Origin of the sequence: Frondihabitans sp. 4ASC-45 (genome assembly GCF_049472575.1) — a bacterium.
Taxonomy (GTDB): Bacteria; Actinomycetota; Actinomycetes; order Actinomycetales; family Microbacteriaceae; genus Frondihabitans.
On record NZ_JBCEBN010000004.1, the window covers coordinates 1 to 230,686 of the forward strand.

Here is a 230,686-nt window from a genome sequence, read left to right on the forward strand (position 1 = left end):
CCACCCCGGCGTCAACGTCGGCCGTGGCGGCGACGACACCCTGTTCGCCCTCGCCGCGGGCAGCGTCGAGTTCGGTGCCAAGGGCGGCCGCAAGGTCATCAACATCGTCGGCGCCGACGCGTAAATCTCGGTTCGCCAGTTCGAATAGCGGGTCACCTTCGGGTGGCCCGCTTTTTCGTGTCCGCTTTTCTGCCCTGGCCCATTGAGTTGGGCAATAACTCGCCAACGACTCGAACGGGGGCCTCGCCCCGTGAAAGATGCCCGACTAGTGTCGAGCGGGTTCAAGACATGTTCAGGCACGGTTTACCGACTCGCGCGGTGACGTTCACCGTACGACCAGCCCACCGATGGTGAACTTGTCTCCGAACACATTGCACAAGCGTGAGCGTCAAGGTCGTCCACGTCAGCCTGCTACACAAGTTATTCGCGAATGTGAGAACCATGGGTCTCCGCACGGCCGAGCATGCTCGGCCCGACCACTTCCTCCTTCACCTCAGCGACACCCACCTCATCGAGGGTGACGGCGACCTCTACGGTGACGTCGACAGCGAATCGAGGCTCCGCCAGATCATGGCCGAGCTCGAAGACTCCGGTGCCCGGCCCGAGGCCATTGTCGTCACCGGAGATCTGGCCGACAAGGGCGAAGCAGGTGCGTACCGCAAGCTCCGTCAGCTCATCGAGCCGATCGCCTCTCGTCTGGGAGCGCAGATCATCTGGGCGATGGGCAACCACGACGATCGTGGTGCTTTCCGCCAGGAGCTCTTCGGACAGATCCCGAGTTCTCGACCGGTCGACCTCGTCTACGACGTCAACGGCCTTCGAGTCATCACCATCGACACCACCGTTCCTGGCAAGCACTACGGCGAGCTCAGCGGAGACCAGCTCGACTGGCTCGCCGAAGAACTCTCGACGAATGCTCCCGACGGCACCATCCTCGCCATGCACCACCCGCCCGTGCCCAGCATCAAAGACCTCACGGTCTTGGTCGAACTCCGCGATCAGGCGGCTCTCGCCGAGGTCATCGAGGGCAGCGACGTCCGCTCCATCATCGCGGGCCACCTGCACTTCTCGACCAACGCGATGTTCGCCGGGGTTCCGGTTTCAGTGGCGTCGGCTACGTGCTACACGGCTGACCTGAACATCCCGACCGATGCGACGCGTGGTCAAGACGGTGCTCAGTCGTACAACCTGATGCACGTCTACCCGGAGACGATCGTCAACTCGGTCGTGCCGATCGGCAGCTACCGCACGGTCGGCGAGTACGTCGGCCCGGAGCAGGTCGCCGCCAAGCTCGAAGCCGCCGGCATCCAGATTCCTGAGGCGCGTCCGCGTCACCGTGCCGAGCAGACGGCCGAGATCGTCGTGCCGACGCGCGACCTGTCGCTGACCGGCCCGATCGGCACCCTGTAGGGCGGGTCTAGCCGCCGATCCGACCCTCAGGCCTCCCAGGGAGCCTTGAACGGGAAGTAGCGCTCCAGGAAGTCGGTGACGACGGCGGTGCGCTCTTCGTCGGTCACCTCGGGGAACGATCCGTCGTTGAGGCAGAAGAAGTCGTACGACCGCTTCTTCAGCAGCTCCGAGAGGAACGCGAGGCCCGACACCATCGTGGTGTCGACGTAGCTGACCTTGGCGTTTTCTTGCACGATCGCACGGCCCGTCATCAGGGCGTAGTAGTGGTACAGCGAGTTCGTCACCGAGATGTTCGAGGCGGCCCGGAACGGCGATGCGGCGGTTGCCCGGAACTCTTCGGCGAACTCGTGTTCCATCTCGGTCAGCACGCTCTTTCGAAGCGGCGCCGCCGTGTGCTCGAGGTGCCGGGTCGTGACCCGACCGAACCGCTGCTGCAGAAGCGCGCGATTGACACGCGCCGAGTTCTCGAAGCCGCTGCGCTCGGCGTTGTTGAGCCCGAGGCCGATTCGCGTCGCAGCCTCGATGAACTTCGTCACCGAGCCCGGCGAGAAGAACATTCCCGGTGAGACGGGACGCCCGAAGAACATGTCGTCGTTCGAGTAGAGGAAGTGCTCGCTGAGACCCTTGATGTGGTGCAGCTGCGACTCGACGCCCTGCGAGTTGTGGGTCGGCAGCACGGAGGGGTCGGCGAAGAACTCCTCGCTTCGCACCACGCGCACGCGCGGGTGATCGGCGAGCCACTCGGGTGCGGGTGAGTCGGTCGCGATGTAGATGTTCCGCACCCACGGCGCGAACATGTAGACCGATCGCAGGGCGTACTTGAGCTCGTCGATCTGGCGGAAGCGGGCCACGGAATCGTCGCCCTCCCCCACCACGTGGCTCGTCGCTCGCGCGGCCCGCGCCCGCTGGTACTCGACGGAGTTGCCGTCGACCCAGGAGAAGACCATGTCGATCTCGAAAGTGATGTCGGTGGCGTGATCGTCGAACATGTGCTCGAGGGTCACCCAGTCCATGCCGTAGCGCTCGATCGGCGTTTCGACGGCTTCACCGCGGGGTAGCTCGCGGCGCATGAGCGAGTTCTCGACCGGAGCCAGCACCTCGGTCTCGGTCATGATCCAGAATTCGATCTGGATTGCGGATCCGGCACCGTAGCGGAGGCGGCCGATGGGTTCGACCCGGGGGCGGTAGATGCGCAGGACGCGCTCCGACTCGGGGCCGAGGCCGTCGGTCGAGACGAGTTGGGCACGCTGCTTTCCGGGCTTCGAGTAGAACGGCTCGGTTCCGGCGGCGGCCGCAAGGGCCTCTTCGAACTCGGCACGACGAGTGATCTCGAGCGCGATCACCGGTCGGTCGTGGTTGCCGCGCACAAGAAGGTGCGGAATACGCGCCTCGTCGAGCACGCGTTTGACGAACGCCAGGTCTTCGAGCATGGACTGCTGCGGAGTCAGGTGCCCGTTGAGAAGCGTGTATTGCCCCTTGCGGATCACGAGGTCGTCTCGATGGAGAGTGAGCTCTCGACCGTCGGGTTTCGAGCGGGGGGTCAAGAGGGGACTCTCCGCTTGGTCGACGATCTCCGTGCCCATTCATACTCCAGTCTTGCGACGGCCCGGGTTGGCCGTTCGTGCAATCACACGATTTTACTCTGATTCGCACCTACTGATGCGAACGGGGTGCGCTCACCCCGAAAGGTGTCGAGGATCCGGCTCAGCGAGGTTGCGGAGATCGGGAGCCCGGGCCCGTCGACGTCGCTTCGGGCGACGGCACCTTGATCCGGATGCCCGCCGCGATGAATACGGCCGCGGCGATGAACTGCAGGCCCTGCCACAGCTGGCCGGTGAGGGGAATGACCCACACCGGGTTCCAGACGACGGCGATCGCGGCCAGGAACGGCAGGTAGAGGTACGCCCGCCCACGCCAGGCAAAGACGAGCACGATCAACGCGAGGATCGACACCACGTATCGGAACCCGACGAAGGCCGGCGAATGGATCAGGGTAGCCCCGGCCACGAGCGCCACGGCGGCGAGGAGCCCCGGGGCGAGGGCAGGCCGCAAGAATGCAGCCTTCTGGGGTGTGGGCATGGGCCCAGCCTACCGGCGACTACGGCTGGCGGATGATCGTGATGGGGCGGCTCATCGGCGGCTCTTCGCGCAGTCGCTCAAGCCCTGGGCGGAGCTCGTCGAGCCAGGCGTCGTACCCGGCCTGCGTCAGGTGCAGGCCGTCGTCGGTGAAGTCGGGGTTCAGGATTCCGTCGGTCGCCAGAGCGGGCCAGAGGTCGAGATACTGAGCGCGGACGGTTGCCGCGAACTGGCGCAGGTGTCGGTTGGCGTCGCGAATGCGGTCGCTGAACTCCGGTTGACGCGGCGCGATGGACTGCAACAGGAGCCGGACGCCCGGCAGCATGCGACGCAGATCGACGAGGATCGTCTCGACGGCGCGCACGACCTGTTCGACCGACCGCTTGGAGGCGAAGTCGTTCGTACCGATGAGGAGGACGATCGAGTCGGGGTCGGCTGCGGCCACCGCGTCGAGTCGCGCCTGGACATCGGCGGTCGTGTCGCCCCCGACGCCGAGGTTGACGACATCGTCGCCCGGGAACCAGGCCTGCCAGTCACCGCCCTCGGTCAGACTGTCTCCGAGGAATACCAGCTTCTCGCTCATCGTCATCAAATACCCTTCTGCGCGGCGACATCGGCCCGAGTGGCTTCGGTGCCATCGGCAACCGTGCCCTGCTCGGCCGTTGCGGCGATCCTATTCAGCATGCCCGAGAAGATGACCCCGTGGAAGGGCAGGATCGCGAACCAGTACAGTCTGCCGCTCAGCCCCTGTGGAAAGAACACGGCGCGCTGGCGGTAGTGAGAGCCGCCGGGACGCTCCTCGACGAACATCTCGAGCCAGGCCTTGCCCGGCACCTTCATCTCGGCGCGGAGGCGGAGGAATCGGTCCCGGTCGATCTTCTCCACACGCCACCAGTCCAGGGCGTCGCCCGGGCGCAACGAGGTCGCGCTCCGCCGCCCGCGCCGCAACCCCACTCCCCCGACCAGCCGGTCCATCCACCCTCGCGCGGCCCAGGCGAGCGGGAACGAGTACCACCCGTTCTCGCCACCGATGCTCTCGATGACCTTCCACAGTTCTTCCGGGCTCGCCGCAGTGTCGCGCTCACGATCGTCGGTGTAGACGGTGTGTCCCGACCAGTCGGGGTCGCTCGGAAGCGGATCGCTCGGGGCCCCGTAGATCGACGAGTCCTGCCAGCTCGTCTCGACCTCGCCGTCTCGCATCTTGCCGAGCGCAAGGCGCACGGCACGGCGGTAACCGGTCAGTCCGCCCTCCGGGGCCGGGATCAGGGCCTCAATGTCGTTCTCGCGTACCACGCAGTCGTACTGGAGCGACTCGATGATCGGCACGGCAAGGGCGCGAGGAATGGGCGTGACGAGGTTGACCCACTGTGAGGCGAGCCACGGGGTCAGCACGGGAAGCGGGGCGATCGGCCGCTGCTTGAGACCGGCCTCGACGGCGTAGCCGTTCATCATCTGGCCGTACCGCAGCACGTCGGGGCCGCCGATGTCGAACGTGCGGTTGACGTCGGCCGGCGCGTCGGCCGAACCCAGCAGATAGTGCAACACGTCGCGGACGGCGATCGGCTGGATAAAGTTGCGCACCCACTTGGGCGCCGGCATGTAGGGCAGCACGTCGGTCAGGTGACGGATCATCTCGAACGAGGCCGAGCCGGATCCGATCACCACTCCCGCCTGGAGAGCGACGGTCGGCACACCGCTCGCCAGGAGCGTGTCGCCCACCTTCTTGCGTGACTCCAGGTGACGAGACAGGTCGCCCTCCGGGTGGAGCCCGCCGAGGTAGACGATCCGCTTGACACCCGCCGCAGCGGCTGCGGTTGCGACCGTCTGCGCGGCCTGGAGTTCGGCCTTCTCGAAGTCGCCGCGACCGGCCATGGCGTGCGCCAGGTAGTAGACCACGTCGACGTCCACCATCGCCGCGCCGACCGACTCGCGATCGGTCAGGTCGCCCTGGGCGACCTCGACGGAGTCGGCCCACGGAACACCGATGAGCTTGTCCGGGTTGCGCACGAAGACGCGCACGTCGAAGCCCGCCTCGACGAGACGGGGGGCGAGGCGACCGCCGATGTATCCGGTGGCTCCGGTGACCAGGGCGCGCCGACCCGTTCCGGTGACCGCGCTGGATCCTGAGTTCTGTGAGGGCATTCGCTCACGGTACGCCGTTGCGCTGCGGCTGGAGTCAGGCACGGGGCGTCGGAAGACGCCAGAACGACCTCGGGTCGGCGCCGAGGCGACGGGGGTTACAACAGCAGGCCGCGAACCGTCTCGACGTCGTCGGCCATCTGAGCGATGAGGGCGGGCATGCCGTCGAAACGCACATTGCCGCGCAGGTACCGCACGAACTCGACGGTGATCTCAGCGCCGTAGAGGTCGGAGTCGAAGTCGAGCACGTACGCCTCGACCTGCTTCTCGGGCACACCGTCGAACGTCGGGTTGTTGCCGACCGAGACGGCCGCCGCGCGAACGGTTCCGTCGATGATCACCCGGGCCCCGTAGACCCCGTCGGCCGGCACGAACCCCTCGCTGCGGGGCTCGATGTTCGCCGTCGGGTAGCCGAGCTCGCGGCCGCGCTTCTCGCCGTGAACGACCACCCCGCGAACCGAGGGAGCACGTCCGAGGAGCACGGTGGCCTGGTCGATCTTGCCCTCGTCGAGGAGCTCGCGGATCCAGGTCGACGACACCCGCCGCTCGGGCCCATCGGGATCACCCGGGACGGTGAAAGCGGGGATGAGGACGTCGGGGATGAGTTCGACATCGAAGCCTCGACTCCGACCGAGCTCTCGAAGGACGTCGACCGTGCCGCTGCCCCGCACTCCGAATCGGAAATCGGAGCCGACCAAGACGACCTCGGCTTGGAGCGCGCCGACGAGGATCCGGTCGACGAATTGCTCCGGGCTGAGCAGTCGGAGCTGCTCGTCGAAGGTCAGCAGGAGGGTGGCCTCGACACCGGTGCCGTCGAGCAGCTCGCGCTTCTGGCGGTTGCTCGTGAGGGCCGCGGGAACGGAGCCCGGGTGCAGCACGGCGAGAGGGTGCCGGTCGAATGTCACGACGGCCGAGACGAGATCTCGCGCTCGAGCGACGTCTTCGAGGGCATTGATCACCGCGCGGTGCCCCAGGTGCACCCCGTCGAACTTGCCGATCGTCACAGCCGAGGGCCCGAACCCCGGCGGGACTTGGTCGACGCCCGCGAAGAACTCCACGGCGCTCAGGCGTCCTGGACGGCCGGATCGTCGGCGGCGACCTCAGCGTTGTGGCCGGGGCGCGTGTGGCGCAGCCAGAGCATTCCGAGAATGGGGAGCACAAGAGGCACGAAGCCGTAGCCGATGCCGAAGTAGCTCCACACGGTGGCGTGATCGGAGTGCGCGTACTGCGAGCTCGGAACGAACACCGACGGGTCGATGATCGACAGCAGGCCCACGAGCACGACGCCGACGAATTCGAAGGAGATCGTCGCCCAGGCGATGGCGTACCAGCGACGCCCGGGCATGATCAGCGCGATGGTCGCCATGATGTAGATGACACCGGAGAGGGCGCTGAGCGAGTAGGCGAGCGGAGCCTGGTCGAACTGCGTGCTGATCTGGAACACCGACCGTGCGGTCGCCGCAAGAGCGAGGATCGCGTAGACCGCGATAAGGACGCGGCCGATGCCGACTGCTCGTGTTGAAGTCTTCTGAACCATCACGTCCTAGGATATGGCCCCGGCGGCATTCGGGGTGACCGTGCGCCGTCGCGACTCAAGCTCAAGTCTTACTGGACGGGTGTGACGATGGGCGTTTACCTCGTCGCGCGAAACTACGCCGTCCAGATCTGGAGCATTCTCACGATCATCACGGCGACCGCGAACGCCCCCGCCCCCATGACGACGTTGCTCCAGCGCGATCGATCGACGAGCGCCCACACGACCGACAGAGGGGGAAGCAGCAGGGCGACCACGAGGTAGATGTAGAACTCGACGACGCTGCCGGTCGCCTGGTTGCCCACGAACGGTGCGACGATCGCGACCACCAGCTGCACCAGCAGGAGCACCTCGATCAGCGCCATCGCGCCGACGGTGTAGTCGTTGGGCTGGCGCTTGGCCAACCCCATGACGATGCAGAAAAGGGCGACGGCGGTGGCGATTCCCGCTTGCACCCAGGTGAACCAGTCGATCATGCGTGTACCTCGTCGGTGGGAAAGTTGATGATCGGCTTGGCACGCCCCTGAGTCACCGAGACGAGCCCCAGAAGGCGGCCCTCGGGGGTGATCGCGGCGACGGGGCCAGGCGTGTCGTCGCGCTCGACCTCGAGCTTCTTGCCGTGGCCGAGGTCGATGGTCTGCTGTGCATCGAGCTGGAGGACGTCGAACAGGATCCTGGCCACGTCTGCGGGCTTTTGCAGGCGGTCATCCACGGCGTCGGCATCGAGGTCGTCGACGGCCACGCTTCCGTCGACGTCGAACGGGCCGATTCGCGTGCGCCGCAGGGCGGTCAGATGCCCTCCGACTCCCAGAGCCGACCCGAGGTCGCGCGCCAGAGCCCTGATATACGTGCCCGAGGTGCAATCCACCACGACGTCCAGGTCGATCACCGGTGTGCCCTCATGGGTGGCGTCTCGCCGCTCGACGACGTCGAAGCGCGAGACGGTCACCGGTCGGGCTTTGAGCTCGACGTCGATGCCCTGCCTGGCGAGGTCGTAGGCACGTTTGCCGCCGACCTTGATGGCGCTGACGGTGGTGGGCACCTGCAGGATGTCGCCGGTCAACGGAGTCATGGCCTCGAGGATCCGATCGCTCGCCAGGTCGGCAGCCCCGGTCACCGAGATCACCTCGCCGTCGGCATCGTCACTCGTGGTTGACACACCGAGCCGGATCGTCGCCTTATAGGTCTTGTCGAGGCCCACGACGAACGTCAGGAGCCGCGTCGAGGAGTTGATGCCGACGACCAAGAGGCCCGTCGCCATCGGGTCGAGCGTGCCGGCATGGCCGACCTTGCGCGTATCGGCCGCCTTGCGCACCCGGGAGACGACGCCGTGGCTCGTGATGCCCTGCGGCTTGTCGACGAGAAGAATGCCGCTGTTCACGGGGCCCGAGTCTACCGGCTGCCCGAGGTGGTCAGCAGGCGTCGTCGAACAGGCGGCGCGGGTGCTCGGGGTCGGTGTTGTCGATGACGGCCTGCGCGCGACGGCGACCCGCGGGGCTCCGGTCGGCGGTCTCGCCGCCCTCGACCCAGACGGAGTAGTTCCAGAGCACCGACAATTCATCGCGACCGCGAAGAGCGTCGTCGACGATCAGGACGGCATCGTCGGGGCCTGTCACCCAGGTCGGTTCGAACTCCCGGTCGGCCGCGGCGTCGAACGCCGCGGGCACCCAGGACGCGCTGCCGCCGAGGCGGAACGGCTCGATCAACATGCGGCGGAGCTTGGAGACATCGACGGCGCGATCGTCTTGCAGGCGCTCCCGCTCGGCGCGCGGCAGCAGGAAGTCGCGCAGCGAGGCGCGGAACCCGGCGTGACCGGCCTCGGCTACTGCCTGGACCAGGTCGTCCGCAAACGCCGCCGCAGCCTCGCTGTCGGGCCCGTCGACCGCGATGAACGTGCGCCCCCGCCCGTAGTTGTGGAGGATCTCGTCCGCCAACGCGCGAACGGTGTCTTTTTTCTCGGGTGCCCAACGGATCATGCGGCAAAGCCTAGGCTCGTCGAGTGACAATCTCCCCCGCGATCGTGGCCTGGTTTCGTGAGAACGGCCGCGACCTGCCGTGGAGGCGGCCCGGCTTCTCCCCATGGGGCACACTCGTCAGCGAATTCATGCTGCAGCAGACGCCCGTGGTCCGCGTCATCCCGAAGCTCGAAGCGTGGCTGGAGCGCTGGCCCACCCCGGCAGCACTGGCCTCCTCCCCCGCCTCGGAGGCGGTCCGCGCGTGGGACCGCCTCGGCTATCCCCGGCGCGCCCTCAACCTGCACGCCTGCGCCGTCGCCATCACCGATCAGCACGGCGGGGAGGTGCCCTCCGACGTCGACGCCCTCCTCGCCCTGCCCGGCATCGGCGACTACACCGCTCGGGCCATCGCCACCTTCGCCTTCGGGCTGCGTGTTCCCGTCGTCGACACCAACGTTCGCCGCGTGCTCGCCCGAGCCGTCGAGGGTCGGGCCGAGCCGGCCTCGCCGAACGCCAAGCACGATCTCCCCCTCATGGAGTCGCAGCTACCGGACGACCTGGCCCTGGCCCACGACACCAACGCCGGCGTCATGGAGCTCGGCGCCCTCGTCTGCGTGGCTCGAAACCCGCGCTGCGACGACTGCCCGCTGCGCGATCAGTGCGCGTGGGTGCTGGCGGGCAAGCCGGCGCACGAGGGGCCCGCTCGACGCACACAGAAGAAGTACGAGGGGTCGGATCGCCAGGTGCGCGGACGGATCCTCGGTGAACTGCGCGCCAGCGACATCCCTGTCACGGCCGCCGAAGTCGACGCCGTCTGGCCCGACGAGGCGCAGCGGGCGCGAGCGCTCGCGAGCCTGCTGCGCGACGGGCTCGTGACGGGCTCAGCGACGGCCGGCTACACGCTGCCGGAATGACGAAACCCGCACGATCGGCGCAACCACCCCGGCTAGGCGGGGTGTCTGTGCCGATCGTGCGGGCCTGTACCGCTCGTGCGGGCCTGTGCCCTTATTTCTCGGGCTAGCGCTCGTCGGGCTCGTCGTCGGCGATCTCGCGCGGCTTGACGTACGGATCTTCGTCGCCCGCGTACTTCGCCGACGACGCCAGCGACTGGGCCGCAGCGTCGCGCTCGCGTGCCTCGATCAGGAGCGCGTCGATCGCCGCTGCGTTCTCGGGGATGCCGTCGGGGATGAACTCGAGCGACGGCGTCAGCCGAGCCGTGATGTTCTTGCCGACCTCGGTGCGGAACATGCCCGTCGCCGACTTGAGAGCCGCAGCCGTGTCGGCCCGCTCCTCGTCACTGCCGTAGACCGTGTAGAAGATCGAGGCGTGCTGCAGATCGCCCGTGACCTTCACGTCGGTGATGGTGACGAAACCGATGCGCGGATCTTTGATTCCGCGCTCGAGACGTCGGGCGACGATCTGCTGAATGCGATCGGCCATCTTGCTGGCGCGCTGTGCGTCGACCATGGTGTGCTTCTTTCTTCGTGCCGGGAACGGGCCCGCTGGATCGAAGGATCCGGCGGGCCCGCTCTTCTGCTCTCGTGAGAGGCGCTGCCACACGTTAGACGCGGGGCTTCTCGACCATCTCGGTGGTTTCGATCTCGTCGCCGATCTGGATGTCGTTGAACTTGCCGAGACCGATACCGGCCTCGAAGTCAGTCCGCACCTCGGTGACGTCGTCTTTGAAGCGACGCAGCGAGTCGATGGCCAGACCGTCGGCGATAACGACACCGTCGCGGATGACCCGCGCCTTGGCGTTGCGCGTGATCGTTCCGGACCGGACGATGACACCGGCGATGTTTCCGACCTTGGAGGAGCGGAAGATCTCGCGGATCTCGGCGACACCCGACTGGACCTCTTCGAACTCGGGCTTGAGCATGCCCTTGAGCGAGTTCTCGATGTCTTCGATCGCAGCGTAGATGACCGAGTAGAAGCGGATGTCCACTCCTTCTCGAGCAGCACGCTCGCGCGCCTTCGTGTCGGGCCGGACGTTGAACCCGATGATGACGGCGTTGTCGACCGTTGCGAGGTTGACGTCGCTCTCCGTGACGGCACCCACACCACGGTGGATGATGCGCAGCTGCACGCTGTCGTCCACCTCGATCTTGAGCAGCGACTCTTCGAGTGCCTCGACGGCACCGGAGACGTCACCCTTGATGATGATGTTGAGCGCTTCGACCTTGCCCTCTTCGAGTGCGCGGGTGAAGTCTTCGAGCGAGATGCGCTTGCGGGCCTTGGCCAGCTGGGCGTTGCGCTCGACGGCTTCGCGCTTCTCGGCGATCTGACGGGCCGTGCGGTCTTCTTCGGTGACGAGGAAGGTGTCGCCGGCACGAGGAACGCTCGAAAGGCCCTGCACCTGAACCGGACGGGAGGGGTAGGCCTCGTCGACCGGGTCGCCGTTCTCGTCCATCATGGCGCGGACGCGGCCATAAGCCGTTCCGGCCACGATGGCGTCTCCGACCCGGAGGGTACCGGACTGGATGAGGACGGTTGCGACGGCACCGCGACCCTTGTCGAGTCGCGCCTCGATTGCGATACCACGAGCATCTTTATCGGGGTTCGCACGCAGGTCGAGACCGGCGTCGGCGGTGAGAAGAACCGCCTCGAGCAGCTTGTCGATGTTTTTGTGATCGCGAGCCGACACGTCGACGAACATCACGTCTCCGCCGTACTCCTCAGCGACCAGACCGTATTCGGTCAGCTGCTGACGGACCTTCGCCGGGTTGGCACCGTCTTTATCGATCTTGTTGACCGCGACCACGATCGGCACGCCGGCCGCCTGGGCGTGGTTCAGGGCCTCGACCGTCTGCGGCATGATGCCGTCGTCGGCCGCCACCACGAGAATCGCGATGTCGGTGACCTGGGCACCACGAGCACGCATGGCGGTGAACGCCTCGTGACCCGGTGTGTCGATGAAGGTGATGGCGCGCTCGACACCCTCGTGCGGAGCCCACACCTGGTAAGCACCGATGTGCTGCGTGATGCCACCGGCTTCGCCGGCGACCACGTTGGCATTGCGGATCGCGTCGAGGAGGCGCGTCTTACCGTGGTCGACGTGACCCATGACCGTGACGACGGGGGGACGGATCTCGAGAACGGATTCGTCTTCGTCGTCGAGCTCCTGCTCGAGGTCGATGTCGAAGCCCTCGAGGAGCTCCTTGTCTTCATCTTCGGGCGAGACGACCTGGATCGAGTAGCCGAGCTCTTCGCCCAGCACCTCGAAGGTGGCCTCGTCAAGCGACTCAGTCGCCGTAGCCATCTCACCGAGGTGGAACAGCACGGTGACCAGGTTGCCGGGGCTGGCGTCGATCTTGTCGGCGAAGTCGGAGATCGACGCGCCGCGGCGCAGTCGGACTACCGTCTTGCCGTCACCGCGGGGAACGCTGACGCCACCGAGCGACGGCGCCTGACGCATCTCGAATTCGGCCCTCTTCGTCCGCTTCGACTTGCGTGCCTTGCTCTTGCCGCCACCGCGACCGAATGCACCAGCGGTACCACCACCGGGGCCACGGCCGCGACCGCCGCCACCGCCGCCGGCAGGGCGCGGAGCGCCGAAGCCGGGACGGAAACCACCGGGAGCACCAGCACCCGCGCCAGCACTGGCTGCACCGGGACGCTGGAAACCGCCGCCGCCGGGACGACCACCGGCACCGGCCGGACGCTGGCCGAAGCCGCCGGGACGAGCGGGGCCGCCGGGACGAGGAGCACCCGGACGGGGAGCACCGGGGCGAGGAGCCTGCGGGCGCGGGCCCGCTGCTCCGCCGGGACGGGGCATGCCGGCCGCGGGAGCGCCGGTACCGCCCGGACGAGGAGCGCTCGGGCGCCCCATGCCCTGGTTGGACGAGTAGGGGTTGTTGCCGGGGCGCGGGGCGCCGGGTCGGGGCCCACCGGGAGTCGGGGCGCCCTTGGCCGCGGCCGGCGCATCGACGTCGGCCTTGGGGGCGTTACGAGCGGCCTCGGCCTGAGCCTGACGCTCGGCGACCGTGAGCGGGGCCGGGGTCACGACGGCGTCGGCCGCAGGGGCCTCGGCGACGGGAGCCTCGGCGGGGGCGACGGTCTCTTTGGGAGCCGCCGGGCCGGGGGTCGGCGCAGCCGGGCGAGGAGCACCCGGGCGAGGGCCGCTCGAAGCGGGAGCCTTGGTGGGCGTCGCCGCAGCGGCGGCCGGAGCCTTGGCCGCGGGGGCATCGGCCGGCTTGGCCTGATCGGCGAACGCAGCGCGGAGCTTGCGTGCGACGGGGGGCTCGATGCTGGAAGACGGGCCCTTGACGAACTCGCCCATCTCTTTCAGCTTCTCGAGGGCGATCTTGCTTTCAATACCGAGCTCGCTTGCGATCTCGTGTACGCGTGGTTTAGCCACTGTTCTCCTGTCTCGGGCCTCCACCCGGATAGGAGGAAGCCATTAGTGCTGGACGCAACTCATTTCGAGGTGCTCATTAGTTGTCCATAAGCCGATCAGCCTGTTCTTTCGGCGGCCGGGCGAGGTGCCCGGACGCGTGGTCGTAAGAGTTCTTACGGGAGGGATGATTCGTTGGGGTTGTCGACGCTCTGCTCGTGCCGTTGCAGGTAGAGGAGCAAGTCGCCAGTGTCGGGTTCTGCGTCGAGCCGGAGCGCTCGGCGAAAAGCCTTGCGCCGGACGGCCGTCTCGTAGGCCTGCATCGTTGGCATCAACCAGGCGCCCCTGCCCGGTTCGGTGGCCGACGCATCTGCGATAACGCGGCCATCTCGGGCGACGACCCTCAAGAGAGAGGACCGTGGAGCGCGCGTTCGAGTACCGATGCACGTTCTGACGGATTCCATACTACTCCCCTGAGCCCGTGGCGCCAGGGACGCCACGGGGGAACGAACTCGATTATCTGCAGATCGAATCGGTCGACGGCCTCAGTCTTCGAGGATCGAGTCGGGCTGGATGTCGATGCGAGCACCCGTCAATTTCGCCGCCAGACGGGCGTTCTGCCCCTCCTTGCCGATGGCCAGCGACAGCTGATAGTCGGGCACGAGGGCTCGGACGGCCTTGGTGGCGGCGTCGATCACGAAAGCGCTCGACACCTTGGCGGGCGAAAGAGCGCTGGCGACAAACGTCGGCAGGTCGGGCGAGTAGTCGACGATGTCGATCTTCTCGTTGTTCAGCTCGGCCGTGACCGCGCGCACTCGCTGACCGAGCTCGCCGATGCAGGCACCCTTTGCGTTCACACCGGGCTCTGTCGCACGGACGGCCATCTTAGTGCGATGGCCCGCCTCGCGAGCGAGCGAGACGATCTCGACGACGCCGGACGCGATCTCGGGGACCTCGAGTGCGAAGAGCTTCCGCACCAGCGAGGGGTGGGTGCGAGAGACCGTCACGGACGGACCCTTCAGACCCTTGGAGACGCTGGTCACGTACACGCGAATGCGGGTGCCGTGCGCGTAGTTCTCACCGGGCACCTGCTCTTCGGGAGGCAGGATCGCCTCGAACGAGCCGAGGTCGACGTGGATCATCCGTGGGTTCGGCCCCTGCTGGATGACGCCGGCGACGATCTCGCCCTCGCGCCCCTTGAACTGGCCGAGCACCTTGTCGTCGCCAATGTCGCGGAGGCGCTGGTTGATGACCTGCTTCGCTGCGAAGGCGGCGATTCGGCCGAAGTCGTCGGGCGTCTCGATCGCCTCTCCGACGACCTCGCCGTTCTCGTCGCGCTCGATCGAGAAGACGGAGACATGACCGGTCTTGCGGTCGAGCTCGACACGGGCGGACGGCGTCGACGGGTGAGAGTCAGCGCCCTCGGACTGGTCTTCGTGCTTGAGGTAGGCCGTGAGGATGGCCTGCTCGATGATCTGCACCAGTTCATCGAAGGGAATCTCGCGTTCGCGCTCCATGAGTCGCAACACGCCAAGGTCGATATCCACTTGGAAAGCCTCCTTTTTTTAATTGTCGCGAATGTGGCGGTGGCCGATTCGCAGACCTCAGCCTACCGGGTGGGAGGGAGAAGGCCGAACAGCGGGAGTGGAGGGCGGCGGGCATGGCAGATGGCCGGGTTCACGACGCTGAAGGGTCGCTCCGCTCCCTTCGGACTCCCCGAGGAGGAGGGCTCAAAGCGAAGGGGCGCTTCGCTGCCTTCGCCCGAGCCTAGGCGCGGGGCGCAGTCAGCGCGGCGACGGCCTCGGCGATCGGCACCGGCGTGCGCTCGCCCGTGCGGCGATCCCAGAGCTCGACGATGCCCTCACCGGCGCTCCGACCGACGACGACGATCTGCGGGACTCCCAGCAGCTCGGCGTCACCGAACTTGACCCCGGGCGACACCTTCGGACGGTCGTCGAAGAGCACGTCCAGTCGAGCACCCTCGAGCGCCGACACCAGCTCTTCGGCGACCTCGTAGACCACCGCGTCTTTGCCGGTCGCGACGACGTGGACGTCGAACGGTGCGACGTTCTCGGGCCAGATCAGGCCCTTGGCGTCGTTGTTCGACTCGGCGATGATGGCGAGGATCCGCGTCACCCCGATGCCATACGACCCCATCGTGACGGTCACCTGCTTGCCGTTCTCGTCGAGCACCTTCAAGCCGAGCGCTTCGGCGTACTTGCGGCCCAACTGGAACACGTGGCCGATCTCCATGCCGCGAGCCGTCTCGATCGGGCCGGAGCCATCGGGAGCGTGGTCGCCCTCGCGCACCTGGGCAGCCTCGATGACGCCGTCGGCTGCGAAGTCGCGACCCATGACGAGGCCGGAGACGTGCACGCCCTCGGCGTTGGCTCCGGTGACCCAGGTGCTGCCCGAGACGATGCGGGGGTCGACGTAGTAGCGGATCCTGCTCTCGGATTCTGCCCCGAGCACCTGCGGCCCGATGTAGCCCTTGACCAGCAGGGGGTTCTTCGCGAAGTCGGCGTCGCCCGCCGCCTCGACCTCGGCGGGCTGGAAGGCGACTTCGAGGCGCTTCATGTCGACATCACGGTCGCCGGGAAGCCCGACGGCGACGATCTCACGGGTGCCGTCGAGGTGGGTCAGGGCCACGATGACGTTTTTGAGAGTGTCGGATGCCGACCATTCCCCCGTCGCCCGGGGGTGGGCGGCGTTCATGTGGGCGACGAGCGTCGCGATCGTGGGAGTCTCGCGCGGTTCGAGCTCGGTCGCGGGCGCGAGGCCCTCGATGGGGATGCTGTCGGGGACGATCGTCGTGAAGGCCTCGACGTTGGCCGCGTAGCCGCCCGCCGAACGCACGAACGTGTCTTCGCCGACAGGGGTCGGGTGCAGGAACTCCTCGCTGCGGGAACCGCCCATGGCACCGGCATCGGCCTTGACGATGACGTACTCGAGCCCGAGGCGCGCGAAGATCCGCTCGTAGGCGTCGCGCTGCTTCTGGTAGCTCGCATCGAGCCCGGCATCCGACGCATCGAACGAGTAGGCGTCTTTCATCGTGAACTCGCGGCCGCGCAGGAGACCGGCGCGGGGGCGTGCCTCGTCGCGATACTTGTCTTGGATCTGGAACAGCGTCAGGGGCAGGTCTTTGTACGAGGAGTAGAGGTCTTTGACGAGGAGCGTGAACGCTTCTTCGTGCGTCGGCGCCAGCAGGAGGTCGGCGTCTTTGCGGTCTTTTAGACGGAACATGCCCTCGCCGTACTCCGACCACCGGCCGGTCGCCTCGTAGGGCTCACGGGGCAGGAGGGCGGGAAAGTGCACCTCTTGAGCGCCGGCGGCCTGCATCTCGTCGCGGATGATGGCCTCGATCTTCGCCTTCACCTTGAGACCGAGCGGCAGCCACGCGAAGATGCCCGGGGCCTGTCGGCGGATGTAGCCGGCGCGCACGAGCAGACGGTGGCTGGTCACCTCGGCGTCGGAGGGATCTTCACGAAGCGTGCGGACGAAGAGCTGAGAAAGACGAGTGGTCACACGCCAAGCCTAGCGAGGCCGAGACCGGGCCACCGCGCTCGCTACCAGGGCTTGCCGGAGTAATCGCCGTCGTTCTGGTCGAACTGCCGGTTGCGATCGTTGTTCTCCTGCTGCTGCTTCTGGGCGTCGCCGTTCTGCTGCTGCAACTGGTCAAGCGGGTCTTTGCCGGAGCTGCCAGACGAGCCGTCGCCGTCTTGGCTGTCGCCCTGACCGGAGCCGTCGGACGGTGACCCGGAGTCACCCTGGCCGTTCTGGTCGCCCTGCCCCTGGTCACCCTGGTTCGAGCCGCCCTGCCCTTGGCCGCCGTCTTCTCCGCCGGAGCCCTGCTGCTTCTGCTGGAGGCGTGCCTTCTCGTCGTCGAGCGGCTTCTTGGTGGGAGGGGTTCCGGCGCCGTCGGAGTTGTCGAAGCAGCCGTCGGGCGAAGCGTCGATGAGTGCGAGCGCCTCGGTGTAGAACTTCGTCGAGCTCGTCTGGTCGCCGTCGAGGCGCGCGCTGTCGCCCTGTTGCTCGACGACGAGCGCGAGGTTGGTGCGGATCATGCAGACCGCCCGGACGTTCGCGACCGGCACCAGCTGAAGAGCCCGCTCGAACTCACCACGGGCATCGACGATCACGCCGACCCCGGCGAGCCCCGTGCCGCGCTCGAAATGGCGCACCCACGGCTCGATGACGTTGACGGGAGCGAGGCCGTCGCTGATGGTCGTGGTCTGCTCGTAGGCACCGCGATCGTACGTCGCCTGAGAGAGCGCGGCCAACGTGGGCAGGCTGAGCAGCTTGAGTGCCACCAGCACGATCAGAACCACGGGAACGACCGACCACCAGAGGAGTCGACGGCGATACCGCCGACGGTAGGCGGCGAGGTCGGCCGGAACCTCCGGCTCCGAGACGTCGTCGATGCCGTCGGGCGGCGGGGGCGGTGCAACCTGCTGCAGAAGTGTCGTGCTCATCGGCGAACACCTCCGGCCGGTTGCGTTCTCGACTGGGCGCGACTGCCGACGCGGGCCGGGCGGATGTCGCCTAGAGCGCGGGCTACGACGGCGATCTCGATGAAGAGCAGGAGGAACAGGGGAATGGCGAGGATCCAGTACAGGTCGCGAGTGTTCTCCGTGCGTCCCGCAGAACTCACCACGTGGCCCTTCTTCTCGTCGTCGACGACGGAGGCGAGCGATGCACCCGACTCGCGGTGCAGATAGGGCAGGCCGAGCTGGGAGGCGATGGCTTCGAGGTTGGGCTGGTCGATCTTCGAGACCGCATCGGGCGAACCGGCGGCGGTCCGGTCTTGGATGTAGCCCTTTTGCGAGTACTGGTCTCCGTAGCCGTCGAAGACCTTCATGCGGCCGCCGGCCGCCGTGCCGTACCCGAGGACTCCCCCGCCGTCGGTGGCATTGCGCGCCGAAGCGAACGAACCGGGTGCCGCCTCGACCGTTTGCTCGCCGTCGCCGAGGTAGTAGACGACGTTCGCGCGTCGGGGGTCGCTCTTGTGAGCGGCCTCGAGCTTCTCGGTCAGCAGCGACGAGGCCTCTGAGATGGTGCTCCCGTGCGAATAGGTCGTGATCTCCTGTCGCATCGACTTCACCGTCGAGACGACGGCGGAGGAATCGTCGGTGAGGGGCACGCGCTGCAGGGCGTCGGAGTCGAAGGTGATCAGCGAGAAACGGGCCCCCGCGAGCTCGCCCGTGAGAGCCTCGATGTCGCTCCGCATCCCGTCGAGGCGGGGCTTGGAGCCGTTCCAGTCTTCGGCCGCCGAACTCGACGTGGTGTCAACGACGAAGAACACGTTCAACTCGGCCACCGAGGCCTGCGAGGTGCCGCCCGGGATTCCGGGGCGTGCGGCGATGACGATCAGAAGCGCCACGACCACCCCGCGACGGACCCAGGCGAGCGCCAGACGGCGACTTGACCGCTCGGCGACGATGCGCCAGGCGACGAAACCGAGGAGGACCACGGCAGCGATGACGAGCACTGGAAAGGGAAGCACGGGCTTGAAGACGAGGAAGTTCACAGGCGCACCCTCCAGAGCAACCCCAGCGCACCGATCACAAGCAGTAGAGCGGCGATGGCGAAGGGCGCCGGGTGATCCGCGATGACGAGACGCTTGGCACCCGTGAAGAGCCCGGCCTCCTGTGCGTCGATCTTCTGGACGATCGACGGGACCGTGTCGCTCGACGACAGCCCGTAGAAGCCACCCCCGGTGGAATCGACCGCTGTCTTGAGCTCGGTGGCGACCTTGTCGGGCGAGCCGTCGGCCGAGTAGTCGACCGGATCGATCGCGTAGACGCGCACGTCACGCTTCTTGGCGAGGGCGGCACCCTGCGTGAGCGTCAGGATCGGGCTTCCGTTGACGTAGTTGTCGGTGGCCAGCACGATCGACTTCGGGCGCTTGCCCGAGTCGTCGCCGTCGAACCCCAGTACGCACGACGCGAGACCGTCTCCGATCAGCGAGGCGCCCTGGCCGAGGTCGGTGCCCGTCCAGTAGCGAAGTCCGCTCTCCCCCTGCGACCGGAACGAGTCGCGGTAGCTCGTGAGCTGGCTGCGCACGTAGTCGTAGTCGTCGGTGAGCGGAAAGACCTGCACGGCCGAACTGTCGAAGACCGTCAACCCGATCCGCTCGCCGTCGAGCCCCTTGGCGAGCGTGGCGAAGGTGTCGACGATGCGCGCGTCGACGTCGGTCATCGAGCCGGACACGTCGAGGCAGAGCATGATGTCGCGCTTGTAGGACTGAGGCTCGACGACGTCGCGACTGGCCACACGGGAGGAGAGCAGCACTCCCGCACCCGAGGCGACGACCACCACGACGAGCAGGGCGGACAGGAGCGCTCGGTACCGACGGAGGACGCGGCGGTACTCCGGCAGCTCGGTGAGCCGCTCGCTGTGGGCGACCGGGGTTCCGTCGCGGTGGAGCCGCTCCCGAGTTCGGCGGCGCCAGCGGACGTAGACGAAGGCGCCGACGATGGCGGCACCGATGGCCGCGAGGGGCATCCACCAGAAGATCAGCTCCACGAGTGCACCACCTGACGCGCCTGGGCGATCGCGGCATCGGGATCTCCCGGGTGCTGCTTCTGGAAGGCGGGCGGGTAATACCGCTCCACTGCGCGAGTCACCGACGGCAACGGCGTGCGACGGAGGTCGTCGAGGGTCATGACCTGGGCGTCGATACCGGCCGCCTCGGAGGCGAAGAAGCGGAGCAGCAGGCTGAGGCGGCTGTGCACGGCACGCTCGTCGAGACGTCCTGCGGAGGACTCCGACCCGACCTCGTCGATCATGGCGGAGTACTTCCGTTGGAGTTCACGGAGATCGACCCGGGGTGCCGGGCCTCCGACAACCGGCCGAGGGACTCTCGTCGCGGAGAAGCGCACGACGAAGACGTACCAGGCGGCGACGAGCGCCAGGAGGAGGACTCCGGCGACGAGATAGAGCACCCAGCGGTCGTACTGGGTGGGGCCGAAGAAGCCCCTATCGCCCAGCACGGCGCTGCTTCTCGAGAAGGGTGAACAGGCCGGCGACAACCTCGCCCTGTGATGCGACCCGGTGGCTCGTGACGCCCAGCTGACGCAACTCGTGCTCGGTCGCCTCGACGGTCGTGGCCGCCGTCTGCTCGAAGAGGACCTGGAGCGATCGATTGGAGCGCACGTACGCCGGAAGCGCCGCCACCTCCTGCACGTCGTAGACCGGCGCGCCCGTGGTCGCGCGGCGCATGAGGTCGGCATCCCCGATCGTCAGCCAGAGGAGTTCGTGGCGGATGCGAAGCCGACGCAGTGCGGAAGCGTGCTCGTCGGAGAGTCGCCCGTCGTCGGTGACGATGAGGATCATCGAACGGGTGGTCAGTCGGCGAGCAACGTGCTCGAGCAGCCCCAGGACGTCGCTGCGGGGAGCATCGAGAGTGATGCGCTCGTCGACGAAGCGCAGGAGACGCTCGAGATGCTCGTCTTTCTGGCCGGACGGAAAACTCTGGACGCCGCTCTCGTCGCCGACCACGAGCGAGACGACGTCGCCGTGACCGGTGGCGATCGACGCCAGAGCGCCCGCCGCCATGATGGCGATATCTTTTTTCGCTTCCCCGCTCTCGGCGGTGGCCGCCATGTTGCGACCGGTGTCGACGACGAGCACCAGGCTGTGCCGACGCGACGCGATGTAGCGCTTGACAAGGGGCTCGCCGTGCCGCGCGGTGGCCTTCCAGTCGATGTCTTTGACCTCGTCGCCGGGGACGTAGGCGCGCAGATCGTCGAAGTCGTGGCTTCGACCCCGGTGAACCGACGCGTAGCCGCCCTCGAGGAGGTCGAGGGTTTTTCGAGTCGCGAAGAGGCTCATCTTCGTCTTCACCCGGAACAGGAGGCCCGCCATGAAGCTACGGCGTCTGAACGGCGCCGAAGATGGCGTCGATGATCGTCTCGGGGCGCACCTCGTCAGCTGCGGCTTCGTAGCCGAGGATCAACCGGTGCCGGAGAACGGAGTGCCGGAGATGCTTGACATCTTCGGGGATGACGTAGTCACGCCCGTTCAGGATCGCAAGGGCACGGGCGGCCCGGGTGAACGCAATGCTGGCGCGGGGGCTCGCCCCGAACTGCACGTAGTCGGCCATCGTGCCGGGGATGTAGCCGTGCGGATGCCGTGTGACGTAGATGACCTGAACGATGTAGTTGACGATCGACTGGTCGATGTAGACGCGCTTGGCGAGGTCTTGCAAGAACGTCACGTCGTCGAGGTGGACACCCGTCGACTCGGCCACCGAGTTGTCGTCGTACACGCCCGTCTCGATCCGACGGATGATCTCGGCCTCTTCGGCCGGCGACGGGTAGTCGAGGATCTCTTTCAGAAGGAACCGGTCGAGCTGTGCCTCGGGCAGCTGGTACGTGCCCTCCTGCTCGATGGGGTTCTGCGTCGCGAGCACCAGGAACGGCTTGGGGAGCTTGTAGACCGTGCCGCCGATCGACGTCTGCTGCTCTTGCATGGCCTCGAGCATGGCGCTCTGCGTCTTGGCACTCGACCGGTTGATCTCGTCGAGCAGCACGAAGTTGGAGTGCACGGGGCCGAGCTGGGTCACGAACGTCGACGACTGAGCGTCGTAGATCTGTGTGCCCGTGATGTCGCTGGGGAGCAGGTCGGGGGTGCACTGGATTCGCCGGAAGCTCGCGTCGACCGCCTGAGCCAGTGTCTGGGCGGCGGTGGTCTTGGCAAGGCCGGGCACACTCTCGAGGAGGACGTGACCACCCGTGATCAACGCGATCAGAAGCGACTCGCGAAGACCCTCTTGCCCGACGACCTTGGCCGCGAACGCCTTCGACACCCGGGCGACGACCTCACCCGCGCGCTCGAGCTCGGCAGCGCTGACGGGGGCTGCATCGGCAGCCGTGACAGGAGCAGCGTCGGCAGCAGTCACCCCGTCGGCCGGAGACTCGGGAGTGGTCGTCGCGGCGTCGGTCACGCGGTGATGACCTCCGGCGAACCGAGCTCACCCGGGGGCATCTCGGCGGCGAGACGGTTGGCCTCGCGGATGAGCGTCTCGACGATCTGGTCTTCAGGGACCGTCGCGATGACCTCGCCCTTGACGAAGATCTGGCCCTTGCCGTTGCCCGAAGCCACACCGAGGTCGGCGTCGCGCGCCTCGCCCGGACCGTTGACGACGCAGCCCATGACGGCGACGCGGAGCGGCACGGTCATGCCCTCGAGGCCATCGGTGACGTCGTTGGCGAGCTTGTAGACGTCGACCTGAGCGCGACCGCAGCTGGGGCAGCTGACGATCTCGAGCTTGCGCTCGCGCAGGTTGAGCGACTGAAGGATTTGCAGACCGACCTTGACCTCTTCGGCGGGCGGAGCGCTCAGCGAGACGCGGATGGTGTCTCCGATGCCCTCCGAGAGGAGGATGCCGAAGGCGGTCGCGCTCTTGATGGTGCCCTGGAACGACGGGCCGGCCTCGGTGACACCGAGGTGAAGCGGCCAGTCGCCTCGCTCGGCGAGCAGGCGGTAGGCCTTGACCATGACGATGGGGTCGTTGTGCTTGACCGAGATCTTGAAGTCGTGGAAGTCGTGCTCTTCGAAGAGACTTGCCTCCCACACAGCGCTCTCGACGAGCGCCTCGGGGGTCGCGCGACCGTATTTCTGCATGAGGCTCGGCTCGAGCGAACCGGCGTTGACGCCGATGCGGATCGAGACGCCAGCGGCCTTGGCGGCAGCGGCGATCTTGCCGACCTGGTCGTCGAACTTGCGGATGTTGCCCGGGTTGACGCGAACTGCGGCGCACCCGGCGTCGATCGCCGCGTAGACGTAGTTGGGCTGGAAGTGGATGTCGGCGATCACCGGGATGTTGCTCTTCTTCGCGATGATCGGCAGCGCTTCGGCGTCGTCACGGCTCGGCACGGCGACACGCACGATGTCGCACCCGGAGGCCGTCAGCTCGGCGATCTGCTGGAGCGTCGCGTTGATGTTCGTCGTCGGGGTCGTACACATCGACTGGACGCTGACGGGGGCGCCGCCACCGACGAGCACCTTGCCGACCTTGATCTGACGCGTCTTACGACGCGGGGCAAGGGTTTCGGGGATTTTGGGCATTCCGAGATTGACTGCAGGCACGTTTCACATCGTAAGCCCGACGCCCGACAATCGGCTCGACGGCGAGGCCGGTCTCTCGAACGCTCAGCCGATCGAGATCGGGTTGACGATGTCAGCGTAGAAGAGCAGCAGGCTCATGGCACCGAGGATGGCGACCACGGCGAAGGTCAGGGGGATCACCTTGGCCGTATCGACGGGCCCCGGATCCTTGCGTCCGAAGAGCTTCGCGAAGAAGCGACGCACGCCCTCGATGATGGCTCCCGCGACATGGCCGCCGTCGAGCGGCATGAGCGGGATCAGGTTGAAGACGAAGAGCGCGACGTTCAGCGAGGCGAGCAGACCCACCAGCACGCTTGCGCGGTCGAGCACGGGCACCGAGTTGAGGCTCGCCACGTCGCCGGCCATACGGCCGACGCCCACGACGCTGACCGGGCCGTTGGGGTCGCGCTCTCCGCCGCCGAATGCCGCCTGCGCCACTCCGATCAGGCGCTGCGGCAGGTTGAGAATCAGGTGGCCGACATTGGCGATGTTGCTGCCGACTGCCGGCAGCACGGCCGACACGGGTGACTGCTGCCGCTCGTAGACCGAGCCGATGCCGACGAACCCGACCTCCTCGGTCTCTTTCGCCCCCGACGAGTCGGTGACGTAGTTGCCATTCGCGTCGGTCACGTAGCGTTTCGTCAGCAGCGGGGTGATCTCGAGCGTCTCCCGCGCGCCGTCGCGAAGCACGACCATGTCGACCGTCTGGCCCGACGACTTCTGGATGATCGACGTCGACTGATCCCAGCTCGAGACGGCAGTGCCGTCGATGCTCAGGATCCGGTCGCCCGCCCGAATGCCAGCAGCGGCCCCGGGCGACTGGGTGGCACCCGCGGGGCACGTCGTCTCGGTCGACCCGGCCGGCAGCACGCACGCCGAGACCGAGCCCACCGTGGTCGTCGGCTGCTGCGTGCCGATGCCGCAGAGCACGACGGCGAACAGAACGACGGCGATGAGCAGGTTCATGACGGGCCCACCGAGCATGATGACGATTCGCTTCGGCACGGCGAGCCGGTAGAAGGTGCGCTGCTCCTCCCCCTCGTCGACGGTCTCGGCGCTTGCCGTGCGGGCGTCCTGCACCAGAGTCTGGAAGACGCCGGTCGTGGCGGTGCGACCCGCCGCGACCCGATGCCGCTCACCCGGTGCGCCGAGGGCGTCTTCCGCGACCTCGGCGGTCTTCTGCGGCGGGAACATGCCCGACATCGAGATGTAGCCGCCGAGGGGGATCGCCTTGACCCCGTACTCGGTCTCGCCCTTCGTGCGCGAGAAGATAGTCGGCCCGAAGCCGATCATGTACTGGCCCACCTTCACGCCGAACGCCTTCGCCGGAATGAGGTGGCCGATCTCGTGCAAGCCGATCGACACGATGAGGCCGACGACGACGATCAGGATGCCGACGATATAGAGCAGGACTGTTTCCACGTAGGGCACAGTACGGGACGGAAGGCATGAACGAGCCGCAAGGTCGCTGTGCCTCGCGGCGGGTCGGCGGATCCTTCGGTCTTGGGACCCGAGCTAGCGGGAGCCGAGGATCCGGTCCGCCGCCGCTCGAGCCCAGCGCTCGGCATCGAGCACACCCTCGAGCGTCAGCTCCGCCGGCTCGTGCAGGTCGACCACCGCCCGGATGGTGTCGAGGATGTCGAGATAGCCGATGCGGCCGGCGTGGAAGGCGAGCACGGCTTGCTCGTTGGCGGCGTTGAAGACGGCCGGAAATGTCGCCCCGGCACGGCCGACCTGTTTGGCCAGGTCGACCGAGGGGAACGCGACGGAGTCGAGGGGCGCAAACGTCCACTCCGAGGCGGTCGTCCAGTCGAGGGGCCTGCCGACGCCCGGCACGCGGTCGGGCCAGGCCATGCCGAGAGCGATCGGCAGGCGCATGTCGGGCGGCGACGCCTGGGCGATCGTGGAGCCGTCGACGAACTCGACCATCGAGTGGACGATCGACTGGGGATGCACCGTGACGTCGATCCGGTCGTAGTCGATGTCGAACAGCAGGTGCGCCTCGATCACCTCGAGACCCTTGTTTACGAGGGTGGACGAGTTGGTGGTGACGACGAGGCCCATGTCCCAGGTGGGGTGAGCGAGGGCTTCTCGCGGTGTGACGTCTTTGAGTTGGTCGCGGGTCCGCCCGCGGAACGGGCCGCCCGACGCCGTCAAGACCAGGCGGCGGACCTCCTGCTGCGTGCCCGAACGGAGTGCCTGCGCGATCGCGGAGTGCTCGGAGTCGACGGGAACGAGCTGACCGGGTGCCGCCTTCGCCTGGACGAGGTCGCCGCCGACGATGAGGCTCTCCTTGTTCGCCAGGGCGAGAGTCGCCCCCGATTCGAGAGCGGCCAGGGTCGGACCGAGCCCGACCGAGCCCGTGATGCCGTTCAGCACGACGTCGGTCTCGACGTCGTGGACGAGAGCCACCGACTCGTCGGTGCCGAGAGCAGTGTGCTCGACACCGAACTTCGCCGCCTGCTCGGCCAGCAGCTCGGCGTTCGTGCCGGCGGAGAGACCGACGATCTCGAACAGGTGCGGGTTGGCTTCGATGACTTCGAGGGCCTGGACCCCGATGGAGCCGGTGGATCCGAGAACGGTGACGCGTCGCATGCAGTCAGCCTATTGCGGGCGGCTGGTCGGCCCGTCTTTCGGTCTCGGCACCATCTTTCGGTCTTGGCACCGTCTTTCGGTCTCGGCACCGTCATTGGGCGGTGTTCGCGTCGGAAACCGGTGTCGAGAAATCCGTCTGGCCCTCAGGCCGAGGTGATCAGCCCTGCGCGAGGATGTCGACCACGAAGACGAGCGTGTCGGTTCCCTTGATGCCCGCGGTCGTGTTTCCGGCCGAGCCGTAGCCCTCGCTCGGCGGCACGATCACGACGACCTGCGATCCGATCGTCTGACCGACGATGGCTTTCTTGAAACCGGCGACCACCTTGTCGGTCGAGAACGAGGTGGGCCCGCTCCCCCAGCTCTGGTCGAACACCTCGCCGGTGCGCCAGAGTGTGCCCTGGTACTGCACGGTAACCGTCGCGCCGCTCTTGACCGTGGCGCCGTCGCCCTTCTTGAGCACCTCGAGTTTGAGCGACTTCGGCGCCGTCGTCTTGGGAATCGTGACCGTCGGCTTGCCGTCGGCCGCCAGCTTCACGGCCGGGAATCCGCTCTTCGGCGCCACGGTCGTGCCGGTCGCCTTCGTCGGCACCTTGGACAGGATGTCCATCACGATGACCATGTCGTCGCCGGCAGCGACGCCGAGCGACTCGTTGCCGGTCGTGCCGAACATGTCGGCCGAGTCGGCGACCGTCACGGTGCGGGAACCGACCTGGGCGCAGTGCATGCCGTCGACGAGGCCCGCGAGGTAGAGGTCTTTCGAGACCGTGAACTGGGTGGCCGCGGAGCCCGAATAGCCGGCGGTCGAGATCTTCTTGCCGGTCTCGGCGTCGTAGATGGTGAAGGCGACGTCGAGGAGGGTGCCGGTAAGGGCCTTCTCACCGGATCCTTCGATCACGGTCGACCGCTGGGTCGACGTGACCGACAGGCCCTTGTCGAACTTCACGGTGGGAGCGGCGTCGAGCTTCCCGGTGACCTTGACCGACTTCGACGCAGTACCCGCGGAGGGCGCCGCGCACGACGACTGGGTCTCGGCGGCAGCGGTCGACGAGGGGTTCGGGGTCGACGTCGAGGTGGCAGAGGTGCTCGGGGATCCTGAGCAGCCAGCCAGGGCGACGGCGACAGCGGGAACGAGAGCGAGAGCGGCGAAGGCAGAGAGTCTGGGCATCGCCAGCCAGTGTCGCTGAGCTTTCAGGCGGGAAGCTGAGCGTTCGCCACGACGACGGTGGGTTCGTGGCGCACCGGGAAGTTCATCGAGGCGGCGATGAAGCACTTTGCCGACGCCTCCCGGTGCGCCTCTCGCGCCCGCTCGACCATCGACTCCTCGGCCACCGTGACCGTCGGATGCAGCACGACCTCGGTGAAGTGCCCGCCCCCGTCGGACGTCTGCACCATCGTGCCGGTGGCGTCGTCGACGTAGCCGGTGACGACGACGTCGACCGTCGTGCACACCCAGAGGTAGCTCAGCAGGTGGCACTGCGACAGGGCGCCGAGAAGCATCTCTTCGGGGTTCCAGCGATCGACGTCGCCGCGGAACGGCTTGTCGGCCGACCCGAGGATCTCGGGCTTGCCCGTCACGGTCAGCGTGTGATCGCGCCCGTACGAGCGGTAGTCGCGGGTTCCCTCGCCGCGATTGCCCGTCCAGACGGTGTGCAGCGCGTAGGTGTGGTCGATCATGCCGTCAAAGTTACACTCGGCCTCATGAGTCACGAGCACCAGGATCCGAAGCCCGCCACGTCGCGTCATCCGCTGGAGGTGTCGGGAAGCGTGGAGCTCGCGGTGCTCGAGCGCTCCGGCATGGCCGAGAGTCGCCACATCGGCGCCGCCGCCGTGGTCGACTCGTCAGGGCGGATCGTGCGAACGCTCGGTGATGCCGCCGCGTCGATCTATCCGCGCTCGTGCCTCAAGCCTTTTCAGGCTCTCGCCGTGCTGCGGTCGGGCGTGCGACTGGACGGGCCGGAGGCCGTGCTTTCGACCGCCAGCCATGCCGGGACGCCGCGTCACCAGGCCGTCGTCGAGGGCATGCTGGCCCGGATCGGTGCCACCGAAGACGACCTGCTGTGCCCGCCCGACTGGCCGTACGATCGCGACACCGCCCGGACGGCGAGCGGCAAGCGACGCATCTTCATGAACTGCAGTGGCAAGCACGCCGGCTTTCTCCTCGCCTGTGCTGAGAACGGCTGGGACCCGCGCTCGTACGACGACCTCGACCACCCGCTGCAGGTGGCTGCCCGCGAGACGGTCGCCGACTATCTCGGCGAGACGGTCGATCACGCCGGTGTCGACGGCTGCGGTGCACCCGTGTTCGCGGCGACGCTCACAGGGCTCGCGGGGGCCGTTGCTCGTCTGGTGCGGTCGGCCGATACCGACGACGACCCTCTGGCGGGCCATCTGGTTCGCGCCGTGTTCGACGACGCCTGGGCCCTCGACGGCGAAGGCCGCGCGAACACCGTCACGATCGACGAGACCGGCCTGTTCGCGAAGCTGGGTGCCGAGGGAGTCATGATCATGGGAAGCCGTGAGGGGCTCGCCGTCGCCGTGAAGGTGCTCGACGGCAACCTCCGGGCCGGGACACTCGCAGGACTGAGCCTGCTCGAAGCCGAAGGGGCCGTCGCATCGGACGCCGTCGATCGCGTGCTCGACCAGACGCTGGAGCGCGTGACCGGCGGCGGCGTCGTGGTCGGCGGGATTCGGGCCGGCGCGGCGCTTGCAGGGATGCGTGGCTGATTCGCGCGGCTGCGCAACTGACGCACGAGGCCGATTTGCGCGGCTGAGCTGCTGAGCTGATGAACTGCTGAACTGCGATGCTGCGTCACGCGGTGCTCCCCAGGCGTGACTGGTCGGGGTGAGCTGGTCGGTCGGCCCGGGGCTGTGCGACGGCCACGAGCTCAAGGGCGGTCCAGGCGCCACCGCACTCCCCCGCTGCACGCACGCAGGCGATGCCGTCGGGCCCGACCCAGACATCGACCGTCTCCGGCGGCACAGTCAGACCGAGAGCTGCCACCGGCGGTGAGACCTCGACGAGAGTCTCGGCCCCGAGCCGGACCACGGACGACAGCAGCGCACTGAGTGCCGGAGGGGCGAACAGGCGCACTTGCGTCGCTGACGCAATGAGAGGGGCCCTCTCAAGGATCCGCGGAGCCGCCTCACCCCCGACCTGCACCGCGCTCACGACCGCTCCCGACCCCACGACCGCGCTCCTCGCCCGAGGAGGATCGCAGCCCCGATCGAGCCCAGCGAGCTCCTCGGCCATCGCCTCGTCAAGACGCCTTTCGAAGTCGAGCCGCGCTGCGGCCATCCCGTCGCGTCGACGCCGCTCTCGCAGCGCCCCGCGAACGAGTACCTCCGCGACGGCGGCGAGTGCGACCACGCCCATGCCGACCGCGAGCATCGGCGTCGGAGGCGAGAGCGCCAGAGTGAGTGCAAGCAGGAGGCCTAGGGCCGCGGAAGCGACGATGGGGAAGGACGGCGCCGGAGCACCCGGCGGAGGCTGCGGTGCGGTGAGGTGGACGTGGCTCATACGTCGAGTCAAGCCGTCGCGACACCTCGGCAGACGTGGATGCGGGGATCTGTGGTGAGTCGGTCTCGGATCCTCGTCTGTGGAGACGAAGTGACGCCCGGCGACTCGGGCCCGCGCCCAGAAAGTCGTGATCGTGACCAGCGAGTCGCGCTCGCAGCCCGTCTCAGCTCACGATGAAGAACTGCTCGCCGATTTCGACCCGCGTGCCCCGGGGCACGCGAACCCGCTTGCCCGGCTCGGCCCGACGGACCCCCTGCGACGGCGCCTTCACGATCGTGCCGTTGCCCGACCAGCGATCGGCGACCCACAGGTGGCCGTCGTCCTGGCCGAATTCGAGGTGCGTTTTCGAGACCGAGCGGCCGGGATCGAGGATCCGCACGAGCAGCTCGATCGCCTCGCCCGGCTGCGGCGTCGGGGCTCGTCCGACAAGGCCGCTTCCCTGAACCGTGAAACTCTCGCCCGTCGAGAACTGGAGGATGAACGACTCCCCCACCTCGCGACGCGGCACGATGCGAGTGCTCTCGACGTCGTCGGCCGGCGCGCCGAGGGTCACGGCCCAGGGCGCGGCCGACGGCGAGGGCTGCGGCGCGGGGGCGACGGTCGGCACTGCCGATTCCGCCGGGCGGCTCGCCGCAGGGGCCTCGGGTTCGGCTGCACGCACCGGCGGTTGCGGAGGGCTGACGGGCCGATCGACCAGGGCCTCGGGCACATCGCCGACGCGGACAGGGGGTACCTCCGGCGACGAGGCGGGCGGCGTGTGGCGCGCAGCCGTCGGAGCAGAGTGCGTGGGAGTTCCCGCGTGCCTAATTGGCTCGACGGGGGCGGCAGTAGGAGCCGAAGGATCGGACGTGGGTTGCGTGGTCGCAGCTGGCGACGACGACGACCACAACTGCGGCGCTTCGCTCGGCTGTCGACGACCGAAGAGGCGTCGTCGCTTGGGCGCGGGAACAGGATCAGGCACGAAGGGCGGAGACACCTCGACCGGCGACGGCAAGGGCGTCGGGGTCAGCGGAGCCGACCGTGGGGCCGGAGGGGCTTCGTGCGTCTCACCCGGCTGCGGGCGTCCCGGCTGAGCGCCTTCTGGCAGGGGGCGTTCCGACGGGGTCCGTCCACTCGATGGTGCCGCAGCAGTGCCGGTGATCGGCACGATGGGTCCGGTGAAGGAGGCGGCTACAGACTGCACCACGGCCCCGCACTCGCCACAGAAGATATCGCCCTGGTGCAGGGGTGCGCCGCAGTCCGAGCACACGGCGCCGGCCGATTCGCGCGCTGTTGTCGGCGCAACGAGCGGGGCGATCACGTTGGTATCGCCCTCGACGGCAGCCACGTCAACGCCGGGCGGAGCGGCCAGGGGCTCAGGATCCGACGACTCATCCTCGAGCACCGGCTCGACCGCCACCGCAGGTGCGACGTCGGCGACCTCGACCTGAGCATCATCGGCGGGCGATTGCACAGAGGCTGCGTCATCGACCACCGCAGGAGCGTCGTCGGTGTGCGCGGCAGCGGGGAGTGAGCCGTCGACGTCGGCTTCGTCGATCGAGTCCTGTCTGGTCGGGGTGGGGCGGGCATCCGCTTTGATCGCGGGGTCAACCGTGATCGGAGTCACCGACGCCGTCCACAGCGGCACGGACGCCGGGCGCACCGCGCCCGTGTCGGACCGCTCCGCGCTTGCCGACGCGGCGGCACGCGGCCGGTCAGCCCGCGCCTCGCCGGCGAGAGGTTCGTTGTTTCGGTGACCCTGCGGGATCCTCGACCCGTTCTCGTCGGGGCGCCGGGGCGTCTCGTCGTCTCCCGATTCGCTGTCTTCAGGAGCGCCGCCTTCGGGCCCGCTGTCATCAGGAACACCGTCTTTGGGCGCCCCGCCCCCGCGCTCGCTGTCGAGCCACCAGGGTGTGCCGGCCGGAACAGCGGTGGCCTGGGGCTCCTGCAACACCCAGGGGCGGCGCGGGGGTTCTGCCACCGGCGCCTGCTCGACCGGAGCCACGGCACGGAATGCAGCCCAATCGGCCGCGGTGATGGCACGACCGCACTGGCCGCAGAACATGGCTCCGTCGGGCAGCGGGCTCGAGCAGGTGGGGCAACGCATGTGTGGTGAGTGATCCCTAACGCTTGAAAGGCTTCCGGCCATGGTATCCACGGAGCGACCTCGTCGAGACCGCGGCCCGGAATCGTTGCCAGCGAGTGAGGCCCGTATCGAGATGAGTGCGCATCTCGCCGACCGCCTTCCAGACGCGATCCGCGTCGGGCGCGGACGGCGGCTCGGGAGCGAAGACGGCCCGGTCGACCACGCGAGCGAGAACACCGGCGCGGGTGCTGCCGACCGCCGCCGCGACCTCGCTTCGAGTGGCGGCGCTCGGGGTGGGGATGCCGTGGTCGACGACGGCGTCGTGGTACTCCTGCCATCCGTGGGTCATGCGGACGCCAGGGTCACGGGCCCGGCGCCGCCGCACCCGTCGACGCCCCTTGACCGCGACGATCGCGAGGAACGGCGACATCACCAGGCCTGCTATGAGGGCGGCCCAGCCGGCGATGCGGCCGGCGGCGACCAGGAGGGCGATCCAGGCCGGTGGATCGGTGGGGCTGTCCTGGCGGCTCTGCGGTTGGGTCTGATCGTTCGGCGGGTCGGCCTCTTGCTGGGGTGGCTGAATCACCGACTGGGGTCGCGAGACCTGGTTCGGATCGACCTGCTGGTCTTTCGGGATCTCGCGGGGTTCCGGGTTCGGGTCGAGCGAGACCCAGCCGTACTGGGCGGTGTCGACCTCGATATGAGCTGTGATGTCGGATCCTGTGAAGGTGGACGTGCCGCCCGTCGATGACGAGCCGGCGAATCCCAGCACCACCCGCGCGGGGAACCCGAGTTCGTCGGCCATCAGCGCGGCTGCCGCGGCGTATTGCTCACCGTCGCCGATCATCAGGTTGTCTGTAAAGAGGCGGGTGAGTCGGTCGGCTCCGTGGCCCGAGAGGCTGGCGGGTTCGTCGGCCCCGACGCCGTGACTCACGTACCCGTTCTTCTTCAGGCCGTCGAGGGCCGCCTGCAGGCGTGGGCCCTGCCCCTGAACCCCGTCGACGTACGACTCGAGGGCGGCCGTGAGTGCCGAGGGCACCTTCGTCGGCGCAGGCACAGTGGCGTCGCCGGGGGTCAACGACTGGAGCGCCGCTCGCGAGGGCTGTTGCGGCTCGACGGCAGTGAGCCGATACGAGTCGTCTTGTGCGAGCCCGCCGAGCACGGCGGCGGTGCCCGTGGTGTCGTTGTAGAAGAACGCGTCTCGAAGAGCAGTACTTCTCGAGCCGCTGAAATCGATCGACTCCAGCTTGCCCACGGTCGGAACCCAGACACCCGTGTAGCCGTCGACGGCTACATCGATCGTGACCTGGCGGCCCCTGACCTGAGCCTGATCGATCGACGTGGGCACGCGCGTGAAGGTGCCCGAAGCGGTCGAGACTTCGTCGCTGCCGACCGAGTACTGCACGCCGTCGTAGGTGTCGAGAGTGGCGATCCTGACGAAACCGTCCGCTCCGAGACCGGTAACCGTGATCTGGGGTGTGTCGGCCTCGGCGGACTGCTCGTAGGCGCGGAATCCGCTGAGGGGGCTCACGTAGTCGCGCGGATCGAAAGGCGTCTGCACGGCGTCGCGGGCGACCCAGCGCGACGACTTCGGACCGATTGCGCCGGTCACAGCCGCTCCCGCGGCGGTCGCGACGACGAGAGTCAGCAGCGTTCCGGCGACGGCACGGCGTGCCACGGCGCCGTGACCGGACCGACCGCGAGCCTCACCTCCGGATGGCCTCTGGCGGCCGGCAGTCGTTCCCCGTGTCAGCAGTTCGATGGCCAGGCGCCGCCGGCGGAGCCTCCACCAGACGATCCAAAGCACCGACACCGCGAGCAGCACCAGTCCGGTCACCAGGGGCAGAAGGGGCTCGCGCGGACCGAGGACGATGCCCACCAGATAGATCAGCACGGGCGGCACGAGCGCGAGCTCGGCGCGGCGGCTGCGGAACGCCGTGCTGAGCCCCACGGTCGTCCCGGCGAGCACGAGCACGAGAGCCGGGACCAGCAGGGCCTGATAGTCACCCACCGGGAGCGTGATGGTCAGCAGCTGCTTCCAGCCGAGCGCGACGCCCCCGACCAGCTCACGCAGACCGTCGACGCTCGGGATCACCCCGTAGAGCGCTTGGTTCGGCACCGCGAGTGCGACCCCGAAGACCCCGAACGCCACGATCAGAAGCGCGAGGATCCAGATGCTCGCCAACCGCAGAAAAAGACCGGCGAGAGCGATGGTCGCCCCGAGCGCGAAGCCGCCGACGAGCAGGATCAGGAAGGCGCTGCTGCGGTAGATGGGCCAGAGGGTGGCGCTAGCCGCCACCATGACGACGAAATAGAGGGCTGTCTGGGCCAGGGCGAAACCGGTGCGGATCTTCGGCCGGGTGGATCGCGGGCGGAGCCCCGGCCCGCGGGCCGTCGATCCAGTCGTCGGTGTTTCTCTCCGGTCGACGACGGTCATGACGCCACCGTCCGTGCGAGTGACTTCTGCAGGTCTTCGAGGTAGCCGACCGTCAACACGGTCATGTCGGCGACGCGGCGAAGGCCGGGAACCGTCTCGGGATCGCAGACGATCGCCACCGTCTCGACGCCCGCCGGGAACGCCGAAGCGGCTGCGCGCAACTCACCGATACCCGTCGTCGAGCCGACCACGAGGAACGCGACCGAGATGCCGGCGACCTGCTCCCCCGTCACCCGAGCGACGTCCGAGATTCCGAGCGCGGCCTCGGAGTAGGCCACCAGCGAGAGATCGTCGAGGAGACGGGTCGGGGTGAGAGTCGACAGCGGACGGACGGCCAGGGTCTTCCGCTTCGCGAACTCGGGGGTCCGCTCCGACACGACCACCGAGACCTCCCGGGCGTCGCGAATCGCGCGCACCCCGAGTGACGCCGCCACGCCGACGCCGAGCTCGAACTCCTCCTCGGTGGCGAAGTCGGCGTTAGCGAGGCTCAGGGCGATCACGATGTGGCTGCGACGTGTCTCTTCGAATTGCCGCACCATGTAGGTGCCCGCGCGGGCGCTGGACTTCCAATGGATGTGGCGGCGGTCGTCGCCCGGAAGGTATTCGCGAAGGGCATGGAACGAGATATCGCTCGGCGAGAGGTCGCGGGTCGGACTGCCCTCGAGGTCACGGATCAGCCCGGTGCTCGTCGACGGAATGCCGATGGTGCGCGGGTGGACGAACAACTCGACGACGTCGGTCCAGTCGAGCTCGCGGCGGACGAGGCCGATCGGATCTCCGCGAACCGTGCGAACCGGCCCCACGGGAATGACCCCGCGCTTGTTCGTCGGCACCTCGAAAGTCTCGTCGACCGATTCACCACCGCGCAGGCCCGGGAGGGTGAGCTCCACGAGACCGGCGCCGATCGGAATCTCGACGGTGATCCCGAGCACGCGGCGCCTCGTCGGATTGCTCACCGTCACCCGACCGGAGGCCTCATCGCCCACAGCCACCCGGCTGTGAGGCAGATCGAGAGCGATCGTGAAGACGCTGCGACCGATGGCCGTGACGACCGCCAGGATCAGGATGACGACGAGCGCGAATCCGACCGTGACGAGCTCGACCCAACCGAGCGCATAGCCCGCCACGAGGCAGGCGGGGGTGAGAATCAGCAGTGCCCAGCCGACCGGGGTGACCACGCTCGAGGCCACCTCGACTCCCCGGCTGAAGACGAGGGCGAGCCGGCGCCCTAGCCGCACGATCAGCACGACGATGTCGGCGCTGAAGCCCTGCCTGTCGCCCACGATCCGGGTGCGGGCGTTAGTGAGCCCCTGCGTGCTGGTTCCGTAGGTCGAGTCGGCAGTGGCGTTTCGCGTGCTCTCGCCGCGCGCCCGATCGGCGCCCGGCCGCCCAGCGCGAGACCGCTCCGCCAGCGATGTTGGCGCACGCGAGCCCTCGGTTCGAGCGCGTTCTCCCGGCGGCGTCACGCGTACGCCGCCGCACAGGTCACGCGGAGACCCTCTCGGCGGGCGGCGCAATCTCGATCAGCAGCTGGCTGATGACGCTGCTCGCGGTGACTCCGTCGAACTCCGCTTCGGGATCGAGCACGATCCGGTGGGCGAGAACGGGCTCGGCGAGCAGCTTGACGTCGTCGGGCGTCACGTAGTGCCGACCGGTCGACGCCGCGTACGTCTTGGCGACACGCACGAGGGCCAGAGCGCCGCGGACGCTCACACCGAGGCGCACTTCGGGAGCCGTTCGAGTGCCCTCGACGATCCGGGCGACGTAGTCGGCGACGACCGGATCGACGTGCACCGTTCGCGCGAGGCGAGACATCTCGCCGATGACTCCCGCTTCGACGATTGGCGACAGGCTGCCCTCGTGCACGCGAACCGCGGAGTCTTCGAGGATCCGCAGGGTGGCCGCATGGTCGGGATACCCGATGGAGGTCTTCATCAGGAACCGGTCGAGCTGCGCCTCGGGCAGGCGGTAGGTGCCCGCCTGTTCGATGGGGTTCTGGGTGGCGATCACCATGAACGGCGACCCCACCTCGTGCGTCACCCCGTCGACCGTGACGCGCGACTCCTCCATGACTTCGAGAAGCGCGGACTGGGTCTTCGGGCTCGCCCGGTTGATCTCATCGGCGAGCACGATGTTCGCGAAGATCGGTCCGCGGTGGAACTCGAACTCGCTCGTCTTCTGGTCGTAGATGCTGACGCCGGTGATGTCGCCGGGCAGGAGGTCGGGGGTGAACTGGATCCTGGAGCTCTCGCTCTGCACGGTCTGCGCGACGGCTCGGGCGAGTGACGTCTTGCCCGTGCCGGGGAAGTCTTCGAGCAGAAGATGGCCTTCGCTCAGAAGGGCCGTGAACGACAGCTTGATCACGAACGACTTGCCGAGCAGCACCTTGTCGACGTTGCCGACGAGGCGCGCGAAGATATCGGCGAACCAGGTGGCCTGCTCAGGCGTCATGCTCATGCTCGGGGGGTTCCTTTGGTGTGGGTGACGATCGCGGCGCTAGGGCTTACGGTGTGGCCGGGTCGGAGAACGTGTGCTCGTAAGTCTGCCCGTTGGCGGTCACTCTGATATCGAGGCTCGGCGCAAGAAGACCCCCTCCGTCGACCGTGCAGGAGTTCGCGCCGCTCACCGCATCCTGCCAGTCGCCGCCGACACAGCGGAATTCGAGCTTGCTGTAGCCGGGGTTCGCAGCCGGGTCGTAGTTGAACGCGTAGCTGCCGGTGAGAGTGAGGTCTGTCGGCCCCGTGTAGGTCGCTCCGACATCGGTGCTGACGGGTGTGGCCGAATTGCTCGTTCCGGCGGGCCCGCACACTGTCGCAGCGGCATCGCGGCAGCCGCGAACGGTATAGGTCTGAGGCGACCCGTACACACTTCGATCTTGAGAGCTGGTCAGCTGGTCTCCGCGCTGCACGGTCGTCCAGACGCCCGAGCTCCGCACCTGGTAAAGCACGGCCGTGCCGCTGGCGACAGACAGATCGCCGACTGTGACATCGGACAAGACCGAGGTCGTGCTGGGCGCTACGGCGATAGACGCCGAGGCCTGCCCCGGAGCCGCCAGGCTCTGCACGCCGTCCGACTTCGCCGCCGAGCAGAAGTAGCCGTTGTCGGCGTAGACGAAGTACGTGTACGACTTGCCGTCCGACGCGTTGGAGTCGACGTACGACGTCGCCTGCAGCGAACCCGATATCGCGCCGGGCTTGCTGGTGGCACTGCACGCGGGGGTCGAGGATCCGGCGGCATCGCGCCCCACCACGTAGTTCACGGCGCTACCCCCGTTGCTCCCCGCGGCCGTCCAGCTCACCGTGATCGCGCCGTTTCGGTCGCTCGACGCGGTGATGCCGGTGACCGGCGCGGGCGTGCCCACGGGTGAACCCGTGACCGCGCCGCTGCGAGCCCAGTCGTCGGAGCTATCGACCTCCGCAGCGTTCTTGGCGTACACCTGCACCGAATACTGCGCACCCGGGGTGAGCCCGCCGATCGTGGTCGAGGACGACGAAGCGGGTACGGTCTGCGATCCGGGGGCACCGTCGCCGGCGATCTCGACCACGTAGCTGGCGACAGACGTGCCTCGGGCCGGTTTCGGCACGGCATTCCACGCGATCACGAGCGCACCCGGAGTCGTCGACGACGGCGTGACTGTTACCCCGGTGGGGGCCGAGGGGACGAAGTCGGCGCTGTAGGCGGAGCTCAGGGCACTCGGTTGCGACGCTCCGACGGCGTTGATCGCCTGAACGGAGAACTGATAGCGCACGCCGGGCTCGAGGTCGGTGAGCGTGCAGAGGGTGGAGGTTCCACAGTCTTTGACGTAGGTCGCCGAGCCCGAGGTGCCCGTGAGCCGGTACGACGTGATGGCGGAGTTGTTGGCCACCGACGCCTGGTAGGCGAGTGTCAGTTCGCCGCCCACGAAGGTACCCGAGCGCGTAGGTGCCGCCGGTGCGTCGGGGACGTCCTGCACCGAGATCGTCACGTTGCCCCAGACGTAGCGGGACGGATCTCCGGTGACGTCAGCGATCTGGTACTGCAGGTTCGAGTTGGTCGGCCTCGCTGACGCGGACACCGTGACGGTCAGGCGGCTCTTGTCGGCGGAAGGCTTCACCGACACCCCCTTCGGCAGAGAGCTCCCGCCGAGGCCGCGGATCGCGATCACGCGCAGCGCCTGACCCGGGAACGGGTTCGCGGCCCGATCGTTGGCAAGGACGTCGACGACCGTTGTCGAACCGCGCTTGACGATCGCGGTGTCGGCGGCGGCGATCGCCAACGGCCTCGTCGAACGGACGACGGTCATCGAGACGGAGCCGGCCTGCGGAGCCGACGTGCGGTCTCGTACGGTGACGCCGATCCGGCCCGTGTCGCCAGTGGCGGCGCTCGAGGTCGCCGAGACGGTGAGGTTCGAGCCGGTCAGCTCCACCCGGAATCCGGGCACGCTCGACGTGGTGAGGGCGTAGCGGAGCTGCCCGAGGTCGTTCGGGTAGTTGTAGGTGGTGAGACGTCGGAGGTCGAGCGTCCGGGACTCACCCGGCTCGAGATCGATCGATGAGGCCTGGAAGACCGGCGGCTGATTCTGCCTGGCAGTGACCGTGATGGGCAGCACGAGCGTCGCGACGTGGCCGTTCGGGTCGTCGGCCGAGGTGCCGTCGGTGACCTGGAACGAGATCGACGCCTGACCGAAGAAGCCAGCGGCCGAGGTGAATCGAAGCCGACTCGGGCCGACAACGAGCTTCGCTCCATCGGAGTGCGTCGCCCGAACTGTGCTGCTGTCGGTGACCCGGACGCCGTTGGATCCCGTGGCCACGACGTGGTCGTTGAGGTCGATGTCGAGGGTGGCGCCGCTGACCACGGAGAGCCCGGGCGCCGTCTCGTCGATCTGAGGGAGCGTCTCGTCGGAGCCCGGCACGCGGATGAACGCGTAGGTCGTGATGCGCGAGTCATCGGGATGAGAGACGGCGAAGGGGATGATCTGGCTGCGGGCGGTGACGGTGACCCGGATCCTTTTGTTGGAAAGAACCCTCGCCGTGTCTCCGTACCCGTCGACGAGGCGCAGGCCGAGGCTCGAGACGCTGCCGTCGGCGAAGAACACGTTCGCGAGCACATCGACGTCGACTGTCGTGCGGCCCAGCACGTCTTTGAGCGTGAGCACACTGTCGGCCGCTTCGGGGTAGTTGAGCTCGGCCCGGGGGTCGACCTTGACCGTGATGAAGTTCGAACTGCTGCCCCCGCTGGCATTCGCCACCGTGTAGACGAGCCCGTAGGTGTTCGTCTTGGCGGGCGGAGTGACCCGCACCACGCCGTCGGCGAGGATCGTCGCCTTTACGGACGAGTCGTTCGGGCGAACCGCCGTGACGCGCAGCGCCTGCCCATCGGGGTCGGAGTCGTTGGCCAAGACCCGCACCAGAATGCTTCCGCCCGGCCGCATGGTGACCGCGTCGGCCACGGCGATCGGGTCTTTCGATCCCTGGGCGCGCGGGGCGATGCCGATGCGCACGGTGCCGGTCGCCCGAGCGCCGAGCCCGTCGACGACCGTGTACGTGAACGTATCGGTGCCAGCCGAGTAGCTTCCCGCCTGGTATTCGATGTCGCCCGCTCCGACGCTCGACACGCTGCCCTTCTGCGGGTTCGAGTCGACGCCGAGCAGCTGAACCGAGTCGCCGTCGGGGTCGATGTTGTCGAGGGGCACCTGCACCCGGACGGCCTGCCCCGCCACGACCCGTGCCGTCACGGTCTGCGGAACCGGCGCCTGGTTGGTGGAGCGGTCGGATTCGCGAACCGAGATGCTGACCTGAGCCGTCGCCCTCTGACCGTCGGGTCCGTCGACGGCATACTCGGCCGTGAAGTTTCCTGGTGTGATGGGTGCGAGGTACCGCAGCTGCTCCCCCGACACGAACAGCAGCCCTCCTCCCGACGAGACGTTCGAGACGAGTTTCGGTTCGAGCACGATGTCTTCGCCGTCGGGCTGCTCGTCGTTGGCGAGGACGTCGATGTCGACCGCTTGGCCGGCGCGGGCGGTGACCTGGTCGTTGGTCGCGATCGGCGGTTGGAGTTGCGACGGCTTCGGGATCTCGACCACGGTGACGGTGCCCGTCGACGACGCGAGCCCATTCGAGACCGTGTAGGTGAACGAGACGGGGGCCTCGATGGGCTGCGCCAGCGTGATCCGGAGGTAGCGCTGCTCGAGGGTCTGCACCTGGACTCCCGACGCGGACGCCGGAGCGTCGACGGCCGTGACCATGAGCACGTTGCCCGCCGGGTCGATGTCGGTCGCCGTGATGTCGACCGACTGCGAGCTGAGCGTCTGCACGAAGACAGTCTTCGGTGTCGTGATCGGAGCCGTGTTCGGGTCGGGAGGGCTGCGGACGTCGACCCGGATCGTGCCGGTGGCGGTCTTCTGACCGTCTGTCACCGTGTACTCGAGCTGGTGCGAGCCGACGTTGCCCGAGACGAAGGTGAACGTGCCCGTCGAATAGCTCGGCGTGATGGTCACGCCCGATTTTGCGGGGACGCTGTTCAGCTTGATCGTGCCGGAACCGCCGGAGGCATAGCGGAGCGGATTGATGGTGGTCGTGCGGTTCTCGTCGGCCTGGACGGAGAACGACTCGGCGCGGAGGGGTGTGGCGCCAGCGGCGTCGACGGTGATCTGCAGGGTGCCACGGCCCGTCGAGCGGCCGTCCGAGAGCGAGAGCACGATCTCTTGGGTCGACGGCCCGTCGCCGGCATCCTGGTAGACGACCTCGCCGGTCGGCTTGAACGTGACCGTGCCCCCGTCGCCACCCGATGCGCCGGTCAAGTAGAACGGATCGCCATCTGGGTCGACGAACGATCCCAGAGTGTCGACCGTCACCCGCCCCGACGACGAGACGACGTCGCGGAGAGCCCGCACCTGCTTGGGAGCGCCGTTGAGGGCATCGCCGTGGATTCCGACCGTCACCAGCGCCGTCGAGGTGCCACCGCGGCCGTCCGAGATCGTGTAGTCGAACGTCACCGATCCGGTCGCCCCCGCGGGGAGCGTCAGCATGATCTGCTGCCGGTTCGACACGACCTGCACTGTCGCGCCTGCCGACGTGGGATCGGTCACCGAGTCGATCGAGATCGGATCACCGTTGGGGTCGTAGTCGTTGAGAAGCACCGGAAGCAGGGTGGCCCGCCCAGCCCGGGCACCGAGGTCGTCGGCAGTCGCCACGGGAGGCTTCTGCTGCACCTCGAGCTTCTCTTTGTCGTCGGTGACGGGTGTTTCGTCGTTCTGCTGGTCGCGCTGATCGTCGATCAGGTCGCCCCAGTTGTCGATGAGCTGGCCGTCCCGCTGAATCGCCCACGCCCGTCCCCCGGCCGTGTCGTTGAGCACGACCCGAGAACCCGTGACGGCGAAGGCCAGCGCGGCCGACGACGGCACCGAGGCCAGCTCGGTCACGCCCGTGCCCGTCGCCCCTGCGCCCGGGCAGTCGGTCCACGACGCGCCGTCGGTCCATGCGGCGTAGGAACAGCCGCCGACGACGACCGGTCGTGCCGGTGTTCCCGATCGATCGGCGACCCGGTTCATCACCGTGCCGCCGAACGACACCGAGACGAGGCCCGAAGAGCCCGCTACCAAGATCGAGGATCCGGCATCCGCCGATCGCTGCAGCGTCGCCCGGCCTGTTATCTCGCCCGAGAGCTCCACCGCACGACCATCGACCACGAGCGTCTTGGTGGTCCGGTCGAGAACCGCCCAGTGGGATCCGACGGTCGCGACCTGGAAAGCATCGCGCTTGGGCAGACTCAGGCGCGCACGGTCGGTGACCCCGAACCGGTTGACCGACGAGACGATGGAGAGCTCGCCGGTATCGGCCGAGTAGGCAGAGAGACGGCCGGAGGGGCTCATGCCCGTCGTCACGGTCGACCCGAGGCTGAGCTCGGCCTGGGTCTGCGCGTCGAACGAGGCCAGAGTGTCGACCGGTGTCGTCCAGAACTGTCCGGTCTTCTGCGAGAGAACGACCGCCGTGTCGCCCGCCAGGAGAACGTCGGGAGAGTCGGGCGGAAGGGGCACGGTCTGACCGAGTTCGGCCGAGGCCGTGTCGACCACGCCGACCGTGGCGTCGCTCCGGTTCACCAGCAGGACATTCTGGGGATCTTGCACCACGGAGATGTCGGAGCTACTCGATCGGACGGCCGAGTTCAGCTCGAGCACACCGGGATTGGCCCGCCCGACGGCCGAGAGCGACTGGTTCGTCACCCAGACGGTTCCATCGTCGAGGTTAAGTTTTTGGGCCTGGTAGCCGGGGCTCGTCAGGCCGATGGTGGCCGCCACGGCCGCCAGAAGCACCACGCCCAGACCGGTCGCGGTAAACGATCGGTGGGTCGACAGATACGAGAGGAGCCGCCTCACCCGGTCTCCTCCGGCGAAGCGCACTTCTCGGCGCTGACCTGCCCGGGTTTGCCCTCGCGGGTGACGGTGACCGTGATGCAGACCTGTTGACCGGAGTCGACGGGCGCGAGGAACGTCGAGGAGGTTTGGGTGCTCGAGTCGGTGCCCTGCGTCACGAGGTACGAGTCGCCGCTCCGGATGCCCGGATCCGCCCAGCTGAATTCGATCGACGATCCCTTTGTCGTCGCCTGGATGTCGCTGACCCGCGGAATGTCGGTCGACGTCGATCGCACGAGGAAGAGCGTGGCGACGCCCCCGAGGGCGATGAGCACGGCCGCCGCAGCGATGACGCCCCACCACAGGTACTGGCGACGCCGTACCGGCCCGGCCGGGCGCGTGCCCGTCGACCGGGGAATGGCATTTGAGTTGCGCGCCCCGGTGTCGAGCGTGCGGGAAACGGGCGTCGACGAGGCAGCGGGTCGACGACGTCGCCGTCGATTCGACGAGCCCGAGGTCGGCGTCTCGGAACCGCGCACCCGGGTGCGGTCTTCGAGATCGGCGACGGTGGCCAGCGCCCAATCGTCGACCGCCACCTCGATCGAGGTCTGGGCGACTCCGATCTCGGATTCGACCTGCTGGAACTCCCGGATCAGCTCCAGAATCGAACCCTGGCGGTTCTCGGGTCGGTGCGAGAGCGCTCGCGCGAGTGTCGCCTCCAGCCCGGACGGCACGTCTGTTCGGCCGATCGCCTGGAATCGACCCTTCTCGATTCGAGCCATGAGGTCGCTCGACGTGTTCGATCCCCCCATCACCTCGAACGGGCTGCGACCGGCGAGAAGCGAGTACACGGTGGCGCCGAGCGACCAGACCTCCGAAGCGATCGTGCCCGAGCTGTCATCACGCAAGACCTCCGGGGCCGACCACGGGATCGACAGACCCACGACCTCACTCGGTTCGCTCTCACCGAGCGAGGCGGCGATGCCGAAGTCGGAGAGCACAGGATGGCCGTAGGCGGTCATCAGGATGTTCGACGGCTTCACATCGCGATGCAGAACACCCTGCCGATGGGCCGTCTCGAGGGCGCTGCCGATTTTGACGGCGATGCGGAGGACGTCAGCGACGGGAATGCGCTCGCGCCGATACCGCTCGCTCAGCGACGACGAGCACAGCTCCATCACGAGATACGGACGCCCATCGGCCGACACACTCGCCTGGTAGACGGTGAGGATGGAGGGGTGAGCGCTCAGCTGCGCCATCAGATTGGCCTCGGCCTGGAACATCTGACGAACCTGGTCGTTGACGACCTCGCTCAGCATGACCTTGACAGCGACCTGACGCCTCGGCATGTTCTGCTCGTACAGGAACACATCGGCGAAACCACCCGAGCCGAGCACGTGCATGTGCGAGAAACCCGGAAGGACCGGGGGTTGAGAAGGGAGTCGTCGTGCCATGTCGCCCCCTCCTCGAGTGCGTGCGAACCAGCATTCGCAGGGCGTTGGGTGCGCCCTGTTGTCTCCGCCCGGGGCTGATGCTCTGCAAGCCCCGACGAATTGCCGATGTCCGTCATTGTAAGCGGAGCCGCCGACACCCCTCTCGTCTCGGGGGTGCATCTGGGGACAACCGGGGACACCCCATTTCGGGGGGTGCCGGGCACTGAGAGCCGACGTGGGCCGCCGCGAATCAGTTGCGGGGCAGCTGTCCGGTAGGAACGGTCGCCTCGATGTCACCCGGGTGCTCGGCACCGCGCACGTCGACGACCACGGCCGTCACGTTGTCGCGCCCGCCCGCCTCGACGGCCGCCGAGACGAGAGCCTGAGCAGCCGCGTTCGACTCGGGGTTCGCATCGAGCAGCGTGGCGATCGCTCGCGGGTTCAACTCTTTGGTGAGACCGTCGGAGCAGACCAGGATCCGAAGCCCCGGCCGGGCAGGGACTCTCCAGTAGTCGGGGCTCGGCTCCGCCCCGAAGCCGATCGCCTTGGTGATCACATTGCTGTCGGGGTGATTCTCGGCGTCGTCGGGGTGCAGCATGCCCGCCTGGACCATCTCCTGCACCACGGAGTGATCAACGGTGACCTGGCGGAGTACACCGGAATCGAGCATGTAGACGCGCGAGTCGCCGACGTTGAAGATGGTGAAGAACGCCCCCTCGCCCTCCTGCGTGAGAATCGCTCCCGTGACCGTGGTGCCCACACCCAACTCGGTGCCGATGGCGGCGATCTCAATGTCGTCGGTCGCTGTGCGGAGGGCTTCTTCAAGGGCCTCGGTGTCGAAGAAGTCACCGTCGGCGGCCTGATCGAGACGGGTGACGACCGCGTCACTCGCAACGTCGCCGGCGCTGTGCCCGCCCATCCCGTCGGCGACCACGAAGAGCGGTGCCCGGGCGATGAAGCTGTCTTCGTTGTGGGCGCGACGCTTGCCGACGTCGGTAGCGCCCGCCCAGTCGAGCACGACGGTCGACCCCTCGTCGAAGCGAATGCTGTGGGCGGTCGTCGGGCGGCCGATCTCTGTCACGGAGTGAAGTCTTCCTGAGGAGTGATGCGCGTACTGGGCAGGATCTCGAGACGGTTACCGTCTCCGATGTCAATTGTGGTGCCGACGAGCACGACGATCGACTCGCCTTGCCGAAGAGCGACCGGATGCCGCCCCGGAATGGTCACACGCGTTCCGTTGGTCGAGCGGAGGTCGGTGACCACGACGGCGCTGCCCTCCTGCCTGATCTCGACGTGAGTGGACGAGACTTCGCGCCGGGGCGACGGAGCGGTCAGCAGCACCGGCGTGACTCCCCGTACCACCCGGGGCGCAGAAGGACGACGACCCACTATTACAGGGGCAGTGAGCTCCACCGCCTCGGAGCCGATCCGAACGCGATGGAATCGCTGGGGGCTGAGCATCGCCACGGGCCCTCCTCGATCGACCGCCGGTCGGCGGATGGGATCACGCTACCAATCGTCGACAGTCCCGGTTCTCCCGGCTCTTTCGTCGCCCCTTGTTAGGCCTGTGGAAAGCGCCCCCGCGGTTGCTGCGCTTCCTTCTAGCGTCGCCCCATGCAGAAAACACGCCTCTTTCCCACCTCCTTCGTCCGCCACGACTCCCCCGTTGGGGCCTTGGGCATCCACACCCGATCCGGCAGCATCATCCGCGTCGACATCGCCCGAGGCGGCGTCCTCCCCGGAGAGGGTCTCGACGAGTGCCCCACCGCTCTCCACGACGAGGCGCGTCGGCAGTTCGACGACTACTTCGCCGGAAGGCGAGATCGATTCGACCTCCCGCTTCTACAGATCGGCACTCCGTTTCAAGACGAGGTCTGGGGCGCACTCCTCCGCGTCGCGTGCGGTGAGACCATCAGCTACGGAGAGCTCGGCCACCGTGTGGGCCGTGAGAACGGCGCCCGTGCAGTCGGCGGCGCCATCAGCGCCAACCGCATCGCCATCCTCATCCCGTGCCACCGTGTCGTGGGTTCCGATGGTCGAATCACCGGCTACACACCCGGCGAGGGCATCGAGACGAAACGCTGGCTGCTCCGACACGAGCAGGAGGCATTCGCCTGACGCGTGCCCGGTCGCCGTGCCCACGCCGGCACGACCGTCACGAGTGTTGCGCTCTCTCGGAGAAGGCCCTGAGGATCCCACTGGTCACCCGCGAAGGACGGACTCCGACACGATCTCGAGCTCAGCGCCCGAAGTGTCGACGACGATGCCGTCATCTCGTGCCCACCCCACGAAATCCTCGATCGACTCGAGCGAAGGGCGCGAAGCCAGGAGTCGTGCAACGAGCACGCCCTTGGTCTTCTTGTTGAAATGGTTGAGCGCGCGCCGCCGACCGCCATCGTCGGACACGATCCGAACGAAGGCACTGCCGGCGGGTGCCGGGCCGAGCTCGGCGTAGCCCTCGCTGCGGAGGTCGATGACCGGTCTTCCGGCATCCGCCAGCACCCGAGCAACCGCGCGTGACCAATGGGCCTTCAGCGCAACTCCCGGCACGCGGGAGTCATGAGAGAGGCGATACGCCGGAATGGGGTCGGTCGCCCCCACCAGGCCAAAAAGGGCGGAATGGATGGCGAGGTGCTCGCCAGCCCAGGCCCATGCCTCCGGCGGAAGCTCCGACGCCCCGATGGGATCGTAAGCGACGCCGGTGTACCTCTCGAGTGCCCGCAGGGTGGGTGACTTCTTCACGAGACGGTTGCGCTCGACTTCGGCCGCGAGACGGGGGCCGATCTTCAGAGCTGCCATGGTCGCCTCGGGGTCGCGGCTCAGGCGATGCAGCGCAGCCGTGACGGATCGCCGCTGCCGGTCAAGACCGGGAAAGGACAGCGCTGTGAAGTCGAGAACGGAGTCGGGTGATCCTCCGTCGCGCTTCGTCTCGGACGGCGGCAGAAGAAAGAGGAGGGGCATCAGCATCTCGAAAGCAAGCGACGACTCGTCGTCGCACATCACATGGGCATGGGTGAGGAGCCGGGGCGACCGACCGCGGACACACGAAAGCCCGGGCGGGCAGTGCAGAGCGCACTGCCCGCCCGGGCTTTTACGGCTGGGTTGAAACGATCAGACCAGCGAGGCGTTCCGGGCAACGATCGTGACCGTGTCGTTCTCCACGGAGAGGAACCCGTCTTCGGCCGTAGCCTCGACAGTGGCACCACTTGCCTGGCGGACGCGAACCTGCCCGGAAGCAAGGATCGCCAGAACCGGCTCGTGACCCGGAAGGATACCGATCTCACCCTCGGTGGTGCGAGCCGTGACCTGCGCGGCTTCGCCCGTCCAGATCTGCTGATCCGCCGAAACGACGTTCACTGTGAGAGCGGCCATGATCAGCCGTTCTCCTTCTGGATCTGTGCCCACTTCTCTTCGACGTCAGAAATGGAACCGACGTTGAAGAATGCCTGCGTTGCGACGTGGTCGAACTCGCCGTTGGCGATGGCGGTGAACGACTCGATCGTGTCTTTCAGCGGCACGGTCGAACCCTCGACACCGGTGAACTTCTTCGCCATGTAGGTGTTCTGCGAGAGGAACTGCTGGATGCGGCGCGCACGCGAAACGGTGATCTTGTCTTCTTCGGAGAGCTCGTCGACACCGAGGATCGCGATGATCTCCTGGAGCTCTTTGTTCTTCTGAAGGATCGCCTTGACGCGGATGGCCGTGTTGTAGTGGTCCTCGCCCAGGTACCGCGGGTCGAGAATGCGGCTTGTCGAAGACAGCGGGTCGACGGCCGGGTAGAGACCCTGCGACGCGATTTCGCGCGACAGCTCGGTCGTTGCGTCGAGGTGGGCGAACGTCGTCGCCGGAGCCGGGTCGGTGTAGTCGTCGGCAGGAACGTAGATCGCCTGCAGAGAGGTGATCGAGTGACCGCGGGTCGAGGTGATGCGCTCCTGGAGCACACCCATCTCATCGGCGAGGTTCGGCTGGTAACCAACGGCCGACGGCATACGGCCGAGCAGCGTGGAGACCTCGGAGCCCGCCTGCGTGAAGCGGAAGATGTTGTCGATGAAGAGCAACACGTCTTGCTTCTGCACGTCGCGGAAGTACTCCGCCATCGTCAGCGCCGACAGGGCCACGCGCAGACGCGTTCCCGGCGGCTCATCCATCTGGCCGAAGACGAGGGCGGTCTTGTCGAAGACGCCCGCCTCTTCCATTTCCATGATGAGGTCGTTGCCCTCACGGGTGCGCTCACCGACACCGGCGAAGACCGAGACACCACCGTGATCCTGCGCAACGCGCTGGATCATCTCCTGGATGAGGACGGTCTTTCCGACGCCCGCACCGCCGAAGAGGCCGATCTTTCCACCCTGAACGTAAGGCGTGAGGAGGTCGATGACCTTGATACCGGTCTCAAACAGCTGAGTCTTCGACTCGAGCTGGTCGAACGCCGGCGGCTGACGGTGGATCGGCCAGCGCTCGGTGATCTCCACCGTCTCGCCGGGGGCACCGTTGAGGATGTCGCCGGTGACGTTGAAGACCTTGCCCTTGGTGACGTCTCCGACCGGGACCGAGATCGGTGCTCCGGTGTCGGTGACCTCCTGGCCGCGGACGAGTCCGTCGGTCGGCTTCAGGGCAATGGCGCGGACCAGGTCGTCGCCGAGGTGCTGTGCGACCTCGAGGACGAGGTCGACGTGCTGGTCACCGATGGTGATCGACGTCTTGAGCGCATTGTAGACGCCGGGGATGGCATCGTGCGGGAACTCGATGTCGACGACAGGACCGGTGACGCGGGCGATACGCCCGACACCGGGAGCCTTGTCGGCCTCGACTGGCGCGGTGGCGATGTCAGTCATTTTTCTCTCTTCTCATTGCCTCTGTGGAAGGCAGGCTACTTGGCCGAGCTCAGGGCGTCTGCGCCGCCCACGATCTCGGAGATCTGCTGCGTGATCTCGCTCTGGCGCGCATTATTGGCAAGACGCGTGTAGTCGCGGATCAGGGTGTCGGCGTTGTCGCTCGCGGACTTCATCGCCTTCTGGCGAGCGGCGTGCTCGGAAGCGGCCGACTGCAGCATCGCGTTGAACAGGCGACTCTCGATGTACACCGGGAGGAGCGCGTCGAGGACGTTTTCCGCATCGGGCTCGAACTCGTAGAGAGGCAGAATCGCGTTCTCTTCGGGCTCTTCGACACCCTCGACTACTTCGAGAGGCAGGAGTCGGACGACCTCGGGGGTCTGCGTCACCATGCTCACGAAGCGGTTGTAGACGACGTGGATCTCGTCGACACCGCCCTCGGCCGAGTCGGTCAAGAACTTGGAGACGACGGCGTCGCCGATCTCCTTGGCCGTCGAGAACTGGGGCTGGTCGGTGTTGCCCGTCCATCCCTGCTCGGCGTCACGCTGGCGGAAGGCGAAGTAGCTGGCCGCCTTCCGACCCACGAGGTAGTAGACGACCTCCTTGCCCTGGCTCCGGAGCAGCGTGGCCAACTCTTCGCCCGCCTTCAGCACGTTCGACGAGAAGGCCCCGTTGAGGCCCCGGTCGGAGGTGAAGAGGACGATGGCGGCTCGGTCGATGGACTCGGGCTCGGTGGTCAGCACGTGGTCGACGTTCGAGAACGTCGCCACGGCTGACACGGCGCGGGTGACCGCGCGCGAATACGGACCGGACGCGACCATGCGCGCCTGGGCCTTCTGGATCCGCGAGGCCGAGATGAGCTCCATGGCCCGGGTGACCTTTTTGGTCGTCTGGGCAGAGCGAATGCGCTGTCGGTAGACCCGAAGTTGCGCTCCCATGTGTCTCCTGTTGGTGTCGTGTGAGGAAAAGGTCGGTCAGCCGCTAGCGCGACTTGACGATCTTTTCCTGGTTGACGTCTTCGGCGTCTGTGGCCGTGAACTCTTCGCGCCCAACCGAGGCAAGAGGCTTGCCCTCGCCGGTCTGGAACTCCTTCTTGAAGGAGTCGATCGAGGAGTCGAGCTCGGCGACGATCTCGTCGGAGAGGACGTTCTTCTCGCGAAGGGTCGTCAGGACATCGCCGTTGCGGTCGAGGTAGTCGTGCAGCTCGGCCTCGAAACGCAGGATGTCGGCGACGGGAACTTCGTCGAGCTTTCCGTTGGTACCAGCCCAGATCGAGACGACCTGCTTCTCGACGGGGAACGGCGAGTACTGGGGCTGCTTGAGCAGCTCGGTCAGGCGAGCACCACGGGCGAGCTGGCGGCGGCTGGCCTGGTCGAGGTCGGAAGCGAACATGGCGAAGGCCTCGAGCGAGCGGTATTGGGCAAGCTCGAGCTTCAGCGTGCCCGAGACCTTCTTGATCGACTTGACCTGAGCGTCACCGCCGACTCGCGAGACCGAGATTCCGACGTCGACAGCAGGGCGCTGGTTGGCGTTGAAGAGGTCGGACTGCAGGAAGATCTGGCCGTCGGTGATCGAGATCACGTTGGTCGGGATGTACGCCGAGACGTCGTTCGCCTTGGTCTCGATGATGGGGAGACCCGTCATCGAGCCGGCGCCGAGCTCGTCGGACAGCTTCGCGCAACGCTCGAGCAGACGAGAGTGCAGGTAGAAGACGTCACCCGGGTAAGCCTCGCGTCCCGGCGGGCGGCGAAGAAGCAGCGAAACTGCACGGTACGCCTCAGCCTGCTTCGACAGGTCGTCGAAGACGATGAGGACGTGCTTGCCCTCGTACATCCACTGCTGACCGATGGCCGAGCCGGTGTACGGAGCGAGGTACTTGAAGCCGGCGGGGTCGGAAGCCGGGGACGCGACGATGGTCGTGTACTCCATGGCTCCGGCGTCTTCGAGGGCACCCTTGACCGATGCGATCGTGGAACCCTTCTGGCCGATGGCGACGTACACGCAGCGAACCTGCTTGTTGGTGTCGCCGGACTCCCAGTTGGCCTTCTGGTTGATGATCGTGTCGATGGCGATGGCCGTCTTGCCGGTCTGGCGGTCACCGATGATGAGTTGACGCTGGCCACGGCCGATCGGGATCATGGCGTCGATTGCCTTGATGCCGGTCTGCATGGGCTCGTGCACCGACTTGCGCTGCATGACACCGGGAGCCTGGAGCTCGAGGGCACGACGGCCCGAGGTCTCGATCTCGCCGAGACCGTCGATGGGGTTTCCGAGCGGGTCGACGACGCGACCGAGGTAGCCCTCACCCACGGGAACGGAGAGGACCTCACCCGTGCGGGTGACCTCCATGCCCTCTTCGATGCCGCTGAACTCGCCGAGGACGATGACACCGATCTCGTCTTCGTCGAGGTTCTGGGCGAGGCCCAGAACGCCGTTGTCGAAGCGGATGAGTTCGTTGGCCATGACGCCGGGGAGACCCTCGACGTGGGCGATACCGTCGGCGGCGTCGATGACGTGGCCGACCTCGGTTGTTGACGTCTGCGAGGGCTCGTACGCCGAGACGAAGTCTTTGAGGGCGTCGCGAATCTCATCAGGGCTGATCTTGATGTCTGCCATTGGGATTCCTTTGTCGTTATGTCTTGTCACAGTAACCGAGGCACTCGCCTCGAGTCGGTGGGTGAGCCCGCTGGTGTGTGCGGCGAGCCGTTGCGTCGGTGGTGTCTAGCCGGCCAGCTGCAGTCGGAGATCGCTGAGACGCGTCGAGACGGTCCCGTCGATGACCTCGTCGCCGACCTGCACCCGAAGTCCGCCCAGAATGGACGGATCGATGACCAGATTGACTCGAAGGCTACGACCGAACTGCCGCGCGAGACCGGCTTCGAGTCGGGCCACTTGCTCCTGAGCGATGGGTGCTGCGCTCGTGACGACTGCCACGAGTTCATCGGACTGGTCGGCCACGATGGCGCTCGCGTTGCGGATGAGCTCGCCGATCCGGCGGCCACGAGGCTGCTGGACGAGCTGCGAGACGATCGAGATCGTCTGCTGAGAGGCCTTGCCGGCGAGGAGCCGCTCGACGAGACCCGACTTTGCGGGCCCGTCGCTCAACTTGGTGCCGACAGCCAGTTCGAGCCCGGCATCAGAGGCGACAACCTCGCCGAAGGCGAACAACTCACCCTCGATCGAAAGACCGACAGGAGCGCTCTTCGCGATCGTCCGGATGCCGATCTCTTCGATGCCGGCGAGCAGGTCGCCATGAGACGACCAGCGGCTGCCGACGATCGAGGTGAGAAGCGCACGGGCCGACTGCGTGAACTCGCCGAACACTCGATCGAGGAACGCTTTCTTGCCGACCACGTCTTCAGCCGGATCGGCCAGGTAGGCGAGAAGCTTCGAGGAGCCGCCGATGATGCGACCCGCATTGAGCAACTGCTCACCCGTGGTGAGGTCTGCCGCGTCGCCGAGGTCGGCGAGCACGCCTCGCGCGGACGCGAGTGCCTCTCTCGACATCGAACCCACGGTTACTTGCCTGCCTTCGACTGTTCGTCGGCTTCGAGGTCGGCCAGGAAGCGGTCGACGATGGCCGAGGCCTTGGCGTCGTCGCTGAGGCTCTCGCCGATGACACCGGAAGCCAGGTCGATCGCGAGCGATCCGACCTCGCTCCGCAGCGAGACCAGAGCGCTCTGACGCTCTGCCTCGATCTGCGCGGTCGCATTCGCCGTGATGCGGTCGGCATCGGTCTGCGCCTGAGCCTTCACATCGTTGGCGATGCGGGTCGCGTCGGTGCGCGCCTGCTCGCGGATCTTGGCAGCCTCGGAGCGGGCGTCGGCCAGCTGCTTGTTGTACTCCTCGAGGGCGGCAGCCGCTTCAGCCTGAGCGTTCTCGGCCTTCTTGATGCCGCCTTCGATGACCTCGGCACGCTCGTCGAGCGTTGCCTTCATGCGAGGAAGCACGAGGCGCCAGAAGATCAGGAGGATCGCGACGAAGCAGACAGCACCCCAAACGAGGTCGGGTGTCGCGGGGAACAACGGGTTGTGTGGCTCACCCGCCGCAACGATCATTTGTGCGCTGTTCATGCGTCGTCCTTAGTTGGTGCCGGTGAAGATGAAGTACGTAGCGATACCGATGAACGCCAGTGCCTCGGTGAAGGCGATACCGATGTACATGAGCACCGTGAGGCGACCCTGCAGCTCGGGCTGGCGGGCGACCGACTCGATGGTCTTGCCGACGACGATACCGACGCCGATGGCGGGGCCGATTGCCGCGAGGCCATAACCGACCGTCGCGATGTTTCCGCTGATCTCAGCAAGAACGGTTGTTGCGTCCACGTGTGTTTCCTTCCGTGATGGCGGCTTGGGCGGATGCCCGGGCCGTTATTAGTGTTCGTCGTTCAGAGCGAGCTGAACGTAAACAGCGGTGAGCAGCGAGAAGACGTAGGCCTGAAGAACAGCCACGAGGATCTCGAACAGGGTGAAGACGAAGCCGAAGGCGATGGTGCCGATTCCGAAGAGGGCGAACAGGTTGCCCGACTCGAAGAAGAAGAACGACGTCGCCGTGAAGAAGAGGACGAGGAGAAGGTGCCCGACGACCATGTTCATCAGGAGCCGGAGAGTCAGCGTGATCGGCCGAAGCACGAACGTCGAGACGAGCTCGATCGGGAACACGATGATGTAGAGCGGCCACGGCACACCGGGCGGGAACAGCGCGTTGCGCAGGAACGTACCCGGGTGCTTCTTGAGCCCCGCGTAGATGAAAGCGACATACGCGACGACCGCGAGGATCAGCGGAATGCCGATGACGGACGTGCCGGCGATGTTGAACCCGGGAATGATTCCCGTGAGGTTCATGAACAGCACCATGAAGAAAATCGTCGTCAGCAACGGCAGGAAGCGACGGCCGTCTTTCTTGCCGAGCAGATCTTCGGCGACGTTGACTCGGACGAGGTCGAGACCCATCTCGACGACGCTCTGGAAGCGACCGGGCACGAGCTTCATGCGCCGGGTGCCGATCCAGAAGATCAGGAAGAGGACGATGACGACGAAGAATCGTGCCAGCGTGATGCGGGTGATCTCGAAAGGAGTGCCCTCGAAGAGAAGGACCGACGGAAAGAATTCGTCGATCGATGGGCCCTGGAAACCTCCGCTGCTATCACTCGCTGCGGCGAGAGGATGCAACAGGGTGATGGCGTTAGCTAACAGCGCTATCTCCTGATTCGGGACGCGGGCACTCGGCGCCGAACGAAACCACGGCGCGACCGACGAGCCAATTAAGACAACGCCTGTCGTGCAACAGCCCCGCCCGCCACCGCGAGACGCGGCGATGATCTGTGGGGAAGCGACCCTTCGGCACTAAACAGGCCGGGGACACGAACAAGTTCAGCCTATCAACAGATTGGCCGCCGGACGAACCATTCCGGGCCGTCACGCCGCTTATTTGTCGGAATTTGCGTCTCGTGCACCTGGAAGCTGGATGTCACTCACGTACGGCAGCCTCGATCGCATCACGACGACGACATCGACGACGAGCGAGCCCACGACGCCGGCGACGAGGGCGAAGAACAGAACGTAACGGTCAACCCACGCAGCGTCTTTCAACAGCACGACCAGAACGATGAAGATGATGAACTTGAGCAGCCATCCGCCGAGCACGATGCCGAAGAAGGCCCCGCTGATCATGTTGCCGCCCGACGCCTTGAACGCGAGCAGGATGCTTGCGGCCGTCATTCCGGTGAAGAGCAGCGCCAGGGCGGTGCCGACCAAGGCACCGGCCACACCGGTCGGACCCACGGTGAGGCCGCCGACGAGGCAGCCGATAACGGCGATGGCCAGAGCCAGCAACGCACCGTAGCGAAGGATCCTGGTGTAGATCCGGTTGTTCTCGGGGTTCATGCGTGCCGTTCTGTCTCGGTGGGGCGGGCTGGTTCTGCGGGCCGCGAGGCGGTGGATCCTTGGGGAGTCGAGGGCGAGGACCCGGTTGCGCTCGAATCACGGGGCGCGTTCGAAGACGGCTCGACGGCGCTCAGGCCGAGAGCTGATCCCGGCTTGGGCGTCCGGTGCGACGACACGGTGCCTCGCAAGCCCTCGACTGCGGAGCGCTCTTCGGCGGCCGTCGGCTTCGGCGCGCCGACCACGGAGCGACCGGCCTGATCGAGGGCGTCGAAGCGCTCGACTCCGGCATCGGCGGCGCTGGCGGAGGGGGCGCTCTGAACGGCGATCTCAACCCGCTTCCGGCGACTGAGCGGCGACAGGGTGAGGGCGGCGCACACGACGAGCCCCACGACCAGGAAGATGATGACCCAGTTGGTCGGGATCGGGAAGTAGAACAGCAGGCAGCCGATCGAGACGACGGCCGTCCAGCCGTAGAGGATCAGCACGGCGTGGAAGTGCGAGTGCCCCATGTCGAGCAGGCGGTGGTGGAGGTGCTTGCGGTCGGCGCTGAACGGCGACTTGCCGGCACTGACCCGCCGAAGCACGGCAAGGCCGAAGTCGAGCAGCGGCACGATAAGAATCGCGAACGGCAGGACGATGGGGATGAACGCCGGGAGGAGCGTGCTGCGGTCGGTCGTCGTCGGGTCGATGTTGCCCGTGACCGAGATCGCGCTGACGGCCATCAGAAGACCGGTCAGGAGCGCGCCGGCGTCGCCCATGAACATGCGTGCCGGGTGCCAGTTCAGCGGGAGGAAGCCCACCGCGGCCCCGATCAGCACCGCCGACACGAGAGCTGCGAGGTTGAAGTACTCCACGCCCTCGGTGCCGCTCGCGAGGACGAAGCTGTAGATGAAGAACACGCCGTTGGCGATGATCGTGACACCCGCCACCAGGCCGTCGAGACCGTCGATGAAGTTGACGGCGTTCATCACCAGGACGACGGCCAAGACGGTCAGGATCAGCGACATGTAGCTCGAACCGACCGTGCGACCGCCGATCGGCAGGGAGACGAGAGCCACGCCCTGCCAGGCCAGCACGCCCGCCGCGATGATCTGGGCCGCGAGCTTGGTCATCCAGTCGAGGTCGTACAGGTCGTCGATCACGCCGACGACCACGATGATGAACGCGGCAGCCAAGATGGCGAGGATGTGACCGGGCTCCGAGAAGACGAGACGGAAGTAGTCGACTCCCGATATCAACGGGAAGATGAACCAGGCCGACAGCAGGGCCACGACGACGCCGATGAACATGGCCACTCCCCCGAGCCGGGGCGTGGGGTTCGTATGCACGTCGCGGTCGCGGATCTTCGGGGCCAGCTTGTACTTCGTGCCGAGGCGCCAGGCGAGCACCGAGAAGGCGAAGCTGACGACGGCCGAGACGGCCGCGGCCAACAGGTAATACCTCATCGCGCGAGCCTCAGACGACCACGTCGTCGCCCACGACGCGACGGATCTCGTCGTCGGAGATGACCCCGTGACGGACGATGCGAAGCACCCCGTCAGCTGCGGCCGTCGCATCGACGATGGTAGACCCGCTGTTCGCCCCGGGACGAGGCTCGTACGTCGTGCCCGCCGGGCCGCCGTCGAGATAGACCTCGACGCTGTCGCCCAGCATCTCGAGGGCATCCATCGCGCTCATGGCGGCGGGTTTGCCGGTCAGGTTCGCACTCGACACGGCCAGCGGGCCGGTCTCTTCGAGCAGTTCGAGCAGAAGCTTGTTGTCGGGCTGACGGAGGGCGACAGTGCCCCGTGTCTCGCCGAGATCCCACGCCAACGATGGTTGAGCGCGCAGGATCACGGTCAGCCCACCGGGCCAGAACTCGTCGAGGAGCGGTCTGATCAGGTCGGGAACGCTCTCGGCGAGGGCGGCGAGGGTCTCTTGCGACTTCACGAGCACGGGCGGCGGCGACTGGCGCGTCCGGCCCTTCGCATCGAGTAGGCGCTGAACGGCCTCGGGGTCGAACGCGTCGCAGGCGATGCCGTACACCGTGTCGGTCGGCACGACGACGAGCTCACCGCGCCCGAGTGCGGCGCGCGCCAAGCGCATACCGGTGAGGAGTTCTGCGTCGCTCGCGCAGTCGTAGAGGGAGGCCATGACTCACCGATTGTAGTGCGACGCCCTGAGGGGTCGAGACGCCGCGCCCGCAGGATCCGACGGCTCAGCGAGTCGCGGTCGTCGCCCGGTCGCGACGCGTCAGGTCTTCATGCGTCGCGGGTCCGCGCCAGCCGTCGTGCGCGAGCAGCTCCCGGATCGCCGCCCCCTGCTCTTCGCCGTGCTCGATCACGAGCGTCCCGCCCGGTACGAGGAGTGCGAGTGCCCGGTGCGAGAGCGCCCGCACGAGGTCGAGGCCGCCTTCTCCCCCGTAGAGCGCCAGGGCCGGATCGAACAGGCGCACCTCGGGGTCGCGCGGGATCATCCCGGTCGGGATGTAGGGCGGGTTCGACACGACGACCGAGACGGTGCCGTCGAGCTCGGAGAGGGCATCGGTCATGTCGCCGATCACGAGCGTGACGTGTGCTCCGGTCGATTCGATGTTGCGGCGCGTCCAGACGGCGGCTTCGGGCGACAGCTCGACGGCGTACACCCGCGACCGGGGCACCTCGGTGGCCAGGGCCAGAGCGAGGGCGCCGCTTCCGGTACCGAGGTCGACCGCGATCGGCGACTCGTCGGCTCGGGCGTCGAGCGCGTCGATGGCTATCTGCGCCACGCCCTCGGTCTCGGGTCGCGGGACGAACACCCCGGGGCCCACGTGCAACTCGAGTGAGCGGAACGGCGCGAGGCCGGTCAGGTGCTGGAGCGGCTCACGCTCGGCTCGGCGCGCGACGAGCTCGTCGAAGTGCACGCCGAGAGAGTCGTCGAGGACTCCCCCGGTGATCGCCTTCACCGCGACCTCGCCGCGGCCGATGTCGAGCACGTGCGCAAGCAGCAGCTCGACATCGACGGCCGGGTCGGGCACGCCGCCGGCCACGAGGATCCTGCGCCCCTCGTCGAGAGCGTCAGCGATCGACCGCGTCACGCGCCCGTGTCGCCGATGTCGGCGAGTCGCGCCTCTTCGTCGGCGTGGATGCACGACTCGATGACCGGCTCGAGAGCGCCGTCCATCACGGCGTCGAGGTTGTACGACTTGTAGCCGGTGCGGTGGTCGGCGATGCGGTTCTCGGGGAAGTTGTACGTGCGAATGCGCTCGGAGCGGTCCATGCCGCGGATCTGGCTCTTGCGGGCGTCGGAGGCGACAGCAGCCTGCTCTTCGGCCTGACGAGCCAGGATGCGCGCACGAAGCACCCGCATTCCGGCCTCGCGGTTCTGCAGCTGCGACTTCTCGTTCTGCATGGCCACGACGATGCCGGTCGGGAGGTGGGTGATGCGCACGGCGGAGTCGGTCGTGTTGACCGACTGGCCGCCCGGCCCTGACGAGCGGTACACGTCGATCTTGAGGTCGTTCTGGTTGATCTCGACCTCTTCGGGCTCGTCGACCTCGGGGAACACCAGCACGCCGGTGGTCGAGGTGTGGATGCGCCCCTGCGACTCGGTGGCGGGCACCCGCTGAACCCGGTGCACGCCGCCCTCGTACTTCAGGTGTGCCCAGACGCCCTGTGCCGGGTCGGAGGAATTCGACTTGATCGCCACCTGGACGTTCTTGTAGCCGCCCAGGTCGGATTCGTCGCGGTCTAGCAGCTCGGTCTTCCAGCCCTTCGACTCGGCGTAGTGCGAGTACATGCGCAGGAGGTCGGCCGCGAACAGCGCGCTCTCGGCTCCGCCCTCGCCGCCCTTGATCTCCATGATCACGTCGCGCCCGTCGTCGGGGTCACGCGGGATCAGCAGACGGCGCAGCTTCTCTTGGGCGAGGTCGAGCGTCTCTTCGAGTGCGGGCACCTCGTCGGCGAACGCCGCGTCTTCACCCGCGAGTTCGCGCGCGGCCTCGAGGTCGTCTTCTCCCTGCTTCCACGCCGAGTAGGCAGCCACGATGCGGCTGAGCTCGGCGTAGCGGCGGTTGATCTTCTTGGCTCGGGCCGCATCCGCGTGGACTGCAGGGTCAGAGAGCTGAACCTGCAGTTCGTCGTGCTCAGCCAGCAGCACGCTTACCGACTCGAACATGATCAGTCTTCTTTGTGGCCGGTGGCCGGCACGGACTTCTGCACCTGCACCAGGAACTCGACGTTCGACTGCGTCTCTTTGAGGTTGCGCAGCACGATCTCGAGAGCCTGCTGCTGGTCGAGGCCCGCGAGGGCCCGACGCAGACGCCAGGTGATCTTGACCTCGTCGGGGCTGAGGAGCATCTCTTCGCGACGGGTGCCCGACGCGTTGACGTCGACCGCCGGGAAGATGCGCTTGTCGGCCAGGTGGCGCGACAGACGGAGCTCCATGTTGCCGGTGCCCTTGAACTCCTCGAAGATCACTTCGTCCATCTTGGAGCCGGTCTCGACCAGGGCAGTGGCGAGGATCGTGAGCGATCCGCCGTTCTCGATGTTGCGAGCGGCACCGAAGAAGCGCTTCGGCGGGTAGAGCGCCGACGAGTCGACACCACCGGAGAGGATCCGGCCCGACGCCGGGGTGGCCAGGTTGTAGGCCCGCCCGAGTCGTGTGATGGAGTCGAGCAGCACGACGACGTCGTGGCCCAGCTCGACCAGGCGCTTCGCGCGCTCGATGGCGAGCTCGGCGACCGTGGTGTGGTCTTCGGCGGGTCGGTCGAAGGTCGAGGCGATGACCTCGCCCTTCACCGTGCGCTGCATGTCGGTGACCTCTTCGGGGCGCTCGTCGACCAGCACGACCATGAGGTGGACCTCGGGGTTGTTCTGGGCGATGGCGTTGGCGATCGACTGCAGCACCATCGTCTTGCCAGCCTTCGGCGGCGAAACGATCAGACCGCGCTGGCCCTTGCCGATCGGCGACACGAGGTCGATGATGCGGGTCGAGAGCTTCGACGACTCGGTCTCGAGACGCAGACGCTCCTGCGGGTACAGCGGCGTGAGCTTGTTGAACTCGACACGCTTGGCCGCCTCGTCGATCGTCTGACCGTTGATCGAGTCGATCTTGACGATCGCGTTGTACTTCTGGCGACCCTGCTGGTTGTCGCCCTCGCGCGGCTGACGGATGGCACCGACCACGGCGTCGCCCTTGCGCAGGTGGTACTTCTTGACCTGGCCGAGCGAGACGTAGACGTCGCTCGCACCGGGCAGGTAGCCGGTGGTGCGGACGAACGCGTAGTTGTCGAGGACATCGAGGATGCCGGCGACCGGAATCAGCACGTCGTCTTCGGTGATCTCGGGCTCGAACTCGTCGTTCTGGTTGCCGCGTCCGCGCTTGCGGTCGCGCTGGCGGTTGCGCCCACGCCCGTTCTCGCTGTCGTCGCGCTGCTGCTGGGCCTGGCTGCCCTGCTGGCCGCCGCCCTGCTGACCGTTCTGCTTCTGACGGTCGTCGTCGAAGTCGCTCTGGCGGTCGGCCTCGTTGCGACGGTCGTTGCCGCCCGAGGGCTGGTTCGACTGCTGGGCGTTCGCCTGCTGGTTGTCGCGCTGCTGGCCGTTACCGTTCTCGGCGACGGTCGCTTGGCCGTCGCGCTGCTGGCCGTCGCGCTGCTGGCCGTTGCCGTTCTGCTCGCGGTTCTGGCGGTCGCCGCGATTGCGGTTGCGACCACGACGGCCGCCGCCCTGCTGCTGCGACTGGTCGTTCTGGCCCTGCTCGTCTTTGCCGGAGTCGCCCTGCTCGGTGGGCTCGGCCGCGGAGGTGGGAGCCGCAGCGGCCTCGTCGGCTGCCGGTGCGGCGGCGTCGCGCTCGGCGCGGAGGCGGGCCTGCTCGGCACGGGTCCGGTCGGCACGCGACTGGCGCGGCGGGAGGTCGATGGTGAGCTCGGGGCGACCCGACTTCTCGCCCTGCTTGTCAGCCTGCTTCTCGGCCGGCGCCTCGGACGTGGTCTCGGGGGTGACGTCGGCGGGTGCGCCGCCCTTGTCACTCGCGCGACGGGATCCTCGGCGACGGCGGCTGCCACCCTCGCGAGGCTCCGGCTGCTCCGTCGGGGTCTCGGCGGGTGCGGCGGCCTCGGTCGATACTGCCTCAGTCGACGCGGCCTCGGTCGATGCGGCCTCGACCGGCGCGGCTGCGGCAGTCTCGGTCTTCGGCGTCTCGGTGGGGATCTCGAGGACGCCGGAGGCACCCTGGTTGGCGTGGGCGTCAGCGGCCTTCGGAGCGGCGGCTGCGGCGGAAGCGCGGCGCGGTGCGCGCTTGGCGCGGACCGGAGCTGCAGGCTCGGCCTCGATAGCGAGTTCGGGCTGGACGGCCTCGGCGGCAGGCGCGTCGGCGACAGCGGACGGGGCGTCGTCGGCGACGGGAGCCTCGGCAACCGGCGCCGCGGAGGCGGCGAACTCGGCCGGCGCTGCCGCCTGCGCGGAAGCAATCGCGGCGACGAGGTCGCCCTTGCGGAGCTTCGAGATGCCGGAGATTCCGAGCGAGGAGGCGAGAGCCTGGAGCGCCGGAAGACGCAGAGCCGAGAGGTCTGCGGAGGGATCGGAGGTGATGTCGGTCACGGGGATGGTTTCCTTTCGCTCCCCCGCACAGATAGGCGGGGGTGAGCTGGCCGTGCCTTGGGCAACGGCCTGCGCAGAGGACTCTCTCCGGACGTGTACGGATGCACAGCACGGAGGCGAGATGCGCGGGGTAAGAGCACTGATTGCAGAAGCACTGATTGGAACTACGTGCAACCCGGGAATCCGCTCCTGCCGTGACGAGGTCACTGCCGAAACAGGCAACCGCCTCTAAAGAAGCGGGGTTTCTACCGGGTGCGGCACCACTGTAGCACCCTTGAGATCGACGGCCAGCATGAGCGCGCGCCATGTCGTGACGGAATGCTCTCCGACGAGATCCGCGGCGAACAGCCGCTGGGCGGGGTCGCTTCCGAGAACGAGGAGCGACGGACCGGCACCCGAAACGACTGCGGCCAGCCCCGCGTCGCGGAGCATGCGGATCAGCGTGTCGGTCTCGGGCATGGCACTCGCGCGATAGCTCTGATGCAGACGATCCTCGGTCGCGGCGAGCAGGAGCTCGGGGCTCTGAATCAGCGCGGCGACCAACAGGGCGGAGCGCGACACGTTGAACGTGGCGTCTTCGTGCGGCACGGAGGCCGGCTGGAGGCTCCGGGCGAGCTTCGTCGACAGGGTTGTCTCGGGCACGAAGACCACCGGCGACACACCCCGGTGCACCAGAAGCCGCTTGTGCGCCGGGCCGTCTTTCGTAGTCCAGGCGATCGTGAGACCACCGAACAGGGCCGGCGCGACGTTGTCGGGATGCCCCTCGAGCTCGGTGGCGAGTCGCAGCAGCGTCGATGAATCGACCTCGACGACACCGTCGAGCAGGCCTTTGGCGGCCATGATGCCCGAGACGATCGCGGCCGCGCTGGATCCTAATCCGCGCCCGTGGGGAATGACGTTCGTCGCCGACAGGGTCAGCCCGGGAAGGGGCTGTCCGAGTTGCTCGAAAGCGAACGCGATGGCTCGCACAACCAGATTGGTCTCGTCGGTCGGCACCTCACCGGCGCCGACACCGGTCACGTGGACCGAGACACCAGGATCCGCGCGCGCCGTGACGACCAACTCGTCGTACAGCGACAGCGCGATTCCCAGCGTGTCGAACCCTGGCCCGAGATTGGCGGAGGTGGCAGGCACCTTCACCAGCACGGAACGCCCCGCGAACGAGGCGTACTCTGCTGTCACGCCGACGCTCGCACCAGTCCGAGAACTCCGGCGACCTCGTCGGTGTCGACGCCGACCACCGTCGGTGTAACCTCGCCACCCTCGGGGGTCTTGAGAGCCCACTGCGGGTCTTTCAGACCGTGGCCGGTGACCGTGAGCACGATCGTGGCGCCCTTCGGCACCTGACCGGCTTCGGCGCGCTCCAGCAGACCGGCGACGCTGATGGCCGACGCGGGCTCGACGAAGATGCCCACCTCGGCGGAAAGGATGCGCTGCGCCTCGAGGATCTTGGCATCGTCGATGGCACCGAAGTAGCCGTCGGTGAGCTCGCGCGCCTCGAGGGCGAACTGCCACGAGGCCGGGTTGCCGATGCGGATCGCGCTGGCGATCGTCTCGGGGTGTTTGACGACCGAGCCGCCGACGATGGGAGCACTGCCCGCGGCCTGGAAGCCGAACATGCGCGGCAGCTTAGTCGAGCGGTTGGCGACGAGGTCTTCGCGGTAGCCGCGGGTGTACGCGGTGTAGTTGCCTGCGTTGCCGACCGGCAGGAAGTGGAAGTCGGGGGCATCGCCCAACACGTCGACGACCTCGAAGGCGGCGGTCTTCTGACCCTCGATGCGGTCGTTGTTCACCGAGTTGACCAGGTGCACCGGGTAGTTCTTGGCGAGGTCGCGCGCGATGTCGAGACAGTCGTCGAAGTTGCCCTGGATCTGCAGCAGCTGACCGTTGTGGGCGACGGCCTGGCTGAGCTTGCCCATGGCGATCTTGCCCTCGGGCACGAGCACCGCGGCGGTGATGCCGGCGTGAGCGGCGTAGGCGGCGGCCGACGCAGACGTGTTGCCGGTCGACGCGCAGATGACGGCCTTAGCGCCGTGCTCGACGGCCTTCGAGATGGCCATGGTCATGCCGCGGTCTTTGAACGAGCCGGTCGGGTTGATGCCCTCGTACTTGACGTAGACGTTCGCACCGGTTCGCTCGGAGAGAGCCCGAGCCGGGATCAGCGGTGTGCCGCCCTCACCCAGGGTGACGATCGGGGTCGCCTCCGTGACATCGAGACGGTCGGCGTATTCGCGCAGGACACCCTGCCACTGGTGGGCCATCAGGCTCCTTCGATTCTGAGCACGCTCGTGACGGAGTTCACGACTGCGGCGTTGGTGAGAGCGTCGACCGTGGCGGCGAGCGAAGACTCGCGGGCACGGTGCGTTCCGATGATCAGCGTAGCGGTGGCGGGCCCCTCGTCGCCGCGTGTGACGCCCGCGGTCTGCTGCACGGTCTCGACACTGACGCCGTGCTGGGCGAGGATCCCGGCGACCGTCGCGAGCACCCCGGGCTGATCGGCCACGTCGAGCGTGATCTGATAGCCCGTCGAGACGCTGCCGAGGGGCAGCACGCGGAGGTCGGCGTGGTTCGACTCAGCGAGACCGGGCCCGCCGATCACGTGGCGCCGTGCCGCCGACACGAGGTCGCCGAGCACTGCGGATGCGGTCTCGACTCCCCCGGCACCGGCGCCGTAGAACATGAGATCGCCGGCGGCCTCGGCCTCGACGAAGACGGCGTTCTTGGCGCCGTGGACGGCAGCCAGAGGGTGACCGAGCGGGACGAGAGCGGGATGGACTCGCGCTGCCACCCCAAGCTTGCCGTCGTCGTCCGAGATCCGCTCGCAGATCGCCAGGAGCTTGACGACGTATCCGGCCTTCCGGGCGGCCTCGACCTGTTCGTGGCTCACCCCCGTGATGCCTTCGCGGTGCACCGCGACGAGCGGAACGCTGGTGTGGAAGGCGAGGCTCGCGAGGATCGCTGCCTTCTGCGCCGCGTCGTAGCCCTCGATGTCGGCGGTCGGGTCGGCCTCGGCATAACCGAGATCGGTCGCGATGGCCAGAGCATCGTCGAGCGACTCGCCGAGGGTGTCCATACGGTCGAGGATGAAGTTGGTCGTGCCGTTGACGATGCCCATCACCCGCACGATGGTGTCGCCCGCGAGGCTCTCGCGCAGGGGACGGATGATCGGGATCGCCCCGGCGACAGCGGCCTCGTAGTAGAGCTGAGCGCCGACCTGCTCGGCCGCCTCGAAGAGCTCCGGGCCGTGACTCGCGAGCAGGGCCTTGTTGCCCGTGACCACGTCGGCTCCCGACGAGAGCGCCTGGAGAATCAGGGTCTTGGCGGGCTCGATGCCGCCGATGAGCTCGACGACGATGTCGGCGCCGAGGATCAGCGACTCGGCATCGGTGGTGAACAGCTCTTTCGGCAGGTCGACGTCGCGCTCGGCGTCGAGGTCGCGCACGGCGATCCCGACGAGTTCGAGGCCGGCACCGGCCCGGCCGGCCAGCTCGTCGGCCTGTTCGAGCAGGAGCCTGGCCACCTGGCTTCCGACGGACCCGGCACCCAGAAGGGCGACGCGGACGTTGCGGTATTCGATCATGCGGTTCTCTCTGCTTCGTGTGGTCGAGCGTCGTGCTGCGGGTCGAACCCCGCGTCACGTGCCAGGAGGTCGTCGATGGTCTCGCCGTGGACGATCACGCGGGCGACACCGTCGCGCACCGCGACGACCGGCGGGCGGCCCACGTGGTTGTAGTTGCTGGCGAGACTCCAGCAGTAGGCACCGGTCACGGGCACAGCGACGAGATCGTCGGGTGCCACGTCGCCCGGAAGGTAGTCGGCGAGAACGACGAGGTCGCCCGACTCGCAGTGCTTGCCCGCAAGGCGGACGAGACGAGGATCCGACGCGGAGACCCTCGAGGCGAGCCGGACCGAGTAGTCGGCCGCGTACAGAGCTGTGCGCGCGTTGTCGCTCATCCCGCCGTCGACGCTCACGTAGCGGCGAACAGCGCTCAAGTGCCCATCGGCGCCCGTATCTTCGCCGTCGAGCGATACCTCGACGTCTTTGATGGTGCCGACCGTATAGAGAGTGACGCCGGCGGGCCCGGCGATCACCCGGCCGGGCTCGACCGCGAGTACCGGAATCGGGATGTCGAGTCGGGCGCACTCCGCCGCGACGACGTCGGCGATCCCCGCGGCGAGTTCGGTGATCGGCGCGGCGTCGTCGACCCGGGTGTAGTTGACGCCGAACCCACCGCCGAGGTTTAACTCCGGCAGGTCGCCACCCGCCAGGAGGCTCGCATGCACCTCGAGCAGTCGACGCGCCGCCTCGGCGAAGCCGTCGGTGCCGAAGATCTGCGAGCCGATGTGGCTGTGGAGGCCGAGCAGCCGGAGACCCGCGTGCGAACGGATGGCTGCGACCGCAGCCGGGGTGTCGACGAGGGGAATGCCGAACTTCTGGTCTTCTCTTGCGGTGGCGAGATAGTCGTGGGTCGAGGCGTGCACTCCGCTGTTGACTCGGATCCTGACGTTCTGAACCGTGCCGTGGCGCTCTGCCGCCTCGGCGACGCGGTCGATCTCGAGGAGGCTGTCGATGACGACTGCGCCCACGCCGAGCGAAACCGCCCGGTCGATCTCGGCCCGCGACTTGTTGTTGCCGTGGAAGCCCATCCGCTCGGGCGCGACGCCCGCGGCCAAGGCCACGGCGAGCTCACCCCCGGTGCAGACGTCGACGAAGAGGCCCGCGTCGCTCACCCAGCGCGCGATCTCGACCGACAGGAAGGCCTTGCCCGCGTAGTAGACCTTGGCTCGGGTGCCGATGCGAGCGGCCTCGTCGGCGAAGGCGTCGTGGGCGCCGACGGCACGCGCGCGGAAGTCGGCCTCGTCGACGACGTAGAGGGGGGTGTCGAACCGGGCCGCGAGTTCGGTGGCCGACACGCCGCCGACAGTCAGCGCGCCGTCATCGTCACGACCCGCCGAGGACGGCCAGATGCTTGCGACGAGGTCATTCGCATCGGCGGGAACGTCGAGCCAGGCGGGTGCGAGCGGGTTGGCAGTGGTCGTCATGAGCAGCTCCCTGTTGCGGTGAGGCCGGTCTTCGTCAATGGCAGACCGGCCGAGCGCAAATCGATGGTGACGCCGGAGGGCTTAACCGTCAGCGAGGTCACCCGGGCATTCTTCGGAACGTAGCCAGCCAGGCAGACGGTCTGCGTCGCTGCTCGAAGGGCCGGCGCGAAGACGGCCGGCAGTGCGGCGCCGTTGACCGAGGCGCTCTTCGGCACGACAGACAACTTCGAACCCCCCGCTGCCAGCTTCGGGGTCGCCGTGATCTGGGTCGCGATCGACTGGCCGAGAACCGTCAGCGTCTTGTCGAACGCGAAGTCGCCCGAACCGAGAGAGATCGAACCGCCCAGACCGTTGACAGCCTTGGTCTCGTTGACGGCTTTCTCGGTCACGTGGATCGATGCCTCGACCGGGCCCGTCGTGCCGCCCACCTTGAGGGGGACGTCACTGACATCGGCGGTGAAGGTGAGGGGGATCTTCTGCACCACGAGGTTCGACGACGAGAGAGTCACGTCGTCGAGCGAACCGCTGAGTGCCTGCAGAATCACCGAGAGACCGTGGATCTTGACATCGACCTGACCGGACGACCCGGCCGGCAGAGACGACTCGATCTCTTTCGCGGCACGACCTTCGGCGTAGTTGCGCGCAACGATGTCAGCGACCACGGCGAGGATCGCGCCGATCACCACGAGCGAGATCAGGACGATCATGAAGATCGTGAACCCGCGGCGCTTCTTGACGTTGTGGTTCGGCTCGAGGAAGGCGTCGAGATCGTCGGGTTTCGAGACGCTCATGCCCTACATCCTGTCAGGTGCGGACACGCCGAGGAGGCCGAGGCCGTTGCGAATCACCTGCCCAGCGGCATCGTTCAGCCAGAGGCGTGTGCGGTGGAGGTCGGTGACCTCTTCATCGCCGAGGGGCGTCACGCGGCACGCGTCGTACCAGCGGTGGTAGGTGCCGGCGACCTCTTCGATATAGCGGGCGACGCGGTGCGGCTCGCGCAACTCGGCCGCCTGCTGGACGACTCGCGGCAGTTCGGAGAGTGCTCCGAGCAGCGATGCCTCGGTCGGGTGGGTCAGCAGGGAGGCGTCGAACGCGCTGCGGTCGACCCCGGAGGCACTCGCGTTGCGGGCGACGGCCTGGGTGCGGGCGTGCGCGTACTGCACGTAGAAGACCGGGTTGTCGTTGCTCCGCTTGGTGAGGAGGTCGAGGTCGATGTCGATCATCGAGTCGGCGGAGAACCGCACGAGCGAGTAGCGCCCCGCGTCGACGCCGACCGCATCGACGAGGTCTTCCATCGAGACGACGGTGCCGTTGCGCTTCGACATGCGCACGGGCTCGCCGTCGCGCATGAGGTTGACCAGCTGGCCGATGAGGATCTCGAGGTTGACGCCCGGAGTGTCTCCGAACGCCGCACACATGGCCATCATGCGGCCGATGTAGCCGTGGTGGTCGGCGCCGAGCATGATGATGTTCCGCTCGAATCCTCGCTCGCGCTTGTCGAGGTAGTAGGCGAGGTCGCCCGCGATGTACGCGGCCTCGCCGTCGCTCTTGATGATGACGCGATCGCGGTCGTCGCCGAAGTCGGTCGTCCGCAGCCAGGTCGCGTTGTCGGCCTCGTAGACGTGTCCGAGCTCGCGCAGCCGGGCGATGGCGCGCTCGACGGCCTTCGACTCGTGCAGGGAGTTTTCGTGGAAGTAGACGTCGAAGTCGACGCCGAAGTCGTGCAGCGACTTCTTGATATCGGCGAACATGAAGTCGACTCCGACCGCCCGGAAGAGCTCCTGCGCCTCGTCGCGCGGCAAGTCTCGGACGTCACCGTCGAAGGTCTCGATGACGCGCGCAGCGATCTCGGAGATGTAGACGCCGCCGTAGCCGTCTTCCGGTGTGGGCTCGCCGAGCGCCGAAGCGATCAGGCTGTGGGCGAAGCGGTCGATCTGCGCGCCGTGGTCGTTGAAGTAGTACTCCCGCGTCACGACACCGCCGACCGCCTGGAAGATGCGGGCGAGGCTATCGCCGACGGCAGCCCAGCGGACACCGCCGATGTGGATGGGGCCGGTCGGGTTCGCCGAGACGAACTCGAGGTTGATGGTGACGCCCGCGTAGTAGTCGCTGTTGCCGTAGGCCCCGCCGCTCTCGACGATGGCCTTCGCAAGGGCCCCGGCCGCAGCCGCTTCGAGTGTGATGTTGATAAAGCCCGGCCCAGCGATGTCGACGCTCGCAACGCCGTCGGTCTCCGTCAGCTCGCCCGCGATCTCGGTCGCGAGCTCGCGCGGGTTGGACCCGAGGCGCTTGGCGAACTTCATGGCGATGTTCGAGGCCCAGTCGCCGTGGTCGCGGTTGCGAGGGCGCTCGAGCACGGCGTCGGCGAGGGTCATCTCGACCGGTGCCGCTGCGGCTCCGTCGTCGGCGGTCGCGGTTGCGCGGCGTCGCTCGGCGATCCCCTGGACGATGGCGAGCAGAGAGGCGGAGAGTTCGGCAGGAGTCACGGTCGTCAAGCTTACCGGGCCGTCGCCCGCCTCTTCCGGGGCCGCCGACGGCGATCCGAATCTCCCACCAAGGTGAATGCCGCGAAGATGGAGACCATGCTCACGGCCCCGCGTCTCCTCGCTGTCCGCACCCTGCCCGCTGCCCTCGCGGTGCTCCTCCTCGCCGGCTGCACCGGCGCGGCGCCCGCCGCGTCGAGCTCCCCCACCGCGCCCCGCGCCTCGGCGACCCCGACGGGCGGAGCCGGAGCCCTCACGGCTACGCCGCTGACCGTCGACTGCCAGACGATCGCCCCCGACGCCACGGTCAACGCCGCGTACCCCGGCATGACGCCCGACGAGAAGCCCACTCCCCCGAAGGCCAGCGACGCCGCGGTAATTGGCGGCTACGACGGCACCGTCTGCGGCTGGACCAGCACGACCGGCGGCTCGATGACTCTCGCCGTCGGCCGGTTCGACGACGACAGCCTCACCCGGCTCAAGAACAGCCTGATCACATCGAGCAACGCCGTGCCCACGTACGACGGCGAAGGCTACTTCGACCTCGTCGACGGGGTCGGCACGGCCGAGGCCTTCACCGGGTCGTACTGGATAGTCGCGACGTCTGATGATGCCGTGTTCGGCGAACCCGGCGGGGCCGAGCCGCTGGTCGACGCGGCAATCGCCGGGTTGAAGTAGGTCGGGCCGGATCCTCGGGTCTGGTCTCTACCTTGTGGTCTCTGCCGTGTGGTCTTGGCCGTGAGGTCTCTGCCTTGTCGAGAGACGGTGTCAGGCGGCGACGCGCTCCGGGTTTGCGGTGGGAGCCAGCCCGTCGAGCAGGCGCAGCAGCTGACCGGGCGGGGCCTTGCGGTCTTCGGGGTGCCACTGCACGCCGGTGATCGGTGCGACGCGGTGCTCCACGGCTTCGATCACACCGTCGTCCGCTCGACCCACGATGCCGAGGCCGTTCGCCAGCCCGTCGATGGCCTGGTGGTGGGCGCTCTGCACGTCGACCGAGTCGCCGAGGATCCGGGCCAACCCGCTCGACGATTCGAGCTCGACCCGGTGCGTCGTCATGAGCTCCTCGACCGGGGCTCCTGTGTTCAGGTGCGCCGAGTCGCCGTCGAGGTGTTGAATCAGCGTGCCGCCCAGCGCGACGTTGATCAGCTGGTGCCCGCGGCAGATGCCGAGCAGCGGAGTGCCACGATCGAGGGCGCGGTGCACGAGCGCGATCTGCGCGGCATCCGCCTCTTCGTAGTGGCGACCCTCGCGCCGGTAGCCGCTCTCGCCGCCGTACCACTCAGGGGCGAGATCCTCGCCGCCCATCAGCACGACGGCGTCGGCGCTGTCGGTCAACTGCAGGAGCGTCGATTCGCCCAGATCGGCGGCGCCGTAACGCGTCGCCTCCCAGCCGGTGACCTCGGCGAGACCCTGCACACGACCGTTTAGCGTGTCGACGTACGCGTGGTACTCCGGCGCGTGCGGCCGGAAGCGCGTGACCTCGATGACGGCGAGCGTGTTCATGCCTCCACTCTGCGGCAGGGGCGGCGCTCTTGTCGCGGGTGTGTCGCCCTGTTACGCGTGGGGCGCTGGTGCGTCGCCTACCGAGTTTGGGCGCCCGCCGAATTTGAAGGAGAAGCGATGGGCGTACCCGGCCGGATCCGCATGACTTCGTTGCCGCCCGCGCGTTTTTCCTTAGAATTCGGAACGGCACCGGCTGGCAGAGGGGCGGCTCAGGGCCAGAGGCGGCTGCGGGTCCAGGTCGTGGGCGCGGTCCGGTCGTAGCGCACTCGCACCTGGTCGCGTCCCGTCGTCGCCTGCCAGAACTCGATGCAGGTCGGCACCACCCGGAAGGCCGTCCAGTCGTCGGGGGCGAACTCGTCGTCGTCGGCGATGCGGGCCTTCGCGGCGTCGAGGGCCTGCTGGGCCTCGTTGTCGTCGTCGACGGGGGTGCTCTGCGGCATGGCGATGGCGACGGCGCGCGAGTCGGGGTGTCTCGCGGTGAAATCGGCGACCGACGTCTCGCGAGGGCCGGGGCCGGCATCGCCCAGGATCCTGACCTGCCGCCCCTGCTCCCGCCAGTACAGGGTCAGTGCGACCCGAGGGTTCTCGCGGATCTGCCGACCCTTCGGGCTCAGCGACGAGCTGGCGAACCAGAACGCGTCGTCGACGTCTTTCAGCAGAAGGGTTCGGGCGCTGACCGTACCGGCGTGGTCGACCGTCGAGAGCGTCATCGCCTGTGGTTCGGTCACGCCCCCCTCGACTGCCGTCTCGAGCCAGTCGACGAAGAGGTCCATCGGCGATTCGGGAACGGATTCAGGATCCAGCCCGGCCACATCGGGGGAAGACTTCTTGGCCCTTTTGAGCAGCTGGCGAATGGAGGGGGTGTCGTCGGTGGTCATGCGTCGAGCCAACACCCTCGCGGTTGGCAAGCGCCGCGCGGCGGAAACACACGCTCTGTCACGCCGCATTAGCGCCGCGTGGCGGAACGACACGCGCGAACAAGCACGCACCGCTTCGTCGCTGGGAGTGAGCGCCAGCGAACGAACAGCGAGAACACGAAGTGGTGCCCCCAGCTGGATTCGAACCAGCGCCCCTGCCTCCGGAGGGCAGTGCTCTATCCCCTGAGCTATGGGGGCCAGGAGCGTGGACAACGTTAGCAGTTCCGGGACGGGCACTCGCGCACCGGGCGCCGATTTGCGAGCGATCCGGGCTCCCAGCGCCACCGGCCTCGGCGCGTCGAGGCGAATCGCTCGCAAATTGGCGGGGCCCGGGTTTAAACGACGAACGACCCGCCGCCGAAGCGAGGGCCGTTCGTGGGGTAGAGCGATTCAGATCAGCTGTACGTCAGAGCGATCACGGCGACGTCGAGGCTGCCGTAGGCACCCTCGGCTCGTGTCGCACTGCGAACTCGACCCCGAAGCACTTCGAAGCGACCGTCGTTCTCCCGAATGAATCCGATGACTCCGGCTGTCGGCGTCGACACCCGGCAGTACCCCTCGCCGAGTGGAACTACCTCGGCGGATGATGTGCGTTCCAGAACAGCTCCCATGGTGTTCCCTTCAACAACGTTGTCCGTCCCGTGTTCTGCAGGACCGTCTGTAGCTAAGGCTACTCCCGAGCCGGGGTACACAGCTCTACGGATCTCCACGGAAAACGCTGTGTATGGGCGGAATTCGGGTGACAATTCACGCTGGGCGCTCCGTCAAGCGCTGGTTGGGGGCGGGGCCGGTGGCCCGACTCGCCTCACGGTGAGGGTGACGCCGACGCTGGCGATCGTCACGAGCGCGATCGCGACTATCTCGCGCGGAGTGAGGGCCTGCCCGATCACGGCGAAACCGGCCAGAGCCGCCACTGCAGGGCCGAGGCTCGACAGCACACCGAACACGCGAGTGGGCAGCGCCCTAAGAGCGATCATCTCGAGCGCGTAGGGCAGGGCCGAGGTCAGTACGGCGACCCCGATGAAGATCGGAACAAGACGAGGATCCGAAGCGATGGCCGTCGCGGCTCGACCCGCGCCGAAGGGGATGACGACGACTGCAGCCACGACGACCGCCACCACGAGTCCGTCGATTCCCGCGATCGCTTTGCCGGCGCGACTGTTGGCGACGATGTAGAGGGCCCAGAAGGCGGCGGCGCCGAAGGCCAGCACGACTCCCCCGAGAGCGACGCTGCCCGAGGAGCCGAGCCCCAGCAGCAGAACACCGCAGAAGGCGATGAGCGCCCAGGCGGCGTCGCGGATCCTTCGGGTCTGTACGAGGGCGAGCACGAGCGGGCCGGTGAACTCGAGCGTGACGGCGACTCCCAGCGGAATCCGGTCGAGGGCGAGGTAGATGAGCGAGTTCATGCCCGCGAGGGCGATTCCGAGCACGATCGCCGCCAGCCACTGCGTGCGCGACCAGTGCCGAACTCGAGGCCGGACGACGATCAGAAGGATGACCGCCGCGAAGCCCAGACGAAGGGCTGCCGCGCCGGTCGGGCCTACCTCGTCGAAGTGGGTGCGCGCCACCGCGCTGCCGAATTGAACGGAGAAGATCGCGGTCACCGCGAGCAGTGGAGCGGGTACGCGGGGCACCTGTCAATTAACGCATACCGGCGTCGGGGGGCGTCGCTAGACTCCGAAAAGCGGCATGTTTACAACGAAGTGACTGCCCCGCGCACGGCTCTTTTCGTGTGCCGGGCGGTCTGACCCACGGGGAGTCACGTGTTCGGTACCACCAGCAGCAGCACCGGTCTTCGTCTCGGTCGGGGTCGTCGTACCGGCCGTGGAGTGCCCCTGGTCGTTGTCGGCCTCGTGCTCGGCGTGTTCGGTGTAGCCCTGGGCCCGGCCCTCGCGGCTGAGGCCACCGCTCCCGTCGACTTCAATGGCGCCTACGTCGTCGACGAGGCCGGGGTGCTCAGCTCCGCCGATACCAGCGAGATCACGGCGGCCGTCGACAAGCTGCAGGCCGACACAGGCATCAATCTGCTCGTCGCCTTCGTGCCCGAGTTCACCAGCCCCACCGACCGCGTCGAATGGGGTGCCGCAACAGCGCAGCAGAACTCCCTCGGCGAGAACGACATCCTGCTGTCGGTCGCGGTCGACGACAAGCTCTATGACGTCTCGAAAGACTCCAATTCGACCCTGACGGATGCGAAGCTCGGCGACATCGAGACGAATGACCTCGTGCCCCAGCTCCGAAGCGGCGAGTGGGCCGCAGCCGCCGTTGCGATGGCGAATGGCATCGACAAATCGGAGGGCCCGGCCGATCTCAGCTGGATCCCGATTGCGCTCCTCATTGTTGTGCTCGTGATTGCCGCCATCGTCGCTTTCGTGGTGATTCGGCGTCGACGGTCAGCCAAGGCCCTCGGCGCGAAGCAGCAGGCCGAACAGACGGCCCTCGACCGCCGCGCCGGCGACCTGCTCGTCGGTATCGACGATCAGATCACCCAGGCGTCGCAGGAGGTCGGTTTCGCGGCGGCCCAGTTCGGCGACTCGGCGGCTCAGCCGTTCGCCGAGGCGGTGCGCTCGGCCAAGGCGAAGGCGGCGCAGGCCTTCGAGCTCCGTCAGAAACTCGACGACGAGGTGCCCGACACCCCGGAGCAGAAGCGCGAGTGGACCACACAGATCATCGAGCTCTGTGAGAGCGCCCACGCCGACATCGAGGCGCAGTCGGCGGCGTACGACAAGCTCCGCGCCTCGGAGGCGACGGTCACCGAAGACACCGCCCGACTCCGCACCGACGCCGCGGCGCTCCAGGTTCGTGCCCAGGCGGCCGAGACAGCGCTCTCCGCGCTCTCGACGACATACAGCGCCCGCGCCGTCTCGAGCATTTCTGGCAACCCCGATCAGGTCGACCGCCTGCTCGAGTTCGTCGCCGACACTGCAACCAAGGCCGAGGCATCCATCGTTGCCGGCAACCCCGGTGAGGCCGTCGGCTCGGTGCAGGCCGGCCGGCAGGCACTCGCCCAGATAGACCAGCTGCTCACAGCGATCGACTCCGCCGGCGAGACGTTGCGGACGGCACAGTCGACCATTGACGCTGCCAGCGCCGACCTCCGATCCGACCTCCAGGTGGCCGCCACGGTGCCTAGCGGTCCGACGAGCTCCGCTGTCGACCTGCCCGGAGCGGTCGCCGACGTCAAGGGGGCTCTCGGCTACGCCGAGGCGACTCGCGACGACCCCCTTGCCGTGCTGGATCGACTCACGACGGCGAACACCCGCATCGACGCCGCCATGGCGCAGATCCGCGAGACCGCGGTCGCGCAGCAGCGGGTCCAGGCCACTCTCGACCAGGCTCTCCTCGCCGCCCGCAGCCAGGTCAGCTCCGCCCGAGACTTCATTGAGACCCGGCGCGGTGCAATCAGCGCCGGGCCGAGAACCCGACTCTCGGAGGCCGAGCGTCACCTGTCGAGTGCCGTCTCACAGGCACCCACCAACCCACAGGCCGCCGTGGCGGAGGCGCAGCAGGCCTCCGCGATGGCCGACGCAGCGATGCGAGACGCCGACTCCGAGGTCGGCAGCTACCAGCAGGGCATGCTGGGTGGAGGCGGAGGCCTCCTCGGCGGTCGCGGCGGCGGAGGAGCCAACCTCGGCGGCATCCTCACGGGCGTGATCATCGGCGGGCTGCTGAACGGTGGTGGCGGCGGCTTCGGGGGCGGCGGGTTCGGCGGAGGCGGAGGCGGCTTTGGCGGAGGTGGCGGCGGCTTCGGCGGAGGAGGCGGAGGCGGCGGAGGCGGCCGCGAATCCAGCGGAGGTCGCTTCTGACCGGGCGCCCACGCTCCCGGCCCCGACAGCCCCGGCACCGACGGCCCAACACTTACAGGCCCAGCACTGCCAGAAGTAAGGCAAGCGACAGTACAAACGGCCTCGCGATCGCGAGGCACCACGAAAGGGAACCAGGATGGCAAAGCAGTCGATCTTCGGGCGCATCGCGCAGCTCACGAAGGCCAACATCAACAACCTCATCGACCAGGCTGAAGATCCGAAGCTGATGCTCGACCAGCTCGTTCGCGACTACACCAACAGCATCGCCGACGCGAAGAGCGCCGTCGCCGAGACCATCGGCAACCTGCGTCTCCTCGAGCAGGATCACACCGAAGACGTCGAGGCGGCTGCCAACTGGGGCACGAAAGCCCTCGCCGCCAGCAAAAAGGGCGACGAGCTCCGCACCTCAGGCAACTCGACCGAGGCCGACAAGTTCGACAACCTCGCCAAGGTCGCCATCGGGCGCCAGATGTCGGCGGAAAAAGAGGCCAAAGACGCCGAGCCCACCATCGCGCAGCAGACGGAGGTCGTGGCCAAGCTCAAGACCGGCCTCACGCAGATGGAAGAGAAGCTCCGCGACCTCAGCAACAAGCGCAACGAGCTCGTGGCCCGCTCGAAAATGGCCGAAGCGCAGGGCAAGGTCAACGACGCTATCGGCAGCATCAACGTGATGGATCCCACCAGCGACCTGGGGCGGTTCGAAGACAAGATCCGTCGCGAAGAGGCGAAGGTGATGGGCCAACAAGAGCTGCAGGCGTCGAGCCTCGATGCGCAGTTCGAGAGCCTCGACGACCTCGGCGCCGAGACCGAGGTGGAGGCGCGGCTCGCGCAGCTCAAGCTCGGTGGTGGCGCCGCCCCGGTCGAGCACTGGGAGAGCAAGCCGCTCGGATCCTGAATTTCTCGGTGCCCCGGTCGAGCCGGACTCGGCTCGTCCGAGGGCACCGTGCCACACTGGCCGCATGAGGTTCGTCGCAGTTCCGCAATGGCAGGGTTCACCGTCGTCGCGAGCCATGAGGCTGGTCGATGGAGCGAACGCCATTCTCGGCGATCTGCCCGCCAAAGCCACCTCGGTGATCGAGGTGCCGCCCGGTGCTGGCGACGGTGTGGGCACGAGCATCCACCGTCTCTCGGCTGTGTCCGCGGTCGCTCGGGCTCTCGCCGACGAGCTCTCCCGTAGCGACGACCCGGCGTTGGTCGTGGGCGGCGACTGCGGCATCGAGTTCGCCGCGGTCCGCACCGTTCTCCGTGACGACACCGCGGTGGTCTGGTTCGACGCCCACCCCGACGTGCACTCGCCCGAGACGAGCGAAAGCGGAGCATTCAGCGGGATGGTGCTCGGAGCACTGCTCGGTCGCGCCGACATCGAGCTCGCCTCGATCGGGATCGATCCGCCGCGCGTGCAACTCTCGGCCGATCGAGTCGTGCTCGCGGGCGCCCGAAGCTTCGACGAAGCCGAAGACTCCTACGTCGAGGCCACCGGCATGCGTTCCGTCGGCGCGTTCGACCTGGTCCCCGAGGAGGTCGTCGAGGCTGTCGCTGCCACCGGTGCGACCTCCGTGTACATCCACGTCGACCTCGACGTGCTTGACCCCGCTGCCTTCGCCGGACTCCTCGACCCGCAGCCGTTCGGCCTCGAGCCAGCGACGCTGATCGCCACCATCCAAGCGCTTCGGGCCCGATTCGACCTGGTGGGGGCAGGCATCTGCTCGTTCGCGCCGGCGAACGACGACGCTGCGGCCGACGACATGAGCACGATTCTGCGGGTGATCGGAGCGATCGCCCGCTGAGCGGGCCCTCAGCCTACGAAACCGGCCGAACTGGGCCCAGAAGTGCCAGAAATGCCCGAATTCGTAGGCTGACGGATCGGTGATCCTACGATGAGGGCATGAGCCCCGCCTCCAAGTCCAAGGCCGCCATCGCGGCCCTTCCCGACGATCGCCCGCGCGTCAGCGTCGAACGCGACGGCCACGTCCTCCTCATCGGCCTCGACCGCGAAGAGAAGCGCAACGCCGCCGACCTTCGCATGCTCCGCGAGCTGAGCCTCGCCTTCGGGCTGCTCGACCGCGATCCCGACCTCTGGTGCGGCCTCGTCTTTGCCCACGGGGAGCATTTCACCGCCGGTCTCGACCTCGGCGACGTCGCCCGGGCCGTCACCGCCGACGGGCTCGACATCGTTCCCGAGGGGGGCCTGCACCCGTGGCAGGTCGACGGCACGCAGCTCACGAAGCCGCTGGTGATGGCAGTTCAGGGCACCTGTCTGACGCTCGGCGTCGAGCTCGCCCTGGTGAGTGACATCGTGATCTCGGCGAAGAACGCGCGCTTCGGCCAGATGGAGGTGCGGCGCGGAATTCTGCCGTTCGGCGGCGCGACCACACGGTTTCCGGCGCGGGTCGGATGGGGCAACGCCATGCGCTGGATGCTCACCGGCGAGACCTTCGACGCGAAAGAGGCCCTCCGCATCGGCCTGGTTCAAGAGGTCGTGTTCAACGATCAGGTCTACAACCGCGCGATCGACATCGCTCACCGGGTCGCGGCCCAAGCACCGCTCGCCGTGCAGGCAACGCTCGCCAACGCCAAGCTCGCCGGCCGGGAAGGCGAGGAAGCAGCCCACGCCGCGCTGCAGGGCGAGCTCGTTCGGTTGATGGCGACCGACGACTCGAAGCTCGGGATGACGTCGTTCCGGAACCGTGGGGAAGCGGAGTTTACGGGGCGGTAGAGCAGAGGATCCGCGGATCCTCGTGGTCATTCGGCCGAGACGCACGAAAGCCCGCCACCGCGCTTCGCGGGACGGGCTTTCGTGAGGGGAGCTAGATGTCAGCTCTTGAAGACGTCTTTCACGTCTTCGCCGGTCTTCTTCACTGAAGCGGAGGCCTGGTCTTTGTGACCCTCAGCTTCGAGGTTCTCGTTGTCGGTCTTGTCGCCGATGACCTCTTTGGCCTTGCCAGCGATGTCTTGTGCTGCGTTCTGGATCTTGTCTCCGAGTGCCATGAGTGCCTCCTCGTCGCGATGAATTGACACGGGTCCGTGTCTGAAATGGAAAGTACTCCCTGTCCCCCATGCCGCTCTCAGCGAATACTCCGGGATGACACGCGCGGGGTCGACGGCGGGGCGATACGTTCGTGTCATGACCACTACCTACGACCTCATCGTGATCGGAGCCGGCGCGGTCGGCGAGAACGTGGCGGACTACGCCACGCGCAATGGCCTCAAGGTCGCCCTCGTCGAAGCCGAGCTCGTCGGCGGTGAGTGCTCCTACTGGGCGTGCATGCCGTCGAAGGCCCTGCTCATGAGCTCGACCGTGCTCGATGCCGCCAAGGCAGTCGGCGGTGCCCGCGAGGCCGTTACCGGCGAGGTCGACGTGCAGGCCGTCCTGAACCGCCGCAACTCGTTCACTAGCAACTGGAACGACTCGTCACAGGCCGACTGGGTATCGGGAGCCGGCATCGATCTAATCCGCGGGCACGCGACCATCACGGGCGTGAAAGAGGTCACCGTCGACGGCGCCGTCTACACGGCCACCCACGCCGTCGCCGCGGTCACCGGGTCGAGCGCCCTGCTCCCCGACATCGCCGGTCTTGCCGAGGCGAAACCGTGGACAAGCCGCGAGGCGACCAGCCAGCAGAGCATTCCCCAGAGCCTGATGATCATCGGCGGCGGGGTCGTCGCGGCCGAGATGGCGACGGCGTACCAGCAGCTTGGAGCCAAGGTGACTATCGCCTCGCGCAGCGGCCTCCTCGGCGGCCAGGAGCCCTTCGCCGGTGAGTTCGTCACCGAGGCACTGACGGCTCTCGGCGCGGACGTGCGGTTGAACACGTCGCCCACCGGCGTCGTGCGCACCGAGCACGGCCTGGTCGAGACCACCCTCGACTCGGGTGACGTCGTCATCACCGACGAGATCCTCGTCGCTACCGGCCGAGTCCCCCGCACCTCCGACCTCGGCCTCGAGAATGTCGGCCTGACACCGGGCGACTGGCTCGAGGTCGACGACACCCTTCTCGTGCACGGCACCGACTGGCTCTACGCTGTCGGCGACGTCAACCACCGCGCACTCCTCACCCACCAGGGCAAGTACCAGGCGCGCGCTGCCGGCGAGGTCATCGCGGCCCGCGCGAAAGGAACCGACCTGCACACCGAGCCGTGGGGTGCTCACGTCGCGACGGCCGACAATGCCGCCGTACCGCAGGTCACTTTCACCAGCCCCGAGGTGGCGAGCGTCGGTCTGACCGCCGACGCCGCCGGCAAGCAGGGCATCGACGTCAAGGTGATCGACTACGACCTCGCGGGGGTCGCCGGCTCGGCGTTGAAGTCGGACAGCTACAAGGGTCAGGCGCGCCTCGTCATCGACGAGTCGCGCAAGGTCATCGTCGGCGCCACCTTTGTGGGCCCCGAGGTCTCCGACCTGCTGCACGCCGCGACCATCGCCGTCGTCGGCGAGGTGCCGATCGACCGCCTCTGGCACGCCGTCCCCTCGTACCCGACGGTCAGCGAGGTCTGGCTTCGACTTCTCGACACGTACGGGCGCCCGTAGCCCGCGATGAAGAACCCTCTGCTCGACTCTTCGGTCTCTCGCGCGGGAGCTGCGTTCGCCACGGCGGTCGGGCTCGCCGTGGGTGTGCCGTTGAGCATCGGGCGGGTGCGGGTCGAGGGCGACCTCATCGTCTGCCGGGGTCTGCCCCGCTGGGCATTCCGGCGCGGGGGCTCCTGCATCGGCCGGGTGTACCTGACCCGAGACAACGACGGCCCCGACGTGCTCGAGCACGAGGCCGTTCACGTCGCTCAGTGGCGCCGATACGGAATGCTCATGCCGCTCCTGTACGCGATCGCGGGACAGGATCCACGTAAGAACCGATTCGAGGTCGAAGCCGGTCTCGAGAAGGGCGGCTACTAATGACCTCAGGATCCGCGCACGACCCCCGCACCATCATCATCACCGGCGCCTCGAGCGGAATCGGCAAGAAGGCCGCGGTCGCCCTCGCCGCGGGCGGTGCGACCGTCGCGGTCGTCGGCCGGAACCCCGAACGCACGCGGGCTGTCGCCGAGGAAGTCGGTGGCATCGCCTACGTCTGCGACTTCGACCGACTCGACGCCGTGCGCGAGCTTGCGCAGAAGCTGCTCGACGCTCACCCGCGCATCGACGCACTGGCGAACAACGCCGGCGGGCTGGTCAGCCAGAGGGCGGTGACCGCCGACGGCTTCGAGCGCACGCTGCAGTCGAACCATCTCGCGCCGTTCTTCCTGACTCGTCTGCTGCTGCCCCGGATCCTCGAGTCCGATGGTCGAGTGATCTCGACTTCCAGTGCCGCGAACATGTTCGGCCGCGTTCGACTCGACGACCTGAACTGGGGCAAACGCCCCTGGCTCGGCGGCTGGGGCGCCTACGGCACGAGCAAGCTGCTGACGAACATGTTCATCTCGCAGTTGGCCGCACGGTCGCGGGTGAAGGCGTTTGCGTTCCACCCCGGAATCGTGACGACGTCGTTCGGCATGAACTCGGCCACGATGCGGGTCGTCAGTTCGGTCACGAACGGTCATTACGGCATCTCGGCGGACGCGGGCGCTGTCCCTCTGATTCAGCTGGCCGGGCCGACGACGATCGGCGTTCCGAGCGGCACCTACTTCGACCAGCTGAAACCGTTCGGCCGACAGGCGCCGCAGGCGAAGAACACCATGCTCGCCGAAGTGGTGTGGGAGCGGACGTCGGAGATGGTCGGCCTGCCGGCGTCGCTCGACTGAGCCGCGCTAGCCCATCGTGGGCGCCGAGAGTACGCAAATGGCCCTTCTGGCGGTGGTGAGGGGCCATTTGTGTACTCTCGGCGATCGCACCCCATGTGTGGCGGCCGGGCCAATGCAGGCAGGGCTGATCTGGCAGCCAAGCTTGCAACTCCCTCCAGATCGAGACAGGTCGTTCGGTTCCGTCAGGTAAGGCATGCCATAGTTAGGGTGTGCTTACCTCCGAGACGAACCGACCGGCCCCGGCTCGACCCGCCACTGCCCGACCGGCCCCGGCCCGCCCCGCACATCGGTCGTTCCGTGTCTCCGTCAAGCGGGTCAGGCGCCTCAGCCCGAGCTTCGTGCGCATCACGTTCACCGGCGACGATCTCGGCGACTTCGGCGACGAGGGTCTCGACCAGCGCATCAAGATCGTGCTGCCTCTGCCCGAGTCGGGGTACGACACGTTCCCGGTCGACGACGACTGGTACGGCGCCTGGCGACAGCTGCCCGACGGAGCCCGGCACCCGCTCCGTACCTATACGGCGCGTGCCATTCGCCCGGCCGAGCGCGAAGTCGACGTCGATTTCGTCTCCCACGGCGACACCGGGCCAGCCTCGGCGTGGGCGAATCATGCGAACGTCGGCGACGACATGATGCTGATCGGGCCCGACGGAACGAGCGGCTGGTCGGGATCCGGCATCGAGTGGAAGCCCGCCGGAGCCGCAACGACGCTTCTGGCCGGAGACGAAACTGCCGTGCCGGCCATCGCAGCGATCTTGAACCAGCTGCCGGGCGAAGCCCAGGGGTGCGTGTTTCTCGAAGTGCCCACCACGGCCGACGCACTCGACCTCGTCAAGCCCGACGGCGTCCACGTCGAGTGGCTCGATCGCGAGGCCGACCCTGCGGCGCATGGAACCAAGCTCATCGACGCCGTCCGCAACTGGACGAGCCGCTACCTCACGGCCACGCACCACGGCAAAGCGATCGACCCGGCCACGCTCAAAGACGTCGACATCGACCACGACATCCTCTGGGAGGTGCCGGAGGGCCGCGACCTCTCCGGCCAGTTTTACGCGTGGCTTGCCGGTGAAGCCCAAGCGATCAAGACGCTCCGCCGCTTCCTGGTCAGCGAGGTCGGCATCGACCGCAGTCAGGTGGCCTTCATGGGGTACTGGCGCGTCGGCAAGTCGGAGAACTGATGCAGCCGACAAGCACGACCCGTGGCTGAGGCCACGACTACCCCGCGCACCGGCCTGAGCTCGCGAGAAACATCCGCACGTCGCCCGAGGCCGAGTGCTGCTCGTCTGGCACCGGGTCTCGCTCTCGCCGCCGGGATCCTCGCCCTCGTCCTTCTTCTCAGCGTCGCCGTGGGCACGTACTACGTGCCGCTCCCCCGCGTTTGGCAGGCGCTCGTCGACCCCGGCACGAGTTACGCCGACACGGTGGTGCAGTCGAGGATCCCGCGGACCGTCCTCGGCCTCCTCGCCGGAGCCGCGCTCGCCGTCTCCGGGGTCATCGTCCAAGGCCTCACGCGCAACCCGCTCGGCGATCCGGGCCTCCTCGGCGTCAACGTGGGCGCCGCCGCGGCGATCGTCACCGGCATCGCTTTCTTCGGTGTCGGCACCGGCTCCGAGCGGGTGTGGCTCGCTCTTCCCGGCGCTCTGGTCGCGGTGGTCGCCGTCTATGCGCTCGGCTCCAGCCGGCGAGGCACCACTCCGGTCAAGCTCGTCCTGGCCGGTGCAGTCATCACCGCGATCCTCAGCGCCTACATCCAGGCGATCACGCTCACCCACCCGAATGCCTTCAACAGCTACCGGTTCTGGGTGCTCGGCTCGCTGGCCGGGCGTGACGCCCAGTTGATCGGGCAGACGCTTCCCTACCTCGTCGCCGGGTTCGCGCTCGCAGCCCTGCTGCCGGGATCCTTGAATGCGCTCGCCCTCGGCGACGACACCGCGACGTCGCTCGGCGCGAAGGTCGGCCGCACCCGTATCCTCGGTGGTCTCGCAGCCGCCCTGCTGTGTGCCGGAGCGACGGCCGCCGTCGGTCCGATCGCGTTCATCGGGCTCGCTGTGCCCCATATCGTTCGCAGCTTCACGGGCGGCGACCACCGCTGGCTCCTCCCCTTCTCGGCGCTGCTCGGGCCCGCGATGCTGCTGCTGGCCGACATCGTCGGCCGCGTCATCGCGAGCCCGCAGGAGCTCGAGGTCGGCGTCGTGACCGCGTTCCTCGGCGCTCCGGTGCTGCTGTGGGCCGTGCGCAGGATCCGAGGGCGCGAGTGAGCGCCGGAAGGTCGCGGCCGGGGATCGCCCCCGACGCCGCTCTGAGCTCGACCGCGACGAGGCGACCCGTCGTCCGCGTCGGATCCTGGTTGAGCCTGCCCTATCGGCGTCGGTCGGTTGTCGTGGGAGGAATCCTCGCCCTCGGCGTTCTGCTGCTCGCCCTCCTGACGCTCACCCTCGGCACCCTCGGCATCCCGCTGACCGAGCTTCCCGCCGCGATCGCGAGCCCTGAACCGGGCCGCACCGAGTTCGTCCTCAATGTCCTCCGGGGCCCGCGTCTCGTGACCGCGATCGGCACCGGTGCGGCTCTCGGCGTCGCGGGGGCGCTGTTCCAGACGGTGACACGGAATCCGCTCGGGAGCCCGGACGTGATCGGGCTCGGTGCGGGAGCGAGTGCCGGTGCCGCCTGCTTCGGATTGCTGCTGCCGGGGATCCTGCCCGTACCCGCCGGCGCCCTCGTGGGAGCACTGGTCGCGATGAGCCTCGTGTGGCTCGGCACCGGGCGGGGCTTCTCGTCGCCCGGCCGAATGATCCTCGTCGGCATCGCCGTCTCGGCCATGGCCGTCGCCTTCGTTCAGTACGTCACCACGCGCGTCAATCAGCAGGAGGCGACGACCCTCGCCGCCTACATCAGTGGCACGCTCGCCGACCGCGACTGGGGCGACGCGACCGAGATCTGGGTCGCCGTCATCGTGCTCGTTCCTTTCGCACTGCTTCTCGGCCGACGCCTCGACCTGGTCGAGATGGGAGACGACCTCGCCGACTCGCTCGGGGGCCGCTCATCGCTGACCCGCACCCTCGTCGTGCTCGTGGCTATCGGTCTCGGCACGGCAGCCGTGGCCGCGACGGGTCCGATCTCGTTCGTCGCCCTGACCGCACCGCAGGTCGCCCGACGGCTCGCGAAGGCACCGGGGGCCGGGATCCTGCTCGCCGCGCTCTTCGGCGCCGTCATCCTCATGGCCGCCGATCTGCTCGTGCAGCAGTCGCCGTTCGGCGCGCAACTACCGGTCGGGCTCCTCACGGCGATGGTGGGCGGCGTCTACCTCGGGTATCTGCTGCTCCGCGAATGGAAGAAAGGGACCATCTGATGTCCGCTAACCTCTCTGCTCCCGCTACCGGTGCCGCGCCGAGTTCGCTCACCGCCACCGGCCTCCGGCTCGCCTACGACGACCGGGTGATCGTCGACGGTCTCGACTTCGACGTTCCGGCCGGGGAGCTCACCGTGATCATCGGCCCGAACGCGTGTGGCAAGTCGACGCTGCTCAAGGCCCTCGCCCGCACGCTGAAGCCCTCCGCCGGGCAGGTGTCGCTCGACGGCAAGCCGCTCTCGTCTTACCGCAGCAAAGACATCGCCAAGCGGCTCGGCATGTTGCCGCAGAGCCCGATCGCCCCCGAGGCGATCACGGTGCGCGACCTCGTCGGTCGAGGGCGCTTTCCGCACCAGGGGGTGTTCCGGCAGTGGTCGGTCTCAGACGAGGCGGCCTGTGACCGGGCGATGGCGTCGACCGGGGTGGCCGAGCTCGCCGACCGGCAGGTCGCCGAGCTGTCGGGAGGACAGCGCCAGCGCGCCTGGATCGCGATGGCGCTGGCGCAAGAGACGGAGCTGCTATTGCTCGACGAGCCGACCACCTTCCTCGACATCGCCCACCAGTACGAGGTGCTCGAGCTCGCGGCACGTCTGCACCGGGAGGGCCGTACGCTCGTCGTGGTGCTGCACGACCTCAACCAGGCCGCGCGCTATGCGACCCACCTCGTCGTCATGAAGGAGGGGGCGATCGTCGCCCAGGGTGCTCCGGGCGAGATCGTGACGGCGCAGCTCGTCGACGAGGTGTTCGGATTGCCGTGCCAGATCATCGACGACCCGCAGTCGCACACGCCAATGGTGGTGCCGCTGGCGGCTGCCGCTCGCTGACAGGGCCGCAAATTCGAGAGCGATCCCGGCAACGAGAGGCAGCTGGCCCGGCGTGTCGCCGCGGATCGCTCTCAAATATGCCCGCGGGCGGCTGAGCGACGATCCGCCGCAGACGTTACAGAGCCGGCGCGGGGCTGGCGAACATCTCGCCGAGGTCGTGCCGGAGGTCGTAGGCGAACGAGGCCGGGCCGCCGATCCAGAACACGTAGTCGCTGGTGACGAGTGACTCGGAGTCGACGAAGAACTCCCCCACCCAGGCGCGAACGGCGCGGTCGAGGGCCATGCCGGAGAGGCACCGTTCGCCGGTGCCGGGCCGTCCGCTGCGACGCGACCGGTCGAGCCACGAGATAGCGACGCGACCGGGAGCAGTGATGGGCACGATCTCAGACGCGTCAGCGACCTCGATGAACACCTGGCCTCGCGCACAGATCGGGAGCACCTCGAGCATCGTCTGAATGTCGTCGATCGACGACGTGTCGCCGGCGAAGAGGACGCGCGTGGCCGACGGCTGGAGCTCGGGGGTGCTGTGTGCGAGGTACATGAGTCCTTCCAATATAGGTAAGGCTTACCTATTCCGCCAGCGCACCCGCCGGGCAGTGGCCGCATTCTCTCGATGCCGTGGTAATTTCTCTTCTGGCCGACGGTTCAGCAGTGATCTTCGGCGGGGGCGATCTTCCGTTCAGCAGCGACGGAATGGTCCGCATCGACAACGTGTTCATCAGCAACAGGTGTCTCCCGGCGTCCACATCCGCTCCGAAAGGTCTGCCTCACTGATGAGCTCTGCTCGCATCCGTACCACCCGCGCCCGTCTTCTCGCCGCCACCGCCCTGGCGGCCACCTCCGCCTTGATCCTCGCGGGCTGCACCGCAGGATCCGCGCCGAACGGCACCGGCACCCCCGATACATCCGCCACCGTCACCGTCGGCCTCGTACTCGAGCCCACCGACCTCGACATCCGCACCACCGCCGGCATCGCCCTCGATCAGGTTCTGATCGACAACGTCTACCAGGGCCTCGTCGGGCGAACCTCGACCAACAAGATCGTCGATGTGCTCGCCAAGAGCCACACCGTCTCGTCCGACGGCCTCACCTACACCTTCCCCTTGCAGACGGGCGTGAGCTTCGGTGACGGGAAGGCCATGACCCCGGCCGACGTCGTCTGGTCGCTCGAGCAGGTCAAGAAGACGAAGACGTTCGTCAATTCGGCCGATCTCGTCAAGGTGAAGACCATCTCGGCGAGCGGCGACACGATCACGCTGAAGCTCTCGCAGCCCGACTCGAACCTGCTCTGGGCCCTGTCCGGCCGTGCCGGGCTGGTGCTCGAGAAGGCCGCGACGAACGACCTCAAGACCACCGCGAACGGCACCGGCCCGTACAAGCTGACGACGTGGAAGCAGGGCGACAGCATCGCTCTCACCCGCAACGGCGACTACTGGGGCACCAAGGCCAAGGTCGCGGGCGTGACGTTCCGCTACTACACCAGCCCCTCGGCCGCCATCAACGCGGTCATCTCGGGCGACGTCGACGTGCAGACCGCAGTCGACGCGACACTCAAGTCGCAGCTCACCGGGGTTGACGGCATCAGCCTCAAGTCGGGCAAGACCACCGACAAATACACGCTGGCCTTCAATAACAGGAATAAGCCGTTCACCGACATTCGGGTGCGCCAGGCGATCCGCGAGGCGATCGACAGCAAGGCGCTGATCACGGCCCTCGGCGGTTCGGGTGTTACCCAGGGCGGTCCCATTCCCGCCCTCGACCCCGGCTACGAAGACCTCGCGAGCGTCGACGCCTACAACCCCGACAACGCCAAGAAGCTGCTCAAGGCGGCCGGCGCGGAGAACCTCTCGCTCGACCTCACCTACGCCAACTTCTACCCCGCGGCTATCGGCGACGTGCTCACCTCCGATCTGAAGAAGGTCGGCATCACGCTGAACGTCAAGCAGACCGACTTCACCACCTGGATCAACAACGTGCTCGTCGACCACGACTACGAGCTGAGCATCGTCAATCACGCCGAGTCGCACGACTTCGGCAACTGGGCCAACCCCGACTACTACTTCGGGTACGACAACAAAAAGGTGCAGCAGCTCTACTCCGAATCGCTCTCGGCGACCGACGAGGCCACCGCGGCGGACAAGCTGAAGCAGGCAGCGAAGATCGTCGCGAACGACGCGCCCGCCGATTGGCTCTACACCGCGACGACCCTGACGGCCGTGCACGACGGCATCACGGGGTTCCCGACGTCGTCGACCTCCGCCCGCCTCGACCTGGCCGACCTGGCGAAGTCCGAGTGACCGGCCGGTGATCCGGTTCGTCCTGTCGCGTCTGGTGCTGCTGGTCGTCGGCCTCGCCGCTGCCAGCGCGCTGATCTTCTTCACGCTGCGGCTGCTGACGGGCGACGTCGCGCAGGTGATCGCCGGCACGCAAGGCACTGCTGAACAGGTCTCCGCTATCCGGTCGTCCCTCGGGCTCGACCGGCCGCTGCCTGTTCAGTACGCCGACTGGATCCTCGGCCTGCTCCACGGCGACCTCGGTCGCTCGATCGTGACCGGCTCGTCGGTGGCGTCGCAGCTCGGCCAGAAGCTCGCCGTCACGCTGCCTCTCGCCGGGCTCTCGCTGGTGATCGGACTCGTCGTGGGCATCCCCCTCGGCGTCGTGTCGGCGATCCGACATCGGCGGCCGAGCGGCACGGCGATCTCGGTCGTCGCCCAGGCCATCGCGGCGATCCCCGCGGTCTGGGGCGGCATGATCCTGATCGCCGTGTTCGCGGTCGCGCTGAAGCTGCTTCCGACGCAGGGGTTCCCGAGCGACGGCTGGCAGGATCCGGCACGCGCCCTGCGCAGCCTCCTCCTGCCGGCCCTCACGATCGGGCTGATCGAGGGCGCCGTCCTGCTGCGCTTCACCCGATCGGCCGCTCTCGGTGCCCTCGACGAGGACTACGTCCGAACGGCCGCGTCGAAGGGCATGACCCGGACGCAGGCCGTCGTGCGGCACGGTCTGCCCAATGTGCTGCTCAGCGTCGTGTCGGTGCTCGGCGTCCAGCTGGCAGCACTACTCGTCGGCGCCGTGCTCGTCGAACAGCTCTTCGCGCTCCCGGGTGTCGGCCGGATGCTCGTCTCCGACGTCGGCGTGCGCGACCTCCCGAAGGTCCAGGGCGAGCTGCTCGCGCTGACGGGCCTCGTGTTGATTCTCGGGTTCGTCGTCGACCTGGTGCACCGCGCCGTCGATCCGCGACTGCGGGAGCCGGGCGAGTGAGCGGCGTGGAGACCGCGAAAGAGGCCCGCACAACCGGGCGCCGGACGCGCCGGGCGCCCTGGTTCGCCGAACTGCTGCGCCGGCCCGCCGGGGTCGCGGCGGGAGCCTGGATCCTCGTGCTCGTCGTCTCGGCGGTCGTCTCGTCGTTCTGGACTCCCCACGACCCGTTCGAGGCCGACCCCGCGTCGATGTGGCAGACCCCGTCGTGGGCGCACCTGTTCGGTACCGACGGCATCGGCCGCGACATCTTCAGCTACGTCTTCGCCGCGAGTCGCACGACGGTGCTCGTCGCGGTCTCGGCCGGGCTCCTCGCCACCGTCGTCGGCGTCGGGCTGTCGGCCCTCGGCTCGCTCACGGCCCGGTGGGTGCGCGAGTCGATGGCCGTGGTGATCGATATCCTGATCGCGTTCCCGGCGATCCTCATAGCCATGCTGCTGTCGTCGATCCTCGGCGGGTCGCTGTTCGTCGTCGTCACCGCCGTCGGCATCGGCTACGGCGTGAATATCGCGCGGGTGTCGCGCGCCGAGATCCGCCGCGTGGGGCGCACCGACTACGTGCTCGCCGCTCGCGCGAGCGGAGTCGGACCGGCCGGGATCCTGGGCCGCCACATCCTGCCGAACGTCGCCCCGGTGTTCGTCGTGCAGCTGTCTCTCGCCATGGCGACGTCGATTCTGGCGGAGGCCGGGCTGTCGTATCTCGGCTACGGCGCCTCCGCGTCGACCGCGTCGTGGGGCCGCCTGCTGAACGACCTGCAGGTGTACATCGCGATCCACCCGGGCAGCGTGGTCTGGCCGGGGCTCGCGATCACCCTCACCGTGCTGGCCTTCAATCTGCTCGGCGACGCGATCCGCGAGGTCAGCGATCCGCGACTCCGCACCGCCTCGATCCGCGCCGACCGGCGGAGGAACCACTCATGAGTCTCACCGTCACCGGCCTCACCGTCACCATCGGCGGTCGCACCGTCGTCGACGACCTCTCGTTCACGGTCGCCGACGGGGAGCGCTTCGGTCTCATCGGAGAATCAGGATCCGGCAAATCGCTCACCATCCTCTCGCTGCTGGGCCTCGCCCCCGAGGCCGCCCACGTCACCGGAAGCGCCGTTCTCGACGGCACCGAGTTGATCGGCCTCTTCGAGAAGGAGCTCGCGACCATTCGCGGCAACCGGGTCGGCATGGTGTTCCAAGATCCGCAGTCGGCGCTCAACCCGCTCCACCGCATCGGGCGACAGATCGTCGAGCCGCTGCGTCTGCACGCGGGCAGGAACGAACGGCTGTCGAAGGCCGAGCTGCGCGAGCGGGCCATCGAGGCGGTGCGCGAGGTCGGGCTGCCGGATCCTGAATCCCTCGTCGATGCGTACCCGCACCAGCTCTCGGGCGGGCAACGACAGCGAGTCGGAATCGCGATCGCGCTGGCCTGCCGCCCGGGTCTTCTGCTCGCCGACGAGCCGACCACCGCACTCGATGTGACGACACAGGCCGAGATCCTCGCCCTGTTCGAGCGACTCGTCTCGTCGCGGGGCACCTCGCTCGTCTTCGTCACGCACGACCTCGCGGTCCTGTCGCGGATCGCCGACGACGTGGCGGTGCTCTCGGCCGGGCACGTGGTCGAACGGGGCCCGGTCGCCACGCTGCTCGAAGCTCCGACGCATCCGGTGACCCAGGGTCTCGTCGCCGCCGCCCGCGCTACGACTTGGAGCGCCTCGTGACCGCCCCGTCACCGGGGCTCGGCGGCTCGTCGCCCCTGCTCGTCGGCTCGGGGATCGGCCGAGACTTCACGCTGCCCCGCCAGTCGCTCTTCACGCCGGGCGCCACCCGGCACGCCGTCGTCGACGCGTCGCTCTCGGTCGGCGCCTCGGAGAGCGTCGGGCTGATCGGCGAATCGGGGTCGGGTAAATCGACGCTGGTGCGGATCCTTCTGGCTCTCGCCCCCGCGTCCGCGGGAACCGTCCGCTTCGACGGACGCCCGGTCACACCGGGACGGGCTGCGTCGCTGCGGTGGTTCCGCAGGCAGACGGGTGTCGTGCTCCAGGATCCGTATGCGTCGCTCGACCCCCGCATGACCGTCGAGGCCATCGTCGGCGAACCCCTCCGCGCCCTCGACATCGCCGGATCGCATCGCTCGCTCATCACGGCCATGCTCGACCGGGTCGGGTTGTCGGCGTCGATGCTCGACCGCTACCCGCACGAGTTCTCCGGAGGCCAACGGCAGCGGATCGCCCTCGCCCGCGCCCTCGTCCACTCGCCCCGGCTGCTGGTTGGCGACGAGCCGCTCAGCGCACTCGACGTGACGGTTCGCGCGCAGATCCTCGAACTGCTGGCGACCCTCCGCGACGAGATGGGTCTGTCGCTGCTGATCGTGTCGCACGACATCGGACTCGTCGACCACCTGTGCGACCGGGTGGCGGTGATGCAGGCGGGGCGGATCGTCGAACAGGGCGCGACGTCGGCTGTGCTGCGCTCGCCCGAGCACGCCTACACGCGGCGACTGATCGCGTCGGTGCCGACGCTGCCCTGAGCCGCCGAGGCCGTCCGGGCTGCGCTGGCTGCGGGGCCGCGCTGGCTGCGGGATCGCGCTGCCTGCGGGGCTACGCTGCCTGCGGGGTCGCGCGAATCGGCCAAGGTCACAGCGCCGCGGCGCGCGATGTCGGCCGTTTCGCGCGAGGTTGCGTGCTGCTGCTTGGGCGGATGACACGTCACCACTGCGGCGGGTGCCGCCTCTGCCACTTCAACCGCCGCTCGAGCTGCGCCCCGATCGCGAGCAACACGTCTTCGCGGCCCGGCCGCCCGATCAATTGCACGCCCACCGGAAGACCGTCGACCTCGTGCACCGGAAGCGAGATGGCCGGCAGCCCGGCGACGTTGACGAACGACGTGAACGGCGCGTACTGGCACTGCTGCTCGAAGTTCCGTTCGGCGTCGACCGCGTCGTACCAGCCGTTCGGGCGCGGCGGCAGAGCGAGTGTCGGAGTCAGCACCGCATCGAACCCTGAGAAGGCGTCGATGACCGCGCGCTCGTAGGCGGTCAGACCTGCCAGGGCCGAGGCGAGGTCGAACGCCGACAGGGCACGCCCTTGCAGCACCAGCCAGCGCGTGATCGGCTCGAGCAGGTCGAGGTCGTCGCCGAATGCCGGGATCGTCGACGCACCGGCCTTCCACAAGACAGTGAAGAGCCGCCCGTAGTCGGCCACCGGAACACGCACACCATCGGGCTCGACTTCGTGACCGACTGCGGCGAGGTGCTCCATCGTGAGGCTCATCGCGGCGAGCACCGACGGGTCGAGACCGATGTCGAATGTGTCGTCCCAGGGGCTCGTAGTGGTGGTCGCGATCCGGAACCGTCCTTCGCCGCGCACCGCCGCGGCGAGGTACGAGAACTCCTCGCTCGGAGCAGCCCGCACCGCGTAGAGGTCACGCGGGGGCCTCGAGTCCGGCGACACCATCGCGTCGAGCAGCATTCCGGCATCGGCGACCGTGCGGGCCAGCGGGCCTCCCACGGCGAGACCGCCGAGGCTCGTGAGGCCGGACTGCGTGGGCACCCGTCCGCGCGAGGGTTTCAGCCCGACCAGGCCCGTGGCCGACGCCGGGATGCGGATGGAACCTCCGCCGTCGGATCCTGGTGCGAACGGAACAAGGCCGGCAGCAACCGCGGCAGCCGACCCTCCGCTCGACCCACCGGCGTTGAGCGACGGGTCGTAGGGAGTGCTCGTCGACCGGCCGATCAGCGACTCGGTGTACGCCGTCAGCCCGAACTCGGGGGTGGCCGTCTTGCCGAGACTGACCGTTCCGGCCGTGTCGAGAGCATCGACGATCGGTGACGACGTCTCGGCCACTCGACCCCTCGAGAGCCGCGAGCCTGCCCACGTCGGAACGCCGCGGCGGTCGACAAGGTCTTTATCGGCGAGCGGCAGACCCCAGAGCGGAGCCGCCGTGCTTCCTTCTCGGTCGAGGGCGTCGGCCCGGGCGCGTGCGAGGTCGGCCGTGACAGTGACGAAGGATCCGACCGAGGCGTCGATCCGCTCGACGCGCTCCAGGTAGTGATCCGTGAGCTCGCGCACGCTGACGTCGCCGCGCCGCAGCCAGTCGTACTGCTCGTGCGCGCTGAGATGGTGGAGTTCGAACATCGATCACGAGCCTAGAGGCCCCGCGTCACTTGCGATGTTCTGCGAACTCCCAGGCACGAATCGTCCGAGCCGGGCGTACTCTGAAGTCACCTTCGGGGCCAACCACCCCGAACGCAGCCCAGCTGCACCAAGAGAGCCAACCACTCTCACTCGATCGACCATGAAGGTGATCGCCCGTGGATCAGACGGTGCGGTGCTCGTCAGAGCACTCGACGGACGGAGTCGCGGCCAGCGGAATCAACCGCTCGGCCCGCACCCCGATCACCGTCGTGCGCCTTCTGCTCCTTTCCGGCCTCGTCGGTCTCGCCCTCGTGGTCATCTCGTTCTTCCTGGGGTCAGGTCAGGCTCATGCCGCCGCCCCCGCCGCTCCCGCATCGCAGCCCGGCTCGGGCTCCAGCCTCGTCGGGTCCCTCTCGAAGACCGTCGAGAAGGTCGCGGCACCCGCGTCGACCACCGTCAGCGGAACGGCCAAAACCGACGGCAGCACCGTCGGTGGCGTGACGAAGACCGTCGAGAAAGCCACCGCCCCGGTTGCGCCGGTGCACAAGGTGGTTTCCGCAGTCGTTCCGGTCGTGCCGAAGGCCGTCGCTCAGGTGGCCGCCACCAAGCCGGTCGCCCACGTCGTGGCCCCAGTTGCCGCTACCGTCGACGAGGTCGTCGACACGGTGACACAGGTGGCGCCCCCCGTTGCTGCGGTGACAGGAAAATCCCCGGTCAGCACGGTCACGAAGCCGGTCGCCGATACCGTCGACTCAGCCGTCTCCGGCCTCTCCGACGGTGTCTCACACCCGACGACGCCGATCATCCCGCCGGGCGTCACGTCACCTCCCGATCCGCACGTCCCGCCCGTCGTGACCTCGAATCCGACCCACGCCGTCCTCGGCGGCGACCCGGTCGCGAATGTCTCCGAGTCGGCTTCCGCATCTGCGACCGCTCCCGCCGAAAAGGCTCATTCCGCCGCGAGTTCCATCGAGGTGACCGGGGGCACAGCCGCTCCGCGCAGCGCCTCTCTCCTTCCGGTGGCGGCCACCTCGGTGACGGGCGTCTCGACGACTGGATCGACCATGTCGGATCCTGCCGTTCCGACCCCGGCGCACTCCCCCGCCGACCAGCCCGCTCCCGGGCCGGTACCGGCTGCCCCTGCGGGCATGAACGGATCGGCATCGTCCGGCAGCTCAGGATCCGCCGGCGGGATCGCGTTGACCGCCGACTTCGGCTACCTCCCCACGCTTTCCCTGCTTGCGTCCGGCACGAGTGAACGCGACACCGTTCCGCTCTCGCCCACCTACGACTCCGACACGACACCCGACTGACGGGCTGCTCGCCCCGCGCTGTGCTCACCGCACGCGCGCCGGGCACACGCATCCGTCCAGCGCCGCGCACCCGCGCTCCGCTCAGTCGAACCATTCGTTACAGGAGTCATCATCATGAACAAGTACGTCTTCCGCGGGCTCATCGGAGCCTGCTTCGTCGGAGGCCTCTGGGCCGTCGGCGCCACGGGGACCAACGCGGCCACCACGTCAGGATCCGACGGGCTGCTCTCCGGCACCCAGCTCGACGCCGTCGTATCGGCACCCGTCCAGGCCGCTGGTAACGCGGTCAGTGTCGTCGGCGACTCTGTGTCGGGCGCGGCTCCGGCAGCTGCGGCGCCCGCTGCTGCTGCTTCAGCTCCCGCAGCTTCGGCTGCTCCTGCTGCTCCTGCTGCTCCTGCTGCGTCGGCCCCGGCGCCTGCTGCTCCTGCAGCTTCGGCACCCACCACGACGGGCGCCTCGGGAATCCTGTCCGGCACCCAGGGCATCGTTTCCGTTCCCGTTCCCGTCGCAGTGACGGGCAACGCGATCTCGGTGGTCGGCGACTCGCACTCGGCCTCTGCGGCACCCGCCGCTCCGGCTCCCGCAGCTCCTGCCGCGCCCACCACATCCGGCTCCGACGGAATCGCCTCCGGAACCCAGGCCGTGATCGACGCTGCGGCTCCCGTGACGGTCTCCGGCAACAGCATCTCGGTGCTCGGTGACTCGCAGAGCGCAGGATCCGACGCCTCGTCCCCGGCCACCACGCCGACCTCGCCCGCGACTTCCGGTTCGGGCAGCTCGACGAGCGGATCCGACGGCATCGCGTCCGGCACCCAGATCGTGCCTGTCGTTGGAGTGCCCGTCACGGTCGGCGGTAACGCCATCTCGGTGATCGGCGACAGCTCGACCGGCGGCGGCACGACCGGAACCACGCCGACAACCGGCAGCACCGCTGGAACCGGCAGCACCACCACCGGCAACGACAGCACCCTCGGCGGGACGCAGGTCATCCCGTCCGTCGGACTGCCCGTCACGGTCGGCGGCAACGCCATCTCCGTGATCGGCGACAGCTCGACCGCCGGCAGCACGACCGGAACCACTCCGACCACCGGCACCGGCAGCACCGCTGGAACCGGCAGCACCACCACCGGTAACGACAGCACCCTCGGCGGCACGCAGGTCGTGCCCGTCATCGGACTGCCCGTCACGGCCGGCGGCAACGCCATCTCCGTGATCGGCGACAGCTCAACCACCAGCAACACGACCGGAACCACTCCGACCACCGGCACCGGCAGCACCGCTGGAACCGGCAGCACCACCACCGGTAACGACAGCACCCTCGGCGGCACGCAGATCGCGCCCGTCATCGGACTGCCCGTCGCGATCGGCGGCAACGCCGTGTCGGTGATCGGCGACACCAGCACCACCGGCACGACGACCGACCCGGTGACGCCGACTACACCGACCACGCCGACCGACCCCACGACGCCGACCACACCGACGTCGCCCGCAGAGCCCGGAACTCCGACGCTCCCGACCGACCCGATCGACCCGGCCTCGCCTGCCGAGCCGTCGGATCCCTCTGCTCCCTCGGTTCCCTCCACCGCGCTCGCCACGACGAACGAGGCTGCGACGAACAATGCTGCGACGACAGGTGACTCCGCGAACGGCGGCAGCATCGCCGCAGCGGGACTCGGCGGAACGACGGCCCTGGCCGCAACCACCGCTGTCGCCGCTGACGGATCGCTCGCTTTCACCGGCAGCGATTCCACCCTGGCGGGCCTGCTCGCGGCAGCGTTCCTGCTGCTGGGAGGTTTGGCGCTCGCACTGCGAGCTCGAATCCGTCACTGATCAGTCAGGCGGGAGCGGCTGCGCGACCTCATCGGGTCGCGTGGCCGCTCCGGCCTGCCCGGGAGGTGTTCAGAACTCTGGCACAAGTGGCCCGAACCGGCTCGATTGACCGGGTGGTCGCCACTTTTGCCAGAGTTGTGAACGGTGCCGGCCCCGACGCGAACCTCTAGCTTCGGCCGCGCACCGCACGCCGCGATCGACGCGGCAGGTTCTTCTGCATCGTCACCGTGCCGAGCCACCGGTCGAACTTGAAGCCGACCCGACCCATCCGGCCGATCTCGGTGAAACCGAACGAGGCGTGCAACCGAATCGACGCGTCGGCACCCTGGTCGCCGATGATCGCGATGATCTGACGCACACCCGCCGCATCGCAGGCTTCGAGCAGCGCGCCGAGCAGCGCACGGCCGAGGCCCTTGCCGGTGGACGCCGGACCAAGGTAGATCGACGTCTCGACGATCGCGCGGTTCGCGGCACGGGTCTGCCACGGCACCACGTGGGCGTAGCCGAGCAGGGTCCCGCCGGGCGACACCGCCACGAGAAACGGCAGTTCGAGCTTCTCGGCCTTAGCGAACACTCCGCGCCACTCGGCGAGCTGCTTCGGCGCGGTGTCGAACGTCACAGTCGAGTTAGCCACGTAGAGGTTGTAGACATCTCGGACCGCTGGCAAGTCGGTCGCCACAGCCGGGCGAATCTCGAACGAGAACGGGGCCTCCGCCGCCGGCGGCTTGCGCAAATGGCGCGGGAGCACACGCCGCGGCTGGTATTCCTCTTCGAGCACGCGCTCAGCCTTCCATGTCGGGGGCATTTCCGCGGGCAGAACCGCAGGTCCGGGCCGAGGATCCGCGAGCCGACACCCACATACCCGCCGCAGGCGCACTCCCCCGAACCCCGCGCCCCCCGCCCCGCGACATCGGCAGAGACCCGCCCGCGCGGCCTAGACCCGCCCGAGTGACTCAGACCCGCCGGCGCGGCCGTGTGCGTACGCCAGCCCTACGGGTATGTGCCATTGAGGCGTGTCTACGCCGGACGTACTGCTTCCGGCAACCGCCAATCAACCGGCTCGGCGCCCTGCTCGGTCAATAGCTCGTTGACCCGACTGAACGGCTTCGAGCCGAAGAAGCCGCGCGAGGCCGAGAGCGGCGACGGATGCACCGATTCGACGGTCGGCGTCGAGCCGAGCAGCGGCTTCAGCTTCTGGGCGTCTTTGCCCCAGAGCACTGCGACGAGGGGCTTCTCGCGAGCGACCAACGCCTCGATCGCCCGATCGGTGACGGCCTCCCAGCCCTTGCGGCGGTGCGATCCGGCGTCGCCCGGGCGAACCGTCAGCACCCGGTTGAGGAGGAGCACGCCGTGCTCCGACCACGAGGTGAGGTCGCCGTGAGTCACGGGCGCGATGCCGAGGTCGTCGTTCAGTTCGCGGTAGATGTTGGCGAGGCTGCGCGGAACGGGCCGGACGTGCGGGTCGACGGCGAACGACAGGCCGATCGGGTGACCGGGCGTCGGGTACGGATCCTGCCCGACGATCACAACCTTCACCTCATCGAACGGAGTTGTGAAAGCCCTCAGAACGGCGTCGCCTGCGGGCAGGTACCCGTGACCCGCCGCGGTCTCGGCACGGAGGAAATCGCCCAGGTCGTGGATGCGGTCTTCGACGGGGGCGAGGGCCCGAGCCCAGCCCGGGTCGAGCAGCTCGACGAGAGAGTGCGTCGTCATCGAGCGGTCAGACGGCCACGCCGAGCGTGCCGACGGACACCCCGACGATCTCGCCGTCGTCGTCGAGCTGGGGTTCGACCCGCCAGACACTGCCCGTGCCGATGACTCCGAGCGCGCCTTCGCCGACCACGAGTGCGGTGTTCTCGTCGATGGCGACGCCGCCCGTGACCAGTCCCGCCTCGGTTGCCGCGATGAGTCGGCTCAGGGTGCCCCATTGAACGGCGTGCACGTCGATAGCGAGGTCGACGAGCCCGAGACCCTGCGCCAGGGTCACCTCGTCGAGGCCTTCGGCCGCGTCGGGAGGGCAGACCTCGACTCCACCGATCGTGTAGCCGCCGAGAATGGCGGTGTCGGCAGCGATCATCGCCCCGGCCGAGAAGCCGAGATACGGCAGGCCGTCAGCGACGAGGAGTCGCACCTGGTCGATGAGGGGCACGACTGCCTCGAAGTAGGCGGGGGTCGAACCACCCGCGATCACGAGGCCGTCGATGTCGGAAAGCACGCGCGTGTCGAACACATCGCTCGACACGACCTCGGTGACCAGCGGTTCGCAGGGCCCGATCGAGGCCAGCATCGCCGGGAAACCCGAGCGGAACTCGGACGACGGGACGTCGTCTTCGACGACGACGAGCACAGCGACGCGGGGAACGTCGCGCCCGAGCCGCTTGCCGCGGGCCGCAGCCTCGACGACGAACGGTTCGAAGACGGCGGTTGACTCCGACCAGCCGCCACCCACCAGGTGAATGCTCATGTGCTCACCGTCACCGGGGGCAGTGCGCTCCACGGGAACGTGATCCAGTCGCTGGTGTGACGCCAGACATGGTCGGGTTCGAGAATCGTGCGCGGCTTGGAGTAGAGGCAGACGGTGTGCACGTCGGCACCGTGACCGCGCAGGATGTCGCGGACAAGCTCGAGGGTGCGGCCGGAGTCGGAGACGTCGTCGACGAGGAGCACCCTCTTGCCCGACAGAGCCGGGGCATCGAGCGCGGGCGGCAGAATGACTGGCTTCTCGAGCACGGAGTTGACGCCGGTGTAGAACTCGACGTTGATCGAGCCGCACATCTTGGTGTCGAGGGCGTACGAGATGGCACCGGCGAGAAGCAGACCGCCTCGGGCGATCGCGACGACGACATCGGGGCGAAAACCGCTCGCGAGAACGTCTTGCGCCAGGTCGCGGGAGGCTTCGCCGAACTCGAGCCAGCCCAGGATCTCGCGGGTGGAGTCTCGGGAGGACGTCACGGGGCGGGACGACTGTTCGTCGAAGGAGACCGGCTCGAGGTCGTCGGCACGCACGCCGGGCACGGCGTCATCGGGGAGGGAAACCATGGAGTCAACCGTAGTGGGCGGCGAGGCCGCCGTCATCACGCCGATCGCGACCACACGGGCCGAAACTGGATGCTGATGCGCGGCCCGATCGCGCGCTTCGTCTTGGCGATCGAGTGCTCGTGCGTGCGCTGGCACGAGCCGCCCATCACGACGAGATCACCGTGCCCGACGGGGAAGCGCCGCACCTCGCCACCCGACCGCGAGCGGAGCGCCAGAGTGCGGGCGGCGCCGACCGAGACGATGCCGACCATCGTGTCGCGATCGATGGCCTCGCCGACCTTGTCGCCGTGCCACGCGATGCTGTCGTCTCCGGTTCGGTAGAAGCAGAGCCCTGCCGTCTCGAACACCTGCTGCGGCGGTCGACCGTAGTGGGCGTTGAGAGCGGCCTGGGCCTCGGTGAGGACGGGATCAGGAAAGACGTGGTCGGGGCCGAACCACGAAACGAGTCGGGGAACGTCGACGACTCGGTCGTACATCTCGCGCCGGTCGGCCTTCCAGTCGACCCCGCCGGCGAGACGCTCGAACAGTGCGTCGGAGTTCTGCACCCAACCCGGCCGAACGTCGAGCCAGGCGCCCTCGCCGAGGTCGATCCGCTCGACCGAGCTGCCGAGTGACTCGAGTGTGGGGTCGGCGTCGAGGTCGTCGAAGAGCGAGGTCTGGAACGCGAGTGACATACCTCGATCGTACTGCAGAATTCGAACGTATGTTCGATTTATGGTTCCGGGCTCGCCCTGCCATTTAGGCTTCGTGCATGCAGCGGAACGCGTTCTCCCGGATGGTCCTGTCGTCGACCGAGCCCGCCGAGCTGGTGCTCTCGGTGGCCGCTGCCGAGGGGCAGCGAATCACCGAGACGCTGTCGGTCACCCAGGGTGGCAAAGAGGTGCCGATCCGCGAGGTCATCGACGATCGCGGCACTCGCCTTCACGTCGCGCACATGGCTCCGGGTCGGCTCGAGGTGGACTACCGCGTCGAAGTCACAGGACAGCAGGATCCGATCGCTCTCGGTGCACTCGACAGCATCCAGTACCTGCGGCCCAGCCGCTACTGCGAATCCGACACGCTGTTTCCGACGGCGCGCAGCGAGTTCGCGGGGCTGAGTGGTCTCGACCTGCTGGACTCCGTCGGATCCTGGGTCAACGGGCACCTCTCGTACGTGCCGGGCTCGAGCGCACCGACCGATGGTGCCGTCCGCACCTTTCTCGACCGGCGCGGCGTCTGCCGCGACTACGCCCACCTCGTCGTCGCACTGCTGCGAGCGCTCGACGTTCCGGCGCGGCTCGTGTCTGTGTACGCGCCGGGCCTGTATCCGATGGACTTCCACGCGGTCGCCGAAGCTCTCATCGATGGTCGGTGGTACGTGATCGACGCGACGCACCTGGCTCCGCGTCAGAGTCTCGTGCGCATCGCGACCGGGCGCGATGCCTCCGACACGGCCTTCCTGTCGTCGTCGGGCGGCTGGGTCAAGCTGCTCGAGCTGGAGGTCGGTGCTGTCGCCGACGTATTGCCGCGCGACGATGTGGCGGAGTTCATATCGATCGGCTGATCCGGGTCGAGGGTCAGTCGCGCGTCGTCAGCTCGCCGCGCGTCAGCTTGTACGGCTGCGCCTGCGCTACCGGCTTGATCGTCACCAGATCGAGGTTGACGTGGGCCGGCAGCTCGACCGAGTGCACGATCGACTCGGCGATGTCGTCAGCCGTCAGCGGTGCGACGACTCCGTCGTAGACGGCGTCGGCGCGCGCCTGGTCGCCGTCGAACCGCACCAGCGAGAAGTCGGTCTTGACCATGCCGGGGGCGATCTCGATCACGCGCAGCGGCTCGCCGTTGAGCTCGAGCCGGAGGGCCGCGACGAGCGCGTGTTCCGCGAATTTAGCGGCGTTGTAGCCGCCCCCGTTCTCGTACGCAATGTGGCCGGCGATGGAGGTGACGGTGACGATGTCGCCGGATCCTGCGTCTTTCGCCCCGGCTCGGAGCGACGGCAGGAGTCCGCTGATCGCGCGCTTCGTACCGAGCACGTTGACGTCGAACATGCGTTGCCAGTCGTCGATCGAGCCCGCCTCGACACTGTCGAGCCCGAAGGCACCGCCCGCGTTGTTGACCAGGGCGTGGATCGGGCCGGTCTCTTCGACGTGAGCGCGAAGAGCCGCCATGTCAGCGTCGCTCGTCACGTCGGCCCGGAACCAGGTCGCGCCCGTCTCGGCGGCGATCTGGCGGAGGCGATCTTCGCGCCGAGCCACCGCCAGCACCTCCCAGCCGCGTTCGCGGAACAGCCGAACCGTGGCCTCTCCGATACCCGAGCTCGCTCCCGTGACCACTGCGCGTCGTGCCATGCGTCCATCCCTCTTTCGTCGGTGCGTCCACGCTAGCGACTTCGGCGGCGTACCTGTTTCGCCAGAAGGCTCGCCTGTCGACTTGGAGGTCTCGAAGGGAGCACGCCATGAACCCCAGCCGGACCGACTCGATCGACTCAGCCCGCCGCAGCACGACCGTTGAGCGTGCCCGGCAGTCTTCGCAGCTCGAGGGCGGGCGAAGCAGCCGCCAAGCACGAGCACTCCAGCGGCGTTGGGTCGACGGCGAACTCACCTATGCCGAGTTCGGCGCCGAGCTCGACCTGCTGAGGCCGACGGTCGATCGCGGCCGTTAGCGACCCGACGCACTTCGGCCGTTGCGACCCGGCGCGCCACGTCAGTTTGGCCGAACCGCGTCGCCACCTCGCCGACCGGCCCGCCTTTACCTCAGCGCACGCAGATACCGACGCCGCGCAACCACCTGCGCCACCCGCAGCAGCGGGTACAGCCCCCGCCAGGGCTGCTGCGGAGCGGGGCGCGTCAGCGACCGGATGGTGAGCACGACGTCGTCGCCCGAGCGGTGCACGACGAAGGCCTCTTCGCCGTCGACCGGATGGCCGGGAAGCGTCCGGTACGAGAAACCGACGCGAGACGGCTCGTCGACCACCTCGACCACCTGAACCGGCTCGACCACTCGCACACCCGCGACCTGCGCCGTCACCGTCACGCGTCGGCCGGCGACCACGGGGCGTCCGTCGTCGACCCGGAAGCCGCTTCGGGTCTTCACCTCCCACCGGAGCACGCCCGTCGATGCCCGCGACCACGCGGCGTCACCCCGCCCGATCACGGCGGAGACCTCCGACCGACGATAACTCGCCGAGGTGGCGGGCCAGGCGGGAAGGGAGGGCGCGGTCGAGTGCATGGGCCGATTGTGGCAAACGTGCTCGCGGATCCTCGTCGTGCCCCGTTACGCCGCGTGTCGCCGCCGTGGCGCGCACCGGACGCCGGGCCTACGCTCGCCCCAGAGAGAACGACCGCCCGTTCACCGAGGATCGGCCGGCACCGGAACCCCGAGGAGACCTCAATGCCCGATCAGACGAACGCCTGGAAGTTCGAGACCCAGCAGATCCACGCCGGCGCTCAGCCCGACCCGACGACCCACGCGCGTGCCACGCCAATCTACAAGACGACGTCGTACGTGTTCGACAGCTCGCAGCACGCGAAGAACCTGTTCGCGCTCGCGGAGTTCGGCAACATCTACTCGCGCATCATGAACCCCACCCACGACGTCGTGGAGCAGCGCATCGCCGCTCTCGAGGGCGGCTCGGGGGCTCTGCTCGTCGCGTCCGGACAGGCGGCAGAGACCCTCGCCGTCCTGAACATCGCACAGGCGGGCGACCACATCGTCTCGTCGTCGTCGATCTACGGCGGCACCTACAACCTGTTCAAGTACACGCTCGCGAAGCTCGGCATCGAGACCACATTCGTCGAGAACCAGGACGACGCCGACGAGTGGCACCGCGCCGTGCGCCCCAACACCAAGCTCTTCTTCGCCGAGACCATCGGCAACCCGAAGATCAACATCCTCGACATCTCGCTCGTCTCGTCGATCGCGCACGAGGCCGGCGTGCCGCTCATCGTCGACAACACGATCGCTACGCCCTACCTGATCCGCCCCTTTGAGCACGGGGCCGACATCGTCGTGCACTCCGCGACGAAGTTCCTCGGCGGTCACGGCACCGTCATCGGCGGGCTCATCGTCGACGGCGGAAAGTTCGAGTGGTCGAAGAACGTCGAGAAGTTCCCCGAGCTCACCGAACCCGACCCGTCGTATCACGGCGCCAGCTACACGGGCGCGGTCGGCGACCCCCTCGCGTACATCATCAAGGCGCGGGTGCAGCTGCTCCGCGACCTCGGCTCGTCGAACTCGGCCGACACCGCCTTCTCGCTCATCCAGGGCATCGAGACGCTGTCGCTGCGCATCGAACGGCACGTGCAGAACGCCCAGGAGATCGCCGAGTGGCTCGACGCCCGAGACGACGTCGCCAATGTCTTCTACGCCGGCCTGCCGACGAGCCCCTGGTACGCGGCCGCGAACAAGTACGCACCCAAGGGCGTCGGGGCTGTGCTCTCGTTCGAACTCAAGGGCGGCGTCGACGCCGGGGCGGCCCTCGTCGACAACCTCCACCTCTTCAGCCACCTCGCCAATATCGGCGACGTCCGCTCGCTGGTGATTCACCCCGCCTCGACCACGCACTCGCAGCTCACCCCCGAGCAGCAGCTGACGACGGGCGTCACCCCCGGCCTCGTGCGACTGTCGGTGGGCCTCGAGAACATCGACGATCTGAAGGCCGACCTCGACGCCGGGTTCGCCGCTGCGAGGCAGGTGACGACCGGGCTGCTCAAGAGCAGCTGACGTCGGCCGAGGATCCCACGGGGCGGCGACCATCGGGCGTAACAGTCCGGCGGTCGCCGCCTTTTGTTGTCATGCTTGACCCAAATGGACTGGCAGACGACCCCCGAAGACACGGTGCCCTCGCGGGTCATCACGGAGCGCACCCGCCGGACCATGCTCGGCAAGCCACCCGCGACGGGTGCCTGGCGAGACGGCGATCCGGTCGGCGATCGGCTCTTCGTCACTCTCGACGACCTCGAGCTGGAGAGCGGCGAGACGCTCCCCCGACCTCGCATCTCGTACGAGACGTTCGGCACCCGGGCGACCGACGACTCGAACGTCGTGCTGGTGCTGCACGCTCTCACCGGTGACAGCCACCTCGCCGGCCCCGCGGGCGAGGGCCACGCCACCGCCGGTTGGTGGCACGGCATCGTCGGCCCGGGGCTCGCGATCGACGCCGACCGCTGGTTCGTCGTGGCACCCAACATGCTCGGGGGATGCCAAGGATCCACCGGCCCGGCTTCCCTTGACCCCGAGGGTCACGAATGGGGCAGCCGTTTTCCGAGACTCACCGTCAGAGACCAGGTCGAGGCGCAGGTGCGCTTCGCCAACGAGCTCGGCGTAGATCGCTGGCACGCCGTGATCGGAGGCTCGATGGGAGGCATGCACGCCCTCGAATGGGCCGTCGGCCAGCCGGAGAGAGTGGCGCGCCTCGGTGTGCTGTCGACCACCGCCTCGACGAGTGCCGACCAGATCGCACTCAACACGGTGCAGATCGAAGCCGTCCACATGGATCCCGGGTTTCTCGGCGGCGACTACTACGAGGCCGCCGACGGCGAGGGCCCTTACCGCGGCCTCGCGCTGGCCCGACGGATGGCTTTACTCAACTACCGTTCGCCCGACGAGCTGAACGCCCGATTCGGCCGGGGATGGCAGAGCGAGCTCTCCCCCCTGACCGGCAGCGGTCGGTTCTCGGTGGCGAGCTACCTCGATTTCCACGGCAACAAGTTCACTCGCCGCTTCGACGCCAACAGCTACGTGAGCCTCGCGCGGGCCATGAACAGCCACGACATCGGACGGGATCGCGGTGGCGTGACCGGAGCCCTGTCGCGGATCACCGCCCGGTCGCTCGTCCTCGGCATCGACTCCGATCGGCTGTTCCCACCCCGCGACCAGGTGCTGATCGCGGAGGGCCTCCGCGGCGCGGCCGCCAGCGAGGCGGTGATCCTTCCGAGCGAGTTCGGCCACGACGGATTCTTGATCGAAAACGAGGCGGTGGGGAACCACCTTCGAGCCCTACTTGAAGGATGAGCGCGCTTTCCGCCAGAATGAGTCTCGCTCGACACCTTTTTCATCAGCGCGCCGATCCCCCTGTACCGTCCCCCGGCGCGACATCTGTGGAACGATGTGTCTAGGCGCCCTCTCGGGCGGCCCTCTCTTCTGATCGTTGGACTCGAATGGATCTCTTCGCCCAGGAGCGCGATCGTCTTCTCCGGACGACGACCCGCTTTCTCGGGATCTCGGCAACCGTTGTCTCGTTGGTGGCCCTGAGCTACCCGGGCGTGACCGACGTGAGACGGCAAGCTGCCATCGTCTTCTTCAGCCTCGTGATGATCGCTTTCTTCATCATGATCGGCCGAAGCGGCAAAATGCTGTGGGTCGTCTTGGGAATGGCTGCGGGTTTGATGGCCGGGGGCATCGCGCTCGTGCCGGGCGGCATCGACGGGCCTCTCGCGACTGCCGTCATCCCCTTGGTCGGCGGTGCAATCGCCTCCTTCGCGCTCCTGCTCTCCTCGAGCACCAAGCGCGTGCTCCTCGCGGCCGCAGCTGCCGTGGTCGTCGTCGCCGAGGTCGTCATCGGTACGCAGTCGATCTTCTCCGTGCAGGTCGCCGCCGTGCTCCTCGGTTGGGTGCTCTGCTTCGTCGCCGGATTCTGGATCGGCAACAGCGTTCCCCGTGCAGCCCGCCGCATTTACTCGATCGGAAACGCCCACCGGGCCGAGCGCCAGGCAAGCGAGACCGAGGCCCAGCGCCGCCAGGGCGCACGACTCCTGCACGACACCGTGCTCGCGACCCTGACCCTTCTCGCCCACTCGGGTTTCGGAGTCACCCCCGATGCTCTCCGCGCTCAGGCCGCCGAAGACGCCCGCCTGCTTCGCCACCTCCGCCTGGGCTCCACACCGCAGCCGCAGGCTTCCGGTGACTACAACCTCGACACCGTCGAAGAGAGCCCCCTCGGACAGACGCTCGAGTCGGTCAAGCAACGGTTCGGTCGAATGGGCCTGGAAGTCAGCTGGCACGGCACCGGTCAGGTGCTCCTCCCGACGAACGTGCTCGACGCGTTCCTCCTCGCACTCGCCGAGTGCCTCGAGAACGTCCGGCGTCACGCGGGCGTCGTCGAGGCGCACGTCACGATCATCCACGACGACAAGATGGTCCGGGCGATGGTGACCGACGCCGGCGTCGGATTCGAGCTCGAGGGTGTCTCCGAGGAGCGACTCGGCTTCAAAGAGAGTGTCGTCAACCGGCTGCGAGAGGTCGGCGGCAGTGCCCGTCTCTTCTCCGCTCCCGGAGCCGGCACAACCGTCGTCTTGGAGGCACCGCGATGAGCACTAGCGACCGGAGGCTCCCCGCGTGAGCATCGATGAGAACACCCTCGGCGTCCCCCGACACCGGAGGGCACCCAGGGGTCTTCCGACCTCCTCCACCGGTGCTCGCTCCATGCGTCAGGCCCAGCAGGCGGGCGCGACCCTCGGCACCGGCTATCTCGGAATGGGCGCCGCCGCCGTCGCAGCCCTGCAGGCCATCTACGGCCTGATCTTCTTCCTGGTGCACCTCTCCTCGTATCCGGTGGCCGCGCCCGCCATCGTCGCCTGGCTCGTCTACCTCGCCGCATTCATCGGAGTGGTCACCCTCGTCGCCATCCAGGGCGAGCGCCTGACCGGCCCAGTGATGATCGGCCTGTGCGCAGCCCTCGCCCTCGTGGTCGTCCTCGACTTCATCGCCATCTGGCCCCTGCACAACGTCGGGGCCTACGCCACCGCCAGCATCTCGGTCGGCTTCGGCCTCCTCCCCCTCATCACCCTCCGGCCGGCCCGCGAGCTCATCATCGCCACGGCAGCCCTGTTCGTCCTCCTCGTCGGCGCTGTGATCCTCACCACGCCGATCGACCGGGTCACGTTCCCCCAGCAGGTCGCCACGATCGCCCTGGCCGTCCTGCCGCCCGCCATCGCCACCTATGCCGTGCAGCGTTTCCGCGGCATGATCCAGATCGAGCTCGACCGCGTCCTCGTGCAGTCGACCGTCACCCAGCCGCGGTTCGCCGTGGGAATGCTCGCGAGCGACGAGTTGGCCCGTCTCGACCTCGCCGCCGAGAAGCTGCTCGACGGAGTCGCAGTGGGCGACATCCCCCTGCCTCTCGAACCGCAGGTGGCCTCGACCGCCGCTTCGCTCGCGACCGAGCTGCGCCTCCACCTCATCGAAGGCCGACGCGAGACCTGGCTTTACCACGCCGTCACCGAATCGGAATACCTGGGCCGAGCCGTCAAGCTCGCTGATCCGTCGTCCCTCGCCGGCCTGCTGACCCCCGAGCAGCGCGACGGGCTCCTTCAAGCCGTATGGCTCCTCCTGGGCGATCGCCGCACCCGCGCCGCCGGCACGAGCATCACTCTCACCCTGGGCCCCATCGGCACGTCGAACTCGATCGCGTCTCTTGCGGGACGCACCATCGACGTCCCGATCGACGTCACCTCGACGGGCATCCGCCGCAACCGGGTCACCCCCGCCACCTGGAACGCCCTGAACCGCGTCGGTGACTTTCAGACCTCAACCCACCAGGGCAGTCTGCGGCTCGCCATCAGGTGTTCCGTCGAGAACCCGGCAGACGCCTAACATGAGCGCACCGGGTGTTCCCTGTGCGCCTCACTACGCCTCGCGGCTTTCCGAAGCCACCCATCGAAAGAGAGAAACCAGTGCCTGACTCCGAAGGACGAATTCGTCTCGCCCTCGTCGACGATCACAAGATGCTGCTCGGGGCCCTGAGCGAATGGATTCGCGGCGCCGCAAGCGACATCTCCATGGTCGCCGCGGTCGCCTCCTGGCCCGAGCTGCTCACGCACCCGGAGTTTCCGGTCGACGTCGTCCTCCTCGACCTCGACCTCAAAGACAACCTCCCGATCTCTCTCAAGATCTCGACTCTCAAGACGGCCGGCGTCAAGACCGTCCTGATGAGCACGTACTCCGAGCCGAATGTGGTCCGCGAGGCCCTCGCCGCCGGTGCCCTCGGCTACCTCGTCAAGAGCGAAGACGCCGAGATGATCGTCGAGGCGATCCGCACGGCCTCGATCGGCGAGTCGTACATCTCGGCCGAGCTCGACCTCGCCCTGAACGCCTCCGAGGTCGGCGGTGTGCCGAAGCTCTCCGCCCAGGAGCGCCGCGTCATGGCCCTCTACGGCGGTGGCGAACCCGTCAAGGCGGTCGCGTACCAGCTCGGCATCTCCGAAGAGACGGCGAAGTCGTACCTCAAGCGCATCCGCGAGAAGTACCGCGTCGCCGGCTTCGACGTGGGCACCAAAGTCGCCCTGCGAAAGCGCGCCATCCAAGACGGCATCCTGCTGCAGACCGACGACGCCGGGCCGAGTTCCTTCTAGGCGTGACGCCGGTCGCGGCACCGGACCTCCGACACCGCTTCCTTTTGGCGTGACGCCGGTCGCGGCGCCGGACCTCCGACACCGCTTCCTTTTGGCGTGACGCCGGTCGCGGCGCCGGACCTCCGACACCGCTTCCTTTTGGCGTGACGCCGGTCGCGGCGCCGGACCTCCGACACCGCTTCCTTTTGGCGTGACGCCGGTCGCGGCGCCGGACCTCCGACACCGCTTCCTTTTGGCGTGACGCCGGTCGCGGCGCCGGACCTCCGACACCGCTTCCTTTTGGCGTGACGCCGGTCGCGGCGCCGGACCTCCGACAAGCTCCGGTCGTGCGGCGCTGCGACCGTCGTCCCGCGCGGGTCACCCGATGCTGCGACCGTCGTCCCGCCGTTCCTTCTAGAACCCACACTGTCGATCCACGTCTTCACAACCGAGAAGACGTGGATCGACGTGGTTATAGGCCGGCGACGGGCACAGGCTCGGTCTGGGGCGAAGGATCCGCGGAGCCGAGCGACGAACCGCCGGATCCTTCGCTGCCCGACCCCGAGTTGCCCCGACCCCGCCGATCGACCGCGAAGCTGATCGTCACGAGCACGACTCCGGCCGAGGCCAGAATCGCCCCGACCCACGCGGGAGAACCCACTCCGAGGCCTGCTGCGAGGACGACCCCGCCGAGGTAGGCGCCGAGGCTGTTGCCGAGGTTGAACGACGAGTGGTTGAGCGCTGCACCGATCACCTGCGCGTCGCCCGAGACCTCCATGAGGCGCGACTGGATGGCCGGGTTGATCACCGAGCTGAAGAAGCCGAGCAGGAAAGCGAAGACGAAGATGCCGATCAGCATCTCGCTGGTCAGCGCGTAACCGATCAGCGCCACCAGGAGCCCGCCGAAGCCGAAGTAGATCGTGCGGCGGAGGTTGGTGTCGGCCCCCCAGCCGCCGAGCAGGTTGCCGATGGTCATGCCGACGCCCACGGCGACGAGCACGAACGGCACCCACCCCTCGGGCATGCCGGCACCCTCGGTGACGGCGGTCGACACGTAGCTGTAGACGGCGAAGAATCCGCCGAACCCGATCGCGCCGACGCCCATCACGAGCCAGACCTGCGGCCGGCGGAAGGCGCTGAGCTCGCGACGGATCGAAGCCCCCTCGGCGGCCGGCTGATGCGGCAGCGCCAGGGCAACGGCGAAGAAGGTGAGAGCGAAGATGAGGGCTACCGCGCCGTAGGCCACCCGCCAGCCGACCGCCTGGCCGAGCGCGGTGATGAGCGGGACGCCGACGATGTTGGAGATGGTGAGACCCGCCATGACGAACGCGACGCCCTTGCCGCGATTGCCCGGGCCCATGAGATTGGCCGCAGCCAGCGACGCGATACCGAAGTACGCCCCGTGCGGGAGCCCGGCGACGAAGCGTGCGAGCACGACGAGCCCAAACGACGGCAGGATCGCACTCGCGATCGTCCCGACCAGGAACGCGGCGAGCAGAATCAGCAGCAGCTTCTTGCGCGGCAGGTGCGACGTCGTCGCCGCGATGGTCGGGGCACCGACCACCACCCCGAGCGCGTAGGCGCTGATCATGATGCCGGCGTGCGCGGTGGCGTCTTCCACCGAGCCGGCGTAGAGGCCGGGGAGGAGGTCGCGAGCGATGTTCGGCAGGAGCCCCATGGCGACGAACTCGGTGGCACCGATGCCGAAGCCGCCCATCGCGAGGGAGAGGAGCGCGAAGCGCCTCCGGCGGGGTGAGATCTGAGGCACGGGAAGACAGCCATTTCGTCGTCGGAAAGGGGATCGACAACTCGCCGTCGAGTCGTGCGGGAGCGGTTGTTCTCCCAGTCGATTCTAAGCCTCGCCGAGAGCCCGTTCGAGTCGCTCGATCTTGCCGTCGAGCTCGCCGGTGTGCCCCGGACGGATGTCGGCCTTCAGCACGAGAGAAACGCGACGCCCGAACGGCGCCACGGCCTCGGTGGCGGCCTTGACGACGGCCATCACCTCATCCCACTCCCCCTCGATCTCGGTGAACATCGACGAGGTGCGGTTCGGCAGGCCGGAGTCGCGCACGACCTTGACAGCGGCAGCCACTGCGTCGTGAACGGAATCGGGCTCGGAGCCCGCGGGCGGCCCACCGGAGGGAGAAACGCTGAATGCGACGATCATTCTTCCATCCTCGCATTCGTCGCCCCGACCCCGCCGAAGTTCTCCCCAGGGCGACCCGCAACGACGATCGCCCGCGCGGCAACGACGAGGAGAGCCACGAGAAGCACATTGCGGAGGGTTGCGACGACGGCCATCCACGGCAGGGCCATGACCAGGGCGTCGTACTGCCAGGGGTAGATGACCTGGGTGAGGCCGGCGATCAGCACGGTGAGAATGCTCGGCGCTGTGAAGCGACGGCCGAGAGTCGCGAGTCCGAGCACCACCGGTGCCGCCAACCACGCCTCGTACTGAGGCGACCCCACCTTGTTGGTGACGATGAACGCCGTGGTCAGGGCGAGGGCGAGCGGGGGCAGCAGGATCACGGCCGGTGCCCCGCGGCGAGTGGCGACGATGCCGAGGGCGACGAGCAGCAGGAGCGCCAGCACCATGATCGGCGTCGTGGCGGCGGCAGCCACCGCTGAGCCGGGCCCCGTGACCTGGTACGTGAGCAGCGTCTGATCGAACGTGATCGAGACTCCCGGGGCTCCGAGCGCCTCAGCCCACAGCCAGAACGTGGTGATCGGTGCCTCCAACTGCAGCCCGCGCCCGGTCTGCTTGCCGACGAACCCCGCGATGCCGGCCAGGTTGCCCCCGCCGAGCACAGCGGCGAGCACGATCGCAAGGCTCGTCGTCGCGGCGGCGGCGAGCACTCGGATCCTTCGCTTCTCGGCGATCACGACCGCCAGAATCAGGGCGAACGGCCAGACCTTGATCCAGGTGGCCAGAGCGAGGAGAACGCCCGCCACCCCGGGGCGGCGAGCGGCGACGAGCAGGCCCGCGATCGCGAGCGGCACTGTGATGCTGTCGATCCGGCCGACGGCGATCGGCCCGAGCGCCAGCAGGTAGGCGAGCCACCAGAAGCCCGCGACGAGGTGCCGCCGAGATCGGCCGCTGACGATGACCCCGAGGGCAATCGCGTCGAGCAGCGCCACCAGCACGAGCCACGCCTCCGAGAAGTGGGCGAAGCCGGCAGCCGCTGCGGCGAGCATCGGCACGAGCGCGGCCGTCGGGTAGACCCAGGCGAGGTCGACACCGACCCAGCCATCGCCGAGAGAACCCCGAAGGATCCAGTCGCGATACACGGTCGACACGTCGTTCAGGGGCGTGTGCGGGCCGTTCCACACGGCGACCGACAGCCACGCGTGCACCGCCAGAAACGTGACCCAGAGCAGCACCATCGGCAGGAGGGCTCGAATGCGGGTCACCCTCGAAGGCTAGCGAACCCGACACGTGCCGCTAAGCCTGCACGGCCTGCACGCTTTCAGGACTCGGCAAGGGTGACGCGTCATCGTTTTCGCATGAAGAGACGAAGTAAGGTCCTCATCGGTGTGGCAGCGGGAGTCGTCGTGGTCGGCGGAGTCGTCGCCATCGCCGGTCCCGCTTTCTACCGCGATGTCATCGTCGGTGAGCCCGAGGCCGCGCCCACCGTGTCCGTCACGCCGGGCGACTCCGCACTCGCCGGGTCCGACCTCACCGGGTCGTGGAGCGTCGGATCGGGCAGCACCGCCGGCTACCGGGTCGACGAGGTGTTGAACGGCACCGACGTGACCGTGGTCGGCAAGACCTCCGACGTCACCGGCACGGTCGACTTCGACTCCGACTCGATCACCAAGGCCGACATCACGGTCGACGTCGCGTCGATCGCCACCGATAGCACGAGTCGCGACGAGTACTTCCGCACCTCCGCGCTCGAGACCGACATCCACCCCGACGCGACATTCACGCTCACCTCACCCCTCGACACCGGCGATCTCTCGGACGGCGACGTGACGAAGTTCACGGCCACCGGCAAACTCACCATGCACGGCGTCACGAAGACGGTCTCGGTGCCCATGCAGGCGGCGCTATCCGGCGACGGCGCCGAAGTGAGCGGGTCGATCCCCGTCACCTTCGCCGACTACAAGGTCGCAGCGCCCAGCCTCGGCTTCGTCAAGGTCGAAAACTCCGGTTCGGTCGAGTTCTTGCTGAAGGCGTCGCCCGCAGCCTGATCTCCGTCCACCCATCAGTACGAGAGCGATCCGCCACCCGCCGCCGCCGCACCGGGCCTGTGGGAGCGGATCGCTCTCACATTTGCGGCCGCTTCAGCAGCACTCCGGATCAGCCCCGGAACAGCTCGGCAATGGTCGCCGGCAGTGCGTCGATGAGCCCGAGCACCGTGAGCGGCCCTCCGCCTGACGCGCGCTCGGCGGCGAGACCGTGCACGACGCTCGCAGTTGCCGCCAATCGCGCGAGCGCATTTGAGTCGCGCGCGATCTCGTCGGCGTGCGTGGCGACCAGAGCCCCGAGGATCCCGCCCAGCGCATCCCCCGCCCCGGCCGTCGCGAGCCAGGACGGCGCACTCGAGGCCACGAGTCGCACCCCACCGGGTGCGGCGACGTACGTCCGGTGCCCCTTGAGCAGCACCGCCGCGCCCCACTCGTCGGCCACCCGCGCCGCCGCGGTCGCGGGGTCGTCGGCGATCTCGGAGACCTCCTGCCCGGTGGCTCGGGCGAGCTCGCGGAAGTGGGGCGTGACGACGATCGGCCCGGTCGCCTGCTCGCGAAGCGCGAGCGCGCCCGCGTCGAGCACCATCGGGTTGCCGGTCGCGACCGCCTCGGCGAAGCGGTTCGTCGTGACGCCGTCGAGGGTCGCCGGGTCGATCCCCGAGCCGAGCAACCAGGCCTGCACGCGACCGGGGCTCGTCACGGCCTCCGGTCGGCGGTGGAGCACGAAGTCGGAGGCTCGGGAGGGCCCCAGGTAGCGGAGCATGCCGAGGCCCGTGTGCAGAGCGGCCTCGACACCGAGCACGGCCGCGCCCGGATACTGGTCTGAGCCGGTGACGACGCCGAGCACGCCCCGGCTGTACTTGTCGTCGTCCTCGCGGGGAACGGCGATCGAGCCGGCCGCGTCGGAGGGCGTCCAAGGGGTATACGTGGGTTCGGTCGATGCAGTCACTCCCCCACGGTAGGCCTGTCGCGTGTTCACCGGGCTCCGCTAGCGTGACGGGCATGTCTTTATCGATTCCGGGCCGCACGATCGTTTTCGACTACGGCGAGGTCATCAGCGTGTCGCCTCCGGCTTCGGCACGCACCGAGGTGGAGCGCCTCGCCGGGGTTGCCGCCGAGGGGCTGTGGCGCAGCTACGATGCTCACCGCGACGCACTCGACTCGGGCGACCTCTCGATCGTCGAGTACTGGCGCCTGATCGCCGCCGAGAACGACACCGAATTCACCCTCGGGCGCATCCACGAGCTCTGGGCGGTCGACTTCGCCGGGTGGCTCCACCCCGAGCCCGGCACGGTGGCCATCCTCGAAGAACTGCACGACGGGGGCACGCCGCTCGCTCTCCTCTCGAACGCTGGCTTCGACTTCGGCTCGCCCTTCCGCTTCGGCCCCGTGGGCACCCTCTTCGACCGGCACTTCGTCAGCGCTGAGATTCACGACTTGAAGCCGAGCGCCTCCATCTACGAGACCGTTCTGCGCGAGCTCGCGATCACGCCCGGCGAGATGGTCTTCGTCGACAACAAGCGCGTGAATGTGGAGGCGGCCGAAGCCCTCGGCATCACCGGACACGTGTTCACGTCGCCCGCCTCGCTCCGGGAGTTCCTCACCGGGCTGGCCGCGTCGGATCCTGCGCTCCCCCTCGACCTGCCGGAATGATCCGCGGCCGACGTCGTTGAAACAGATATGACTTCGCTCTTCGACCCCATCACGCTGCGCGGAACGACCTTCCGCAACCGCCTCTGGGTACCCGCCATGTGCCAGTACTCGGCCGAGAACTTCGACGGGATGCCCGGCACCTGGCACCTCGTGCACCTGGGCTCGTTCGCCCGCGGCGGCGCCGGCGCCATCATCACCGAGGCGACGGCCGTCGTGCCCGAGGGCCGCATCTCGCCGCAAGACCTGGGCATCTGGAACGACGCCCAGCGCGACGCGTTCCGCCCGATCGTCGACTTCGTTCACTCGCAGGGCTCCGCCATCGGCGTGCAGCTCGCTCATGCCGGGCGGAAGGCCTCGACGCCTCGCACCTGGGACGACCAGGTCGGCACGCTGAACGAGTCGCAGCACGGCTGGAAGACGGTGGGCCCGTCTCCGATCGCGTTCGACGGCTACGACGTTCCCCGCGAGCTGACGACCGAGGAGGTCCGGGGGGTCGTGCAGGCGTTCGTCGACGGGGCCGTCCGATCGCAGCAGGCAGGGTTCGACTTCGTCGAGCTCCACGCCGCCCACGGGTACCTCATGCACGAGTTCCTCTCTCCGCTCAGCAACCAGCGCACCGACGAGTTCGGCGGATCGCTCGAGAACCGTGCCCGCATCGTGGTCGACGCCGTTCGCGGCATCCGTGCCGCCACCGGCGACGACTTCCCGATCCTGGTCCGCTTCTCGGCCACCGACTGGACCGAGGGCGGCTGGGACGAAGCCTCGACCGCGATCGTGTCGGGCTGGGCGCGCGACGCCGGTGCCGACCTGTTCGACATCTCGTCCGGCGGAAACGTCGCGAAAGCGGAGATCCCGGTGGGCCTCGGCTACCAGGTGCCGCTCGCCGCGTCAGTCCGCGCCGACGCCGAGGTCGAGACGGGTGCGGTCGGCCTGATCATCGGCGCCGAGCAGGCCCAGGCGATCGTTGCCGACGGTGAGTCGGACGTCGTCTTCGTCGGCCGCGAGTTCCTTCGCGACCCGCACTTCGCCCTCCGGGTCGCGGCCGAGTTGGGCGTCGACCTGCCGTACTACCCGCAGCAGTACCACCGCGCGCCGTTCCACGTGTCACAGCCGGCGTAGCTGGCCCACCGGCGTAGCCCGCCGCGCCGGCGGCGCCGAGTGACGCGAAATGCCCCCTGCACACTCGTGCAGGGGGCATTTGCCGTCACTCGCGGATCACAGCCATGGCAGGCGCCGCGCTACCGACGTCTGGTGGCGTCCTGCACCTCGCCGATGAGCTCCTCGATGATGTCTTCGAGGAACAGCACCCCGCGGGTCGTGCCCTGCTCGTCGAACGACCGCGCGACGTGCACTCCGGCACGGCGCATGGTCGCGAGGGCGTCTTCGAGTTCGGTGCCCTCATAGATCGAGATCAGCTGCCGGATCCGCTTCGGGGGCACAGGATCCGAATACTCGTCATCGGCGAGATCGATCACGTCTTTGAGGTGGAGATACCCGGTCGGCTCGGACTGCTCGTTGACGAGCACGTACCGCGAGAATCCGCTCTGCGCCACGGCCCGCTCGACCTCGGCCGGCGTCGCCGCCTCATCGAGCGTCACCAGCGACGGCAGGGCCACCGCGACGTCGGAGACCTTCTTCTCGGTGAACTCGAAGGCGGCGGTGAGGGCACCCGTCGTATCGCGGAGTACACCCTCTCGCTGCGACTGAGCGACGATCGTCTGCACCTCTTCGACGGTGAACGCGCTGGTGGCCTCGTCTTTCGGCTCGACGCCGAAAGCCTTGATGATGCAGTTCGTCACCCAGTTCAGCGACCGGATCACGACGCTGAAGATGCGTCCGACGAACACCAGCGGGGGCGCGAGCAGGAGCGCCGCGCGGTCGGGCACCGAGAACGAGAGGTTCTTCGGCACCATCTCGCCGAAGACGACGTGGAGGAACGACACCAGCAGCAGCGTGATGATGAAACCGACGGTGTCGACCAGCTCGGTGGAGAGGCCGGTCAGGTGCAACGGCCCCTCGAGCAGGTGGTGGATCGAGGGCTCCGAGACGTTCAGGATCAGCAGCGAGCACACGGTGATGCCGAGCTGGCTGGTCGCGAGCATGAGCGTCGCGTGCTCCATCGCCCAGAGCGTGGTCTTGGCCGCACGGTTGCCGGCCTCCGCTTTGGGCTCGATCGACGACCGCCGCGCCGAGATGACGGCGAATTCGGCGCCGACGAAGAAGGCGTTGCCGAGCAGCAGCACGACCAGCCAGACGATTCCCCACCAGTCGCTGCTCATCGGGCCACCTGCCCTTCGCGCGAAGCCGCGGCAGTGGCGGCATCGATGTGCTCTCGGGCGATGCTGTCGTCAACCGCCGGCGTGAACCGGATCCGGTCGATGCGGCGACCGTCGAGGCGCTCGACGCGGAAGGTGCCCGCCTCGACGTCGACGGCGTCGCCGACCGCGGGAAGGCGCCCGAGCTCGCTCATCACCCAGCCACCCACGGTCTCGTAGGGGCCGTCTTCCGGCACCTTGACGGAGGCTCGTTCGAGAAGCTCGTCGGGGCGGAGAAGGCCCGGAAAAGTGAGCCAGTCGCGCGAACGAACGACGTCGACGCGCGAGCGATCGTGCTCGTCGGACACCTCGCCCACCAGCTCTTCGATCAAGTCTTCGAGGGTGACGACCCCCGCTGTTCCGCCGTACTCGTCGACGACGACCGCCATCTGGTACCCCTTGCCACGCACCTCTTCGAGGAGGTTGTCGAGAGTCATCGTCTCGGGCACCCGAATCGCCTCGGTCTGCAGGGCCGACACGGGTACCTCGCCGCGCTTCTCGCGCGGCACGGCGACCGCCTGTTTGACGTGCACGAGCCCGACGATGTCGTCGATGTCGTCGTCGGTGACCGGAAAGCGCGAGTAGCCCGTGCGGCGCGCTTCGGCGAGCACGGTCTCGGCCGTGTCGGTGCGCGAGACGCTGGTGACGCGCGGCCGGGGTGTCATGACGTCGGAGGCGTCGTGGTCGCTGAAGACGAGCGTGCGCGCCAGCAGCGTCGCCGTGTCGAGGTCGAGGCTTCCCTCGAACGCCGACCGGCGCACGAGCGATGAGAGCTCTTCGGCGGTCCGCGCCCCCGAGAGCTCCTCTTTCGGTTCGATGCCCATGCCGCGGAGAATCGCGTTGGCGGTGCCGTTCAGCACTGCGACGGCGGGCCGGAAGACGGCGGTGAAGGCGACCTGAAACGGGATCACGAGTTTCGCCGTGGCGAGCGGCAGCGCCAGCGCGAAGTTCTTCGGCACGAGCTCGCCGATGATCATCGACAGCAGGGTCGCCAGCACGATCGAGACGATCGGGGCAACGACCTCGACCACCTCGATCGGCCCGCCGAACTGGCGGAACGGATCGGCGAGCAACGTCGAGATCGCCGGCTCCATCGTGTAACCGGTGAGGAGGGTGGTCAGAGTGATGCCGAGCTGCGCACTCGAGAGGTGAGTCGAGGTGACCTTGAGGGCACCGATGGTCGAGCCGAGGCGTTTCTCGCCTTTGGCCTGTCGCGCCTCGAGATCAGCGCGGTCGAGGTTGACGAGCGAGAACTCGCTCGCCACGAAGAGGCCCGTACCCACTGTGAGGACGAGACCGATGCCGAGCAAAAGCCACTCGTTCACGAAGCGGACCCTCCCGGCTGGAAGAAGGGCGGATAGGGCGAATGTCTATGGTGATGGTCGTCCATTATCCGATTAGTTTATCGGCGTGCACCGACGCGCGGGTGCCCGGAAACCGAGAATCCGCCAGATTCGTCACAGCCCAGGATCCGGCGGGCCGGATCCTGCGATTTTCGCCGGGGGCGCGCTACCAGCTGACCGGCAGCGCCTTGCCCTCCTCGTACCCTGCAGCCGACTGGATGCCGACCAGCGCGCGCTCCGAGAACTCGGCGAGAGTGCGAGCCCCCGCGTAGGTGAGCGACGACCGGACTCCCGACGTGATCATGTCGAGCAGGTCTTCTACGGAAGGGCGCAAAGGGTCGAGGTAGATCCGCGACGACGAGATGCCCTCGGCGAAGAGAGTGCGGCGGGCGAGCTCGTACGGGTCGAGGCGCTCGAAGCGCGATCGCACGGCCTTCGTCGACGCCATGCCCCAGCTCTCTTTGTAGACGCGGCCGTCGGCATCGGTGTCGAGCTCACCGGGAGCCTCGATGGTGCCGGCGAACCAGGAGCCGATCATCACGCTGGAGGCACCGGCGGCCAGCGCGAGAGCGACATCGCGGGGATACCGCACGCCGCCGTCGGCCCAGACGTGGGCGCCCAGTGCGCGGGCTGCCTCCGCGGTCTCGAGCACGGCCGAGAACTGCGGGCGCCCGACCGCCGTCATCATTCGCGTGGTGCACATGGCGCCCGGGCCGACGCCGACCTTGACGATGTCGGCACCCGCTCCGACGAGCTGACGGACCGCCTCAGCCGTGACGACGTTGCCCGCCACGAGGGGAACGCCCAGCTCGAGTGCGGCGACTGTCTTGAGCGCGCGCAGCATTCCGTCTTGGTGGCCGTGCGCCGTGTCGAGCACGAGGACGTCGACGCCCGCCGCGACCAGGGCCTTCGCCTTGTCGGCGACGTCGCCGTTGATACCCACCGCGGCGGCGACCCGCAAGCGACCGTCCGCATCCACGGCAGGACGATAGATGGTCGAGCGCAACGCCGTCTTGCGACTGAGGGTGCCGATCACGTGCCCCTGATGAAGCACCGGGGCGAAATCGAGGTCGGCGGCCACGAGGAGGTCGAAGGCGGCGCGCGGGCCGTCGATGTCGTCGGCGTCGAGCGAGGCGAGCCGGCCGTGGAGAAGATCGCCGAGCACCGCGTCGTCGGAGGCTTTCGCCAGACGCGTCGCCGGGATGCAGCCGAGGTACGAACCGTCGGAGTCGTGCAGAACGATGCCCTGACCCTCGGCTGCCGGCAGCGCTCGACGGGCCGTCTCGACGGAATCGGCCGGAGACATGACGTAGGGGGTGTCGAAGGCGACCGGCTGCTCTTTCACCCAGCGGATCGCCGAGTCGAGATCTTGCGGGTGCATGTCTTGCGGAAGCACGCCGAGACCGCCGCGGCGGGCCAGCGTCGCCGCCAGCCGGTGCCCGGTGACCGAGTTCATGTTCGCCGAGACGATCGGGATGGTCTGACCCGTTCGATCACCCGTGTCGAGCGAGACATCGAGCCTCGACGAGACGCTCGATCGGCTCGGGACGAGGAACACGTCGGAGTACGTCAGGTCGTGCGTCGGAGTGGTCTCGTAGAACCTCATGGCATTCAACCTATTCCCTGTGAGTGCCTCCCACCCAGGACAACGTCGACCGATTAGTCTTGATCTGCACGGGCGACGAGGGCCCTGCGAACGATCAACAATCAACGGAGAGTGGGCGATCGGCTGTGTCTAGCCACGTGACCGGAACGACCGACGACGGCGCCGCAGAGCAGTTCGGCGCCAACGAATGGCTCGTCGACGAGCTCTACGAGCAGTACGTCGTCGATAAGAATTCGGTCGACAAGACGTGGTGGCCCATCCTCGAGAGCTACAAGCCCGGCGAGGGCGCCTCGACGCCCGACTCACCCGACGCAGCGTCGGCAGCAGACGATGCCGCGCCCCAGCCGGTCTCCGCTCCGCAGACGGTCTCCGATCCCGACTCCGCTCTCGACCCGTCGCGCCTGTCCGATCCCGTCCGACCGGCGCCGAGCACCTCGACTCCGCCCGCGTCGACGACCTCCGGCCGCAGCGTCCCGGCCCGCACCACCTCCGTCGCTCCCAAAGAGAAGCCCGTGCCCGCCGAGGCACCGACTCCCCCGTCGAAGAAACCCTCCGCCTCCGAGCAGCCGACGCCCGAGCCCGAGAACGTCGTGCAACCGCTTCGCGGAATGTCGAAGAGTCTCGCGACGAACATGGACGCCAGTCTCACGGTGCCGACGGCGACCAGCGTCCGCACGATCCCCGCCAAGTTGATGATCGACAACCGCATCGTGATCAACAACCACCTCAAGCGCGCTCGCGGTGGCAAGATCTCGTTCACCCACCTCATCGGGTGGGCCCTCGTCCAGGCCCTGAAAGAGTTCCCGAGCCAGAACGTCTTCTACGACGTGGTCGACGGCAAGCCGTCGGTGGTCACCCCGGCTCACATCAATCTCGGCCTCGCCATCGACATCCCGAAGCCCGACGGCACACGCGCCCTTCTCGTGCCCGGCATCAAGAAGGCCGAAACCCTCACCTTCGCTCAGTTCCTCTCCGCGTACGAAGACATCGTCAAGAAGGCCCGAGCCAACAAGCTCACCGCCGACGACTTCGCCGGCAACACCATCTCGCTGACCAACCCGGGCGGAATCGGCACCGTCCACAGTGTGCCCCGCCTCATGAAGGGCGCGGGCGCGATCATCGGCGCCGGCGCTCTCGAATACCCCGCCGAATTCCAGGGGTCCGCCTCCAAGACGCTCGTCGAACTTGGCATCGGCAAGACGATCACGCTCACTTCGACCTACGACCACCGGGTGATCCAGGGCGCCGGCTCGGGCGAATTCCTCAAGATCGTCCACGAGATGCTCATCGGCGGGCGACAGTTCTACGAAGGCATCTTCTCGGCGCTGCGCATTCCGTACGCGCCGATCCACTGGAACTCCGACATCAACGTCAACCTCGCTGAGCGCGTCGGCAAGACCGCCCGAGTGCAGGAGCTCATCAACAGCTACCGCGTGCGCGGCCATCTGATGGCCGACATCGACCCGCTCGAATACCGCCAGCGCACGCACCCCGACCTCGAGATCGAACGTCACGGCCTCACCTTCTGGGATCTCGATCGCGAATTCGTCACCGGCGGTTTCGGCGGCAAGGCCGGAATGCTGCTGCGCGACATCCTCGGCGTCCTCCGCGATTCGTACTGCCGCACGATCGGCATCGAGTACATGCACATCCAAGATCCGGCGCAGCGTCGCTGGGTGCAGGAGCACATCGAGGTGCCCTACGCGAAGCCGAGCCACGACGAGCAGATGCGCATTCTCGGCAAGCTCAACGAGGCCGAGGCCTTCGAGACCTTCCTCCAGACTAAGTACGTCGGCCAGAAGCGCTTCAGCCTCGAGGGCGGCGAATCGGCCATCTCACTGCTCGACACCGTGATCCAGGAGGCCGCCGCTGCGGGGCTCCAGGAGGTCGCGATCGGCATGGCCCACCGCGGTCGCCTCAACGTCCTGACCAACATCGCGGGCAAGACGTACGGTCAGATCTTTCGCGAGTTCGAAGGCACGCAAGATCCGCGCACCGTGCAGGGCTCGGGCGACGTCAAATACCACCTGGGCACCGAGGGCGAGTTCACGAGTGCCGCCGGCAAGACGATCCCGGTGTACATCGCCGCCAACCCGTCGCACCTCGAGGCGGGCGACGGAGTGCTCGAGGGCATCGTGCGCGCCAAGCAGGATCGCGGTGTGCCGCTGGCGTTCGCCGTTCTGCCGATCCTCGTCCACGGCGATGCGGCCATGGCCGGCCAGGGCATCGTCGTCGAGACCATGCAGATGTCGCAGCTCCGCGGCTACCGCGTGGGTGGCACGATCCACATCGTCATCAACAACCAGGTCGGGTTCACCACCTCGCCGTCCGAGGGTCGCTCGTCGATCTACTCGACCGACGTCGCGAAGACCATCCAGGCGCCGATCTTCCACGTCAAGGGCGACGACCCCGAGGCGGTGGCCCGGGTCGCCGAGCTCGCGTTCGCGTACCGCCAGGAGTTCAAGCGCGATGTCGTCATCGACCTCATCTGCTACCGACGCCGTGGCCACAACGAGGGCGACGACCCCTCGATGACCCAGCCGCTCATGTACAGCCTCATCGAAAACAAGCGGAGCGTGCGCACCCTCTACACAGAGGCGCTGGTCGGTCGCGGCGACATCACTCAGGAGGAATACGAGGGCGCCCACCGCGACTTCCAGGATCGCCTGGAGCGGGCCTTCGGCGAGACCCACGCCGCACAGACGGGTTCCATTCCCGTGGTCAGCTCTGATGGTGACGCCGTCGCCGACCTCGAGCGCCCCGTAGCGCAACAGGCCGAAGACTCCACGGCCGGCGATGGCTCCCCCGCCGACAAGTTCGAGACGTCGATTCCCCTCGACCTCGTGCACGCCATCGGCGATTCCTTCGACAACCCGCCGAGCGGCTTCAGCGTGCACCCGAAGCTCCAGCAGCTGCTGAAGAAGCGCGTCGAGATGACCCGCAGCGGCCAGATCGACTGGGCTTTCGGCGAACTGCTGGCACTCGGGTCGGTTCTCACCGAGGGCACCCCCGTCCGCATGGCCGGCCAAGACACGCGCCGCGGCACCTTCGTGCAGCGCCACGCCGTGCTCCACGACCGCGAGAACGGCCAGGAGTGGATCCCCCTCCAAAACGTCACCGACAACCAGGCGAAGCTCTGGATCTACGACTCTCTGCTCAGCGAGTTCGCGGCGATGGGCTTCGAGTACGGCTACTCGGTAGAGCGTGCCGACGCGCTCGTTCTCTGGGAGGCCCAGTTCGGCGACTTCGCGAACGGCGCCCAGACGATCGTCGACGAGTTCATCTCGAGTGCCGAGCAGAAGTGGGGCCAGCGCTCGAGCGTCGTCCTGCTGCTGCCGCACGGCTACGAGGGTCAGGGGCCCGACCACTCGTCGGCCCGGATCGAGCGCTACCTGCAGCTCTGCGCCGAAAACAACATGACGATCGCCCGACCCTCGACACCGGCATCGCACTTCCACCTGCTGCGCCGCCAGGCCTACGCGAGACCCCGCAGACCGCTCGTCGTCTTCACCCCGAAGGCGATGTTGCGACTGCGCGGCGCCACGAGCGATGTCGAAGCGTTCACCAGCGGTCGCTTCGAGCCGGTGCTCGACTGCACCCGGGTCGAGAACCCCGCGGCGACCAAGCGCATCGTGCTGCATTCGGGCAAGATCCACTACGACCTCCAGGCCGAGCTCGACAAGCGTCAGGTTCCGCGCGACGACATCGCCCTGATCCGACTGGAGCAGCTCTACCCGCTGGCCCTGCCCGAGATCCAGGCTGTCCTCGACCGCTATCCCTCGGCCGAGATCGTCTTCGCGCAGGAGGAGCCTGAAAACCAGGGTGCCTGGCCGTTCATCGCCCTCGAGCTCGCGCCGAAGCTCGGTCGGCCTATCACCGTGGCCTCGCGTCCGGCGTCGGCCGCCCCCGCGACGGGTTCGCCCAAGCGGAGCGCTGCCGAGCTGGCGGCGCTAGTCGATCGGGCGCTGAGCCTCTAGCCCGACCGGCCACCTGCCGAATTTGAAGGAGATTTCGCGTCGCGACCCCGTCGGATCCTGATGTCCGCGTCGGGGCCGAGCGAAATCTCCTTCGAATTCGGAGGCACGCCACGGCGTCAGACAAGGCGCACCCGGGAGGCAGCAGCCCGGGCGTCAGCCGAGCTTGGTGTACCGCGTGCCCGACTCGTGGTAACCGCGCTTCTGATAGAAGCGATGCGCCGAATCGGTAGCAGCGGCCGAGACCGCCGAGAGCTGCGAAGCCGAGTGCGATTCGGCCCAGGTCTCGAAGTGCGTGAGCAGCTGTGACCCGAGTCCGTCGCGGCGCACATCAGGCCGGACGACCAGGAGCAAGAGCTGCGCTGTCGGTGCATCGGAGTTGTAGGCCCACATGACGTGCGCCCCAGCGACGGCGCTGATCCGGCCGGCACCATCGCGGACCACCCACGTCTCATGACCCGCCTCGAGCGAAAGATGCGTGAGCCTCGCCGAGAGGTCGGTCGTCTCCAGCGAGTAACCGAGCGAACGGATCAGTGCGACGAGGTCGTCGAGGTCGTCAGTGCTGGGAGTGCCGAGCGTCTCCACGGTGGCGGTCATGACCCGAAACTACAGGATCCGGCACCACCGTTACGCCACCTGAACGACTAGTGCGCCTGGAGGTCTCTGATCTTCGCCAGCACCATCAACCGGAGGTCTTCGGGGGCCGTCTCTTTGCAGGCTCGCTGCACGGCCTCCGTCATGACCACGTTGACGTGGAATTCACTGGAGCAGTCGGCACAGCCGGCCATGTGCTCTCGGATGTCGTGTGCGTCGTCGCGCGCGAGCTCGTTGTGCAGGTACTCCTCGAGCTCCGCCTTGGCTTTGTCGCAGCCGCAGTCGGTCATTTCGTGCTGCCTTTCGATGGGGTCTTCGAGGTGGAGGGGGGAACGACGATGCCACGCTCGCGGGCGTAGTCGCCCAGGAGCTCGCGCAGCAGGCGTCGACCACGGTGCAGACGGCTCATGACGGTACCGACCGGGGTCTTCATGATGTCGGCGATCTCTTGGTACGAGAATCCTTCGACGTCAGCCAGGTAGACCGCGAGTCGGAAGTCTTCGGGAACCTTCTGCAGCGCGTCTTTCACGGCACTGTCGGGAAGGTGGTCGATGGCTTCTGCTTCGGCGGAGCGTGACGTCGAGCTAAGCGTGGCGCTGGTCGCGCCGCCCATCTGCCAGTCTTCGAGTTCGTCGATCGTGCCCTGGTAGGGGTCGCGCTGCTTCTTGCGGTACGTGTTGATGAAGGTGTTCGTCAGGATCCGGTACAGCCACGCCTTCAGATTCGTGCCCTGCGTGAACTGCCCGAATGCGGCGAACGCCTTCACGTAGGTCTCTTGCACGAGGTCGGCGGCGTCAGACGGGTTGCGCGTCATCCGCATGCCTGCCGCATAGAGCTGATCCATGAACGGGAGCGCCTGCTCTTCGAACAGGGCGCGAACGTCGACGGTCTGGTCGGGGGTGTCGCTCGGCGAGGTGCTGGTGTCGGCGGTGCCGTCGGGGGTGCTCATCAGAGCCAATTCTAGTTCGGCGACCCGGGGGGCATCGAGAGTGCTCGTAGCTGCCATGGGTCCTCCTTCATCACGGTGCATTACCCTTGACAACCGATGCAGGTATTCAGGTATTCCGAGCCCGATTTCAACCCGTACGGCGACAGCGATCGCGAGTCGAAAGACAAGCCGCTGCTCGACGAGGGATTCTGGGTCGCGCCGTCGGCGACCGGCCCCGTGACCTCGACACTGAGCCTGCCCGGCTCGAAGTCACTCACGAATCGCGAGCTCGTGCTGTCGGCGCTCGCGTCGGATCCTTCGCTTCTGCGCCTGCCCCTTCACTCCCGCGACTCGGCCCTCATGATCGACGCCCTTCGAGCACTCGGCGTGACTATCGAGGAGCGCGACAACGGCGAACCATACGGCCCCGACCTTCTGGTCACGCCGGGCGAACTGACCGGCGGCACGTCGATCGAGTGCGGACTCGCGGGCACTGTGATGCGGTTCCTTCCGCCCGTCGCAGCCCTCGCCACCGGGCCGGTCACCTTCGACGGCGACGAAGCCGCCCGACGCCGCCCCATGCGCACCACGATCGAGTCGCTGCGGGCCCTCGGGGTCGACGTCAATGACGACGGCCGTGGCACTCTGCCCTTCAGCCTCTACGGCACCGGTCGAATCGACCGGTCGGAGGTGTCCATCGACGCGTCCGCCTCCAGTCAGTTCGTGTCGGGCCTTCTTCTGTCGGCCCCGCGCTTCGACGCGGGTCTCACGCTGCGGCACACCGGCGAGAAGCTGCCGAGCCTTCCCCACATCGAGATGACGGTCGACGCCCTCGCCTCGCGGGGCGTTGCCGTCGAGTCGCCCGAACCCGGAGTCTGGGTCGTGCCGGCGACGCCGATCAGCGGCCGCGACGTCACGATCGAGCCCGACCTGTCGAACGCTGCGCCGTTCCTCGTGGCCGCGCTCGTCGCCGGTGGCCGCGTGTCGATTCGGCACTGGCCGACCGAGACCACCCAGGTCGGAGCCGACCTCGAAGAACTCCTGCCGCTCTGGGGTGCCACGGTCACCCGCGACGGCGACACGCTGACCGTCGACGGCGGCTCCGGTCTCATCGGCGGCGGCTCGCTTCCGGGCATCGAACTCGACCTGTCGCGCGGTGGCGAATTGGCCCCCGCCCTCGTCGCTCTTGCCGCCCTCGCCTCGGGCCCCAGCACGATCACCGGTATCGGCCACCTGCGAGGGCACGAGACGGATCGCCTCGCAGCCCTCGTCACCGAGATCAACGGGCTCGGAGGCAACGCGACCGAGCTCGACGATGGCATTCACCTCGAGCCCTCCCCGCTTCACGCCGGCCAGTGGAAGACCTACGGCGACCATCGCATGGCCCACGCCGCCGCAATCATCGGTCTCGCCGTGCCGAACGTGGAAGTCGACGACGTGCGCGTCGTCTCGAAGACGCTTCCGCAGTTCGTCGATCTCTGGGTCGAGCTGCTCGGCCGGAAGGTCGACGTGACCCCGGCCGACACGAGTCTGCTCGGGTTCCTGTGATGGGCTGCAGACTGTGAGCTGGTGGTCGGACGGCGACGAGCCCGTCGATGAGGAGTACTCCGAGTACGACGAGTCGTCGATCCGGATCCGCCCCAACCCCAAAGCCAACCGCCCCCGCACGAAGCAGCGCCCGGCCTACGACCAGGCCGTTCCGGGAGTCGTCTGGACTGTCGATCGAGGTCGCTACGGCGTGCTGATGGACGCCGGCACCCCGGACGAGCGCGAGATCACCACAGCCCGGGCCCGCGAGCTCGGCAAGAAGGCCGTCGTGACGGGCGACCGGGTCGACGTCGTCGGCGACACGAGCGGGGCCGAGGGCTCTCTCGCACGCATCGTTCGGGTGCAGGAGCGGACGACACTGCTCCGCCGCAGTGCCGACGACACCGACGCCGTCGAGCGGGTGATCGTGGCCAATGCCGACCAGATGCTCATCGTCGTAGCCGCCGCCGACCCGGAGCCGCGCCCCCGTCTGGTCGACCGCTACCTCGTGGCGGCATTCGATGCGGGTGTCGAACCGATCCTGGTGATCACGAAAACCGACCTCGCGGATCCTGAGCCGTTCGCCGCGCACTTCTCTTGCCTGGATCTCAGGATCCTGACGACGTCGTCGACCCAGTTCTCGGGATCCGAGCTCGACACGCTCCGCTCCGTTCTCGACGATCACGTGACGGTCACCGTGGGGCACTCCGGTGTCGGCAAATCGACCCTGGTCAACGCGCTCACCGGCTCGAAGCGGGCGGTCGGCGTCGTGAACACCGTGACCGGCCGCGGGCGCCACACATCGTCGTCGACCGTGTCGTTCAAGGTACCCTCGGGTGGCTGGATCGTCGACACACCCGGTGTGCGATCGTTCGGGCTCGGCCACGTGAACCCCGAGAACATCCTCCGATCGTTCGCGTCGCACGCGGTGTTCCCCGAGGGATACGAGCCCCCGGGCGGCATTCCGCTGACCGAGGCCCACGACTGGGAGATCATCGACCGCGTCGAGGCCGGCGAGCTCGGCGACATCGGCCGGGAGCGACTGGAATCGCTGCAGACGCTGCTCGGCAACCGCGGGGCGTAGTAGCCCCGAGGGTCGGTTCTGGCGGAGTCGGCGGGTGTTCTCGAGAGTCGGSGGGTGCTGCAGCACCCGCCCACACCTCACAACACCCGCCCACTGCAACCGGGCCCGCCGCACGCAGACCGCGACCGATACGCTGATCGGGTGGCCCACGAAGACGACACCGCCCCCGATCACTCAGCCGACCTCGCCCTCGCGCTCCTCCTCGCAGACGAGGCCGACGCCATTGCGCTCGCTCGCTACCGGGCGGCCGACCTCGACGTCTCGCTGAAGGCCGACCACACCCACGTCACCGACGCCGACAAGGCTGTCGAGCGTGCGATTCGGGCTCGACTCGAGGCCGAGCGGCCCGACGACGCCTTCTACGGCGAGGAGTCCGGCCGCGCCGGCGAGAGCACGAGGCAGTGGATCGTCGATCCAATCGACGGCACCGCGAACTTCCTCCGCGGCGTGCCGATCTGGGCCACGCTGATCTCGCTCGTGATCGACGGCGAGCCCGTGGTCGGGGTGGTCAGTGCGCCGGCGCTCGGCAGACGGTGGTGGGGGTCGGCGGGAGCCGGATCCTTCGGTTCTGACATCGGCAAGGCCGCCACTCCCCTGCGAGTGTCTGAGATCGATTCTCTTGCCGACGCGTCGCTTAGCTACAACGGCTTGCAGTACTGGATGAAGGCGGGGCGGGTCGACAACCTTATCGCGCTGGCTGATCAGGTGTGGCGCACGCGTGCCTACGGCGATTTCTGGTCGTACATGCTCGTCGCCGAGGGCGCTATCGACATCTCGGGCGAATTCGACCTGCAGCCGTACGACATGGCGGCCCTCTACCCGATCGTGACCGAGGCCGGCGGACGCTTCGGCGGCATCGACGGCGGTGACGGAATCTGGCACGGAAGCGCCCTGGCCACGAACGGCCGGCTGCACGATGCGGTGGTCGCCGCCGTGGCGCCGGTCTCGACCTCGCCGAGCGGCTCCGTGTGACCCTCGCATCGACCACCGCCACGCTGATGAGCTGGAGGTTCGGAGCGCCCAGGACGCTTCCGACCGAGCCCGCTGCGCTCACCTGATCTGTTTGCGGCGGTGACGCATCCCCGCCTGGCCAGATCGGGCCCGGCATCCGGGGGTTACCTGGCCAACCCGGGGTGCCTCACGCACTCGCACCCCCGGCCGGGCATTCTGCCCCGCCGCGCGGGGGTTCCTCGGCCCGCACGGGGGTTCAGGTCCCACTCGGCGCCAGTGACGCACCCTCGCCTGGCCAAATTGGGCCCGGCATGCGGGGGTTATCTGGCCAACCCAGGGTGCCTCACCGACTTGCACCCCCGGCCGGGCTAGACCTCGGGGCGCGACTCCACCGACGGGCCGTCCGAGGACGGGGCGGCACCCGCACCCGCGCCGGCACCTCCACCCGCACCACCGACCCGCTTCGCCCGACGCCGCTCGATCAGCGCGTGCACCACGATCGGGCCGACCGAGATAACCACGATCACGATGGCGAGAATGTCGATGTGCTCCGTGATGAACGGGAACCCGCTCAACAGCGAGCCGATCACGGTGAGGCCCACCGCCCAGAGGAACGCGCCGATCACGTTGAAGAGCAAGAATTTGGGGTACTTGTACCGGCTCGTTCCGGCAGCGAGGGGCACGTAGGTGCGCACGATCGGCACGAACCGCCCGAGGATCAGCGCCGGTCCGCCGTAGCGAGCGAAGAAGACTTCGGCACGCTCGAGGTATTCGGTCTTCAGGATCCGGGCGTTCGGCTTGAAGAGACGCCTCCCGAATCGACTCCCCAGGAAGTAGCCCACCTGATCGCCCAGGAACGCGGCGACGAATGCACAGATGGCAATCGTCGCGACGGCGAGGCCGAGTTTGTCGTGCAGGAGGCCGGCTGTGACGAGCAGGCTGTCGCCCGGCAGAAAGGGGAAAAGAACACCCGACTCGATGAAGATGATGAGAGAGAGGCCGGCGAGGGCCCAGGGGCCGAGGTTTTCGAGCAGGGCCTGAGGGTCGAGGAGCATGCCGCAATCCTGACAGCACTCGATCAGAAACCCCGCAGAACCTGCGTAGAGCGCACAAAGAAAGGGCGCCCGTGTGGGACGCCCTTCTCGGATCCGGAGACATTCACGGAGCACGACAGAGACCGATGGTGGAGATGGGGGGAATTGAACCCCCGTCCATCGCTGAGATTGAACGCCTTCTACGGGTGTAGCCGGATGAGTCGTTCTACTTGGCCCCCACCTTTGCTACCGGCATCTAGGTGGACGAGCCCAGCCCGAGTTTGAGTCCCGTGTCACCCTCTGGCGTAGTGACACAGCAAGCCCTCTAGATGACGTCAGGCTCCGGATAGAAGGCGGTCTCCGGTCTGACGGACTTATGTGGCTCTACTGCTTACGCAGCGAGAGCGAAGTCAGTGCGCGATTTATTGGCACTTATTGTTTTCCAGAGATCGTTTACGAGATAACCCTGAATCCTCGACCCGCTTCTCGTTCGCATACAGGCGATGTCGAAACCGATCATCCCCTCGAGTGGGTCTCTGTCGTGCTCTGTGGAGTTGTCGCGGTTCGTCTTGCCCGAAGGCAATCTGCCACTGATGGGTAGATCACCCGGTCTTCGGCAGGGAATTCAGTCTACGTCAGTCGCCCATGTTCCGTCGAGCCGACATGGCCCGGTCGGCCTCGCGTCGGTCGGTCCGTTCGCGCAGGGTCTGGCGCTTGTCGTATTCGCGCTTACCCTTGGCGACCGCGATCTCGACCTTGGCTCGGCCATCGGCGAAGTAGATACGAAGAGGAACGATCGTGTAACCGCCCTCTTTCGTCTTGTGGCTGATCTTGATGATCTGCTGCTTGTGCATCAGCAGCTTGCGCTTGCGTCGGGGTGCGTGGTTGTTCCAGGTGCCCTCGGTGTATTCGGGGATGTGCACGGCGTCGAGCCAGATCTCGCCCCCCTCGATAAAGGCGTAGCCATCGATCAGCGAGGCGCGGCCCTGACGGAGTGCCTTGACCTCGGTGCCCCAGAGCACGATGCCGGCCTCGTAGGTGTCGTCGATGAGGTAGTCGTGGCGCGCACGGCGGTTGCTCGCGACCACTTTCTCGCCGCGGTCGCGATCGGACACGCCTTTTTTCGAGATGGGCCTGGAAGAAGAGTCGGTTGCCATGGTCGTCTCCTTCGAGATACGTCGGGCAGGATCCTGCACCCGGCTTTCGAGCGCAGCCTTACAGTATATGCGCCCACCGACGTTCTCCCCGACCGGCCGGGCCTGTGCAAATTCGAAGGAGAAACCCGGCAGCGACCCCGCCCGATCCGCAGAAAGTCGTCGCGGCCGGGCAGGATCTCCTTCAAATTCGGAAAGCGGGCAGCTACACCTTGAGGTAGCGGCGGATCGCGACACCTGCCGAGAGAGCTGCCAGCGCAGCACCGATCACGATCAGCAGCGGCACAACCACGTAGGTGTCGCCCATTGTGACGAACGGCGTCGACGCGAAGTTCTCGGCGAGGTACCCGCGCACGAACACCTTCACGATCAGGATCATGGCCCCGCCCGCCAACACCGAGCCCACGAGCGCCGCGATCACACCCTCGAGGATGAAAGGCGTCTGAATGAACCGGTTCGACGCCCCCACCAGCCGCATGATGCCGAGCTCCCGCCGCCGGCTGAACGCCGACAGGCGAATCGTCGTGGCAATGAGCAAGACGGCCGCGATCAGCATCAGGACGGCTATGCCGATCGCCGTGTACGACGCCGCGTTCAGCACCGAGAAGATCGGCTGGAGATAACCGCGCTGATCGACGACGCTCTGCACGCCCGCCTGATTGGAGAGGCTCTCGATCAGGATGTCGGACTGCGAGGGATCCTTGAGGTTCACCCAGAAGGTCTCGTTGAGGTACGACGGCTGCACGAACTCGGTTGCGGGGCTGTCGGCGAACTGCTTCTTGAAGCGGTCATAGGCATCCTGCTGCGTCTCGAAGTACGACTTCTGAATGTACGGCTTCAGCGTCGACGACTGCAGCTGGGCTTCGACCTGGTCTTTCTGCGCGGTCGTCGCTTTGGCGCCCGTGCAGTTTCCGGTGGTGTCGGTGTCGGTGCAGAGGTACACGGCGACCTGCGCCTTGTCGTACCAATAGCCCTTCATCTGGTTGATCTGCAACTGCAGCAGAGCCGCCGTGCCGACGAACGTGAGCGAGATGAACGTCACGAGCACGACCGAGATGACCATCGAGAGGTTGCGCTTGAGGCCGGATCCGACCTCGCTGAGCACGAGACGGAGCCTCATTTGTCGGCTCCCCACTCGGGAACGGACTGCTGGGCAACGGATTCAGGATCCAGGCGCGGCGCCGGCACGGTCTGCGTCGGAACGCCCTGCACGCGCGGCTGCGCCCCCTCCTGGCCCACCTGCTGAATGGGAACCGCCTGCGTCTGATACCCACCCGAGCGCTCGTCGCGGATGATGTTGCCGCCGGACAGCTCGATCACTCGCCGCTGCATCTGGTCGACGATTCCGGCGTCGTGGGTGGCCATGAGCACGGTCGTGCCCGAGGCGTTGATTCGGTCGAGGAGAGTCATGATCCCGGCGCTGGTCGAGGGGTCGAGGTTTCCGGTCGGCTCGTCGGCGAGGAGGATCGCGGGGCGGTTGACGATCGCGCGAGCGATGGCGACGCGCTGCTGCTCGCCGCCCGAGAGCTCGTGCGGAAGGCGCTGAGCCTTGCCGGCAAGCCCGACCATCTTGAGCACGTCGGGAACGGCCTCCTGGATATAGCCGCGGCTCTTGCCGATCACCTGAAGCGTGAACGCGACGTTGTCGAAGACGGACTTCTGCGGAAGCAGGCGGAAGTCTTGGAAGACGACCCCGAGGTTGCGGCGGAAGTACGGCACCTTGCGACTCGAGAGCGTGCCGAGCCGCTGGCCGAGCACGTGGATCTGGCCCTTCGAGGGCTTCTCCTCCTTGAGCACGAGACGCAGAAAGCTCGACTTACCCGAACCCGAGGCGCCGACGAGGAAGACGAACTCCCCCTTCAGGATTTCGAGGGTGACGCCGTTAAGCGCCGGGCGCGGGTTGCCGGCATAGAACTTGGAGACTTCATCGAAGCGAATCATGACGGGGCAACGATAGGTGGCGGGAGCGACGATTCAGTGCAGGCGCGCCCCCTCGGCGAGCCTCGCAATTGGCTGGGAGCGGCCGGGGGGAACCGGCAGGCGGATCCTTCGGTTCTGTCGGGTTCTGTGGGCCCGCGTCTCACGCTCGCCCGACCCAGTAACCCTTGCCGCAGCGGCTCAGTCGTCGGAGCGCTTGCGCCAGCGGATGCCGGCCGAGATGAAGCCGTCGAGGTCGCCGTCGAACACGTTCGAGGGGTTGTTTACCTCGTACTCGCTGCGGAGGTCTTTGACCATCTGGTACGGAGCGAGCACGTACGAGCGGATCTGATCGCCCCAGCTCGCGGTAATGGTGCCGGCGAGCTCTTTCTTCTTCGCGTTCTCGGCTTCTTTCTGCAGGAGGAGGAGTCGCGACTGGAGCACGCGCATGGCCGCGGCGCGGTTCTGGATCTGGCTCTTCTCGTTCTGCATCGAGACGACCGTGCCGGTCGGGATGTGCGTGATGCGAACCGCCGAGTCGGTCGTGTTGACCGACTGGCCGCCGGGGCCCGACGAGCGGAACACGTCGACGCGGATGTCGTTCTCGGGGATGTCGATCGACTCGGTCTCTTCCATCAGCGGAATGACCTCGACGGCCGCGAAACTCGTCTGGCGCTTGCCCGCCGCACCGAACGGCGACATGCGCACCAGGCGGTGCGTGCCGGCCTCGACGCTGAGCGTGCCGAACGCGTAGGGAGCGTCGACCTCGAAGGTGGCCGACTTGATTCCGGCCTCTTCGGCGTAGCTGGTGTCCATCACGCTGACCTTGAAGCCGTGCTGCTCGGCGTAGCGCAGGTACATGCGCAGGAGCATATCGGCGAAGTCGGCCGCGTCGACGCCGCCCGCCCCCGCGCGGATGGTGATAACGGCGGGCCGAGGGTCGTACTCGCCGTCGAGCAGCGTCTGGATCTCGAGGGTGTCCATCATCGACTGGATGTTCTTCAGCTCGACCTGCGCCTCGTCAGCTGACTCCTGGTCGTCGCCCTCGTTGGCCATCTCGACCAGCACCTCGAGGTCGTCGAGACGCTGACCGGTCGTGGTGATCTTGTCGAGCTCGGACTTGCGGTGGCTGAGATCGCTCGTGACCCGCTGGGCGTTCTCGGTGTCGTTCCAGAGATCAGGATCCGAGGCCTGCCGCTCGAGCTCGGCGATCTCGCTCTCGAGACGTTCCACACCGATCACGGCGCTGATGTCGGCGAAGGTGGAGCGGAGGGCCGCGATCCGGTCGGAGAAGTCGAGCTCGATCATAGTTATCGAGCTTACCGTTCGGTGCCAGTACGGTCGGGGCCGCCCTGAAATCGGCGGGTGTTCCTCGCCCCGACCGGAGTCGGCGGGTGTTCTTGAGAGTCGGCGGGTGCTTCAGCACCCGCCGACACCTCACAACACCCGCCGACTCACGCCGACCCCCGCCCGACGCACGCGCCCGGCCGCCGTAGCCGATCAGCGCAGCACGCCCGCCTCACGGAGCGCGAACTCGGCGAGCTGCCGCTGCTCGAGATCGTCGCCCGCGCTCCACGCCGCCACCGGGTTCGGGCTGAGCCGCAGCAACCCTGCGGAGTCGCCGGTTGCAAGCGCCCGGAACGCCAGCAACTGGAGCCCGCCGTCGGTCAGCGAGAGCCCGCGAACCTCGGCCACCCGCCGTACGAAGCGCAACCGGGGGCGCAGCCACACCACGAGGATGACGGCGATCGGTACGAGGCTCACGACGAGCCCGGCCGAGAGACTGACATGCCCGATCAGCTCCTGCTGCCGCTGACCGGCATCGACGAAGGTGTCGCCGACCTGACTCGCCTGCTGCAACGGGGCGCTGGCCGATTTACCGACGAGAGGCACTCCCCCGAGCGTCTCGGCGGCGTCACCAAGCGTCGATCGAAGGCGGGAGCCGGCGTTCTCGACGGTCCGGCCGACGTCGGCGAGGGCCGCTATGACTCCCGCGACGACCACGCCGAGCACGACGAACAGCACGACGCCGACGACGGCCACGACATCACCGGCGATCTGGCGGGTGCGGGCGGCCGGAGCTGCCGAATAAATCTGCATACCGGCGATCCTGGCCCGTGCTTCGCCCGGCCGCCGACATTGGCTAGCCGTTTTCTGCATCGCTTACCGATAATTCGGTAAGCGATGTGTGAAACGGTAAGCGACGCAGCACGAGCGCGACAGCGCGAATCGCAGCAGCGCGTGGCGCAGCCGACCGCGCGGCTAGTGCCCGAGCGCCGGCACCCGCGCCGAGAGCCCGGCCCGGCTCGCCCGTGCCACGGCCTCCGGCAGTGCGCCGAGGAAGGCGTCGACGTCGGCGTCGGTCGTCGAGTGCCCCACCGTGATGCGGAGGGCACCGCGTGCCTCGTCGTCGTCGAGCCCCATCGCGAGAAGTACGTGCGACGCCTCCGGAATGCCCGCCTGGCACGCCGAGCCCGTCGACACCGAGACGCCGGCAGCGTCGAGCAGAAAGAGGAGTGAGTCGCCCTCGCACCCGGGGAAAGTGAAGTGAGCGTTGCCCGGCAACCGGTCGATCGGCGCACCCCGGAGTACGGCCGACGGCACGGCGGCCCGCACCCCGTCGATCACGCGGTCGCGCAGGCGTTCATAGCGCGACGGGTCGGCGGCCGAGGCCGACGCCGAACGGGCCGCGACGGCGAAGGCGACCGCCGCGGGGGCGTCTTGCGTGCCCGACCGCACCTGACGCTGCTGCCCACCGCCGTGGATGAGCGGCACGACCGTGGCGGTGCGCGAGAGCACGAGAGCACCGATGCCGATGGGCCCGCCGACCTTGTGCGCCGAGACGCTGAGCGCCGCCAGACCGGTCGCACGGAAGTCGATGGGCACCTGCCCGTACGCGGCCACCGCATCCGAGTGCACCGGAACGCCGAAAGACGCGGCGAGCGCGACCATCTCGCGCACCGGCTCGAGTGTGCCCACCTCGTTGTTGGCCCAGAGGAACGTGACGAGGGCGATGTCGTCGTGGGCCTCGAGCGCCGCGGAGAGCGCTTCGATCTCGATCGTGCCCTCGGCGTCGAGGGGAATCCACTCGATCACTGCGCCTTCGTAGCGTTCGAGCCATTCGACGGTGTCGACGGTCGCGTGGTGCTCTCCTCGGGCGACAAGGATCCGGGGGCGCGACCTCTCTGACTGCCTGGCCCACCAGAGCCCCTTGACCGCGAGGTTCACGCTCTCGGTGCCGCCCGAGGTGAAGACGACTTCGATGGGATCGCAGCCGAGCGAGGAGGCCACGGTTTCGCGGGCTTCTTCGAGCACCCGCTTGGCGCCCTGGCCCGCGCTGTGAATGGACGAGGGATTGCCGACCGCTCCGAGTGCCTCGGTGTACGCCGAGATGGCCTCGGGGAGCATGGGGGTCGTCGCCGCGTGGTCGAGGTAGACAGGCAAGGCTCCTCCTTCGTCGGTCACTACTCTAGATCGCGTGTCTGACGTCGAACTCCTCCCCCGCGACGGCGGCGATGCCGCGACGCGCGATTCTGCCGAGGCTGAGAGCGCTCGGGCCGATCCTCTGAGAGATCTCGGCGTCCGCGTCACCGCCGACGGTCCGACGATCCGTGTCTGGTCGGGGCGGGCGACCGGTATCGACCTCGTGATCGACGATGCCCCCGCCGAGCACGTCGTTCCGCTCACGCGCGACGTGCACGGGGTCTGGAGTGGCTCGGATCCTCGCCTCGCGCCCGGTCGCCGCTATTGGTTGCGGGCCGACGGCCCGATCGTCGGTGACGACGGGGTGCGCACGCCGTTCGATCCGGGCGTGAACCTCCTCGATCCGTACGCCCGGGGGCTCGGTCGCACCGGTCGCGGTGAGTGGCGCGGTGTCGTCGTCGATGAGTCGTTCGACTGGGGCGGCGTCGAGAAGCCGCGTACGCCTCTCGACCACACCGTCGTCTACGAGGCCCACGTCCGCGGCCTTACACGACTCGCTCCATTCGTCCCCGACGACCTGCGCGGCACCTACGCGGGTCTGGCCCACGAAAACACGATCGCCTATCTGACCGATCTCGGCGTCACGGCTGTGCAGCTCCTGCCGGTGCACCAGCACGTCGACGAGCAGCGACTGGTCGCTCAGGGCTTCGAGAACTACTGGGGCTACAACACGCTGTCGTATTTCGCGCCCCACGCCGGCTACGCCTCCCGCGACGCTCAGCTCGGTGGGCCGAGCGCGGTGCTTCGCGAATTCAAGGGCATGGTCAAGCTGCTGCACGCCGCCGGCATCGAGGTCTGGCTCGACGTGGTCTACAACCACACCGCAGAAGAGGGCGAAGACGGCCCGGTGACGAGCCTCCGGGGGCTTGACGGCAGCTACTACCGGCACGACGCCGACGGCAACCCCATCGACGTCACCGGGTGCGGCAACACGCTCGACACGAGCCTCCCCGCGGCGTCCCGCCTGGTGCTCGACTCTCTCCGCTACTGGGCGAACGACCTACAGATCGACGGCTTCCGTTTCGACCTCGCCGCCACGCTCGGTCGTGGCCCCGACGCCGTCTTCTCCCCCGATGCCCCGCTGCTGACGGCCATTCGCGACGACCCGGCGCTCGAAGGCGTCCGGCTCATCGCCGAGCCGTGGGATGTCGGCCTCGGCGGCTGGCAGACCGGCAACTTCCCTGTCGGATGGAGCGAATGGAACGACCGCTTCCGCAACCGGGTGCGAGAGTTCTGGCTGCGCGACATCGCTCACGCGAGGGGCTCAGGATCCAGCACGAACGGTCTCGGATCCTTCGCTTCGAAGCTCTCGGGGTCGAGTGGCCTCTACGCTCACGATCGCGGTCCGCTCGCGGGCGTCAACTTCATCACGGCGCACGATGGCTTCACGCTCGCCGACGTCGTGGCGTACGACCAGAAGCACAACCTCCGCAACGGCGAAGACAATCGCGACGGCACCGACGACAACCGCTCGTTCAATCACGGGGCCGAGGGGCCGACCGACAACCCGTGGATCCTCGACGCCCGAAGGCGAGCCTCGCGCAACCTGCTCGCGACGCTCTTCCTGTCGGCCGGCGTGCCCATGCTCACCGCGGGCGACGAGATCGGGCGGACCCAGCGGGGTAACAACAACGGCTACTGCTCCGACGACGAGACCTCGTGGGTCGACTGGAACCTCGACGACGAGCGGGAGGCGCTGCTCGCCGACACGAAGGCGCTCATCCGGCACCGGCGCGAGAACCCGGCGCTTCGCCCCGTGCGCTTCGGCACCTTCGGCGACGTGACCCCGAGTGCCACCGACATGACCTGGTTCGGAGCCGACGGCGGGCCCCTCGAGCCGGACGACTGGCGCAACCCGGCGCACCGCACCCTGCTGTATCTGGCCGCGTCCACTCCCGAGTTCGAGGCGTTCAACCGCGTTCTCATCGTGGTGCACGGCGCCGAAAGCCCGGTGACCGTCACACTGCCCGAGTACAGCGACATCGAATCGTACGAGGTGCTCTGGACGAGCGGCGACGCCTTCGACCCACGGCCGCGGCTGCCCGGGGAGTCGTACGGGATCCTGGGGCCGACGGTGACGCTCTGGCGGGTCGTGTGACCGCCTCGCCCGCTACCCCGGCCACCGCACTGCTCGGTGACCTCGGCATCGTCTTCACTCCTCACGCGTACGAGCATGCCGACACGGTGACGAACTTCGGCGAGGAGGCCGCGGCCGTGCTCGGGCTCGACGAAGACCGCGTGTTCAAGACCCTCGTCGTGCAGGCCGACGATGCACTCGTCGTCGCCGTCGTGCCGGTGTCGGGCAAGCTCGACCTCAAGGCGCTGGCCGCGGTGGTCGGGGCGAAGAAGGCGGCCCTCGCCGACTCATCGGTTGCTGCGCGCCGAACCGGCTACATCGTCGGAGGGATCAGCCCGATCGGCCAAAAGAGCCGGCTCCGCACCGTGATCGACGAAACGGCGGAGCTGTTCGACACGGTGTTCGTCTCGGGAGGCCGGCGCGGATTCGACGTGGAGCTCACGCCGAGCGATCTCGCTCGGGCCACTGACGCGACGTTCTCCGCGATAGCCCGGTCGTAGCTGTCACCGGCTCGTACGGAGCCGATTCGCGAGAAGAACCGGGGCCGAGGATCCGCCAGCCGCCGTGGGGTACAGCGCATGCCGGGCTGTGTCGGTGGCTCGGCGTACCGTTCCCCGCATGACCGATGCACCGGAAGACCAGACCCCCACCCCCGCCGACGCCCCCGAGGCCACGCCCGACACCACCACCGGCGAGACCCTCGGCGGTGCCCAGCCCGAGCCGGGCAACTCCGCCTCCAAAGACCCCGAAGAGTGGGTGACGGGCGACGAGCCCATCACCGGGCCGCAGAAGAGCTACCTGGACACGCTGGCGCGCGAGGCCGGCGAAGAGCTGTCGGCCGACATGACCAAGGCGGAGGCGAGCGAGCACATCGACCGCCTGCAGCAGAAGACCGGTCGCGGCGCGTAGCCACTAGGCGCTGACGCGTACTGCACGCCCGCACCGACCGACAGGGCCCATTCGGGTGAGGTCCTGGCGGTCGGGCGGTGCCGCGGCGGTGAGCCGGGGCGGGTGTGCCGGAGCGATTTCGGGTCTGCTCGGCGCACGACCGACATTAGCCGTCCCCCATTCTGCGGACACGATTCATTCGTGATTGACCTGCACCCAATTCGGGGGCCAGCACCATCTGCTCCCTTCTCTCCCACGTCGTCCGGGAGTCGCGTTCCGATCGACCGGGGTACCCCGAATGCGTCCGCTAGGCCAGGGCCCGGGCGAACCGGGTACGGTCATGGTGTGGCGAAGCGAACAGAATCCAGAGCCGGAACATCCACAGGACGAATCCCCATTGCGGGCCTCAGTCCCCGAACTCCCGACGACGTCTTCGATACGAAGGCGTTCGTCGGAGAAGTCGTGCCCTTCGAGGCCACGGTCTTCCGTGAGGGCCACGACATCATCGATGCCGCACTGGTCGTCACCGACCCGACCGGCGCCGTCACGAGGTCGCCGATGACCCTCGGCATCCCGGGCACCGACCGGTGGAGCACCGAGCATCTCTTCGAGGTCGAGGGCACCCACACGTGGTGGATCGAGGCCTGGAACGACGACTGGGCGACCTGGATGCACGCCGCCGAGATCAAGGTGCCCGCGGGGCAAGACGTCGACAACATGCTGGCCCTCGGCACCGAGCTGCTGCAGCGGGCTGCGCAACGCGACCCCGCGTCTGCTCTCTTCCGCGACGGGGCGAAAGCCCTAGGCAACGCCTCCCTGAGCGCAACCGCCCGCATGAGGGTCGCGAGCGATTCCCGCATAGCCGCCGCGCTTGCGGCGCAGCCTCTGGCGAGCCTCGTCACAGCGAGCCCCAAGAAGCACGTCCGAGTCGAGCGCACTCGTGCTGCGGTGGGCAGCTGGTACGAGTTCTTCCCCCGAAGCGAAGGGGCAAAGATCCGCGACGACGGATCCTGGACGAGCGGCACCTTCCGCACCGCCGCCCGTCGCCTTCCCGCAATCGCCCGCATGGGCTTCGACGTGGTCTACATCCCGCCGGTGCACCCGATCGGCCGTACGTTCCGCAAGGGGCCGAACAACACCCTCGAGGCCGGCCCCAACGACCCAGGGTCCCCCTACGCCATCGGCAGCGCCGACGGCGGGCACGACGCCGTCGACCCCGCGCTCGGCACCGTCGCCGACTTCGAATGGTTCGTCGGCGCCGCCAAGAACGTCGGGCTCGAGCTGGCCCTCGACCTCGCTCTGCAGTGCTCCCCCGACCACCCGTGGGTGCGAGAGCACCCCGAGTGGTTCACGACGCTTCCCGACGGCACGATCGCCTACGCCGAGAACCCGCCGAAGAAGTACCAAGACATCTATCCGCTCAACTTCGACAACGACTACGAGGGCTTGAGCGCCGAGATCCTCCGCATCGTCCGGCTCTGGATCGACCGCGGGGTCACCATCTTCCGGGTCGACAACCCGCACACGAAGCCGGTGCACTTCTGGGAGTGGCTGCTCCGCGACATCCGCGAAGACCACCCCGAGGTGGTGTTCCTCGCCGAGGCGTTCACGAAGCCCGCCATGATGCAGGCTCTCGCTCAGGTGGGCTTCCAGCAGTCGTACACCTACTTCACCTGGCGCAACGAGAAGTGGGAGCTCGAGGAGTACCTCGCCGAGCTCTCCGACGAGACCGGCGCCTGGTTCCGACCGAACTTCTTCGTCAACACGCACGACATCCTCACCCCTTACCTGCAGTACGGCGGGGTTCCGGCCTACAAGGTGCGTGCAGCGATCGCGGCGACCGCTTCACCGACCTGGGGGGTCTACTCGGGCTACGAGCTGATCGAGAACGTCGCACGACCGGGTTCCGAAGAGAACATCGACAACGAGAAATACGAGTTCAAGCCGCGCGACTGGGCCGCCGAAGAAGAGGCCGGAGCGAGCATCGCGCCCTACCTGACCCAACTGAACAGGATCCGCGGGCAGCACCCGGCACTGCGTCAACTGCGCAACCTGACGATCCACGGCAGCGACGACGACGCGATCCTCGTCTACTCGAAGTTCCTCGCCGGAAAGCACACCCGCTCCGGTCGCTCCGACGCCATCATCGTCGTGGCCAACACCGACCCGCACTCGGCCCGCGAGACCACTGTCCGGCTCGACCTCCGGGCCCTCGGGCTCGAACCCGGGTCGACCTTCACCGTCCGCGACCTCATCACCCAGCAGACCTGGACATGGACGGACGACAACTACGTTCGCCTCGACTCGTTCGTCGAACCCGCCCATGTGCTGTCCGTCGACTTCACCCGCACGCCCTAGGAGGCACCCGTGAGCACACAGAACCTCGTGATCCCCGCCCTCGACCCGAACGAGGCGCACCTCGTCTCGGTCGGCAGCCACCCGCGACCGCACACCGTGCTCGGGCCGCACCACGTCGACGCCGGCGTCCTCGTTCGCGTTCTCCGACCGCTCGCCTCGCAGGTGACGCTCATCATCGAGACGGGGGCGCGCCTCTCCATGAGCCACGTCACCGACGGCGTGTGGGAGGCGCTCGCCATCATCGAACCAGGCGCATACCGCATCGAGGCGACGTACGACGGAGGGGACGCCCCCTGGGTCGCCGACGACCCGTACCGGTTCTGGCCGACGGTTGGCGAGCTCGATCTCTACCTGTTCGGCGAAGGACGCCACGAAGAGCTCTGGAGGGTCTTCGGCTCGCACGTCCGCGAGCAGCAGGGCACCCTCGGCACCTCATTCGCCGTCTGGGCCCCGCACGCGCAGGCCGTCCGGGTCATGGGCGACTTCAACGGCTGGTACGGCGTCGCGCACGCCATGCGCCGTCTCGACGGCAACGGCATCTGGGAGCTCTTCGTCCCCGGTCTCACCGAGGGCACCTACAAGTACGAGATCCTGACGGCCGACGGCCGCTGGGTCGAGCGGGCCGACCCGATGGCACGGCAGGCCGAGATCCCGCCGTCGACCGGCTCCGTCATCACGAAGGCCGCCCACGAATGGGCCGACGCCGAGTGGATGGCCAAGCGTGCCAGCGTCGAACCGTCCACGCAGCCGATGAGTGTGTACGAGCTGCACGTCGGATCCTGGCGTCCTGGCCTCTCGTACCGCGAATTGGCCGACCACCTCATCGGCTACGTCTCCGATCTCGGGTTCACGCACGTCGAGTTCATGCCGTTGGCCGAGCACCCGTTCGGCGGATCCTGGGGTTATCAGGTCACGGGCTACTACGCCCCGACCTCGCGCTTCGGCTCCCCCGACGACCTCCGGTACCTGATCGACCGTCTCCACCAGGCCGGCATCGGCGTGATCATGGACTGGGTTCCCGGGCACTTCCCCAAAGACGAATGGGCCCTCGCCAACTTTGACGGTCAGCCCGTTTACGAGCACAGCGACCCGCGCCTGGGTGAGCAGCCCGACTGGGGAACGCTCGTGTTCAACTTCGGTGACTCGCAGGTGCGCAACTTCCTGGTGTCGAACGCGCTCTACTGGCTCGAGGAGTTCCACATCGACGGCCTCCGGGTCGACGCGGTGGCCTCCATGCTGTACCTCGACTACTCCCGCAACGAAGGCGAGTGGGTGCCGAACAAGTTCGGCGGCCGCGAAAACCTCGAGGCGATCTCGTTCCTGCAGGAAGCCAACGCGACGGCCTACAAGCGGAGCCCGGGCATCATGATGATCGCCGAGGAGTCGACGTCGTGGCCCGGCGTCACGCGCCCTACCAGCGAGGGCGGCCTCGGCTTCGGCCTCAAGTGGAACATGGGCTGGATGCACGACTCGCTCGAGTACATCCAGCGAGACCCGATGTACCGCAGCTACCACCACTCCGAGATGACATTCTCGTTCGTCTACGCGTTCAGCGAGAACTTCATGCTGCCCATCAGCCACGACGAAGTCGTGCACGGCAAGGGCTCCCTCATCGGCAAGATGCCAGGAGACGAGTGGCAGAAACTCGCCAACCTCCGCGCCTACCTGGCCTTCATGTGGGGCCACCCCGGCAAGCAGTTGCTCTTCATGGGCTCCGAGTTCGGCCAGCAGTCGGAGTGGAGCGAGCAGCGCGGCCTCGACTGGTGGGTGCTCGACCAGCCCGAGCACCAGGGTCTGCACTCACTCGTGCGCACCCTGAACCTCGTCTACAGCGCCGAGAAGCCCCTCTGGGAGCACGACTTCGACACCGACGGCTTCGAGTGGATCGACGGCGGTCTCAGCGAAGACAGTGTCGTCGCGTTCCTGCGCAAGTCCGACGACGGAGCGAAGGTGGCCGTTCTCGCCAACTTCTCCGGTCAGCCGGTCACCCGTCGACTCGGGCTTCCCGTTGCCGGCGAATGGCACGAGATCCTCAATACCGACGCCGGTGAATACGGTGGATCCGGTGTCGGCAACTTCGGAGGTGTCACGGCGACCAACGACCCCTGGGGCGGACGCCCGGCCTCGGCCGAGGTCACGCTGCCGCCGCTCGGTGTCGTTTGGCTGAAGCTAGGCGCCTGAGCCGCGCGGCCCGGTGCCGTTACACGTATCCCGGTCTCTCCGACCTGCCGCGGCAGGCCGGTGAGACCGGGATTCGTGTGTCGGCGGATGCCGAGAGCGGCAAACGCTTAGTACAGCAGCATCGTCAGACGACGCCGCGCGGCCACGACCTCGGGTGCGTCGAGCCCTGCGACCTCGAAGTACTCGAGCAGACGCGTGCGCGCCGCGTCTTTGCCCGGCTGGTCGAGCTTCGGAAAGAGCGTGAGGATCCGATCGAAGGCGTCGGTCACGTGCCCACCGCTCAGGTCGAGATCGGCGACTGCCAGCTGGGCGTCGAGATCGTCGGGCGACGAGGCTCCCGCAGCCCTCACGTCGGCCATCGTCACACCCTGGAGGCGGGCGAGCAGCGAGACCTGCGCCAACCCCGCCACCGCGAGGTTGTCGCGGGGATCCTGAGCGATCGCCGTGGTGTACGCCGCCTTCGCCGCGTCGTAGTCACCCCGCTCGATGGCGTCGTAGGCGTCTTGGTGGTGCGGCGGCAGAGGCTCGGGCTCGGGTTCGCCCGTGGCCTCAGCAACGTCACCGTCGACTGACAGTCGACCGGTCACCCCGTTCTGCGCGGCCAGTTCGAGCACCTGCTCGAAGACATCGCGCACCTGCGCTTCGGGAAGCGCGCCGACGAAGAGCGACACGGGGCGCCCCGCGATGACGGCGGCCACTGTGGGGATCGACTGGGCCTGGAAGGCCTGCGTCAGCTGCGGGTTCGTGTCGGCGTCGACCTTGGCGAGCACCAACCGGCCGGCATATTCGACGATCAACTTCTCGAGGATCGGCGAGAGCTGCTTGCATGGGCCGCACCACTCGGCCCAGATGTCGACAATGACCGGCACCTGGTTGCTCAGGTCGAGGATGGACGAGAACGTGGCGTCGGTGACGTCGACCACGAGCGAGGGGACGCCCGCTGCGGGTGCAGCGCCCTCGGCGCCGGATGCTGCGGGCGTCGCCGGGGATCCTTCGGTGTGACCGGGAGCGGGTGCTGCCGGACGGTTCACCAGGGAGGAGAGGTCGACGGCGCCGCGAAGACTGGCGGCGCTCGGAGGGACGTTGCTCATGAGACTTCTTTCGCTGAGATCAGTGCTTGGCTGAAGCCGAGGAGGACGATCTTGTCGTCGCTGCCGACGGGCGGGACGGAGAAGAGGAGTTCGACTCCATACGTCGCCTCGATGCCCTTCGTCGACTTGTCGACACCGGAGAGCGATTTGACTTCGCCCTCGGTGTTGACCTCGGCACCCTTCTTGGTCGGTGTGACGGTCTCGGTCTCGTTGATGGCCACCGAGACGATTGCACCGGCGTCGTTGGTCGCGAAGGCGATGCTCGGCTCGTCGTTCACTGAACTCGAGTAGGCGATCTTGGCCGTGGCGGGCAAGGCCGCCGCCTTCTTGTCTTTGTACGATTTGCCGATCTTCGGGCGGAGCGTGTCGCCGCTCGTCTGGAAAGCCGCGGCCGAAGCGCTCTCCTTGCCGTCTTTCAAGACGTCGGCGTAGGCGGCGGCGATCTTGTCGGGTTCCATCGCGAGCAACTTGACGTCGGGTGCGAGACGAGCCGCCCCGGTCGTCGCCGGAGCGACCTTGGGAATCTCGGCACCCGCCTCGAGGCCGACGAGATAGTCGACCTTGAACGCGTCGCGCGCGGACTCCTGCGTCAGCATCACGCCGACGGGCGCAACCTTCGTGGAGTCGTTGTCTTTGACCAGTGCGAACACGGTACGCGGCCACGAGTCGGTCTGCTGCGGTAGCGTCAGCGTCACCGAACCCGTCGGGATCGACACGGGCAGAGCGGCCGAATCGTCGTTCTTGCGGATCGCATAGCTGGCTGTGCGCTGCTCGAGCGCAGGGCCGGTGAATCGAGTCGACGCCAGGTCGGTGCTGCCCGCCTTGTCAGCTCGGGTCTGCACGCTGACGATGCGCTCGATGATCCGCTTGGCCTGGGCGACCGTCACTGCCGGCGGCTGGAGGGCGTCGCCGGGTGCCTCGGCGGAGGCGGACGGTGTCGGCGTTGCCGTGGCGGCCGTCGAGTCGGACGATCCCTGGGGCCAGTAGTCGGACGAGCAGCCAGCGAGGCCGAGGGCCCCGACGAGCACGATCGGCACGACGGCGACCATGCGCCGACCGCGACTGCCCTTGCCCGCCGACGCACCGAGCGCTGCACGGCGTGACGATCGCACGGAGCCCTGACGCTCGGCACGAGGAAGCTTGGGGCGACGACCGCCACCCGACGAACGACGAGGCCCACGGGTGCGACGGTGGTGGACGATCGCCCACACGAAGAGGCCGATGCCGATGAGGAACACGAGGAGGCCTGCCGTCACGAGCGGTCCGACGAGCGGGGTCGCGGTCGACAGCGGCCAGCTCACCGAGAGGTTCGACGGCGCCGGCTTGGTGCCGTCGGTCGCCACGATGAGAGAGATGTCGTCGGGCGCGTCAAGCGAGAAGTTGAGGGCCTGGCCGGAGAACTCGGTGTACCAGAGATCAGAATCACGAGGATCCGGCACCGACCCCGATGTTCCCTCGACGGTCTTGCTCACCAGCTTCTTCAGCGAGGCGTCGTACGACACCGTGTTGTGAGCAGAGTCGCCGACCCAGGCGGTGATGTCGGCGGTCTTCGCGTAGGCGGCGAACGACGTGCCATCCCCTTCGATGTGGATGCTCTCCCGCCCCGGGTACGCCTTCAGGGCGCTGGCCGGGATGATCGTGACGGGGGCGGACGACGTGGTCGTCACCGACGAGGTCACCGAGTCGGGCGGCGCGAAGACCGTCCGCTGAGCGAGCCCGAGGAGCACCAACAGAGCCGCGATCACCAGGGTGATGACGGCCAAGACGAAACGCACGAGATTTTCTCCCTTCGTGCCACCATCCGGGTATCTGGCGGCAGCGAATTTAAGACCCTTCAGGGTAGCCGACGACTCTGAGAGACGCCTAGCCAGCATGAGAGGCCAGGAATCCCGCTAAAATGCGGAGGTTGGCCGCCCTCGGGCATGCCACCGCCGTCCACCGTTCTCGTGTCCCGTTAGATATCCGGGCTCGCCCCAACCACAGGGAGACATCGTGGCCACTGATGAGGCTGAATTCGGAACCGAACTCCGCGGGTACAAGAAGGAGGAGGTCGAGAAAGCTCTCGGCGATCTCCGGCGAGAAATGATCAAGGCGAACAACGACCGAGCCGAACAGGCCGAATCGGCACGGCAGCTGTCGCACCGCATCGAAGAGCTCGAAGACGAACTCGAAGAGGTCGGGGAGCCGAGCTACAAGGGCCTCGGGGCCAAACTCGAAAACACGCTTCGGCTCGCGGAAGAGCAGTCGAACGACCTCATCGCCAAGACCGAGCGCGACGCAGCCGAACTTCGCTCGACGACCAGCGCCGAGGCCGAGCGAGTCACCGACGAAGCACGTGAGCGCGCCGCCGACATCCTCGACGACGCCCGCGGCCGCGCCGCCGCCCAGGTCGAAGAGTCGACCGGAGAGGCCGATCGCCTCGTGGCCCGGGCTCGCGACGACGCGGCGGCAATGATCGCCGATGCCGAACGGGATGCGGCTGCTACGCGCACGAACGCCTCCACCGAGGCCGCCGAGGCCATGGCGTCGGCGAAGCGCGAAGCCGCCGCCCTTCGTGCCGCCGCCGAACGCGAGGTCGCTGACCTCAGGGCGGCCGTCGAGGCCGAGGTCGCCAAGGCACGCGAAGGTGCAGCAGACCTCGCACGCGACACCGAGGAGGGCCGCGCCCTTCTCGCAAGCGACACCGAGCGCCAGCGCGCCGAACTCGAACTCGAGTCCACCACCGTCCGCGACGATCTGGCCCGGCTCGACGAGACGACCCGCGCCGACCTCGAACGCGAGGTCGCCGCACGGCGCGACTCGCTCGATCGCGAGGTCGTCGGCACCCGAACCGAACTTGCCGAAGAGATCACGAACGGCCGAGCCGAACTCGACCGCGAGATCACCGCGGCCCGGGCCCTTCTCGCAAGCGACACGGCGACCGCCCGCGAGGCCCTCGCTCGAGAGGCTGAGAGCACCCGCGCCGAGCTCGACCGCGAGGTCGCCGATGCGCACGCCGATATCGAAGCCGCCCGGCTCGCCAGTACGGAAGAGATCGAACGCACCACCCGCGAGACCCGGGAGCAGATCGACCGCGACTTGACGCAGACCCGCGACCGCATCGAGCGCGATCTTGCTGATCACCAGGCCGGGATCGCCGCCGAAGCCGCTCGCGCCCGCTCCGAGCTCGACGCCGATCTCGCCGAGACGCGCGCCCGCCTGGCCCACGACGACGACGAACAGCGCACCCGCCTCCGTGGCGAGCGCGAGACCTTCGATGCCGAGATCGCTGCCGATCGCGACCGGATCGCTGCTGAACTCGAGAGGGAGGCCCACTCGGCCCGCACCGCTCTCGAGGTCGAGCTGGCGACGCGACGCGACGAGGCCGAGCAAGACTACGTCCAGCGGCACCACGACGCCGTCGAAGAGACTCAGACGTTCCTCGACGAGGCGAACGCTCAACTCTCCGACGTGACCGAGCGTGCAGAGACCAAGCGCAAAGAGGCCCGCGAGGCGGAGGCGAACGCCTACGCCGCGGCGCGCAAGACCCGCGCCGAGTCGGAGCGAGTGGCGAACGAGACCCTGAGCAATGCCCGCTCGCGCGCCGAGTTCCTCGTCACCGATGCGGAGCGCCAGGCGCGCGGCATCATCGGCGACGCCGAAGAGCGCCTGTCGGCAATCAACCGGGAGCGCGACTCCGTGGCGGCCTACTTCGAGAACCTCCGGGGCATGGTCGGCCAGGTAGCCGAGTCGCAGTCCCAGCAGGGCGAGTGATCCTCGCGTGAGAATCTCCAACGCGTACCGTCTCGGCCTCCTCGGTGGCCTCGGCGTCTTGACGGCGATCCTCATCGGCACCGCCCTCGGTGAGCTGTCGACGATCATCACCTATGTCGGCGTCGCCCTCTTCCTCGCCCTCGGGCTCGACCCGGTGGTGCGGTGGCTCGAGAACCGTCACGTCCCCCGGCCCCTGGCGATCACCATCGTCATGGTCGGAGTCCTCCTCGCCTTCGTCGGCGTCGTCTTCGCGATCGTGCCCACCATCGTGCAGCAGACCTCGACGCTCGTCACCAACCTCTCGACCTACCTGCAGAGCGTGACGGCGCAGCAGTTCGTCGACAATCTCCAGTCGCTCGTCCCCAAAGACGCCTTCGACGTGCAAGACAGCCTTAACTCCGTCGTCGACTTCCTCACCGATCCGAAGAACGTCGTCGCCATCGGCGGAGGCGTGCTCGCGGTGGGGGTGGCGATCTCGAACGGCCTCGCCGGGGTCCTGATCGTCCTGATTCTCACGCTCTACTTCATGGCGTCGCTCGACAGCATGAAGCGCGGGGTCTCGCAGTTGATTCCCCGCTCGAGTCGACCCGAATACATCCGGCTCTCCGATCAGATCTCGAGCTCGATCGGCCGCTACGTCATCGGGCAGGTGGCCCTTGCGCTCCTCAACGGAATCCTGAGCTTCGTCGTACTGTCGATCTCGGGTGCGCAGTTGCCGGCCTTCTTCGCCTTCATCGCGTTCATCGGCGCCCTGATCCCGCTGGTAGGCACAGTCGGGGCGGCAGCCGTCATCGTCCTCGCCCAGGTAGCGCTCCTTCCCCTCTCCCCCGCGACCTGGATCTTCCTCGCGATCTACTACCTCGTCTACATGCAGGTAGAGGCGTACATCCTCGCGCCGCGTGTGATGCGACGCGCAGTCAAGGTTCCGGGCGTGATCGTGATCATCTCGGCCCTCGTCGGCGGCACTCTGCTGGGCGTGCTCGGCGCTCTCATCGCCGTTCCCGTCGCAGCGGCTGTCCTCTTGATCGTGCGCGAGGTCGTCATCCCTCGCCAGAACACGAAATAGGCGCGTTCGGCCGCTCCGGCAGGGGCCTGCTTTCTAAGACCAGGTCTCGCCGAGAGGGAGTGCCGTCGGGTTGACGACATCGACAATCTCGGTAAGCACGCGCCGGGTCTGATTCTCTCCGACCCACAGGTGCTTGCCGCCCGCGACTTCGATGAGCTCTGTCTCGGGCACGGCCGCGAAGCGTTGACGGGCTGCCTCGGGGCGGAGGAAGTCATCGAACTCGGGAATGATCGCGACGAGACGGCGCCCACTCCCTGCCCACCGACGCAACTCATCGTCGGTAGTGCGGGCGAGGGGTGGCGAAAGAAGAATGGCACCCGCGATGTCATGCTCGAGGCCGTGCTTGAGCGCCACCTCGGTGCCGAACGACCAGCCAACCAGCCACGGTGTCGGAAGCCCGCGCTCGGTGACGAAGGCGATCGCCGCCGCAAGGTCGAAGCGTTCGGTCTCACCGTCGCCGAATTCCCCTTCGGAACGACCCCGGGGCGACGAGGCGCTACGGAAGTTGAACCGCAAGACGGCCATGTCGGCCTGGGCCGGGAGACGAGCGGCGGCTTTGCGAATAACGTGGGAGTCCATGAACCCTCCTGCGGTCGGCAGGGGGTGCAGGGTCAGAAGGGTGCCGGAGGGTGCAGCATCGACCGGCAGCGCCAGCTCTCCCACGAGCGTGAGCCCATCGGTGGTGTGCAGCTCGATGTCGCTTCGTCTCGCCGGAAGCTCGACTCCGCCGCGAACGTCGATGCTCGATCTGGACGGCTGTTCTGTCACGCGATCCTCCAACAGTGGGTGTGCCAGTGACGCCGCGCAGCGAGGTCGCTCTCGGCGCCGAAGAGACCGTCGGCGCGCCAAGCGACCACGTGGGGTGTGCCTGGTTCGATCGACTTGCTGCACCCGGGACAGACGTACGCTTTGGGAGACGAGGCCCCTGAGATCGACTGGACGACGAACTCGCGCCCCCGCTTGACCTCGGTCTGTTGGCCACCGAAGAGGATCCGGCCGAGGTCGCTCGACTCCGACTCGATCTCCGCCCCCCGACCCCGGGGGCGCCGAGGTCGGTTACTTCGAGGCATAGATAAAACCTTAGCGAACGAGACGCAAGTAGGCCTCGATCGAAGAGTCGCTCAGTACCAGTTGTTGGCGACCGAGTGCGCCCAGGCGCCACACGGGTTTCCGTAGCGACCCTGGATGTAGTTCAGGCCCCAGGTGATCTGGGTGGCCGGGTTGGTCTGCCAGTCGGCGCCGACGGACGACATCTTGCTGCCAGGAAGGGCCTGCGGGATTCCGTAGGCACCGGACGGGTTGGCCGCGTAGACGTTCCAACCCGACTCCTTGTTCCAGAGCGAGACGAGGCAGTTGTACTGGTCGGTGCCCCAGCCTCGGGCGGCGACGAGCTCGGCGCCGATCGCTTGGGCGCTACCGGGCGTTGCGGCCGCAGCAGCGGGAGCCGCAGTGACTGCAGGTGTCGCCGATGCGGACGAGTCGGTCGCCGTAGCGGTGTCGGTCTCGGTCGTGTCGGCCGTCACCACGGGTGCCGCCTTCTTGACGACGGGCGCGGTGTACTCGACGGTGTAAGCGTCGCGACTCGTCGCCACGGTGGCACCGGAGGCGACCGTGTAGCTCTGCCCGGCTGCGACCTGAGCCGAGGGTGCAGTCGGCGCGAGTGAGACGGGCGCTGCGGTTGCGGCCACGGCCCCCGACAGCGGGTTCACCAGAGAGGCCGAGACGAACGCGAAGCTGGCCGCGAAACCGACCAAGGGAACGATGACTCGCTGGCTGGTACGACGCCGACCTGCGGGGCGGGCGGCGAAGGACGCACCCGCTGCTTCAACAGGGCGAACCTGGCGGACCGGAGTGGAAACGCGAGGTCGGGGAACGACTGCCCGGTGCTCGTGCCTCGACGTACGGTCGGAGGACGGAACTGCGGATGCCTGAACTGCGGAGTGCCTACCCATAAGTTCGACAACTATAACGGATGGATCACGCTCCGCCAAGGGCGACTCACCGGACGGCGAGCATCACATCGATCACCGAATCGAGCACCAGGTCGACCTGGCCCTCGCGGTAACCGCCGCGTTTCGGGCGGAATACACTCGTGCGCACCTCTTCGATGCTCAGCGCGCGCCCCTCCGAGAAATACCCCTGCAGCCGCTCGACCAGGCTATCGACGTCTTTGGGGTGGTACCCCGCCGAAAGGAACGTGACACGGTCGAAACGCCGCCCCTCCGGCCTCTCCAACCGGGCGACGATGGCCTCGGCGGTCGATCGGGCCTCGGCGAACCAGGTCTCGTCGCCCGTAGCCCGGAGCACCCGGTCGCGCTCCCTCATGGCGAAGGCGTCTTCGAGACGCTCGAGGGCTGCGTCAACATGCGCGGGCTCGTAGCCCTTCTTGACCATGCCGAAGGCGGTGTGCCGAATCGTCTCGGCCGAGACGGTCGCCTCGGAGACGGTCGTGGAGTCGCTCGAATACGCGGCTCTAGCCCGCTTCAAGAACTCCTCCACCTGATCGATGTCGTAGCCGCGGGTCGAACCGGTCACTCTCGGGAAAGTCGCACTCACGCCGACCATTGTGCCGCACGAACAGCCCGGCCCGAACTCCCAGAGCAGAAGAGCCCAGGATCCGACGTCAAGCGAAGATCAGATAGAGCGCGTACGCGACTACCGCCGACGGCAGAGTCGAGTCGAGTCGATCCAGGAATCCCCCGTGGCCGGGCAACCAGGCCGAGATGTCTTTGATGCCCAGATCGCGTTTGATCAGCGACTCCGTCAGGTCGCCGACAGTGGCGGTCAACGTCAGAACCGCTCCGAGGATGATGCCGAGCCACCAGGGCTCGTGAATCATGAACACGGAGATCAAGACTCCGGCGATCATGGCGGACGCCGCGGATCCTGCGAAGCCCTCCCAGGTCTTCTTGGGCGAGATCCGCGGGGCCATCTTGTGCTTGCCGAAATTGAGCCCGGTCGCGTACGCGCCCGTGTCGACCGCGATGACGATGATGAGTGTGCCGAGCGCCCACCACTGGCCGCCCTCCTGGGCGGTGAGGAGGACGAGGAAGGATCCGAGGAACGTCGTGTAGATCTGCACGAAGGCGCCGGCCGCGAGGTCGCGACCGGTGTCGGCTGCCGACGCCCGTCGAGACGGCAGGGCTTGTTCGACAAGCCGCCAGACGGAGATGACGACGACGCCGCCCAGAAGGACGAGCCACTGCCCCTCCGCCTTCCAGACGTAGGAGGCGACGACCACGGCCATCGCCACGACCACGCTCGGGATGCGCGGCACCTTGCGACCCGCTGACCTCAGCGCGTTCGTCAGCTCGATGACGATGAAGAAGATCAGCGCGGCCGCGACGATGACGAAGACCCACTTGACCAGAACCAGGCTAAGTAGCACAGACCCGCCGAGACCGACCCCGATGCCGATAGCTGCGGGGAGGTTGCGGCCGGTGCGCGCCGTCAGCTTCTCGTTGCTGGCTTCGAGCCGCGCGCGCTGCGCACGGAGATTAGCCTCGAGTTCGTGGCGCGCGTTGTGCGCACGCTCGTCGAAGTCGGGTCTCTTCTGGTTCGACGAACCAGACGGATCAGGATCGGAAGGAGCCGTGCCCATCAGACTTCGAGCAGCTCCGCTTCTTTCTTCTTCAAAGCGTCGTCGATCTGGTCGACGAAGCCCTTCGTGATCGACTCGAGCTCTTTCTCGGCGCGAGCCACCTCGTCGTCGCCGACCTCGGTCTGCGAGTCGAGGTCGTCTTTGGCCTTGCGGCGGATGTTGCGGACGGCGATCTTCGCGTCTTCGCCCTTGCCACGAACGATCTTCACGAACTCTTTGCGGCGATCCTGCGTCAGCTCGGGAATGGTCACCCGAATGATGGTGCCGTCGTTCGACGGAGACGCGCCGAGGTTCGGGAAGGTCGTGATGGCCTTCTCGATCTCTTTGAGAGCGGTCTTGTCGTACGGGGTCACGATGAGCGTGCGTGCCTCAGGCGCCTGCAGCGAGGCGAGCTGAGCCAACGGCGTCGGGGTGCCGTAGTAGTCGACGGGGATCTTCTGGAACAGCGCCGGGTTGATGCGTCCGGTTCGTACGGTGTTGAAGTCGTCTTTCGCGACCTCGACCGCCTTGCGCATCTTGTCTTTGGTCTCGGTCAATACGTCGGTGATCGCCACAGTGCTCCTTAGTTCGTCGTCAGCTTACCCGGGCCGCCCCGGTGGTTACCGGGGCCGCGCCGAGCCCGTCAGTTGCTGACGAGCGTTCCGATCCGCTCGCCACGGATTGCGCGAGCCACGTTGCCCTCGCCCTCCATGCCGAAGACGTGCATCGGCATTCCGTTGTCCATGCAGAGGCTGAATGCAGTCGAGTCGACCACTTTCAGACCCTTGACCAGGGCGTCCTGGTAGGTGAGATGGTCGAGCTTGACAGCGGTCGGATCGAGGCGAGGGTCGGCCGAATAGACGCCGTCCACTCCGTTCTTCGCGACGAGCACCTCTTCGGCACCGATCTCAAGTGCCCGCTGAGCCGACACGGTATCGGTCGAGAAGTAGGGCAACCCGGCGCCGGCACCGAAGATCACGATGCGGCCCTTCTCGAGGTGGCGTGCGGCACGCCGCGGAATGTAGGGCTCGGCGACCTGCGTCATCGAGATGGCCGACTGGACCCTTGTGGAGGCTCCGGTCTGCTCCAGGAAGTCTTGCAGGGCGAGGGCGTTCATCACGGTGCCCAGCATGCCCATGTAGTCGGCGCGGCCGCGATCCATGCCGCGTTGGCTCAGCTCGGCCCCACGGAAGAAGTTGCCTCCGCCGACGACGATCGCGACCTCGACCTCGCTAGAGGCCTCGGCGATCTCGCGGGCCAGTGCGCTCACGACGTCGGGATTCACTCCCAGCGAGCCTCCGCCGAATGACTCTCCCGAGAGTTTCAGGAGGACCCGCCTGCGTGCGATCTTCGGTGTCTTCATCGTGCTGGTCTCCCTCTGGTGATGTCTCAGGTCAGGTTATCGAGAAATGGGGGCGGTGAAATCAGGGCAGAGAAATGGGGCCCGAGACGAGTGATCGTCTCAGGCCCCAATCATGCAAGACGCTACGCGCCGACCTTGATCCGGGCGAAGCCCTGAACGGTCATGCCGGCCTCGTCGAGGACCTTCTGCACGGACAGCTTGCTGTCTTTTGCATAGGCCTGGTCGAGAAGGGCGATCTCCTTGAAGAAGCCCGTCAGGCGACCTTCGATGATCTTCGGCAGAGCAGCTTCCGGCTTGCCCTCGTTCTTCGCGGTCTCGGTGACGATGGCGCGCTCGCGCTCGACCTCGTCGGCCGGAACCTCGTCGCGGCTGATGAACTTCGGGTCAGCGAAGGCCACGTGCTGCGCAATGGAACGAGCGGTCTCGGCATCGCCACCGGTGTACCCGACGACCACGCCGACCTGCGGAGGCAGATCTTTGGAGGTCTTGTGGAGGTAGATGGCGAACTCGGTGCCCGGCACGGTAGCGACGGTGCGGAGTTCGACCTTCTCACCGAGAAGGGCGGCCTCCTGGTCGACATACGCGGCGACCGTCTGGTCATCCGCGAGGATGGCAGCGTTGCCGGTCGCGGCGTCGTCGGCGCCCGAGGCGGCGACGGCGTCGAGAACGGTCTCGGCCAGAGCGATGAACTTGGTGTTCTTCGCAACGAAGTCGGTCTCGCTGGCGAGCTCGATGATCGTGGCGGTGCCGGCGGTACCGGGCTTGGCGGTCACGAGACCGGCGGTCGTCGTGCGACCCTCGCGCTTTGCAACGCCCTTCAGGCCCTTGACGCGGAGGATCTCGATCGCCTTGTCGAGGTCGCCGTCGGCTTCGACGAGTGCGTTCTTGCTGTCGAGCATGCCCGCGCCGAGACGGTCGCGAAGCACCTTGACATCGGCAAGTGAGTAGTTGGCCATAGATGTGCCCACCTTTCGTGGATCAGAGGCTGAATCGTGAGGAAGGGATCACCGGGCGCCGAAACGCCCGATGATCCCGACGGGGAGGGTGTTACTTGGCGTCGGCGGCGGCGTCGACAGCAGCAGCGTCGGCGTCGACCGCGTTCGCGACCTCGGGGTCGGCCTCGGCGACCGGGTTGGCGACGGGCTCGCCCAGTGCCTTCTCGGCGACCTGAGCGTCGGCGTCGTTCTCTTCGGTCGGCTCGGCAGCGGGGGCTGCGTCGGCGGCAGCCGGGGCAGCGTCAGCGGCGGGAGCGTCGGTCGACTGCGCGAGCAGCTCGGCCTCCCACTCGGCGAGGGGCTCGACCGGGGTCTCACCGGCCTCGGGCTTCTGGTGACGCTGAATGAGGCCCTCGGCAGCGGCGTCGGCGACGATGCGCGTCAGCAGACCGACGGAACGAATCGCGTCGTCGTTGCCCGGGATCGGGAACTGGATCTCGTCGGGGTCGCAGTTGGTGTCGAGGATGCCGATGACGGGGATGCCGAGCTTCTTGGCCTCGTCGATCGCGAGGTGCTCTTTCTTGGTGTCGACGACCCAGAGAGCCGACGGCGTCTTCGTGAGGTTGCGGATACCGCCGAGAGTCTTGTGAAGCTTGTCGAGCTCGCGCTTCTTGATGAGGAGCTCTTTTTTGGTGAAGCCCTGAGTCGTGTCGTCGAAGTCGATCTCTTCGAGCTCTTTCATGCGAGCGAGGCGCTTTGAGACCGTCTGGAAGTTGGTCAGGAGACCGCCGAGCCAGCGCTGGTTGACGAACGGCTGGCCGACGCGAATAGCCTGCTCGGAGATGGACCCCTGAGCCTGCTTCTTGGTGCCGACGAAGAGGATGGTGCCGCCGTGGGCGACCGTCTCCTTGACGAAGTCGTACGCCTTGTCGATGTAACCGAGCGACTGCTGGAGGTCGATGATGTGGATGCCGGAGCGCTCCGCGAGGATGAATCGCTTGACCTTCGGGTTCCAGCGCCTGGTCTGGTGTCCGAAGTGAACGCCGCTGTCGAGCAGCTGGCGGATGGTGACGACGGCCATGGCCGTTCTCCTTCTCTACGCGCGAAGACGCGCGTCTTTTCGGTTGAATGGACGACCGGTCGGTCGCCTCTGCCTGGTGCCCGGCCTCACACCCGCCCCCGAGATCGTGATGATCGTCGAGAGACCGAATGGGTGGAATTGCCGCCGCGTCTTGTGCTGATGCACATACGGCTAGGGCACGCGAAGTCAGCCTGCAAGCAGACTGCTCGCTAATAGTAACACCACCAACGCCCCGTCTCCGTCTGGAGAACAGGGCGTCCGTGTGTGTCGGGAGCAGTGGGATCCTAAGCGTTCGCTCCGACCGCCGCCGTGCCCATCTCTTCGAGCGAGCGACCCTTGGTCTCTTTGATCTTGAAGAACACGAAGATCAAAGACAGAAGGGCGAAGAAGGCGAAGATGCTGTACGCGAGAGTCAGGTTGATCGCCGACAGGACGGGGAACGCGACGGTCACGACGAAGTTCGCGATCCAGTTGGCGGTCGAACCGATGCCGAGGGCGGCCGCACGGATGCTCGGCGGGAACATCTCACCGAGGAGGACCCACATGAGCGGGCCCCAGGTAGCGCCGAACGAGACGACGAAGAGGTTGGCCGCGACAAGGGCGATGGGGCCCCAGGCACCGGGGAGCTGCGGGTCTCCTGAGACGATGTCGGCCTGGCTGAACGCGACGGCCATTGCGGCGAGGCTGATGGTCATGCCGATCGAACCGGCGAGCAGCATCGGACGACGGCCCACCTTGTCGACCAGGGCGATCGCCACGAAGGTGACGGCGACGTTGACCACGGAGGTGATCGTCGAGATGAGGAATGCGTCGCTCTCTTGGAAGCCGACGGCCTTCCAGAGGGTCGTCGAGTAGTAGAAGATCACGTTGATGCCGACGAACTGCTGCAGGACGGCCAGGATGATTCCGACCCAGACGATGCCCTGGAGACCGGCGACCGGCCCGCGGACACTCGACTTCTTGGCGAGCTTCGCCTCGGTGTTGATGGCGTCTTCGATGTCGTGGAGGCTGGTCTCGACGGTCTCGGTCGGGACGATCTGACTGAGCACGCTCCGGGCTTCGTCGCGACGGCCCTCGCCCGCGAGGTAGCGAGGCGACTCGGGAAGACGCAGAGCGAGGATGCCGTAGACCGCGGCGGGGACGACGCCGACGATGAACATCCAGCGCCAGGCCTCCAACGGCCCGAGCATCGCCGAGGCGCTGCCCGCGCCGGTCGCGAGAAGCTGATCGGAGAGCAGAGCGGCGAAGATACCGAGCGTGATCGCAAGCTGCTGGAACGAGCCGAGACGGCCGCGGATGCCCTTCGGCGAGACCTCCGAGATGTACGCCGGAGCGATGACCGACGCGATGCCGATGCCGATGCCGGCGATGACGCGCCACAGCACGAAGTCCCAGACCGCGAAAGCGAGACCGGCGAGGATCGACGAGGCGAAGAACAGGATCGCCCCGAGGAGCATGACCTTGATGCGACCGAAGCGATCGGCGAGACGGCCCGCGACATAGGCGCCGACGGCGCAGCCCAGAAGGGCCGAGGCGACCGTGATGCCGGTGGCTGCCGCGGGGATGCCGAATTGCTGAGCGATCGAGTCGACCGCACCGTTGATGACGGAGGAATCGAATCCGAAGAGGAACCCGCCGACGGCCGCGGCGACAGCGAGGGCCGTCACCCGCCTCTCGAGCTTTTTCGCTTCACCGGGCGGAGTGGTGGATGTCGTGTCGGACACTGTTCTCTACTTTCCAAGCCGTCGATCCAGCCTGGGGCGGCGAGACCGACAAGATTATTCAGGAAGCAGCGACTCGTGACCGCCGCCTCCCCACATGCGACGTGCACGAATCGTTGTGCACAGAAAGACCCTACGCCCGCCGAGGCGGTCGCGCTGACGCGAGCATGGGGGCATGATTCTCCGACTTCTCGCAGCGCTCCTGATCGCCGTCGCTCTCGGCCTAGCACCGCAGGGTTCGCGCGTCCTAGCAGTCACGACTGCCGGAGCGACTATCGCCACCGTTGTCGCGAAGGATCCCGGTGGTGCGGTCGCAGGGCGCTGGTCGTGGCCGTCTCCCCCACCCCACCGGGTCGTCACACCGTATGAAGCACCCAGCGCGGTCTGGTCGCCGGGGCACCGCGGTATCGACGTGGCGTCGATGCCGGGCGTGGTCGTCGTCGCCCCGGAGGCGGGCGTCGTGCACTTCTCCGGAACCGTCGTCGATCGGCAGGTGTTGTCGCTCGAACACGCGGGCGGAGTGCTGTCGAGCTTCGAGCCGGTGCGCGCGACGGTGGCCCGTGGTCAGCACGTCGACCGCGGGCAGCCCATCGGCGTGGTCGAGCCGGGCCATTGCGCGTCGTCGGAGCCCTGCTTCCACCTCGGTGCCCGGGTCGACGGCCGCTACGTGTCGCCGCTCCTCCTCCTCGGCGAGCTGCGCCGCTCCGTTCTCCTGCCGACACGGCCCCTGTAGCCCGAGGACTTCAGGCGCGAGGGTGCGCCGATCGATAGCTTTCGCGCAAGCGTTCGGTCGAGACGTGCGTGTAGATCTGCGTCGTGCCGAGGCTGGCGTGACCGAGCTGCTCCTGCACGGCACGGAGGTCGGCCCCGCCGTCGAGCAGGTGAGTCGCGGCCGTGTGCCTCAGCGCGTGCGGCCCCGCCGGTCCTGAACCCGGAAGAGGCTCGAGGATCCGGGCCACCAGCGCGTAGACCGACCGTGCCCCCAGACGCGAGCCCGATCGCCCCACGAAGAGTGCTGCACGATCGGCGTGGGCGCCTGTTGCGAGCTGTGGTCGGCCCCGGGTGAGGTAGTCGTCGAGAGCGGCCGACGCCGGCACTCCGAAGGGGACGACGCGCTGCTTCGCTCCCTTTCCGAGCACGCGCACGACGAGCCGTTCGAAGTCGACGTCGCCGAGGTCGCAGCCGACGAGCTCGCCGACGCGGAGTCCCGCACCGTAGAGCAGCTCGACGACGGCGAGGTCGCGGAGGGCGGTCGCGTCGCCACCGACGGCTGCGGCGGCCAGCTCGTCGAGGATCCCGCCCATTTGGTCCCGGGTCAGCACCCGCGGCAGGTGACTCTCCGCCTTCGGCGCTCGGAGCCGGACGCCCGGATCGACGTCGACCCGCCCGGTCTCGTGCAGCCATCGCGTGAAGGCGCGGGCGGAGGCCGATCGCCGGGCGATGGTGGAGCGGGCGAGGCCACGGTCGGTGGACTCCCACAGCCAGTCGCGCAGGGTCTCGAGGTCGAGGCCGGCCGTGCGCGGATCCTCGTCGAGTCGGCCGCGGACGAAAGCGAGCAGGTCGGCGAGATCGGCCCCGTACCCGCGCACGCTGTGCTCGCTCAACCTGCGGGCGGAGCGAAGCCACGACCGGAAGTCGTCGATGTCGCGCGCGAGTGTGTCGTCCACGACGCCAGCGTAGGCCCGCCCGGGCGACGACGAGGCGCGGCACCCCGTTGCCCGGATGGCGCCTCGTCATCTCACGAGCCGCACCCACCCCCGCTCGCGCTCTTCGACCTGACCGGCGAGCTCGAGCACGGCGAGAGTCGCCTGCACCTCGGCCGCCGTCAGCCCCGACTCCCGCTCGATGCGGTCTTCGTGGCGGGCCTGCCGCCCGCTCAGCGCGTCGAGCACGCGGTGTTCGGCGGCGGGCCTTCGGCGTCCGGTACCGCCGGGAGATGTATCGACCAGGTCGGGGCTGGCAGCGCCCACGATGTCGTCGACCCCCTGAACCAGCACGACCTCGGGATCGCGCAGCAATCGATGGCACCCGGCCGACGAGGGCGACGTGATCGGCCCCGGCACCGCACCCAGGGGCCTCCCGAGGCTCCGCGCGTGACCGGCCGTGTTGAGCGCGCCCGATCGATGACCCGCCTCGACGACGACCGTCGCTGCCGTGAGTGCAGCTATCACGCGATTTCGCTGCAGAAACCTCCAGCGCGACGGCACCGTGCCGCACGGCACCTCCGACACGACCGCGCCGGTCTCGGCCACGCGCACGAGAAGATCGTGGTGCCCTGCCGGATAGAAGCGGTCGACTCCCCCGGCCATGATGGCGACGGTGAGGCCGCTGGAGGCCAGCGCGGCTCGATGAGCTACCCCGTCGATACCGTAGGCGCCTCCCGACACCACGCCGAACCCGCGGAGCACCAACCCTGTGCCGAGTTCGGTGGCGACCTGCTCCCCGTAGTTCGACGAGGCCCTCGATCCCACCAATGCCACCGAGGGCCGGGAGGACAGCGCGCTCGCATCACCCCGGATCCAGAGCGTCGCGGGGGCGTGCAGCCCCAGCTCATCGAGGCTCGTCGGCCAAGCCGGATCGCCCGGGAGTAGCAGCCGCGCCCCCGCGATGCTCGCGGCGCGAAGGGCAGAGCGGATCGCGACCGGGTTGAGCCGCGGAGCCCAGCGGGCTTTCGCCGCGGGGATGTCGAGACCCTCCGTGCCGAATCCTGCTTCCACCAGCGCTCGAACCACGTCGGGGCCGTCGCGGCGGAGGACATCGAGGGCCCCCGAGGGCCCGAAGGCCGCTCGGAGCACCCCGCCCACCAAATCGCCCGGTTCGACAAGGCACGACCAGACAACCGAGGCGAAGTCGTCGCCAGCAGTCTCGGTGCGGTCTCGACCCACACCCCCGAGGAGGGCGGCGACCTCGGCATCGCCGATTTCGCCGAGGCTCGGGATCACCGCGGCCTCCGGAGCGCGAGAGCCGCTCCGACGTGACCGGCATCCGGGCGGTCCTGGGCGTCGAGGTCGGCGAGCGTCCAGGCGAGGCGCAACACGCGGTCGTAGCCCCGCATGGTGAGGGTGCCGCCTTCGAGGGCGCGGTCCATGTCGGCGGTGTCTGAGGCGGCCAGGCGCTGGGCTTCAGCGCGCAACCACGCACCCGGTACCTCCGAGTTGAGGCGCCAGGGTGTCGACGCCAGCCGAACGGCGGCTCGCTCTCGAGCCCGTTCGACCCGGACACGGGCCTCGGCCGTGCTGGTCGTGGGCACCGCGCCGTCGGTCGCGAGGTGAAACTGCGCCGCGTCGATCCGCATGAGCCTCAGGTGGATGTCGATGCGGTCGACGAGCGGCCCGGACACCCGCGTGAGGTACCGCCGCCTGGCGAACGGAGTGCACTCGCAAGGGACGTCGCGACTGCCGTACTGCCCGCAGCCACAGGGGTTTGCTGCGAGCACGAGCTGGAATCGCGCCGGAAACACGGCACCGACGGCGGTGCGTTGGAGCTGGATCTCGCCGGACTCGAGGGGCTGACGGAGCCCGTCGAGCACGTGGGCCGGAAACTCGGGTGCCTCGTCGAGAAAGAGAACCCCGCGCGACGCCCTCGACACGGCGCCCGGTCGCAGCACACCGCTTCCGCCACCCACGAGAGCCGTGGCACTACAGGAGTGATGCGGGCTTTCGAAAGGCGGGCGCCGCTCCAACTCGCCACCGAGGGGCAGGCCGCAGAGCGAGCGGATCGACGACACCTCGAGGGCCGATTCGATGTCGAGGTCGGGCAGAAGACCGGGCAGCCGCGCCGCCAGCATGCTCTTGCCCGACCCGGGCGGCCCGACCATCATCGTGTGGTGCCCGCCCGCCGCGGCGACGACGAGACCCTCGACGGCCGCCCGGTTACCGATCACCTCCCCCAGGTCGAGCTCGCTCTCCGGTCGCGGGACGGCCGCCGGGAGCGTCAGCGGCTCGACCTCCTCGGGCGTGAAGTCGCCGCCGTGCCAGATCGCCGCCTCTCGAAGACTTGCGACGCCGACCACCCTGACCCCGGGCACGAGTGTCGCCTCGGCCGCATTGGCCGTCGGGACCATCACGCGTTCGGCGCCGGCGCGGACAGCGCCGAGTACGGCGGGCAGGACACCCGACACCGGCCGGAGTCGCCCGTCGAGCCCGAGCTCTCCGATGTGGACGACCCGGTCGATCGACTGGCGGTCGACCAGATCGGATGCCGCAAGTGCGGCGACGGCGATCGCCAGGTCGAACGACGCGCCCTGTTTCGGCAGTGCGGCCGGCGAGAGGTTGACCGTCAGTTTGCGCGGCGGCAACGCGCAGCCCGAGTTCGCTGCAGCGGCTCGCACCCGGTCGCGGGCTTCGCCGAGCGACGTGTCGGGCAGTCCGATCAAGACGAACCCCGGCAGACCGTCGCTGATATCGGCCTCGACTTCGACGAGCTGTCCACCCACTCCGACGAGGGCGACCGCCTCGGTGCGTGCGACGGTCACGCGACGTTCTCGAGGTGCTCGATGACGGGTCGCGTCGAGGCATCAGCCTCGAGGGTGACCGCGACCACGTCGACCCGCAGCCGCTGGCCGGAACGCGGGTTGCCGTGAGCCCAGGCGAGCGCCAGGCGTCGTAGCCGCTGCACTTTCGCGGGCGTCACCGCCTCGAACGGATGCCCCGCCGCGTGGCCCGTGCGCGTCTTCACCTCCACCACGACCACGTAGTCGTCGTCTTCGGCGACGATGTCGACCTCACCCTCGGGGCATCGCCAATTGCGATCGAGGATCCGGTAGCCCCGCTCAGCGAGATGCACGGCAGCCGCCTCCTCGCCGAGGGCACCGACTTCTTGATTCGTGTTCTTTTTCGTCATCACGACCTCCTGCTTTGAGGATCGCGAAACGGCGCCGTCTCAGACGGAGGAGTCGTCAGACTGGGGAGAACTCGAGGCGGTCGACCGCCTGGGGAGACGAGGCCCGGCTACTCGTCGAGCGCGAGCTCTTTGGGCAGTTCGAGATCGCGCGTCGTGAGCTCTTCGACGTTGACGTCTTTAAAGGTCAGCACCCGCACCGACTTCACGAACCGGTCGGAGCGGTAGACATCCCACACCCAGACGTCGCTCATGGTCAGCTCGAAGTAGAAGTCGTGCTCGGTGTCGCGGCGCAACAACTCGACCTCGTTGGCGAGGTAGAAGCGTCGCTCGGTCTCGATCACGTACCGGAACTGCGACACGACGTCACGATATTCGCGGTAGAGAGCGAGCTCGACCTCGCGGTCGTAGTCTTCGAAATCGTCGTCGTCCATCGAGGAGTCATCTTACCCGCGACCACTGGGGAGCCGAGCGTCGCCGCATCGGCGCAGGAGAGCCGAGCGTCTCGTCGCCGGCGCGGAAGATCCGGCCTCAGCAGGGTCAGCGAAGCCGGGTCAGCGCAGCCACGTAAGCGCAGCCGCGTCAGCGCAGCCGCGTCAGTGCAGCCAGGTCAGCCGGTGCAGCGGAGACGGCCCGAGGGCCTGGAGCGCCTCGTAGTGCGTCGCCGAGCCGTAGCCCTTGTTGCCGGCCCAGCCGTAGCCGGGATGCAGGGTGTCGAAGTCGATCATCATGCGATCGCGGTGCACCTTGGCGATCACCGAGGCGGCGGCGACCGAGGCGCAGTCGCGATCCGCCTTGATTCGAGTGGTGATGCGCGGCGGATGCGTCAGTGCGGACGACAGGTAGTCGTGGTTGCCGTCGAGCACCACGACGGAATCGAGGATCCCGACGCCCTGCTCGTGCAATTGGACGAGCGCGCGTTTTCCGGCGATCCCCAGAGCGGCGATGATGCCGAACTCGTCGACTTCGCCGGGCTCTGCCAACCCGACTGCCGACGCATGCGACCAATCGACGGCCAGCGGATACATCGATTCGCGACGCTTCTCGCTGAGCATCTTGCTGTCGCGAAGGCCAGCGGGGTGCGGATCGCACGCGGCGATCACCGCGCTCATGCCGACCGCGACCGGCCCGGCGATGGCGCCGCGGCCTACCTCGTCACAGCCCACGACCCAGGTGACGCCCTCGGCGTGCAGTGACCGCTCGAAGTCGAGGGTCGGATCGGCGACCACCATCAGCAGCAGCCCGGAATCAATCGGATGCGTTCCATCACTGTGTCGATTTGTCGGTGCCGCGGAAGACGCTCTGGTAGTCGTCGAGCCACGTCCAGCGACTGACCGGCCAGGTGATGACGAAGGCGCGACCCACGACGTCGGACTCGGGCACGAAGCCCTTCGACGGCGTTCCGGTCTGAAGACGGCTGTCGGCGGAGTTGTAGCGGTTGTCGCCCTCGACCCAGAGCGAGTCGGCCGGAACCGTCACGCTGAAATCGTCTTTCGATTCTTTGGTCACACCGGCCGGAAGCTTCGTGTAGGCCTTCTCGTCGAGCGGAACACCGTTCACGGTCGTCTGGCCGAAGTCGTTGCAGCAGGCGACCTTGTCGCCCGGCAGGCCGATGACCCGCTTGATGAGGTGGTCGTCGCTGTCTTGCGTGCCGAGCCCGACCTGGGTGAGCGCCCACTGGAATCCGTCGATGACCGGGTTGCCGGTGGTCGACGACACCTGGTCGGTGGACCCGAGCCATCCGCCCGGGTCTTTGAACACGACCACGTCGCCGCGCTTGATCGGAGTGACTCGCGGCACGAGCTCGTTGACGATGATGCGGTCGTTCACCTGCAGGGTGTTCTGCATCGATTCGGACGGGATGTAGAACGAGCGCACCAGGAACGTCTTGATCAGAAAGGAGATCAGCAGGGCGACGAGGAAGATGATGACGATGTCGCGGAGAAACCGCCCGGCACCGCCACGACGCTTCTTGCGACCACCCGTGTCGGCGGGATCGTCGTCTGAGCGACGGCGACCGCGAACGGCCTCGCTGTCGGGCGTCACCGACGGGAGCTGCATGCCTCGACGCAACCTACCCATGAACGTGCTGTCATCTGTCATTTAACCACCAGAGCTCCCCGCCAAATGGTACTGGACGGGGAGCTCGGAAGCGGCGAGAGTGCTGAGCGTGTCAGCCCTGCCACCGGGAGGCGCGGACTAGTTGTCGCGCTTCTCTTTGATCTTTGCCTTCTTGCCACGGAGTTCGCGCAGGTAGTACAGCTTCGCGCGGCGCACGTCGCCACGGCTGACGAGCTCGATGTGGTCGATGACCGGCGAGTGCACGGGGAACGTGCGCTCGACGCCGACCTGGAAGCTGACCTTACGAACGGTGAAGGTCTCGCGGACGCTGTCGCCCTGGCGGCCGATGACGACGCCCTGGAACACCTGGACGCGCGAGCGCGTGCCCTCGATGATGTTGACGTGGACCTTGACGGTGTCGCCGGCGCGGAAGTCGGGGACATCGCTGCGAAGCGACGCGGCATCCAGACTGTCGAGGATGTGGCTCATGATGATTCGCTCTCTGCAACCGCCACAGGTCGATCGCGGTTTCGGGGCGCCTGTCGATCGAGTCGAACTCGTTGCCGACCGGCGCATTTCGAAGAGTGTTCGTGCCTCGTAATGGCAGACTCCCCTGTGGCAGAGTCGTGCGCGGGCACAATCAGCCATTGTGCCACAGGCGACACGCCCGGCGCTACGCGCGGGGGGCGATGCGGATCGTGTGTTCGGGATCGGCTGCGAAGGATCCGGGTGACGTCGGGCTGGATCCTGGTGTTCCGCCCTGTACCACCCGCTCCATCTCGGCCAGCGTGGAGCGGAAGCCGTCTCGGGCCGCCCGGATCGACTGCCAGATGCTTGCGACCAGGAGTGCGGCCCCGGCCGCGATCGTGACGACGATCGACGCGGCAGAAAGTGCGGTCGACAGGGCCACCGCGTCGTTGCCGACCAGGGCGCTGAACGCAGAACCCGCTGTCCGCGACGAAGTCGAGTCGACCAGGAAGAAGCCGATGCCCAACTGGCCAAGCCAGGTGAGCGTCAGGAGCCCCGCATCGATCCACGAGACGGCGCGACGAGTGCGGTTGTCGCGTCGGAGAGACACCAGGGCGATGGCGACGGCCTGCACCACGAAGAGGATCGGGACGAGCACGATCTGTGCGACGAACTGGTAGCCGAGAGGGGCACCGAAGAACACGCGAGCGAGCAGAACCCACGCCGGCAGCACGATTGCCGCCACCCACAGAGCACGGTAAAGACCTCGACGAACCCACATGCAGTGAAGACTATGCACGGACAGTGAAGAATGGCTCCATGATCGATCTGCGAACACCCGGAGAAGTAGACGCCATGCGACCGGCCGGGCGGTTCGTCGCCTCGGTGCTCGAGGCCACACGCGAAGCCGCGACGCCCGGCACCAACCTTCTCGAGCTCGACGCGCTCGCCCACCGCATGATCACGGCGGCACGAGCGGAGAGCTGCTACATCGACTACCACCCCTCGTTCGGTGCGATGCCGTTCGGCAAGGTCATCTGCACCTCGGTCAACGACGCCGTGCTGCACGGACTCCCGTTCGACTACCGCCTGCAGAAGGGTGATCTGCTGAGCCTCGACTTCGCAGCGAAGGTCGACGGCTGGGTGGCCGACAGTGCCCTCAGCATCGTCGTCGGCGGCGACGAGACCGCCGAAGACCGAGCCCTCATCGACGCCTGCGAGCAGGCCCTCGCGGCCGGCATCGCCGCGGCCCAGCCCGGCGGGCGCATCGGAGACATCTCTGCCGCGATCGGCGACGTCGCTCGCGCAGCCGGCTACGCGGTCAACCTGCAGTTCGGCGGACACGGCGTCGGCACCGAGATGCACGGCGACCCTCACATCGCTAACGACGGGCGAGCGGGCCGCGGGTTCCCGCTTCGGCCGGGCCTCGTCATCGCGATCGAGCCGTGGCTCATGCAGAGCACCGACGAGATCTACACCGACGCCGACGGCTGGACGATCAAGAGCGCCGATGGCTCGCGAGCGGCCCACGTCGAGCACACGGTGGCGATCACGCCAGAGGGCCCGCTCGTTCTGACCGCGCGGGGATAGCCGGATCCTTCGCTGTCGCGCCCTGCGTGTACGTAGCCGGTTCGACGCCCTAGTCGGACGCCTCGCCGAGAAGGTCGGGCCGAACCCTGCGGGTGCGCTCGACCTGCTGCTCGTGACGCCAGGTCGCGATGGCGCCGTGGTTGCCGCTCAGCAGAATGGGCGGCACCTCGTGCCCGCGCCACGTCGAGGGCTTCGTGTAGCTCGGGTATTCGAGGAGGCCGTCTTCGTGGCTCTCTTCGGTCAGGCTCTCGGGGTTGCCGACGACGCCGGGCACGAGGCGTCCGATGGCTTCGACCATCGCCATTGTGGCGACCTCGCCGCCGTTCAAGACGTAGTCGCCCAGGCTGATCTCGCGCACCTCGACATTGGGTCGGGTGCGCGCGTGATCGATGACGCGCTGATCGATGCCCTCGTAGCGGCCGCACGTGAAGACCAGCCGAGGCGCGAACGCCAGTTCGCGTGCCTGTGCCTGTGTGAAAGGCGTGCCGGCCGGTGAGGGCACCACCATGACGGTGCCGGGCTCCGCGTCACCGAGCAGGGCGTCGAGGGCTTCACCCCATGGTTCGGGCTTCATGACCATGCCGGCGCCGCCGCCGTACGGGGTGTCGTCGACGGTGCGGTGCCGGTCGTGCGTGAAGTCGCGGAGGTCGTGGACCCTGGCGTCGAGCAGCTTCTGCTGACGGGCCTTGCCGAGAAGCGAGACGTCGAGCACTCCGAAGAACTCCGGGAAGATCGTGACGATGTCGATCCGCACGGAGCTACTTCTGGTCTTCAGAGGCGGCGACGTCAGGATCCGACGCGGTCACCGGAGCGGTCTCGTCGCGTTCCGCGCCAGCCTCCGCGTCGCTCTCGGCGGCATCGTCGACGAGCTCCTCGAAGAGACCGAGCGGCGGCGTGACGGTGATCGTGCGCGAGGCCAGATCGACCGAGGGGACGATGGCGCTCACGAAGGGCACGAGCACCTCGCCGGACGGCGTCTCGACTGCGAGCAGGTCTTGTGCCGGCAAGTGATCGACGCGGGCGATCGTGCCCACCTCGCGGCCGTCGCGGACGACGGAGAGACCGACCAGCTGGTGATCGAACCAGGCGTCGGGTTCGTCGCTGACCTCGAGCCCCTCGTGCTCGACCCACAGGATGGCCTTGGCGAGGGTTTCGGCCGCGCTGCGGTCGGAGATGCCGGTGAAAAAGCCCACGGGGTGGGAGTTGTACCAGCGCAGTTCGCCGAGCTCGAGCGTCTTGCCGTGCCAGGGACTGTCGGTCGGCACTTGGAGTGCGAAGACGGCGCCGGGGACGAAGCGCTTTTCAGGAGCGTCGGTGAAGAGTTCGAGTTTCAGCCCCCCCTTGAGGCCGTGGGCCTTGGTGAGGCGGCCGACGCGCAGACGCGTCCCCTCGGGGGACGGCGCGTCGACTCGGGTGTTCGTGTCGTCTGCCACCGATTCAGGAATCGGTGTCGACGACATCGACGCGAACGCGCTTCCCGTCGGCGAGAGCCGTGACGAGAGTGCGAAGCGCCTTGGCGGTGCGCCCGGAGCGTCCGATGACGCGTCCGAGGTCTTCGGGGTGGACTCGGACTTCGAGCACGTCGCCGCGCGGGGAAGCCTTGGAGACCACCTGCACCTCGTCCGGGTGATCGACGATCCCCCGGACGAGGTGTGTGAGTGCAGGTGCGAGCACTGACTACGCCTCGGTCGTCTCTGCGGACTCGTCGGCGGCGGGAGCCTCGGCCTTGGGGGCCTCGGCCGGCTTCTCAGCCTTGGGCTTCAGCACGGGCTTCTTCTTCTCGTCAGCGACGAAGGCCTCTTTCGCGACCTTGGTCTTGACAGTGCTGACGGCGTTCTTGTCGCCCTTGAACTGACCCCAGTCGCCGGTCAGCTTGAGGAGCGCAGCGACCTGCTCGGTCGGCTGAGCGCCAACGCCGAGCCAGTACTGTGCACGCTCGGAGTCGACCTCGATGAACGAGGGCTCTTCGGTGGGGTGGTACTTACCGATCTCTTCGATGACACGACCATCGCGCTTGGTGCGCGAGTCGGCAACGACGATGCGGTAGTAGGGAGCGCGCATCTTACCGAGACGCTTCAGACGGATCTTGACAGCCACAATTCTCCTGTAGGAATTTCTTTTTGGGGCGAGTTGCTAGCCGTGAGCGTGGGGGCACACTCGGCTCGAAAGCTCTGATGAAGTCGCACTGACACCTGATTAGAGGGTCGGGTGCCGCGGACTCGACCTCTCATTGTTGCAGACCGGCAACGTTCTGGCGAATCTTTGCCGCGGCCGTGTCGCCCTGGTGTCGCGACTCCTGCACGGCGGCTCGGACCCGTCGCCGAATCGCGCTAGGGAGAGACCAGTCGAGACGCAGCCAGACCCTCCGCGGTCGCGCGCACGGCATCGACAGCGCGCGCATCTAGAGCTCCCCCGATCACGGTGTGAGCGATGCCCGCGACGTCGAGCTCCACGGCGAGGTCGCCGCGCGACTCCTGGCCGGCGCAGACGATGACCGTATCGGCGGGGATGCTGACGAGAACCCCGCCGTCGGCCTCGACTTCGAGGGCGCCGGGCCGGATCCTTCGGTATTGGGCATCCGTAACGAAGCGGACACCCGCCTGCCGCAGCCGGCCGACGGCGACCCAGCGCGATGTGGGGCCGATCCCCCGCCCGAAGCGCTCGGAGCGCGAGACGATCGACACGGAGGATCCCGAGCGGGTCGGGTGCGGGCGCGTCGCGTCACGACGGTGAGGGGCCGAGGATCCGCGCACGCCGTCAGCCGGCAATCCGTTCTCGCGGACGAACGATTCCGCGCGGATTGACTCCTGACCTGACTCGACCAGGAAGGTCGCGGTGTCGATGGCGATGCCACCCGAGCCGATCAGAGCAACCGTTCCTGCCGGCACCCCCTCTCGAAGCGCGCGCTCGTACGAGAGGACGTGCGGGAGGTCGATTCCGGGCAGATCGAGCACACGAGGACGCACGCCCGTGGCGACGACGACGTGGTTGAACGCGACAAGATCGGAGGCGTCGACCCGGCGACCGGTCTCGATTCGAGCGCCGAGCTGGTCGAGTTCGGCGCGCCACGAACGCACGGGGCCCGCGTAGTCCTCCTTACCGGGAATCGACGCGGCCAGATCGAACTGACCGCCGAGACCCGCGCGCTCCTCGAAGACCACGACGTCGTTTCCGCGTCGGGCGAGATCCACAGCGGACGCGAGACCCGCGGGCCCTGCTCCGACGACGGCGACCCGTCGACGCGACCGAGACGGAACACGCGGAAACTCCAGCTCGCGCGCGGCACGGGGGTTCACGAGGCACGACACGGCCTCTCCGAACAGGGAGCGATCGATGCACGCCTGGTTACAGCCGATGCAGGTCGTCACCAGATCGAAGCGTCGGTCGGCGCTCTTCTGCACGATGTCGGGGTCAGCCAGGAAAGGCCGCGCGAGGGCGACCGCATCGACGACGCCGCGAACGAGGACGTCCTCGGCGTCACGGAGGTCGGTCAGCCGGTTGCTCGCGATGACGGCCACCTCGGGCCGGCCGGACGACCGGACCACCGCGGCGAGTCGTTCGGCGTATGGAACCCAGACGCCATGGGGCACCGCCGCCTGCACCGTCGGAACGCGGGACTCGTGCCAGCCGACCCCGACGCTGACGGCGTCGACACCGGCCTCGACGACTTCGAGCACCAGCGCGTCGACGTCGGACGGGGTCGACGAATCGGGCATGAGGTCGTCGCCCGAGACGCGGATGCTCACCGGGAACTCCGGCCCCACGGCGTCTCGCACCGCGCGGACGACCTCGACGGCAAACCGTCGACGACGTGTGGCATCGCCACCCCACTCGTCGTCGCGCAGATTCGTGATCGGCGAGCAGAACTGGTTGATGAGATAGCCCTCGGACGCCATGATCTCGACGGCATCGAAGCCGAGACGCTGCGCTGTGCGCGCGGCGTCGGCGAACGACGAGATGGTGCGCAGGATCCCACGCTCGTCGAGCGCAACCGGCACAGCCCCGCGGGCGCCTCGCCAGGCGACAGCCGACGGAGCGACGGCGTGCGCGGGCGCTCCCCCCTCGTCGACGAGGCCCTCGGTGAGGGCGTACCGACCGGCGTGGAAGAGCTGTGCCGAGATCGCTCCCCCGGCGTCGTGCACGGCCTGCACCGCGCGGGCGAACCGCGCATCGGCGGCGGACTCGCCGAGGACGGCGTAGTCGGCCCCGCCACGAGCCTCCGCGTTCACGGCGAGACCACCCGTGATGATGAGCGCTACCCCGCCCGCGACGCGCTCGCGGTAGAACGCCGCCAGAGCGGCACCGCCGTCGTCGCGCACCTCGAGCCCCGTGTGCATGCTTCCCATGACGACGCGGTGCGGCAGACGGAGGGAGCCCAGCGACCACGGCGTCATCGTGACGCCGAGGAGCTCCGACTCAGGAGACGTCGGCAGCACCGGAGGCATCGCCGTCGACGGTCGACCCGAGCACGGCCTCGCGCAGCGGGCTCGTGGTGTCGGCCCAGAACGGCGGCGCTACGACGGTCAGGCCGCCGTCGACGGAGAGGGTCTGGCCGGTGATGTAACCGGCCTTCTCGGAGAGGAGGAAGTCGACCGCGTCGGCGACCTCGTCGGCCGTGCCCTTGCGCTGCAACGGAATCTTCTCGAGCACCGTCTCGATCGGTGCCATGCCCGGAACCGAGTTGTAGAAGTAGTCGAGCGAGTCGGTGTCGATGAGCCCACCGTTGACGGCGTTGACCGTGATGCCCCGGGGGCCGAACTCGGTGGCCATGAACTTCACGTACGCCTCGTTGGCGGCCTTGGCGGCTCCGAGCGAGGCGTAGGTCGGGAACGCGCGGAGCGAGCCGTAGCTCGTGATCGCGACAATGCGTCCGCCGTCGGGCATGATCGCGGCCGCCGCCTGGGCGCCGAGCACGAACGACCGGATGTTCGTCGCGTAGTTGCGATCGAGGTGGTGCAGCTTGAGCTCGGCGACCGGCTTGAACGCCGAGGCCGCCGCGCTGGCGATGAACATGTCGAGCTTGCCGTACTTCTCGGTGACGGTCGCGAAGAGCGCCTCGATCGACTCGGGCTGCTCGACATCGAGCTGCACCGTGATGCCGTCGGCCCCGAGGGCGCGGATCTCGCGCAGGGTCTCGTCGGCGAGGTCAGCGTTCTTCTTGTAGGTGACAACGACATCGACGCCGCGCGCCGCCAGCTTGAGCGCGAGCACCTTGCCGATGCCTCGGGATGCACCCGTGATCAGAGCGAGCGGTCGGGTGGATGTTTCGGGAGCCAAGGAGGGCCTTTCAGGAGGTGAGGGGAGGTAGGGAGGTCAGTACGAGACCGCGCCGGTGACGACGGCTCGACCGACGATCAGCTTCTGGATCTCGTTCGTGCCCTCTTCGAAGCGCTGTGCTCGAGCATCGCGGTAGACACGCTCGATCGTGTTTCGCTTCCAGTAGCCCTGCCCGCCGTGGATCTGCAGGGCTTTGTCGGTGACGCGCGCCAGCATGTCGACGGCGATCATCTTCGAGGCACTGGAGAGTGCGCCGGCATCGGCGCGGCCCTCCTCGTAGGCTTTCGCTGCCTCGATGACGAGAGCTCGAGCCGCGGCGATGTCAGCGTAGTTCTCGGCCAGGTAGAACTGGATCGCCTGGCGGCTGGAGAGCTTCTTGCCGAAGGTCTCGCGCCGGTTGGCGTATTCGACGGCGAGCTGCTGAGCCCGCTCGGCGAGCCCGACGGCGCTCATGGCGACCGAGACGCGGCTCGGCAGGAGGAAGCCGCCGAGCGCGACCTCGAGGCCGTCGCCCTGCTCCCCCAGAAGAGCCGATGCCGCAACGGGCGTCTCGGTGAACCGCAGGATCGCATGGTCGGTGCCGCGCACCCCCATCGTCTCGGAGTCGTCGATGACCTCTGCGCCCGAAAGCCCCGTGTTGGGCATCAAGAACGCGACAAAGCCGTTCTTGTCGGTCGAGCCTTCAATACGCGCCGCGATGAGCCAGTAGTCGCACTTCACGCCGAAGGTGATGAGGTGCTTCTCGCCGTTGAGGTACCAGGTGTCGCCCTCGAGGCGTGCGGTGGTGCGGAGGTCTTGGCCGGTACCCGCCGTCGCCTCGGTGAGCGTGAAGGCGACGAGCTTCGTTCCGGCGATCGACGGTTTGACGACCTCCTCGATCTGCTCCGGCGTCGCGAAGGGCACCATGGCACGCCAGGTGCCGTTGATGACGTGCACGAGCATGCGGATCGACGCGTGCGAGCGCGACACGATCTCCATCAGCTCGAGGTAGCGCGAGAACGGGATGCCTCGGCCGCCGAGCTCGACCGGCGCCGCGAGACTCAGGTAGCCGCGGTCGCGCAGTTCGGGCAGCAGACGGTCGGGCACCGCGCCCGTGGCCTCGATCTCGTTGGCGATGTCTTCGCCGGGGCCTTCGACCCACGCGGTGATGTCGGCTTTGATGGCCTGGAATTCGGCCTCGTCGAACGAGACGGGGGCCGGGGCGGTGAGGGTCATGACTGTGTCTCCTGGACTGCGGTGTGGGAGGTTCGGGCTTCGTCGGCGACCAGGGCGGCGGCCCTCTCGCGAAGCACGTTCTTCTGGACTTTACCGACGACGTTGCGCGGTATCTCGTCGAGGAACTCCAGCCGCTCGGGCCAGTAGTACTTCGAGACGCCGGCTTCGGCGAGGTAGTGCTGCATTGCGGCGAAGTCGAGCTGCTCGCCGTTCTTGGCGGCCACGACGAACGCGCACGCTCGTTCTCCGAGACGAGGATCCGGCATGGCCACGATCGCCGCATCGCTCACGAGCGGGTGCTGGTAGAGCAGGTTCTCGATCTCGACGACCGGGATCTTCTCGCCGCCGCGGTTGATGACGTCTTTGATCCGTCCGGTGATGTGCAGGAAGCCATGGTCGTCGAGTCTCGCCAGGTCGCCCGTGCGATACCAGCCGTCTGCGGTGAAGACGTCGTCGGTGAGGTCGGGACGATCGAGGTACCCGCCGAACATCGTGGGCGAGAGGAGCTCGAAGTTGCCCTCCTGACCGGCGGGCACCTCGGATCCTTCGTCGTCGACGATGCGGAGTCGGATGCCGGGCAGGGCGCGCCCGTCGGCACCCCAGGCGTCTTCGGGCGTATCGGACGGCGTCGAGAGTGCGCCGAGGCAGGTCTCGGAGGTGCCGAACGCGCCGAGCACGCTCGTCTGGAGCACGGAGGTCGCCTTCTGCGCGAGTGCCCGCGGGACGGCGGCCCCTGTGGCCACAAAGATGCGGAGGCTCTCGGGCGGGTTGGCGCCCTGCTCGACCGCCTCGACCAGGTCGGTGAGGAAGGGCGTGGCGCATTGGACGAAGGAGGCTCTCGCCTGGCCGAAAGCCTGCTCGAGAGCGACTCCGGAATCCCAGACGGGCTGGATGACGCTTGCCACTCCGAGCCGCCACGACAGCAGCATGCCGTAGAGAAAACCGGTCTGATGCGCCAGCGGAGACGGGATGTAGATGCGGTCGGAGTCGCCTAGGCCGAGGTGGGCCACCTCCATCGCGGTGGCGAGGCCCAGGGTGCGGTGCGGGTGTTGCACACCCTTCGGTTCTCCCGTCGTGCCCGAGGTGAAGAGCAGCTGGCAGACGTCGTCCGGTCGGGGCGAGAGCGAGGTGATGAGCTCGACGTCCGGCGTCACCGCCGCGAGAGCCCGGTCGTAGTAGCGCCAGTTCCATTCGGACGCCTCGACGGCCTTGGCCGCGTCGGCGGGAATTGGTGCGACGTCGCTTCGACCGGCTTCTTCGCCGCGACTTTCGCTGCGGATCACGACGACGTGCTCGACCGAGAGTCGCCGCTTCTGAGCGCGGGCTTCGTCGATGACGTCCAGAAGCTCGAGGGCGGGGCGACGGCGGCGGAAGACGTTCGGGAGGAAGACGACCCGGGCACGAGATCGCGCGAGGGTCATGGTGGTCTCACGCGGACCGAACACCGGCATGATCGGCGTGGCCACGGCCCCGATCTGAACGGTGCCGAGCGTGATCGCCACGAACTCCATCCAGTTCGGCAGCTGCATCGCCACCGACTCCCCTCGCTGCACCCCGAGCTCGAGGAGCAGCTGCGAGACGCGGTCGGCCTCGTCTTGAAGCTGACGCCAGGTCGTGGTGACGGGTTCGATCCCACCCACCTCGATCACGGCCGCGTCGTCGGGGTGACTCGTCGCCATCTGGCGAACCTTCTCGCTGAGCACAAGCGGATCGGCATCGACCCCCTGCAACTCGAGCGGGGCCTGCTGCAGCGCGGCGCCCTCGGTGAGGGTGTCGCGCTCGACCTCGACGTTCTCGGCGCTCTCGAGAGCCTTGGGATCGCCCATGTCGAGGTCGAGGCCGATCGACGTCATCGCTTCGAGGAACGTCGGGTACGAGATGCGGTAGGCGCGTGGATAGGTCAGCGACGTCGCACCTCGAGCACGAGTGCCGGCGATCGCCAGCGACATGAGGACGCGGTGGTCGTTGAACGAAGAGAGCGGCGCCCCCGTGAGACCGTGTGTGCCTCCTGTCACGCGGAGTTCGTCGTGGGTCTGGTCGGCCTTCCCGCCGAGAATGTTGAGCTGGAGCATCGCCGAGACCCGGTCGCTCTCTTTGAGGCGGATGTGCCCGACGTTGCGGAAAGTCGACGTGCCCTCGGCGAAGGTCGCCATCGTCGCGAGGATCGGGAGCAGGTCGGGGATCGGCTGACAGTCGATGTCGATGGCCGTAAGCGGGGAGCCGTCGCTCTGGATCCGGACGAAGCCGGTCTCGTCGTCGATCGAGAGATCGACGCCCATCTGTGTCGCCAGGTCGAGGAACTCCGACTCGGGGTGGTCGGTCTCCGCGGTCGTCGTCGCCGAGAGGCCGCGGAACAGGACGTCGGAGGGATGGATCGCGGCCGCCGCGATACCGAAGGCGGCCGAACCGATGTCGGGCGGAATCACGTAGTCGTGCGGGGTCGCCGTCTGGTTCCCGCGGACCCGGAAGGTCAGCCAGTCATCGTCGTGCTCGACCTCGAGACCCCACAGGCGCATCATGCGGATGGTCAGGTCGACGTAGGGCTGTTCGTTGAGGGTGCCGCCGGTCACGTGGATGACGGTGTCGTTCTCGGCGAAGGGCGCGACGAGAAGCAGGCCGGACAGCCACTGGCTGAGCGTGCCCGCGATCGAGACCTCGCCCCCGATGGGCCGGACCGGCTGCACATGGACCGGCGGTCGATCCTGATCGGCCTCGAGCTGGACGCCCATCTGCTGGAGGGAGTCGAGGAGAGCCCGGATAGGCCGCCTGCGGAAGTACTTCATTCCCGTCAGCGTCATCGGCTGGTCGGCGAGGGAAGCAAGGCCGACCATGAAGTAGAGCGTCGTTCCCGACGAGCCCATGTTGAGTAGACCCTCGGCGCCTTTCGAACCGTGGTCGACCACATCGGTCGCCCGGTAGGGCCCGCCCTCGACGATGTAGCGGTCGCCGTCGACCGTGATCTTCGTGCCGAGGGCCCTGAGCGTACCGATCGTCCACTCCACCTGACGAGTGGTCGAGACACCGGTGATGACGCTACGGCCCGGTGCCAATGACGCCAGGACGAGAGCCCGGTGCGCGTGATATTTCGAGACCGGCACATCGAGAACGCCCTCGAGGCGAGTAGTTGTCCCACGAACGACAAGCTGCATTTGTCTGTTCTCCTCCTGCTACGACGGGACCCATCTACGTCATTGGAGTGCGAACCTCGGAATGCGGCGGTCCCGCCACAACACGTTACGCCTGTTGACGCCCTCCATTGCACGTTCCAGGGGCCAGGGCTGGCAGGATTAACGCATGAAAGCACCGCAGCCCATTCCGTTCGCGTCGTCGGAGCGGTCGACGCTCGGTCTCGAATGGGAGTTGGCTCTCGTCGATCGGGCGAGCGGCGAACTCGCGCCACACGCACCCGCGATCCTCCCGGCTCTGCGTCACCTGAACGACGACGGCGATCGCGTGACCAAGGAGCTCCTGACGAACACGGTCGAGATCGTGACCGGGGTGCACCACCGGGTCGACCAGGCGATCGCCGACCTCACCGGCACGATCGACCTCGTGCGCGCCGAAGCGGAGATCCTGAACGCCGACCTCATGTGCGCCGGAACGCATCCGTTCAGCCAGTGGTTCCAGCAGGACATCACCCCCGGCTCCGAACGCTACGAGACGCTGATCGACCGGACCCGCTGGTGGGGCCGACAGATGATGATCTGGGGCGTCCACGCTCACGTCGGCATCGAGGATCACCGCAAGGTGCTCCCGATCCTGAACGCCCTGCTCACCTACCTCCCCCACTTCCAGGTGCTCAGCGCATCGAGCCCGTTCTGGGTCGGCGAGTCGACGGGATACGCCTCCAACCGGGCGATGATGTTCCAGCAACTGCCCACCGCGGGGCTGCCACCCCAGTTCGACTCGTACGCCGAGTACGAGGCGATGGTCGCCGACATGACCCACACCGGCGTGATCGACGACTTCTCCGAACTGCGGTGGGACGTCCGCCCCTCACCGAAGTGGGGAACCCTCGAGGTGCGCGTCTTCGATGGCATCTCGAGCGTCGCCGAAGTCGCGGGTGTCGCGGCTCTCGTACAGTGCCTCGTCGACGACCTCTCCGAGCGCCTCGACCACGGCCAGGAACTCCCCCGCATGCAGCCCTGGTTCGTTCGCGAGAACAAGTGGCGCGCCGCCCGCTACGGCATGGACGCCATCGTGATCCAGAACTCCGAGGGAGACGAGCGCCTCGTCACCGACGACACGATCGACCTGCTGGCCCGGCTCGAGCCGGCAGCCGAGCGTCTCGGGTGCGAGGCCGAGCTGCAGTCGGTGCGGACGATCATCGACGGAGGGGCCTCGTATCAGCGCCAGCTGGCAGTGGCCGCCCGGAACGAGGGATCGCTGAGGGCCGTCGTCGCATCCCTCGTCGCCGAACTTCGCGACGGGGTGACGGCGACCCGGTAGACGCGCTCGAAACGCCGAGCCCGCTCGGGCCTAGCGGCCGAGGAACTTCTGGAGGCTCGCAAGCTCTTCTTCGGTCGGAGCTGCCTGGCCCTTGCGGCCGCCAAGACCGAAGCCGCCACCGGTGGGTGCCGCGGGCGCAGCCTTCTCACCACTGGCGATCCGAGCGTTCTCTGCCGCGCGCTTCGCCGGGTTGCCCGCCTTGGATCCTTTTTTCTTGGCGACCTGTTTGCGGCCGCCGCCGAATCCGGCACCGGGGATCGGCCCCATTCCAGGCACCTGAGGCACGCCGCCCTTCGCCACGGTCTTCATCATCTTCGCGGCCTGCTCGAAGCGATTGACGAGCTGGTTGACCTCGGTAACGGTCGAGCCGGCACCCTTGGCGATACGGAGGCGACGCGACCCGTTGAGGAGCTTGTAGTTGGCCCGCTCGGCCTTCGTCATCGACTGGATGATCGCCTCGGTGCGGACGATCTCGCTCTCGTCGAAGTTGTCGAGCTGCTCGCGCATGCCCTTCGCCCCGGGAAGCATGCTGAGCATGCCCTTGATGGAGCCCATGTTGCGGAGCTGCTGCATCTGCTTGAGGAAGTCGTCGAGCGTGAAGCTGTCGGTGGCGAACTTCTCGGCCATCTCGCGCGCTTCGGCCTCGTCGAAGGCGCCCTGCGCCTGCTCGATGAGGGTGAGGATGTCACCGAGGTCGAGGATGCGAGACGCCATGCGGTCGGGATGGAACGGCTCGAACTCGTCGAGCCCCTCACCCGTCGAGGCGAACATGATCGGGCGGCCCGTCACGTGCGCGACGCTCAGGGCTGCACCACCGCGGGCATCACCGTCGAGCTTTGTGAGCACCACGCCGGTAAAGTCGACGCCCTCTTGGAAGGCTTTGGCCGTGGCGACGGCGTCTTGACCGATCATCGCGTCGATGACGAAAAGCACCTCGTCGGGATCGACGGCCTTGCGGATGTTGGCAGCCTGCTTCATCATGTCGGCGTCGACGCCGAGGCGACCGGCCGTGTCGACGATGACGGTGTCGTAGAGCTTGTCGGCGGCGAACTTCACGCCGTTCTTCGCGACCTTGACCGGGTCGCCGACACCGTTGCCGGGCTCGGGCGCGAACACCGGCACGCCGGCCTGCTCACCGACGACCTGCAGCTGCGTCACGGCGTTAGGGCGCTGGAGGTCGGAGGCCACGAGGAGGGGCGTGTGGCCCTCTTTCTTCAGCCACTTCGCGAGCTTGCCCGCGAGCGTCGTCTTACCGGCACCCTGGAGACCGGCCAGCATGATGACGGTCGGCGGGCGCTTCGAGAACTCGAGGCGACGCTGCTCGCCACCGAGGATGCCGACGAGCTCTTCGTTGACGATCTGGACGACCTGCTGAGCCGGATTCAGCGCCTTGTTGACCTCGTCGCCGAGAGCACGTTCGCGGATCGCCGCGGTGAACGACTTGACGACGTCGAGGGCGACGTCGGCGTCGAGCAGGGCACGCCGGATCTCGCGGACGGTGCCGTCGACGTCGGCCGGGCTGAGTTTGCCCTTGCCGCGGAGGTTTTTGAGGGTTTCCGCGAGGCGGTCAGAGAGGGATCCGAAGGTTGCCATGGTGCTCCGATCTTAACGCACTCGTGCCCGCGCCGAATTCGAAGGAGATTCGTGCAGGCGACCCCGGCCGATCCGCATGCCGTTGTCGGACCGAGAGGGTTTCTCCTTCAAATTCGGAGGCGGACCCGAACCAGCTTGCAGCGCCGGACGGCCGGAGCTTGTCGAAGGCCCGGCGCCGTCGGCGTGAGTCGCACCGCCCGCACAACGGCGGTATCTCGGCGCGATGGCGTTGATCGGGGGCGGCAGCGCCGGACGGCCGGAGCTTGTCGAAGGCCCGGCGCCGCTGGCGTGAGTCGCACCGCCCGCACGACGGAGGTATCTCGGCGCCATAGCGTTGATCGGCGGCCGCAGCGCCGGACGGCCGGAGCTTGTCGAAGGCCCGGCGCCGCCGGCGCCGATCAACCAATCAAATTCTGCACGAACACGTGCGGGGTGAAACCCGTCAAGTCGCCGATCTTCTCCCCCTGCCCGACGAGCTTGATCGGAATTCCGGTCTGCTCCTGCACGGCGAGCACGAACCCGCCTCGGGCCGATCCGTCGAGTTTGGTGAGCACGAGGCCGGTCACTCCCGCGTGCTCGATGAATGCCTGCGCCTGCGCGAGGCCGTTCTGCCCGGTGGTCGCGTCGAGCACCAGGAGCACCTCGGCGATCTCGGACTGCTTCTCGACGACGCGCTTGATCTTGCCGAGCTCGTCCATGAGCCCGGACTTGGTCTGGAGGCGACCGGCGGTGTCGATGATGACGATCTCGATGCCTTCGCGCTTGGCGAGGTCAACAGTCTGAAAGGCGACGGACGCAGGATCCTGCCCCTGTGCCTGGGGCTTGACGATCTGCACCCCTGCGCGTTCTGCCCAGGTCGCCAGCTGCTCGACCGCTGCCGCTCGGAAGGTGTCGGCCGCGCCCACCACGACTGTGCGGTCGTAGTTGCGGAGGAACTTGGCGAACTTGCCGATGGTCGTGGTCTTGCCGACTCCATTGACGCCGACGACGAGTACGACGGCCGGGCGATTCGTGAGCTTGAGGGTGGAGTCGAGCTTGGAGAGGCGCTCTTCGAGGGTCTCGCGGAGCATGCGGCGGAGATCGGCCGGGTCGGTCGTGTTGTAGCGCGCGACCTTCTCGCGCAGGTCTTCGGTGATCTGCTCGGTGACGTCGGGCCCGAAGTCGGCACCGATGAGGGAGGTCTCGAGGTCGTCCCAGGTGGTGTCGTCGATCGTCTTGCGGGCGAAAACGCCTCGGAGGGCACCGGAGAGGGACCAGGGATTTGCCATGCCTGCAACTTTAGCCGGGAGGCTTGCCTCGGTAATCGTCGTCACGTAGCGTGGTCTTCGTTGAAGGGGAGTATTCCCAACGCGGCGGTGTCGTCAATACGTTCCAGGAAGATCTGGTTCCGTACCGTCGGCCCTGATCCAGGTCGTCACAGTCCTGGCCAGGGTGTTAGAGACCTTCAGTGAATCGCCCTGCCTAAACGACCCGTAGAACGGCGTGCAGGGCCCTGCACTGAAAGAGTCCAATGGAAACCTCTCTTCTCGTCTGGCTGATCACGATCGCCGGCATCCTCGGCCTTCTGATCTTCGACTTCTATAGCCACGTCAAGACGCCGCACGAACCGACCATTCGCGAGTCGGCCACCTGGTCGATCGTCTATATCGCGATCGCCATCCTGTTCGGTGTCGGCGTCGGTGTCTTCGGCGGCTGGACCTCCGGCGGCGAGTACTTCGCCGGGTACATCACCGAGAAGGCGTTGAGCGTCGACAACCTCTTCGTCTTCCTCATCATCATGACGAGCTTCGCCGTGCCGCGGATCTACCAGCAGAAAGTGCTGCTCGTCGGTATCGGAATCGCGCTTCTGTCGCGTGGTGTGTTCATCGCTCTCGGTGTCACGATCATCGAAAACTTCTCCTGGGTCTTCTACCTGTTCGGCATCCTGCTGTTCTGGCTCGCGTACAGCCAGGTCAAGGGCGGACACGACGGCGATGAGAAGGACGAGGCCGATAGCCGCCTGATCCGGATCCTGCGCCGCATCGTCCCTACCAGCGACGACTACGTCGAAGACCGCCTGACCACCCGTGTCAACGGCCGTCGCCTGTTCACTCCGCTCTTCCTGGTGATGCTGGCCATCGGTCTGACCGACGTGCTGTTCGCGCTCGACTCGATCCCGGCGATCTTCGGCCTGACCCAAGACCCCTACATCGTGTTCACCGCGAACGCGTTCTCGCTCCTCGGACTGCGTCAGCTGTACTTCTTGATTTCGGGCCTGCTCGAGAAGCTCGTCTACCTTGCGCAGGGCCTCGCCGTGATCCTCGCGTTCATCGGTGTGAAGCTCCTGTTCCACGCCCTGCACGTGAACGAAGTACCCTTTATCAATGGCGGTCGTCCCATCGAATGGATCCCCGAGATCCCCATCTGGTTCTCTCTCGGGTTCATCGTGCTCACGATCGCGGTCTCGACGATCCTCAGCCTTCGCAAGTCGGCCCAGATCGAGCGAGCCGACGAGGTCGCAGCGAAGCAGTAGTTTCCCGGCCTCGGTAGCCGAAATCCACCGACGGATCCGAGGGCCCCACGGCCCTCGGATCTTTCGTGTTGCGGGCCTTGCCCGACACGAACGACCACGAGAAGAAGACCGATCGCATGCGCCTCGAACTGATCCGACACGGACAGACCGACTGGAACCTCCACGACCAGCTGCAGGGGTCGAGCAATACTCCCCTGAACGACACGGGGCGGGCCCAGGCTCACACCGCCGCCGCGCTCCTTGCGCCCTACGATTGGGCGGCGATCGTGTCGTCTCCCCTCTCCCGGGCTCGCGAGACAGCTGAGATCATCGCCGCCGAGCTCGGCATCGAGCTCGGCGCGGCCTACCCGGAGCTCATCGAGCGCGACTACGCCTCGCGTGAGGGTACCGTGGCGACGTCGAAGATCCCGGACGAGCCGGACGAAGACTTTCCTGACATCGAGCCTCGCGAGTCGGTTGCGCGGCGCGGCATCGGCGCGCTCGAAGACATCCGCGACACGCGCCTTCCGCTCGACGGCGACGACAGCAACATCGTCGTGGTGTGCCACGGCACGATCATCCGGTTCACCCTGTCGGCGATCCTCGGCTTCGAGGTCGGCCACATCGACAACGCGGCGGCGAACACGGTCGAGTGGGCGAACGGCGAATGGCGCGTTCTGACGGTCAACGGCGCCCCCGTCGAGGAGATCGTGCGCAGCGACGTCTGAGGGCGAGCGACGCCTGAGGAGGAGCGACGCCTGAGGCAGCGGGAGGCCCGGCAGGCAGTGGAAGCCCCGAAATCGTAGGTCTAAGTGCCTACGTCGGGGGCCGGATCCTGCGCCCTTACTTGGGTAACGTGGTGAGTGACACGAGATCGGGGGATCTATGGCTGACTACCGCGTCGATCCTGATGTGGTGCAGGGCGCCGCGTCGAGCCTGAGCGCCGGCGCCGATTCCGGGCCGAGTGGATTCGTGACCGAGGCCTGGGATGTGGGTAGTTCGCGGGTCACCGGCGTTCTCGACACCGACGGCGACAAGTTCCACACCCTCTGGCGCACGACGAACGACGCCACCATGGCCCTCGCCACGAGCGCGACCAAGGCCGTCGAGACGTACCGCACGACCGAAGACGGTGTTGCGGCGGCGTCATCCGATGCGGGCGGGGGCTCGCGATGAGCGACTGGACCGACGACGATCCCGGTGCTGGCGACCTGTCGACACTAGACAACCGGGCGCAGAAACTCGCGCTGCAGGCGCAGCACGCCGGCGAGATGCAGGCGCTCGTGCAGCAGCAGGAGGCCGTCGTCGCCGGGGCGTGGACGGGCACCGGCCACGATGGGTGGGCGAACAAGGCCGCTCAGACCACCGTCGCGTGGGCGACCCTGCAGACCTGGGCCTGGAACGAGCAGGCCGCTCTCGGCCGTTACGTCGAGGCCGTCACCAGCATAAAAACGCGTGCCGACCGACAGAAAGGCCTTCTGGCCGACGCGAAGGCGGACGCGACGAGAGCCGAACAGGCGACGAGCGTGTCGCAGGCGGTGTCGTCCCCTCAAGGATCCGGCCTGCCGTCTCCCTCCCCCGGCCCGTCTCCCTCGATCGCCCCGGAACAGCTCGCCCTCGAACAGGCGCAGTCCTCCTATCTCAGTGCCATGAAAGCGCTTGCGGCAGAGCGTCAGGCAGCCGACGACGCCCTCGTCGCGAGCATCCGCGACGCCTACGTCGAAGTCACCGCGGCCGGAACGCCGGTGTTGCCGGCCGGGCTGACCGAGGAGTCGCTCGCGGGAATGACGCCGACGACCCTCCTGACGACGCTGAGTTCACTCTCGGCCACGGACCTCGCCGACCTGATGGCCGCCGAACCCGCGATCGCCCAAGACTTCTGGAACAACCCGCCCGAGGCCTCGACCGCGTCGAGCTGGTGGGCGGCCCTTTCTGACGATCAGCGTGCTGCCCTCCTCGCCGGGGCGCCGTCGGTGATCGGCAACCTCGGTGGCGTGCCCTACGCCGACCGCATAGTCGCCAACCAGAACCAGCTCGATCAGGCGGCGGCACGGAGCGACCTCACCAAGGCGCAGCAGGGGACGGTCGATCAGGCTAATAAGACGTTGGGGAGCGGCGGTCACTCGGGTCGCGCCCCCCGTGGCTTGGTCGATCTCAACCTCGAGAACAAGCCGCCGCTCGCGGCAGTATCCATCGGTGACCTGGATACGGCAGACAAGGTCACGTGGTCCGTGCCCGGTATGAACACTGCCGCACAAGACTCCTTATGGGGCTGGACCGGAGCCACATCGAATCTGCAGCAGCAACAAGAACAAGTCGATCCAGGTTCACACGCGGCTGTTTCCTGGTTGGGCTATGACACCCCGGGGCTCCCAGAGAGCCTGAACGACCCATTTTCCGAACAGAGTGTTCTCATGAACACGTTGGCTGTTCGAGGCTCACGACGCCTGGCGGTCGAACTGGACGCGTTCCACGACGCACGCTCGGTAAATGGAAATTCACCCGCCTCAATAAATGTCGTGGCGCATTCGTATGGGACAACAACGACTGCTTATGCCCTAACTAAAACGAGGTACGCGGTGGACACTGTGACGTTTGTCGCTTCAGCAGGCATAGATGCGACGGTCATTCCGGACGCGTCTGCGCTGAATGTGCGCTCTGTCGGCGAACAGCCCCAAGTTTTCGCTACTCAGGCTCGGGCAGACGTCGTTGCGACCATCGGGCGGGACGTGGATCCGCACGACCTGGGCACGATCCTCAACGCACTGGGAAACAGCGGACAGTCCGGGATACCACCGGTACCGCAGTTAATCGAGGTTCCCCAAAATCATCGCATTAACCCAGATGACGACTTCGGGGCGATCCGCTACGACTCGGACGGGTATGACGTCGGAACCACCCATCTCAGAGCGACGGGAGGGCACGACGCTATCGGTTCGGGCGAGACGTTTTCGGCTCCGAAGGGCGGTGGCTACCTCGACAAGGGGACGCAGTCACTTCTGAACACTGCAATCGCTACGACCGGAAATCACCAGTTTCTCGAGACACCGCTCGCTGAGCCGACCCCGTCACCCCAAGCCCCTCCGACTCCCCCTGCGAAGTAGCAGCTTCGCCCCGCGCGTCGCATACGGTAGGTCCAGACATGACTTCAACATCACCCCTCAGGCCCAGCCCGTCACCGAATCTGCGGCGGCGACGGGCCTGGATAGCCGTAGCTATCACATCCGTTTTCATTCTTGCCCTGATCGGAGTCGTAGCCGTGATAAACAGAGCTCAACCAAATCCTGTCTCCCTCGCCGAGCCGAAAGACGCGTATCTGCTGCAGCTAGAGGAGACGATGGCTGCTGCAGGCGGATCCTGGACTTTCGAAGACGGCAAGACGGCCTTCTCTCAAGAAATAGCCGAGACTTATACGCCCGAGCCCTGCCTGAGTTCGTCGAGCGATGAGTTGCAGTACCAGATCAATACAGTCGGCCCAGGTCGCACCGACGTCGGACACTCGGTCGACCTCGTGACGGCCGATTGGAAACAACGCGGTTACAGTGTGCGGACAGTCGCTCCACCAAACCCAAGCATCTCCAATAACACCGAGATTGCAGCAGACCTACCGGACGGCGGCACCATCGTCTATAGCGTCTCCACCAGACGGAGCAGCATTGACTCGCAAAGCCGTTGCTTCGCTCAGGAGTAGAAGCGTGATTGGCCGCCGTGGGGTGATGGTCGCTGGCGGTTCGACGCTCGTACTCGGCACCGCGCTGGCTCTTGCAGCGGTAGCGGGAAGTAGCGAACGGCCGAGTAGTCCTTCTGTCGATTCGAGCGCGAGCGTACGCAACACCTTCCTCGACAACGTGTCGGATTCCCTTTCCGTCGCCGGCGGTGCCTGGACCTTTGAGAATAAAACGACCCCCTTTTCACTGGCACGAGCTCGGACACATACTCCCGTGGAATGCCTTTCGGACAGCACGACAGAGCAATACGACCTTGCGCTGTATGGGGATCCACCCAAGGATCCGAGAACTGCCGCCCGGGCACTGGCCGACCACTGGACCGAGCGAGGGTTTAAGGTCACCACCGTGGTTGACAATGCTGACGGCATAGAGCTTCGGGCCGACACACCTGACGGATCGCTTCTCGACTACGCCGCGTCAACCAGCCTCAGCTCGCTGGTGTTCCAAAGCGCGTGCGTAAAATCGGTCGGGTAGCCGCATGACCAGGTCGGCTCTCGGATGCACAACCACGAAGGTGATGAGACAGCCGTGACCGGGCAGTCATCGTGCCCTTGACGCGCCTGCACGGCCTGCTTGCGGTGGGCGGCATCCTCTCAGTCGCTACAGCCGGGGTGATAACGATCGTTCTCCTGCGGCCACCAAACACATCCCTCGTAACGGCCTCCGCGCCACCGCACGAGGTATTCCTCGATCACGTGACCGATGCGATCGCGGTATCCGGCGGCCAGTGGACATTAGGAGACAAGACGACACCGTTCTCCGTTAGTGAAGCCCGGAAAGACAAGCCTCAGGAGTGCCTCTCGGATTCATCGGCCGAGCAGTACGACCTCGGCCTTTTCGGCCCGGCCTCGGACGACCCCGCGAAGACGATCGACGAGATGACTCGCCATTAGCAGGATCTCGGCTACACCGTCGAGTCTGTAGCCGACACGAGTCACGACATGGAGATCACCGCATCGGTTCCTGACGGCCCGACTCTCAACTTCTTCGCGTCGACCGGCGTCACATCGCTCATTACGCAGAGCCCGTGCGTGAAGGCGGAGGGGTAGCAGCGCCCTAATCCCGTCTGCCGTGAGGCACCCCCGGATGGCCAAATAACCCCGAGATGCCAGCCCGAAAGTGGCCAGGCGGGGGTGCGTCGGCGTGGAGCGGCGTCAGGCGCGGGTGTGCGGGGCAGGCGGCGCCCACGACGGCGCGGCCGGGGGCGGGAACGCAGGATCCTGCGGCAGCGAAACCGAGCCACCACCCGGGGGCGCCGCCAGCCACCACAGCACCCGTGAGTGGAATGCGTGCCGGGCGCGGCGGGCGACTTTGATCCAGAGGAGCCCGGAGCCGACGATGATGCCCGGGTAAATCACGAGCACGACGAGCGGGGCCAGCACGAGCTGGAGGCGCGGGGGCACGATCTGGAGGAGCCCCGCCGAGGCATCCCAGAGGCCGTGGGCAAAGCTGACGGCGAGGTACGCAGCGATGACAAGCGGACGAACGCGGAACCGGCCATTTTTCGACGCTGCGAACAAGGCCGCACCGAGCAAGGCCGTGTAGAGCGGATGCAGTAGCGGCGTCAGAAGGCCACGCACCGGCACGAGCACGAGGGCCGACAGGATCGGCGTCAGGTGGAGTAGCTCGGGCGGGTGCTGGTAGAAGTTGACGGCGTAGGCCAGGTCTTCGAGCGCGGCGAAGCCGAGACCGACTGCGCCGCCGAGAAACAGCCCGTTGCGCATGCTCTTGTCCCGGAGCTTGTACGAGACGGCGACGACCGCGATGATCTTCGCGAGCTCTTCGGTGATGCCGGCCAGGGCGAGCACCGTCAGCGTCGGGGCCGATCCCCCACCGGTGAGCTTCAGCACGGAGCTGTCGAGGGTGGAGCCGAGCGCGACCGCGATCAGGCCGCCGAGGCCGAAGGCGAGCAACAGGCGCGACAGGCTCATCGTGTCGCGAGGCACGAGTCGGTAGGCCATCGTGTAGACGAATGACGCGGCGACGGTGACGGCTCCCACGAGAAGTCCGACAGTGACGGCGGCGCCGTTGTCGAGTAGCAGACCGCCGACCAGGATCAAGAAGACGAAGAGGACAGCTCCGACGGCGGCGATCCAGAGTCCGCCGAAGCGGCCGATCCAACGATCGACGGGCTTCTCGCCGACGAGCCAGATCGGCGGTGGCCAGTTGGTGCGCATCACCCGAGGCTAGTCGGCGGTGGGCGCAGGATCCTGACCCCGTTCGGGGCCCGACCCGCTGACAGCGTCGGCCGAGCCGCCGGCATCGACGGCTGCTGCCGCGGCCAGCCGTTGCTTCTCGTCGGGCGATACGACGCGCTGCCCGACGACCGCCGAAACGCCGTCCTGTCGCATCGAGACGCCGTAAAGCGCGTCGGCGATCTCCATGGTGCGCTTCTGGTGCGTGATGACGATGAGCTGCGACGATTCGCGCAGGTCGCGGAAAATCGTCAGCAGCCGCCCGAGGTTGGCGTCGTCGAGCGCGGCTTCGACCTCGTCCATGATGTAGAACGGCGACGGCCGGGCCTTGAAGATCGCGATCAGCAGTGCGACGGCGGCCAGAGAGCGTTCGCCGCCCGACAGCAGCGACAGCCGCTCGATCTTCTTGCCGGCAGGTCTGACCGTGACCTCGATGCCCGTCTCGAGGAGGTTCTCGGGGTCGGTCAGATGAATCGAGCCGCTGCCACCCGGGAACAGGATCGGGAACACCCGGTTGAAGGCGTCGTGCGTGTCGTCGAAGGCGCTCTTGAAGATGACCTGCATCTTCTCGTCGATCTCGTCGATGATCGTGAGCAGGTCTTTGCGCGTCGACGTGAGGTCGGTGAGCTGGTCGGTCAGGAACTTGTGGCGCTGTTCGAGCGCAGCGAACTCCTCCAGCGCCAGCGGGTTGACGCGGCCCAGTTGAGCGAGGGTCCGCTCGGCCGCGGCGAGCCGCTTCTTCTGAGCGTCACGATCGAAAGGCACGGGTTCGTCGTCTCCGGTGGCGCCGGGCACTGGCACGTCGGGCCCGTATTCGTCGACGAGCACCGATTCGACGAGACCCAGCTCGGATCCTGCGCGTTCCAGGAGGCTCGAGAGGTGCAGCTTCTTCTCGTAGATCTCCATCTCGAGTCCGTGCACACCCTCGGTAACGGTGTGGAGGCGCTCCCGCAGCTCGCGTTCGTCGCGTCGGAGGGCCGCGAGCTCGGAGTTCTGCTCAGACCGAGCCGCCTCACGCGCCGCGAGGGTAGCGCGAGCCTCGGCGACGGAGCGATCGACCGCGTCGAGCACGGCGGGGAGCGCGTCGAGCACGCTCGTGGTGGCGGCCATCTGACGCTGGCGGACGACTGTCTGCCGGGCGTGCTCCTCGGCGGCGGCGCGTTGCTCGTCGAGCTGCCGCTGCAGGTCTTTCGCCCGGGCCACTTCGGCCCGCACCCGCTCGCGGATCGTCTCGAGCTGGATGCGCTTCTCGATCTCGACGCCGCGTGCGTTCTCGACCTCAGCGAGCATTCCGTCGCGCGCCGAGACATCGAGGATCGGCCTGGGCGTCGAGCTGTACTCGTCGAGCGCGGTCACGGCAGCTAGGACGGCCCGCTCGGCCTGGTGCACCGTCTCGGCCGATGCAGCCAGCGAGGCCGACAGACGCTCCGCCTCGGCCTCGGCGGCCTCGACCTGGGCCCGGAGGCGCCCCGCGCGCTGTCCGTGAGCGGCGACGCGCGACTCGTGCTCACGCGCGGCGGCCTGTGCCTCCTTGGCGGCGGTTCGCGCCTCGGCGAGTCGCACGCGCGCAGCCTCGAGCAGCGGCCCGACGCGTTCGATCTCGAGGCTGACGGCCGTCAGAGCCTCAGCCGCGGTGTCACGCTCGGAGACGAGTTCGAGACGAGACCGCCCCCCGGCCGAACCACCGCGGACGACGTAGTCGGTGAGCACTTCCCCCGACCTGGTGATGACCGTGAACGCCACGGCCTGGTCGGCCAACGCCGTCGAGGCCGAGCGAGCTGCATCGAGGTCGTCGGCGATCACGGTCGACGACAGGACGCCGAGGATCCCGTCCGGCGCCGTCACGACACTCGTCGCCGAGACGACCCCGGCGGGCAGGGACACCGCGGTGGCACCGACTCCGCGCCCCGGGGCGGCGACGACGATCTCGACTCGCCCCAACTCCTCGGCCGTCACGTGCTGAACGGCCCCTACGGCCGCATCGAGGTCGTCGGCGAGGACGGCGTCAGCCACCGATCCGAGCGCCGCGGCGATGGCGACCTCGAAGCCCGGCTGAATCTGCACGTGCTCGGCCACCAGCCCGCGAACGCCCGGCCGGTCGGCCTTGACGAGCGCGCTGGAGGCGTCTTTCTGGTCGAGGGCCAGCGACAGGGCGCTCGTGCGGGCAGCCAGGGCGTCGCGCTCGCGCTCGGCGCGGTGCAGGGTGTCGCGCAACCCGTCGACCTCCTGCTGAGCGGACTGGGCGCTCTCGTCGGCGGCTGCCGAGATCGCCGCGTGATCTGTGTCGGGTCGTGTGGTGTCGGATCCTGCGCTTTCGCCCCCTGCTATGTCGGCATCTGCTGGGTCGACTTCCGCGGTGTCGACATCGGCGAACTCCTCTTCGAGCGCGGCGAACTCGGCGCGGCTCTTCTCGCGCCGGGCCTCGGAGGCCTCCAGCGCATTCGCCTGGCGGAGCTGCTCGCCCTTGACCGCGGCGAGCTTCGACCGGGCGACCTCGACGGCGCTCGAGAGACGCGCCACTCCGAGATCGTGCTCAGAGACCAGGGCGCTCTGAGCGGCGATCTCGTCGTCGAGGGAGTCGAGCGAAGCCCGCGACGTGGCCAGCTCGCCGGCAGCCAGCGCCACTGCGACCTCGGCCTCGGCGACGCCCTCCTGCAGGCGTTCGGCCTCATCGCGGGCATCGGCCACCATCCCCGACGACACGGTGGTCGCCACGCCCGGCGTGTCGGCCTGCTGCGCCAGCAGGGTCAGCTTCTGGTTGGCCAGGCTGGCGAGGCTGCGGAGACGCTCCTGGACGGACTCGAGCCCGAAGGCGACCCGGCGGGCGTCGTCAACGGCGTCGCCGACCATGGCCTGCTCGAGCCGCTGCTCCCGGATCTTGTTCTGGTCGAGCTTCTCTTGCAGCACGATGCGCTCGCTCTTGCGCTCGTTCTCGCTGGCGGCCTGCGCCGTGAGAACCGTGCGGAGCCCGACCACCTCGTCGGCCAAGAGCCGCGCTCGAGCATCGCGGACGATGCTGGCGATGCCCTGCGCCTCCCGCGCGATCTCGGCTTGACGCCCCAGGGGCTTCAGCTGGCGGCGGATCTCGCCGGCGAGATCGGACAGCCTGGTGAGGTTCGTCTGCATCGCGTCGAGCTTGCGCAGGGTCTTCTCTTTGCGGCGGCGGTGCTTCAAGATGCCGGCCGCCTCTTCGATGAAGCCGCGGCGTTCTTCGGGGGTGGCGCGAAGGACCGCATCGAGCTGACCCTGCCCGACGATCACGTGCATCTCGCGGCCGAGCCCCGAGTCGCTCAGCAGCTCCTGGACGTCGAGGAGGCGGCAGTTGTCGCCATTGATCGCGTACTCGCTGCCGCCGTTGCGAAAAAGCGTGCGGCTGATCGTCACCTCGGTGTAGTCGATCGGCAGGGCGCCGTCGGAGTTGTCGATCGTGAGCACGACCTGTGCACGGCCCAGGGGGCCACGAGTCGACGTGCCGGCGAAGATGACGTCTTCCATCTTGCCGCCGCGGAGCGTCTTGACGCCCTGCTCCCCCATCACCCAGGCGAGCGCGTCGACGACGTTGCTCTTGCCGGAGCCGTTCGGGCCGACGACGCAGGTGACGCCGGGCTCGAAGGCGAAGGTCGTGGTCTGGGCGAACGACTTGAAGCCCTTGAGCGTGAGGCTCTTGAGGTACACGCCGCCGCCCTCCGGGTCGTTCGCTGGGGCGCGGCCCTGCGCCGCGCGATGCCCCTAGGTTAGCGAGATGCGTGCTAGCAGACGTCTTACGGTCATCGAGACGCGCCGCGGCAGGCACGTTTGTCCGCAAGACGTCTGGTGGCGAGGCGGCGGGACGGCAGAGCTCAGCGCAACCGCTGACACTGCGGGCAGAAGTGGCTCCCGCGATTCATGAACGACACCCGCTTGATCGGGGTTCCACACCGCGGGCACGGCTTGCCCTGCTGCCCGTAGGCGTTGAGGCTGTGGGCGAAGTAGCCGGACTGCCCGTTCACGTTGACGTATTGGGCGTCGAAGCTGGTGCCGCCCTCTGCCAGGGCCTTATAGAGCACGGCGCGAATCTCGACGAGGAGCAGCTTTACGCGACTCCGGGTGAGCGACGCGCACGGCTGATCGAAGTGGATCTTGGCCGCCCACAGCGACTCGTCGGCGTAGATATTGCCGATGCCCGACACGAGCCCCTGGTCGAGCAGGGCACGCTTGACGCCGGAGCCGCGCGACGCCATCCGCGCGAAGAAGGCGTGCTCATCGAACGCCGGGTCGAGCGGATCGCGGGCGATGTGCGCCACCTGGTGCGGTATCGATGAAAGCCAGGGCGCAGGATCCTGGGGCTCGTCGCCCTGCTCGGCGTCGTGGCCCAGCAGCCCCGAACCCGAATAGCCCGCCGGCTCGCCGTCAGGAGTGGGTTCGAGGGTGTCGAGGGCCATCGAGCCGAAGATGCGCTGGTCGACGAAGGCCAGGCGGATGTCGCCGCGCGTCGGATGGGCGAGGTCGAGGCGGATACGAAGGAGGCGGTCGTCGTCGGCGTGACGTTCGCGCAGGAGCACCTGGCCGCTCATGCCGAGATGAGCGACGAGCGCGTGCGACGTGTCGCCATCGGCCGCGGCAAACGGGAACCAGAGGAACTTGCCCCGACGGACCGCGGAGAGAATCGTCGCCTCGCGCAAGCGGTCGACGAAGTCGTCGACGGGGCCGTCGTGACGACGGAGGCTGCGCGGCTCGAGCACCTCGACACGCTCGATCACGGCGCCGGTGACGGCGGGGTGGAGACCGGCGCGAACGACCTCGACCTCGGGGAGCTCGGGCACCTAGATCTGGTCGGGCGCGGACGGGGGCGTGCTGAGGGTCGTCCAGGCTTCGAGGGCCGCAGCCATCTCGGCCATCTTCTTGCTGCTGCCGACGCCGGAGGCGATCTCGTCGGTGCCGAGGCGGACGACCGCGTGAAAGCGCTTGTCGTGATCGGGGCCCGAATCGGTGATCACGTAGTTGGGATTGCTCCGCCCCTGCGCCGAAGCGAGCTCTTGCAGGCTCGTCTTCGGGTCCATCGCGGCACCGAAGCGCTCGGGGTCGGCCAGGAGGGGCGCGATGAGTCGCATCACCAGACCGGTCGCGGCGACCGGACCGGCATCGAGATAGGTCGCGCCGATGATCGCCTCGACGGTGTCGGCGAGGATCGACTGCTTGGCCCGCCCGCCGGTCAGCTCTTCGCCGCGCCCGAGTCGGAGGTACTGCCCCAGACCGATGTGCTTGGCGACCTCCGCCAGCGCGACGGTGGAGACGAGGCTGGCACGCCGCTTCGCGAGGTCGCCCTCGTCGAGATCGGGGTTCTCGCGGAACAGCATGACCGTCACGGCCTGGCCGAGAATCGAATCGCCGAGGAACTCGAGGCGCTCGTTGTTGCCGATGCCACCGTTCTCGTACGCGAACGAGCGGTGGGTCAATGCGAGCTCGAGCAGGTCGGGCGTGATCGCGACGTCGAGGAGCTTAACGAGATCAGCCCGGTCAGAAACGGGTTCTGACACGGGCTGGCTCATGTAGCGATCTTACTGCGAAAGCAGCGAGATTCAGATATCGGCGACCTTGCGGCCCTTGTACTCCATGTACAGGGCGGTGCCGGCGGAGTCTTCGACGACCTTGGCGCGGTGCGGAAGGCTGTAGACGGTCTTGCCGCCTTCGATGGTCTTGACGAGAGTGGCGGGCGTGGCCTTCCACTGCGAACGGCGTGCGTGCGTGTTAGCGCGCGACTGCTTCCTCTTGGGAACGGCCATGACTGTCTCTTCTCTATTTCGTAAGGATTGGGAGCCGGAGGAAATCTACGGCCGTGTCTGCCAGGTGGCAGACGTCAATCGGTTGGCTTGGAGTCGGTGGAGCGTGAAGGTGCCTCGTTTTGCGAGTCTGCCGGCCTCGTCGTATCACCGACGAGCTCGGACAGAGCCGACCAGCGGGGGTCGATCACTTCACGGGGCTGGTAGCCGTCCAGATCTTCGATGCGCTCGCCCGTTTCGGGGTCGAGACCAGGGCAGTCTGGCCGGCAAACCGGTTGGAAGGGCAGTGATAAAACCACTGCATCTCTGACCACGGGTTCAAGATCCACGTGATCGTCTTGAACCGTGTAGTCAAAAGCTTCGTCGTCAGAGTACGCGAAAAGCTCGGCGAAATCGACTTCGACACTCTCGGAGATGGGTTTCAGGCAACGGCTGCATTCGCCGACGGCCTCACCGGAGACGTGAGCCGACACCAGAATGCCCTCGTGCAGACCTTCGACACGGGCATTGACCGTGAGCTGTGCGCCCTCGGGAATTGCGATGACACCCTCACCGAGCTTCGACGGGACAACGACATCGAGTTCGTTCTCGCGCATCTCGCCTGGGCGGCGCATCAGGTCGTACACAGAGACGCTGTACGGAGTCGGGGTGAAATGAGGCACGAGAGACGAGTCTACGCGCCTTCCGCCGTGCGCGGGTGAGCCTGCACGAAGAGACTCCGGGGAACGACCGAAGCACGGGCCCTCTCGAAGCCCGACGAGCCCGAGCGCAGCGCGGACAGGATCTCGCGCGCGGACCGCGAGGCCTCTTCGCCGGCCGGAACGCCGCCGAAGCGCTCCCGCGAGAGGGCCGCGGTCAGTGTGTCGAGCGCGCCCGCGGCGGAGCTCTGGGCGCCCACCCTCGCGAGCAGAACTGTCGCGGTCTGCTGCGGTGTCGCCGCCTGGTCGACGCTGATGCCCAGGTCTCGGGCCGTGTCGATCACCTCGCGCCAGGCCGAGAGAGCCGCGTCGGGCGGCCCCTGACCGAGTCGGCGTCGGCGGCGGCCCATCCGCAGCCACCAGGGCAGCGCCAGGACGACGACGAGGGCAGCCACTCCCCCGACGGCAAGCGGCGTTCCACCGATGCCGCCGGCACCGCTGCTCGCGGATGCTCCCGCGGTCGACGAAGGATCCGACGCGGTCGACGTCGGTTTCGCGGCCGACGGGGCCGAGGCGGTCGGCGTCGCGGATGCCGACGGGCTCGCCGGATCGGTGGCCCCGGCGCTGGGTGTCGCCTCGGCGCCTGTCTCTTGCAGATAGCTCGACGTCGTTCCCATGCCGACCGTGGGCTCGAACGGCACCCAGCCGAGGCCCTGGAAGTACAGCTCGGGCCAGGTGTGGAGGTCGTTGCTCGACACCGTCCACTCCTCCCCTGAGCCGACCCTCGTGCCGGGCAGGAACCCCACGGCGATGCGCGAGGGAATGTCGAGAGTGCGAGCCATGACGGCCATCGCCGAGGCGAAGTGGACGCAGTAGCCGCTCTTGCGCTGGAGGAACGTCTCGACCATGTCGAGACCGCTTCCGTCGTATCCCTCGCGGACGGGCGTGTCTTCTGAGTAGCTGAACTCGCCGTTGCGGAAGTAGTTCTGGAGCGCGACGGCGGCGTCGAACGGATTAGCCGAGTCGGCCGTCACTCTCGATGCCAGCCGTGTGATGGAGGCGGGAACGCCATCGACGTCGAGATAGGCGGAGAGGTCGTCCGAGGGCTGTGCAAGCGCACTGACGATCTGCTCACGGGTGGGATCGACCGGACGCGAGGTGACCCGGTAATCGAGCCCCTGGGATCCTTCGCTGGTGCTTCGGACCGTGACGCCGGAGTCGTCGACGTACTTCCAGGCGTCGCTGATGCCGGTGATCTTCGTCGCCGGCACGGGCAGGGGCAGGTAGGGGCTTCGGAGGAGATTCACCGAGACGTCGGTCGTGACGGTGTCTCGGCGCGTCGAGGTGGAGATGCCGGGGGCCGCGGGCAGATCGTCGACCGAGTTGCGGCGGTCGAGCTGGGTGGAGGCCGGACTCCAGCGGGTGCCCGAGAAGTCGACGAGATCGACGAGTTTCAAGTAGTCGCCCTCAGGAGCCGAGCTGCGATAGCTGAGGACCGTGATCGGATCGCCGCGACGCAGGTCGTCACCGAGGTTGATGACCGGGTTGACCCCGGTCGAGATGCCGGTGCCCGACCCGACGCCGGTGATCGGTGCGATGAGCGACGTCGGCAGCAGGCTCGTCACCACGCCCGCCACGACGACGGCGGCGAGCCCCGAGACGACGCCCGCGCGGGACGGTCGACGGCCGCTCGACACGATGAGCAGCGCCAGGTAGCCGACGACGGTGGCCACCACCCACGCCCAGCTCGGCGCGACATCGGGAATGAGCGAGGGAACCACGATGACCACGGCGAAGAGCACGCCGGTGAGCGCCGGCATCTTGCACACCCGTGCGACGACGTCGAGCACCACCGCGGCAGCCGCCACGGCGACGACTACGACGCCGAGCATCGCGTCGCTGACAGCGATGGGCGCCTGATCGGAGACGATCGAGTCATGCGCCTGAGCGGCGAGGACGCGGACGCGCCCGAGAGTCTCGGCCGTCGGGATGACACCGAGGATCGCCGTTCCGCCCGAGACGACCAGCGTCGTGGCGAGGCCCCCGACGACGAGGCCGGCGAGCGACGCGACCGCGGACGGCCAGTGAGCTGCCCGGGCCGCGGCCGCCGCCGCGAGAACCGCGGCCGACACCAACGCGGGAACGAACCACCACACGGCGCCCTGGAAGAGCGGGTGGAGACTGGCGAGCGCGAAGACGAGCGTCAGCCAGAGGACGGCCGAGAGGAGCCAGCGGGCGTTACCCGGCGCGAAACGGTCGGTGGAGTCGACTTTCGACGTGCCGCTGGTCGGAGCCTCTCGACTCTGAAGCGGCGATCGCAGATCAACCACGGAGCACCCCCGGCGTCTGGAGAATGGGTTCGCGGTCGGCATTCGACGCGGTCTCGATCACGCGCCAGCCACTCTCGGCCAGGGCCTTCGCGACATCTCGCGGCGAATCGCGCTCTCGGTCGTCGGGGGTCAGCAGGTCGGCATCGAGGTGCACCACGATTGCCACCCCCGCGACACCCGGCCCCCGCGCGTGGCCCAGTCGGTCGAGCTCGGCGGCGGTGAGGCTCGAGACGACGGCCACGACGGGCTCGCGCGGAGCCGCCTCGGGGCTCGGTTCGTCGATCTCGTCGTCCAACACCACGTCGGAGAGGAGTTCGAGGAACATCGGCGTGGTCGAGGGGTCGTGCAGGGCGATGGTCGCGCCGTCGAGCGACACCACGCGCGTCTGCGATCCGGCGAGACCGAATTCGACGGCGATCGAGGCCGTCAGCGAAACCGCCCACTCGAAGCCATCGCTGACCGGAACGCGCGAGCCGAGCGCGGGATGCCAGTCGCGCCAGTGCGACCGACCGACCGGAAGAATGACGCGGACGCTCGGGAGCCCGTGCTGCTCCTCCTGCCGCACCATGAGCTCACCCTGCCGCGCAGTCGCGCGCCAGTGCACACGCCGCATCGGATCGCCGCGCCGGTACTCCCGGGTGATCGGGTCGTCCTGGCCCCCGGCGAGACTGTGGTCGCGACGCTGTCGAGCGCCCTCGCCGAGCGAACGGGATTCGCGCCCGCCGCCCACACCCACGACCTCCGGAAACACCAGCAGCTCGTCTCGCCCCGGCACGGCGAGACGGCGACGGGCCAGGCCGAACGTCTCGATGACGTCGACCAGCGTCGGACCGACGCGGTGCCTCCCGCGGGGCAGATCGACGTGCTCGAAGACCACGCGGGCAAGACCGCCCGGCTCGATGACCATGGCGACGGCTTCGAAGGGCGCCATGATGCGCCAGGGCACGGTTTCTCGCACGCGGACCGCTACGGATCCTGAAGCCGAAGGCGCAGTGAGCGTGAGCGTCTCGACGACCGACCAGCCCGCGACGGCACGATCGGGGGTGAAGTGCCGGGTGACCACCACGCGTGGCGCCGATACGGCGACCGAGACGACGGACGCGACGACGAGCGCAAGGAGCACGACGCCCGCGAAGACCAGCGGCATGGCGGCCAGCACATAGCCGACGACCGCCACGACGAGACCCGCGACGATCGCGAGCGTGCCGCGACGGGTCGGGAGGGGCCAGGATCCCGCAACCGCGACCAGGCGCGCGGGGACGGTCGGGCGGCGCACGGTCAGGAGGCGGGTTCGTCGAGGGGCACGGGCGTCGCCCGCACGATCGACTCGACGATGTCGTAGGCCGCCGAGACGGCGCCCGCACCCGACCGGCCGGCCAGGATCAGACGATGCCCGAGCACGGGACCGCTGAGCGCGTCGACGTCGTCGGGAATCACGAAACCGCGCCCGTTCAGAGCCGCCCACGACTTGGCCGCCCGCATGAGCTGCAGCGTGGCGCGGGGGCTGGCGCCGAGACGCAGGTCGGGGTGGACACGCGTCGCCTGCACGATGTCGACGGCGTAGCGCTCCACGACGCGGGCGACGTACACCGCGCGGACGGCCGCGATCATGCGACGGAGCTGCTCGAGCGACACCAGGGGCGTCAGGGCGTCGAGCGGGCTGCCGGTCTCGCGCTGGCGCAGCATCCGCAGCTCGCTCTCGGCATCCGGATAACCCAGCGAGATCCGTGCCATGAACCGGTCGCGCTGCGCTTCGGGCAGTGAGTAGGTGCCTTCCATCTCGACCGGGTTCTGCGTGGCTACGACGAGGAACGGGGTCGGCAGCGGGTGCGAGATGCCGTCGACCGTCACCTGGCGCTCTTCGAGGCTTTCCAGCAGGGCCGACTGGGTCTTAGGCGAAGCGCGATTGATCTCGTCGCCGATCACGATGTTCGCGAACACCGGGCCCGGCTTGAACTCGAAGTCGTTCGACTGGCGGTCGAAGATCGAGACGCCGGTGATGTCGCTCGGAAGCAGGTCAGGGGTGAATTGAATGCGGCTCACCGACGCGTCGACGGCTTTCGCCAACGCCCTCGCCAACTGCGTCTTACCGACGCCCGGCACGTCTTCGATGAGCAGGTGCCCTTCGGCGAGCAAGACCGTGAGCGCCGTCGAGATCGCGCCCGCCTTGCCGTCGATCACCGTGCCGATCGCATCCAGGATCGTGCGGGCGTGGTGCTGGACCTCGCCGAGCTCCATCAGAGTCGAGTCGGCGGCGGTCGTCTGGGTCGTGGTCGTCATCGTGCTCCAGTATTCGCAGCCGAGTCGCTTCTCGACTGGAGGTAGGCGGTCACGTCGGCGGGAACGTAGGGCGAGACGTCGCCCCCGAGCCCAGCAACCTGGCGGACGAGCGAGCTCGAAACGAGCGCGTGCGCCGGATCGGGCAACATGAACACGGTCTCGACACCCGCCAGGCTGCGGTTCATGATCGCCATCGGGGTCTCGTAGGCCACGTCGACCTGCGACCGGATGCCCTTGACGAGCACCTTCGCGCCGACACGGGTGCAGTAGTCGACGAGGAGGCCCTCGCTCCAGCTCGTGACGACGACGTTCTCGAGTGGCGACGGCAGATCGACACCCGCCTCGGCGACGGCGTCCGCGATGAAGTCGACCCGCTGCTCGACGGGGATGAACGCGGTCTTCTCCGGGTTGTGCACGACGAGAACGTGCACCTCGTCGAAGAGGCCGGCGGCGCGGACGATGACGTCGAGGTGCCCGAGGGTGACCGGGTCGAACGACCCGGGGACGACGGCGATCGTGCTCATTCGCTCACCCTAGCCAAATTGCCCGGGAGCGCGCCGCGCCAGGCGTCAGTTCTTCGACAGCGCGGTGCGCGAGGCATCAGTTCTTCGACATCGCGGTGCGGGAGGCATCGTCGAGTCGGCGAGCGAGAGCGGCGGCAAGCGCCGGGTGGTCTGCGAGCGAAGGATCCGACTCGATCACCTCGGCGGCATGCTCGCGCGCGAGAGTGATCACGTCGCCGTCGTGGGCTACGCGCAGAAGGCGTAGCGACGAGCGCCCGCCCGACTGCACGCTGCCGAGTACATCGCCCTCGCGGCGCAGGTCGAGGTCGATCTGCGCCAGTTCGAAACCGTCGGAGGTGGACGCGACGGCCTCGACCCGCTGGCGGGCGACGGAGCCCTCTTCGGAGTGGGTCACGAGCAGGCAGAGGCCGGCGTACCCGCCTCGCCCCACTCGGCCGCGCAGCTGGTGGAGCTGCGAGACGCCGAAGCGCTCGGCGTCGAGCACGACCATCGTGGAGGCGTTGGGCACATCGACGCCGACCTCGATCACGGTGGTCGCGACCAGCACGTCGATCTCACCCCGGGCGAAGCGCTGCATCGTCTCGTCTTTCTCGGCCGACGACATCCGCCCGTGCAACGGCTCGATGCGACGCCCCTGGAGGGCGGGCGCGACCCGGAGCGCGGCGAGGACCTCTTCGACGCTGGCGATCGGCGGGCGCGGGGCCGTGGGCGGGGCGGCGGTGTCGTCGGCACCGGCGTGCTCCCCCGGTCGGCCACCGTCGTCGCCATCGGGGCCGGTCGGCGACTGGTCGGCGGGGTCTCCTGCCTCGGGGGTCGTGCGATCGATGGCCGGGCACACCACGAAGACCTGACGACCCCGGGCGATCTCTTCGGCGCTCCGCTCCCAGACCCGGGAGATCCAGCCCGGACGATCGACGAGCGGCACCACGAACGACTCGATCGGCTGGCGGCCTTTCGGCAACTCGGCGATGGTCGAGACGTCGAGGTCGCCGAACACCGTCATGGCGACGGTGCGCGGTATCGGCGTCGCGGTGAGGACCAGCACGTGCGGCGACTGCCTCGACGTGCCGGCCGCGCCTTTCTGGCGCAGCGCCTCGCGCTGCTCGACGCCGAAACGGTGCTGCTCGTCGACCACGACCAACCCGAGATCGCAAAACTCGACGCCGTCGCTGATGAGCGCGTGCGTGCCCACCACGACGTGCGCCTGGCCGCCCACGATGGCGAGCATCGCCTTGCGGCGCTGGGCCACCGGCATCTGCCCGGTGAGCAGAACGGGCCGAAGACGGGCAGCGAGATCGGGGCCGAGCGTCTGGACGATGGAGCGGAGGTGCTGGGAGGCGAGCACCTCGGTCGGAGCGAGCAACGCCGACTGACCGCCGCTTTCGGCGACCGCCAGCATCGCTCGCAGCGCCACCAGGGTCTTGCCCGAGCCGACCTCGCCCTGCACGAGGCGGTTCATCGGCACGTCGGCCTCGAGGTCGCGCGCGATCTCGGAGCCGACCAGCGACTGGTCTCCGGTGAGGTCGAAGGGCAGCGCCCGGTCGAAGACGTCGAGGAGCCCCCCAGCCTTGGGCGTGCGCGACGTCGCGGGCGACTGCCGCACTTCGGCGCGCTGCTGGAGGAGGGCGCTCTGCAGCACGAACGCCTCGTCGAACTTCAGCGTCTCGCGGGCGGCCTTCCAGTCTCGGTCGCGCTCCGGCCGATGCACCTTCTCGTATGCCTCGCGGAGGGGCATGAACTGCAGCTCGCCCCGGATGCCCTCGGGGACCGAGTCGGGCAGCGGTGGCAGCGTGTCGAGCGCGACCTCCACTGACTTGGCGACCTGCCACGAGGCGACCGAGGCGCTGGCCGGGTAGATCGGAATGGGCTGCTTCGCCCACCGCTGCGCCTCGGCGTCGCCGGCCTCGGCCGCCCGGTCGTCGCCCGATTCGAAGAGCTCGTAGTCGGGGTGCGCGAGCTGCCGGTTGCCCCGGTAGTCGCCGACCTTGCCGGCGAAGATGCCGCGGACGCCCGTGACGAGGTCTTTGGCCCTCCACGCCTGGTTGAAGAAGGTGAGGGTGAGGATGCCCTGCCCGTCGCTGATCCGCACCTCGAGAATCGAGCCGCGCCGCGCGCGCATCGTACGCTCTCGTACGTCGAGCACCTCGGCGACGATGGTGACGCTCTCGCCGATGGCGAGTTCGCTCAGCGCGGTCAGCTCGCCGCGCCGCGCGTAGCGGCGGGGGTAGTGGGCGAGCAGATCGCCGACGGTCTCGTGGCCGAACGCCCGCTTGAGCGCCCCCGCCGTGCGACCCCCGAGTGCGTTCGTCAGCGTCTCGTCGAGCGGCGACGGGTCGGGGCGTCGGGCGGCGCGCGTCGCAGTGCTGGGTTTCGTGCCGCGGGCAGACGGCGCGCCGACGGACGCCGGAGCATCGGCGCTCGAGGCCGAGGACGAGGTGACGGGGGTGACCACACGCCAACGGTACCCGGCACGACCGACAGGGGCAGTCGGATCCTCGTGTCGTCTGCTGACAGGATGGACGCGTGACTCGTATCATCGCCGGATTCGCCGGCTCCACGACCCTCGGCGTGCCGAAATCGGGCACCCGGCCGACCAGCGACCGAGTGCGTGAGGCTCTCTTCTCGGCGCTCGAGGCGCGCGACGAGGTGAACGGCCTTCGGGTCGCCGACCTCTACGCTGGCACCGGCGCGCTCGGGCTCGAGGCGGCCTCGCGCGGAGCGTCGCACGTCACCCTGGTCGAGAAGGGGCAGCAGGCCGCTCGGGTCTGCCGCGCGAACGCGGCGCTTGTCGTCGCGCGGGCTCCTCGGGGCTCTGTACCGACGGTCGCCGTGTCGGCTCAAGCCGTGCGCTCGTACCTGCACCATGCGCCGGCTCGCTCGCTCGACCTGGTGCTCATCGACCCGCCGTACGAGCTGAGCGACGACGACCTGCACCTCGACCTCGAAGCACTCGTTCCGGCCCTCGACGAAGACGCCCTCGTGGTGGTCGAGAGGCGCGCCCGCAGCGGTGAACCCGGCTGGCCCGACGGTCTCGCCCTCGAGTCGTCGAAATCGTACGGCGACACCGTGCTCTGGTCGGCTCGCCTGCAGTAGCCGGCACTGCAGAACCAGGAGTCGTCGCTAGCCAGCGGCGCCGGACCACCGGAGGTACGGGTCCCAGCCGGTGGCATCGGCGAGCCCCTCGCCGTCGAGAGTCACGCGGGGTCCACCCACCGCGGGCAGTACCCGTCCGATTGCACGGAACCCGCCGGGCAGCACCGCCCCTCGCGGGAACGTCGCCAGCAGCGAGTGATCCTCACCGCCCCGGAGCGCCTCGAGAGGATCGCCCCCGAGCGCTTCCGCCGCCAGATCGAGCACGACACCGGAAGCCCGAGCGATCCGCCCCGCGTCGAGAGCCAGGCCGTCCGAGAGGTCGAGCATGCTCGTCGCGCCTCCGAGTGCGGCCAGCACTCCGTCGGCCACGGGCGGGGTCGGCGCGAGATGCCACAGGACGTCCGGGTCGTGGCGAAGTTCGAGGCCCCGACGAGCCGAAGGATCCCCGACCTCGTCGATCCCCTCGGCGAACAGGCGGTCGAGCCCCCGCCCGGATCGCCCGAGCACGCCCGACACCGCAACGACGTCTCCGGGCTGTGCTCCGCTCCGACGCACCGGCTCGCGGCCCTCCAGATCGCCGAACGCCGTCACCGCGATCGTCATCGTGCCCGAGACGGACATGTCGCCGCCCACAACGCCGCAGCCGGGCGCCATCGCGGCCAACCCGTCGCGCAGACCGTCGGCGAACTCGACCAGGAAGTCGACCGGGGTCTCCCCCGGCACGGCCAACGCGACGACGAGGGCCGTCGCCCGGGCGCCCATCGCGGCCACGTCAGTGAGGTTCGAGGCGGCGGCCTTCCAGCCGAGGTCGTGCGGCGTCGACCAGGCCAGACGGAAGTCGGGCCCGTGCACCATCAGGTCGGTCGTCACGACGAAGCGGGAGTCGGGCGCGGAGACCACCGCGGCGTCGTCTCCCGGGCCGAGAAGGGTCGCGTCACCCGCCGGGAGATGCGGCAGAAAACGACGCAGCGCTTCGGTCTCGCCGACGGAGCGGACTGTCTCGGATCCTGAAGCGCTCATGGACTCACGGTAACGTGAGGCGCGATGTCACTCCTGTCGCGCGGCCGTCTCGCCGCCCTCGCCGTCGCCGCCGTCAGCCTGCCGCTCCTGGCCGGCTGCACCACGGTTCCCCTGAGCCCCGCCCCCTCCGCGAACACGGTGAGCTGCGCCGACGTGACGGTCCGGCTGCCGACGACGCTCGAAGGGCAGTCCCTTCGCGACACCAGTGCCCAGGCGACGGGCGCGTGGGGGTCACCCGCCGGCGTGCTGCTCACGTGCGGCATCACGACGCCCAAGGTCTCCGACCTGCCGTGCAACACGGTCGACGGCGTCGACTGGCTCGTGGAATACAAAGGCAAAGACGGCACCATCGCCGTCTACACGACCTACGGCCGCGAGCCGGGCGTGCAGGTGGTCGTCGACAAGACCCTTGTGCCGTCGAACGCGAACGTGCTGTTCGACCTGTCGACCGCCGTCGGCACGCTGCCGCAGACGCGCAAGTGCCAGTCGCCGTCAGACGTGCCTGCGCCGTAGCGACGCCACTCGCGATAAGGCACCACTTTTCGGCGACGACACCGCCTATGGCTGGTGCCGACTCCGAAGAGCGGTGTCGTGAGGCCTAGCGCTCGGTCTCGAGCCCGAGCGCGATGAGCTCGTCGAGTAGCGCCGGGTAGCTGAGCCCCGACGCCAGCCAGCACGCCGGGAACATCGAAATCGGCGTGAAGCCGGGCATCGTGTTCAGCTCGTTGACCACGAATCCGGTCTCGGTGAGGAAGACGTCGACCCGGGCGAGCCCCGCTCCCCCGATGGCGTCGAAGGCCGCGGCGGCGAGCGTCTGGAACTCGGCGAGCTCGGCGTCGGTGATGACGGCCGGGCAGACGAGATCGGCGCCGGGTGCTCCGAGGTATTTCGCGTCGAAGTCGTAGAAGCTGTCGCCCGCGAGAACGATCTCGCCCGCGACCGAGGTGCGCGGTGCCGCACCGTCACGACCGCCGAGCACGGCGATCTCGAGCTCGCGACCCACCACGGCCGCCTCGACCAGCACCTTGTTGTCTTCGGCGAGGGCGATCTGCATCGCCGTGTCGAGATCGGCGAGAGACGACGCCTTCGAGACGCCGACGCTCGATCCCGCCCGCGCGGGCTTCACGAACACGGGCCAGCCGAGCTCTTCGACGTGCTCCTCGACCACCGCGCGGTGATCGGCCCATTCTCGAGCGCGAACCGTGACCCAGGGGGCGACGTCGATGCCCGCCTGCTGCAGCACCGTCTTGGAGAAGTGCTTGTCCATGCCGACGGCGGAACCCAGGATCCCGGCCCCCACGTACGGCAGACCGACGAGCTCGAGCATGCCCTGCACCGATCCGTCTTCGCCGAAGGGCCCGTGCAGAATCGGGAAAACGACGTCGATGTCGCCGAGCGACTCCACCCGGCCGTCGTCGTGGACGACGGTGAGCTCGCGGGTCGCGGCGGAGTCGGGCCAGCGCACGCGCGTGCCGTTCTCGTCGACCGAGGGCAGGCGCTCGGCGTCGAGGGTGAAGTGCGCCGCATCGTCCGGCTGGAGCGTGTAGGCACCCTCGCGGGTGATGCCGACCGGAATCACCTCGTATTTCTCGCGATCGAGCGCCGCGAGCACGCCGCCCGCTGTGGCGCAGCTGATCGAGTGCTCACTGGAACGGCCACCGAAAAGCAGGACGACGCGCAGCCGCGGCGAGGGTGCCGCCGGAGTGGAGGAGAGCGAGGATGCGATGGTCACGGGCGCCTTTCGACGGGGGTGCGGGGCCTCGAAGCCTGCCCAGGCGAGGAGTCGGGGCCGAGCGGCCCCGAGCTTCACTCGCCCTGGGGCTCGTCGGTCTCGGTGAGATGCGGCGCGATGTTGCGCGGATCCAGAGTACCCGCGAGCACCTCGCTGACCTGCTGCACGATGGGCATGTCGACGCCGCGCGAGCGGGCGAGGTCGAGGATGGGGGCGACCGACGCGAGACCCTCGGCCGTCTGGTTCATCTGCCGCACCACGTCGTCGAACCGATAGCCCTGGCCGAGCAGACGACCGGCCGTGTTGTTGCGCGACAGCGGCGACTGGCAGGTCGCGATGAGGTCGCCGAGCCCCGCCAGGCCCGCCAGTGTCTCGGGCTTCGCTCCGAACGAGACGGCGAAGCTCGTCATCTCGGCCAGACCGCGCGTGATGATCGACGCCTTGGTGTTCTCGCCGTAGCCGACGCCGTCGACGATGCCGATGGCAACCGCGATGAGGTTCTTGAGAACGCCGCCGAACTCGGTCCCGATGACGTCGGTGTTGACGAACGAGCGGAAGTAGGGGTTGGTCGCCGTCGCGGCCACGAGGGTCGCGGTCTCGAGGCTCTCGGAGGACACGACAGCAGCCGTCGGCTGACGCTTGGCGATCTCGAGGGCGAGGTTGGGCCCGGACGCGACCGCGACGAGCGACGGATCGATACCGAGGGCCTCGATGATGACCTCGCTCATGCGGAGCCCGGTGCCCTTCTCCACGCCTTTCATCAGGCTGACGACGGGCACCCCCTCGGGAATGAGGTCGCGGATCTCGGCGAGGTTCTGCCGCAACGTCTGGCTCGGCACCGAGACATAGATCTGCTCGGCCCGATCGAGCACGCTGGGGATCTTCGGCGACGCGGTGAGGGTGATGGGCAGGTTGATGCCGGGCAGGTAGTCGCTGTTGCGGTGCGTCTCGGTGATCTCGCGGGCGAGCTCGGGGCGTCGGGCCCAGAGCTGCACCTCGGCGCCTCCCTCGGCGAGCACCTTCGCGAACGTGGTGCCCCAGCTGCCGGCACCGAGCACGGCGACGCGACGCTCGAGCGAGGCCGCCTGGACGATCGAGATCGCCTCGGTCGTCACCGATCCCCGGTTCAAACGGTCGAGCCCGGCCTGCGGACCCGATGAATCCCTAGCTGTCGCGTTCAAAACGTCCGATCTCACTCTGGTTGTGGTGCGCGGGGTCGTAGCGGACAGCGGGCGGCGTTCCGCCCCGGATCTCTGCCAGCAGCGACTCGATTCGTCGCATCACGAGCTCGGTCGCCTCGGCGACCTCGTGGCCATCGACGTGCCTGCCACGGTAGGCAGAGAGATCGACCGGGTCGCCGAAAGCGAAGACGAGGCGTTTGCGCGGAAAGACGCTGAAGCGGTTCGTGCTAGCCGGAAGGATCTCCTGGATCCCCCAGGATGCCGCCGGGATTAGGGGCACGCCGGCCTCGATGGCCATGCGCACCGCCCCGGCCTTACCCCGCATCGGCCAGAGGTCGGGTTCGCGAGTCAAGGATCCCTCGGGGTAGACGATCACGCCGGCTCCGGTGGCGAGAGTGGCCACGCCCGCTGCCACCGGGTCGGCGCCGCGGTGATGCCCCGATCGGACAACGGGAATCTGCGCGGTGTGCTTGAGAATCCAGCCGAGCACGGGTGCCTTGAAGAGCGATGCCTTGGCCAGGAACCGCGGGATGCGGCCGAGCCGCCACAGCACGAACGCGTTGGCTAGCGGATCGAAGTTGCTGTAGTGGTTCGGGGCGAGCACGAAGGCTCCGGTCTCGGGCAGCTTCTCGGCGCCGCGCACCTCGTAGCTCGACAGCGCGAGCAGCGGCAGGTACGCGACGCGACCGGCGACCGCGAAGACCGCGTTGGGTTCGCGGCGCCGTTTTCGGCGGCGCGCCGACGAGGGCGGGAGCGGGGCGTCGGGATCGATCATTGGCGGGTGACTGAGAGCTTCAGGGAAAGAGGACGCTTCGCGCTGTGTTTCTTCGGCGAAGTCACTGTGCCCATTTCTTCGGTTTCGCGGGGTCGCTTCGCTCAACCCGCGAAATCGAAATCGGCACCGAGCTTGCGCAGCTTCGCCACAAAGTGCTCGTATCCGCGCGCGATGATGCCGACGTTGGTGATCTTCGACTCCCCCTCCGCCGTCAGAGCGGCGATGAGGTGACTGAAGCCTCCACGGAGGTCGGGCACGCGGATGTCGGCGCCGTGAAGAGGGGTCGGACCGGTGATGACTGCGGCCTGCTCGAAGTCGCGACGCGCGACACGGCGCTCCACGTCTTTCAGACCGTCTTTGTGCACGACGATCTTCGCACCCATGTCGTTGAGCGCCTCAGTGAACTGGAAGCGGTTCTCGTAGACGGTCTCGTGCACGATCGAGACGCCGTGCGCCTGAGTCAGCGCCACGACGAGCGGCTGCTGCCAGTCGGTCATGAAGCCGGGGTGCACGTCGGTCTCGATGACGACGGGCTTGAGCTCTCCGCCCGGGTGGTAGAAGCGGATTCCGTCTTCGTGCACGTCGAACTCGCCGCCGACCTTGCGGAAGACGTTGAGGAACGTCATGAGGTCTTGCTGCTTGGCACCCTCGACGAAGATGTCGCCCTTGGTCGCCAGCGCGGCAGCGGCCCAGGAGGCGGCCTCGTTGCGGTCGTTGATGGCCCGGTGCGTGTAGCCGCGGAGCGACTTGACGCCCTCGATGAAGATCACCCGGTTCGGCTCGACGTTGACGATCGCGCCCATCTTCTGGAGGATCGCGATGAGGTCCATGATCTCGGGCTCGATCGCGGCGTTGCGCAACTCGGTGACGCCCTCGGCGAGAACCGCGGTGAGCAGCACCTGCTCGGTGGCACCGACGCTCGGGTAGGGCAGCTCGATGTCGGCGCCCTTGAGGCCGTTGGGTGCCGTGAGGTGGATGCCGTTGTACGACTTGTCGACGACGGCACCGAAGGCCCGGAGGGCGTCCATGTGGAAGTCGATCGGTCGGTCGCCGATGCGGCAACCGCCGAGGTCGGGGATGAAGGCCTCGCCCAGGCGGTGCAGGAGCGGGCCGCAGAACAGGATCGGGATTCGGCTCGAGCCGGCATGGGCGTCGATCTCGGCGAAGTGCGCGGTCTCGACGTTCGAGGGGTCGAGGATCATCTCGCCGCGAGCGGGGTCGGTGATGCGAACGCCGTGGATCGACAGGAGGCCGCGGACGACGTTGACGTCGCTGATGTCGGGCACATCGCGGAGGATGCTCGGGGTGTCGCCGAGCAGCGAGGCCACCATGGCCTTCGTCGCGAGGTTCTTGGCCCCGCGCACCTCGATGCGTCCGATCAGCGGCTTGCCGCCGCGGATGACGATCTCGTCGGACTTCAAACCCACTCGGGCTCCTGCTGCTGCTGCATCCTGCACAAGGGAGTTCACTACTTCACCGGCAATGTCTTGGGCCGCCAGGTTGCGCGGCGTGATTCGAATTCTGTGATGGCCGCCTCGTCGCGAAGCGTCAGGGCGATGTCGTCGAGCCCTTCGAGGAGTCGCCACTTAGTGTAAGCATCGACTTCGAAGGAAACCGTGAGGCCGGGGCCCGTGGCGGTTCGCACGACGACCGTCTGCTCGGGCAGGTCGACCGTGATCTCGGGTGCCGACCCGGTGGCAGCAACCGACTCGTCGATGAGCGCCCAGATCTTCTCGATGTCGGGCTCGGCGACGACAGCGGCGAGAAGCCCCTGCTTGCCCGAGTTGCCGCGGAAGATATCACCGAAGCGAGGGCTCAGAACGACCTCGAAGCCGAAGTCGCGGAGCGCCCAGACGGCGTGCTCACGGCTCGAGCCGGTGCCGAAGTCGGGGCCGGCCACAAGCACCTTCGCACCCTGGAACTCGGGCTTGTTGAGCACGAATTCGGGGTCTTGCCGCCACCCGTGGAAGAGGGCGTCCTCGAACCCGGTCTTCGTGACCCGCTTGAGGAACACGGCCGGGATGATCTGGTCGGTGTCGACGTTGGAACGCTTGAGAGGCGCGGGCCGGCCCGACACGATGGTGGTCTTGTGCATCAGTTGGCTCCTTGCAGCTCGCCGGCGGCGGAACCCGTCGTCTGTCCGATCGAGAGATCCCACGGGCTCGAGAGTGTTCCGCGGATCGCGGTGGCCGCGGCGACGAGCGGCGACACCAGGTGGGTGCGCCCGCCCTTGCCCTGACGACCCTCGAAATTGCGGTTGGAGGTCGAGGCGCAGCGCTCCCCCGGTGCGAGCTGGTCGGGGTTCATGCCGAGGCACATTGAGCAGCCGGCGAAGCGCCACTCGGCGCCGAAGTCGGTGAAGACCTTGTCGAGACCCTCCGCCTCGGCCTCGATGCGCACGCGCGCCGAGCCTGGAACGACCATGACGCGCACCCCCTCGGCCTTCTTCTGACCGCGGACGATCGAGGCGAAGGCACGCAGGTCTTCGATGCGGCTGTTGGTGCACGAGCCCATGAACACGGCATCGACAGCGATCTCTTTCATCGGCGTGCCGGCCTCGAGGGCCATGTACTCAAGGGCGCGCGACGCGGCCGCCTTCTCGTTCGGGTCGTCGATGACGGCAGGATCCGGCACGGCCTCGCTCAGCGACACGCCCTGGCCCGGGTTGGTGCCCCAGGTCACGAACGGCTCGAGGGTGTCGGCGTCGAGGAACACCTCGGCGTCGAAGACGGCGTCGTCGTCGGTTGCGAGCGTGTTCCAGTACTCGACCGCGGCCGTCCAGTCGTCGCCCTCGGGGGCGTGTGCGCGACCCTCGAGGTAGTCGTAGGTGGTCTGGTCGGGAGCGACCATTCCGGCGCGGGCACCCGCTTCGATCGACATGTTGCAGATCGTCATGCGGCCCTCCATCGAGAGGGCGCGGATTGCGCTGCCGCGGTACTCGAGCACGTAGCCCTGGCCACCGCCAGTGCCGATCTTGGCGATCACCGCGAGGATGATGTCTTTCGCGGTGACGCCGGGGCGGAGCGTGCCCTCGACCGTGATGGCCATCGTCTTGAACGGCTTGAGCGGCAGCGTCTGAGTGGCGAGGACGTGCTCGACCTCGCTCGTGCCGATTCCGAACGCCATCGCTCCGAAGGCACCGTGGGTCGAGGTGTGCGAGTCTCCGCAGACGACGGTGATACCCGGCATCGTCAGGCCGAGCTGCGGCCCGACGACGTGCACGATGCCCTGCTCGGCATCGCCGAGCGAGTGCAGGCGCACGCCGAACTCCTCGGCGTTGTTGCGGAGCGTCTGGATCTGAGTGCGGCTCGTCAGGTCGGCGATCGGCCGATCGATGGCGAGGGTCGGCGTGTTGTGGTCTTCGGTCGCGATGGTGAGATCGAGCCGGCGCACGGGTCGATCGGCCTGGCGGAGGCCGTCGAACGCCTGGGGGCTCGTGACCTCGTGAACGAGATGGAGGTCGATGTAGAGAAGGTCGGGAGCACCGTCGGTGCCTTCGACGACCACGTGGTCGTCCCATACTTTTTCTGCGAGCGTTCTACCCAAGGGTGTGCCCTCCATCATCGGTTATCGGATTGCCGAGTCTATCCGTGTTACGGCCGTGTTTCTGGGAGGGCCAACGCGGCGTCCCCCGGCATTCTTCCCCGCTCGGTAGCATGACGGGAATCGACGCGGGAGGCAGATCATGTCCGGCTGGACCCCTGCGCGACCGGAGCGGTCGGAGCCCGGCTGGAACGCCGGCCCGCAGCCTGTTCAGACGGCCGTGCCGACTCGCGAGACGGGCGAGGCGTTGCCGGGCGAGCCGCAGGATCCTGCGGTCCGTCGTCCACGCCGAAGTCTCTTCCGCAGGCTCTCGCCGCCCTGGCGGGTGGCCACGGTCTTCGCCGCCCTCGGCCTCGCGATCACCCTCGTTGCCGGGGTGGGCGCCGCTGTGACGCCGCAGTACGGAGACCTACCTCCGCTCGGCACAGCCCCGGTGGCCGACGTGCGGAGCGCTCCCGGGCCGAACGGCTGGTCGGTCGATCTCGCGCGGGAGGTCCTTCCCGGGGTGCCGGTGCGCTGTGTCTCGTTTCAGGCCTCATCCCCGGTCGGTCGATTCGTCGTGCTCACCGCCTCGAGCCCGCCCCTCGGCTCGTCGTCACGGTGCTCGGCGCAGACCGCATCGCAGATCTCGTCGACCGTGGCGCTCTTCGATCCGGCGCGGGGTCGCGTTCTCTGGAGCACCGATCTGGAACACGAGCTGGGCGCCGCCTCCGGCTCCGTCACTCTCGACCAGGAGGTGATCGTCGAGGAGGCCTCGCGCGTGGTCGTCCAGCTCAACGTCAACGGCCGCCCCACCCTCGTGACACTGTCGATGTCGAGCGGCGAGATGGTCGACATTCGCACGTTCGACCGGGGCCAGGTCGCCGGATGGATCGACGTGCAGGGCACCCTCCTGCTGTACGGCACCACGACCGGCGACGCGGGAGACACCACCTGGAGCCTCGCCGACACGCGAGACCTCGGACACACCATCTGGACGGGGCGTTTACGCCAATCGCAGAGCCCGATCCTGCTCCGCGGTGCGCTTTTCGTCACCATCGACCGGCAATCCGTCCGAATCGACGGCACCACGGGCAAGCAGTCCCCTCTCGGCAACGGGTCGGTCTTCCTCGGCACCGGCCCGTCGAGTCCGACCACCTACTTCGGCGTTCGCGTCGTCACGAGCGGTATCTCGATCACCGCCTGGGCCGCCTCGGGTAAGAAGCTGTGGACGCGAAGCGGGTTCGGCGACATCTCAGGGCTCAGCCGGGGCTGCGTGCTCGCCACCCTTCCGGGGACCTCCACCATCACCTGCCTCGACCGTGACACCGGCGACATGCGCTGGACCCGCGACCTCGATTCGGAGGGATTCCCCGCTGCCATCGACGGACAGACGACCGACGATGTCGTCGTGACCCGCGACTTCGGCGGAGAAGCGAAAGCCGAAATGCTCGACGGATCAACGGGGCGCACCAAGTTCGCCCTGGAACTGCTGCCGCAGACCCAGGTCCTGGCCGCGTCCCGCACGACGGGCTACCTGCAGTCGACGACCCTCACCGGAACGCCGACCGCGATCACCGCGTTCGACACCGAGACGGGTGAGATCCTCTGGCGGCGCAGCGACCTCGATGACGGCGACACCGAGATCTGGGGCGGCCAGCTGGTGACGCTCGACTCTCGGGGGGTCGCCCGCGAGCTCGTCGACCAATCCGCCACCGTGCTGGGCGCGAACGACTAACGTTCACGCCGTTCCACCCCGTCGCGCAAGGAGGCTCGATGGCCGACATCGACCCGGCGCCGTGGTCGCCCGAGCGGCCGCCCTCGCAGGCGGAGGTCTGGCAAGCGGAGACCCGACAAGCGGAGACCCGGCGAGGATCCGCGGCCCCGGGCCCGGGCTCACGGCCGCAAGCGCACACCGCCTCCCCCGGATCCCCCACGCCGCGCCGGCCGTCGGCCGCTGCACGTTCTGCCCCGCGGCCCGGCCTGCTCGCGCGGCGGTGGTCGAGGGCGTCGTCGGCCCGTCGGATCCTCGTCGCCTACGTGGCCCTGGCCTCCGCGATCGCGGGAGTCGTCGGTTTCGGAGCGGCCCTCCAGCCGAACTACGGCTCGCTGTCACCGCTCGGAGGCATCGCGATCGACGACCTGCGGGCCGAGCCCTCCGCGTCGCTCTGGGCCCTCGACCTCGCCGCGACCCTGGCGCCCGGCGCGCCCGCCGAGTGCCTGCGGTTCACGACGCTCGACGTCGGCCGGGGTCTGGTCGCCGTCCGGGCCGAATCGTCGCGATCGTTGGGCTTCGCCGACGACTCGGTGTGCTCGGTCGTGCCCGACGGCTTCCGGGCCCGCATCGCTCTGCTCGACACGGGTGACGGCACAGTCGACTGGGTGCATGACACCTCGAGCGACCTCGACGGGAGCGGCGGAGTCGCCATCACCTCCGCCTCGATCGTGCAGAAGGGCGAGCGACTGCTCGTCAACGCGGCTGACTCCGACTCGTCGGTTGTCGAATCGCTCTCGCTTCGCACGGGTGACGTCATGTCGTCGACAGGCAGCCAGCCGTGGAGCACCGAGAACAGATTCGCCGCCGAGGGCGACGTCGTGGCCATCGGCCGGCGATCGGACGATGGCCTGACGTACGAGTACGAACTCCGAAATGCGTCCGACCTCGGCGAGGTGGTCTGGCGCGGTCAAGGAAATCCGACCGCGACGATGATCGCCCTCGACGACCGCCTGCTCCTCGGCGAGGAGGGCACGCGACAGATCCGCCTGTCGACGGGTCGGTCGTCCGCCTGGGGCAGCCCCATCAACACCTCGCTCGGCTACGCCTTCCGAGGCGGCATCGTCTACGCCCCACGGACCGCGGGCACCGGCGTCACGACGACCGCGGCCGGCGGCTTCTCGGCGATCTCCCGCGACGGCACGGTGCTCTGGACCTCCGATCTGACGCTTCGGGGATCGTTCTCACTGACGCGCTCCTGTCTGGCCGTGACGAACTTCCGGGGCGACCGTCTCAGTTGCCTCGACTATCGCACCGGGCGTGCGCTCTGGACTCGCGACGTCGGCTCCATCTCGTTCGCCGGCTCCGCGCCAGGACAGCGCTCCGACGACATCTACACCGTGTCGACCAGCGACACCCCTCAGGTCGTCGTGCTCGAGGGCGCGACCGGCCGCGAGCGGTATCGCGCCGACGTCTCGTCGGGCTCCTACGTCGTCGCGACCGGGCAGACGGTCGGCTACGTGCTGGCCTATGGAATCTCAGGATCCCGCACCACCATGATCGCCTTCGACCTGTCGAGCGGCCGCCGGCTCTGGAGCCGCGCCTCGCAGTTGCAGGTGTCGCTCTGGGGCGGGCACCTCGTCGACGTCGGCCTCGACGGGTTGGTGCGGCGGTTGGCGGACTGACTCCGTGCGTTCGGGGTCGGGATGGGGTCCGGTGTCGGTGTCGGTGTCTGGTTCAGGGTCGGCGTCAGCTAATCCCTCACGACCGGCAGAGACCCTCGGCCTAGGACCGCCTCGGAGGCCGCCCGCGAGGGTCTGTGCCGCCTGCGAGGGTCTGTGCCGCCTGCGAGGGTTTTGCCTCATTCACTTCGCAAGCCAGTCCCGGGTCGCGCGCCCTCTGCAGCGAAGCCGCCTCTTTAGCGTCGTGAAATAAGCACAGAGACGAAAATGGCCCTCCCGTAAGGGAGAGCCATTTTCTCTTTAGTGTCGTGAAACAAGCACAGAGACGAAAAATGGCCTTCCCGTAAGGGAAAGCCATTTTCGTCGTGACCCCAACCGGATTCGAACCGGTGTTACCGCCGTGAGAGGGCAGCGTACTAGGCCGCTATACGATGGGGCCGTTTTTGCGACTCGTCGAGTATGCCACAGGCCGGGAGTCGCCACAAATTGAGGCACTCTCGTGTCTGTGGCGTCGGATCCTGAGCGCTTTGCCGGGGTTCCCGAGCCGTCTCCGAGCGTACGCTGAACGCATGCGAGTCACGAAGTTCGAGCATTCCGCGCTGGCCATCGACGAGTCGGGGCAGACCCTCGTCATCGACCCCGGCGGGTTCACGCGCCCTCTCGGTTCCCTCACCTCCGTCGCCGCGATCGTGATCACGCACGAGCATCCCGATCACTGGACGGCCGCTCAGCTCGAGTCGCTCCTCGATTCAAACCCGGATGCCCGCATCTTGGGCCCGCTGGGAGTGGCAACCGCCGCGGGCAAGGCCGGCTTCTCGGTCGAGACGGTGGCCGACGGCGACACGGTCGAGGTCGGCCCCTTCACGTTGCGCTTCGCCGGAACCACACACGCCGTCATCCACTCGAGCCTTCCGACGATCGACAACACCGGTGTGCTCGTCAACGGCACGCTCTTCCACCCCGGCGACTCGTTTACGGTGCCGGAGTTCCCCGTCGCCGTGCTCGCGACCCCGGTGGGCGCGCCCTGGTTGAAGATCGGCGAGGCCATCGACTACGTGACGACTGTTGCGCCCGGGTCGATCCTGCCCATTCACGAGGCGACCCTGTCGGACGTCGGATTTTCCATGCACGCCGACCGGCTCAAGGCCGCCGTCGAGGGTGTCGGCGGATCGTCGACGGTCGTCGCAGCCGGCGAGTCGATCGAGCTGTAGCCGGCTAGTCAAGCAGCAACCACGACGAGATCGCACTTGCAGTCGGGAGGACCCGACCACAAGTGCGATCTCGGCGTTGCGGCTCGGCGACCTAGGCGTCGAGGCGCGTCAGCCAGCCGTGAGGGTCGGGACGACGGCCGTACTGGATGTCGGTGAGCTCGGCCCGAAGAGCCAGGGTGAGCGAATCGGGGCCAGCCACCGGCGACGTGATCGTGAAGCCCTCGCCCTTAAGCTCGCCGATGGGCACGACGACGGCAGCTGTGCCGCACGCAAACACCTCGACGATGTCGCCGGATTCGACGCCCTCTTTCCACTCGGCCAAGCTGACGCGGCGCCGCTCGACCGTGAGGCCACGATCTTCGGCGAGCTGCAGGATCGAGTCGCGGGTGATGCCCTCGAGGATCGAGTCGGATTGCGGCGTCACGAGAGTGCCGTCTTTGTAGACGAGCACGACGTTCATGCCGCCCAGCTCTTCGATGTAGGTCGTGTCGACCGAGTCGAGGAACAACACCTGCGAGCAGCCGTTCGCGTAGGCCTCCTCTTGCGGGAGGAGCGAGGCGGCGTAGTTGCCACCCGTCTTGGCGGCTCCGGTGCCGCCCTTGCCCGCACGCGAGTAGTTTGTCGACAGCCAGATGGAGACCGGAGCGACACCGCCGGGGAAGTACGCGCCAGCGGGGCTCGCGATAACGTAGTAGCTCACTTTGTGAGCGGCGCGCACCCCGAGGAAGCTCTCGGTCGCGATCATGAAGGGCCGGAGGTAGAGGCTCGTCTCTTCCGCGGAGGGCACCCAGTCTTTATCGATCTGGACTATCTGCTTCAGCGACTCGACGAAGTCGTCCACCGACAGCTGCGGCAGCGCGAGGCGAGCTGCCGAACGCTGCAGGCGGCGGGCGTTGGCGGCGGGGCGGAACGTCCAGACCGAGCCGTCGGCATGACGGTAGGCCTTGATGCCCTCGAAGATCTCTTGGCCATAGTGGAGCACCGAGGCGGCCGGATCGAGCGACAGCGGGCCGTACGGAATCACCGCGGCGTCATGCCAGCCGTCTTCGGTGTTCCACTCGATCTGCACCATGTGGTCGGTGAAAAACTTGCCGAAACCGGGGTCGGAGAGCATGACCTCGCGCTCAGCGTCGGCGCGCGATGCCGCCGAGGGGGTCAACTCGAAGTGGAGCGGGAAGGTATCGCTCGAGGGGGTTGTGGTGTTCGTAGACATTGTGGTTGCCACCTATCGGGATGAAGAAGTGAGGCTCACGGCGGCGGCGATTGCGTCGCCGATCTCGGCCGTGGTGCGGGGTGACCCAGCAGTGCGGTCAGCAATGTCGCTCTCGACCGCCGCGGTGACCCGGGCCGACTCGGTTTCGAGACCGAGGTGGTCGAGCAGGAGTGCCGTCGAGAGGATCGCAGCCGTGGGATCGGCCTTCTGCTGGCCGGCGATGTCGGGAGCGGAACCGTGCACCGGCTCGAACATGCTGGGGAAGGCGCCGTCGGGGTTGATGTTGCCCGAGGCTGCCAGGCCGATGCCGCCGCTGATCGCGCCGGCCAGATCGGTGAGAATGTCGCCGAAGAGGTTGTCTGTGACGATGACGTCGAACCTAGCAGGATCTGCAACGAGGTGGATCGTCGCAGCGTCGACGTGCTGGTAGTCGACTGCCACACCGGGGTATTCGGCGGAGACGGCGTCGACGGTGCGCTGCCAGAGCGAACCCGAGAAGACGAGCACGTTGGTCTTGTGCACGAGAGTCAGCCGATGAGCTGGGCGCTTCTGTGCCAGCTCGAACGCGTAACGGACGACGCGCTCGACGCCGTAGGCCGTGTTGACGCTGACCTCGTTGGCGATCTCGTGGGGAGTGCCCGTGCGGAGTGACCCGCCGTTGCCGACGTACGGGCCCTCGGTGCCCTCGCGGACGACGACGAAATCGACCTCGCCTGGCGCCGATAGCGGCGACGGCACGCCGGGGTAGACCTTGGTCGGACGCAGGTTGACATAGTGGTCGAGCGCGAAGCGCAGCTTGAGCAGCAGCCCCCGCTCGATGATGCCGCCCTTGAGGGCGGGGTCGCGCGGATCTCCGCCGACGGCGCCCAGCAGAATCGCGTCGTGCCCTGCGATGGCGGCGAGATCGTCGTCGGTGAGGATGTCGCCGGTGGCCTTGAAGCGCGCCGCACCAAGGGAGAACTCGGTCACGTCGAACTCTGTCTCGCCTCCGAGAGTCGCGGCCCGCAGCACCTTGAGCGCCTCCGCGACGACCTCTGGGCCGATGCCATCGCCCGGAATGCTTGCCAGACGGACCGTGCGACTCATGCGTTCTCCTGTCGAATCGACGCCGCGACTTCCGCGGCCGGGATCGGATTCCAGCTTACCGAGACGGCCGACACCCGAGGAGCGTTCTCCACAGGGTGCCGGCCGCGGTTCAGCAGGTCGGATGCGGCGTCAGAGGGTGACGTCGATCTCTTGCAGCACGTCGGCGTCGATTGCGCGACGGACCTTCTCCAGCAGCCCCTCGGGCGCCGGGCTGTCGATGGTGAGCACGCTCAGCGCGACTCCCCCGGGCGACGTCCGCGCGATCTGCATGCCGGCGATGTTGATGCCCGCCTCGCCGAACTCCTTGCCGTAGACGGCGACGATGCCGGGCCGGTCGGTGTAGAGCATCACGATGTGGTGGGCCGCGATGGGCACCTCGACGTCGTAGCCGTTGATCTCGACGATCTTCTCGACCTGCTTCGTGCCGGTCAGAGTGCCCGAAACTGAGATCTGGCGGCCGTCGGACAGCGCGCCGCGAATCGTGATGATGTTGCGGTACTCCTCCGAAACCGAGTCGGTGAGGAGGCGCACCGTCACGCCCCGCTGCTCGGCAAGGATCGGCGCGTTGACGTAGCTCACGGTCTCTTGCACGGCATCGGAGAAGACCCCCTTGAGCGCTGCGAGCTTGTAGACGCTGACGTCGAACTCCGTGAGGTCGCCGTGCACCTCGACGTCGATCGAGGTGAGCGGGCTGTCGGCGAGGCCGGCGAAGACCTGGCCGAGCTTCTCGACCAGCGGGATGCCGGGGCGGACGTACTCGTCGATCACTCCCCCGGCGACATTGACCGCGTCGGGCACGAGTTCACCGCCGAGAGCCAACCGAACGGAACGAGCGACCGAGACGCCGGCCTTCTCCTGCGCCTCGTCAGTGGAGGCGCCGAGGTGCGGCGTGACGATCACGTTGTCGAGGCCGAGCAGGTCGTGGTTCGTGGGTGGCTCCGAGACGAAGACGTCGAGGCCGGCCCCGGCGATGGTGTCACTGGTGAGCGCCTCGTAGAGCGCCTCTTCGTCAATCAAGCCGCCGCGAGCCACGTTGACGATGAAGGCGGTCGGCTTCATCTTCGCGAGCTGCTCGGTCGAGATCATGCCGGTGGTCTCGGGCGTCTTCGGCATGTGGATCGTGATGAAGTCGCTGGTCTCGAGCAGTTCGTCGAGGGTCAGCAGGGTCACGCCCAGCTGCTGCGCGCGCGTCGGCGTGATGTAGGGGTCGAAAGCGACGACGTTCATGCCGAAGGCCTGGAGGCGAGCGGTGATGAGCGCGCCGATGCGGCCGAGGCCGATGATGCCGACGGTCTTCTCGAACAGCTCGACGCCGGTGTATTTCGAGCGCTTCCACTGCCCCTGGGCAAGAGCGCTGTGAGCGGCCGGGATGTAGCGGGCGAGGCTCAGGATGTGCCCGACGGTCAGCTCGGCGGCCGAGATGATGTTCGATGTCGGAGCGTTGACCACCATGACGCCCGCGTTCGTCGCGGCCTTGATGTCGACGTTGTCGAGGCCAACCCCGGCGCGCGCGACGACCTGCAGGTTCGGGGCGGCGGCGATCGCCTCGGCGTCGACCTTCGTGGCCGAGCGCACGAGGATCGCGTTCGCGTCCGATAGCGCCGAGAGCAGCGCGGGTCGATCGGTGCCGTCGACGGTGCGCACGTCGAAGTCAGGCCCGAGGGCATCGACGGTGGCGGGTGACAGTTCTTCGGCAATCAGCACGATCGGCTTGGCCACGAGGAGTCCTAACGCTTGCGGAGTGGAAGTCGTTCCACCCTAGCCACGGGGCCACGAGGATCCGGGCCACCCGACCCCGGCACGACGCCATTCCTGGGAATCCGCAGTGCATGCCCAGCGTGGCCGGACCATATTCGCCACCGCCATTTCAAAGGGATCTCCGCCGTTCTGTGCCGTGCACCTGTTCAGGCGAGCCGTCGGCCGCGAGTCTCTTGGATCGCGACGACCGCCGTGGCCGGGGCGCCTCGGATCCTGACTTCTGGTGCGAGGCGCAGCATGGAGCTCCTGAATTCAGGAGGGAGGTGGGGTTACTCCGGAGTTCAGGATCCGACCGGGAGGCGGGTCCTGCAGAGGCAACGTAAGAGGACGCTCAACCTGAATAGGCACACGTGCACCTGAACTCAGGAAGCGCGCACCCGCGCTTAGAGCCAGTGCAACCTGATCTCAGGAGCGTCAGAGCACGGACGACGCCCGAAAGACGTAGCTCGTCAGGCTGACCGTCAGCGCGCAGACCCCGGCATACGCGACGACGAAGAACACGATCCGAGCCCGCAGGCCGCGACCCCGACCCAGCCACCACGCCGCACCCCACCCGAGCACCGGCAGGAGCAGGGTCGCGATGAGCGCGGGCCACGGCGTCGATTTGGCGAGCTCGCTGGCACCGTTCTGCGTGACGAACGACCGGTACTGGTCGAAGAGCGCCGGCACTTGGATGAGGTTGCCTACCGCTGCCCAGACACTCCAGGCGAAGATCAGCGCGGTGACGGTGAGCAGGATCGCCAAGCCGACGAAGCCGGGCGAGGCTTCTTCAGTGGGCTGGACTTCGAGAGCGTCGGTGTCGGTGGTGCTGCTCACAGGAGGTTTCCGATCACAAAGGGCCACGGAACGAGGATCACGACGGCCGCGATGAACGACAGAATCCTGGTGCGCGATCGAGTCGTCGGGACTAGCCACACGGTCGCGGCGAACCAGATGGCCGGTGCGGCGACGGCCAGCCAGGTGCCGAGGCGCCACATCACCGCGGCGAGGGTGCTGTCGAACGACGGCTGGACGCTGCCGACACCGCGAAGCCAGGCCACCGTGTAGAGCAGCAGAAAAGCACCGAAGACTCCGTGTGCCACGAGCATGCCCGACGAGAGCACACCCTCGGGCAGTTCGTCGTCGTCATCTCCGTCGTCGAATTCGTCATCGGGGGCGGTAGCCGCACGGGAACCCACGGGGCCCTCGACGTAGCTTTTATCGCTCGACGTGCCCCAGCTCAGCGCCTCGTCGTCGGAGTCGACCGAGTCGGAGTCGACCGGCTCGGACTCGACCGGCTCAGAGCCCACCTGGTCGGGGCGGCTCATGCGGGAACCCTCGCCGCGACCCGGTCGGCCACCGCGTCGACGAGAGCGGGAAAGAGCGGATGGCCGGGGTACACGCCGGTCAGGGTCTCGGCGAGAAGCGGAGCACCGGCACCCGAGCGGAGCAGCGACTGCAGCTCTCGGCTTTCGACGTCGTCGGGCACGTCGAAGTCGAGCGCCGCTCGGACAGCGCGCACCAGTGCATCGAACGGAAGCCCTCGCTCGGCGAGCTGAGCCGCGGGCCCGACGAGCCGCTCGTGACGGCTGACCTTGCTGAGGGGGTTGCGGCCGACACGCCCGGTCGTATCGGGCAGGTGCGGGTCGGCGATGCGCTCGAGGTTCCGATCGATGTACGCCTGCTGCTCGGCCGGATCGAGGCCGTACTTCGCGACGAGCAGCGTCTTCGTCTCGGCCAGCACCGAGAGCACCTCGGAGTGCACGTCGGGCGCAGCCAGAGCCTCACGGATGCTGGCGATCCCGTGCGACCAGCCGTAGTAGGCGGCCGCAGCGTGAGCCGTGTTGACGGTGAAGAGCTTGCGTTCGATGAACGGCCCGAGGTCGTCGACCCAGGTGACGCCGTCGATCGTCGGGTGCTCGGCGTCACCGAACGCCCCCCGATCGACGATCCATTCGGCGAACGACTCGATGGTGACGTCGAGGCCCGGAGTCTGCTCGGGCACGATGCGGTCGATCTCGCAGTTCGCGAAAACCGCCCGCTCGCGGACCAACTGCTCGCCGTGGTCGTGGATCCGACCCACGACGGCGGCGAGGGTGGACGAGGCGCCGATGGCGGTCTCGCAGGCGATCACGGTGAGCGGGGGCAGGTGCGCGGGGCGCTGAGCGAGACCGCGGGCGAGGAGCGATGCCAGGGAGGGCAGGATCCTCGGCCCCACCGAAGTCGTCACGATGTCGGCTGTTGAAATCTCGTGCACGACCCCGGCCTCGTCGAGCCGGTTGTCGATCGCGCGGTAACCGCTGACCGTGGTGGTGTTATCGGAGTTGCCGCCGATGGCGTGGACGTCGTACGAGGGGGTCGAGTTGAGAGTGCGGACCAGTTCGGTGTTGACGTCAGCGAAGACGACCTCGTACCCACTGGCCTGGAGGTACTGGCCGATGAATCCGCGGCCGATGTTTCCGGCGCCGAAGTGGACGGCTTTCTTGCTCACAACCATCCTTCGATCATCGCACGGGTGAGGCGCAGCGAAACGACACCGCCTTCGGCCGAAGATACCGGTGATCTCCGGTGTCTCGGCCCGAAAGCGGTGTCGTTTCTGTCACAACTGACTGGGAAGGGACTAGCGCGCTGCGGAACCGTCGACGTAGTCGGAGTCTTGCTGCTTCCAGGCGAACAGGGCACGGAGCTCCTGGCCGGTGGCCTCGATCGGGTGCTCCTCGCCCTTCTTGCGGAGCGACTTGAACTCAGGGGCACCGGCGTCTTGGTCGTCGATGAAGCGCTTCGCGAAGGCACCCGACTGGATGTCGGCGAGAACGGCCTTCATGTTGTCTTTCACGTCGGGAGTGATCACACGGGGGCCCGAGACGTAGTCGCCGTACTCGGCCGTGTCGGAGACCGACCAGCGCTGCTTGGCGAGGCCGCCCTCCCAGATGAGGTCGACGATGAGCTTCAGCTCGTGCAGCACCTCGAAGTAGGCGATCTGCGGCTGGTAGCCCGCCTCGGTGAGGGTCTCGAAACCGTACTGGATGAGCTGCGAGGTGCCACCGCAGAGGACGGCCTGTTCGCCGAAGAGGTCGGTCTCGGTCTCTTCGGTGAAGGTGGTCTTGATGCCGCCGGCGCGAAGGCCGCCGATGCCCTTGGAGTACGACCAGGCGAGATCCCAGGCGGAGCCGGTGGCGTCTTCTTCGACGGCGACGATCACGGGGACGCCGCGGCCGGCCTCGAACTCACGGCGGACGGTGTGACCCGGGCCCTTGGGGGCGACGAGAACGACGTCGATGCCCTCGGGAGCTTCGATGTAGCCGAAGCGGATGTTGAAGCCGTGGCCGAAGACGAGCGCGTTGCCGGCCTCGATGTTCGGTGCGATGTCGTCTTTGTAGACGTGGCGCTGCACCTGGTCGGGCGCGAGGATCACGATGACGTCGCCCCACTTGGACGCCGCGTCGGGAGTGAGCACCTGGAATCCGGCCTCTTCGGCCTTGGCGCGGCTCTTCGAGCCCTCCTTCAGACCGATGACGACCTCGACGCCGGAGTCGCGGAGGTTCAGCGCGTGCGCGTGACCCTGCGAGCCGTAGCCGATGACAGCGACCTTCTTGCCCTGGATGATCGAGAGGTCGGCATCTTTGTCGTAGACGATTTCAGTCACGTTCGTGGTTCTCCTTGTGTTGGGTGAAGCAGTTCTAGTTCGAGAAGATCTGGTCTGGTTCGAGAACAGCTGGGTACTGCTAGTTCTTGAACACGCGGTCGGTGATGCTCTTGGCACCGCGACCGATCGCGAGCAGGCCCGACTGCGAGATCTCTTTGATCCCGTAGGGCTCGAGCACGCGGAGCAAAGCCGTCGTCTTGCCGGTGTCGCCGGTGACCTCGATCACCAGGGCGTCGGTCGACACATCGACCACGCTGGCGCGGAAGAGATTGACGGCCTCGAGCACCTGGGAGCGAGAGTTGTTGTCGACGCGCACCTTGATCAGCATGTGCTCGCGCTGAACCGACTGCGAGTAGTCGAGCTCGACGATCTTGATGACGTTGATCAGCTTGTTGAGCTGCTTCGTGACCTGCTCGAGCGGGAGCTCCTCGACGTCGACGACGACCGTGATGCGGCTGAGGCCGGGGATCTCGCTCTTGCCGACGGCAAGGCTCTCGATGTTGAAGCCGCGACGGGCGAACAGCCCCGCGACACGAGTCAGCAGACCCGGCTTGTCTTCGACGAGCAGCGAAAGGACGTGGCTCATGCGTGCTCTCCTGTCATGTCGCCGTCGCGGGTGGTGTCGGACGCACTGGTGCCCGGCGCCTCGTCGTCCCACTCGGGGGCGAGTTCGCGCGCGTGCTGGATCTCGGAGTTCGAGACGCCCTGCGGAACCATGGGCCAGACCATGGCGTCGCGGCTCACGACGAAGTCGATCACGACCGGGCGGTCGTTGGTGGCGAGAGCGAGCTGGATCGCCGCGTCGATCTCGTCTTCGCGGGTGACCCGGATGCCGAGCGCACCGTAGGCGTCGGCCAGCTTGACGAAGTCGGGGACCATCCTGGTCTCGTGGCCGGTGTTCAGGTCGGTGAACGAGTGGCGACCCTCGTAGAAGAGCGTCTGCCACTGTCGCACCATGCCGAGCGACGAGTTGTTGATGATCGCGACCTTGATCGGGATGTCGTTGATGACGCAGGTGGCTAGCTCCTGATTGGTCATCTGGAAGCAGCCGTCGCCGTCGATCGCCCAGACGACGCGGTCGGGCTGGCCGACCTTGGCGCCCATCGCGGCGGGCACCGAGTAACCCATCGTGCCGGCGCCGCCCGAGTTGAGCCAGGCGTGCGGGCGCTCGTACTCGATGAACTGGGCGGCCCACATCTGGTGCTGACCGACGCCCGAGGCGTAGACAGCCTCGGGGCCGGAAAGCTGACCGATGCGCTGGATGACCTTCTGCGGAGAGAGGAGGCCGTCGTCGGGTTCGGTGTAGCCCAGCGGGAACTGCTCGCGAAGCAAGTTGAGGCGCGTCCACCACGCGGAGATGTCTGGCTGGCCGCCCGAGGTCGCGTCGGCGAAGGCCGCCATGAGGTCGATGATGACCTCGCGGGCGTCGCCCACGATCGGCACGTCGGCGATACGGATCTTCGAGATTTCGGCGGGGTCGATGTCGACGTGGACGACCTTGGCGTTCGGCGCGAACAGGTCGGCCTTGCCGGTGACGCGATCGTCGAACCGAGCACCCAGAGCCACGATCAGATCGCTCTCCTGGAGCCCGAGGACGGCGGGCACGGTGCCGTGCATTCCGGGCATGCCGAGGTGCTGCTGGTGGGTGTCGGGGAAAGCTCCCCGCGCCATGAGGGTCGTGACGACGGGGGCACCGGTGGCCTCGACGAGCGTCTTGAGCTCGGCGGACGCACCGGAGCGGATCACGCCTCCCCCGACGTAGAAGACTGGCTGCTTGGCCTCGGCCAGCATCTGGGCAGCCGCGGTGATCTGCTTGCCGTGCGCCTTCGTGATCGGGCGGTAGCCGGGCAGGTCGACCGACTCGGGCCAGACGAACGGCGCCTTGAGCTGCTGGGCGTCTTTGGTGATGTCGACGAGCACCGGGCCGGGACGGCCGGTCGAGGCGATCTGGTACGCGGCCGCGAGGGTCGCCGGGATGTCTTCCGGCTTGGTCACGAGGAACGAGTGCTTCGTGATCGGCATCGTGATGCCCACGATGTCGGCCTCCTGGAAGGCGTCCGTTCCCATCAGGGTCGAGAACACCTGACCGGTGATGGCGAGGAGCGGCACCGAGTCCATGTAGGCGTCGGCGATCGCCGTCACCAGGTTCGTCGCACCGGGGCCGGAGGTCGCGATCGCGACGCCCACCCGACCAGAGGCCGAGGCATAGCCCTCGGCGGCGTGGCCGGCGCCCTGTTCGTGGCGCACGAGGATGTGTCGGATCGTCGTCGAGGCCATCAGCTCGTCGTAGAACGGGATGATCGCCCCACCGGGCAGACCGAAGACGTCGGTGACGCCGAGCTTCTCGAGCGAGCGGAGGATCGCGCCCGAACCGGTCAGGATCTCGGGGCCGGCCGGACGCGTGCGCGCCGGGGCCGTGGGCAGGGGGCTGATTTCTGGAGGCATCGGTGCCGATTCCTTGGGAGCTGGTGATTAACGAGAGGCTGCCCGCCCGGGCAGTGTCAGGCGACGACGGGGCGTCAGTAGGTGACGGCGCCCTCTGCTGCGGATCTCACCTGGCGTGCGTACTTGGCAAGGACCCCCCGGGTATACACGGGAGGCAGAGGCGCCCAGCCGTCACGGCGGGCTTCTAGCTCTGCTGCATCGACGAGTAGGTCGAGCGAACGAGCTGCGATATCGACCCGAATCAGATCACCATCGCGCACGAATGCGATCGGACCGGAGTCGACCGCTTCGGGTGCTATGTGGCCGATGCACAGGCCGGTTGTGCCGCCTGAGAATCGTCCGTCCGTCAACAGTAGTACATCTTTGCCGAGCCCAGCGCCCTTGATCGCGGCCGTGATGGCGAGCATCTCGCGCATACCGGGGCCGCCCTTCGGACCCTCGTAGCGGATGATCACCACGTCTCCCTTGGCGATACGCCCCTCGGTGAGGGCGTCCATCGCGGCACGCTCCCGCTCGAAGACACGAGCTGGGCCCTCGAACACCTCGGCGTCGAACCCGGCAGTCTTGACGACGGCGCCCTCGGGAGCCAGGGATCCGCTGAGCACCGTGAGCCCGCCGGTCGGGTGGATCGGGTTGTCGAGGGTGCGGAGCACCTCGCCGTCGAGCGGCTTCGGCTTGATGTCTGCCAGGTTCTCGGCCACGGTCTTGCCGGTGACGGTGAGGCAGTCGCCGTGCAGCAGACCGGCGTCGAGCAGTGCCTTCATGACGACGGGCACGCCACCGTGGCGGTCGACGTCGTTCATGACGTATTTGCCGAAGGGCTTGAGGTCGCCGATGTGAGGCACCTTGTCGCCGATGCGGTTGAAGTCGTCGATGGTCAGCTCGACCTCGGCCTCGTAGGCGATCGCAAGCAGGTGGAGAACGACGTTGGTCGAGCCGCCGAATGCCATGGCAACGGCGATCGCGTTCTCGAAGGCGTCTTTGGTGAGGATGTCGCGCGCCGTGATGCCCTTCTTGAGCATGTTGACCACGGCCTCGCCCGAGCGGTGGGCGAAGTAGTCGCGGCGACGATCGGCGGAGGGCGGCGAAGCGGATCCTGGAAGCGACATACCGAGGGCTTCGGCGACCGAAGCCATGGTGTTGGCCGTGTACATACCGCCGCAGGCGCCCTCGCCCGGCGCGATCGCGCACTCGATGGCATAGAGGTCTTCCTCCGAGATAGTGCCGGCCTTCGCCGCGCCCACTGCCTCGAACGAGTCGATGATCGTCACGTCTTTCTCGGTGCCGTCGCTCAGCTTGACCCAGCCGGGGGCGATCGATCCGGCGTAGAGGAACACGCTGGCGAGGTCGAGACGCGCCGCAGCCATGAGCATGCCGGGGAGCGATTTGTCGCAGCCGGCGAGCATGACCGATCCGTCGAGACGCTCGGCCATCATCACGGTCTCGACGCTGTCGGCGATGACCTCGCGCGAGACGAGCGAGAAATGCATGCCCTCGTGGCCCATGGCGATGCCGTCCGAGACGGAGATCGTGCCGAACTGCAGCGGGTAGCCGCCGCCCGAGTGGACGCCCTCTTTGGCACCCTGGGCGAGACGGTTGAGCGACAGGTTGCAGGGCGTGATCTCGTTCCACGACGACGCGATGCCGATCTGCGGTTTCTCCCAGTCGGCGTCGCCCATTCCGACCGCGCGGAGCATTCCGCGCGACGTGGTGGCTTCGATACCGTCGGTGACGTCTCTGCTGCGGGGCTTGATGTCGATAGGGGCCGCGTCGGTAGCTGCCGCGTCGACGCCGTCGTCAGAAGCCCTGGCCGTGAAGTTCTCAGACATGTCGCTCAGTTTAGGGCTTCGTCGAGGGCGCAGCGGACCGGACGACGATGGCGCCTGAAGTCGTGTCGAGGGTGACGTGGGTGCTTGCCTGCGGCGTGGCCGAGAGGTCGCCGGACTCCGGCGATTTCTGCCCGGCGGGGAACGGCGAGACCTCGAGTATCCCGGCGGAGATGTTCCACCGCGCAGAGATCGAGGCGCCACCGGCCGTGACCAGATCGAGGCGCACGCCCGTCGCCGCAGCCTGGGCCCTGGGCGTGCACGAGCTGGCTCCGCGCGTGGATCCGACGCTCATGACGAGGCAGTACGACCGATCGGTGCCCCGGGCGACCCAGATGCCGGCCCCACCGTCGGACTGCCCCCACTGCGCCAAGACGCGCCGCGTGCTCGACGCGTCGATGCGGGGCAGGGTCACGTCGGGGACGTCGCCTTTCGTCTGCACCTGATCGAAGTACTCGTCTCCGAGGGTCTCGGCGACGGCACCGTCGACCCCGGCCACTCGCTGATCGGCGCTCGACACAGGGGTGCCGGGACTGTCGCCGCTGCCCGCGGCACGGATCGACTGCGACACGCCGACCCCGATCAGGGCGGCGGCAATCACGGCCACCACTCCCCCGGCCAGCCAGGCGCGAGCGGGGCGGGCCCGAGGCTCGTGTTGCCCTCCGGCGTCGCTTTCGGCGGGGGCGAGCGCAGGATCCTGGGCTGCCCGCTTCGTCACGGACGCGCCGGCGAGCAGACGGTTCAGCTCCGCGACATCGGCCGGGTCAGGCGTCGCTTGGCCGTAGACCCGGCGCTCGAGGTCACGACGACGATCGTCCATGGGTCGATTGTGCGCTTTTGCGGGCTGTTCCGGGGGCTACCCCGAGGATTGTTCAGGGCCCGACGAGGGAGACGATGCCGACGAGTTCGTCGCGGTGCAACTCGGTCGCGATGTCGAGGTCGTATCTCGTCTGGAGGTTCAGCCAGAAGCGTGCCGTGGTGCCAAGGGCCCTTCCGAGGCGGAGGGCCGTGTCGGGAGTGATGCCGCGCGTGCCGTGGACGATCTCGTTGATGCGGCGGGGCGGGACCCCAACCGTCTTCGCGAGACGGTACTGGCTGATCTTGAGGGGTGCCAGGAACTCCTCCAGGAGAATTTCTCCCGGGTGGATGGGTGCGTGGATCTCGGTCATCGCTCGCTCCTCGGCTCGATGTCGTGACGGGTTGGTTTCATCAGTGGTAGTCCGTTATCTCAACGTCGCCCGGCCCCTGGTCGCTCCAGACGAAGCAGATGCGGTATTGGTCGTTGATCCGGATGCTGTGCTGGCCGGCTCGATCGCCTCTCAGTTGCTCGAGCCGGTTGCCGGGCGGCACTCGCAGGTCGTTGAGGAGCTCTGCGGCATCGAGCATCAGCAGCTTTCGGTGGGCAATCCTTTGAAGATCAGGGCCGAGTCGCGCTGCCCGGACGCGACGCCAGACCCGCTCGGTCTCGGTCGTGGAGAAGGATTGGATCACGTCTCAATAGTAACGTTTGGCGTTATGAGGGTCAAGATTTTCGAGGGCGGCCGCTACCGGGCCTGCCGCAGTGCGAGATTGGCCGAATAGGGCCCTGAGGCCGTCTAAGACCCCCAGTTCGGCACTCTCGGCGAGAGAGGCGAAGCCGCCGCGACAGCAGACAGCCGACAGCCGACAGCCGACGATGGACGCCCGCGGCGTCCGGCGAGGCGGGCGGGGGGGGCTAGGAGCGGCCCAGATGCGCGCGCAGCTCGGCGAGATCGGCCAGCACGTGAGCCACAGCGGCCGGATCGGGTACCCGGTAGCCCGCCGCGGTCTCGCCGGGGCCGCACTTGAGGCCGAAGTCGATGGCCGTCAGAGCGCGGAATCCGTCTTCGTCGGTCACGTCGTCGCCCGCGAAGAAGATCGCCGTTGCACCCGTCATTTCGCGGAGTCGATCGAGGCCGTCGCCCTTGGAGGCACTGCGAACCGCGAATTCGAGCACGTTCTTGCCCGCCCGCTCGGTGGCGCCGGCGGCCGTCTCGGCGACGCGACGCCGAGCCTCTCGCTCGACGGTGGCAGTGACCTCGGCGTCGGCGAGCCGGGTGTGCAGAGCGAACCCGGCGGGCTTCTCTTCGACGTGGACCTCGTCGAAGGGAGCGGCGACCTCGGTGAGGATCGTCTGGAGCTCGGCCCGGAGCGCCTGCTCGTCGTCGTCGAGCCCGACCTCGGCATCGCCGCCGATGCGGTACTCCACCCCGTGCGAGCCCACCAGCAAGATCGAGTCGGGCGCCTCCGAGACCTCGATCAGGCTGTCGAGAGCACGACCGGAGACGAGCGCGACGTGCGTCTCGGGCAGTCCGGCCAGACGCAACATGGCCTCGTGCGCCTCGGGAAGAGCACGCGCGTGGAGCGGCGCATCGACCTCGGGAGCAAGGGTGCCGTCGAAGTCGAGCGCGACCAGGAGGCGCGGGGCCGTCGCGAGAATGCCGAGGGCATCAGCGAAAGCGGTGTCGGAGGATTCGGCCGGGGTCGAAGCGGCGCCCGGTGTCACGGCGCTCATGCTGCGGGCTCCGACGAGGCCGAGCCGTCGGTCGATGCGGCATCGTTCGACGCCACCTCGGTTCCCTTCGGTGGAGCGGCGACGCGATGGCCGGGCCGCACATCGGCCAGCGCCTCCAAGAACTTCGCCGACCACGCCGCGACGTCGTTGTCGAGCACACGGCGGCGGAGGGCGCGCATACGCGTGACCCGGTCGCGCTTCGGCATCTCGATGGCGCGCATGATCGTGTTCTTGAGGCCGCCGATGTCGTGCGGGTTGATCAGCAACGCACTTCGCAGCTCGTCGGCCGCACCGGCGAACTCGCTCAAGATGAGCACACCGTCGTTGTCGTGGCGCACAGCGACGTACTCCTTGGCGACGAGGTTCATGCCGTCGCGAAGGGCCGTGACGAGCATGATGTCGGCCGCGAGATAGAGCGCGACCATCTCTTCGCGGGGGTAGCCGTGGTGGTGGTAGCTGATGGCGGTGTGGCTCATCGTCGCGAAGTCGCCGTTGATGCGCCCCACGGTCAGCTCGATCTCGTCGCGGAGCTCCATGTAAGCAGCCACCCGCTCACGGCTCGGTGAGGCCACCTGCACGAGGGTGGCGTCTTCGACATCCAGACGGCCGTCGTGGAGGAGCTCGCCGAACGCCTTCATACGGTGGCGGATGCCCTTGGTGTAGTCGAGGCGGTCGACGCCCAGGATCACCGTCTTGGGGTTGCCGAGACCCTCGCGGATCTCCCGCGCCCGAGCCTGGATATCGGGGCGCCGCGACAGCGCCTCGTAGCCCGCGGAGTCGATCGAGATCGGGAACTGCTTGGCCAGCACCCGGCGCACCTTCTTGCCGCGTCGCTCGAGAGGGGCCGACTCGTCGTCGACCGGCACGTCGATGTAGGGGCGGGTGGTCGCGTAGCCGAGGAGGTGACGAACCGACCGGGAGAAGTTCGAGGCGTCGTCGGCGCGCTGGAACCCGATCACATCGGCCCCGAGCAGGCCGGTCAGGATCGCCTCGCGCCAGGGCAGCTGCGAGAAGATGCCGAGGGGAGGGAACGGGATGTGGTTGAAGAAGCCGATGGTCAGATCGGGGCGCAGTTCGCGGAGGTACTGCGGCACGAGCTGAAGCTGGTAATCCTGCACCCAGACGACACCACCCTGCTCGGCGACCTCGGCGGCACGCTGGGCGAAGCGTCGGTTGACCTTGACGTACGACTCCCACCAGACGCGGTGGTAGGTCGGCGCCGAGATGACGTCGTGGTAGAGCGGCCAGAGGGTGT

Annotated in this window: 210 protein-coding genes, 2 tRNA genes and 1 other RNA gene (1 of these 213 cut by a window edge); 60 read left to right on the forward strand and 153 right to left on the reverse strand. The window is 67.8% G+C overall.

Translation table 11 applies throughout. The features are described from left to right. Positions 1 to 124 (forward strand): 50S ribosomal protein L27 (locus VH571_RS07730; RefSeq protein ID WP_423264281.1); only part of this gene is annotated, 124 nt, incomplete at its 5' end. Positions 125 to 441: 317 nt separating this feature from the next. Next, positions 442 to 1,410 (forward strand): phosphodiesterase, encoded by a 969-nt coding sequence (locus VH571_RS07735; protein WP_123944845.1) that lies wholly within the window; start codon positions 442 to 444, stop codon positions 1,408 to 1,410. Positions 1,411 to 1,436: 26 nt separating this feature from the next. Here VH571_RS07735 and VH571_RS07740 read toward each other — a convergent pair whose 3' ends face one another. The 9 genes from VH571_RS07740 to VH571_RS07780 all read right to left on the reverse strand — a co-directional run bounded on the left by VH571_RS07740 (position 1,437) and on the right by VH571_RS07780 (position 9,135). Continuing rightward, complete coding sequence (locus VH571_RS07740) at positions 1,437 to 2,993, reverse strand: stealth conserved region 3 domain-containing protein (RefSeq protein WP_055958440.1); 1,557 nt, start codon at positions 2,991 to 2,993, stop codon at positions 1,437 to 1,439. A 121-nt stretch (positions 2,994 to 3,114) separates the two neighbouring features. Beyond that, entirely contained in the window at positions 3,115 to 3,489 is a 375-nt protein-coding gene (locus tag VH571_RS07745) for a DUF6804 family protein (protein ID WP_055958443.1), read from the reverse strand. Between the two features lie 19 nt (positions 3,490 to 3,508). Further along, positions 3,509 to 4,069: a GDSL-type esterase/lipase family protein gene (locus VH571_RS07750; protein ID WP_423264028.1), complete on the reverse strand. Its 561-nt coding sequence runs from the start codon at positions 4,067 to 4,069 to the stop codon at positions 3,509 to 3,511. Positions 4,070 to 4,074: 5 nt separating this feature from the next. Further along, positions 4,075 to 5,628 (reverse strand): SDR family oxidoreductase, encoded by a 1,554-nt coding sequence (locus tag VH571_RS07755; RefSeq protein ID WP_423264029.1) that lies wholly within the window; start codon positions 5,626 to 5,628, stop codon positions 4,075 to 4,077. 95 nt (positions 5,629 to 5,723) lie between these two features. After that, positions 5,724 to 6,683 carry a bifunctional riboflavin kinase/FAD synthetase gene (locus tag VH571_RS07760; RefSeq protein ID WP_423264030.1) on the reverse strand — a complete coding sequence of 320 codons (960 nt, stop codon included), beginning with the start codon at positions 6,681 to 6,683 and terminating at the stop codon, positions 5,724 to 5,726. Between the two features lie 5 nt (positions 6,684 to 6,688). Continuing rightward, a complete protein-coding gene (locus tag VH571_RS07765; RefSeq protein WP_055958455.1) occupies positions 6,689 to 7,162 on the reverse strand; it encodes a hypothetical protein in 474 nt (157 codons plus the stop codon). Between the two features lie 113 nt (positions 7,163 to 7,275). Then, positions 7,276 to 7,635 (reverse strand): hypothetical protein, encoded by a 360-nt coding sequence (locus VH571_RS07770; protein ID WP_423264032.1) that lies wholly within the window; start codon positions 7,633 to 7,635, stop codon positions 7,276 to 7,278. Beyond that, the gene (gene truB, locus VH571_RS07775) at positions 7,632 to 8,540 is read right to left on the reverse strand and encodes a tRNA pseudouridine(55) synthase TruB (RefSeq protein ID WP_423264033.1); all 909 of its coding nucleotides are present in this window, start codon (positions 8,538 to 8,540) and stop codon (positions 7,632 to 7,634) included. The genes VH571_RS07770 and truB overlap by 4 nt, the downstream gene beginning before the upstream one ends. A gap of 31 nt (positions 8,541 to 8,571) precedes the next feature. After that, positions 8,572 to 9,135 carry a hypothetical protein gene (locus tag VH571_RS07780; protein WP_423264034.1) on the reverse strand — a complete coding sequence of 188 codons (564 nt, stop codon included), beginning with the start codon at positions 9,133 to 9,135 and terminating at the stop codon, positions 8,572 to 8,574. A gap of 23 nt (positions 9,136 to 9,158) precedes the next feature. Between VH571_RS07780 and VH571_RS07785 the strand changes: the two genes are divergently transcribed. Next, entirely contained in the window at positions 9,159 to 10,028 is an 870-nt protein-coding gene (locus VH571_RS07785) for an A/G-specific adenine glycosylase (protein WP_423264035.1), read from the forward strand. Between the two features lie 103 nt (positions 10,029 to 10,131). Here VH571_RS07785 and rbfA read toward each other — a convergent pair whose 3' ends face one another. The 16 genes from rbfA to VH571_RS07865 all read right to left on the reverse strand — a co-directional run bounded on the left by rbfA (position 10,132) and on the right by VH571_RS07865 (position 27,826). Then, on the reverse strand, positions 10,132 to 10,581 hold the full coding sequence (gene rbfA / locus VH571_RS07790; RefSeq protein ID WP_055958471.1) for a 30S ribosome-binding factor RbfA: 450 nt from the start codon (positions 10,579 to 10,581) through the stop codon (positions 10,132 to 10,134). Between the two features lie 94 nt (positions 10,582 to 10,675). Beyond that, a complete protein-coding gene (gene infB, locus VH571_RS07795; RefSeq protein ID WP_423264036.1) occupies positions 10,676 to 13,471 on the reverse strand; it encodes a translation initiation factor IF-2 in 2,796 nt (931 codons plus the stop codon). A gap of 152 nt (positions 13,472 to 13,623) precedes the next feature. Continuing rightward, positions 13,624 to 13,911 carry a YlxR family protein gene (locus VH571_RS07800; RefSeq protein ID WP_423264037.1) on the reverse strand — a complete coding sequence of 96 codons (288 nt, stop codon included), beginning with the start codon at positions 13,909 to 13,911 and terminating at the stop codon, positions 13,624 to 13,626. Between the two features lie 81 nt (positions 13,912 to 13,992). Continuing rightward, positions 13,993 to 14,994, reverse strand: a complete 1,002-nt coding sequence (gene nusA, locus VH571_RS07805; protein WP_055958477.1) for a transcription termination factor NusA — start codon at positions 14,992 to 14,994, stop codon at positions 13,993 to 13,995. Between the two features lie 220 nt (positions 14,995 to 15,214). Further along, on the reverse strand, positions 15,215 to 16,972 hold the full coding sequence (locus VH571_RS07810; RefSeq protein ID WP_423264038.1) for a proline--tRNA ligase: 1,758 nt from the start codon (positions 16,970 to 16,972) through the stop codon (positions 15,215 to 15,217). A gap of 41 nt (positions 16,973 to 17,013) precedes the next feature. Continuing rightward, complete coding sequence (locus VH571_RS07815) at positions 17,014 to 17,919, reverse strand: hypothetical protein (RefSeq protein ID WP_423264040.1); 906 nt, start codon at positions 17,917 to 17,919, stop codon at positions 17,014 to 17,016. Then, positions 17,916 to 18,974, reverse strand: a complete 1,059-nt coding sequence (locus VH571_RS07820; RefSeq protein ID WP_423264041.1) for a VWA domain-containing protein — start codon at positions 18,972 to 18,974, stop codon at positions 17,916 to 17,918. Before VH571_RS07820 ends, VH571_RS07815 begins: the two co-directional genes overlap by 4 nt. Beyond that, positions 18,971 to 19,972, reverse strand: a complete 1,002-nt coding sequence (locus VH571_RS07825) for a VWA domain-containing protein (RefSeq protein ID WP_423264042.1) — start codon at positions 19,970 to 19,972, stop codon at positions 18,971 to 18,973. Before VH571_RS07825 ends, VH571_RS07820 begins: the two co-directional genes overlap by 4 nt. Beyond that, positions 19,963 to 20,439 carry a hypothetical protein gene (locus VH571_RS07830; RefSeq protein ID WP_423264043.1) on the reverse strand — a complete coding sequence of 159 codons (477 nt, stop codon included), beginning with the start codon at positions 20,437 to 20,439 and terminating at the stop codon, positions 19,963 to 19,965. The genes VH571_RS07825 and VH571_RS07830 overlap by 10 nt, the downstream gene beginning before the upstream one ends. Then, positions 20,426 to 21,313 carry a DUF58 domain-containing protein gene (locus VH571_RS07835; protein ID WP_423264045.1) on the reverse strand — a complete coding sequence of 296 codons (888 nt, stop codon included), beginning with the start codon at positions 21,311 to 21,313 and terminating at the stop codon, positions 20,426 to 20,428. The genes VH571_RS07830 and VH571_RS07835 overlap by 14 nt, the downstream gene beginning before the upstream one ends. Positions 21,314 to 21,317: 4 nt before the next feature. Then, positions 21,318 to 22,349: an AAA family ATPase gene (locus VH571_RS07840; RefSeq protein WP_423264282.1), complete on the reverse strand. Its 1,032-nt coding sequence runs from the start codon at positions 22,347 to 22,349 to the stop codon at positions 21,318 to 21,320. A 41-nt stretch (positions 22,350 to 22,390) separates the two neighbouring features. Further along, the gene (gene ispG / locus VH571_RS07845) at positions 22,391 to 23,539 is read right to left on the reverse strand and encodes a flavodoxin-dependent (E)-4-hydroxy-3-methylbut-2-enyl-diphosphate synthase (RefSeq protein WP_194604263.1); all 1,149 of its coding nucleotides are present in this window, start codon (positions 23,537 to 23,539) and stop codon (positions 22,391 to 22,393) included. Positions 23,540 to 23,602: 63 nt separating this feature from the next. Continuing rightward, positions 23,603 to 24,979, reverse strand: a complete 1,377-nt coding sequence (locus VH571_RS07850) for a M50 family metallopeptidase (RefSeq protein ID WP_423264046.1) — start codon at positions 24,977 to 24,979, stop codon at positions 23,603 to 23,605. A gap of 93 nt (positions 24,980 to 25,072) precedes the next feature. Then, positions 25,073 to 26,152: a 1-deoxy-D-xylulose-5-phosphate reductoisomerase gene (gene dxr / locus VH571_RS07855; RefSeq protein WP_423264047.1), complete on the reverse strand. Its 1,080-nt coding sequence runs from the start codon at positions 26,150 to 26,152 to the stop codon at positions 25,073 to 25,075. A 157-nt stretch (positions 26,153 to 26,309) separates the two neighbouring features. Next, entirely contained in the window at positions 26,310 to 27,317 is a 1,008-nt protein-coding gene (locus tag VH571_RS07860; protein ID WP_423264048.1) for an FKBP-type peptidyl-prolyl cis-trans isomerase, read from the reverse strand. Positions 27,318 to 27,340: 23 nt separating this feature from the next. Beyond that, on the reverse strand, positions 27,341 to 27,826 hold the full coding sequence (locus tag VH571_RS07865) for an OsmC family protein (RefSeq protein ID WP_423264049.1): 486 nt from the start codon (positions 27,824 to 27,826) through the stop codon (positions 27,341 to 27,343). Positions 27,827 to 27,850: 24 nt separating this feature from the next. Between VH571_RS07865 and VH571_RS07870 the strand changes: the two genes are divergently transcribed. Further along, the gene (locus tag VH571_RS07870) at positions 27,851 to 28,876 is read left to right on the forward strand and encodes an asparaginase (RefSeq protein ID WP_423264050.1); all 1,026 of its coding nucleotides are present in this window, start codon (positions 27,851 to 27,853) and stop codon (positions 28,874 to 28,876) included. 85 nt (positions 28,877 to 28,961) lie between these two features. Here the strand turns inward: VH571_RS07870 and VH571_RS07875 are convergent, their stop codons facing one another. The 9 genes from VH571_RS07875 to VH571_RS07915 form a co-directional block, all read right to left on the reverse strand. After that, entirely contained in the window at positions 28,962 to 29,669 is a 708-nt protein-coding gene (locus VH571_RS07875; protein WP_423264051.1) for a hypothetical protein, read from the reverse strand. A 163-nt stretch (positions 29,670 to 29,832) separates the two neighbouring features. Beyond that, on the reverse strand, positions 29,833 to 31,755 hold the full coding sequence (locus VH571_RS07880; protein WP_423264052.1) for a zinc-ribbon domain-containing protein: 1,923 nt from the start codon (positions 31,753 to 31,755) through the stop codon (positions 29,833 to 29,835). Positions 31,756 to 31,771: 16 nt separating this feature from the next. Beyond that, positions 31,772 to 34,171 carry a transglutaminaseTgpA domain-containing protein gene (locus VH571_RS07885; protein ID WP_423264053.1) on the reverse strand — a complete coding sequence of 800 codons (2,400 nt, stop codon included), beginning with the start codon at positions 34,169 to 34,171 and terminating at the stop codon, positions 31,772 to 31,774. Continuing rightward, positions 34,168 to 35,454, reverse strand: coding sequence for a DUF58 domain-containing protein (locus VH571_RS07890; protein WP_423264054.1), 1,287 nt, complete (start codon positions 35,452 to 35,454; stop codon positions 34,168 to 34,170). Before VH571_RS07890 ends, VH571_RS07885 begins: the two co-directional genes overlap by 4 nt. Positions 35,455 to 35,656: 202 nt before the next feature. Next, on the reverse strand, positions 35,657 to 36,628 hold the full coding sequence (locus VH571_RS07895; RefSeq protein ID WP_194604234.1) for an AAA family ATPase: 972 nt from the start codon (positions 36,626 to 36,628) through the stop codon (positions 35,657 to 35,659). A 46-nt stretch (positions 36,629 to 36,674) separates the two neighbouring features. Next, positions 36,675 to 42,524 (reverse strand): Ig-like domain-containing protein, encoded by a 5,850-nt coding sequence (locus tag VH571_RS07900; RefSeq protein WP_423264055.1) that lies wholly within the window; start codon positions 42,522 to 42,524, stop codon positions 36,675 to 36,677. Beyond that, positions 42,521 to 43,954 carry a serine/threonine-protein kinase gene (locus VH571_RS07905; protein ID WP_423264057.1) on the reverse strand — a complete coding sequence of 478 codons (1,434 nt, stop codon included), beginning with the start codon at positions 43,952 to 43,954 and terminating at the stop codon, positions 42,521 to 42,523. The genes VH571_RS07900 and VH571_RS07905 overlap by 4 nt, the downstream gene beginning before the upstream one ends. Before the next feature lie 229 nt (positions 43,955 to 44,183). Then, positions 44,184 to 45,014 carry a PP2C family protein-serine/threonine phosphatase gene (locus VH571_RS07910; RefSeq protein WP_423264058.1) on the reverse strand — a complete coding sequence of 277 codons (831 nt, stop codon included), beginning with the start codon at positions 45,012 to 45,014 and terminating at the stop codon, positions 44,184 to 44,186. After that, a complete protein-coding gene (locus VH571_RS07915) occupies positions 45,011 to 45,394 on the reverse strand; it encodes an FHA domain-containing protein (protein WP_123944915.1) in 384 nt (127 codons plus the stop codon). The genes VH571_RS07910 and VH571_RS07915 overlap by 4 nt, the downstream gene beginning before the upstream one ends. Positions 45,395 to 45,547: 153 nt before the next feature. Between VH571_RS07915 and VH571_RS07920 the strand changes: the two genes are divergently transcribed. After that, positions 45,548 to 46,051, forward strand: a complete 504-nt coding sequence (locus tag VH571_RS07920) for a methylated-DNA--[protein]-cysteine S-methyltransferase (protein WP_194604223.1) — start codon at positions 45,548 to 45,550, stop codon at positions 46,049 to 46,051. Between the two features lie 84 nt (positions 46,052 to 46,135). Here the strand turns inward: VH571_RS07920 and VH571_RS07925 are convergent, their stop codons facing one another. The 21 genes from VH571_RS07925 to argS form a co-directional block, all read right to left on the reverse strand. Next, entirely contained in the window at positions 46,136 to 46,933 is a 798-nt protein-coding gene (locus VH571_RS07925) for a YaaA family protein (RefSeq protein ID WP_423264059.1), read from the reverse strand. A gap of 111 nt (positions 46,934 to 47,044) precedes the next feature. Further along, on the reverse strand, positions 47,045 to 47,305 hold the full coding sequence (locus VH571_RS07930) for a F0F1 ATP synthase subunit epsilon (RefSeq protein ID WP_055958533.1): 261 nt from the start codon (positions 47,303 to 47,305) through the stop codon (positions 47,045 to 47,047). A gap of 2 nt (positions 47,306 to 47,307) precedes the next feature. Further along, complete coding sequence (atpD, locus tag VH571_RS07935; RefSeq protein WP_055958535.1) at positions 47,308 to 48,768, reverse strand: F0F1 ATP synthase subunit beta; 1,461 nt, start codon at positions 48,766 to 48,768, stop codon at positions 47,308 to 47,310. 35 nt (positions 48,769 to 48,803) lie between these two features. Next, entirely contained in the window at positions 48,804 to 49,703 is a 900-nt protein-coding gene (locus tag VH571_RS07940) for a F0F1 ATP synthase subunit gamma (protein WP_055958539.1), read from the reverse strand. A gap of 43 nt (positions 49,704 to 49,746) precedes the next feature. Next, complete coding sequence (gene atpA, locus VH571_RS07945; protein ID WP_055958542.1) at positions 49,747 to 51,381, reverse strand: F0F1 ATP synthase subunit alpha; 1,635 nt, start codon at positions 51,379 to 51,381, stop codon at positions 49,747 to 49,749. A gap of 105 nt (positions 51,382 to 51,486) precedes the next feature. Continuing rightward, positions 51,487 to 52,281 (reverse strand): F0F1 ATP synthase subunit delta, encoded by a 795-nt coding sequence (locus VH571_RS07950; protein ID WP_194604217.1) that lies wholly within the window; start codon positions 52,279 to 52,281, stop codon positions 51,487 to 51,489. A 2-nt stretch (positions 52,282 to 52,283) separates the two neighbouring features. Continuing rightward, positions 52,284 to 52,838: a F0F1 ATP synthase subunit B gene (locus VH571_RS07955; RefSeq protein ID WP_423264060.1), complete on the reverse strand. Its 555-nt coding sequence runs from the start codon at positions 52,836 to 52,838 to the stop codon at positions 52,284 to 52,286. Positions 52,839 to 52,847: 9 nt separating this feature from the next. After that, positions 52,848 to 53,090, reverse strand: a complete 243-nt coding sequence (atpE, locus tag VH571_RS07960) for an ATP synthase F0 subunit C (protein ID WP_123944787.1) — start codon at positions 53,088 to 53,090, stop codon at positions 52,848 to 52,850. Between the two features lie 48 nt (positions 53,091 to 53,138). Next, positions 53,139 to 53,936, reverse strand: coding sequence for a F0F1 ATP synthase subunit A (gene atpB / locus VH571_RS07965; protein WP_228514289.1), 798 nt, complete (start codon positions 53,934 to 53,936; stop codon positions 53,139 to 53,141). Positions 53,937 to 54,191: 255 nt separating this feature from the next. Beyond that, positions 54,192 to 54,650 (reverse strand): hypothetical protein, encoded by a 459-nt coding sequence (locus VH571_RS07970; RefSeq protein ID WP_423264061.1) that lies wholly within the window; start codon positions 54,648 to 54,650, stop codon positions 54,192 to 54,194. Further along, positions 54,647 to 56,095, reverse strand: a complete 1,449-nt coding sequence (locus tag VH571_RS07975) for an MraY family glycosyltransferase (RefSeq protein ID WP_423264063.1) — start codon at positions 56,093 to 56,095, stop codon at positions 54,647 to 54,649. Before VH571_RS07975 ends, VH571_RS07970 begins: the two co-directional genes overlap by 4 nt. Before the next feature lie 10 nt (positions 56,096 to 56,105). Next, positions 56,106 to 56,783, reverse strand: coding sequence for an L-threonylcarbamoyladenylate synthase (locus tag VH571_RS07980; protein ID WP_423264064.1), 678 nt, complete (start codon positions 56,781 to 56,783; stop codon positions 56,106 to 56,108). Positions 56,784 to 56,847: 64 nt separating this feature from the next. Continuing rightward, a complete protein-coding gene (gene prmC / locus VH571_RS07985) occupies positions 56,848 to 57,705 on the reverse strand; it encodes a peptide chain release factor N(5)-glutamine methyltransferase (RefSeq protein ID WP_423264065.1) in 858 nt (285 codons plus the stop codon). Then, positions 57,702 to 58,784, reverse strand: coding sequence for a peptide chain release factor 1 (prfA, locus tag VH571_RS07990; protein ID WP_423264066.1), 1,083 nt, complete (start codon positions 58,782 to 58,784; stop codon positions 57,702 to 57,704). The genes prmC and prfA overlap by 4 nt, the downstream gene beginning before the upstream one ends. Positions 58,785 to 58,786: 2 nt before the next feature. Further along, entirely contained in the window at positions 58,787 to 61,207 is a 2,421-nt protein-coding gene (gene rho / locus VH571_RS07995; RefSeq protein ID WP_423264067.1) for a transcription termination factor Rho, read from the reverse strand. Between the two features lie 228 nt (positions 61,208 to 61,435). Next, positions 61,436 to 62,389: a homoserine kinase gene (gene thrB, locus VH571_RS08000; RefSeq protein ID WP_423264068.1), complete on the reverse strand. Its 954-nt coding sequence runs from the start codon at positions 62,387 to 62,389 to the stop codon at positions 61,436 to 61,438. Continuing rightward, on the reverse strand, positions 62,386 to 63,468 hold the full coding sequence (thrC, locus tag VH571_RS08005) for a threonine synthase (protein ID WP_423264069.1): 1,083 nt from the start codon (positions 63,466 to 63,468) through the stop codon (positions 62,386 to 62,388). The genes thrB and thrC overlap by 4 nt, the downstream gene beginning before the upstream one ends. Continuing rightward, positions 63,468 to 64,787, reverse strand: a complete 1,320-nt coding sequence (locus tag VH571_RS08010; RefSeq protein ID WP_423264070.1) for a homoserine dehydrogenase — start codon at positions 64,785 to 64,787, stop codon at positions 63,468 to 63,470. Before VH571_RS08010 ends, thrC begins: the two co-directional genes overlap by 1 nt. Then, complete coding sequence (gene lysA / locus VH571_RS08015) at positions 64,784 to 66,250, reverse strand: diaminopimelate decarboxylase (protein ID WP_423264071.1); 1,467 nt, start codon at positions 66,248 to 66,250, stop codon at positions 64,784 to 64,786. Before lysA ends, VH571_RS08010 begins: the two co-directional genes overlap by 4 nt. Further along, on the reverse strand, positions 66,247 to 67,041 hold the full coding sequence (locus tag VH571_RS08020; RefSeq protein ID WP_423264072.1) for a DUF2993 domain-containing protein: 795 nt from the start codon (positions 67,039 to 67,041) through the stop codon (positions 66,247 to 66,249). Before VH571_RS08020 ends, lysA begins: the two co-directional genes overlap by 4 nt. 3 nt (positions 67,042 to 67,044) lie before the next feature. Then, complete coding sequence (gene argS / locus VH571_RS08025; protein ID WP_423264073.1) at positions 67,045 to 68,736, reverse strand: arginine--tRNA ligase; 1,692 nt, start codon at positions 68,734 to 68,736, stop codon at positions 67,045 to 67,047. Between the two features lie 96 nt (positions 68,737 to 68,832). On the opposite strand from argS, the gene VH571_RS08030 reads away from it, so the two are divergent. Next, positions 68,833 to 69,411 carry a hypothetical protein gene (locus VH571_RS08030; protein WP_423264074.1) on the forward strand — a complete coding sequence of 193 codons (579 nt, stop codon included), beginning with the start codon at positions 68,833 to 68,835 and terminating at the stop codon, positions 69,409 to 69,411. Between the two features lie 90 nt (positions 69,412 to 69,501). Here the strand turns inward: VH571_RS08030 and VH571_RS08035 are convergent, their stop codons facing one another. The 5 genes from VH571_RS08035 to VH571_RS08055 form a co-directional block, all read right to left on the reverse strand. Further along, positions 69,502 to 70,236 (reverse strand): gamma-glutamyl-gamma-aminobutyrate hydrolase family protein, encoded by a 735-nt coding sequence (locus VH571_RS08035; RefSeq protein WP_423264075.1) that lies wholly within the window; start codon positions 70,234 to 70,236, stop codon positions 69,502 to 69,504. A 209-nt stretch (positions 70,237 to 70,445) separates the two neighbouring features. Then, positions 70,446 to 71,114, reverse strand: a complete 669-nt coding sequence (locus VH571_RS08040; protein ID WP_423264076.1) for a pyridoxine/pyridoxamine 5'-phosphate oxidase — start codon at positions 71,112 to 71,114, stop codon at positions 70,446 to 70,448. 162 nt (positions 71,115 to 71,276) lie between these two features. Further along, positions 71,277 to 71,351 (reverse strand) — tRNA-Arg (locus tag VH571_RS08045). 197 nt (positions 71,352 to 71,548) lie between these two features. Then, on the reverse strand, positions 71,549 to 71,764 hold the full coding sequence (locus VH571_RS08050; protein ID WP_423264077.1) for a hypothetical protein: 216 nt from the start codon (positions 71,762 to 71,764) through the stop codon (positions 71,549 to 71,551). Between the two features lie 153 nt (positions 71,765 to 71,917). Next, positions 71,918 to 72,787, reverse strand: coding sequence for an EamA family transporter (locus VH571_RS08055; RefSeq protein ID WP_423264078.1), 870 nt, complete (start codon positions 72,785 to 72,787; stop codon positions 71,918 to 71,920). A gap of 129 nt (positions 72,788 to 72,916) precedes the next feature. Here VH571_RS08055 and VH571_RS08060 point away from each other — a divergent pair, with 129 nt between their 5' ends. The 4 genes from VH571_RS08060 (at position 72,917) to VH571_RS08075 (ending at position 77,675) form a co-directional block, all read left to right on the forward strand. Then, positions 72,917 to 74,959 (forward strand): TPM domain-containing protein, encoded by a 2,043-nt coding sequence (locus VH571_RS08060; RefSeq protein WP_423264079.1) that lies wholly within the window; start codon positions 72,917 to 72,919, stop codon positions 74,957 to 74,959. Positions 74,960 to 75,095: 136 nt separating this feature from the next. Then, a complete protein-coding gene (locus VH571_RS08065) occupies positions 75,096 to 75,854 on the forward strand; it encodes a PspA/IM30 family protein (protein ID WP_123944759.1) in 759 nt (252 codons plus the stop codon). 64 nt (positions 75,855 to 75,918) lie between these two features. Then, positions 75,919 to 76,746 carry an arginase family protein gene (locus VH571_RS08070; RefSeq protein WP_055958584.1) on the forward strand — a complete coding sequence of 276 codons (828 nt, stop codon included), beginning with the start codon at positions 75,919 to 75,921 and terminating at the stop codon, positions 76,744 to 76,746. 98 nt (positions 76,747 to 76,844) lie between these two features. Then, positions 76,845 to 77,675, forward strand: a complete 831-nt coding sequence (locus VH571_RS08075; protein WP_423264080.1) for a crotonase/enoyl-CoA hydratase family protein — start codon at positions 76,845 to 76,847, stop codon at positions 77,673 to 77,675. Between the two features lie 98 nt (positions 77,676 to 77,773). On the opposite strand, the gene VH571_RS08080 is transcribed toward VH571_RS08075, so the two are convergent. Then, on the reverse strand, positions 77,774 to 77,947 hold the full coding sequence (locus VH571_RS08080; protein ID WP_423264081.1) for a CsbD family protein: 174 nt from the start codon (positions 77,945 to 77,947) through the stop codon (positions 77,774 to 77,776). Between the two features lie 136 nt (positions 77,948 to 78,083). Here VH571_RS08080 and VH571_RS08085 point away from each other — a divergent pair, with 136 nt between their 5' ends. The 7 genes from VH571_RS08085 to VH571_RS08115 all read left to right on the forward strand — a co-directional run bounded on the left by VH571_RS08085 (position 78,084) and on the right by VH571_RS08115 (position 84,862). Next, positions 78,084 to 79,487 (forward strand): dihydrolipoyl dehydrogenase family protein, encoded by a 1,404-nt coding sequence (locus tag VH571_RS08085; protein ID WP_423264082.1) that lies wholly within the window; start codon positions 78,084 to 78,086, stop codon positions 79,485 to 79,487. Positions 79,488 to 79,493: 6 nt separating this feature from the next. Beyond that, positions 79,494 to 79,847, forward strand: a complete 354-nt coding sequence (locus VH571_RS08090) for a Fe-S oxidoreductase (RefSeq protein ID WP_423264083.1) — start codon at positions 79,494 to 79,496, stop codon at positions 79,845 to 79,847. After that, positions 79,847 to 80,692: an SDR family NAD(P)-dependent oxidoreductase gene (locus VH571_RS08095; protein ID WP_423264085.1), complete on the forward strand. Its 846-nt coding sequence runs from the start codon at positions 79,847 to 79,849 to the stop codon at positions 80,690 to 80,692. The genes VH571_RS08090 and VH571_RS08095 overlap by 1 nt, the downstream gene beginning before the upstream one ends. A 209-nt stretch (positions 80,693 to 80,901) precedes the next feature. Next, positions 80,902 to 81,870: a siderophore-interacting protein gene (locus VH571_RS08100; RefSeq protein ID WP_423264086.1), complete on the forward strand. Its 969-nt coding sequence runs from the start codon at positions 80,902 to 80,904 to the stop codon at positions 81,868 to 81,870. A gap of 21 nt (positions 81,871 to 81,891) precedes the next feature. Next, positions 81,892 to 82,950 (forward strand): FecCD family ABC transporter permease, encoded by a 1,059-nt coding sequence (locus tag VH571_RS08105; RefSeq protein ID WP_235480916.1) that lies wholly within the window; start codon positions 81,892 to 81,894, stop codon positions 82,948 to 82,950. After that, complete coding sequence (locus tag VH571_RS08110; RefSeq protein WP_423264087.1) at positions 82,947 to 84,038, forward strand: FecCD family ABC transporter permease; 1,092 nt, start codon at positions 82,947 to 82,949, stop codon at positions 84,036 to 84,038. Before VH571_RS08105 ends, VH571_RS08110 begins: the two co-directional genes overlap by 4 nt. Further along, entirely contained in the window at positions 84,038 to 84,862 is an 825-nt protein-coding gene (locus tag VH571_RS08115) for an ABC transporter ATP-binding protein (RefSeq protein WP_423264088.1), read from the forward strand. Before VH571_RS08110 ends, VH571_RS08115 begins: the two co-directional genes overlap by 1 nt. A gap of 115 nt (positions 84,863 to 84,977) precedes the next feature. On the opposite strand, the gene VH571_RS08120 is transcribed toward VH571_RS08115, so the two are convergent. Continuing rightward, positions 84,978 to 85,403 (reverse strand): SIP domain-containing protein, encoded by a 426-nt coding sequence (locus VH571_RS08120; RefSeq protein WP_423264089.1) that lies wholly within the window; start codon positions 85,401 to 85,403, stop codon positions 84,978 to 84,980. Positions 85,404 to 85,635: 232 nt separating this feature from the next. Between VH571_RS08120 and VH571_RS08125 the strand changes: the two genes are divergently transcribed. From VH571_RS08125 to VH571_RS08145, 5 genes are read left to right on the forward strand one after another with little or no spacing between them, the layout of a single operon-like run. Next, on the forward strand, positions 85,636 to 87,159 hold the full coding sequence (locus VH571_RS08125; protein ID WP_423264090.1) for an ABC transporter substrate-binding protein: 1,524 nt from the start codon (positions 85,636 to 85,638) through the stop codon (positions 87,157 to 87,159). Positions 87,160 to 87,166: 7 nt separating this feature from the next. After that, complete coding sequence (locus VH571_RS08130; RefSeq protein WP_423264092.1) at positions 87,167 to 88,120, forward strand: ABC transporter permease; 954 nt, start codon at positions 87,167 to 87,169, stop codon at positions 88,118 to 88,120. A 5-nt stretch (positions 88,121 to 88,125) separates the two neighbouring features. Then, the gene (locus tag VH571_RS08135; protein WP_423264093.1) at positions 88,126 to 89,037 is read left to right on the forward strand and encodes an ABC transporter permease; all 912 of its coding nucleotides are present in this window, start codon (positions 88,126 to 88,128) and stop codon (positions 89,035 to 89,037) included. After that, a complete protein-coding gene (locus tag VH571_RS08140) occupies positions 89,034 to 89,825 on the forward strand; it encodes an ABC transporter ATP-binding protein (RefSeq protein WP_423264094.1) in 792 nt (263 codons plus the stop codon). Before VH571_RS08135 ends, VH571_RS08140 begins: the two co-directional genes overlap by 4 nt. Then, positions 89,822 to 90,634 (forward strand): ATP-binding cassette domain-containing protein, encoded by an 813-nt coding sequence (locus VH571_RS08145; protein ID WP_423264095.1) that lies wholly within the window; start codon positions 89,822 to 89,824, stop codon positions 90,632 to 90,634. The genes VH571_RS08140 and VH571_RS08145 overlap by 4 nt, the downstream gene beginning before the upstream one ends. A 178-nt stretch (positions 90,635 to 90,812) precedes the next feature. Here VH571_RS08145 and VH571_RS08150 read toward each other — a convergent pair whose 3' ends face one another. Beyond that, positions 90,813 to 92,240, reverse strand: coding sequence for an amidase (locus VH571_RS08150; protein WP_423264096.1), 1,428 nt, complete (start codon positions 92,238 to 92,240; stop codon positions 90,813 to 90,815). Between the two features lie 176 nt (positions 92,241 to 92,416). Here VH571_RS08150 and VH571_RS08155 point away from each other — a divergent pair, with 176 nt between their 5' ends. Next, complete coding sequence (locus VH571_RS08155; protein WP_423264097.1) at positions 92,417 to 93,553, forward strand: hypothetical protein; 1,137 nt, start codon at positions 92,417 to 92,419, stop codon at positions 93,551 to 93,553. Between the two features lie 114 nt (positions 93,554 to 93,667). Next, positions 93,668 to 95,383 carry a chaplin family protein gene (locus VH571_RS08160; protein WP_423264098.1) on the forward strand — a complete coding sequence of 572 codons (1,716 nt, stop codon included), beginning with the start codon at positions 93,668 to 93,670 and terminating at the stop codon, positions 95,381 to 95,383. A 166-nt stretch (positions 95,384 to 95,549) separates the two neighbouring features. Here VH571_RS08160 and VH571_RS08165 read toward each other — a convergent pair whose 3' ends face one another. The 5 genes from VH571_RS08165 to VH571_RS08185 all read right to left on the reverse strand — a co-directional run bounded on the left by VH571_RS08165 (position 95,550) and on the right by VH571_RS08185 (position 99,096). Beyond that, complete coding sequence (locus tag VH571_RS08165) at positions 95,550 to 96,161, reverse strand: GNAT family N-acetyltransferase (protein ID WP_423264099.1); 612 nt, start codon at positions 96,159 to 96,161, stop codon at positions 95,550 to 95,552. 239 nt (positions 96,162 to 96,400) lie between these two features. After that, entirely contained in the window at positions 96,401 to 97,096 is a 696-nt protein-coding gene (locus VH571_RS08170) for a uracil-DNA glycosylase (protein ID WP_423264101.1), read from the reverse strand. Positions 97,097 to 97,103: 7 nt separating this feature from the next. Next, positions 97,104 to 97,847 carry a Type 1 glutamine amidotransferase-like domain-containing protein gene (locus VH571_RS08175; protein ID WP_423264103.1) on the reverse strand — a complete coding sequence of 248 codons (744 nt, stop codon included), beginning with the start codon at positions 97,845 to 97,847 and terminating at the stop codon, positions 97,104 to 97,106. Further along, positions 97,844 to 98,422, reverse strand: coding sequence for a phosphoribosyltransferase (locus tag VH571_RS08180; protein ID WP_123944726.1), 579 nt, complete (start codon positions 98,420 to 98,422; stop codon positions 97,844 to 97,846). The genes VH571_RS08175 and VH571_RS08180 overlap by 4 nt, the downstream gene beginning before the upstream one ends. 35 nt (positions 98,423 to 98,457) lie before the next feature. Beyond that, positions 98,458 to 99,096: an alpha-ketoglutarate-dependent dioxygenase AlkB gene (locus VH571_RS08185; protein WP_423264105.1), complete on the reverse strand. Its 639-nt coding sequence runs from the start codon at positions 99,094 to 99,096 to the stop codon at positions 98,458 to 98,460. 77 nt (positions 99,097 to 99,173) lie between these two features. Here VH571_RS08185 and VH571_RS08190 point away from each other — a divergent pair, with 77 nt between their 5' ends. Beyond that, positions 99,174 to 99,965 (forward strand): transglutaminase-like domain-containing protein, encoded by a 792-nt coding sequence (locus tag VH571_RS08190; protein ID WP_423264107.1) that lies wholly within the window; start codon positions 99,174 to 99,176, stop codon positions 99,963 to 99,965. Between the two features lie 13 nt (positions 99,966 to 99,978). Here the strand turns inward: VH571_RS08190 and VH571_RS08195 are convergent, their stop codons facing one another. Beyond that, complete coding sequence (locus tag VH571_RS08195; RefSeq protein WP_423264108.1) at positions 99,979 to 100,749, reverse strand: SDR family oxidoreductase; 771 nt, start codon at positions 100,747 to 100,749, stop codon at positions 99,979 to 99,981. 107 nt (positions 100,750 to 100,856) lie between these two features. Between VH571_RS08195 and VH571_RS08200 the strand changes: the two genes are divergently transcribed. Next, on the forward strand, positions 100,857 to 101,063 hold the full coding sequence (locus tag VH571_RS08200) for an antitoxin VbhA family protein (RefSeq protein WP_423264109.1): 207 nt from the start codon (positions 100,857 to 100,859) through the stop codon (positions 101,061 to 101,063). Positions 101,064 to 101,149: 86 nt separating this feature from the next. Here VH571_RS08200 and VH571_RS08205 read toward each other — a convergent pair whose 3' ends face one another. Continuing rightward, positions 101,150 to 101,629 carry a DUF1990 family protein gene (locus VH571_RS08205; RefSeq protein WP_423264110.1) on the reverse strand — a complete coding sequence of 160 codons (480 nt, stop codon included), beginning with the start codon at positions 101,627 to 101,629 and terminating at the stop codon, positions 101,150 to 101,152. Positions 101,630 to 101,791: 162 nt separating this feature from the next. Between VH571_RS08205 and VH571_RS08210 the strand changes: the two genes are divergently transcribed. From VH571_RS08210 to VH571_RS08230, 5 genes are all read left to right on the forward strand, one after another. Beyond that, the gene (locus VH571_RS08210) at positions 101,792 to 103,123 is read left to right on the forward strand and encodes a bifunctional o-acetylhomoserine/o-acetylserine sulfhydrylase (protein WP_423264111.1); all 1,332 of its coding nucleotides are present in this window, start codon (positions 101,792 to 101,794) and stop codon (positions 103,121 to 103,123) included. Positions 103,124 to 103,207: 84 nt separating this feature from the next. After that, positions 103,208 to 104,413 carry a homoserine O-acetyltransferase MetX gene (metX, locus tag VH571_RS08215; RefSeq protein ID WP_423264112.1) on the forward strand — a complete coding sequence of 402 codons (1,206 nt, stop codon included), beginning with the start codon at positions 103,208 to 103,210 and terminating at the stop codon, positions 104,411 to 104,413. A 146-nt stretch (positions 104,414 to 104,559) separates the two neighbouring features. Next, positions 104,560 to 105,711, forward strand: coding sequence for a sensor histidine kinase (locus VH571_RS08220; RefSeq protein WP_423264113.1), 1,152 nt, complete (start codon positions 104,560 to 104,562; stop codon positions 105,709 to 105,711). A gap of 25 nt (positions 105,712 to 105,736) precedes the next feature. Further along, positions 105,737 to 106,993 carry a hypothetical protein gene (locus VH571_RS08225; protein WP_123944709.1) on the forward strand — a complete coding sequence of 419 codons (1,257 nt, stop codon included), beginning with the start codon at positions 105,737 to 105,739 and terminating at the stop codon, positions 106,991 to 106,993. An 80-nt stretch (positions 106,994 to 107,073) separates the two neighbouring features. After that, positions 107,074 to 107,751, forward strand: coding sequence for a response regulator (locus VH571_RS08230; RefSeq protein ID WP_370544430.1), 678 nt, complete (start codon positions 107,074 to 107,076; stop codon positions 107,749 to 107,751). Positions 107,752 to 108,202: 451 nt separating this feature from the next. On the opposite strand, the gene VH571_RS08235 is transcribed toward VH571_RS08230, so the two are convergent. The 3 genes from VH571_RS08235 to VH571_RS08245 all read right to left on the reverse strand — a co-directional run bounded on the left by VH571_RS08235 (position 108,203) and on the right by VH571_RS08245 (position 111,141). Continuing rightward, entirely contained in the window at positions 108,203 to 109,447 is a 1,245-nt protein-coding gene (locus VH571_RS08235) for an MFS transporter (RefSeq protein ID WP_423264284.1), read from the reverse strand. Positions 109,448 to 109,582: 135 nt separating this feature from the next. Next, the gene (locus tag VH571_RS08240; RefSeq protein ID WP_055958657.1) at positions 109,583 to 109,897 is read right to left on the reverse strand and encodes a thiamine-binding protein; all 315 of its coding nucleotides are present in this window, start codon (positions 109,895 to 109,897) and stop codon (positions 109,583 to 109,585) included. After that, the gene (locus VH571_RS08245) at positions 109,894 to 111,141 is read right to left on the reverse strand and encodes a glycosyltransferase 87 family protein (protein ID WP_423264114.1); all 1,248 of its coding nucleotides are present in this window, start codon (positions 111,139 to 111,141) and stop codon (positions 109,894 to 109,896) included. Before VH571_RS08245 ends, VH571_RS08240 begins: the two co-directional genes overlap by 4 nt. A 93-nt stretch (positions 111,142 to 111,234) precedes the next feature. On the opposite strand from VH571_RS08245, the gene VH571_RS08250 reads away from it, so the two are divergent. After that, on the forward strand, positions 111,235 to 111,924 hold the full coding sequence (locus tag VH571_RS08250; protein ID WP_123944705.1) for a YceI family protein: 690 nt from the start codon (positions 111,235 to 111,237) through the stop codon (positions 111,922 to 111,924). A 109-nt stretch (positions 111,925 to 112,033) separates the two neighbouring features. Here the strand turns inward: VH571_RS08250 and VH571_RS08255 are convergent, their stop codons facing one another. Then, complete coding sequence (locus VH571_RS08255) at positions 112,034 to 112,900, reverse strand: ADP-dependent NAD(P)H-hydrate dehydratase (RefSeq protein ID WP_423264115.1); 867 nt, start codon at positions 112,898 to 112,900, stop codon at positions 112,034 to 112,036. Between the two features lie 23 nt (positions 112,901 to 112,923). On the opposite strand from VH571_RS08255, the gene VH571_RS08260 reads away from it, so the two are divergent. Then, positions 112,924 to 113,574 carry an HAD family hydrolase gene (locus tag VH571_RS08260; protein WP_423264116.1) on the forward strand — a complete coding sequence of 217 codons (651 nt, stop codon included), beginning with the start codon at positions 112,924 to 112,926 and terminating at the stop codon, positions 113,572 to 113,574. A 27-nt stretch (positions 113,575 to 113,601) separates the two neighbouring features. Further along, positions 113,602 to 114,693 (forward strand): NADH:flavin oxidoreductase/NADH oxidase, encoded by a 1,092-nt coding sequence (locus VH571_RS08265; protein ID WP_123944699.1) that lies wholly within the window; start codon positions 113,602 to 113,604, stop codon positions 114,691 to 114,693. Positions 114,694 to 114,812: 119 nt separating this feature from the next. Here VH571_RS08265 and VH571_RS08270 read toward each other — a convergent pair whose 3' ends face one another. From VH571_RS08270 to VH571_RS08280, 3 genes are all read right to left on the reverse strand, one after another. Next, complete coding sequence (locus VH571_RS08270; RefSeq protein WP_123944697.1) at positions 114,813 to 115,853, reverse strand: hemolysin family protein; 1,041 nt, start codon at positions 115,851 to 115,853, stop codon at positions 114,813 to 114,815. Then, complete coding sequence (locus VH571_RS08275; RefSeq protein WP_423264117.1) at positions 115,850 to 117,214, reverse strand: hemolysin family protein; 1,365 nt, start codon at positions 117,212 to 117,214, stop codon at positions 115,850 to 115,852. Before VH571_RS08275 ends, VH571_RS08270 begins: the two co-directional genes overlap by 4 nt. Before the next feature lie 184 nt (positions 117,215 to 117,398). Continuing rightward, positions 117,399 to 118,838: a GuaB1 family IMP dehydrogenase-related protein gene (locus tag VH571_RS08280; RefSeq protein ID WP_423264118.1), complete on the reverse strand. Its 1,440-nt coding sequence runs from the start codon at positions 118,836 to 118,838 to the stop codon at positions 117,399 to 117,401. 125 nt (positions 118,839 to 118,963) lie between these two features. Here VH571_RS08280 and VH571_RS08285 point away from each other — a divergent pair, with 125 nt between their 5' ends. Beyond that, complete coding sequence (locus tag VH571_RS08285) at positions 118,964 to 122,815, forward strand: multifunctional oxoglutarate decarboxylase/oxoglutarate dehydrogenase thiamine pyrophosphate-binding subunit/dihydrolipoyllysine-residue succinyltransferase subunit (RefSeq protein WP_423264120.1); 3,852 nt, start codon at positions 118,964 to 118,966, stop codon at positions 122,813 to 122,815. A gap of 153 nt (positions 122,816 to 122,968) precedes the next feature. Here VH571_RS08285 and VH571_RS08290 read toward each other — a convergent pair whose 3' ends face one another. Genes VH571_RS08290 through VH571_RS08300 form a run of 3 tightly spaced genes read right to left on the reverse strand, consistent with a single transcriptional unit; the run spans position 122,969 to position 124,412 of the window. Next, on the reverse strand, positions 122,969 to 123,409 hold the full coding sequence (locus VH571_RS08290) for a GNAT family N-acetyltransferase (RefSeq protein WP_423264121.1): 441 nt from the start codon (positions 123,407 to 123,409) through the stop codon (positions 122,969 to 122,971). Positions 123,410 to 123,456: 47 nt separating this feature from the next. Then, positions 123,457 to 123,696 carry an anti-sigma factor family protein gene (locus VH571_RS08295; protein ID WP_055958685.1) on the reverse strand — a complete coding sequence of 80 codons (240 nt, stop codon included), beginning with the start codon at positions 123,694 to 123,696 and terminating at the stop codon, positions 123,457 to 123,459. Beyond that, a complete protein-coding gene (locus VH571_RS08300) occupies positions 123,693 to 124,412 on the reverse strand; it encodes a sigma-70 family RNA polymerase sigma factor (protein WP_123944687.1) in 720 nt (239 codons plus the stop codon). Before VH571_RS08300 ends, VH571_RS08295 begins: the two co-directional genes overlap by 4 nt. A 39-nt stretch (positions 124,413 to 124,451) precedes the next feature. Between VH571_RS08300 and aroA (VH571_RS08305) the strand changes: the two genes are divergently transcribed. The 3 genes from aroA (VH571_RS08305) (at position 124,452) to VH571_RS08315 (ending at position 127,917) form a co-directional block, all read left to right on the forward strand. After that, positions 124,452 to 125,882 (forward strand): 3-phosphoshikimate 1-carboxyvinyltransferase, encoded by a 1,431-nt coding sequence (gene aroA / locus VH571_RS08305; protein WP_423264122.1) that lies wholly within the window; start codon positions 124,452 to 124,454, stop codon positions 125,880 to 125,882. A 13-nt stretch (positions 125,883 to 125,895) separates the two neighbouring features. Then, positions 125,896 to 126,945, forward strand: coding sequence for a ribosome small subunit-dependent GTPase A (gene rsgA, locus VH571_RS08310; protein WP_055958693.1), 1,050 nt, complete (start codon positions 125,896 to 125,898; stop codon positions 126,943 to 126,945). Positions 126,946 to 127,086: 141 nt separating this feature from the next. Then, complete coding sequence (locus VH571_RS08315) at positions 127,087 to 127,917, forward strand: inositol monophosphatase family protein (protein ID WP_423264123.1); 831 nt, start codon at positions 127,087 to 127,089, stop codon at positions 127,915 to 127,917. 347 nt (positions 127,918 to 128,264) lie between these two features. On the opposite strand, the gene VH571_RS08320 is transcribed toward VH571_RS08315, so the two are convergent. The 8 genes from VH571_RS08320 to VH571_RS08355 form a co-directional block, all read right to left on the reverse strand. Beyond that, positions 128,265 to 128,951, reverse strand: coding sequence for a DedA family protein (locus tag VH571_RS08320; RefSeq protein ID WP_423264124.1), 687 nt, complete (start codon positions 128,949 to 128,951; stop codon positions 128,265 to 128,267). Positions 128,952 to 129,077: 126 nt separating this feature from the next. Beyond that, positions 129,078 to 129,454, reverse strand: a transfer-messenger RNA (tmRNA) gene (gene ssrA / locus VH571_RS08325). A gap of 111 nt (positions 129,455 to 129,565) precedes the next feature. Beyond that, entirely contained in the window at positions 129,566 to 130,087 is a 522-nt protein-coding gene (gene smpB, locus VH571_RS08330; RefSeq protein ID WP_055958703.1) for an SsrA-binding protein SmpB, read from the reverse strand. A gap of 202 nt (positions 130,088 to 130,289) precedes the next feature. Beyond that, positions 130,290 to 131,204, reverse strand: coding sequence for a permease-like cell division protein FtsX (ftsX, locus tag VH571_RS08335; protein WP_123944677.1), 915 nt, complete (start codon positions 131,202 to 131,204; stop codon positions 130,290 to 130,292). Then, the gene (gene ftsE / locus VH571_RS08340; RefSeq protein ID WP_084815901.1) at positions 131,201 to 132,025 is read right to left on the reverse strand and encodes a cell division ATP-binding protein FtsE; all 825 of its coding nucleotides are present in this window, start codon (positions 132,023 to 132,025) and stop codon (positions 131,201 to 131,203) included. The genes ftsX and ftsE overlap by 4 nt, the downstream gene beginning before the upstream one ends. Positions 132,026 to 132,202: 177 nt before the next feature. Next, complete coding sequence (gene prfB, locus VH571_RS08345) at positions 132,203 to 133,309, reverse strand: peptide chain release factor 2 (protein ID WP_123944675.1); 1,107 nt, start codon at positions 133,307 to 133,309, stop codon at positions 132,203 to 132,205. Positions 133,310 to 133,501: 192 nt separating this feature from the next. Next, positions 133,502 to 134,101 (reverse strand): hypothetical protein, encoded by a 600-nt coding sequence (locus VH571_RS08350; RefSeq protein WP_423264125.1) that lies wholly within the window; start codon positions 134,099 to 134,101, stop codon positions 133,502 to 133,504. A gap of 162 nt (positions 134,102 to 134,263) precedes the next feature. Next, positions 134,264 to 135,445, reverse strand: coding sequence for a cysteine desulfurase family protein (locus tag VH571_RS08355; protein ID WP_423264126.1), 1,182 nt, complete (start codon positions 135,443 to 135,445; stop codon positions 134,264 to 134,266). A 121-nt stretch (positions 135,446 to 135,566) separates the two neighbouring features. Here VH571_RS08355 and glgX point away from each other — a divergent pair, with 121 nt between their 5' ends. The 5 genes from glgX to glgB all read left to right on the forward strand — a co-directional run bounded on the left by glgX (position 135,567) and on the right by glgB (position 142,988). Beyond that, a complete protein-coding gene (glgX, locus tag VH571_RS08360; protein ID WP_423264287.1) occupies positions 135,567 to 137,582 on the forward strand; it encodes a glycogen debranching protein GlgX in 2,016 nt (671 codons plus the stop codon). Beyond that, entirely contained in the window at positions 137,579 to 138,061 is a 483-nt protein-coding gene (gene ybaK, locus VH571_RS08365; protein WP_423264127.1) for a Cys-tRNA(Pro) deacylase, read from the forward strand. Before glgX ends, ybaK begins: the two co-directional genes overlap by 4 nt. A gap of 118 nt (positions 138,062 to 138,179) precedes the next feature. Continuing rightward, positions 138,180 to 138,470, forward strand: coding sequence for a DUF3072 domain-containing protein (locus VH571_RS08370; protein WP_055958714.1), 291 nt, complete (start codon positions 138,180 to 138,182; stop codon positions 138,468 to 138,470). Positions 138,471 to 138,794: 324 nt separating this feature from the next. After that, a complete protein-coding gene (locus tag VH571_RS08375; protein ID WP_423264128.1) occupies positions 138,795 to 140,807 on the forward strand; it encodes an alpha-1,4-glucan--maltose-1-phosphate maltosyltransferase in 2,013 nt (670 codons plus the stop codon). 9 nt (positions 140,808 to 140,816) lie between these two features. Beyond that, the gene (glgB, locus tag VH571_RS08380; RefSeq protein WP_423264129.1) at positions 140,817 to 142,988 is read left to right on the forward strand and encodes a 1,4-alpha-glucan branching protein GlgB; all 2,172 of its coding nucleotides are present in this window, start codon (positions 140,817 to 140,819) and stop codon (positions 142,986 to 142,988) included. A gap of 107 nt (positions 142,989 to 143,095) precedes the next feature. Here the strand turns inward: glgB and VH571_RS08385 are convergent, their stop codons facing one another. Continuing rightward, complete coding sequence (locus VH571_RS08385) at positions 143,096 to 144,079, reverse strand: tetratricopeptide repeat protein (protein WP_423264131.1); 984 nt, start codon at positions 144,077 to 144,079, stop codon at positions 143,096 to 143,098. Further along, positions 144,076 to 145,854: a hypothetical protein gene (locus tag VH571_RS08390; RefSeq protein WP_423264132.1), complete on the reverse strand. Its 1,779-nt coding sequence runs from the start codon at positions 145,852 to 145,854 to the stop codon at positions 144,076 to 144,078. Before VH571_RS08390 ends, VH571_RS08385 begins: the two co-directional genes overlap by 4 nt. A 217-nt stretch (positions 145,855 to 146,071) precedes the next feature. Between VH571_RS08390 and VH571_RS08395 the strand changes: the two genes are divergently transcribed. Together VH571_RS08395 and VH571_RS08400 are read left to right on the forward strand one after the other, a co-directional pair. Beyond that, a complete protein-coding gene (locus tag VH571_RS08395) occupies positions 146,072 to 147,832 on the forward strand; it encodes a DivIVA domain-containing protein (protein ID WP_423264133.1) in 1,761 nt (586 codons plus the stop codon). 7 nt (positions 147,833 to 147,839) lie between these two features. After that, positions 147,840 to 148,898, forward strand: coding sequence for an AI-2E family transporter (locus VH571_RS08400; protein WP_055958725.1), 1,059 nt, complete (start codon positions 147,840 to 147,842; stop codon positions 148,896 to 148,898). Between the two features lie 33 nt (positions 148,899 to 148,931). On the opposite strand, the gene VH571_RS08405 is transcribed toward VH571_RS08400, so the two are convergent. From VH571_RS08405 to VH571_RS08450, 10 genes are all read right to left on the reverse strand, one after another. Next, positions 148,932 to 149,666: an alpha/beta hydrolase gene (locus VH571_RS08405; protein ID WP_423264135.1), complete on the reverse strand. Its 735-nt coding sequence runs from the start codon at positions 149,664 to 149,666 to the stop codon at positions 148,932 to 148,934. After that, entirely contained in the window at positions 149,663 to 149,968 is a 306-nt protein-coding gene (locus VH571_RS08410; RefSeq protein WP_423264136.1) for a hypothetical protein, read from the reverse strand. Before VH571_RS08410 ends, VH571_RS08405 begins: the two co-directional genes overlap by 4 nt. Before the next feature lie 51 nt (positions 149,969 to 150,019). Next, positions 150,020 to 150,652: a transglycosylase SLT domain-containing protein gene (locus VH571_RS08415; protein ID WP_423264138.1), complete on the reverse strand. Its 633-nt coding sequence runs from the start codon at positions 150,650 to 150,652 to the stop codon at positions 150,020 to 150,022. Between the two features lie 244 nt (positions 150,653 to 150,896). Further along, positions 150,897 to 151,454, reverse strand: coding sequence for a DivIVA domain-containing protein (locus VH571_RS08420; protein ID WP_235480919.1), 558 nt, complete (start codon positions 151,452 to 151,454; stop codon positions 150,897 to 150,899). Positions 151,455 to 151,521: 67 nt separating this feature from the next. Continuing rightward, complete coding sequence (locus tag VH571_RS08425) at positions 151,522 to 152,499, reverse strand: phosphatidate cytidylyltransferase (RefSeq protein WP_423264139.1); 978 nt, start codon at positions 152,497 to 152,499, stop codon at positions 151,522 to 151,524. Continuing rightward, positions 152,499 to 153,014, reverse strand: a complete 516-nt coding sequence (frr, locus tag VH571_RS08430) for a ribosome recycling factor (protein ID WP_055961960.1) — start codon at positions 153,012 to 153,014, stop codon at positions 152,499 to 152,501. Before frr ends, VH571_RS08425 begins: the two co-directional genes overlap by 1 nt. Before the next feature lie 107 nt (positions 153,015 to 153,121). Further along, positions 153,122 to 153,841: a UMP kinase gene (gene pyrH, locus VH571_RS08435; RefSeq protein ID WP_055958737.1), complete on the reverse strand. Its 720-nt coding sequence runs from the start codon at positions 153,839 to 153,841 to the stop codon at positions 153,122 to 153,124. Between the two features lie 122 nt (positions 153,842 to 153,963). Continuing rightward, positions 153,964 to 154,797 carry a translation elongation factor Ts gene (gene tsf, locus VH571_RS08440; protein ID WP_055958740.1) on the reverse strand — a complete coding sequence of 278 codons (834 nt, stop codon included), beginning with the start codon at positions 154,795 to 154,797 and terminating at the stop codon, positions 153,964 to 153,966. 91 nt (positions 154,798 to 154,888) lie between these two features. Beyond that, positions 154,889 to 155,857 (reverse strand): 30S ribosomal protein S2, encoded by a 969-nt coding sequence (rpsB, locus tag VH571_RS08445; protein ID WP_423264140.1) that lies wholly within the window; start codon positions 155,855 to 155,857, stop codon positions 154,889 to 154,891. A gap of 284 nt (positions 155,858 to 156,141) precedes the next feature. Further along, positions 156,142 to 157,581, reverse strand: coding sequence for a sugar porter family MFS transporter (locus VH571_RS08450; protein ID WP_055958746.1), 1,440 nt, complete (start codon positions 157,579 to 157,581; stop codon positions 156,142 to 156,144). 172 nt (positions 157,582 to 157,753) lie between these two features. Here VH571_RS08450 and VH571_RS08455 point away from each other — a divergent pair, with 172 nt between their 5' ends. Continuing rightward, positions 157,754 to 158,311, forward strand: coding sequence for a M23 family metallopeptidase (locus tag VH571_RS08455; RefSeq protein WP_423264141.1), 558 nt, complete (start codon positions 157,754 to 157,756; stop codon positions 158,309 to 158,311). A 10-nt stretch (positions 158,312 to 158,321) separates the two neighbouring features. Here the strand turns inward: VH571_RS08455 and VH571_RS08460 are convergent, their stop codons facing one another. The 9 genes from VH571_RS08460 to VH571_RS08500 form a co-directional block, all read right to left on the reverse strand. Continuing rightward, positions 158,322 to 159,245, reverse strand: a complete 924-nt coding sequence (locus VH571_RS08460; RefSeq protein WP_423264142.1) for a tyrosine recombinase XerC — start codon at positions 159,243 to 159,245, stop codon at positions 158,322 to 158,324. Positions 159,246 to 159,311: 66 nt separating this feature from the next. Beyond that, positions 159,312 to 160,520: a DNA-processing protein DprA gene (gene dprA, locus VH571_RS08465; RefSeq protein ID WP_423264144.1), complete on the reverse strand. Its 1,209-nt coding sequence runs from the start codon at positions 160,518 to 160,520 to the stop codon at positions 159,312 to 159,314. Then, positions 160,517 to 162,052 carry a YifB family Mg chelatase-like AAA ATPase gene (locus VH571_RS08470; RefSeq protein WP_423264145.1) on the reverse strand — a complete coding sequence of 512 codons (1,536 nt, stop codon included), beginning with the start codon at positions 162,050 to 162,052 and terminating at the stop codon, positions 160,517 to 160,519. The genes dprA and VH571_RS08470 overlap by 4 nt, the downstream gene beginning before the upstream one ends. Then, a complete protein-coding gene (locus VH571_RS08475; RefSeq protein ID WP_423264146.1) occupies positions 162,049 to 162,420 on the reverse strand; it encodes a YraN family protein in 372 nt (123 codons plus the stop codon). The genes VH571_RS08470 and VH571_RS08475 overlap by 4 nt, the downstream gene beginning before the upstream one ends. A 107-nt stretch (positions 162,421 to 162,527) precedes the next feature. Continuing rightward, a complete protein-coding gene (locus VH571_RS08480; RefSeq protein WP_055958787.1) occupies positions 162,528 to 162,851 on the reverse strand; it encodes a DUF2469 family protein in 324 nt (107 codons plus the stop codon). Between the two features lie 162 nt (positions 162,852 to 163,013). Next, positions 163,014 to 163,649: a ribonuclease HII gene (locus VH571_RS08485; protein WP_055958789.1), complete on the reverse strand. Its 636-nt coding sequence runs from the start codon at positions 163,647 to 163,649 to the stop codon at positions 163,014 to 163,016. Positions 163,650 to 163,683: 34 nt separating this feature from the next. Then, positions 163,684 to 164,520 carry a signal peptidase I gene (lepB, locus tag VH571_RS08490; RefSeq protein WP_423264147.1) on the reverse strand — a complete coding sequence of 279 codons (837 nt, stop codon included), beginning with the start codon at positions 164,518 to 164,520 and terminating at the stop codon, positions 163,684 to 163,686. Positions 164,521 to 164,616: 96 nt separating this feature from the next. After that, positions 164,617 to 164,967 carry a 50S ribosomal protein L19 gene (rplS, locus tag VH571_RS08495; protein ID WP_055958791.1) on the reverse strand — a complete coding sequence of 117 codons (351 nt, stop codon included), beginning with the start codon at positions 164,965 to 164,967 and terminating at the stop codon, positions 164,617 to 164,619. Positions 164,968 to 165,151: 184 nt separating this feature from the next. Further along, positions 165,152 to 165,727, reverse strand: a complete 576-nt coding sequence (locus tag VH571_RS08500; protein WP_423264148.1) for a hypothetical protein — start codon at positions 165,725 to 165,727, stop codon at positions 165,152 to 165,154. 38 nt (positions 165,728 to 165,765) lie between these two features. Here VH571_RS08500 and map point away from each other — a divergent pair, with 38 nt between their 5' ends. Continuing rightward, positions 165,766 to 166,536: a type I methionyl aminopeptidase gene (gene map / locus VH571_RS08505; RefSeq protein WP_423264149.1), complete on the forward strand. Its 771-nt coding sequence runs from the start codon at positions 165,766 to 165,768 to the stop codon at positions 166,534 to 166,536. Between the two features lie 49 nt (positions 166,537 to 166,585). Here map and trmD read toward each other — a convergent pair whose 3' ends face one another. From trmD to aroA (VH571_RS08545), 8 genes are all read right to left on the reverse strand, one after another. Continuing rightward, on the reverse strand, positions 166,586 to 167,290 hold the full coding sequence (trmD, locus tag VH571_RS08510) for a tRNA (guanosine(37)-N1)-methyltransferase TrmD (protein ID WP_423264150.1): 705 nt from the start codon (positions 167,288 to 167,290) through the stop codon (positions 166,586 to 166,588). Positions 167,291 to 167,294: 4 nt separating this feature from the next. Continuing rightward, positions 167,295 to 167,996 carry a ribosome maturation factor RimM gene (gene rimM, locus VH571_RS08515; protein ID WP_423264151.1) on the reverse strand — a complete coding sequence of 234 codons (702 nt, stop codon included), beginning with the start codon at positions 167,994 to 167,996 and terminating at the stop codon, positions 167,295 to 167,297. Next, the gene (locus VH571_RS08520; RefSeq protein ID WP_055958803.1) at positions 167,974 to 168,210 is read right to left on the reverse strand and encodes an RNA-binding protein; all 237 of its coding nucleotides are present in this window, start codon (positions 168,208 to 168,210) and stop codon (positions 167,974 to 167,976) included. The genes rimM and VH571_RS08520 overlap by 23 nt, the downstream gene beginning before the upstream one ends. A 3-nt stretch (positions 168,211 to 168,213) precedes the next feature. After that, on the reverse strand, positions 168,214 to 168,633 hold the full coding sequence (gene rpsP, locus VH571_RS08525) for a 30S ribosomal protein S16 (RefSeq protein WP_055958806.1): 420 nt from the start codon (positions 168,631 to 168,633) through the stop codon (positions 168,214 to 168,216). 233 nt (positions 168,634 to 168,866) lie between these two features. Then, positions 168,867 to 170,981, reverse strand: coding sequence for an FAD-dependent oxidoreductase (locus VH571_RS08530; protein ID WP_423264152.1), 2,115 nt, complete (start codon positions 170,979 to 170,981; stop codon positions 168,867 to 168,869). Further along, the gene (locus tag VH571_RS08535; protein WP_055958809.1) at positions 170,953 to 171,813 is read right to left on the reverse strand and encodes an SDR family oxidoreductase; all 861 of its coding nucleotides are present in this window, start codon (positions 171,811 to 171,813) and stop codon (positions 170,953 to 170,955) included. The genes VH571_RS08530 and VH571_RS08535 overlap by 29 nt, the downstream gene beginning before the upstream one ends. Before the next feature lie 36 nt (positions 171,814 to 171,849). Continuing rightward, positions 171,850 to 173,028 carry an acyl-CoA dehydrogenase family protein gene (locus VH571_RS08540; RefSeq protein ID WP_423264153.1) on the reverse strand — a complete coding sequence of 393 codons (1,179 nt, stop codon included), beginning with the start codon at positions 173,026 to 173,028 and terminating at the stop codon, positions 171,850 to 171,852. Then, positions 173,025 to 176,177 (reverse strand): 3-phosphoshikimate 1-carboxyvinyltransferase, encoded by a 3,153-nt coding sequence (aroA, locus tag VH571_RS08545; protein ID WP_423264154.1) that lies wholly within the window; start codon positions 176,175 to 176,177, stop codon positions 173,025 to 173,027. The genes VH571_RS08540 and aroA (VH571_RS08545) overlap by 4 nt, the downstream gene beginning before the upstream one ends. A gap of 145 nt (positions 176,178 to 176,322) precedes the next feature. Here aroA (VH571_RS08545) and VH571_RS08550 point away from each other — a divergent pair, with 145 nt between their 5' ends. Then, positions 176,323 to 177,477: a glutamate--cysteine ligase gene (locus tag VH571_RS08550; RefSeq protein ID WP_423264155.1), complete on the forward strand. Its 1,155-nt coding sequence runs from the start codon at positions 176,323 to 176,325 to the stop codon at positions 177,475 to 177,477. Positions 177,478 to 177,507: 30 nt separating this feature from the next. Here VH571_RS08550 and ffh read toward each other — a convergent pair whose 3' ends face one another. Together ffh and ftsY are read right to left on the reverse strand one after the other, a co-directional pair. Next, positions 177,508 to 179,070 carry a signal recognition particle protein gene (ffh, locus tag VH571_RS08555; RefSeq protein WP_423264156.1) on the reverse strand — a complete coding sequence of 521 codons (1,563 nt, stop codon included), beginning with the start codon at positions 179,068 to 179,070 and terminating at the stop codon, positions 177,508 to 177,510. A gap of 398 nt (positions 179,071 to 179,468) precedes the next feature. Beyond that, positions 179,469 to 180,338, reverse strand: coding sequence for a signal recognition particle-docking protein FtsY (ftsY, locus tag VH571_RS08560; RefSeq protein ID WP_055958824.1), 870 nt, complete (start codon positions 180,336 to 180,338; stop codon positions 179,469 to 179,471). A gap of 242 nt (positions 180,339 to 180,580) precedes the next feature. Here ftsY and VH571_RS08565 point away from each other — a divergent pair, with 242 nt between their 5' ends. From VH571_RS08565 to VH571_RS08595, 7 genes are all read left to right on the forward strand, one after another. Beyond that, entirely contained in the window at positions 180,581 to 181,582 is a 1,002-nt protein-coding gene (locus VH571_RS08565) for a TerC family protein (protein WP_423264157.1), read from the forward strand. Between the two features lie 77 nt (positions 181,583 to 181,659). Further along, entirely contained in the window at positions 181,660 to 182,289 is a 630-nt protein-coding gene (locus VH571_RS08570; protein ID WP_423264158.1) for a histidine phosphatase family protein, read from the forward strand. Between the two features lie 157 nt (positions 182,290 to 182,446). Beyond that, positions 182,447 to 182,737, forward strand: coding sequence for a hypothetical protein (locus VH571_RS08575; RefSeq protein ID WP_423264159.1), 291 nt, complete (start codon positions 182,447 to 182,449; stop codon positions 182,735 to 182,737). Further along, a complete protein-coding gene (locus tag VH571_RS08580; RefSeq protein WP_423264160.1) occupies positions 182,734 to 184,665 on the forward strand; it encodes an alpha/beta hydrolase in 1,932 nt (643 codons plus the stop codon). Before VH571_RS08575 ends, VH571_RS08580 begins: the two co-directional genes overlap by 4 nt. Positions 184,666 to 184,898: 233 nt before the next feature. After that, a complete protein-coding gene (locus tag VH571_RS08585) occupies positions 184,899 to 185,252 on the forward strand; it encodes a hypothetical protein (protein WP_423264162.1) in 354 nt (117 codons plus the stop codon). A 4-nt stretch (positions 185,253 to 185,256) separates the two neighbouring features. After that, on the forward strand, positions 185,257 to 185,763 hold the full coding sequence (locus tag VH571_RS08590) for a hypothetical protein (protein ID WP_423264164.1): 507 nt from the start codon (positions 185,257 to 185,259) through the stop codon (positions 185,761 to 185,763). Between the two features lie 221 nt (positions 185,764 to 185,984). After that, on the forward strand, positions 185,985 to 186,182 hold the full coding sequence (locus tag VH571_RS08595) for a hypothetical protein (RefSeq protein WP_423264165.1): 198 nt from the start codon (positions 185,985 to 185,987) through the stop codon (positions 186,180 to 186,182). Between the two features lie 261 nt (positions 186,183 to 186,443). On the opposite strand, the gene VH571_RS08600 is transcribed toward VH571_RS08595, so the two are convergent. The 11 genes from VH571_RS08600 to VH571_RS08650 form a co-directional block, all read right to left on the reverse strand. Then, positions 186,444 to 187,466 carry a PrsW family glutamic-type intramembrane protease gene (locus VH571_RS08600; RefSeq protein WP_423264167.1) on the reverse strand — a complete coding sequence of 341 codons (1,023 nt, stop codon included), beginning with the start codon at positions 187,464 to 187,466 and terminating at the stop codon, positions 186,444 to 186,446. 9 nt (positions 187,467 to 187,475) lie between these two features. Beyond that, positions 187,476 to 191,159, reverse strand: a complete 3,684-nt coding sequence (smc, locus tag VH571_RS08605; RefSeq protein ID WP_423264168.1) for a chromosome segregation protein SMC — start codon at positions 191,157 to 191,159, stop codon at positions 187,476 to 187,478. A 164-nt stretch (positions 191,160 to 191,323) separates the two neighbouring features. Then, positions 191,324 to 192,286 (reverse strand): bifunctional DNA-formamidopyrimidine glycosylase/DNA-(apurinic or apyrimidinic site) lyase, encoded by a 963-nt coding sequence (mutM, locus tag VH571_RS08610; protein WP_423264170.1) that lies wholly within the window; start codon positions 192,284 to 192,286, stop codon positions 191,324 to 191,326. Further along, on the reverse strand, positions 192,287 to 193,012 hold the full coding sequence (rnc, locus tag VH571_RS08615) for a ribonuclease III (RefSeq protein WP_055958858.1): 726 nt from the start codon (positions 193,010 to 193,012) through the stop codon (positions 192,287 to 192,289). It lies immediately after the preceding gene. A gap of 30 nt (positions 193,013 to 193,042) precedes the next feature. Then, positions 193,043 to 193,246 carry a 50S ribosomal protein L32 gene (rpmF, locus tag VH571_RS08620; RefSeq protein ID WP_055958861.1) on the reverse strand — a complete coding sequence of 68 codons (204 nt, stop codon included), beginning with the start codon at positions 193,244 to 193,246 and terminating at the stop codon, positions 193,043 to 193,045. A gap of 74 nt (positions 193,247 to 193,320) precedes the next feature. Beyond that, on the reverse strand, positions 193,321 to 193,869 hold the full coding sequence (locus VH571_RS08625; protein WP_423264172.1) for a YceD family protein: 549 nt from the start codon (positions 193,867 to 193,869) through the stop codon (positions 193,321 to 193,323). Between the two features lie 47 nt (positions 193,870 to 193,916). Further along, positions 193,917 to 196,211 carry a transglutaminase TgpA family protein gene (locus tag VH571_RS08630; RefSeq protein WP_423264174.1) on the reverse strand — a complete coding sequence of 765 codons (2,295 nt, stop codon included), beginning with the start codon at positions 196,209 to 196,211 and terminating at the stop codon, positions 193,917 to 193,919. Continuing rightward, positions 196,204 to 197,487 carry a DUF58 domain-containing protein gene (locus tag VH571_RS08635; protein WP_423264175.1) on the reverse strand — a complete coding sequence of 428 codons (1,284 nt, stop codon included), beginning with the start codon at positions 197,485 to 197,487 and terminating at the stop codon, positions 196,204 to 196,206. The genes VH571_RS08630 and VH571_RS08635 overlap by 8 nt, the downstream gene beginning before the upstream one ends. A 2-nt stretch (positions 197,488 to 197,489) precedes the next feature. Next, on the reverse strand, positions 197,490 to 198,449 hold the full coding sequence (locus VH571_RS08640) for an AAA family ATPase (RefSeq protein ID WP_084816130.1): 960 nt from the start codon (positions 198,447 to 198,449) through the stop codon (positions 197,490 to 197,492). Between the two features lie 38 nt (positions 198,450 to 198,487). Continuing rightward, positions 198,488 to 199,015, reverse strand: a complete 528-nt coding sequence (gene coaD / locus VH571_RS08645; protein ID WP_423264176.1) for a pantetheine-phosphate adenylyltransferase — start codon at positions 199,013 to 199,015, stop codon at positions 198,488 to 198,490. A 76-nt stretch (positions 199,016 to 199,091) separates the two neighbouring features. After that, positions 199,092 to 201,326: an ATP-dependent DNA helicase RecG gene (locus VH571_RS08650; protein WP_423264289.1), complete on the reverse strand. Its 2,235-nt coding sequence runs from the start codon at positions 201,324 to 201,326 to the stop codon at positions 199,092 to 199,094. Between the two features lie 212 nt (positions 201,327 to 201,538). Here VH571_RS08650 and VH571_RS08655 point away from each other — a divergent pair, with 212 nt between their 5' ends. Beyond that, positions 201,539 to 202,108, forward strand: a complete 570-nt coding sequence (locus tag VH571_RS08655; RefSeq protein WP_423264177.1) for an RsmD family RNA methyltransferase — start codon at positions 201,539 to 201,541, stop codon at positions 202,106 to 202,108. A 27-nt stretch (positions 202,109 to 202,135) separates the two neighbouring features. On the opposite strand, the gene thiL is transcribed toward VH571_RS08655, so the two are convergent. After that, positions 202,136 to 203,128, reverse strand: coding sequence for a thiamine-phosphate kinase (gene thiL, locus VH571_RS08660; protein WP_423264178.1), 993 nt, complete (start codon positions 203,126 to 203,128; stop codon positions 202,136 to 202,138). Positions 203,129 to 203,152: 24 nt separating this feature from the next. Between thiL and VH571_RS08665 the strand changes: the two genes are divergently transcribed. Continuing rightward, positions 203,153 to 203,641, forward strand: a complete 489-nt coding sequence (locus VH571_RS08665; RefSeq protein ID WP_423264179.1) for a DUF3515 family protein — start codon at positions 203,153 to 203,155, stop codon at positions 203,639 to 203,641. 85 nt (positions 203,642 to 203,726) lie between these two features. Here the strand turns inward: VH571_RS08665 and VH571_RS08670 are convergent, their stop codons facing one another. From VH571_RS08670 to leuC, 6 genes are all read right to left on the reverse strand, one after another. After that, a complete protein-coding gene (locus tag VH571_RS08670; protein ID WP_423264180.1) occupies positions 203,727 to 204,860 on the reverse strand; it encodes a D-alanine--D-alanine ligase family protein in 1,134 nt (377 codons plus the stop codon). Between the two features lie 74 nt (positions 204,861 to 204,934). Next, positions 204,935 to 205,975 carry an NAD(P)H-dependent glycerol-3-phosphate dehydrogenase gene (locus tag VH571_RS08675; RefSeq protein WP_233573166.1) on the reverse strand — a complete coding sequence of 347 codons (1,041 nt, stop codon included), beginning with the start codon at positions 205,973 to 205,975 and terminating at the stop codon, positions 204,935 to 204,937. Positions 205,976 to 206,024: 49 nt separating this feature from the next. Then, a complete protein-coding gene (locus VH571_RS08680) occupies positions 206,025 to 206,816 on the reverse strand; it encodes a lysophospholipid acyltransferase family protein (protein WP_423264181.1) in 792 nt (263 codons plus the stop codon). Between the two features lie 101 nt (positions 206,817 to 206,917). Continuing rightward, positions 206,918 to 208,285 carry a UDP-N-acetylglucosamine 1-carboxyvinyltransferase gene (murA, locus tag VH571_RS08685; RefSeq protein WP_055958884.1) on the reverse strand — a complete coding sequence of 456 codons (1,368 nt, stop codon included), beginning with the start codon at positions 208,283 to 208,285 and terminating at the stop codon, positions 206,918 to 206,920. Continuing rightward, positions 208,285 to 208,911 (reverse strand): 3-isopropylmalate dehydratase small subunit, encoded by a 627-nt coding sequence (gene leuD, locus VH571_RS08690; protein WP_055958886.1) that lies wholly within the window; start codon positions 208,909 to 208,911, stop codon positions 208,285 to 208,287. The genes murA and leuD overlap by 1 nt, the downstream gene beginning before the upstream one ends. Further along, the gene (gene leuC, locus VH571_RS08695) at positions 208,911 to 210,377 is read right to left on the reverse strand and encodes a 3-isopropylmalate dehydratase large subunit (protein ID WP_200919560.1); all 1,467 of its coding nucleotides are present in this window, start codon (positions 210,375 to 210,377) and stop codon (positions 208,911 to 208,913) included. Before leuC ends, leuD begins: the two co-directional genes overlap by 1 nt. 124 nt (positions 210,378 to 210,501) lie before the next feature. Between leuC and VH571_RS08700 the strand changes: the two genes are divergently transcribed. Beyond that, positions 210,502 to 212,076 (forward strand): PQQ-binding-like beta-propeller repeat protein, encoded by a 1,575-nt coding sequence (locus VH571_RS08700; protein WP_423264182.1) that lies wholly within the window; start codon positions 210,502 to 210,504, stop codon positions 212,074 to 212,076. A gap of 38 nt (positions 212,077 to 212,114) precedes the next feature. Beyond that, on the forward strand, positions 212,115 to 213,737 hold the full coding sequence (locus tag VH571_RS08705) for a PQQ-binding-like beta-propeller repeat protein (RefSeq protein WP_423264183.1): 1,623 nt from the start codon (positions 212,115 to 212,117) through the stop codon (positions 213,735 to 213,737). Positions 213,738 to 214,100: 363 nt separating this feature from the next. On the opposite strand, the gene VH571_RS08710 is transcribed toward VH571_RS08705, so the two are convergent. Continuing rightward, positions 214,101 to 214,173, reverse strand: a tRNA-Glu gene (locus tag VH571_RS08710). Between the two features lie 130 nt (positions 214,174 to 214,303). Between VH571_RS08710 and VH571_RS08715 the strand changes: the two genes are divergently transcribed. Next, positions 214,304 to 214,945, forward strand: a complete 642-nt coding sequence (locus tag VH571_RS08715) for an MBL fold metallo-hydrolase (protein WP_423264184.1) — start codon at positions 214,304 to 214,306, stop codon at positions 214,943 to 214,945. A 91-nt stretch (positions 214,946 to 215,036) separates the two neighbouring features. Here VH571_RS08715 and VH571_RS08720 read toward each other — a convergent pair whose 3' ends face one another. The 15 genes from VH571_RS08720 to VH571_RS08790 form a co-directional block, all read right to left on the reverse strand. Next, on the reverse strand, positions 215,037 to 216,158 hold the full coding sequence (locus VH571_RS08720; RefSeq protein WP_423264185.1) for a branched-chain amino acid aminotransferase: 1,122 nt from the start codon (positions 216,156 to 216,158) through the stop codon (positions 215,037 to 215,039). Between the two features lie 12 nt (positions 216,159 to 216,170). Then, positions 216,171 to 217,244 carry a 3-isopropylmalate dehydrogenase gene (locus tag VH571_RS08725; protein ID WP_423264187.1) on the reverse strand — a complete coding sequence of 358 codons (1,074 nt, stop codon included), beginning with the start codon at positions 217,242 to 217,244 and terminating at the stop codon, positions 216,171 to 216,173. A 129-nt stretch (positions 217,245 to 217,373) separates the two neighbouring features. Further along, positions 217,374 to 218,963 (reverse strand): phosphoglycerate dehydrogenase, encoded by a 1,590-nt coding sequence (gene serA, locus VH571_RS08730; RefSeq protein WP_423264189.1) that lies wholly within the window; start codon positions 218,961 to 218,963, stop codon positions 217,374 to 217,376. Positions 218,964 to 219,416: 453 nt separating this feature from the next. Beyond that, positions 219,417 to 219,818: a hypothetical protein gene (locus VH571_RS08735; RefSeq protein ID WP_423264190.1), complete on the reverse strand. Its 402-nt coding sequence runs from the start codon at positions 219,816 to 219,818 to the stop codon at positions 219,417 to 219,419. Then, the gene (locus tag VH571_RS08740; RefSeq protein WP_423264191.1) at positions 219,815 to 220,309 is read right to left on the reverse strand and encodes a hypothetical protein; all 495 of its coding nucleotides are present in this window, start codon (positions 220,307 to 220,309) and stop codon (positions 219,815 to 219,817) included. The genes VH571_RS08735 and VH571_RS08740 overlap by 4 nt, the downstream gene beginning before the upstream one ends. Then, positions 220,306 to 221,478 (reverse strand): mannitol-1-phosphate 5-dehydrogenase, encoded by a 1,173-nt coding sequence (locus VH571_RS08745; RefSeq protein WP_423264193.1) that lies wholly within the window; start codon positions 221,476 to 221,478, stop codon positions 220,306 to 220,308. Before VH571_RS08745 ends, VH571_RS08740 begins: the two co-directional genes overlap by 4 nt. A 123-nt stretch (positions 221,479 to 221,601) precedes the next feature. Beyond that, positions 221,602 to 222,627, reverse strand: a complete 1,026-nt coding sequence (gene ilvC, locus VH571_RS08750) for a ketol-acid reductoisomerase (RefSeq protein WP_055958915.1) — start codon at positions 222,625 to 222,627, stop codon at positions 221,602 to 221,604. A gap of 79 nt (positions 222,628 to 222,706) precedes the next feature. After that, positions 222,707 to 223,213: an acetolactate synthase small subunit gene (ilvN, locus tag VH571_RS08755; RefSeq protein ID WP_055958918.1), complete on the reverse strand. Its 507-nt coding sequence runs from the start codon at positions 223,211 to 223,213 to the stop codon at positions 222,707 to 222,709. Beyond that, the gene (locus tag VH571_RS08760) at positions 223,210 to 225,072 is read right to left on the reverse strand and encodes an acetolactate synthase large subunit (protein ID WP_423264195.1); all 1,863 of its coding nucleotides are present in this window, start codon (positions 225,070 to 225,072) and stop codon (positions 223,210 to 223,212) included. The genes ilvN and VH571_RS08760 overlap by 4 nt, the downstream gene beginning before the upstream one ends. Before the next feature lie 74 nt (positions 225,073 to 225,146). After that, positions 225,147 to 226,901, reverse strand: coding sequence for a dihydroxy-acid dehydratase (gene ilvD / locus VH571_RS08765; RefSeq protein WP_423264196.1), 1,755 nt, complete (start codon positions 226,899 to 226,901; stop codon positions 225,147 to 225,149). 10 nt (positions 226,902 to 226,911) lie between these two features. Continuing rightward, positions 226,912 to 227,718 carry a hypothetical protein gene (locus tag VH571_RS08770; RefSeq protein WP_423264197.1) on the reverse strand — a complete coding sequence of 269 codons (807 nt, stop codon included), beginning with the start codon at positions 227,716 to 227,718 and terminating at the stop codon, positions 226,912 to 226,914. Positions 227,719 to 227,770: 52 nt separating this feature from the next. Then, the gene (locus tag VH571_RS08775; RefSeq protein ID WP_423264198.1) at positions 227,771 to 228,067 is read right to left on the reverse strand and encodes a HigA family addiction module antitoxin; all 297 of its coding nucleotides are present in this window, start codon (positions 228,065 to 228,067) and stop codon (positions 227,771 to 227,773) included. Positions 228,068 to 228,107: 40 nt separating this feature from the next. Beyond that, positions 228,108 to 228,389, reverse strand: a complete 282-nt coding sequence (locus VH571_RS08780; RefSeq protein ID WP_055958926.1) for a type II toxin-antitoxin system RelE/ParE family toxin — start codon at positions 228,387 to 228,389, stop codon at positions 228,108 to 228,110. Between the two features lie 223 nt (positions 228,390 to 228,612). Beyond that, positions 228,613 to 229,431, reverse strand: coding sequence for a trehalose-phosphatase (gene otsB / locus VH571_RS08785; protein ID WP_423264199.1), 819 nt, complete (start codon positions 229,429 to 229,431; stop codon positions 228,613 to 228,615). Continuing rightward, positions 229,428 to 230,686, reverse strand: the 3' portion of a protein-coding gene (locus tag VH571_RS08790) for an alpha,alpha-trehalose-phosphate synthase (UDP-forming) (protein WP_423264200.1). Its footprint extends 310 nt past the window's final position; 1,259 of the gene's 1,569 nt are visible here — the last part of the coding sequence; its start codon lies off the right edge, out of view — the gene reads right to left on this strand; its stop codon occupies positions 229,428 to 229,430. Before VH571_RS08790 ends, otsB begins: the two co-directional genes overlap by 4 nt.

What these genes read in the sequence shown, in the direction of transcription:
- VH571_RS07735 (WP_123944845.1), top strand. Translation starts at nt 442, where the DNA reads ATGGGTCTCCGCACGGCCGAGCATGCTCGGCCCGACCACTTCCTCCTT.
- VH571_RS07740 (WP_055958440.1), bottom strand. Translation starts at nt 2,993, where the DNA reads ATGGGCACGGAGATCGTCGACCAAGCGGAGAGTCCCCTCTTGACCCCC.
- VH571_RS07745 (WP_055958443.1), bottom strand. Translation starts at nt 3,489, where the DNA reads ATGCCCACACCCCAGAAGGCTGCATTCTTGCGGCCTGCCCTCGCCCCG.
- VH571_RS07750 (WP_423264028.1), bottom strand. Translation starts at nt 4,069, where the DNA reads ATGAGCGAGAAGCTGGTATTCCTCGGAGACAGTCTGACCGAGGGCGGT.
- VH571_RS07755 (WP_423264029.1), bottom strand. Translation starts at nt 5,628, where the DNA reads ATGCCCTCACAGAACTCAGGATCCAGCGCGGTCACCGGAACGGGTCGG.
- VH571_RS07765 (WP_055958455.1), bottom strand. Translation starts at nt 7,162, where the DNA reads ATGGTTCAGAAGACTTCAACACGAGCAGTCGGCATCGGCCGCGTCCTT.
- VH571_RS07770 (WP_423264032.1), bottom strand. Translation starts at nt 7,635, where the DNA reads ATGATCGACTGGTTCACCTGGGTGCAAGCGGGAATCGCCACCGCCGTC.
- VH571_RS07780 (WP_423264034.1), bottom strand. Translation starts at nt 9,135, where the DNA reads ATGATCCGTTGGGCACCCGAGAAAAAAGACACCGTTCGCGCGTTGGCG.
- rbfA (WP_055958471.1), bottom strand. Translation starts at nt 10,581, where the DNA reads ATGGTCGACGCACAGCGCGCCAGCAAGATGGCCGATCGCATTCAGCAG.
- VH571_RS07800 (WP_423264037.1), bottom strand. Translation starts at nt 13,911, where the DNA reads ATGGAATCCGTCAGAACGTGCATCGGTACTCGAACGCGCGCTCCACGG.
- VH571_RS07815 (WP_423264040.1), bottom strand. Translation starts at nt 17,919, where the DNA reads ATGAGCACGACACTTCTGCAGCAGGTTGCACCGCCCCCGCCGCCCGAC.
- VH571_RS07835 (WP_423264045.1), bottom strand. Translation starts at nt 21,313, where the DNA reads ATGGCGGGCCTCCTGTTCCGGGTGAAGACGAAGATGAGCCTCTTCGCG.
- dxr (WP_423264047.1), bottom strand. Translation starts at nt 26,152, where the DNA reads ATGCGACGCGTCACCGTTCTCGGATCCACCGGCTCCATCGGGGTCCAG.
- VH571_RS07860 (WP_423264048.1), bottom strand. Translation starts at nt 27,317, where the DNA reads ATGCCCAGACTCTCTGCCTTCGCCGCTCTCGCTCTCGTTCCCGCTGTC.
- VH571_RS07865 (WP_423264049.1), bottom strand. Translation starts at nt 27,826, where the DNA reads ATGATCGACCACACCTACGCGCTGCACACCGTCTGGACGGGCAATCGC.
- VH571_RS07870 (WP_423264050.1), top strand. Translation starts at nt 27,851, where the DNA reads ATGAGTCACGAGCACCAGGATCCGAAGCCCGCCACGTCGCGTCATCCG.
- VH571_RS07875 (WP_423264051.1), bottom strand. Translation starts at nt 29,669, where the DNA reads ATGAGCCACGTCCACCTCACCGCACCGCAGCCTCCGCCGGGTGCTCCG.
- VH571_RS07880 (WP_423264052.1), bottom strand. Translation starts at nt 31,755, where the DNA reads ATGCGTTGCCCCACCTGCTCGAGCCCGCTGCCCGACGGAGCCATGTTC.
- VH571_RS07885 (WP_423264053.1), bottom strand. Translation starts at nt 34,171, where the DNA reads ATGACCGTCGTCGACCGGAGAGAAACACCGACGACTGGATCGACGGCC.
- VH571_RS07895 (WP_194604234.1), bottom strand. Translation starts at nt 36,628, where the DNA reads ATGAGCATGACGCCTGAGCAGGCCACCTGGTTCGCCGATATCTTCGCG.
- VH571_RS07905 (WP_423264057.1), bottom strand. Translation starts at nt 43,954, where the DNA reads ATGGCACGACGACTCCCTTCTCAACCCCCGGTCCTTCCGGGTTTCTCG.
- VH571_RS07915 (WP_123944915.1), bottom strand. Translation starts at nt 45,394, where the DNA reads ATGCTCAGCCCCCAGCGATTCCATCGCGTTCGGATCGGCTCCGAGGCG.
- VH571_RS07920 (WP_194604223.1), top strand. Translation starts at nt 45,548, where the DNA reads ATGCAGAAAACACGCCTCTTTCCCACCTCCTTCGTCCGCCACGACTCC.
- VH571_RS07925 (WP_423264059.1), bottom strand. Translation starts at nt 46,933, where the DNA reads ATGTGCGACGACGAGTCGTCGCTTGCTTTCGAGATGCTGATGCCCCTC.
- VH571_RS07930 (WP_055958533.1), bottom strand. Translation starts at nt 47,305, where the DNA reads ATGGCCGCTCTCACAGTGAACGTCGTTTCGGCGGATCAGCAGATCTGG.
- atpD (WP_055958535.1), bottom strand. Translation starts at nt 48,768, where the DNA reads ATGACTGACATCGCCACCGCGCCAGTCGAGGCCGACAAGGCTCCCGGT.
- VH571_RS07940 (WP_055958539.1), bottom strand. Translation starts at nt 49,703, where the DNA reads ATGGGAGCGCAACTTCGGGTCTACCGACAGCGCATTCGCTCTGCCCAG.
- atpA (WP_055958542.1), bottom strand. Translation starts at nt 51,381, where the DNA reads ATGGCAGACATCAAGATCAGCCCTGATGAGATTCGCGACGCCCTCAAA.
- VH571_RS07955 (WP_423264060.1), bottom strand. Translation starts at nt 52,838, where the DNA reads ATGAACAGCGCACAAATGATCGTTGCGGCGGGTGAGCCACACAACCCG.
- VH571_RS07970 (WP_423264061.1), bottom strand. Translation starts at nt 54,650, where the DNA reads ATGAACCCCGAGAACAACCGGATCTACACCAGGATCCTTCGCTACGGT.
- VH571_RS07975 (WP_423264063.1), bottom strand. Translation starts at nt 56,095, where the DNA reads ATGAGGTATTACCTGTTGGCCGCGGCCGTCTCGGCCGTCGTCAGCTTC.
- VH571_RS07980 (WP_423264064.1), bottom strand. Translation starts at nt 56,783, where the DNA reads ATGGCCTCCCTCTACGACTGCGCGAGCGACGCAGAACTCCTCACCGGT.
- prfA (WP_423264066.1), bottom strand. Translation starts at nt 58,784, where the DNA reads ATGTTCGAGTCGGTAAGCGTGCTGCTGGCTGAGCACGACGAACTGCAG.
- thrC (WP_423264069.1), bottom strand. Translation starts at nt 63,468, where the DNA reads ATGGCCCACCAGTGGCAGGGTGTCCTGCGCGAATACGCCGACCGTCTC.
- VH571_RS08010 (WP_423264070.1), bottom strand. Translation starts at nt 64,787, where the DNA reads ATGATCGAATACCGCAACGTCCGCGTCGCCCTTCTGGGTGCCGGGTCC.
- lysA (WP_423264071.1), bottom strand. Translation starts at nt 66,250, where the DNA reads ATGACGACCACTGCCAACCCGCTCGCACCCGCCTGGCTCGACGTTCCC.
- VH571_RS08020 (WP_423264072.1), bottom strand. Translation starts at nt 67,041, where the DNA reads ATGAGCGTCTCGAAACCCGACGATCTCGACGCCTTCCTCGAGCCGAAC.
- VH571_RS08030 (WP_423264074.1), top strand. Translation starts at nt 68,833, where the DNA reads ATGCTCACGGCCCCGCGTCTCCTCGCTGTCCGCACCCTGCCCGCTGCC.
- VH571_RS08035 (WP_423264075.1), bottom strand. Translation starts at nt 70,236, where the DNA reads ATGAACACGCTCGCCGTCATCGAGGTCACGCGCTTCCGGCCGCACGCG.
- VH571_RS08040 (WP_423264076.1), bottom strand. Translation starts at nt 71,114, where the DNA reads ATGACCACCGACGACACCCCCTCCATTCGCCAGCTGCTCAAAAGGGCC.
- VH571_RS08050 (WP_423264077.1), bottom strand. Translation starts at nt 71,764, where the DNA reads ATGGGAGCTGTTCTGGAACGCACATCATCCGCCGAGGTAGTTCCACTC.
- VH571_RS08065 (WP_123944759.1), top strand. Translation starts at nt 75,096, where the DNA reads ATGGCAAAGCAGTCGATCTTCGGGCGCATCGCGCAGCTCACGAAGGCC.
- VH571_RS08070 (WP_055958584.1), top strand. Translation starts at nt 75,919, where the DNA reads ATGAGGTTCGTCGCAGTTCCGCAATGGCAGGGTTCACCGTCGTCGCGA.
- VH571_RS08075 (WP_423264080.1), top strand. Translation starts at nt 76,845, where the DNA reads ATGAGCCCCGCCTCCAAGTCCAAGGCCGCCATCGCGGCCCTTCCCGAC.
- VH571_RS08080 (WP_423264081.1), bottom strand. Translation starts at nt 77,947, where the DNA reads ATGGCACTCGGAGACAAGATCCAGAACGCAGCACAAGACATCGCTGGC.
- VH571_RS08085 (WP_423264082.1), top strand. Translation starts at nt 78,084, where the DNA reads ATGACCACTACCTACGACCTCATCGTGATCGGAGCCGGCGCGGTCGGC.
- VH571_RS08090 (WP_423264083.1), top strand. Translation starts at nt 79,494, where the DNA reads ATGAAGAACCCTCTGCTCGACTCTTCGGTCTCTCGCGCGGGAGCTGCG.
- VH571_RS08095 (WP_423264085.1), top strand. Translation starts at nt 79,847, where the DNA reads ATGACCTCAGGATCCGCGCACGACCCCCGCACCATCATCATCACCGGC.
- VH571_RS08115 (WP_423264088.1), top strand. Translation starts at nt 84,038, where the DNA reads ATGTCCGCTAACCTCTCTGCTCCCGCTACCGGTGCCGCGCCGAGTTCG.
- VH571_RS08120 (WP_423264089.1), bottom strand. Translation starts at nt 85,403, where the DNA reads ATGTACCTCGCACACAGCACCCCCGAGCTCCAGCCGTCGGCCACGCGC.
- VH571_RS08125 (WP_423264090.1), top strand. Translation starts at nt 85,636, where the DNA reads ATGAGCTCTGCTCGCATCCGTACCACCCGCGCCCGTCTTCTCGCCGCC.
- VH571_RS08140 (WP_423264094.1), top strand. Translation starts at nt 89,034, where the DNA reads ATGAGTCTCACCGTCACCGGCCTCACCGTCACCATCGGCGGTCGCACC.
- VH571_RS08150 (WP_423264096.1), bottom strand. Translation starts at nt 92,240, where the DNA reads ATGTTCGAACTCCACCATCTCAGCGCGCACGAGCAGTACGACTGGCTG.
- VH571_RS08160 (WP_423264098.1), top strand. Translation starts at nt 93,668, where the DNA reads ATGAACAAGTACGTCTTCCGCGGGCTCATCGGAGCCTGCTTCGTCGGA.
- VH571_RS08170 (WP_423264101.1), bottom strand. Translation starts at nt 97,096, where the DNA reads ATGACGACGCACTCTCTCGTCGAGCTGCTCGACCCGGGCTGGGCTCGG.
- VH571_RS08175 (WP_423264103.1), bottom strand. Translation starts at nt 97,847, where the DNA reads ATGAGCATTCACCTGGTGGGTGGCGGCTGGTCGGAGTCAACCGCCGTC.
- VH571_RS08180 (WP_123944726.1), bottom strand. Translation starts at nt 98,422, where the DNA reads ATGGTTTCCCTCCCCGATGACGCCGTGCCCGGCGTGCGTGCCGACGAC.
- VH571_RS08185 (WP_423264105.1), bottom strand. Translation starts at nt 99,096, where the DNA reads ATGTCACTCGCGTTCCAGACCTCGCTCTTCGACGACCTCGACGCCGAC.
- VH571_RS08190 (WP_423264107.1), top strand. Translation starts at nt 99,174, where the DNA reads ATGCAGCGGAACGCGTTCTCCCGGATGGTCCTGTCGTCGACCGAGCCC.
- VH571_RS08195 (WP_423264108.1), bottom strand. Translation starts at nt 100,749, where the DNA reads ATGGCACGACGCGCAGTGGTCACGGGAGCGAGCTCGGGTATCGGAGAG.
- VH571_RS08200 (WP_423264109.1), top strand. Translation starts at nt 100,857, where the DNA reads ATGAACCCCAGCCGGACCGACTCGATCGACTCAGCCCGCCGCAGCACG.
- VH571_RS08205 (WP_423264110.1), bottom strand. Translation starts at nt 101,629, where the DNA reads ATGCACTCGACCGCGCCCTCCCTTCCCGCCTGGCCCGCCACCTCGGCG.
- VH571_RS08210 (WP_423264111.1), top strand. Translation starts at nt 101,792, where the DNA reads ATGCCCGATCAGACGAACGCCTGGAAGTTCGAGACCCAGCAGATCCAC.
- metX (WP_423264112.1), top strand. Translation starts at nt 103,208, where the DNA reads ATGGACTGGCAGACGACCCCCGAAGACACGGTGCCCTCGCGGGTCATC.
- VH571_RS08220 (WP_423264113.1), top strand. Translation starts at nt 104,560, where the DNA reads ATGGATCTCTTCGCCCAGGAGCGCGATCGTCTTCTCCGGACGACGACC.
- VH571_RS08235 (WP_423264284.1), bottom strand. Translation starts at nt 109,447, where the DNA reads ATGGGCGGCTTCGGCATCGGTGCCACCGAGTTCGTCGCCATGGGGCTC.
- VH571_RS08240 (WP_055958657.1), bottom strand. Translation starts at nt 109,897, where the DNA reads ATGATCGTCGCATTCAGCGTTTCTCCCTCCGGTGGGCCGCCCGCGGGC.
- VH571_RS08250 (WP_123944705.1), top strand. Translation starts at nt 111,235, where the DNA reads ATGAAGAGACGAAGTAAGGTCCTCATCGGTGTGGCAGCGGGAGTCGTC.
- VH571_RS08260 (WP_423264116.1), top strand. Translation starts at nt 112,924, where the DNA reads ATGTCTTTATCGATTCCGGGCCGCACGATCGTTTTCGACTACGGCGAG.
- VH571_RS08265 (WP_123944699.1), top strand. Translation starts at nt 113,602, where the DNA reads ATGACTTCGCTCTTCGACCCCATCACGCTGCGCGGAACGACCTTCCGC.
- VH571_RS08270 (WP_123944697.1), bottom strand. Translation starts at nt 115,853, where the DNA reads ATGAGCAGCGACTGGTGGGGAATCGTCTGGCTGGTCGTGCTGCTGCTC.
- VH571_RS08280 (WP_423264118.1), bottom strand. Translation starts at nt 118,838, where the DNA reads ATGAGGTTCTACGAGACCACTCCGACGCACGACCTGACGTACTCCGAC.
- VH571_RS08290 (WP_423264121.1), bottom strand. Translation starts at nt 123,409, where the DNA reads ATGACCGCCACCGTGGAGACGCTCGGCACTCCCAGCACTGACGACCTC.
- VH571_RS08295 (WP_055958685.1), bottom strand. Translation starts at nt 123,696, where the DNA reads ATGACCGACTGCGGCTGCGACAAAGCCAAGGCGGAGCTCGAGGAGTAC.
- VH571_RS08300 (WP_123944687.1), bottom strand. Translation starts at nt 124,412, where the DNA reads ATGGCAGCTACGAGCACTCTCGATGCCCCCCGGGTCGCCGAACTAGAA.
- aroA (WP_423264122.1), top strand. Translation starts at nt 124,452, where the DNA reads ATGCAGGTATTCAGGTATTCCGAGCCCGATTTCAACCCGTACGGCGAC.
- VH571_RS08320 (WP_423264124.1), bottom strand. Translation starts at nt 128,951, where the DNA reads ATGCTCCTCGACCCTCAGGCCCTGCTCGAAAACCTCGGCCCCTGGGCC.
- smpB (WP_055958703.1), bottom strand. Translation starts at nt 130,087, where the DNA reads ATGGCAACCGACTCTTCTTCCAGGCCCATCTCGAAAAAAGGCGTGTCC.
- ftsX (WP_123944677.1), bottom strand. Translation starts at nt 131,204, where the DNA reads ATGAGGCTCCGTCTCGTGCTCAGCGAGGTCGGATCCGGCCTCAAGCGC.
- ftsE (WP_084815901.1), bottom strand. Translation starts at nt 132,025, where the DNA reads ATGATTCGCTTCGATGAAGTCTCCAAGTTCTATGCCGGCAACCCGCGC.
- prfB (WP_123944675.1), bottom strand. Translation starts at nt 133,309, where the DNA reads ATGATCGAGCTCGACTTCTCCGACCGGATCGCGGCCCTCCGCTCCACC.
- VH571_RS08350 (WP_423264125.1), bottom strand. Translation starts at nt 134,101, where the DNA reads ATGCAGATTTATTCGGCAGCTCCGGCCGCCCGCACCCGCCAGATCGCC.
- VH571_RS08370 (WP_055958714.1), top strand. Translation starts at nt 138,180, where the DNA reads ATGACCGATGCACCGGAAGACCAGACCCCCACCCCCGCCGACGCCCCC.
- VH571_RS08385 (WP_423264131.1), bottom strand. Translation starts at nt 144,079, where the DNA reads ATGAGCAACGTCCCTCCGAGCGCCGCCAGTCTTCGCGGCGCCGTCGAC.
- VH571_RS08410 (WP_423264136.1), bottom strand. Translation starts at nt 149,968, where the DNA reads ATGCCTCGAAGTAACCGACCTCGGCGCCCCCGGGGTCGGGGGGCGGAG.
- VH571_RS08425 (WP_423264139.1), bottom strand. Translation starts at nt 152,499, where the DNA reads ATGGGCACGGCTCCTTCCGATCCTGATCCGTCTGGTTCGTCGAACCAG.
- frr (WP_055961960.1), bottom strand. Translation starts at nt 153,014, where the DNA reads ATGCGCAAGGCGGTCGAGGTCGCGAAAGACGACTTCAACACCGTACGA.
- pyrH (WP_055958737.1), bottom strand. Translation starts at nt 153,841, where the DNA reads ATGAAGACACCGAAGATCGCACGCAGGCGGGTCCTCCTGAAACTCTCG.
- tsf (WP_055958740.1), bottom strand. Translation starts at nt 154,797, where the DNA reads ATGGCCAACTACTCACTTGCCGATGTCAAGGTGCTTCGCGACCGTCTC.
- rpsB (WP_423264140.1), bottom strand. Translation starts at nt 155,857, where the DNA reads ATGGCCGTCGTCACCATCCGCCAGCTGCTCGACAGCGGCGTTCACTTC.
- VH571_RS08455 (WP_423264141.1), top strand. Translation starts at nt 157,754, where the DNA reads ATGATTCTCCGACTTCTCGCAGCGCTCCTGATCGCCGTCGCTCTCGGC.
- VH571_RS08475 (WP_423264146.1), bottom strand. Translation starts at nt 162,420, where the DNA reads ATGACGAAAAAGAACACGAATCAAGAAGTCGGTGCCCTCGGCGAGGAG.
- VH571_RS08480 (WP_055958787.1), bottom strand. Translation starts at nt 162,851, where the DNA reads ATGGACGACGACGATTTCGAAGACTACGACCGCGAGGTCGAGCTCGCT.
- VH571_RS08485 (WP_055958789.1), bottom strand. Translation starts at nt 163,649, where the DNA reads ATGGTGGTCGCCGATCCGACCCTCGACTTCGAGCGGTCACTGCACGCC.
- lepB (WP_423264147.1), bottom strand. Translation starts at nt 164,520, where the DNA reads ATGACAGATGACAGCACGTTCATGGGTAGGTTGCGTCGAGGCATGCAG.
- rplS (WP_055958791.1), bottom strand. Translation starts at nt 164,967, where the DNA reads ATGAGCCACATCCTCGACAGTCTGGATGCCGCGTCGCTTCGCAGCGAT.
- VH571_RS08500 (WP_423264148.1), bottom strand. Translation starts at nt 165,727, where the DNA reads ATGTGGGTTCGTCGAGGTCTTTACCGTGCTCTGTGGGTGGCGGCAATC.
- map (WP_423264149.1), top strand. Translation starts at nt 165,766, where the DNA reads ATGATCGATCTGCGAACACCCGGAGAAGTAGACGCCATGCGACCGGCC.
- rimM (WP_423264151.1), bottom strand. Translation starts at nt 167,996, where the DNA reads ATGTCGTCGACACCGATTCCTGAATCGGTGGCAGACGACACGAACACC.
- VH571_RS08530 (WP_423264152.1), bottom strand. Translation starts at nt 170,981, where the DNA reads ATGCCTCCGGTGCTGCCGACGTCTCCTGAGTCGGAGCTCCTCGGCGTC.
- VH571_RS08540 (WP_423264153.1), bottom strand. Translation starts at nt 173,028, where the DNA reads ATGACCCTCACCGCCCCGGCCCCCGTCTCGTTCGACGAGGCCGAATTC.
- aroA (WP_423264154.1), bottom strand. Translation starts at nt 176,177, where the DNA reads ATGCAGCTTGTCGTTCGTGGGACAACTACTCGCCTCGAGGGCGTTCTC.
- VH571_RS08550 (WP_423264155.1), top strand. Translation starts at nt 176,323, where the DNA reads ATGAAAGCACCGCAGCCCATTCCGTTCGCGTCGTCGGAGCGGTCGACG.
- ffh (WP_423264156.1), bottom strand. Translation starts at nt 179,070, where the DNA reads ATGGCAACCTTCGGATCCCTCTCTGACCGCCTCGCGGAAACCCTCAAA.
- ftsY (WP_055958824.1), bottom strand. Translation starts at nt 180,338, where the DNA reads ATGGCAAATCCCTGGTCCCTCTCCGGTGCCCTCCGAGGCGTTTTCGCC.
- VH571_RS08565 (WP_423264157.1), top strand. Translation starts at nt 180,581, where the DNA reads ATGGAAACCTCTCTTCTCGTCTGGCTGATCACGATCGCCGGCATCCTC.
- VH571_RS08575 (WP_423264159.1), top strand. Translation starts at nt 182,447, where the DNA reads ATGGCTGACTACCGCGTCGATCCTGATGTGGTGCAGGGCGCCGCGTCG.
- VH571_RS08580 (WP_423264160.1), top strand. Translation starts at nt 182,734, where the DNA reads ATGAGCGACTGGACCGACGACGATCCCGGTGCTGGCGACCTGTCGACA.
- VH571_RS08585 (WP_423264162.1), top strand. Translation starts at nt 184,899, where the DNA reads ATGGCTGCTGCAGGCGGATCCTGGACTTTCGAAGACGGCAAGACGGCC.
- VH571_RS08600 (WP_423264167.1), bottom strand. Translation starts at nt 187,466, where the DNA reads ATGCGCACCAACTGGCCACCGCCGATCTGGCTCGTCGGCGAGAAGCCC.
- rnc (WP_055958858.1), bottom strand. Translation starts at nt 193,012, where the DNA reads ATGAGCCAGCCCGTGTCAGAACCCGTTTCTGACCGGGCTGATCTCGTT.
- rpmF (WP_055958861.1), bottom strand. Translation starts at nt 193,246, where the DNA reads ATGGCCGTTCCCAAGAGGAAGCAGTCGCGCGCTAACACGCACGCACGC.
- VH571_RS08640 (WP_084816130.1), bottom strand. Translation starts at nt 198,449, where the DNA reads ATGGAGCTCGGCGAGGTCCAGCACCACGCCCGCACGATCCTGGATGCG.
- coaD (WP_423264176.1), bottom strand. Translation starts at nt 199,015, where the DNA reads ATGAGCACGATCGCCGTCGTCCCCGGGTCGTTCGACCCGGTCACCCTC.
- thiL (WP_423264178.1), bottom strand. Translation starts at nt 203,128, where the DNA reads ATGAGCGCTTCAGGATCCGAGACAGTCCGCTCCGTCGGCGAGACCGAA.
- VH571_RS08665 (WP_423264179.1), top strand. Translation starts at nt 203,153, where the DNA reads ATGTCACTCCTGTCGCGCGGCCGTCTCGCCGCCCTCGCCGTCGCCGCC.
- VH571_RS08680 (WP_423264181.1), bottom strand. Translation starts at nt 206,816, where the DNA reads ATGATCGATCCCGACGCCCCGCTCCCGCCCTCGTCGGCGCGCCGCCGA.
- leuD (WP_055958886.1), bottom strand. Translation starts at nt 208,911, where the DNA reads ATGCACAAGACCACCATCGTGTCGGGCCGGCCCGCGCCTCTCAAGCGT.
- leuC (WP_200919560.1), bottom strand. Translation starts at nt 210,377, where the DNA reads ATGGAGGGCACACCCTTGGGTAGAACGCTCGCAGAAAAAGTATGGGAC.
- VH571_RS08700 (WP_423264182.1), top strand. Translation starts at nt 210,502, where the DNA reads ATGTCCGGCTGGACCCCTGCGCGACCGGAGCGGTCGGAGCCCGGCTGG.
- VH571_RS08705 (WP_423264183.1), top strand. Translation starts at nt 212,115, where the DNA reads ATGGCCGACATCGACCCGGCGCCGTGGTCGCCCGAGCGGCCGCCCTCG.
- VH571_RS08715 (WP_423264184.1), top strand. Translation starts at nt 214,304, where the DNA reads ATGCGAGTCACGAAGTTCGAGCATTCCGCGCTGGCCATCGACGAGTCG.
- VH571_RS08720 (WP_423264185.1), bottom strand. Translation starts at nt 216,158, where the DNA reads ATGTCTACGAACACCACAACCCCCTCGAGCGATACCTTCCCGCTCCAC.
- VH571_RS08725 (WP_423264187.1), bottom strand. Translation starts at nt 217,244, where the DNA reads ATGAGTCGCACGGTCCGTCTGGCAAGCATTCCGGGCGATGGCATCGGC.
- VH571_RS08740 (WP_423264191.1), bottom strand. Translation starts at nt 220,309, where the DNA reads ATGAGCCGCCCCGACCAGGTGGGCTCTGAGCCGGTCGAGTCCGAGCCG.
- VH571_RS08745 (WP_423264193.1), bottom strand. Translation starts at nt 221,478, where the DNA reads ATGGTTGTGAGCAAGAAAGCCGTCCACTTCGGCGCCGGAAACATCGGC.
- ilvN (WP_055958918.1), bottom strand. Translation starts at nt 223,213, where the DNA reads ATGAGCCACGTCCTTTCGCTGCTCGTCGAAGACAAGCCGGGTCTGCTG.
- VH571_RS08760 (WP_423264195.1), bottom strand. Translation starts at nt 225,072, where the DNA reads ATGCCTCCAGAAATCAGCCCCCTGCCCACGGCCCCGGCGCGCACGCGT.
- ilvD (WP_423264196.1), bottom strand. Translation starts at nt 226,901, where the DNA reads ATGTCTGAGAACTTCACGGCCAGGGCTTCTGACGACGGCGTCGACGCG.
- VH571_RS08770 (WP_423264197.1), bottom strand. Translation starts at nt 227,718, where the DNA reads ATGGACGATCGTCGTCGTGACCTCGAGCGCCGGGTCTACGGCCAAGCG.
- VH571_RS08775 (WP_423264198.1), bottom strand. Translation starts at nt 228,067, where the DNA reads ATGACCGAGATCCACGCACCCATCCACCCGGGAGAAATTCTCCTGGAG.
- otsB (WP_423264199.1), bottom strand. Translation starts at nt 229,431, where the DNA reads ATGAGCGCCGTGACACCGGGCGCCGCTTCGACCCCGGCCGAATCCTCC.